General features: G+C 57.3%; 129 protein-coding genes, 3 tRNA genes and 1 pseudogene (1 of these 133 running past the window's edge). 80 read left to right on the plus strand and 53 right to left on the minus strand.

All coding sequences use genetic code 11. The annotated features are described in order from the left end of the window. Window positions 1-182: the 3' end of a DNA polymerase III subunit alpha gene (locus JAO29_RS03615; protein WP_334266811.1), read on the plus strand. Its footprint begins 2,065 nt before the window's first position; 182 of the gene's 2,247 nt are visible here — the last part of the coding sequence; the start codon falls outside the window, past its left edge; it ends in the stop codon at window positions 180-182. A gap of 29 nt (window positions 183-211) precedes the next feature. Then, window positions 212-1,240 carry a helix-hairpin-helix domain-containing protein gene (locus JAO29_RS03620; RefSeq protein ID WP_334266812.1) on the plus strand — a complete coding sequence of 343 codons (1,029 nt, stop codon included), beginning with the start codon at window positions 212-214 and terminating at the stop codon, window positions 1,238-1,240. Between the two features lie 71 nt (window positions 1,241-1,311). Here JAO29_RS03620 and JAO29_RS03625 read toward each other — a convergent pair whose 3' ends face one another. Then, window positions 1,312-2,865 (minus strand): DUF5060 domain-containing protein, encoded by a 1,554-nt coding sequence (locus tag JAO29_RS03625; protein ID WP_334266813.1) that lies wholly within the window; start codon window positions 2,863-2,865, stop codon window positions 1,312-1,314. 389 nt (window positions 2,866-3,254) lie between these two features. Between JAO29_RS03625 and JAO29_RS03630 the strand changes: the two genes are divergently transcribed. Beyond that, window positions 3,255-6,671: an FG-GAP-like repeat-containing protein gene (locus tag JAO29_RS03630; protein WP_334266814.1), complete on the plus strand. Its 3,417-nt coding sequence runs from the start codon at window positions 3,255-3,257 to the stop codon at window positions 6,669-6,671. 110 nt (window positions 6,672-6,781) lie between these two features. Here JAO29_RS03630 and JAO29_RS03635 read toward each other — a convergent pair whose 3' ends face one another. The 5 genes from JAO29_RS03635 to JAO29_RS03655 all read right to left on the minus strand — a co-directional run bounded on the left by JAO29_RS03635 (window position 6,782) and on the right by JAO29_RS03655 (window position 15,577). Further along, window positions 6,782-7,786, minus strand: a complete 1,005-nt coding sequence (locus tag JAO29_RS03635) for an efflux RND transporter periplasmic adaptor subunit (RefSeq protein ID WP_334266815.1) — start codon at window positions 7,784-7,786, stop codon at window positions 6,782-6,784. Window positions 7,787-7,856: 70 nt separating this feature from the next. Continuing rightward, window positions 7,857-11,003, minus strand: a complete 3,147-nt coding sequence (locus JAO29_RS03640; protein WP_334266816.1) for an efflux RND transporter permease subunit — start codon at window positions 11,001-11,003, stop codon at window positions 7,857-7,859. A 19-nt stretch (window positions 11,004-11,022) separates the two neighbouring features. Then, window positions 11,023-12,492 (minus strand): TolC family protein, encoded by a 1,470-nt coding sequence (locus JAO29_RS03645; RefSeq protein ID WP_334266817.1) that lies wholly within the window; start codon window positions 12,490-12,492, stop codon window positions 11,023-11,025. A 186-nt stretch (window positions 12,493-12,678) separates the two neighbouring features. After that, the gene (locus tag JAO29_RS03650; RefSeq protein WP_334266941.1) at window positions 12,679-14,343 is read right to left on the minus strand and encodes a chloride channel protein; all 1,665 of its coding nucleotides are present in this window, start codon (window positions 14,341-14,343) and stop codon (window positions 12,679-12,681) included. An 82-nt stretch (window positions 14,344-14,425) separates the two neighbouring features. Further along, window positions 14,426-15,577: a tetratricopeptide repeat protein gene (locus JAO29_RS03655; RefSeq protein ID WP_334266818.1), complete on the minus strand. Its 1,152-nt coding sequence runs from the start codon at window positions 15,575-15,577 to the stop codon at window positions 14,426-14,428. A gap of 621 nt (window positions 15,578-16,198) precedes the next feature. On the opposite strand from JAO29_RS03655, the gene JAO29_RS03660 reads away from it, so the two are divergent. The 3 genes from JAO29_RS03660 to JAO29_RS03670 are packed head-to-tail and all read left to right on the plus strand — an operon-like array spanning window position 16,199 to window position 18,135. Next, entirely contained in the window at window positions 16,199-16,837 is a 639-nt protein-coding gene (locus JAO29_RS03660; RefSeq protein ID WP_334266819.1) for a TetR/AcrR family transcriptional regulator, read from the plus strand. Continuing rightward, on the plus strand, window positions 16,834-17,889 hold the full coding sequence (locus JAO29_RS03665; RefSeq protein WP_334266820.1) for an NAD(P)/FAD-dependent oxidoreductase: 1,056 nt from the start codon (window positions 16,834-16,836) through the stop codon (window positions 17,887-17,889). Before JAO29_RS03660 ends, JAO29_RS03665 begins: the two co-directional genes overlap by 4 nt. A 12-nt stretch (window positions 17,890-17,901) precedes the next feature. Beyond that, window positions 17,902-18,135, plus strand: coding sequence for a hypothetical protein (locus JAO29_RS03670; RefSeq protein ID WP_334266821.1), 234 nt, complete (start codon window positions 17,902-17,904; stop codon window positions 18,133-18,135). Between the two features lie 18 nt (window positions 18,136-18,153). Here the strand turns inward: JAO29_RS03670 and JAO29_RS23395 are convergent. After that, window positions 18,154-18,204: pseudogene (locus JAO29_RS23395) on the minus strand (hypothetical protein); the annotation flags it as partial. Between JAO29_RS23395 and JAO29_RS03675 the strand changes: the two are divergent. Next, window positions 18,185-18,931 carry a zinc finger domain-containing protein gene (locus tag JAO29_RS03675; RefSeq protein ID WP_334266822.1) on the plus strand — a complete coding sequence of 249 codons (747 nt, stop codon included), beginning with the start codon at window positions 18,185-18,187 and terminating at the stop codon, window positions 18,929-18,931. The pseudogene JAO29_RS23395 and the gene JAO29_RS03675 overlap by 20 nt on opposite strands. Window positions 18,932-19,026: 95 nt before the next feature. Here JAO29_RS03675 and JAO29_RS03680 read toward each other — a convergent pair. Next, window positions 19,027-19,103: transfer RNA gene (locus JAO29_RS03680), tRNA-Met, on the minus strand. A gap of 157 nt (window positions 19,104-19,260) precedes the next feature. Here JAO29_RS03680 and JAO29_RS03685 point away from each other — a divergent pair. From JAO29_RS03685 to JAO29_RS03720, 8 genes are all read left to right on the plus strand, one after another. Continuing rightward, a complete protein-coding gene (locus tag JAO29_RS03685) occupies window positions 19,261-20,502 on the plus strand; it encodes a BON domain-containing protein (RefSeq protein ID WP_334266824.1) in 1,242 nt (413 codons plus the stop codon). Between the two features lie 255 nt (window positions 20,503-20,757). Continuing rightward, complete coding sequence (locus JAO29_RS03690; protein WP_334266825.1) at window positions 20,758-22,734, plus strand: peptidyl-prolyl cis-trans isomerase; 1,977 nt, start codon at window positions 20,758-20,760, stop codon at window positions 22,732-22,734. A 150-nt stretch (window positions 22,735-22,884) separates the two neighbouring features. Continuing rightward, window positions 22,885-24,462 (plus strand): 4-alpha-glucanotransferase, encoded by a 1,578-nt coding sequence (malQ, locus tag JAO29_RS03695; protein WP_334266826.1) that lies wholly within the window; start codon window positions 22,885-22,887, stop codon window positions 24,460-24,462. Between the two features lie 33 nt (window positions 24,463-24,495). Beyond that, window positions 24,496-24,681, plus strand: coding sequence for a hypothetical protein (locus JAO29_RS03700; protein WP_026385910.1), 186 nt, complete (start codon window positions 24,496-24,498; stop codon window positions 24,679-24,681). Next, window positions 24,678-25,250 carry a 3-hydroxyacyl-CoA dehydrogenase NAD-binding domain-containing protein gene (locus tag JAO29_RS03705; RefSeq protein ID WP_334266827.1) on the plus strand — a complete coding sequence of 191 codons (573 nt, stop codon included), beginning with the start codon at window positions 24,678-24,680 and terminating at the stop codon, window positions 25,248-25,250. The genes JAO29_RS03700 and JAO29_RS03705 overlap by 4 nt, the downstream gene beginning before the upstream one ends. Before the next feature lie 109 nt (window positions 25,251-25,359). Further along, window positions 25,360-26,616: an ABC transporter permease gene (locus JAO29_RS03710; RefSeq protein ID WP_334266828.1), complete on the plus strand. Its 1,257-nt coding sequence runs from the start codon at window positions 25,360-25,362 to the stop codon at window positions 26,614-26,616. 5 nt (window positions 26,617-26,621) lie between these two features. Continuing rightward, a complete protein-coding gene (locus tag JAO29_RS03715) occupies window positions 26,622-27,860 on the plus strand; it encodes an ABC transporter permease (RefSeq protein WP_334266829.1) in 1,239 nt (412 codons plus the stop codon). Between the two features lie 274 nt (window positions 27,861-28,134). Beyond that, window positions 28,135-28,938 (plus strand): hypothetical protein, encoded by an 804-nt coding sequence (locus JAO29_RS03720; protein ID WP_334266830.1) that lies wholly within the window; start codon window positions 28,135-28,137, stop codon window positions 28,936-28,938. A 324-nt stretch (window positions 28,939-29,262) separates the two neighbouring features. On the opposite strand, the gene JAO29_RS03725 is transcribed toward JAO29_RS03720, so the two are convergent. Next, a complete protein-coding gene (locus JAO29_RS03725) occupies window positions 29,263-31,311 on the minus strand; it encodes an ABC transporter ATP-binding protein (protein ID WP_334266831.1) in 2,049 nt (682 codons plus the stop codon). 50 nt (window positions 31,312-31,361) lie between these two features. Beyond that, a complete protein-coding gene (locus JAO29_RS03730) occupies window positions 31,362-32,129 on the minus strand; it encodes a DUF1223 domain-containing protein (protein ID WP_334266832.1) in 768 nt (255 codons plus the stop codon). Window positions 32,130-32,302: 173 nt separating this feature from the next. Here JAO29_RS03730 and recN point away from each other — a divergent pair, with 173 nt between their 5' ends. The 8 genes from recN to JAO29_RS03770 all read left to right on the plus strand — a co-directional run bounded on the left by recN (window position 32,303) and on the right by JAO29_RS03770 (window position 41,963). After that, on the plus strand, window positions 32,303-33,994 hold the full coding sequence (gene recN / locus JAO29_RS03735) for a DNA repair protein RecN (RefSeq protein ID WP_334266942.1): 1,692 nt from the start codon (window positions 32,303-32,305) through the stop codon (window positions 33,992-33,994). Window positions 33,995-34,394: 400 nt separating this feature from the next. Further along, complete coding sequence (locus tag JAO29_RS03740; protein ID WP_334266833.1) at window positions 34,395-35,414, plus strand: 4-hydroxy-3-methylbut-2-enyl diphosphate reductase; 1,020 nt, start codon at window positions 34,395-34,397, stop codon at window positions 35,412-35,414. A 46-nt stretch (window positions 35,415-35,460) separates the two neighbouring features. Beyond that, entirely contained in the window at window positions 35,461-37,497 is a 2,037-nt protein-coding gene (gene shc, locus JAO29_RS03745; protein ID WP_334266834.1) for a squalene--hopene cyclase, read from the plus strand. A gap of 26 nt (window positions 37,498-37,523) precedes the next feature. After that, a complete protein-coding gene (gene hpnH / locus JAO29_RS03750; protein ID WP_334266835.1) occupies window positions 37,524-38,654 on the plus strand; it encodes an adenosyl-hopene transferase HpnH in 1,131 nt (376 codons plus the stop codon). Window positions 38,655-38,659: 5 nt separating this feature from the next. Then, window positions 38,660-39,106 carry a hypothetical protein gene (locus JAO29_RS03755; protein WP_334266836.1) on the plus strand — a complete coding sequence of 149 codons (447 nt, stop codon included), beginning with the start codon at window positions 38,660-38,662 and terminating at the stop codon, window positions 39,104-39,106. A 41-nt stretch (window positions 39,107-39,147) separates the two neighbouring features. After that, window positions 39,148-40,158 (plus strand): hopanoid-associated sugar epimerase, encoded by a 1,011-nt coding sequence (gene hpnA / locus JAO29_RS03760; RefSeq protein WP_334266837.1) that lies wholly within the window; start codon window positions 39,148-39,150, stop codon window positions 40,156-40,158. Then, window positions 40,155-40,871: a phosphorylase family protein gene (locus JAO29_RS03765; RefSeq protein WP_334266838.1), complete on the plus strand. Its 717-nt coding sequence runs from the start codon at window positions 40,155-40,157 to the stop codon at window positions 40,869-40,871. Before hpnA ends, JAO29_RS03765 begins: the two co-directional genes overlap by 4 nt. 15 nt (window positions 40,872-40,886) lie before the next feature. Further along, window positions 40,887-41,963: a zinc-dependent dehydrogenase gene (locus JAO29_RS03770; protein ID WP_334266943.1), complete on the plus strand. Its 1,077-nt coding sequence runs from the start codon at window positions 40,887-40,889 to the stop codon at window positions 41,961-41,963. A gap of 21 nt (window positions 41,964-41,984) precedes the next feature. Here JAO29_RS03770 and JAO29_RS03775 read toward each other — a convergent pair whose 3' ends face one another. Both JAO29_RS03775 and JAO29_RS03780 read right to left on the minus strand, forming a co-directional pair. Beyond that, window positions 41,985-43,433, minus strand: coding sequence for a sigma-54-dependent transcriptional regulator (locus tag JAO29_RS03775; protein ID WP_334266839.1), 1,449 nt, complete (start codon window positions 43,431-43,433; stop codon window positions 41,985-41,987). Next, window positions 43,426-46,398 carry an ATP-binding protein gene (locus JAO29_RS03780; protein WP_334266840.1) on the minus strand — a complete coding sequence of 991 codons (2,973 nt, stop codon included), beginning with the start codon at window positions 46,396-46,398 and terminating at the stop codon, window positions 43,426-43,428. The genes JAO29_RS03775 and JAO29_RS03780 overlap by 8 nt, the downstream gene beginning before the upstream one ends. Window positions 46,399-46,664: 266 nt before the next feature. Between JAO29_RS03780 and JAO29_RS03785 the strand changes: the two genes are divergently transcribed. Beyond that, complete coding sequence (locus JAO29_RS03785; protein ID WP_334266841.1) at window positions 46,665-47,522, plus strand: alpha/beta hydrolase; 858 nt, start codon at window positions 46,665-46,667, stop codon at window positions 47,520-47,522. A 1-nt stretch (window position 47,523) separates the two neighbouring features. On the opposite strand, the gene JAO29_RS03790 is transcribed toward JAO29_RS03785, so the two are convergent. Continuing rightward, the gene (locus JAO29_RS03790) at window positions 47,524-48,222 is read right to left on the minus strand and encodes an alpha/beta hydrolase (RefSeq protein WP_334266842.1); all 699 of its coding nucleotides are present in this window, start codon (window positions 48,220-48,222) and stop codon (window positions 47,524-47,526) included. A gap of 84 nt (window positions 48,223-48,306) precedes the next feature. On the opposite strand from JAO29_RS03790, the gene JAO29_RS03795 reads away from it, so the two are divergent. The 3 genes from JAO29_RS03795 to JAO29_RS03805 all read left to right on the plus strand — a co-directional run bounded on the left by JAO29_RS03795 (window position 48,307) and on the right by JAO29_RS03805 (window position 54,824). Then, window positions 48,307-49,341, plus strand: coding sequence for a M20/M25/M40 family metallo-hydrolase (locus JAO29_RS03795; protein WP_334266843.1), 1,035 nt, complete (start codon window positions 48,307-48,309; stop codon window positions 49,339-49,341). A gap of 76 nt (window positions 49,342-49,417) precedes the next feature. Next, window positions 49,418-52,954, plus strand: coding sequence for a DNA polymerase III subunit alpha (dnaE, locus tag JAO29_RS03800; RefSeq protein WP_334266844.1), 3,537 nt, complete (start codon window positions 49,418-49,420; stop codon window positions 52,952-52,954). A 148-nt stretch (window positions 52,955-53,102) separates the two neighbouring features. Further along, window positions 53,103-54,824 carry a DUF885 family protein gene (locus tag JAO29_RS03805; RefSeq protein WP_334266845.1) on the plus strand — a complete coding sequence of 574 codons (1,722 nt, stop codon included), beginning with the start codon at window positions 53,103-53,105 and terminating at the stop codon, window positions 54,822-54,824. A 29-nt stretch (window positions 54,825-54,853) separates the two neighbouring features. Here the strand turns inward: JAO29_RS03805 and JAO29_RS03810 are convergent, their stop codons facing one another. After that, window positions 54,854-56,398 carry a hypothetical protein gene (locus JAO29_RS03810; protein WP_334266846.1) on the minus strand — a complete coding sequence of 515 codons (1,545 nt, stop codon included), beginning with the start codon at window positions 56,396-56,398 and terminating at the stop codon, window positions 54,854-54,856. A 305-nt stretch (window positions 56,399-56,703) separates the two neighbouring features. Here JAO29_RS03810 and JAO29_RS03815 point away from each other — a divergent pair, with 305 nt between their 5' ends. The 5 genes from JAO29_RS03815 (at window position 56,704) to JAO29_RS03835 (ending at window position 61,485) form a co-directional block, all read left to right on the plus strand. After that, the gene (locus tag JAO29_RS03815) at window positions 56,704-57,597 is read left to right on the plus strand and encodes an acetyl-CoA carboxylase carboxyltransferase subunit alpha (protein WP_334266847.1); all 894 of its coding nucleotides are present in this window, start codon (window positions 56,704-56,706) and stop codon (window positions 57,595-57,597) included. Between the two features lie 30 nt (window positions 57,598-57,627). Then, entirely contained in the window at window positions 57,628-58,665 is a 1,038-nt protein-coding gene (locus tag JAO29_RS03820) for a CPBP family intramembrane glutamic endopeptidase (RefSeq protein ID WP_334266848.1), read from the plus strand. Window positions 58,666-58,799: 134 nt separating this feature from the next. After that, window positions 58,800-60,002 (plus strand): hypothetical protein, encoded by a 1,203-nt coding sequence (locus JAO29_RS03825; RefSeq protein WP_334266849.1) that lies wholly within the window; start codon window positions 58,800-58,802, stop codon window positions 60,000-60,002. Window positions 60,003-60,194: 192 nt separating this feature from the next. Continuing rightward, window positions 60,195-60,374, plus strand: coding sequence for a hypothetical protein (locus tag JAO29_RS03830; protein ID WP_121469254.1), 180 nt, complete (start codon window positions 60,195-60,197; stop codon window positions 60,372-60,374). 211 nt (window positions 60,375-60,585) lie between these two features. Next, on the plus strand, window positions 60,586-61,485 hold the full coding sequence (locus JAO29_RS03835) for a dimethylarginine dimethylaminohydrolase family protein (protein ID WP_334266850.1): 900 nt from the start codon (window positions 60,586-60,588) through the stop codon (window positions 61,483-61,485). 238 nt (window positions 61,486-61,723) lie between these two features. On the opposite strand, the gene pyrF is transcribed toward JAO29_RS03835, so the two are convergent. Further along, window positions 61,724-62,455, minus strand: coding sequence for an orotidine-5'-phosphate decarboxylase (gene pyrF, locus JAO29_RS03840; RefSeq protein ID WP_334266851.1), 732 nt, complete (start codon window positions 62,453-62,455; stop codon window positions 61,724-61,726). A gap of 71 nt (window positions 62,456-62,526) precedes the next feature. Further along, the gene (locus JAO29_RS03845; protein WP_334266852.1) at window positions 62,527-63,051 is read right to left on the minus strand and encodes a septal ring lytic transglycosylase RlpA family protein; all 525 of its coding nucleotides are present in this window, start codon (window positions 63,049-63,051) and stop codon (window positions 62,527-62,529) included. A gap of 267 nt (window positions 63,052-63,318) precedes the next feature. On the opposite strand from JAO29_RS03845, the gene thiD reads away from it, so the two are divergent. Both thiD and thiS read left to right on the plus strand, forming a co-directional pair. Beyond that, entirely contained in the window at window positions 63,319-64,116 is a 798-nt protein-coding gene (gene thiD, locus JAO29_RS03850; RefSeq protein ID WP_334266853.1) for a bifunctional hydroxymethylpyrimidine kinase/phosphomethylpyrimidine kinase, read from the plus strand. A gap of 45 nt (window positions 64,117-64,161) precedes the next feature. After that, window positions 64,162-64,383, plus strand: a complete 222-nt coding sequence (thiS, locus tag JAO29_RS03855; protein ID WP_334266854.1) for a sulfur carrier protein ThiS — start codon at window positions 64,162-64,164, stop codon at window positions 64,381-64,383. A gap of 53 nt (window positions 64,384-64,436) precedes the next feature. Here thiS and JAO29_RS03860 read toward each other — a convergent pair whose 3' ends face one another. Together JAO29_RS03860 and JAO29_RS03865 are read right to left on the minus strand one after the other, a co-directional pair. Further along, window positions 64,437-65,597, minus strand: coding sequence for a glycosyltransferase family 4 protein (locus tag JAO29_RS03860; RefSeq protein ID WP_334266855.1), 1,161 nt, complete (start codon window positions 65,595-65,597; stop codon window positions 64,437-64,439). Between the two features lie 98 nt (window positions 65,598-65,695). After that, window positions 65,696-66,094, minus strand: a complete 399-nt coding sequence (locus JAO29_RS03865; RefSeq protein WP_334266856.1) for a putative quinol monooxygenase — start codon at window positions 66,092-66,094, stop codon at window positions 65,696-65,698. A gap of 192 nt (window positions 66,095-66,286) precedes the next feature. Between JAO29_RS03865 and JAO29_RS03870 the strand changes: the two genes are divergently transcribed. From JAO29_RS03870 to JAO29_RS03880, 3 genes are all read left to right on the plus strand, one after another. Continuing rightward, window positions 66,287-67,921, plus strand: coding sequence for a carboxypeptidase-like regulatory domain-containing protein (locus tag JAO29_RS03870; protein WP_334266857.1), 1,635 nt, complete (start codon window positions 66,287-66,289; stop codon window positions 67,919-67,921). Next, window positions 67,918-69,642 (plus strand): MSCRAMM family protein, encoded by a 1,725-nt coding sequence (locus JAO29_RS03875; protein WP_334266858.1) that lies wholly within the window; start codon window positions 67,918-67,920, stop codon window positions 69,640-69,642. The genes JAO29_RS03870 and JAO29_RS03875 overlap by 4 nt, the downstream gene beginning before the upstream one ends. A 45-nt stretch (window positions 69,643-69,687) precedes the next feature. Further along, window positions 69,688-69,775, plus strand: a tRNA-Ser gene (locus JAO29_RS03880). Between the two features lie 410 nt (window positions 69,776-70,185). Here JAO29_RS03880 and JAO29_RS03885 read toward each other — a convergent pair. Both JAO29_RS03885 and JAO29_RS03890 read right to left on the minus strand, forming a co-directional pair. Next, the gene (locus JAO29_RS03885; protein ID WP_334266859.1) at window positions 70,186-70,518 is read right to left on the minus strand and encodes a hypothetical protein; all 333 of its coding nucleotides are present in this window, start codon (window positions 70,516-70,518) and stop codon (window positions 70,186-70,188) included. A 167-nt stretch (window positions 70,519-70,685) separates the two neighbouring features. Beyond that, window positions 70,686-70,847, minus strand: a complete 162-nt coding sequence (locus tag JAO29_RS03890) for a hypothetical protein (protein ID WP_334266860.1) — start codon at window positions 70,845-70,847, stop codon at window positions 70,686-70,688. Between the two features lie 420 nt (window positions 70,848-71,267). Between JAO29_RS03890 and JAO29_RS03895 the strand changes: the two genes are divergently transcribed. The 6 genes from JAO29_RS03895 (at window position 71,268) to JAO29_RS03920 (ending at window position 77,385) form a co-directional block, all read left to right on the plus strand. Continuing rightward, window positions 71,268-71,591, plus strand: a complete 324-nt coding sequence (locus JAO29_RS03895) for a hypothetical protein (RefSeq protein ID WP_334266861.1) — start codon at window positions 71,268-71,270, stop codon at window positions 71,589-71,591. A gap of 479 nt (window positions 71,592-72,070) precedes the next feature. Then, window positions 72,071-73,282, plus strand: a complete 1,212-nt coding sequence (locus JAO29_RS03900; protein WP_334266862.1) for a phage major capsid protein — start codon at window positions 72,071-72,073, stop codon at window positions 73,280-73,282. 343 nt (window positions 73,283-73,625) lie between these two features. Then, window positions 73,626-75,800, plus strand: coding sequence for an SGNH/GDSL hydrolase family protein (locus JAO29_RS03905; RefSeq protein ID WP_334266863.1), 2,175 nt, complete (start codon window positions 73,626-73,628; stop codon window positions 75,798-75,800). Between the two features lie 154 nt (window positions 75,801-75,954). Then, window positions 75,955-76,242 carry a hypothetical protein gene (locus JAO29_RS03910; RefSeq protein WP_334266864.1) on the plus strand — a complete coding sequence of 96 codons (288 nt, stop codon included), beginning with the start codon at window positions 75,955-75,957 and terminating at the stop codon, window positions 76,240-76,242. Window positions 76,243-76,502: 260 nt separating this feature from the next. Next, entirely contained in the window at window positions 76,503-77,036 is a 534-nt protein-coding gene (locus JAO29_RS03915; protein WP_334266865.1) for a hypothetical protein, read from the plus strand. 73 nt (window positions 77,037-77,109) lie between these two features. Then, entirely contained in the window at window positions 77,110-77,385 is a 276-nt protein-coding gene (locus JAO29_RS03920; RefSeq protein ID WP_334266866.1) for a hypothetical protein, read from the plus strand. Window positions 77,386-77,860: 475 nt separating this feature from the next. Here the strand turns inward: JAO29_RS03920 and JAO29_RS03925 are convergent, their stop codons facing one another. The 9 genes from JAO29_RS03925 to JAO29_RS03965 form a co-directional block, all read right to left on the minus strand. Further along, on the minus strand, window positions 77,861-78,253 hold the full coding sequence (locus JAO29_RS03925) for a hypothetical protein (protein ID WP_334266867.1): 393 nt from the start codon (window positions 78,251-78,253) through the stop codon (window positions 77,861-77,863). Window positions 78,254-78,357: 104 nt separating this feature from the next. Continuing rightward, window positions 78,358-79,212, minus strand: coding sequence for a tyrosine-type recombinase/integrase (locus JAO29_RS03930; protein WP_334266868.1), 855 nt, complete (start codon window positions 79,210-79,212; stop codon window positions 78,358-78,360). Window positions 79,213-79,857: 645 nt separating this feature from the next. After that, window positions 79,858-81,633: a GMC family oxidoreductase gene (locus tag JAO29_RS03935; protein WP_334266869.1), complete on the minus strand. Its 1,776-nt coding sequence runs from the start codon at window positions 81,631-81,633 to the stop codon at window positions 79,858-79,860. Beyond that, window positions 81,630-82,469, minus strand: a complete 840-nt coding sequence (locus JAO29_RS03940) for a gluconate 2-dehydrogenase subunit 3 family protein (protein WP_334266870.1) — start codon at window positions 82,467-82,469, stop codon at window positions 81,630-81,632. The genes JAO29_RS03935 and JAO29_RS03940 overlap by 4 nt, the downstream gene beginning before the upstream one ends. Then, entirely contained in the window at window positions 82,466-83,416 is a 951-nt protein-coding gene (locus tag JAO29_RS03945; protein WP_334266871.1) for a hypothetical protein, read from the minus strand. Before JAO29_RS03945 ends, JAO29_RS03940 begins: the two co-directional genes overlap by 4 nt. A gap of 122 nt (window positions 83,417-83,538) precedes the next feature. Continuing rightward, a complete protein-coding gene (locus tag JAO29_RS03950; RefSeq protein WP_334266872.1) occupies window positions 83,539-84,645 on the minus strand; it encodes an enolase C-terminal domain-like protein in 1,107 nt (368 codons plus the stop codon). Between the two features lie 25 nt (window positions 84,646-84,670). Further along, window positions 84,671-86,419, minus strand: coding sequence for a thiamine pyrophosphate-dependent enzyme (locus tag JAO29_RS03955; RefSeq protein ID WP_334266873.1), 1,749 nt, complete (start codon window positions 86,417-86,419; stop codon window positions 84,671-84,673). 261 nt (window positions 86,420-86,680) lie between these two features. After that, window positions 86,681-88,096, minus strand: coding sequence for an arabinose isomerase (locus tag JAO29_RS03960; protein ID WP_334266874.1), 1,416 nt, complete (start codon window positions 88,094-88,096; stop codon window positions 86,681-86,683). A gap of 139 nt (window positions 88,097-88,235) precedes the next feature. Continuing rightward, on the minus strand, window positions 88,236-89,741 hold the full coding sequence (locus JAO29_RS03965) for a glycosyl hydrolase family 39 (RefSeq protein WP_334266875.1): 1,506 nt from the start codon (window positions 89,739-89,741) through the stop codon (window positions 88,236-88,238). Window positions 89,742-90,063: 322 nt separating this feature from the next. On the opposite strand from JAO29_RS03965, the gene JAO29_RS03970 reads away from it, so the two are divergent. From JAO29_RS03970 to JAO29_RS03985, 4 genes are all read left to right on the plus strand, one after another. Further along, complete coding sequence (locus JAO29_RS03970; RefSeq protein ID WP_334266876.1) at window positions 90,064-91,242, plus strand: substrate-binding domain-containing protein; 1,179 nt, start codon at window positions 90,064-90,066, stop codon at window positions 91,240-91,242. A 307-nt stretch (window positions 91,243-91,549) separates the two neighbouring features. Beyond that, the gene (locus tag JAO29_RS03975; RefSeq protein WP_334266877.1) at window positions 91,550-92,317 is read left to right on the plus strand and encodes a GntR family transcriptional regulator; all 768 of its coding nucleotides are present in this window, start codon (window positions 91,550-91,552) and stop codon (window positions 92,315-92,317) included. Between the two features lie 98 nt (window positions 92,318-92,415). Continuing rightward, window positions 92,416-93,348 (plus strand): dihydrodipicolinate synthase family protein, encoded by a 933-nt coding sequence (locus JAO29_RS03980; protein ID WP_334266878.1) that lies wholly within the window; start codon window positions 92,416-92,418, stop codon window positions 93,346-93,348. Between the two features lie 8 nt (window positions 93,349-93,356). Next, window positions 93,357-94,946, plus strand: a complete 1,590-nt coding sequence (locus JAO29_RS03985; protein WP_334266879.1) for a fucose isomerase — start codon at window positions 93,357-93,359, stop codon at window positions 94,944-94,946. Here JAO29_RS03985 and JAO29_RS03990 read toward each other — a convergent pair. Then, complete coding sequence (locus JAO29_RS03990; protein ID WP_334266880.1) at window positions 94,943-96,166, minus strand: MFS transporter; 1,224 nt, start codon at window positions 96,164-96,166, stop codon at window positions 94,943-94,945. The two genes, JAO29_RS03985 and JAO29_RS03990, sit on opposite strands and share 4 nt — an antisense overlap. Window positions 96,167-96,293: 127 nt before the next feature. Between JAO29_RS03990 and JAO29_RS03995 the strand changes: the two genes are divergently transcribed. Further along, the gene (locus tag JAO29_RS03995; protein ID WP_334266881.1) at window positions 96,294-97,550 is read left to right on the plus strand and encodes an MFS transporter; all 1,257 of its coding nucleotides are present in this window, start codon (window positions 96,294-96,296) and stop codon (window positions 97,548-97,550) included. Here JAO29_RS03995 and JAO29_RS04000 read toward each other — a convergent pair. From JAO29_RS04000 to JAO29_RS04025, 6 genes are all read right to left on the minus strand, one after another. Then, window positions 97,540-98,379: an SDR family NAD(P)-dependent oxidoreductase gene (locus tag JAO29_RS04000; RefSeq protein WP_334266882.1), complete on the minus strand. Its 840-nt coding sequence runs from the start codon at window positions 98,377-98,379 to the stop codon at window positions 97,540-97,542. The genes JAO29_RS03995 and JAO29_RS04000 overlap by 11 nt on opposite strands. Further along, window positions 98,376-99,437 carry a zinc-dependent alcohol dehydrogenase gene (locus JAO29_RS04005; RefSeq protein ID WP_334266883.1) on the minus strand — a complete coding sequence of 354 codons (1,062 nt, stop codon included), beginning with the start codon at window positions 99,435-99,437 and terminating at the stop codon, window positions 98,376-98,378. The genes JAO29_RS04000 and JAO29_RS04005 overlap by 4 nt, the downstream gene beginning before the upstream one ends. Window positions 99,438-99,619: 182 nt before the next feature. Beyond that, on the minus strand, window positions 99,620-101,488 hold the full coding sequence (locus JAO29_RS04010) for an FG-GAP-like repeat-containing protein (protein WP_334266884.1): 1,869 nt from the start codon (window positions 101,486-101,488) through the stop codon (window positions 99,620-99,622). A 315-nt stretch (window positions 101,489-101,803) separates the two neighbouring features. Continuing rightward, the gene (gene pnp / locus JAO29_RS04015; RefSeq protein ID WP_334266885.1) at window positions 101,804-104,197 is read right to left on the minus strand and encodes a polyribonucleotide nucleotidyltransferase; all 2,394 of its coding nucleotides are present in this window, start codon (window positions 104,195-104,197) and stop codon (window positions 101,804-101,806) included. A 321-nt stretch (window positions 104,198-104,518) separates the two neighbouring features. After that, window positions 104,519-104,785, minus strand: coding sequence for a 30S ribosomal protein S15 (gene rpsO / locus JAO29_RS04020; RefSeq protein WP_334266886.1), 267 nt, complete (start codon window positions 104,783-104,785; stop codon window positions 104,519-104,521). 141 nt (window positions 104,786-104,926) lie between these two features. Beyond that, the gene (locus tag JAO29_RS04025) at window positions 104,927-105,190 is read right to left on the minus strand and encodes a hypothetical protein (RefSeq protein ID WP_334266887.1); all 264 of its coding nucleotides are present in this window, start codon (window positions 105,188-105,190) and stop codon (window positions 104,927-104,929) included. Here JAO29_RS04025 and JAO29_RS04030 point away from each other — a divergent pair. Beyond that, window positions 105,189-105,719, plus strand: coding sequence for a DUF1569 domain-containing protein (locus JAO29_RS04030; protein WP_334266888.1), 531 nt, complete (start codon window positions 105,189-105,191; stop codon window positions 105,717-105,719). The two genes, JAO29_RS04025 and JAO29_RS04030, sit on opposite strands and share 2 nt — an antisense overlap. Here JAO29_RS04030 and JAO29_RS04035 read toward each other — a convergent pair. Next, window positions 105,716-106,129, minus strand: coding sequence for a hypothetical protein (locus tag JAO29_RS04035; RefSeq protein WP_334266889.1), 414 nt, complete (start codon window positions 106,127-106,129; stop codon window positions 105,716-105,718). The two genes, JAO29_RS04030 and JAO29_RS04035, sit on opposite strands and share 4 nt — an antisense overlap. A gap of 95 nt (window positions 106,130-106,224) precedes the next feature. Here JAO29_RS04035 and JAO29_RS04040 point away from each other — a divergent pair, with 95 nt between their 5' ends. From JAO29_RS04040 to JAO29_RS04055, 4 genes are all read left to right on the plus strand, one after another. Continuing rightward, window positions 106,225-107,523 (plus strand): tetratricopeptide repeat protein, encoded by a 1,299-nt coding sequence (locus JAO29_RS04040; RefSeq protein WP_334266890.1) that lies wholly within the window; start codon window positions 106,225-106,227, stop codon window positions 107,521-107,523. 126 nt (window positions 107,524-107,649) lie between these two features. Then, complete coding sequence (locus JAO29_RS04045; RefSeq protein WP_334266891.1) at window positions 107,650-107,961, plus strand: PspC domain-containing protein; 312 nt, start codon at window positions 107,650-107,652, stop codon at window positions 107,959-107,961. A gap of 27 nt (window positions 107,962-107,988) precedes the next feature. Then, complete coding sequence (gene lysA / locus JAO29_RS04050) at window positions 107,989-109,287, plus strand: diaminopimelate decarboxylase (RefSeq protein WP_334266892.1); 1,299 nt, start codon at window positions 107,989-107,991, stop codon at window positions 109,285-109,287. 45 nt (window positions 109,288-109,332) lie between these two features. Next, complete coding sequence (locus JAO29_RS04055; protein ID WP_334266893.1) at window positions 109,333-109,848, plus strand: VOC family protein; 516 nt, start codon at window positions 109,333-109,335, stop codon at window positions 109,846-109,848. 259 nt (window positions 109,849-110,107) lie between these two features. Here JAO29_RS04055 and JAO29_RS04060 read toward each other — a convergent pair whose 3' ends face one another. Next, a complete protein-coding gene (locus tag JAO29_RS04060) occupies window positions 110,108-111,022 on the minus strand; it encodes a hypothetical protein (protein WP_334266894.1) in 915 nt (304 codons plus the stop codon). A 386-nt stretch (window positions 111,023-111,408) separates the two neighbouring features. Between JAO29_RS04060 and JAO29_RS04065 the strand changes: the two genes are divergently transcribed. The 4 genes from JAO29_RS04065 to JAO29_RS04080 all read left to right on the plus strand — a co-directional run bounded on the left by JAO29_RS04065 (window position 111,409) and on the right by JAO29_RS04080 (window position 115,039). Then, complete coding sequence (locus JAO29_RS04065; protein ID WP_334266895.1) at window positions 111,409-112,149, plus strand: YebC/PmpR family DNA-binding transcriptional regulator; 741 nt, start codon at window positions 111,409-111,411, stop codon at window positions 112,147-112,149. A gap of 90 nt (window positions 112,150-112,239) precedes the next feature. Then, window positions 112,240-112,971, plus strand: coding sequence for an acyloxyacyl hydrolase (locus tag JAO29_RS04070; RefSeq protein ID WP_334266896.1), 732 nt, complete (start codon window positions 112,240-112,242; stop codon window positions 112,969-112,971). 34 nt (window positions 112,972-113,005) lie between these two features. After that, entirely contained in the window at window positions 113,006-113,926 is a 921-nt protein-coding gene (gene ftcD / locus JAO29_RS04075; RefSeq protein WP_334266897.1) for a glutamate formimidoyltransferase, read from the plus strand. A 162-nt stretch (window positions 113,927-114,088) separates the two neighbouring features. Then, entirely contained in the window at window positions 114,089-115,039 is a 951-nt protein-coding gene (locus tag JAO29_RS04080; protein ID WP_334266898.1) for a hypothetical protein, read from the plus strand. 71 nt (window positions 115,040-115,110) lie between these two features. Here the strand turns inward: JAO29_RS04080 and JAO29_RS04085 are convergent, their stop codons facing one another. Both JAO29_RS04085 and JAO29_RS04090 read right to left on the minus strand, forming a co-directional pair. Beyond that, a complete protein-coding gene (locus tag JAO29_RS04085) occupies window positions 115,111-115,566 on the minus strand; it encodes a chemotaxis protein CheX (RefSeq protein WP_334266899.1) in 456 nt (151 codons plus the stop codon). A 2-nt stretch (window positions 115,567-115,568) separates the two neighbouring features. Next, window positions 115,569-115,973 (minus strand): response regulator, encoded by a 405-nt coding sequence (locus JAO29_RS04090; RefSeq protein WP_334266900.1) that lies wholly within the window; start codon window positions 115,971-115,973, stop codon window positions 115,569-115,571. Between the two features lie 117 nt (window positions 115,974-116,090). Here JAO29_RS04090 and JAO29_RS04095 point away from each other — a divergent pair, with 117 nt between their 5' ends. The 6 genes from JAO29_RS04095 (at window position 116,091) to JAO29_RS04115 (ending at window position 120,416) form a co-directional block, all read left to right on the plus strand. Further along, complete coding sequence (locus tag JAO29_RS04095; RefSeq protein WP_334266901.1) at window positions 116,091-116,846, plus strand: flagellar hook-basal body protein; 756 nt, start codon at window positions 116,091-116,093, stop codon at window positions 116,844-116,846. 20 nt (window positions 116,847-116,866) lie between these two features. Then, on the plus strand, window positions 116,867-117,655 hold the full coding sequence (gene flgG, locus JAO29_RS04100) for a flagellar basal-body rod protein FlgG (RefSeq protein ID WP_334266902.1): 789 nt from the start codon (window positions 116,867-116,869) through the stop codon (window positions 117,653-117,655). A 226-nt stretch (window positions 117,656-117,881) separates the two neighbouring features. Next, window positions 117,882-118,196 (plus strand): flagella basal body P-ring formation protein FlgA, encoded by a 315-nt coding sequence (locus JAO29_RS23400; RefSeq protein WP_442886308.1) that lies wholly within the window; start codon window positions 117,882-117,884, stop codon window positions 118,194-118,196. Further along, window positions 118,193-118,915: a flagellar basal body L-ring protein FlgH gene (locus JAO29_RS04105; RefSeq protein WP_334266903.1), complete on the plus strand. Its 723-nt coding sequence runs from the start codon at window positions 118,193-118,195 to the stop codon at window positions 118,913-118,915. The genes JAO29_RS23400 and JAO29_RS04105 overlap by 4 nt, the downstream gene beginning before the upstream one ends. Before the next feature lie 17 nt (window positions 118,916-118,932). Next, window positions 118,933-120,081 (plus strand): flagellar basal body P-ring protein FlgI, encoded by a 1,149-nt coding sequence (locus JAO29_RS04110; protein ID WP_334266904.1) that lies wholly within the window; start codon window positions 118,933-118,935, stop codon window positions 120,079-120,081. Then, a complete protein-coding gene (locus tag JAO29_RS04115; protein WP_334266905.1) occupies window positions 120,078-120,416 on the plus strand; it encodes a hypothetical protein in 339 nt (112 codons plus the stop codon). The genes JAO29_RS04110 and JAO29_RS04115 overlap by 4 nt, the downstream gene beginning before the upstream one ends. A 62-nt stretch (window positions 120,417-120,478) precedes the next feature. On the opposite strand, the gene JAO29_RS04120 is transcribed toward JAO29_RS04115, so the two are convergent. Together JAO29_RS04120 and JAO29_RS04125 are read right to left on the minus strand one after the other, a co-directional pair. Further along, window positions 120,479-121,822 (minus strand): inositol-3-phosphate synthase, encoded by a 1,344-nt coding sequence (locus tag JAO29_RS04120; protein WP_334266944.1) that lies wholly within the window; start codon window positions 121,820-121,822, stop codon window positions 120,479-120,481. Window positions 121,823-122,130: 308 nt separating this feature from the next. Continuing rightward, a complete protein-coding gene (locus tag JAO29_RS04125; RefSeq protein WP_334266906.1) occupies window positions 122,131-122,769 on the minus strand; it encodes a DedA family protein in 639 nt (212 codons plus the stop codon). 233 nt (window positions 122,770-123,002) lie between these two features. On the opposite strand from JAO29_RS04125, the gene JAO29_RS04130 reads away from it, so the two are divergent. Both JAO29_RS04130 and nth read left to right on the plus strand, forming a co-directional pair. Continuing rightward, window positions 123,003-123,797 carry a chlorite dismutase family protein gene (locus JAO29_RS04130; protein ID WP_334266907.1) on the plus strand — a complete coding sequence of 265 codons (795 nt, stop codon included), beginning with the start codon at window positions 123,003-123,005 and terminating at the stop codon, window positions 123,795-123,797. Window positions 123,798-123,824: 27 nt separating this feature from the next. Next, a complete protein-coding gene (gene nth / locus JAO29_RS04135) occupies window positions 123,825-124,523 on the plus strand; it encodes an endonuclease III (protein ID WP_334266908.1) in 699 nt (232 codons plus the stop codon). Between the two features lie 34 nt (window positions 124,524-124,557). Here the strand turns inward: nth and JAO29_RS04140 are convergent, their stop codons facing one another. From JAO29_RS04140 to JAO29_RS04180, 9 genes are all read right to left on the minus strand, one after another. Beyond that, a complete protein-coding gene (locus JAO29_RS04140; RefSeq protein WP_334266909.1) occupies window positions 124,558-125,400 on the minus strand; it encodes a uroporphyrinogen-III synthase in 843 nt (280 codons plus the stop codon). Continuing rightward, on the minus strand, window positions 125,369-126,955 hold the full coding sequence (locus JAO29_RS04145) for a hybrid sensor histidine kinase/response regulator (RefSeq protein WP_334266910.1): 1,587 nt from the start codon (window positions 126,953-126,955) through the stop codon (window positions 125,369-125,371). The genes JAO29_RS04140 and JAO29_RS04145 overlap by 32 nt, the downstream gene beginning before the upstream one ends. After that, window positions 126,937-127,362, minus strand: a complete 426-nt coding sequence (locus JAO29_RS04150) for a response regulator (protein ID WP_334266911.1) — start codon at window positions 127,360-127,362, stop codon at window positions 126,937-126,939. The genes JAO29_RS04145 and JAO29_RS04150 overlap by 19 nt, the downstream gene beginning before the upstream one ends. Window positions 127,363-127,366: 4 nt before the next feature. After that, on the minus strand, window positions 127,367-128,803 hold the full coding sequence (locus tag JAO29_RS04155; RefSeq protein ID WP_334266912.1) for a sensor histidine kinase: 1,437 nt from the start codon (window positions 128,801-128,803) through the stop codon (window positions 127,367-127,369). 69 nt (window positions 128,804-128,872) lie between these two features. Beyond that, window positions 128,873-131,293: an Orn/Lys/Arg decarboxylase N-terminal domain-containing protein gene (locus JAO29_RS04160; RefSeq protein WP_334266913.1), complete on the minus strand. Its 2,421-nt coding sequence runs from the start codon at window positions 131,291-131,293 to the stop codon at window positions 128,873-128,875. Between the two features lie 94 nt (window positions 131,294-131,387). Then, window positions 131,388-132,341: a hydroxymethylbilane synthase gene (hemC, locus tag JAO29_RS04165; RefSeq protein ID WP_334266914.1), complete on the minus strand. Its 954-nt coding sequence runs from the start codon at window positions 132,339-132,341 to the stop codon at window positions 131,388-131,390. Window positions 132,342-132,439: 98 nt separating this feature from the next. Next, window positions 132,440-133,426 (minus strand): FecR domain-containing protein, encoded by a 987-nt coding sequence (locus tag JAO29_RS04170; RefSeq protein ID WP_334266915.1) that lies wholly within the window; start codon window positions 133,424-133,426, stop codon window positions 132,440-132,442. 169 nt (window positions 133,427-133,595) lie between these two features. Beyond that, a complete protein-coding gene (gene hemA, locus JAO29_RS04175) occupies window positions 133,596-134,837 on the minus strand; it encodes a glutamyl-tRNA reductase (RefSeq protein WP_334266916.1) in 1,242 nt (413 codons plus the stop codon). Next, a complete protein-coding gene (locus tag JAO29_RS04180; protein ID WP_334266917.1) occupies window positions 134,834-135,649 on the minus strand; it encodes a cytochrome C assembly family protein in 816 nt (271 codons plus the stop codon). Before JAO29_RS04180 ends, hemA begins: the two co-directional genes overlap by 4 nt. Before the next feature lie 120 nt (window positions 135,650-135,769). Between JAO29_RS04180 and mutS the strand changes: the two genes are divergently transcribed. From mutS to JAO29_RS04215, 7 genes are all read left to right on the plus strand, one after another. Continuing rightward, window positions 135,770-138,406 carry a DNA mismatch repair protein MutS gene (gene mutS / locus JAO29_RS04185; protein WP_334266918.1) on the plus strand — a complete coding sequence of 879 codons (2,637 nt, stop codon included), beginning with the start codon at window positions 135,770-135,772 and terminating at the stop codon, window positions 138,404-138,406. Then, a complete protein-coding gene (locus JAO29_RS04190) occupies window positions 138,406-139,593 on the plus strand; it encodes an anhydro-N-acetylmuramic acid kinase (protein WP_334266919.1) in 1,188 nt (395 codons plus the stop codon). The genes mutS and JAO29_RS04190 overlap by 1 nt, the downstream gene beginning before the upstream one ends. After that, a complete protein-coding gene (locus JAO29_RS04195; RefSeq protein ID WP_334266920.1) occupies window positions 139,590-141,173 on the plus strand; it encodes an ABC transporter substrate-binding protein in 1,584 nt (527 codons plus the stop codon). The genes JAO29_RS04190 and JAO29_RS04195 overlap by 4 nt, the downstream gene beginning before the upstream one ends. Window positions 141,174-141,488: 315 nt before the next feature. Beyond that, window positions 141,489-144,962 (plus strand): arabinofuranosidase catalytic domain-containing protein, encoded by a 3,474-nt coding sequence (locus JAO29_RS04200; RefSeq protein WP_334266921.1) that lies wholly within the window; start codon window positions 141,489-141,491, stop codon window positions 144,960-144,962. Window positions 144,963-145,308: 346 nt separating this feature from the next. After that, entirely contained in the window at window positions 145,309-147,408 is a 2,100-nt protein-coding gene (locus JAO29_RS04205) for a S9 family peptidase (RefSeq protein WP_334266923.1), read from the plus strand. A 20-nt stretch (window positions 147,409-147,428) separates the two neighbouring features. Next, a complete protein-coding gene (locus JAO29_RS04210) occupies window positions 147,429-148,955 on the plus strand; it encodes an N-acyl-D-amino-acid deacylase family protein (protein ID WP_334266924.1) in 1,527 nt (508 codons plus the stop codon). A gap of 131 nt (window positions 148,956-149,086) precedes the next feature. Continuing rightward, a complete protein-coding gene (locus JAO29_RS04215) occupies window positions 149,087-151,510 on the plus strand; it encodes an ABC transporter permease (RefSeq protein ID WP_334266925.1) in 2,424 nt (807 codons plus the stop codon). A 97-nt stretch (window positions 151,511-151,607) separates the two neighbouring features. Here JAO29_RS04215 and JAO29_RS04220 read toward each other — a convergent pair. Continuing rightward, window positions 151,608-151,681 (minus strand) — tRNA-Gln (locus tag JAO29_RS04220). Between the two features lie 127 nt (window positions 151,682-151,808). Here JAO29_RS04220 and JAO29_RS04225 point away from each other — a divergent pair. After that, complete coding sequence (locus JAO29_RS04225; RefSeq protein ID WP_334266926.1) at window positions 151,809-152,303, plus strand: DinB family protein; 495 nt, start codon at window positions 151,809-151,811, stop codon at window positions 152,301-152,303. A gap of 257 nt (window positions 152,304-152,560) precedes the next feature. Here the strand turns inward: JAO29_RS04225 and JAO29_RS04230 are convergent, their stop codons facing one another. Beyond that, window positions 152,561-153,733, minus strand: coding sequence for a VWA domain-containing protein (locus JAO29_RS04230; protein WP_334266927.1), 1,173 nt, complete (start codon window positions 153,731-153,733; stop codon window positions 152,561-152,563). A gap of 164 nt (window positions 153,734-153,897) precedes the next feature. On the opposite strand from JAO29_RS04230, the gene JAO29_RS04235 reads away from it, so the two are divergent. From JAO29_RS04235 to JAO29_RS04265, 7 genes are all read left to right on the plus strand, one after another. Continuing rightward, window positions 153,898-155,790 (plus strand): SpoIVB peptidase S55, encoded by a 1,893-nt coding sequence (locus JAO29_RS04235; RefSeq protein WP_334266928.1) that lies wholly within the window; start codon window positions 153,898-153,900, stop codon window positions 155,788-155,790. Window positions 155,791-155,928: 138 nt separating this feature from the next. Beyond that, entirely contained in the window at window positions 155,929-156,939 is a 1,011-nt protein-coding gene (locus tag JAO29_RS04240) for an NAD(P)-dependent alcohol dehydrogenase (protein ID WP_334266929.1), read from the plus strand. Between the two features lie 84 nt (window positions 156,940-157,023). Then, the gene (locus JAO29_RS04245; RefSeq protein WP_334266930.1) at window positions 157,024-159,264 is read left to right on the plus strand and encodes a hypothetical protein; all 2,241 of its coding nucleotides are present in this window, start codon (window positions 157,024-157,026) and stop codon (window positions 159,262-159,264) included. Then, complete coding sequence (locus JAO29_RS04250; protein WP_334266931.1) at window positions 159,261-159,935, plus strand: trimeric intracellular cation channel family protein; 675 nt, start codon at window positions 159,261-159,263, stop codon at window positions 159,933-159,935. The genes JAO29_RS04245 and JAO29_RS04250 overlap by 4 nt, the downstream gene beginning before the upstream one ends. A gap of 171 nt (window positions 159,936-160,106) precedes the next feature. After that, window positions 160,107-161,381 carry an FtsX-like permease family protein gene (locus tag JAO29_RS04255; protein ID WP_334266932.1) on the plus strand — a complete coding sequence of 425 codons (1,275 nt, stop codon included), beginning with the start codon at window positions 160,107-160,109 and terminating at the stop codon, window positions 161,379-161,381. Further along, the gene (locus tag JAO29_RS04260) at window positions 161,374-161,835 is read left to right on the plus strand and encodes a carboxymuconolactone decarboxylase family protein (protein ID WP_334266933.1); all 462 of its coding nucleotides are present in this window, start codon (window positions 161,374-161,376) and stop codon (window positions 161,833-161,835) included. Before JAO29_RS04255 ends, JAO29_RS04260 begins: the two co-directional genes overlap by 8 nt. A 1-nt stretch (window position 161,836) precedes the next feature. Then, window positions 161,837-162,619 carry an ABC transporter ATP-binding protein gene (locus JAO29_RS04265; RefSeq protein WP_334266945.1) on the plus strand — a complete coding sequence of 261 codons (783 nt, stop codon included), beginning with the start codon at window positions 161,837-161,839 and terminating at the stop codon, window positions 162,617-162,619. Window positions 162,620-162,781: the final 162 nt, after the last annotated feature.

A 162,781-nucleotide genomic window follows, 5' to 3' on the forward strand; every position in this document is an offset into this window, starting at 1 on the left:
AAGAAAAAGAGGAGATCACCTACCCGCACCCTTCACTGGAGGAAATACTAAAACGAACGCTAGGAGTTCCACTTTTTCAAGAGCAGTTGCTTCGAATCGCGATGACAGTGGCGGACTTCTCTGGCGCCGAAGCGGAGGAGTTGCGTCGCGCGGTCGGGATGCGTCGATCCTGGATCGAATGAAAAAGTTGGAGGTCAAATTAAGAAATGGAATGAGCGCCAAGGGCATTGATGTGAAGACCCAGGATCTCATTGTTGAGAACATCAGCTCATTCGCGCTGTACGGCTTTCCTGAATCGCATGCGGCCAGCTTCGCGTTGCTCGCTTATGCGTCGGCATATTTCAAAGTCAAATATCTTGCTGCGTTTACCTGCGCTATTTTGAACAATCAGCCCATGGGATTTTACTCACCTGCCGTTCTTATTAAGGATGCTCAGCGACACGGTCTTCGTGTAAAGCCGATCGATGTACAGCAGTCGGAGTGGAATTGCACGCTGGCAAACGAATTAGATGGGTCTCTTTTCTTACGCTTAGGACTCAGGTATGCAAAAGGGCTTCGTCGCCAGGCTGCAGAGGCGTTATTGTCTGCAAGGAAACAGAGGACACTTTTTTCCTCCTTGGAAGATCTGGCCTTTCGAGTGCCATCTCTGAATCGAAAAGAACTGGTATTGCTCGCGCAAATTGGTGCGCTGAATAAAATTAGTGGAGTTGAACATCGTCGGGATGCATTATGGCAGATAGAAAAAGCAGGGAAGCGGGAGGGCGCTCTTCTTTGCAATCTACGAGACCACTCAGGGGAAGGTGACCGTACGCCTCTTTTACAGATGAATACCGAAGAGCGCCTTGTTGAAGACTATCGTGGTACTGGTCTGACGACGGGCAATCACCCCATGTTTTACCGTCGTGCTGAATTACGTCAGCAAAACATTTTTTCGGCGCACGCACTAAAGTCCTGTAGGAACGGTGATTTTGTAAGAGTTGCTGGATGTGTCATTACACGCCAGCGTCCAGGAACAGCCAAGGGATTCATCTTTCTTTCAATAGAAGATGAGACGGGGATCGCTAATGTCGTGATATCTCCTTCTCTTTATGAGAACCAGAGACTTATGGTGACGAGAAGCAAATTTCTTTTAGCTGAAGGGATGCTGCAAAACCTGGATGATGTTATCCATGTAAGGGCAACGAAGCTCACGGAACTTCACGATCGGGCGTTGGAGATCCATTCACACGATTTCCATTGATCTGATTGGCCTATTAAAGACCAGCTAACTGTTCAATTGATACAGCCGCTCATCCGCTTATCAAGAAAAAGCTAAACCTTTCGGAAGACTATGGCTTGGTATGGCTTTCCAGGTAGCTTGATGCGGCTCTTTCCGGTGAAGACACCTTCAATCGCCTTCACGGTCATTTGCCACGGATCGATCCACTCAGCTTTGAATCTCGCTCCTTCAGGAAGAGGGAAGTCATAATAGCTTGGTTCGTGAAAGTCAAAGTACCAGAGGATTGCCTGATTGGAGCTACGCTTTGCCGCAAGATAGTACACCGGCTCTATGGCTTCTAGTCCAATGTGGCCGCCCTCCTGTGCTCCGATGTCCTCCAACAGCTTGCGCAAAAAACCGATTCGCTTCGGACTGGATCCTTTCAATGTTCCGCCATGAGACCACCAAAGGATCGCTTTATCGTTCTCAATTTCATTTTCGTCTACGTAGGTCTCTCCGTGTCCTCCATAAACGCCGGCGACAGTGCACAGCCAGAACCTGCGCGTCATCTCTTCCCCTGAGAGATTACCCCAACGTGAATTGATATTGCCCTCGTACATGCACTCGTCAAAGATGACGGGTTTGCGCCAATCCACTCTCCACTGCGGAGCCTTATCGAAGGCGTAGTCCTGAACGCTGGCGTGCGTGCACCATGTGCGGGAGTAGTCATAGGGGGCACGGCTGTAGTGGATAGACCGCAGATGTGCATAAGGATCTGTCTCAGTCACGATGCTAGCGTACCGATCCCAGTCTGCACTGCTCTTCTTCCGCATCAGATCGAATTCATTCGCGAGTGACCACCACACATTTCGATAAGCGGCAAATCGAGCAATCACATATCTCAGATATCGATCATTCACGTCTGCAGGCATCTCCTGGAAACCCCAATGGTCGTAGGGATGAAACAGGATCAGGTCGGCCTCTATGTTCAGGGCGCGAAGATCCTGGATACGATCTTCGATGTGTTGGAAGAACTCCGGAACAAAATGTGTGTAGTCATTGCTGTCATCCCTACGCTGGAAGGGAAAGCGAGGGGGAACCCCGTGGTTGTACTGGTACCACTTAGGGAAGAGGCACATACGTATCTTGTTGAACGGGCCGCTACGTAGGAACTCAAGCGTCTGGCGTTGCAAGTCCTCAGTCTGATGGACCCACGCATAGCATGTCGTGCCAAAAGGAAAATATGGTGTGCCATCTGCATATCCGAAGTGGTAGGAATCGCGTACGCGCACAGGCCCATGATTGCCAGACTTTGCGGGAACACACTGCAGTGAGCCTTTTCTGCCTTTCAACTCCGGAATATTACTATCTGTTTCGAAGGTCCAGGTGCCCGGTTCATCCGGCATGAAACGCATTTTATATATGCCGTTTCCGTCATAGAATCCATCCACCCTAACGTCGCGGTACCCCTTGCGAAAGACGGCTTGAGTCCATACGTCCAAAAAGGGATTGCCCTCGCGTGGGCCCGTGAAGGTCTGTTCGAAGATATCCCATTGTTCGACGGTTGAGGATGACACAAATTTTCGTTCTTCAGCTTCTGTCGTAGCCGTTGCCGCTCCCACTAACGCCGCGCTTCCGGCCTTCAACATTTCCCTACGGTTCATCATCTCTCCAAATGGGACAGACAGCGTTGTGTGGCGTTCTATCTCTGACCAAGACGACGATCATTTCAAACTAGGCCTCGATGCTGCTTTGTAAGACGTAGGTTATTGTAGTTTTGCCGCCGACTCGTGAGGTCTAAGTGAAGTCGATCTTACCGTCCGAACACCGAAACGTCTGTCAACGTTGGGCTCGTACCTGATGGACCAAATCGGGACGATGTAATTGCAGCCGTTGAATTTATTTTCTTGAGTCTTCAACCCCGCTCCACTATGATCGCGCTGAATCCCTGCACCTCTTGTCGTCTCTCTGCCACCCGCCATGTGCCCTCCATACCGGAGGAGTATCTCTGTCAGAAGACCAAAAGAGCAGCAACAGGGATGAAAGGACACGTCTCATGCCGCGTTTCATGCCTCGCTCATGTTCTTATTGGTTTTTGAGCAAAGCTGGCTCGCTTCTCCGGGCCTCTCTCAGCACGATCCTGCTCGCAGGGACTGTCGCTTCTGCCGCAACCCCCACTACGACCACCCTCACCGTCACCTCCAGCGCAGGCGCTGTCACGTCAGTCTCCTCGGGAACGGTCGTTACTCTCACCGCGACCGTCAATCCTACTACTGTTGGGCAGGTTAGCTTCTGCGATGCCACTGCCACCTACTGTACCGATGTTCATTTGATGGGAACAGCGCAGATTGCAGGTGATGGCACGGCGACTCTGCGCTTTGTTCCTGGTCTGGGGAATCATAGCTACAAAGCTGTTTTCATGGGTACTGTTAGCAGTTCCGCCAGTGCTTCAGCGGATAGTGCGCTGCAGGTCACAGGTAAATCTCCTTCAACCACAAATCTTTCCGTAGTGGGAGCGAACGGAAACTACACTTTTACTGGAACTGTGCTTGGAGTGGCTCCGCTAGCTTCTCCAGTTATCACGGGAACTCTCACGATTCAGGACAACACTGCGGATAACGCAGTCCTTGCTACTGTACCTGTCAGCGGTACTAACGGCGGGAATCTGTCGATCGTTACGCCACCTGGTCCGCTTACGGGATTTTCTATCAGTCCTTTGACTGCTGTTGGAGATTTTACGAACGATTGCTTTCAGGATCTAGTGTTTTTACAAGGCAACGACGTAATCGTCGTTCCTGGCGGCGGCAACGGAGTGTTGAGTCAGTACCCCATCGATAACCTTCAGACGGCTTCTCTGGGCGATGTCACCAGCCTGACGCCGGTTGATTTTGGCACCGGAGGATTGAGTCTGGTAATTGGTAGCCCTTCCAAGATATTGGTTCTGTATGGAGGAGGCACTGGACATTTCTCTACGCAACCGGCAATCACATCGACCAATGCAACTTATGGTGTTGTTGCAGGTGATGCTAATCATGACGGTAGGCCGGACTTGATTGTTCCGAACTTCAGCAATCAAACCGTCGATATTCTACTTAACAATGGTGATCGTACTTTTGCCAATCCGACGAGCATCAGTGCTTCGAATCCCATCTCCGTTGTCTTGGGTGACTTCACTGGAGATAGCAATACCGACATCGTAGTACTGGAGCCGTCATCGAGTTCGCCTTCGTCCACAAACAGCTTCAATGTTCAGATCTTCACTGGCGATGGCACAGGAGCTTTTCAGCCCTTAGCGAATTTGTCAATACAGGGAGCCTGCTGCGACGCAACAACGATGATTCCTGGCGACTTCGATCGGGACGGTAAGTTGGATATGGCGGTACCTACGACCGCCTACAACGCCGGTGTCTCGCTCGGGGCTCAGGTGCTGGTCTACTCAAATCTTGGCGATGGCATGATGCAACTTGTAGGGAACTCCACTCTCTTCAACCATCCCGATCCTATTAATTACGCGTATGGCATCTCTGTTGCCGACTTTAATGGAGATGGAATAGCCGACATAACCTGGCAGGCGGATCCGAACGACAGCTTTATTGAAATCGGAGATGGTCACGGTAGCTTTTCAACCAGCACGCCGTTACCGGGCACCCCCAGCTTTTCCGTCGGACGGATCGGCGTCGCTGATTTCAACGGAGATGGATATGCTGACGTCCCCATTGTTAATATCAACAATAGTCCTGTTGTAGTTGCCGTCATCACTCCGAGCAACAGCTTCACAACCACGCAGAGTAATTTCTCTGTTCCGGGAACTGATACCCACCAGCTTCAGGCCGTCTATTCGGGTGATGACAACTACAGCTCCAGCCTTTCCGATCCAGTGTCGGTCGCGGCATCCTCAGGCTCGGCATCCACGCTCTCTCTCAGCGCAAATCCTACAACCAGTGTCTACGGGCACCAGGTTGCTTTGACCGCTACCCTGTCTCCGCGGTCCGCAGGGGGGCATAGCACAGACGGCGAGCTTATCACCTTTGCGGCGAACAGCACTGTTCTTGGTACCGCTCCGCTATCCAATGGAGTTGCCGTGCTCAACACCACATCCATCCCGCCAGGCTTCAGCACCTTGCAGGCCGGATATGCAGGCGACGTGTATCTTGCCGCGAGTACGTCACCAGGCATCTTCTTTACGACTACCGGATTCGCTAACCTCACCTTCAACGTTGCAAACCACACCTATGGCAGCGGGCCCTTTATGGTCTCCGCAACCTCGGACTCTTCTGGTGCCATCACATATTCCGTCGTCAGTGGCCCTGCTACCATCGTCGGTTCTACGGTTACCGTCAGCGGTATAGGCACCCTCACTCTGCTGGCCTCGCAAGCCGCGACCGACAACTACCCTGCAACTACCAAAAGCACCTCATTTGTCGTTATGCCCGCGCCTCTCACAATTACGGCAAATAGTACCGCTCGCGTCTTCGGGACCGCGAATCCGACATTCACAGGAACGGTTCTTGGCATGGTGAACGGGGATACCTTCACGGAGTCCTTCACCACTCTCGCTACGGCAGCCAGCATCGTCGGCGGATATGCCGTCATTCCCTCGGTGACTGGCGCTAATCTTGCGAACTATGTGGTGACGCCCACGAATGGCACGCTCACCATTACGCAGGCAGGAACCGCCACAACCCTGGCTCTATCAAACCAGAACACCGTCTTTACTGCGAAAGTCGCGTCGATCAGCACCGGCATACCCACTGGCACCGTCACCTTCCTCGTCGGCCAAACAGCCATCGGTAGTGGCACGCTCGATATCAACGGCAACGCTAGCTACACCGCCAGCGCCGCCCCCACAGGTAATGTCGTGATCAGCGCCCAGTATGGCGGCGACGTCAACTTTACGCAGTCCGCTGCACCGCCCATCCTTCTGCTCACAGCCGCACCTGATACCACCGGTCTCTCAGTCGCGCAGTCCGGCGCTGCGACCGATAAGATAACCTTCTCCTCGATCTCTGGCTACACCGGCACCGTGCAACTCTCCTGCGCGAACCTGCCGCCCAACACCACCTGCACGTTCCAACCCACATCACTGACCTTTGGCGCCGGCAGTCAGACCGCCTCCACTAATGTCACCATCACTACCGGAACTACAGCGCAAGCTTTTCTTGCTGCACCCACCCTCGGTGGCAACAGTGGCGTGCTTGCGGCATTCGGTGCCCCCGGTCTGTTCGTCCTCTGTCTTATCCGCCGCAGGGGAGCAGGCCGCAGCATCCCAAACAACGTCATCTTCTCACTGCTCCTGCTCGTCTGCACCGCAACCCTCATGACAGCCTGTGGGAGCGGTAGTAGCACCACCAGCAACTCCACTACGCCCACGTCCCCAACCACGAAGACGGGCACTTACACCATCAACGTCAATGCCACCGGATCAAGCGGCCTTACGCAGAGCGTTCCGCTCACGCTGACCGTGCACCAGTAGCGCTCTCGGAATCAAACGGCTGTCAGGTTGGCACCCTAATCTCGGGGTCCTCGTTTGACGGCCGTAAAGCGCGCAGGAGCGTAGATCAACCCAACTAGCAATCGCGCGCCCTAACGCAGCGGGCTTCCTTCCCGTATTTCATCGCTTGCGCGCTTGACCACGAGCTGCCCTGCCTCTAACTGCCCCCGAACCGTCACAGAGTCACCCGACGCTGCTCCTTTGCGCACATCAATCCAACGCGCGTGGCCATTCGTGGATGCAATGACGAAGGTCCGCTGAGTTGTAGTCACAACACTGGTAGTGGGTACAAGTAAGACATCGCCCTGGGATGACACTGGCCAATCAACTGTGGGATACATTCCTGGAGCAAGCGTTCCGCTCGTATTCAAGACATCAAGCTCGACCATCATGCTGCGGCTTCGCTCATCCAGGCTTTGCGGTACACGTGCGATAGTGCCCGTGTAGGACTTGCCAGGATGGGCCGGAACATGAAACACCACGGCTTTGCCCCGAGTGACTGCGCCGACATAGGTTTCGGGAACCGGGACAACCAAGCGCAAATGGGACACTTGCTTGAGCTTAAGCAGCGGCTGATGGCCACCTGCGTCAACCATCATGCCGGGGTGAACAAGGCGGTCGGAGATCACCCCATCAAAGGGGGCCACGATCCGGAGATAGGCTTCCATCGCTCTGGCTGCTTTGAGGCGTTCTGTCGCCGTATCCACAGCGGCCTTGCGGCTTTGTATAAGAGCACTTGCGGCTTCGTTCTGTTTTTGTGCCTGAAGCAACTCATTGCCTGCGACAGCGCCTGGCGTTTTGGCTGCCTCTTCAAGTCGCGCATAGGTGCTGGCGATTCCAGCAGCCTGTGCTTCCGCCTGACTCGCTTCGGCTTCCGCTTCATGCAGGGCAGCTTCTGCAGCGCTCGTCTGCGATCCCATCTCAGGAGCAGAGAGTTGCAGGAGAAGCTGACCCCTGCGAACGGAACTCCCCCGATCCACCAGGACGCGTTCGACGTAACCGGGTACCCGGGCCTCAATGTCGGTCTCCAGGTATGGTGTGAGTTCAGCGGTTAGTGGAACGGTGCGTGACAGTGATCGGCTTTCGACTTTTACCATGTCCACATGCCCCGTAGTCTGGCAAGCAGCGAAATGGCTTAGCAACATACATAGCAGAACAGTAAAAGAATTAGAGATGCGCATAGTATCGGCTCGTCGGATCTTCGGGATTGAGAGAATTTGACTTCGTGCTGGCCCGTCGTTGGAGACTGGCGTAGATCGCCGGCAGGATTCCCAGTGTGGTGATCGTGGAAAAGATGAGACCGCCAACAACTGCTCGGCCTAGCGGTGCCGTCTGGGCTCCACCCGCTCCAAATCCGATAGCCATTGGAAGCATGCCGCAAATCATGGCGGTCGCCGTCATCAGAATGGCCCGCAGGCGGCTTGTGGCTCCTTGGCGAGATGCTTGGAGTGCATCGCTCGTCTCACGGCGCGATTGTTCTGCGAAGCTGACTAGCAAAATTGAATTCGCTACCGAGATGCCGACGGCCATGATGGCCCCCATAAATGACTGGATGTTTACCGTTGTCCCGGTGAGCAGCAGAGCGACAATCACCCCAACCAGAACGCCAGGGAGGGTCGACAGAATAACGAGTGGCAGTCGCAGTGACTGAAAGTTGGCCATGAGCAAGAGAAAGATGGCGGCAACAGCAAGGAGCAATCCGATGCGCAGGCCCGAGAGGGTATCTTCGAGTGCCGGAATTTGGCCACGCATAACAACCGTGCTGCCCTTGGGCGGAGCTGCGATATGTTTGAGCGCCTCATTAAGCTTGAGTTGAGCGTTCCCCAGTGCAATACCATGCAGATTCGCAGTAACGCTGACGACGCGCTGGCCGCTAAACCGCTCGATCATCTCCGGCATAGTGCCGCTGGTTAGGCTCGCGACTTGGTCTAACTGCGGTTGGGCCTGTCCCTCCTTCATAAGAGGCAGGGTTGCAAGTGCTCCGAAGCCTTGCATGCGATTTGAAGGAAGTTGAACCTGAATTTGAAATGCGTTCCCGGTCCTTGGATCTCTCCAGTAGTTGGGAGCGATGAAACGCGAGGAGCCGGTTGCGGGAACAAGCGAGTTTGTGACATCTGCCATCGTTAAGCCGAACTGACCGGCATAGTCACGATCGATTTTTATATCAGCGGTTGGGTAATTTTCCACTTGAACGACAGAGATATCTCGAAGGAAGCTCAGCTTATGCAACTCGGATTCGATCTTAGCAAGATAGGCATAGTTTTGATTTAGGTCCACGCCTTGTACATCGATCTGCACTGGCGTAGGCGATCCAAAGCTCATCACCTGCGCCACAATATCACCAGCCTCGAAGGAGACTTTCAGATCCGGCATCTGCTTTTGAAACGCGTTTCGAAGCGACTCTCGTAACGCCTCATCCTGTGGATGACCAGGCTTCAGCTGCACCTGGACGATTGCTTCTTCCGGACCGCTGGTAAACAAGTGAATCAGATTCACCGGGTAGCTTGAGGGCTGGATGCCCATGTAGTCCGACGTAATCTCGACGTTCTTCTCGCCTACTGTCCGTCGAATCAGCTCGAGTGCCTGCATCACCAAGGGCTCGGATTCTTCAATGCGTGTTCCGACCGGTGCTTTGATACGAAGTCTCAGCACGGGACCATTCGCATCCGGGAAGATCTCAGTCCCCAGCCGCGGAGCGACAAGCACCAGTATGAGGGCGGTTACTGTAAAGTAGCCGATCATGACCCACCGCCCATGCTCCAAGAGGCGATCAAGGTACGAGCCGTACCAGGCTCGGAGTTTGCCAAAGCGCCCTTCTGATGATTCGCGCCTGTGGGTCTCTGACATGAACCAGGTCGCGAAGACAGGGACGAGACTACTCGAAAGGAAGTACGAAGCAATCATTGCAAAGCCTACTGCCATTGAGAGTGGCACGAAGAGCTGCTTGCCAACGCCTTTCATAAAGAAGGACGGCAGGAAGACAGCCAATACGCAAAGCATCGAGAGGAGTCGTGCAATCACCGTTCGCTTGCAGGCTTCCAGCACCGCAGCTGCGCGGGAGACGCCGGGCAGCAGCTGGGTGTGAATGTTTTCAATTTCAACCGTTGCTTCATCGACCAGCACTCCGACTGCAAGCGCCAGGCCGCCGAGCGTCATTACATTGACCGTCTGACCCGTCGCCCAAAGAAGCAGGACAGCAGTGAAGAGAGCAAAGGGGATATTCGCAACAACGATTAGCGCGCCGCGCCAGTCTCCGAGAAACATCAGGACAACCAGACCAGTAAGTACGGCACCAAGCAGGGCTTCACGGACGAGTCCGCTAATTGCATTGGAGACGTAGCCCGATTGATCGAACGCAAGCTGAACATCCACGTCATCCGGCATCACTTTCTTGAATGCAGGGATCGCATCTTTGACGGCTTTGATTACGGCGAGGGTAGATGCGTCCGATCGCTTCGTCACGGGGATGTACACAGTCCTGCGCCCATCAACGTGGGCATAGGCGGTCACGATATCGGTGCCGTTCTCAATGCTCCCAATGTCTCGGAGGTAGATGTTGCTGCCTGACTTTGGATGAATGGGAGTGTTCATCAGCTCGGGCAGATCAGGGCCAAGTGTGGAATTGGTCCGAACGATGCGGTTCAGTGTGCCGTCGTACAAATTGCCGGCGGGAGCGACAACACTGCCGCTGCTGACCGCCGCAATCGCTTGTTCTGTTGAGACGCCATATTGCTTGAGCTTGTCCGGGTCAAGGGTGACGACGATGGTGCGTTGGTTGCCACCAAACGGTGGGGGTGCGGAGACTCCGGGCAACGTAGCGAACAGGGGCCGCACTTGGTTCAACGCAATGTTCTGCAACTCGCCCTGCGTGTGAGTTGCGCTGGTGAAGACGAGCAGACCGACTGCAACGCTTCCAGGATCAAACCGCGTGATGAATGGAGGAACAGTTCCCGGAGGCATGAAGGCTCGGGCACGATTCACGTACCCGACGGTTTCGCCCATCGCCTGCTGCATGTCCGTACCCTCACGGAAGGTCAGCTTCATGAGGGCCGCGCCCTGAACGCTCTTGCTGTCTACCGACTGGATGCCCGTGATGTAAAGGAAGTGGTACTCATAATAGTAGGTGAGGAAGCCTTCCATCTGGGCAGGGCTCATACCACCGTATGGCTGCGCAACATAGATGACGGGATTGCCAACCTGCGGGAAGATGTCCATCCGCATTCGATTGATGGCCGTGAAGAAGCCAGCGACGATTGCGATGAGCGCTACGATGACGGTGAGAGGACGGCTTAGGGCTGCGAGAACGAGGCGCATTTGCGATCGATTCCTTGGCTTACCTGTTTGCTTCCTGCAAGAACGGTTGAACGTCTCCTCGAATGAATTCCAAGTGGAGATACGAGCGCCATACATTCAGCCGGGCAATTGCATCATCAATCTGGGCCTGCACCAAAAGGCGTTGTGCCTGCGCCACGTCATCGATCGGCACTAGTCCTGCCTTATAGCGTGCTGTTGCTTGATTGAGAGTTGTCTGGGCAGCATCCCTCTGAACCGGCGTAGTTTGCGCGATCGTTCGGGTTGTGCGCAGACTGGCCTGCGCCTGTGCGAACTGCTCATGCAACGTCTTATCTGTAAGAAGTTCACTGGCCTTCGCCGACCGCAAAGTTGCTGCCTGCGCCGCCTCGTGTGCGTGAATGCTGGCAAACTCCATAAATGGGAAGGTGACATTCACTCCTGCCACATAATTGCCAACATTCGGAGCCAGGCCGCCTGCCCCAGAGAGCCGCTGCCCATTCGTCTCGGCTCCCGTCCCGCGTGCGTAAGCGGCAGCTTCAAGATTGAACTGTGGTGTCCAACTGCGCTCAATAGACCGCAACTGCGAAGCGTTCTGCTCAACCGCTGCGTGCCGCTCCCTCATGACCGGATTATTTGTCAGCACAAGTGGTGCATCCATGTCGGCAACGGCGGGAACCTCGCTCAGGAATTTTCCTTCTGCTAAAACGGGTGGGATGGGCCCGGTTAGAAACCGCTGCAGCGTCGCCTCGCTGTTTGCGATCGCTTGGTCCGCAAGCGCGAGTTCCGTCACAGCCGCAGCCTTTTCGGCATCGATGCGAGATTCGTCCGCACCCGGTCTGAGTTGCGACGAAACCAGAGCATGGATGCTGGTTCGCAAGATTTCCCAGTTGCCGATTGCCGCTGATGCGGCTCGCTTCGTGCTCATCGCGGCCAATACAGTCAGATAGGCGTCGGCTGAAGCCGTTGCGACTTCGAGTTGCGTACGCTGGTTGGCAGCACTCGCCTGGTCCTTGGCCGCCACTGCTGCACGAACCCGAGCGCTTCTAGTCCCGAAGTCGAATGGCTGCCAATTGATGAGAAGACCGGTCGCGCTCCCCCATACTGAGCCACTATTGTTCGTCCCGATTACGGGCCCGGACATCGGAGGGATAATGCTTTGAGGAAGGAGACTTCCAAAGACGTTGTTGCGTGTCCCGCGATTGAACTGAGCGACACCATCCAGTCTGGGAAGGTATGCAGTCCGGGCGAGCGCAATGTTCGCTGCCGAGACATTCAGATCCTCTTGAGAGATTTGAATAGAGGGATAGTTCTTCTCCGCATCCGCAACAACTGCTGACAGGCTCAACGTCCCGCTGCCGGCATCTTGGGCGATGCTGAGGCGAGACAGAGCAAGGAGCAGCATGGGCAGAACGAGCCGGTTGTGAAGGTTGACGATGCGCATCCGCTGGAGTTCCTTCTCGCGAGCGAAATCTCTTGTAGTGAGCTTCGAGGAGATTGAAATTGTAATCAATTCAATATCTCAGAGAGAGGCAGGAACCGAAAGTCAATTTACCGTTGCCGGCCGTAAGACGATCTCGGCTCGGATGACGGGCGACGAAAATTGGCTTTCAACTCTCAATGCCTTCGCCCGTGACAAGAGAGGAACCAAACGAAGATAGTCATGCTGAAAACAACGACCATGGCTCCAAGGACAACATCAACGCTGTTGGTAGCGTTCAAGTACATCCTTAAGTGAAACGGCTCCTTCCAGGGCTCCACGAAGAGCGCGATTGGTAACAGGAAGCAGTGGCCAGCGGTGAAAATGCGGGAGTGCGCTCGATAAGGGCAAATCGGGAAAGAGGAGAGGAGTCCGCTCTGCTCCGAGTTTCTCATTGAGGCGAGCGGTATTGAAGGCGATCTGGTCCACCGACATCTCAGTCGCTAATGTATCTAACTCCTGTTTCGTTGCGGTATACCAAAGGCCATCGGGACAATGGATCAAGATCGGAGACGTACTCTGAATCGCGCCATAGTCTGCCAGCGAACGCATCGCTTCCGATATCGTTTCGGAGCCTTGGAGAATTGGGGCAACGATTGGTTTAAGAGCATCTTCTAAATGGAGATCGTGCTCTTCGCGTTGCTCTTCCATCGAGGGCAAATAGAGACCATCCTCGTGAGTCAAGACTTCGAAGATAGGGACTGGCTGAAGAGACCGCGAGATCAGATAAGCGATGGTATTTGCGAGGATGACCGGTACAACGATTGAATAATTCCCGCTGACTTCCATCACCATGAAGACCGAGGTGAACGGCGCTCTCAGAAACGCGGCGAAAAGAACTCCCATGCCTACCAGAGCATAAGACCCAACTGAACCTGTGAGATGCGGGAAGAAGAGCTTCTCGAACGAGCCAACGGACGCTCCCAGCATCGCTCCAATGAACAACGTAGGAGCAAACATGCCTCCGGGAGTTCCGCTGGAAAATGACAGGGTCGTCGCGATGATTTTGAAAACGGCGAGTACCAGTAGCATCTTCCATGCGAACTGTGCGTGCATTGCCTGATCGATGACATCGTAGCCAGCCCCCATGACCTGAGGCAGGCCGAAGTAGCCGATACAGCCTACAAGAAACCCCGCCGCCGCGGGCTGTAACATCTGCGCGGAAGCCGTTGCACTCTTCAATTTAGGACGAAGATATTCCAGCGACTTGGAGAACGCGAGAGAGGCTAGTCCCCCGAAGATTCCCATCACTGCATAAGCCAGCAACTCGCGCGGATCGCGCAGAGTAACGGCAGGCACACGGAACATGGGTTCCGGTCCCCAGAACCACCGCGCAACGACTACACTCGAAATCGTCGCGAGCACAATTGATCCCAGTACATCTGCGCTCCATTGCCCAATGACCTCCTCGATGACGAACAAAATCGCCGAGATGGGCGCGTTGAATGCCGCAGCAAGGCCTGCTGCCGCACCTACCGGTGCAAAGATGCGCATACGAGCTTTGGAGAGCTGGAGTCTTCTGCTGATGAGTGAAGCTACGCCTGCGCCGATCTGTAATGAAGGATCTTCTGGACCGAGTGAATGGCCGCCACCGATCGCTAAGGCAGAAAGGATGAATTTGCCGCAGACTGTACGAAACGAGATATATCCATTGTGGATATACATCGCAGCCTTAGTCTGATTGATACCGCTCCCTCGCACCTCTGGAAAAACGAAACGGGTCAGCACTGCAACGACTAGCCCAACGACAGTCGGTACAATCAGCAGCTTCAGTTGCCGAGGTCCAGGCGAAGAGCCGAGCAACAGCACATTCAGCCAACCAATGGCCATGCGAAAAGACACGACCAGCAGCCCGGAGATAACGCCAATAAAGATGGACAGCACGAGCAAGATTCGCTCCTCGCGTCCAGGAATGGGTGGCAGCGACTCCTGTGCGATTGGTGGGCCTGGTCGCTGTGATGTCGTGCTAATGGCTGCCCCCTTTCGTTGCAGACGATTGCGCCAGCAGAAGAAGCAGTGCATCGTCTCCCGTGGGTGCTCCACAATGTTGGCTGGTTTGGATCTCGGTATCGTAGATCAACTGCAACGCGGCTTTCTGTTTGTCGGAATCGTGGAGAAGTGCAGAGCGGCTGGCCGTGGCATCTGGGTCCATCCAACGGGCGGCTAAAGATTGCAGAGAATTTTGCGATACATCGCTCTGCATCGCACATGCGTTCCAACGGGCCTTGGCGATTGCTCGATCAATGAGAATGCGATCCACTCTTTCTGGCGCCCTCAGGGTTTCGCTGGGTATAAGCTGCAGAATGCGTCGGGTCTTCATGAGCAGTGCGGTGTTCTCTTCATTTCCGGGCTGCCTTTTCACAGCTCGTTCGAGCAATGCCAAGGCAGTCGAATAGTCCCCGCGGCGATATGCAAGTCTGCCTGCCTCACTTAGTGCAATTTGATTGTCAGGTTGATGTACAAGAGCCTTCTGAAAAAAATCCATCGCGTCCGAGGGGGCAGCCACCTGTTCCAGCAGATTGGCGAGCGTCACATCGAGTTCCGGATCATCGGGAGCATTCCCTCCCACTACCAGCAGTTCTGTTTTTGCCGGTCCGAGCTGCTTCTGCTTGATGAGATATCGTGCAAGCTCGAGTCGAACGTCGCGCCGCCGTTTGGCTCCATCTCCCTCCCAGTCTCCATAGATAGAGGCACGATAGAAATTGACGGCCCCCTGTGCATCATGCTTCGTTGCGGCAAGACGAGCAAGTTGCAGATTGATGAATCCATCTCCCGGACGGGCCTCTCGCAACCCTATGAAGTAGTTATAGGCCTCCTCGGTCCTGCCCGCCTGTGCCAGAGCCTCAGCCAGATTCAGCTCATAGCTCCGTTCTCCCGGTGCGTAAGACAGCGCAGTCCGGTAGCAGGTGACCGCCTGATCGGGTCTATTAGCCTGCAAGGCTGCGACGCCGCGATCTGACCAGCGCTTTGCCAGCTCCGTACGGTGTTGCTGAAAAGAACGAAATAGAAACAGAGTGACAACAAACAGCACAACAGTTATAGCTGTCAGACTCAGGAAAGTAATGGAGTCGCGGAAAATCACGCGGCGTGTTGTCAATGTTGCGGTATTCTTCGCCATCGGCTGTTCGACATGAACCACTTAGGAAGCTTGACCCTCTTTAGGAAAGAGACCACTCTCAACCAGTGTACCGTCTCAAGGGCAGACTCACCTCTCAGCGCAGGAGAAGACGGAATCCAGATCCATTGTGCTGGAGTCCAGCGACAAGGAGCTGCGATATAGAGCGCGCGGTGAACGCTCAGCGCGGATAGAGCGCTTTGGCTCGATCATCCTCTCGGGGGAGCAGTGATAATTGCGATCGGATTTTCAATTCTGCTACTCAAGGCCAGTGCGGCGCAAATCGCAGAGAAGATCAGCGATCGCATGGACAAGACAGATGAACGTGTCACGAGCCTGCGGATCAGTTTGGACGGGCAATGGGAGGCGGTTCGAGTTTCGATGGATGGGGCGTTGTGAAACGGCTGCAGCTTGACCGATGGGCGCTGGTATTTTGGCCCCACGGTGCATCCGGTGATGCTCGCACCTAATGCGAAGGCAAAGCCGATTCGGAGAACGAACTTTTGCGCCGCAGGTGAACCTGTTTCGAAAAGCATGAAGCGCTTCCTTGCTTGAACGTAATAACGTACATGTACAATATGATATACACGGAAAGATCGATTCAAGATTTTTCGAGAGGTATCGATGAATTCTGCAAAAGTGAAGGGAACGCTGCAAAAGCGGAGGGAACGCTACCGCACTGAACTGCGCGATGAGACCTTGTCGGCGGCCCGCAAGCTGATCCAGGAGGAAGGCTACCAGGGACTGACAATCCGGAAGCTCGCGCAGCGGATGGAATGTTCGCCCATGGCGCTCTATTCCTATTTCGCGGACAAGCAGGCCCTCCTGGCAGCACTCGCTCTGGAAGGATTTGAAAAAGTGGCCAAGCGGTTCGATTCCACCGTACACCGGGATCCGCTTATCGCGGTCAAGAAGATACTGCTGGACTACATCGGGTACGCCGTGGAGAACCCCAACGAGTACAGGATTCTGTTTCTGTCGGTCGAAACTCTTGGAGAGTTGGAGCTAACCCGCGAGGATTTGCAGGAGCGAAATCCGGCTTTCGGACCACTATTCAACCGCGTGGAAACGTGCATCAAGGTAGGTGTGCTTCAAGGCGACGCGTTCGCTGTGAGTACCGTGTTGTGGACAGCCGCTCATGGGGCGGCGTCAGTGCTGATCACGGCGCAGAAGTTTCCGTTTAGTAGTCGTCGACTATACGCTGAGGAGGTCGTCGAAACTATATTAAGCGGCGTGCAAAACCGGGTGATCGCGGGGGTATGAACCCCTCTCTTATTGTCCGGCCGGTCAACACAGTGATAGGCGACTTTCTCGCCGATGCCGAAGCCCTGCTCGCTGCCCCCATCGAGCGCGTATCGCTGGACGATATTGCGCACCAGGCCCAGCCCACCCTCTCTATCCACAACAAGGAGCCGATCACCATGAATGACGTCATCATCATCGGCGGCAGCTTTGCCGGCCTCGCCGCCGCCCTGCAACTCGGCCGTGCCCGCCGCACGGTCGCCGTTCTCGATACCGGCCTGCCGCGCAATCGCTTCGCCGGCCACTCGCATGGCCTGCTCGGCCACGATCACAAGCCACCGCTGGACATCCTAGCCGAGGCGCGGCAGCAGCTGGCGCGTTATCCCACGATCAGGCTGGTCAGTGCCCGGGCCGACAGCGTCTCCGGCGCCATCGACCATTTCTCCGTCCTCACTGGCGATGGCGAAAGCCTTGGGGCGCGCCGCCTGATCCTGAGCTATGGCGTCGCCGACCAGATGCCTGATGTTCCGGGTTTTGCCGAAAGCTGGGGCACGTCCATCGTGCCTTGCCCCTATTGCGACGGCTTTGAAGTCGCCGGCCAGCATTGGGGCCTCGTCTGGTCCGGCCCGCAGTCGCACCAGTCTGTCAGGCTGTTCCACGATTGGACTGATAAGTTGACTGTCTTCGCCGATGGTCATGACATTCCGCCCGATATCCAGGCCGATCTGGCGCGCCGCAACATACCTGTCGCCGATGGCAGGATCGTCGAGATCGCCCATCACAAGGGCCATATCACCACCGTTAATCTCGATACCCGCCGCAATATCGCGCTCGATGTCCTGTTCGCCCATCCGCGCAACAAGCCGTCCGCAAGCCTGCATGAATCACTGGGCCTCGCCACGATCGATACGCCCGTCGGCATCGCCCTCAAGGTCGACGAGCGCCGCCAAACCAGCATGCCCGGCATCTACGCCGCCGGCGACCTCGCCACGCCCTTCTTGCCCTCGGTCACCCTGGCATCATCGCAGGGCGCGATGGCGGGTATCTTCGCCCAGCAGTCGATGCTGGTTTGAGAGCACTCTGGTTTGTGGATCATTGCGGAATGGCCCACTTCTGATGAGGAACAGATCGTGTCAGGACAATTCGATCCTTGGAAACAGCTTTGTCCCGTCATAGTTCAGGCCGCTCCGGAATATTCCATATATGGCGTGGAGCAACTTCCTCGCAACAGCAATGAGTGCCTGCAAACGGGCTTTCTTTCGAGCCAGGAGGCTTTTGAAAAAGGCTTTCGCGTGGGGATCACAGCGGGATGCGACTAAGGCCGGCATGTAAAGCGCTCTCCTTAAGTGGCGATTTCCCGCGCGACTGATGCGAGACGCCTTCCTCAATGAGCTTCCTGATATTTCATGCGCAGGATCGAGACCGCTATGTGCGACCCATTACCGCACGATGGTAGTGGTGGCGCAGTGTACCGGCCCCCGGGCCGAAGAGGTTCTGGCGCTCGAATGGGAGGACATCGACTTCGAGAACCTGCATATGAAGGTCGTTAGAGCGGTCGTTCACGGTCGCTTGAAGATGGTCAAGACCGAGTATTCAGAGGACGAGCTGCCGCTCGATCCCGGCTTCGCGGAGACTCTTCTGATCTGGAAATGTAGGTTGGGAGCCGAACGCGAGGTACAAAACGGGGTTTCAACCCCATTGGTGGGGTTGGACCTCGTTTTCCCAAGCACCTCGACAGGACGGCATTTCCATGCGGCTCCGGCGCAGCAGGACTACATTCGTCCGGCTGGCTGCTGCCTTGTGGCTTGTCCGAAGTGCGGTGCCGGGATGGGAATCTGGTGTATTCAGGACTCGCCGACACCGAACGGCAAGCGACTTCCGCTGCATGACGAGCGGTGGGATGCTGCCGGAAAGTACGGCAGCGTAGGGTGGCATACGTTTCGCCCTACCTACCGTTCCTGGCTGGATAGCACCGGAGCGCCTATCGGCGTGCAGCAGAAGTTGATGCGGCATGCGCAGGTTTCAACCACGATGAACGTGTACGGAAACGCCTTGATGACGGCCAAGCGGGAGGCCAACAGCGAGGTGGTAAAGATGGCATTGAGGAGCGCTTAGGCCCATGCAAAAACGCCACCCGCAGGAGATAAATCCCAAAGCGTTTTGGCGACCGCTGCTATTTGGGGTTATCTGGGGTTGGCGTTTTCGCTAATTGGTTGCGGGGGTAGGATTTGAACCTACGACCTTTGGGTTATGAGCCCAACGAGCTACCGGGCTGCTCCACCCCGCTTGTTAAATATAACGCTAGTGTCACATGGGGTCAACAAGTCAGCGTTATGGAAGGTTCCTTTCTCGCTCGAAGAATCACATTGCCGATAGGCCGTAACTTTTCTTGCGGAAAGACGTTCTATAGATAGAGGTTGCATTGCCTTGGGAGGAACGGAAGTATGGGTAGCAATGATCATTGGTGGAAGAGTGCAGCAGGCATCACGCTCATGATCTGTTTGGCCGCCGCTGTCAGTCAGGCACAAGAGAAGCCTGTGCCTGATGCTCAGATCGAAGCCAGCGTTTTAAAGTCACTGGCCAGCGCTCCCGAACTGGCAGACCAGGCAATTGGCTCTAGCACCGTCTACGGAACGGTCACGCTCTCGGGCTCGGTTGAATCTGAAGCCTTACGAAACAAGGCCGAGCAGCTGGTCGCGAACACGTCTGGAGTCAAGAAGGTCGTCGACGAGCTGACAATTGGGACGCCCGCTCCCGCTCAGACAGGAGTCTCAGAACCTCCAGAAGATAACGTGCAGCAGGGAACTGAGACGTCCACCGCTCCAGACGGCAGTTCGACCTCATCTGCGCCCCAAGCTGGCTATCCACCTCCACCTGCGTCACCTCCAGTCCCACAAGAGGCGCAGCCTCCGATGGATCGTTCTCAGCCGCAAGCAGGATATCCAGCTTATCCGCCCGCATCGCCGTCCTACCCCCCGGCGCCCCGGGCCCCTTATCGAGTGCAGCAGCAGGCGGGCCGGTCAGTCGTTCTTCCTGCGGGAACCGCTATTCGTGTGAGGATCAACCAGCCGATGGATAGTCGGCACGTTCAGCCGGGAGATCCTTTCGATGGCATCGTTCTGAACGATGTTCTGGCAGACGGTATGGTGGCCATCCCTCGTGGAGCTACCGTCCAGGGCCATGTCGCTGATGCTCACCCCGGAGGTGATCTGCGAGGGCGAGGCGGAATTGCGCTTGAGCTGTCGCAGGTGATTCTGGAAGGGCACCCTTACTCGCTCGCCACAACTCCATGGTTCCATCAGGGCTATGACAAGACCGGTCAGACCGTTGGGACGACCGTCGGGCTTGGAGCCGCAGGTGCGACCATCGGCGCCATTGCAGGCGGCGGTCCAGGAGCTCTGCTGGGTGCGGGTATAGGCGCCATTGCAGGTCTGGGCATCTCGTCCGCCTCGCGGCAGGGAGAGGCCGCACTCCCGTCGGAGGCGATTGTCTCTTTTCAACTGGCTCAGCAAACCGCTCTCACGACGGTGTCACAGGCTGAACTCGACAGGCTTGGCGCAGGACTGCCACCCCCAGCGAACGTCCAGTCACTGCGCCGGCGTTACTATCCGCCTCAGCCACCCCCGCCGCCTTACTACTATGGTCCGGCCTATTATCCCTACCGCTACTATCCCTACTATCGGTAACTTTCCATCCGGACAAGGAGAGCCACGAAGTCGTTGGTACTCTTCGTCCGGATCGCTTCACGCCGCCGCTGCTGAGTTCTCGAGGCCATTTGCGCCAGCAGGACTTCGAATCCACTCTCCCGGTGATTTATACTTGTTCCTTGCCCTGCATCCAGTGCAAGCTCTTGTGGCTTATGTTCTGGTTCCGCAAATTCCGGGCGGCCGCACACTTGTGTACGACGGTGGCGTTTTTTAAGTGAAGGTCTTCAGTCAAGCATGATTCGTATTTTGCAGCAGGACAACCGCATCACGAAGATTCTCTTTGCTGTCATCATCGGCTTCGCATGTATCACGATGGTGATAACGCTCGTCCCTGGAGTCTTCGACACCTCCGGCGCGAACGATGCAAACGCCTTTGCTACCGTGCATGAGCCAGGTCTTCTGGGCCGGATGGGCGTCGATAGCGCAACAGTAAAGATGACCGAGGTCAACCAGCTTGCTGCACGTCAGTTGCAGCAGCAGCATCTGCCTGAGTTTTTGATGCCCTATATGACGCAGCGCGCCGGTCAGATCCTCGTGCAGCGGCAGATTCTCAAGCATGAGGCGGATCGCATGAATCTCCAGGTCAGCGATGAGGACCTGCGACGCGAGCTTGAAACTGGCCCCTTCGCCCAGTATCTCTTTCCCGGCGGAAAGTATATCGGCGATGACGCCTACATGAACTTCGTCCAGAACTTCTTCCAGGTCAGCCGCTCCGACTTCGAAACTCAGATTAAGAGCGACATGGAGTTGCAGCGTCTGCAGGCATTGATTACCGGTGGCGTCACCGTCTCTGACAATGCCGTTCGAGAGGCGTACCTCCAGCAGGGAACCAAGATCAAGTTCGACTACGCTGTGATCTCGTCAGCCGATCTGCGCAAGACCATCAATCCATCTGACGCAGACCTTGAGAAGTTCTTCAAAGACAATCAGGCACGCTATGCGACAGCCATTCCCGAGACGCGGAAGATCCAGTACGTCTCCTTCGATGCGTCCAACCTGCCGGGCGGCAAGCCTCAGGTCTCCGATGCGGATATCCAGACCTACTACAACCAGCATCAGTCGCAGTTCCAGGTTAAGGAGCAGGTCAAGGTTCGGCACATCCTCATCGCGGTTCCCGCGGGTGCCGACAGCAAGACCGATTCGGCTGCCAAGGCAAAGGCTGAAGATCTGTTAAAGCAGATCAAAGGCGGCGCGGACTTCGCGGAGCTTGCCAGCAAAAACTCGGACGATCCTGGCAGCAAGACTCAGGGAGGTGAACTTGGCTGGCTGGACCGTGGCCGTACCGTTCCCGAGTTCGACAAGGTCGCATTCAGTCTGGCTCCCGGACAGACCTCTGACGTCATAAAGACGCAGTTCGGTTATCACATTCTGCAGGTCGAGGATAAAAAGACCGCTCACCTTCGGCCGCTCTCCGAGGTGAAAGCTGAGATCGTTCCCATCCTTGAGCAGCAACGCGTCGGAGCGGCAGAGCAGACCTATGCCTCTCAGCTTGCAGCCGACGCCAAGAAGAATGGCCTTGATAAGGCTGCATCCTCTCGCGGACTGAAGGTTGTCACCACCGATTATTTGGCGAAGGATGGAGTCATCGCTGGGCTTTCCGATGGATCCGCTCTCTTGACTCAGGCATTCTCTGTCGTCAAGAACGCAGACCCGGCCGCAGTCTCGACGGGAGACGGTTTTGCTGTCTTCCAGGTCACGGATATCAAGGCTGCTCATGCCCCCACGTTCGCGGAGTACAAGACGCACATCCTCGAGGACTACCGCGAACAGCAGTTGCCTGTACTGCTGAATTCCCAGCTCAACAAGCTTGACGATCGTGCGAAGGTCCTCAACGATCTTAAGAAAGCTGCCGCCGAGATGAATATCCCTGTCAAGACGAGCGACCTTGTCGGGCGCGACGCGCAGGTTCCTGAAATCGGATCGATGAGTGGCCCAGCGTCCGTTGCTTTTACTCTCAACAAGGGCACGATCTCCGGTCCCATCAACATGGGTCAGGCAGGCGTAGTACTGAGCCTGACGGACAAGCAGGAACCTACGGCTGACGAGATCGCCAAGAACTTCGATCAGACGCGGGAGCAGTTGCTCAACCAGCAGCGCGACGAGCTCTTCCGCGTTTACGTCGGAGACCTCACCAAGAAGTATGAAGAGGCTGGCGCGATTCGCTACTCCAAACGGCAGCCTGCTGCACCGTCGCTTCCATCAGGCAGCTAAACTGCAGTCACAGTAAAGTCGAAATCGCGGGTCCGTACTCCTGGAGAACGGGCCCGCGATTTTTAGCATCAGACGTGTCACAGTCTGAATATCTGAAAGGGGACTCGCGATGCCTTCTTCATCGGCATCGTTTCATTCCAGGGGGGCACAATGGGTGGTCTGGTGAGCGAGGCAAGGTTGTCTGGAATTCTGCTGCATGTTACTTCACTCCCGTCCTACGGAGGAGTGGGTGACTTTGGTCCGGCAGCCTATGCCTTTGTGGACTTTCTCGTTGAAGCGAAACAGCGCCTGTGGCAGGTTCTTCCGCTCAGTCCGACGGGTTACGGCAGCTCTCCTTATTCAGCGCTCTCGGCCTTCGCTGGGAATCCACTATTGATCAGTCTGGAAGTGCTGGTTGAACACGGCTGGCTCGCCAGGGAACGAATCGAAGGTCTTGCCGGTCACAATGGCCCGGTAGACTTCGAAAGGGTTGCTCTCCAAAAGCTCCCGCTCATCCAAGAGGCAGCTCGCAATTTTCTTGAGCATGCCTCCCACGCGGACCGTGCCCGCTACCAGGACTTCTCACAGAAGAACACCTCCTGGCTGGCCGACTACGCGCTCTACGCGGTCTTGCGACGTCGATTCAGCCTTGCCAGCTGGAATCAATGGCCAGAGGAGTTTGCGCATCGGCATGAGGATGCCCTCTCGCGGGTACGAGAAGAGGCGGCACACGAGCTCGCCATCGAACAGGTCATGCAGTTCTTCTTCAGCGAGCAGTGGTGTGCCCTCAAAAAATACTGTACGGATCGTGATATCCGGATTCTTGGGGACGTCGCCATCTTTGTCAGTTATGACAGCGCCGACGTCTGGACCAATCCGGACATCTTCGAGCTCGATCAGACGAGGCAGCCGATTCGCGTCTCCGGAGTCCCCCCGGATTACTTTTCTGAGACCGGTCAGCGATGGGGAAATCCGCTTTACAAGTGGCAGACGCTGGCTGACCGGGGCTTCGACTGGTGGGTAGCGCGAATTCGCCGCTCTCTGACGCTGTACGACATGATCCGGCTCGATCACTTCCGCGGGTTCGATGCGTGCTGGTCCATTCCCGCGGAAGAGGAGACTGCAGTCAACGGCATCTGGGTAAAGGCTCCGGGAATGGAACTCTTTGACACGCTCAAGTCTGTATTCGGCGATCTTCCTTTCGTGGCTGAAGACCTCGGGCTGATCACTCCGGAAGTGGAGCAGCTGCGGGAGCATTTCAACATGCCCGGCATGAGAGTGCTCCAGTTTGGCTTCGCAGATCGAGCCTCACACCTTCATCTGCCGCATGAGTTCGTTCCAAATACCGTCGTCTACACAGGCACTCATGACAACAACACCACTTTGGGATGGTGGCGCGAAGCTACAAGTCCCACCGAGCGCAAGAACGTCGAAAACTATCTGCAGACGATACGGCACGAAGGTGAGATCGTCTGGGCGCTGATGCGCGCGGCGGCCCGTTCCGTAGCCAATATCTGCATATTCCCCATGCAGGACGTTCTTCATCTCGGCAGCGAAGCTCGGATGAACATTCCCGCGGCGTGCAATGGGAACTGGTCCTGGCGATTCGACTTCGACGCCCTTCATCAGGATTTTGCTGTTCAGCTCGCAGAGCTTATGGAGATGACAGACCGTGATGGCTACGTCACGGAACAACCTCCTCAAATTCAGGTGATGTCCTCTTCGGCAGAGAGTACGCAGAAGATTTAGACTAGAGCGGTAATCTCAAACTCAGGAGCATCCATGCCTCTCTCTGGCGAAGCCATTCGTACCATGAATTACGTTGACGATATCTCGGTGACGCTGCGGCGCATCCTTGCCGTCCTGCCTTCGCTGACGGAAGAGGAGCGGCAACGGGTTGCGGAACACATCAAACACGCGGATCCCAGCTATGATTCCGTGCTCGCCGCAGTGGCAGGAAAGAAGTGATTCAAACGCCGGTTCCTGAGTCCGATCCCGCGATCCGTGTGGTCGCAGTGATCGGAGCAGGGAAGGCAGGCCGCAGCTTTGCGATGGCCTGCGCAAGCGCCGGTTTCTATGTTGTTCTCGAAGATGTAATGCCCTCCAATCTGCGGGCGGCTGAGATGGAGTATTCCGATCTCAGCCTGCGCGGAGGATACGGCGAGCTCGAACTGGCTTCCACGGTCGAAGGCGCCGTTCGTGAAGCAGACATCGCAATCGACTTCGTTCCCGACGAGCTCGAATCAAAGCTCGAGATCTTCAGCATGGCCGACCGGATGGCTCCGCCAAAGACGATTCTCTGTACACCGAGCGTCGCGTTGAGCATCACCGATCTCGCATCCTGCGTCTACCGTCCTGATCGCTGCCTGGCAATCCGCGGCGATCTGTCTGCTGGCGGCTCGGTGGAGATCCTCTTTCCTCCCTCTATAAGACCTTCTGTTCTTACATCTGTTGAAGCTTTCTTCACCAGACTTGGAGTCTCTCCCGTTAGCACGGCCGATCCTGAATCCGCAGCCCTCACGAAAAACATAGCCTGACCGGACGGCGAGGTCAGTCAGGGCTTATTTCTGGATGTTTCGTCACAAGTGGAACTCTTTCGTTCGCCTTTGCGTAACCGAACACTGAGATTCAAGTCAAAGTATCGTCATGCGCGCCCTTGTGGACATCTTCGCCCAGGTCTTCCGCTCGATAGCAGCCAATAAGCTGCGGTCTTTCCTGACCATGTTCGGAATCGCCTGGGGAGTAGCTTCGCTGCTGCTCCTGGTTGGTCTGGGTGAGGGGTTCCGGTCCGGGCAGCGTCGCAGTCTGGCCCAGCTCGGGGACGATGTCATCATGACCTGGGGCGGCACAATCCCGGCCATGGCGAATCAGCATACCGGGATGCGGCCTTACAAGCTGACTGTAGCCGACGCGGCGGCAATCCGTGAGCAGGCACAGCACGTCCGGAATGTGACCGCCTTCATCAATCGAGGCGACCTCAAGCAGGTCAGTGAATTCTCAAGCTCCGGCGGATCGGTTATGGGTGTTGAGGCGAACTATCCCCAGATTCGTCACATCCCAGTCGCCCAGGGACGATTCCTCAACATAGATGACATAGCCCAGCGCCGAAGAGTGGTCGTTCTGGGACAGAAGAATAATAAGTTGCTCTTCCCAGGTCGCCCCTCGCTCGGAGCCTTCATCACCATCAACGGGGCGAGATTTCAGGTCATCGGTGTCGCCGAGAAGATCGGCAGAGGCAACAACGACAGCGACAACCAGAGGCTCTACATCCCACTGTCGACGATGCTCGAGCTCTTCCCGATGACAGGGGAGAATATTCCGCAGGACTCCGTCACTTCCATTCAGTATCAGCCTTCCACTCCCGATTTGAATGAGACAGCCAAGGCCGAGGTGCATCGAATTATCGCGGAGAGGCATGGCTTCGATCCCGCTGTTAAAGATGCTTTTGAAGAGTGGGACACCATCAAGTCTGAGCGGACGGTTGGACTCATCTTCACCGCGATGGATGTCTTTCTCGGCGGCGTCGGGATTGTCACTCTCGCGCTGGGAGCCGTCGGGATCATCAACATCATGCTGGTCACGGTGACTGAGCGAACCAAGGAGATCGGCCTGCGAAAGGCGCTCGGCGCGACCAAGCGAAGTATCCTGACTCAGTTCTTCCTGGAGGGGCTGATGCTGACGAGCCTGAGCGGCATCATCGGCATCGTCGGGGCCGGAACGCTAATGTTTGCCCTGGGCAAGGCGATGGGGAACAATCAAATGGGTTTCGATCCGCCGCGGCTCGTTCCCTGGTCCGCGGCGATGGCGATGGGCACGCTCGTTCTCTGCGGAGTCGTCGCCGGGCTGTATCCGGCCAGCAAGGCCGCTGCGCTCGAGCCGGTTGAGGCGCTCAGAAAGGAATAGCCCGAATGATCAAGGACATCTTCCTGCAGGCGATGGAGGCCATGCGGTTCAACGGCAGGCGAACCGCAATCACGGTTGTCGGAATGGCCTGGGGCATCGCTACCGTCGTACTTCTGCTGGCCTACGGCGCGGGCTTCGGACGAGCCTTCGAGGCGATCTTCGCGCAGTGGGGAACGCACATGATCGGCGTCTTTCCCGGGACCACCAGCGAGCAGGCCGGAGGAGCAAAGGCGGGCATCAAGGTTCGCTTTAAACAGGACGATGTCGAGCGCGTCGAAGAGACCGTTCCAGGCGTCATTCACGTCTCCCCGATGCTTTGGAAGCAGGTTCCTGTACAGAATGACCTTCACTCCTTCACCTGGGAGGTCGATGGAGTGACGCCAGAGCTGTCCGAGATCATGAACATCCAGATCGACCAGGGCAGGTTCATCTCTGCGGCAGACATGCAGCAGCGCAATCACGTCGCTGTCATCGGGGCGGAGGCGAAGACCAAACTCTTCTCAGGGATGTTTCCGCTCGGACAAAAGATCCACATCAACGGCATCAGTTTCGAGGTGATCGGCGTCCTCAAGCCAAAGATGCAGGAGGGCGATGACAACATCAACCGCATCAGCTACATTCCGTTCCCGACGATGGGGGATATCAAGGACACCAAATACCTGGACGGAATGTGGATGAGCTACAAGGGCGATCACAAGGCCGTGGAACGAGCCTTGAGGAACGAGCTTGGCACCGTGCACGGCTTTCGTCCCACGGACCGCAATGCGGTCTTCGTCGCCAATATCATGGAGCAGCTTTCCCAGTTTCGCCTGATCTCGCTGGGACTGCAGGCGCTGCTATTGTTTATCGGCGTGCTCACGCTCGGTATCGCGGGGATCGGGCTGATGAACATCATGCTGGTGAGCGTCCAGCAGAGGACCCGCGAGATCGGGATCGAAAAGGCTCTGGGAGCCCGAAAGCGTCACATCCTCTTCCAGTTCCTCGCTGAAGCGCTGGTGATTACCGCGGTCGGCGGTCTGGGCGGCATCGCGCTCGCCTTTACCGTAAGCAAGGTGGTGGGCGGCATTACGTTCTACAGCGCCATCGCCTCGAACGCGAGCGCGGCGGATATCTACCTGCTGATCTCACCCAACATCGTCATCGTCGCGACGACGGTGCTGGTGCTGGTGGGGGTTGTCAGCGGGATGATTCCAGCTATCCAGGCGGCTAACCTCGACCCGATCGAAGCTCTGCGGTACGAGTAGCCCCTCCCCCCCCTTTTTTTGCGCAAAATCTTGGAATGAATAGACTTAGGTCCGGACCTCTGTCTTCCGATCCTTCTGTTCGATCTTCGAAAAAGGAAGAGCTCCTGAAAAACAGACTGGTTCCAGTTTATCGTTTCGCGGGAATCAGATCGGCAAACGGAATTATATGACCTGAAAAGACTTATGGAAGAAACGGCTTGACAGGGCGCCAATCCTCCGTCCTTAATGCACCCATACAATGAACAAAATGAGGATCAAGAGGCAATTAGTTGGGATGTTGCTCCTGATTTTGGCGGCCACTATCCCTCGTACCCACGCTCAGACAGGGGAAATTGAGAACCTCTTCAGTGACTTTGAAGCTAGTGCCGCCGCCGGAAAACACCGAGATGTTGCAGAGGCTGATCCTGCGCTTCAACGGATTGCGCAAGCCAGTAGTCAACGCATAACTGAAATGCTTCCTGTGATAATCCACGAAACGAGCAGCCCTCAACTCTCCTCCCGCCGGCTTGCTGCCGCGGTTTTGTATGCGATAACAACTCGTCCAGACGGTCAGTCATTGCTCTCGGCAGAAACCGCGACCTTCAAGGCGCTTCTCGTTGACCCAGACATTCCAATCAGAAGAATCACCATGCTGGCGGTCTATACTTTGCGACCGAATGCCAGCTCACCAATTGTGCCAGTTCTCAAGACCTATCTTGAGAGGGAGGACGCCGTTTCGACCATTGGTCCGGCTGTGGCTACAGTACTCATGCAAGCAGCCCCGAACGATGAAGAGAGCACCAACACTGTCGTGCAGTACATGAGACGCCAGGACCAGACCTCGGCGAGCCGGTATGTCTTGCTGGACGCTATCGTGAATGTTGCAAAATCCCACAACCGCGAGATCGGGAAAGAAGTGGTTAGCTATGCAGATGATCCCAGCGAACAAACGAGCGTTCGTGCGATTGGAACTCTTCAGGCAATGGGGCAGAGTGTCATCCTGGACAGCCAGCAATCCCTTTCACGGATCGCCGCAGATCCTAAAAGAGCTCCGAGCGTACGCGCTGCTGCTACAAAGGCACTCACGGCCATTCAGTGACTGAGGTCAGCGGGAACTCATCGCGAATGGGGTCGCGGATACTACTCTCGACGTGTATACACTGCTCAGCAGCGATCCAGCTTACCTCGTTAACTGCCTACCGGAATCCTGTGGGAGGTGATTGGTGCGACGCCCGGAAACTGATCCCTTAACCCCAAGCTGGTCGTTCCTACATCCCACATCTCAGAATCGAGATGTGGGGCACCCGGCACCCGGCGTTCACAGCCGCGCGGTGGGTTCGAGCGAGGACAGAAGAAATGCAGGAACTCTTCGCCTTCTGCTCAGAATGAACGGACTTGGGGCTGAGGTGGATTGGCGAGGCGACTAGTCCGCTCCGAGCGGCTCGAGGCGGACATCGCCCGTTGGAGCTGCGCCGAGCTCCTGATCCTTGTACTGAAGCTGGTAGAGCTTCCAGTAGAGGCCGCGCTGAGCGAGCAGCTCCTGGTGAGTCCCTTTTTCGCGGAGCTGGCCTTTATGCATCACCAGAATGGTGTCGGCCCGCTGGATGGTGGAGAGGCGATGGGCGATCAGGATAGAGGTGCGTCCGGTGATCATGCGGGAGAGGGCGAGGCGGACACGGAGCTCGGTGTCGGTGTCGACGGAGCTGGTGGCCTCGTCGAGGATGAGGATTCGGGGCGCGTGAGCCAGGGCGCGGGCGAAGCTAATGAGCTGCTTCTGCCCGGTCGAGAGGGTGGCTCCGCGCTCCTGCACGGGCTCCTTGAACTGCATGGGAAGGGTGCGGATGAAGTCGCCGACGTTGACCTCGTCGCAGGCCCGTTCGAGTTGCTCGTCGGTGATCCAGCTGGAACCGAGGCGAACGTTATCGGCGATGGTCCCGGTGAAGAGGAAGGGGTCCTGCAGGACGACGCCGAAGCGGCGACGCAGGGTAGTCAGGTCCTGTCTGCGTACATCCACGCCATCGACGAGAATCTCGCCGCGCTGGATGTCGTAGAAACGCATCATCAGCCCGGTGATAGTGGTCTTTCCGGCGCCGGTATGACCGACGATGGCGGCTGTTTCATCAGGCTCGATGGTGAAGCTGACGCCGCGCAGGATCCACTCGATATCGGCGAAGGATTGCAGCTCCGCGGGGGAGGCATCTTTGATGCGTGCGAGCTGATGCTCGTCCAAGTCCTGGTAGGTGAACCAGACATCGCGGAACTCGACCCTGCCGGAGCCATCGCCGGCGACCGGGTGCGCCGGTGGAACGATCTCGGACTGGGTGTCGAGGAGTTTGAAGACTCGTTCGGCTGCCGCCATCGCGGCCTGAAGGATGTTGTATTTGTCGCTGAGATCCTGAATGGGCCGGAAGAAGCGCTGGGCGTACTGGATGAAGGCGATGAGGACACCGACGCTGACGGTACCGAAGAGGCTGGTATGGATGGCGCCGCTGCCGGGGATCTGGTAGGTGTGCGGGGTCAGCCAGCGAAAGGTTTCGGTATGGAGGATGCCGATTCCTCCGCGCCAGATGACCAGGGCGATGGCGGTGGAGCTGAGTAGCTCCACGATGGGGTAGTAGAGGGCATAGGCGAAGATGGCATCGGTCCAGGCCCTTTTGTTCTCGGCATTGACGGTAGAGAAGTCATCGAAGGCGCGTCGCTCCCGGTTGAAGAGCTGCACGATGGCCATTCCGGAGACGTACTCCTGAGTAAAGGAGTTGATGCGTGCGGTGGCGGAGCGCTGACGCCGGTAGCTGTCGCGAACGTGCTTGCGGAAGATGCTGGTGACGTACAGGATCGCCGGAATAACCGAGATAGTTAAGAGAGCCAGCGGCCAGCTCATGCGAAGCATGATGATGACAATGAAGGCGAGGACGAAGACATCTTCAAAGATGGCGAGGACGCCGGAGGTGAACATCTCGTTGAGCGCGTCTACGTCTGAAGTAACGCGGGTGACGAGACGGCCGACGGGATTGCGGTCGAAGAAGGAAGGCGACATCCGCTGCAGGTGCCGGAAGATCTGGCTGCGAAGATCAAACATGATCTTCTGTCCGGTCCACTGCATCAGGTAGGTCTGGACGAACTCGAGACCGAAGCTGATGGTGAGAGCGCCAAGGTAGAGCATCGCCAGCTGAGTGACGCCGGTCATCGGGCGGGGGTCCAGATGGCGTGCCAGCCAGGATAGCCGCGCCGGTGGTCCGGTCATGTAGGTATCCACCGCAACCTTGACCAGGTAGGGGCCCATGACATCGGCCGCGGCCTTGATAAGGATAGCGATCGCAGAGAAGATTACCTGGAGACGGTAGGGCCCCAGATAGGTCAGCAGCCGCCGCATCAGGCGGCCGTCGTAGACCTTACCGACGACTTCGTCGTCCTGCGCCGGTTTCTTTGCAGGGTCTTTGGAGCCGGTTGCTTCTGTCTTCTTCCTGGCCATCTATCTACAATTCTAGATGCTGGCGTCGATGGCCGGATGCGAAAGTATGGTCACGGTCTGGCGACGGTTGCGACCTCAGCGATACCACGTACCTCCCCCTGGTCGGGAAGCTGAGCGAAGACGATAAGACGCAATCCTTCGGCACCGGTTTCGGCGGGTGCATTGATCCTGAAGGCGATGGGGCCGCGGTTGAGGTCCTGCAGCTTTCCGATCTTCACAAACGAGCGAGCGACACTGACATGTTTGAGCTCTTTGCCGCCGTTTTCGCCCCCTTTGACCTGGGTGGAGGCCGCAGGCTGGATAAGGACGGCATAGATGTCCCCGTGCGGCAGCTTCGCGTCAGGCTTTCCTGCCGAGACTGAGCTGCTGACGGATCTGCCGGTGATGACAGGAGAGGATACCGAAAGAGCGATCTTGGGTGCTTCCGCCGCCTGCGAGATTGCAGCGATCGCCTTGGCAGGATCGCTACCCAGAAACTGGGTATGGCCGTCGACAACCATCTGCGGGGTATAGGAGTCGTCGAAGTTGAGCCGCGGGGCGTAGAAGCTTTGACGCTGAGTGAACTGTGACGACGAGAAACGGTCGCGCCATCCCTGGCGATCCCAGTAGTCCACATGCTCTTCGAGGACGACGATGTGAGCGCCGGAGACGGGCTGCTGGGTTTCGAGCACGGCTAGCAGCTTGTCGGCGGGAGGACAGCTGGAGCAGCCCTCGGAGGTGAAGAGCTCCACCAGAACAGGTGTGCGGGGCGTCTGGGCGAGGGCAGTAGAGGCAACGCTGAGAAGAGCAGCGATGGAGAAGATGCGAATGGCGTTCAAAGTAGTGTCCTCGGAAGAAAACCGCACGGGCGGATTCTAGCGCTTTGTTGGATGGAGAAGCGATGGATATGGTCACAACCGCAGAAGAGTTCGTTGAGGGCTGGGGATGTGGATCGAGGGTTATGCGGATTTGCTATGCTCGGCGTACACCGTTCGATGAGGCCGGGGAGAGAATGCTGCTCGAATTACGTGCCGAAAATTACGCTGTGATCGACCGCGCCGTCGCCAGTTTCGGCCAGGGACTGAACCTGATGACGGGCGAGACGGGTGCCGGTAAATCCATCCTGATCGACGCACTGCAGATGCTGCTGGGTGGAAAAGCTTCGTCGGATGTGGTGAGGCATGGCGAAGAACGGGCGGTGGTCTCCTGCGTCTTTGAGATGACGCCGGGAGCAGCATCTGTGCTCGAAGCCAACGGCATCGATGCCGAGGGGGACGAGGTCCTGCTTCGACGAGAGATCGGAGCGAACGGGAAGGGTCGCGTCTTTATCAACAATCAACCGGCGACGGTTGGAGTGTTGAAGCTGCTCGCTCCGGAGCTTGCCCTGGTCCACTCCCAGGGAGAGACGATGGGAGCCTTCGACCAGGCGCAGCAGCGGACGCTGCTGGATCGGTTTGGAGAGATTGCGACCGATGCCGTGGCCGCCAGCTATGCGGCATGGCGCGAGACGACTACAAAGCTGGCAGAGCTTGAGGCGGATGAGCAGGACCGGTTACGGATGGCGGATCTTTGGCGCTTTCAGGCGAAGGAGATCGAGCAGGCTGGTCTGACGGCAGAGGACGAAGATGCGCAGCTGGAGGCCGAGAAGCGCGTCCTTGCGAACTCGGAGCGTGTGTATACCGCGGCGATGAGTGCCCACGAGTTTCTGTATGAGAGCGAGAACTCCGCCGAGACGACGCTTGGTGCGGCACTGAAGCAGGTCGAAGACCTGGCGCGATTCGACTCGAGATTTGCGGCGGCGGCCCAGCAGCTTGCAATGGCGAAGGCAACGGTCGAGGACGTTGCGGCGGAGGTTAGGGAGTTCGCCGAGAATGTGAATGCTTCGCCCGGCAGGCTGGAGGAGATTGAGGATCGGCTGGCTGCTCTGGACCGACTGAAACGCAAGTACGGACCGACGCTGGCGGAGGTGATCGCCTTTGGCGCGGAGTCCTCGCGCAAGCTGGCGGAGGTGGAGAATCGCGATGCTCTGCTGGTGGAGCTGACGGCGAAGCAGGCCGCAGATGGAGAGGCTTATCGTGGGGCGGCGGGAAGAGTGACTGCCGCGCGCAGAGAGGCTGCCAAAAGACTGGAGAAGCTGGCGGTCGGGCAGATCAACGATCTGGCAATGAGCACGCGTTTTTCGGTACAGGTGATGCCGGAAGAGGCGCAGGCCGGATGGACCGCGCACGGCTGGGACCAGGTGCAGTACCAGATAGCGACCAATGCAGGAGAGCCGCTGAAACCATTGGACGAGATCGCTTCGGGGGGAGAGATGTCGCGCGTGATGCTGGCTCTGAAGGTGACGGTGGAGGAAGGTGTTCAGGGTGGCGGAAAGAAGAAGAAGATCCCGCTGCCTCGAACGCTGGTCTTCGACGAGATTGACATCGGCATCGGAGGGCGCGCGGCGGAGGCGGTGGGCAAGAAGCTGAAGACGCTCTCTCGTGGACAGCAGGTGTTGTGCATCACCCATCTTCCGCAGATTGCTGCGTTTGCGGATCAGCACTTCCTGATCGAGAAGACAGAGAAGCGGGGAAGGACGCAGACGGCGATCCGCCGCATGGACGACGAAGAGAGGGCTCGGGAGATCGCCAGAATGTTGAGCGGAGAGAAGCTGACGGAGACCAGCCTGAAGCACGCGGAACATCTGCTGGCGACCAGCCGCTGAAGCGTCGCCTCGCTCCGTGCAAGAGCGGGTATGTACACGCATCCTGCTCTGGGAAGGCTGCATCCGACTAGGCACGACTGGCCCTCCGGAGGGGTCTAGCGATGGCAAATACTCCCCAAAAATGCGCAAAACAAGGATGCGGGTGCATGGCACAGCCGGGCAGCAAGTACTGCTCGACCCAATGTGAGGATGGACGCAAGTTTATGACCTTGCGGTGTAGCTGCGGCCACGCTGAATGTGGTTCCTGAAAAGGCTGCAAGCATCTGAATCGAAAGAAGCTTAGGCGAGCTCTTCGAGCCTTCTCGCAGAGAGACGGGACCGGTGGTCCCGGTCTCCGGGTGAGGATCAGGGGAGGTTCCCGGAAAAGGGTGTCTTCGCCCCTGATCGCGGTTATACTTATATGGTGACGACCACTACAACCCTGCACCCGGTTGCTGTCTCCGAGAACAGCTCTTCCACTTCAACCAAACGTGTCCTTCTCCTCAAGCCTCGCGGCTTCTGCGCAGGCGTGGTGCGCGCGATCGATATCGTACGCATTGCACTCGAGACGTTTGGCGCTCCTATCTACGTGCGCAAAGAGATCGTGCATAACAGCTATGTCGTCAATGATCTGGCTAAAAAGGGCGCAATCTTTGTCAACGAGCTGGATGAAGTTCCCGAGGGTGCGAGAGTGATCTATTCGGCGCACGGAGTCTCACCGGCCGTACGGCAGCGGGCGAAGGATCGTGGGCTCAAGGTGATCGACGCTACCTGCCCGCTGGTCACGAAGGTGCATGTGGAGGCGATCAAGTTCGCCAAGCAGGGGTACTCGCTGGTCCTGGTGGGACATCGCGATCACGAAGAGGTCGAGGGAACCCAGGGTGAGGCTCCGGATGTGACCCAGGTGGTCTCCACTGTGGAAGAGGTCGATGCTCTCGTGGTTCCCGATCCCGACAAGGTGGCGTACTTGACGCAGACGACGCTCTCGCTGGACGAAGCGAAGTACATGATCGATGCGTTGAAGAAGAAGTTTCCGAACATCGTCGGTCCGCATGCGCAGGATATCTGCTACGCCACGGAGAACCGTCAGACCGCAGTCAAGAATGTGGCTCACGGAGCGGATGTGGTCCTGGTGGTGGGATCGCGAAACAGCTCCAATTCGAACCGTCTGGTCGAGGTCTCGCAGAACCTGGGGACGAACTCCTACCTTATCGACAAGGCTGACGACATCCGTCCTGAGTGGCTGGAGGGCATGAACGCAATCGCCGTGACCGCCGGAGCCTCAGCGCCTGAGGTGCTGGTGCAGGAGGTCGTGGCTTACCTGCAGGGCAAGGGGTACGGTTCGGTCGACGAGGTCGAAGTCATGCCCGAGAATGTGCGTTTTGGTTTACCGCCGGAGATCGTACAGGCTATTGCATCCGCCCCTCAGCCAGCGCAGTAGCGCACAGGTTGAGGATCAACATTCATTGAGTGTCAGAGAATCCTAGATGAGTAAAACTTCACAAAACCCGCAGATGCCAGCCTCCCCGGCGCAGCCCCGGTTTGGCAGGATGGATCTTGGCTTGAACCAGGTGGTCGACGGTATACGTCGTGCTAAAGACTGGTTGTTGGGGCAGCAGCATCCTGACGGGTACTGGTGTGGAGAACTCGAAGCAGATGTGATGCTCGAGGCAGACTACATCTTTATGCATACGCTGCTCGGAACCGGTGAGCCGGGAAAGATGCAGCGCGCGCTGAACGAGATTCTTCGGCATCAGAATGAAGACGGCGGATGGAGCCTCTATCCGGGCGGACCTTCGAATATCAACTACGGCGTCAAATCGTATCTTGCCCTCAAGCTGATGGGATGGTCTAAAGATGATCCGGTGATGGTCAAGGCTCGCGAATGGGTTCTGGCCAACGGCGGCGTGGTTGAATGCAACACCTTCACTAAGATCTATCTCTGCGCGCTGGGTCAGTATGACTATGACGCTGTACCGGCGGTTCCGCCGGAGATCGTCCTGTTTCCGAACTGGTTCTACTTCAACATCTACGAGATCTCTTCCTGGTCGCGCGGAATTCTCGTTCCGCTTTCGATCATTTATGCGAAGAAGCCGTTCAAGAAACTTCATCCGGAGCAAGGGATAGAGGAACTTTTTGTAGGCGGCCGCCAGAACGCCAATCTGCACCTGCGTTGGGACGACAAGAAACTGATCGGCTGGAGGAACTTCTTCCTTCTCACCGATCGCATGGTGCACTGGTTTGAGCGCGTCCATATCCGTCCGCTGCGGAAGGTAGCGATCCGCAGGGCAGAGAAGTGGATGCTGGCCCGGTTTGAGAAATCCGATGGCCTGGGCGCTATCTATCCGGCGATGCTGAACTCCATCGTGGCGCTTCGCTGCCTGGACTACTCCCTGGACGACCCGCAGCTGATTCGAGCCATGGACGAGTTCGAAAAGCTGGGCATCGATTGTCCTGAGGGAACTCCCGACTATCCCACCCCGACGTTCCGCATGCAGCCGTGCTTCCCCCCGGTCTGGGATACGGCACAGGCAATGTACGCCCTGGGCGAGGCCGGAGTGAGCCGAACCGATCCGAGTATGCTGAAAGCCGCCGACTGGATCCTTACCAAAGAGATCCGCACCAAGGGCGACTGGGCGGAGAAGGTCAGGAATGTGGAGCCTGGCGGGTGGTGTTTCGAGTTTAACAATGAGTTTTACCCGGATGTCGATGATACCGGGCAGGTTCTGCTTGCGTTGAACTGCGTCGATCACCCCAAGGAACGGTACCACTACGAGGTATGTCAGCGCGCCCTGAACTGGGTGTGGGCGATGCAGTGCAAGAACGGCGGCTGGGCCAGCTTCGATAAAGACAACACGAAGATGATCTTCCAGTACATTCCGTTCGCCGATCACAACGCGATGCTCGACCCCCCGACGGTCGATATTACGGGCCGCATGCTCGAGATGCTGGCGCAGTACGGGGTGACGCGCAAGGATCCGCGAGTCGAGAAGGCTATCCAGTTCATCCTTAAAGAGCAGGAGTCGGATGGAAGCTGGTTTGGGCGCTGGGGCGTCAATTACCTGTACGGTACCTTCCTGGTCCTGCGGGGGCTGGAAGCGATGGGCATGTGGAATCACGAGCCCGCCATCCAACAGGCTGCGGAGTGGATCCGTATGGTGCAGAACGCCGACGGAGGATGGGGCGAGACCTGCGGAACCTATGATGATTCGAATCAGCGCGGCATCGGTCCCAGCACTCCCTCGCAGACGGCGTGGGCTGTTCTTGGCCTGCTGGCCGCAGGTGATACCCGGTCCGATTCGGTTGCGAAAGGAGTTCGCTGGCTGATCGAGCGTCAGCACGAGGATGGAAGCTGGGATGAGCTGGTACCAGGCAGGAACGGCGAGAGTTACTACACAGGAACCGGCTTCCCGCGGGTGTTCTACCTGGGATATCACTTATATAAGCAGTACTTTCCGCTGCTGGCTTTGACGACATATGAGCGCGCAATGAAGCGCGAGGCAGCCGAATCGGCTGTTGCATAAAAAAGAATTTCTGGAGGAATCTCCGCATGGCAGTACCGATCTCACAGGCGTGGACGGTCGCATCGTACGTACTGAAGCAGAAGCTCAAGGGGCGGAAGCGATATCCGCTGGTGCTTATGCTTGAACCCCTCTTTCGCTGCAACCTGGCTTGCGCCGGTTGCGGGAAGATTCAGTATCCGGCACACATTCTGAAGTCCGAGCTGACTCCCGAGGAGTGCTTCAAGGCTGTGGAAGAGTGCGGAACCCCGATGGTCTCCATCCCGGGGGGAGAGCCGCTGCTGCATCCTAAGATGCCGGAGATCGTTGCCGGACTGGTGGCGCGAAAGAAGTACGTCTACATGTGCACCAATGCGCTGCTCCTGAAGGAGAAGCTTCACCTCTTCAAGCCCTCCAAGTATCTCTCTTTCTCGGTCCACGTCGATGGAGAGAGGGAGCATCACGACTTCTCCGTCTGCCGCGAAGGCGGATACGACATTGCCATGGAAGGTGTCCGCGCCGCCGTGGCAGCAGGCTTCCGAGTGACCACCAACACGACGCTCTTTGACGGCGCCGACCCCAACAGCGTGCGTCGCCACTTTGACCAGCTGATGGAGGCAGGCGTTGAGAGCATGATGGTCTCGCCGGGCTACACCTACGACAAGGCTCCCGACCAGAACCACTTCCTCGGCAAGGCCAAGTCGCGCCGACTGTTCCGTGCGATTCTGTCCAATCGCAAGAAGTCATGGGAGTTCAACACGCATCCGCTCTTTGCCGAGTTCCTGATGGGCAAACAAAATTTTGAGTGCACGCCGTGGGGTATGCCGACCTTCTCGATCTTTGGCTGGCAGAAACCCTGCTACCTATTGCAGGACGGCTATGCCGATACCTTCCAGGAGCTGATTGACACCACCGACTGGGAGAACTACGGCGCTAAGAGCGGAAACCCGCGCTGCGCCAACTGCATGGTGCACTCCGGCCATGAGGCGAGTGCCGTGGATTACAACTTCAGCTCGCTGAAGGGATTCCTGGTGACCGCGAAGAAGTACATGTTCCCCTCGACCTACCCCGACGCGGATGCGCAGAAGCTGCTGAACGAGTGGAAGCCGGAACACAGCACTCCCCTGGTTCAGATTCAGGCAACTTCCAGCGAAGAACTGCAGACGGTCTCAGGAGATTAGGCGCGATGGCGACGGAACAGCAGGAACATCTAAAAATTGAGCAGCTTCGCCAACACAGCGCGGATGAGCTGGAACATATCGCCGGTCGTGAGAAGGAGAATCTTGAGGGTTGGATTCCCAGCATCGCAACGGATGCCGAGATTCGCGAAGCTCTTGAGAAGGCCTTCGATTATCGCGGAGACGTAACAATCACCCGCAAGGACGGCACGAAGCTCGAAGGCTATCTTTTTGACCGGCGCAGCGGCGCCTCCCTCCAGGACTCCTTCGTCCGCGTTATTCCATCGAATGACCGGACCAAGGTGAACGTGGCGTACTCCGACGTCGCGGCGTTGGCCTTTACCGGGCGCGATTCTGCGGCGGGAAAGACCTTCGAGGCGTGGGTTAAAAAGTACTGGGCCAAGAAGGCCGCCGGCGAGAAGAATATTCAGATAGAACCCGAGAAGCTGGACTAAGCCGCTTCGCTGGATTCCGCCCCATCGGGGAAAGACAAGACGTGCGCGTATTTATAACTGGAGCGACAGGCTTTGTAGGATCCCACGTGGCCCGGAAGTATGCGGACGAGGGTGCGAAGCTGCGTCTGTTAACCAGGACGACCAGCAACCTACAGTCGTTGGAAGGTCTGGATGCCGAGACGGTGATCGGCGATCTGCGACAACCTGAGGCTCTGCGAAGCGCGTTGACCGGCTGCGATGCACTGGTCCATGTAGCCGCAGATTACAGACTGTGGGTTCGCGATCCGGCGGAGATGTATGCGGCCAACGTCGACGGCACGCGAGAGCTTCTGCGCCTGGCGCGCGAGGTCGGCGTCTCTCGTGTTGTGTACACGTCGAGTGTAGCCACGATGGGATTTCGCTCGGACGGTACGGTGGTCGATGAAGACACTCCCGTCTCGCTGGCGGACATGATCGGCCACTACAAGCGATCGAAGTTCCTGGGAGAACAGGAGGCCATCAAGGCTGCCGCCGCAGGGCAGCACGTGATGATCCTGAATCCAACGACGCCGATCGGACCGGGTGACGCGAAACCGACTCCTACGGGAAGGATCATCGTCGACTTTCTCAATCGCAAGTTTCCCGCCTATGTGGATACGGGGCTCAACCTGGTGGATGTAAAAGAGGTCGCGAGAATGCATTTCGTCGCACTCGATACGGGAAGACCGGGTGAGAGATACATCCTTGGCGGCGAGAACCTCACCCTGAAGCAGATTCTCGATCGCATGTCGGCAATTACGGGATTGCCTTCACCGACCATGAAGGTTCCTCATGGCGTCGCGATGGCATTCGCCTTCTTCGATGAGACCTTCACGGGCAAGCTGCTGAAGAAGGAGCCGCGAGCAACGGTCGAGGCTGTGCGAATGGGGAAGAAGATGATGTTCGCATCGTCTGCGAAGGCGGAGAAAGAGCTCGGTTTCAAAAATATTCCCATCTATCACGCGCTCCGTTCCGCGATCCACTGGTTCGTGACCCACGGCTATGCGCCTGCTCCCGGCGGAAGATCGTCATGAGGGTAGGGATTGTGGCAGCGCTGCCGGGAGAGTTGAAGCCACTGGTACGAGGATGGGAGCCGCAGCGTTCCGGCGTCAGAGGACTCTCGATCTGGAGGACAGAGCGGCAGGGAGATGAACTGATTGCCGTCAGCGGGGGGATGGGCTCAAACGCTGCGCTGCGCGCCTTCACGGCGGCTGAGTTTCTTGGAGCGTTGGACGTCGTCCTCTCTGTGGGGTGGGCGGGTGCGTTGGCGCCGGAGATGAAGACCGGCCATTGCTATGCTCCTGGAGAGATCATTGATGCCCAGACAGGGGAGCGATTCTCATCGGCCGCGGGCGACAGGTCCACGCGCCTGGTGACGACTCCAGACGTGGCTGGGGCCGCAGAGAAGCATCGATTGAACCAGAGTTATGGAGCCACCCTGGTGGATATGGAAGCGGCTACGGTGGCTCGCCTGGCCCAGATGCGCGGCGTGCCATTCTTCTGCTTCAAGGCAGTATCGGATGCAGCTGACGCCGAGCTACCGGACCTGAACCGCTTCATCGATGTTCAGGGCCAGATGCAGATGCCTCAGTTTTTGGCGCATGTGGCGCTGCGGCCACGGTTCTGGGGGTCACTGCTGGAGCTGGGAAGGAACAGCGCAGTCGCCGCGCGTGCGCTGGCAGAAGGTGTAAACAGGTTTCTGAGCGAAGAGATCGTGGGGCGAACCCACCCAATGGGAGCAAGCTAATCCGTGAGTAACGAAATGACTGCTGTACCGCAGACCATGCGAGCCGCCGTGTATCGGGGCATCAACGATGTTCGTATCGAGACGATTCCAGTGCCCGAGATTGGTCCGGGAGAGGTGCTGGTGAAGATCGATACCTGCGGGATCTGCGGTACGGATCTCAAGAAGATTCATACGGGGTCACACTCCGCGCCCCGTGTCTTCGGGCATGAGATGGCGGGCACCATCGCTGCCATCGGAGAAGGAGTCTCCGGGTTTGCCGTGGGGGATCGCGTGATGGCCTATCACCACATACCGTGCGGCCAGTGCTTCTACTGCCGCAAACAAACCTTCGCGCAGTGCGAGACCTACAAGAAGGTGGGTTGCACGGCGGGCTTTGAGGCCTCGGGCGGCGGCTTTGCCGAATACATCCGGGTGATGGAATGGATCGTGCGCGGCGGTCTGGTGAAGATTCCCGACGATGTCTCGTTCGAGCAGGCATGTTTCATCGAGCCGGTAAACACCTGCTACAAGGCAATCGAGATGCTCGGGCTTGAGGGCGACGACACCGTGCTGGTGATAGGGCAGGGACCGATCGGAGTTCTGCTGGCGGCGCTGGCCCGCAGGACGGGAGCGACCGTTTTGACCAGCGATCTTTATGCCGAGCGCCACGCTGTCGCCGCGAAGTTTGGTCTGGACCGTCCCCTCGATGCGCGAGGCGATGTGATCGTCGAGGCCAGGGCCGCAACCGAAGGACGCGGTGTCGATGTCGCCCTGGTTGCAGTCGGAGGCAATGCGCTGATTCAGGTTGCCATGGATGCAATCCGTCCGGGCGGACGTGTCATGCTGTTTGCCGCGACCCAGCATGGCGAGGCGCCCTTTGATCCTGCGGCTGTGTGCATGGACGAGAAGACGCTGATGGGCTCGTACAGCGCCTCGGTTGCGATTCAGGATGACGTTTCGCGACTCGTTCTCGAAGGTGCGCACAACGGCTTCGACCTGACACAGTTGATCTCGCATCGCTTCTCGATCGAGGATGCAGTGGAGGCCATCGAGCTGGCTTCGAATCCGCAGCCGGGCTCGATGAAGATCGTGATCCAGCCGGAAGTTCGCTGATCCGGCTGAATCGCCACAGATCTAATCGCGATTGCGCTTCTTGATCTCTACGTTCAGCCGTTTGATCTTCTGGTTGAGCGTCGATAGAGGAATACGGAAGTACTCGGCGGCCTCCGTCTGATTCCAGTGGCAGCGTTCGAGGCGATCGCCAATGATGCGACGCTCGATCTCTTCCATCAGATCGAAGAGCGAAGCGTTGGGCTGCTGTTCGAGCAGCGTCGCCGAATAGGTATTTCCCGTCAGCTGTGCCGGCAGAAGCTCCGGATGAATCACTTTGGCAGTGGATAGAACGACACCGCGCTCCATCGCGTTTTCCAGCTCACGCACATTGCCGGGCCACTCGTAGTCCATCAGGACGCGCATCGCTTCAGGCGACAGCGTGCGCTCCTCCATGCCGTTTTCGGTGGAGTAGACCTTAAGGAAGTGTGAGGCGAGCAGCGGAATATCTTCGCGGCGCGAGCGGAGTGGAGGAAGCTCGAGCGTAATCACGTTCAGCCGATAGAAGAGATCTTCGCGGAAGCGGCCCGCCCGTACGGCATCCTGCAGGTTGACGTTAGTTGCCGCGATGATCCGAACATCGACCTGGATCTCCTGGGTTCCGCCGAGATGCATGAACCGTCGATCCTGCAGCACACGCAGAATCTTGGCCTGCATATCCATCGTCATGGTTCCGATCTCGTCGAGGAACAGGGTGCCTCCGTTGGCGACCTCGAACAGCCCCTTCTTGGCGGAGATGGCGGAGGTGAAGGCTCCTTTGACGTGCCCAAAGAGTGTGGATTCCAGCAGTTCGGAGGGAACGGCACCGGTGTTTACCGGAACGAAGGGCCGCTCACGGCGCGGGGAGTTGGCGTGAATGGCCTTGGCGATCAGTTCCTTGCCTGTGCCGCTCTCTCCCTGGATCAGAATGGTGGAACGGCTTGGCGCGACCTGCGCAACCAGGTCGAAGAGCTTGAGCATCGGCTCGCTCTTGCCGACGATGTTTTCGAAGTTGTAACGCTGCTTGAGGGTGCGCTTGAGCTGAACGACTTCTTCTTCTGCGCGATGGCGTGCGATGGCCGTGCGAATGTCGGCGAGCAGCTTCTCGTTATCCCACGGCTTCTGGACGAAGTTCTCAGCGCCTGCGCGAATGGCATCCACGACGTTGCCCATCGTTCCGAAGGCCGTGATCATGATGACCGGCAGCGTGGGATACATCTCGACGATGCGCGGCAGAAGGTCCATGCCGCTCTCTCCCGGCAGAGCAAGGTCCAGCAGCAGCAGATCATATTGATTGCGTGCCAGCTGTTCCATGCCCGAAGGCCCGTCCGATGTCAGCGTGACGGAGAACCCTTCCAGGGTGAGCATCGTTTCCAACGACTCGCGGATGGCGGCTTCGTCGTCGATGATGAGAATTCGCGGGCTTCCCGCAACATGATCTGCGCTTCGTTGTGTCGTGGATTCCTCGAGCGCGTCTGTGGTGATCTCAGGCATGAATCGTCTTCCTATCGGGCTCCTGTTTTGAGACAGGAATGGCTACGGGTGGAGCGAGTGTCCGGCTGGAGGAGACAGGGAACTCTAGCTGAAACGCCGTGCCAACGCCGACCTCGCTCTCGACATGAATCTTTCCAGCGTGTTCCTGCATGATGCCGTAGGTTACGGCGAGACCGAGTCCCGTCCCCTTATGACCGCCTTCCTGCGGCTTGGTCTTCGTCGTAAAGAACGGGTCGTAGATGCGATTCAGATGCTCACGCTCGATACCTGCTCCAGTGTCCTGAATGCGGATCAGAACCCGGCCTGCACCCCGGAAGGTAGCGATCCGGAGGGTAGCCCCGGGCCTTCCGAACATGGCGTCCTTGGCATTAAGCATAAGGTTGAGGATGACCTGCTGCAGCTTGCCGCGATTTCCGTGGATGGGGGGCAGCTGGGAGTCGAAGTTGGTCTCGACACGAATCTGTGCGGTTTTGAGCTGGTGCTCCAGAAGAACGAGCGTGTCGGTCAGAAGCTCGTTCAGGTCCACGTTGGTGAACTCGCTCCCGCTGGTTCGCGAGAAGTTGAGAAGGCCATTCACAATCTCGGAGGCCCGGAAGGTCTGCTGCGTGATCTTTTCAAGCACCGGAGCCAGGCGCTCGTCATCGCGCATATGCTTGGTCAGCATCTGGGCATAGCTTGAGATGACAGCGAGCGGGGTGTTGACCTCGTGGGCGACGCCTGCCGCCAGAAGACCGATGGAAGACAGCTTCTCCGACTGGGTGAGCTGGGCCTCCATCTGGATGCGCTCCGTAATGTCATCGACCAGGATGATGCGCCCGATCGTGATGAAGTTACGCGTCACCAGCGGAGCGATCGCGATATTCGCCACTCGACTCTCGCCGGATGGAAGAGCAAGGCGGAACTTATAGAGGGTATGGGTACCCTGTTCGTCCCGAATCGCATTGAACCGGGCGATGAAGTCTGCTGGAAACAGCTCCGAGATGGGCTGCCTGAGGGCGGCTGCTCGAGGTTTGGCAAGCAGCACCTCCATCTGCGCGTTCCAGCTCTCCACACGGTCGTCCAGATCAACAGCCAGGATTCCGATGTTGATGGATTCAACGATATTCTCGTTGAACTCCTTCAGCCGCTCGAAGTCAGTGATCTTCTGCTCCAGTTTGCGATAGAGCTGCGCATTTTGGATGGCGATGCCAATATATCCGGCCAGTGACTCCAGAACCTCCATCTCCTCGCTCGAGAGGAAGTCTCCGTCGTTCGTACGGCCCAGCCCGATGACGGCGACGGTACGAGTGCCTGCACCCTCCCGGTTTGCCACGCGACAGGGAACATAGTAGTTCAGGTCGAGCCGGGCGGCGCTCAGTCGCTGCATCTCTGGCAGTCGGAGGACCTGCTGCGGGTTCTCAAGGAACAGGTGGTTGTTTGCCTCCGGACGGTCGAAGTCGAGGAAGCCGACATCGAGCGATTTGAGCTCAGAGGGAGAGAGATTGGTTAGGCCATGAGAGGCCGCCAGCTCAAAGGTCTCCTGGGCAGGCCGGCTCTCCGTCTCGTGGGCAAGAAATACAGCCACCCGGGTAACGAGAAGCGCCTGCGGCAGCTGATCGACGATCGAATCCAAAAGAGCGCGGAGATCGGTCTGCGAGTTGAGCCCGCGGCCAAACTCGACCAGGGTCACCTTGTAGTCAAATCGCCGCTGGTCGAACATGCGATCCACTCTTCCCTGGATGGCTCGCTTCAGAGGATCGAAGATCAACCCGGTGACGATGATGGCCAGCAGCAGGCCCCAGGTCTTCAGGCTTGGCAGCCGTGCATGGACCATCTCGGCGGTCAGGGCCACCACCGCGAAGTAAAGACCGACAAGGGATGCGGTCGCTAACGTATAGGTCACGCCTCGCTTGAAGATCAGGTCCACATCCATCAGCCGATAGCGAACGATCGCCCAGCTAAAGGTAAGTGGAAGAAAGACCAACGAAAGCCCAGCGAGCTTGGTGAGCAGGCTGGGCACATGGACATCGGCGAGGTAGGGAATCGCGTATACGAGCGTGAATGGAGTGATCGCGAGCATCGTTCCCCGCGTCAGCCACTTCAACTGCTGGCGTTCGAGGGCCGACTCGGCACGCCGATAACGGATGCGGAAGATGACCGCTGCCGTTACATAGTAGAGAGCAAGATACGCCACCGAGATCTGGTCCAACCGATGGCGCAGCACCCCGGTCGCCGACCAGTAGGCGATGGCCCAGCTCTGGAGCCCAATCAGGAATAACCCAGGCAGATAAAGAGCGGTACAGAGGATACGCCGTCGCAGACGGCTCGCCGGTTCCTTGTAGTCGTCGGAGAAATTGACGGCGAAGTGGAGAAAGAGAGCGGGCTGGAGAGCACCTGCAGCTATGTTGCCCCAGTAGATGATCCAGTCAAAGGTATCCAGCTCCGTCGTGTACTTGAAGGCGTACAAGACGAAGGAGACCAGGCAAAAGACATAGAAATGAGTAGCCTTGGGAGCCGTCCACCGCCGGAACAGGACATAAAGGCCGATGCTCAGGTAGACAAGAGCGATAAACCGGAGGCCCTGATTGATAGAGCGGTCTGTCGGAACCAGAATGACCTGAATGTCCAGCTTGGCCGCATTCTTCAGGTCCGTCGCGTGCTTGAGGGGACGCAGGATGGAGTAGTTTGCGTGCGCCCAGATCCCGCTGTGGAACATCTGATGAACCAGCGCCGCGGTTCGTTCGACAGGGTGCTCATTGACGCCGACCAGAATGTCCCCGGTCCGGATGCCTGCCCTGTCTCCGGGGGACCCTGCAGGAACATGGTCGGCCCGTAGACCCCCTGCCGACTCCATCCACGTCACGCCGTCTGTCGGGATCTCGAAGCCGTTCTCCCGCTGGAGATTGATCAGCGCGAGGACACACGCCGCCAGCGTCGCAATCGCAAGGGCGACGGCCAAAATACGCGTTTGGGCGGCGTCTTTCATTGGCCTTTATCAAGTTCTTAGCACATGGAGTTCCAAACCGTGAGCCTAAGAACGACGTGGGTTTATATCGTCGTGGATCCCCACTTCTATGAAAAATCATAACCCGTTTTGCAAATAAGAGATAGAAACCTTTTTGCGATGTAGAACAGGAGAGCTGCAAACCCGGCGACTTTGTGACCGGCTGCGAATAAAATTCGCGGGAGAGCCAAGGGACTTCCTGATTCGAATTAACTTTCCTGTAACATAAATTTCTGAGGCATCTTCCTGTGAATAGCTCGCAAACTCGAACGGTGATGGAGGAGGGCTACGTCCTTGTGGATAATGCCCGGCTTCACTACCATCGAGCGGGTTCTGGGAGGCCTTTGCTTCTCCTGCATGGCTTGGTGGGCTCGGCCAGAAACTGGAGAAATAACATCCATTTTCTCGCGCAGCATGCCACTGTCTACGCTGTGGATCTGCTCAATATGGGAGAGTCCGAGCGGGTTGCCGGATTGGACGCCAGCCTGGAAGCGACCGCGGATCGTGTCTGTGCCTGCATGGATGCGCTTGGGCTGGATATCGCAGACATAGCGGGACACTCTCACGGGGGAGCAGTAGCGATGATGCTGGCTGCGCGTCACCCTGGCCGCGTTCGTAGCCTGATCCTCTTTGCACCGGCGAATCCGTACTGCGATCTTGGCCGCCAGCTTATCAGCTTCTACCAGACCCGGGGCGGAATGTGGCTGGCCCGCCAGATTCCATGGCTGCCTCGACGGCTGAAGGCCACGGCACTCAGCCGCATGTACGGAAACCCTGCCCGAGTGGCCAGCGACGCACTGGACGGATACACGGCGGGACTGCATGTACCGGGCACGATCGATCACGTGCTCAGCATCGTCAGCGGATGGTCCTCGGATATGCGGAAGCTCCGGGATGTCCTGTCCGGACTGGCGGAGAAGCCGACCTTGCTGATCTGGGGAGATCGCGATCGCGCCGTAGGTCTTGAATCGGCGGAACGGTTGCGACGGAAATTGCGGCGGTCCAGCCTTCTGGTGCTGCCCGGCGTCGGCCACATTCCCTTCGAAGAGATGCCTGAGGCATGCAACGGCGCGATGGGAGACTGGCTCTCAACTCCTGCGGCCTAGGCTAGACCGGTTCTTCGAGTTCGAACGTATTCTTCAGCCAGGAGCGCAGCGCGTCCTGCATCTGCGGGAGCTTTGCGCCGGGAGAAGAGGGTGTGCCTTGAAAGAAGTGCTCAGCCCCTTCAATCCAGACGATCTCCTTTGGGTCAGACGCATGCTTGAGGATAGGAGCGACAAGCTGTCGCGGACCGAACTGATCCTCGGCTCCACTGATGAAGAGCTTCGGCTGAGTGCAGCGATCGAGAAATTCATAGGCATAGCTGCGGCCTTCCGCGCGGTAAGGCACACCCAGACCGATCATCCCCTTTACGAGTGGATCGCCGCATCCAGCCTGCAACCCAATGAAAGAGCCGAAAGAGAAGCCCGCCAGCAGGACGGGCAGCCCGAGATTCGCATCGAGCCAGTCGAGCGCCGCCCTCGCATCGTTGAGTTCACCCGGACCGTGATCGTGCGTACCTTCGCTCAGCCCGACGCCGCGAAAGTTGAACCGCAGCACCGGCAGGCCCAGCCCGGAGAAGACCTTCATCGCGTGATAGACGACCTTGTTGTGCATCGTTCCACCGCCCAATGGGTGCGGATGGCACACCAGTGCGGAGTACCGCGCATCGTCGCGCCCGGAGTTCAAAACTGCCTCGAGTTTTCCGGCGGGGCCGCGAAGATCGTCAACGGATCGAATGACCGATCCCGGCGAGGACAACGTCATGTTAATCACCATGTTCAGTTTAACCGATGCAAATCAATCCCGGGAGGTCGGGCCCTATAGTACTGTGTCGTATGCTGAAACCATATGCCAGTTGATCCTATTCAGCTTACCCGGCAACTCGTCGATATCGAATCCACCACGTACCGGGAGGGGCTGGCGGGAGCGTTTCTGCACGAATACCTGGAAGAACAGCGCTACGTTGTCGAGCGTATGCCGGTCAGCCAGCCGGACCGGATCCTGACTCCCGGCGCAGGCGACGGGGAGCGATTCAACGTATATGCGGCGATGGAGGGAGTCACTCCCGATCTCGTTTTTTCGACTCACATGGACACCGTTCCGCCGTTCTTCGGTTGCAAGGAAGATGACGACTTTCTGTATGGCCGCGGCACCTGCGATGCCAAGGGAATTATCGCGGCGCAGGTTGCCGCGGCGGACCGTCTGCGCGAGGCCGGCGTAAAGGTTGGCCTGCTGTTTGTTGTAGGGGAGGAGCGCGACTCCGCGGGAGCCAAGGAGGCCAACCTCCATCCCAAGGGATCGAAGTTCCTGATCAACGGCGAGCCGACCGAGAACCGCCTTGCTCTCGCCTCGAAAGGCGCTCTGCGCGTCGAGTTGCGAGCACGGGGGAAGATGGCTCACTCCGCTTATCCGGAGCTGGGCGACTCCGCCATCAACAAGCTTGTGGAAGCGCTGCACGACGTCCTTGCCATGCCCCTGCCGGTGGAGCCGGAGATTGGTCCCTCGACCCTCAATGTGGGACTGATTGAGGGCGGACGCGCCCCAAACGTCATCGCGGACAAAGCCGAAGCCCACATCCTGATCCGCCTGGTCGGGCCATCGGAGGAGATCCGGCAGAACATCCTGCGCACGGTGGGGGATCGCGCTGAGGTGAGCTTCTCGCTCGATCTGCCGTTTGTCAGGATGCGCAAGGTGGGCGATCTGCCTACGATGGTGGCCAAGTTCACGACTGACATTCCCTCGCTGACTGCCTGGGGCGAGCCCTTCCTTCTGGGGCCGGGAACCATTCACGTCGCCCATACACCGGACGAGAAGATCGCGAAGAAGGAGCTGCTTGAGGCAGTGGATCTCTACTACAACCTCGCGGAAAGTCTCGTGGGATGAGCAGGGAACCAACCGAGGTGCGGCGCAGTAATTAGGGACGCGTTTTCCTCACGGACAGCGGGCTTAACATAGAGTCATGGCCGCCGAGTTTACGCACCTTCATCTTCATACTGATTACTCCCTGCTCGACGGCGCCTGCGATGTCGATAAGCTTGCCGGTCACCTGAGCAAGATCGGTCAGAAGGCCGCCGCCATGACGGATCACGGCAACATCTATGGCGCGGTCCACTTCTTCGACGCCATGAAGAAGAAGGACATCAAGCCCATCCTCGGCTGTGAGCTCTATCTGTCCGAGACGGCGGATCACCGCGAGATGTCCGGCGGCTACAACCACTTCCTGGTGCTGGCAGAAAACGAAGAGGGCTACCGCAACCTCGTCCGCCTGACGAGCGAGGCCGCGCTGCACGGCTTCTATCACAAGCCGCGCGTCTCCAAGGAATTTCTCTCAAAGCACACCAAGGGTCTGATCGCCTTCTCCGGCTGCCTTGCGGGCGAGCTTAACCAGAACCTAATGGCAGGGAAGTACGAGGAAGCCAAGAAGACTGCGGGCATGTTCCACGACATGTTCGGCAAGGACAACTTCTTCCTCGAGGTGCAGGACCACGGTCTTGAGCCGGACAAGCCTGTGCGCGAGGCGCTCTACCGGATGGAGAAAGAGCTGGGCATCCCGCTCATCGCCACCAACGATAGCCATTACGTCGCCAACGACGACTCCCGCGCCCATGAAATTCTGCTCTGCGTGCAGACCGCGGGCAGCATGAATGACCCCAACCGCTTCAAGTTCGACACGCAGGAGTTCTACATCAAGTCGGCGGAGGAGATGCACCGTCTCTTTGCCGACAACCCCGACGTCTGCACGCGCACCATGCAGTTTATTGACCGCTGCAACCTTAAGCTCAGCAAGGTCGACAATCCCTTCCCGGACTTTCCTCTGCCCGAGGGTTACGACCTCGACAGCTACTTCGAAGCGGTCTGTCGCGAGGGGCTGAAGAAGCGTCTCGAGACCAACGTCGCGCATCTTCGCGCCAATGGCCTGCTCAAGAAGACCATCGCCGACTACGAAGATCGCCTGAACCGGGAGCTAGACTGCATCAAACAGATGAAGTTTCCCGGCTACTTCATGATCGTCTGGGACTTTATCCGTTACGCGAAGGAGCAGGGGATCCCCGTAGGTCCAGGCCGTGGTTCGGCCGCAGGCTCGCTGGTCGCCTACGTGATGGAGATTACCGACATCGACCCGCTCCAAAACGAGCTGCTCTTCGAGCGCTTCCTCAACCCTGAGCGCGTCTCCATGCCTGATATCGACATCGACTTCTGCATGAACCGGCGCGGCGAGGTGATCGAGTACGTCAAGCGCAAGTACGGCATCGACCAGGTCGCGCAGATCATCACCTTCAACACCATGGCAGCCAAGGCCGCCATCAAGGACGTAGGTCGCGCACTCGAGATGCCCTATGGCGAAGTCGACCGCATCGCCAAGATGATTCCACCGACGATCGGGATCACCATCGACGCTGCGCTCAAGGATAACGGGCCCCTGGCGCAGGCCTACGAGAATGATCCCAAGATCAAGGAACTGATCGACACGGCCATGCGGCTCGAGGGCCTGGTTCGCGGCGCCGGGGTACACGCCGCCGGTGTCGTCATCGCTCCCAAGCCGCTTACCGAGCTTGTTCCGGTCACCCGCACCAAGGACGATGCCACCGTCACCGCCTACGACATGAAGGCCGTCGAAAAGATGGGCCTGCTCAAGATGGACTTCCTTGGGCTCACGACACTGACCGTCATCGACGACTGCCTGAACCTGATCAAGCAGACGACGGGCGAGGTGATCGACATGTCGAAGATCCCGCTCGACGACGAAAAGACCTATGAGCAGGTCTTCCACCGCGCGCTGACGTCAGGTGTCTTCCAGTTTGAATCCGGCGGTATGCGCGACGTGCTGCGCCGCTACAAGCCCACCACCGTCGAAGACCTTACCGCTCTCAACGCGCTCTACCGTCCCGGTCCGATCCAGGGCGGCATGATCGACGACTTCATCGAGCGCAAGTGGGGCCGCCGCGCGGTCGAATACATGTTCCTCGAGCTTGAACCGATCCTGAGAGAGACGCTGGGCGTCATCGTCTACCAGGAGCAGGTCATGCAGATCAGCTCCGCCATCGGTGGCTACTCACTCGGTGGCGCAGACCTTCTGCGTCGGGCGATGGGTAAGAAGAACCCCGAGGAGATGGCCAAACAGCGCGACACGTTCATGGCCGGCGCTGCCCAGCTCAAATTCGACAAGAACAAGGCCGGCCAGCTCTTCGACCTGATGGAACAGTTCGCTGGTTATGGCTTCAACAAGTCGCACTCAGCCGCCTACGCTCTGCTCGCCTATCACACGGCGTGGCTCAAGACGCATTATCCGGTCGAGTTCATGGCAGCGCTGCTGACCAGCGAAACCTCGAAGCCCGAGAACGTTGTCAAGTACATCGGCGAATGCCGCGAGATGAACATTCCCGTCGTTCCGCCGAACGTGCAGTTCTCCGACGCGAACTTCACACCGATCGTTACGGAGAAAGAGAAGGCCATTGGCTTCGGTCTGGCCGCAATCAAGAACGTCGGCCACAATGCCATCGAGTCGATCATCGCTGCCCGCACTGACCTGCGGAAGGAAGGGAAGCAGGGCTTCGCTTCACTCTGGGAGTTCTGCGAAAAGGTCGATCTCAGCAAGCTGAACAAGCGCGTTCTCGAGTCGTTGATCAAGGCCGGGGCGATGGACAGCTTCGGGGCTCGGGCACAGACCACCGCAGCTCTCGACAAGGCGATGGAGCAGGCGCAGAAGACGCAGCGCGATGCTGCAGCAGGTCAGCATGGCCTGTTCGGAATCTTCGACGCCGGTCCGGGTGCAGGAGGATCGAGCGAGCACGCTCTACCGAATGTGCCCGAGTGGGATGAGCACACTCGTCTCCAGAATGAAAAAGAGGTGCTCGGCTTCTTCGTCTCCGGTCACCCGATGGACAAGTACCGCGAAAAACTTCGCAACATGAAGGTCGTCGATACGGCGACCGCCTGCGAGATGAAGCCTGAGCCGCAGGTCTTCCGCCGGGGACGCGACGAGCAGCCGCAGAATGAGATCCAGATCGCGGGGGTCATCACCGGGTTGAAGGTCGCCAAGTCGAAGCGTTCCGGCGAGCTGTACGCGCAGGCTACTCTCGAGGACACGACCGGGAAGATCGAGCTGATCGCCTTCCCGCAGTCCTACGAAAAGCTGGCCGAGAAGCTGAAGATCGAGGTTCCTGTGCTGGTGCGCGGCGTCCTGCGCGGCGAAGAGGATTCCGCTCCCAAGCTTGCGCTCTCGAACATTCAGGCGCTCGAAGACGTGAAGATCAAGCTGCCCGAGGCCCTGCGGATCAGGGTACCGCTGCATAACCCCGATGCCGCACTACTCGAAAAGCTGCACGCCCTCCTGGTGGCCGCTCCCGGCAAGGGCAAGCTGTTGCTTGACCTCGAGGAGCCTGGGGAATTCTGCGCCGTGCTTGAGCCCAACGGTGTCATGGTCGCAGCCGATCGTCTCTTTATCGATCGGGTGGAAGAACTCGTAGGGCAGGGCGGCGTACGCGTCATCGAATAGCGCACTACCGAGTACCCTAAGTGGCATAACGTTCGGAATCTCTTCTGAACGGTGTCATCCTGAGCGGCAGAGTCGAAGGATCTGCGGTTTTATTCAGACCAGCGTTTTCGACTTCCCGCACCGTGACACTCCATGTACCTTTAGGGGCATGCCACCCTCAAAGGTCGCCCTCCGGCTGCTCCGCGCAGTCCTTTTCCTTTCGTGTATTCCGGCCAGCGCCCAGTTTCAGCGCGCAAAGCTCGAAGCTCTGAGCGAATCCTTCTGGACATGGCGTGCGACAGAGCAGCCATTCACCAACGACGACATTCCACGCATCGAGCGTGCAGAAGACTTCAAGGTGGAGTGGTCGCCTGTGGCAGTGAAGCGATATCACACGAGGATTGCGGAGTTCGAGAGACAGTGGCGCGCTCTCGACCTGAGTGGAGCTTCGGTTGCCGACCAGATCGACTACCGTCTCCTCGGCTCCGCCATCGCCCGCGTCTATTGGGAGCTGGATGTGATGCCGATGTGGCGGGAGAACCCTGATTTTTACCTCCAGCAGAGTCTCGGCAGCGTCTATGCCGTCATCCTTCCGCCGCCCCCCATCCAGCCGGACCGGCAGAAGCAGCTTCTCTCCCGTCTCGAGCGGATTCCAGCGACGCTCGACGATGCACGGGCCAATCTTACGGACATGCGCGGTCCCTACGTTCGCGTCACGTTGAATGAGCTCGATGGGATGGAATCCCGTCTCCAGCGCTTCAAAGAGGCCATGCAGCCGGAGCTCGCAGAAGGGAACAGGACTCGTTTCGACAAGGACGTCACCGCCGCGCAGGAGGCTCTCGTCGGCTATCGCACATGGCTGCGGAGCAAGGTGCAGGGCCTGCCTGAAATGACTGCCGTCGGCCGGGATGGATATCTTTACTTTCTTCGCAACGTTGCGCTGATGTCCTACACCCCCGAGCAGATGCTCGAGATGGGGCGGCAGGAGTGGGAGCGTTCCGTTGCGTTCGAGAGCTACGCTCAGGCCGCCAACATCAACCTGCCGAAGATGCCCGTCTTTCCCGATGTTCACGCGCAGGAGCAGAGCGCCGAAAAGGCCGAGCTAGCCATCCGCGAGTATCTCGTCAGCCATGGCATCCTTTCGGTGCCACCGGACGTGAGGCACTATCACGATCGCGCCATTCCACCGTACGTCGCCGCGCTCGGCTTTCTCGGCGTCACCGACGATCTCACCGGTCCCTCTCGGCTCGATCAGGACGCATCCAGCTACAAGGGTGACCCCACAAAGGCGACTGGCTTCTTCTCCGTCGTCACCGCGATGGACACGCGTCCACTCATGATTCACGAAGGCGTCCCCGGTCACTACTTCCAGATGGCGTGGAGCTGGCATCACCCTGACCCTGTCCGCCGCCACTACTATGACTCTGAATCGAATGAGGGAATCGGCTTCTACGCCGAGGAGATGATGCTCGAGACCGGTCTCTTTGAAGACGCTCCGCGCATGAAGGAGAGCATCTACAGCATGATGCGCCTGCGCGCGCTGCGCACCGAGGTCGACATTCGTCTTGCGCTCGGAACGTTCACGCTTGAGCAAGCCGCCGAATATCTGGCATCGACGGTGCCTATGGACGTCCCCACAGCCCGCAGCGAAGCCGCAATGTTCGCGTCCACGCCAGGGCAGGCCATCACGTACCAGATCGGCAAGCTCGATATCATCCGCATGCTGAGCGATGCCCGGCACAAAGAAGGATCGTCGTTTCGCCTGCAGCGCTTTCACGACTTCGTATGGCTGAACGGCAATGTGCCCTTCGCTCTGCAACGGTGGGAGATGCTAGGGGATTCGAGCGAGGTGCCGCCCATCCCCGCAACCTTCACCTGGCAGCCGCGATGATCGCATTCTGCGCTGGAGCTAAGCCCGCTCTAGAACCGGACCACAGGTCCCAGCTGCACACCCCAGTTGGTCGTGTTGATGTAGTTGTCGTGTGACAGGAACGAAAGCCGCGGCGGTGTACCGATACCGGGCGGATCGCGATCCGTGCTCTTGAAGCGAATCAGCATCTGGGTGGCGGTCGCGCGGAAGCCAAAGTGATTGGTCAGTCGAAGATCGCCGGAGGCCGTCGCGGCAGCAGCGAAGTTAAAGTTTCGTTTGAGTGCTGACGGGTCCGTTCCAGTCCTCGAGTAGGACGCGAATCCCGGTGCCAGTCCAACCTTCACCGCATAGTGTTTTGTCGAATACCCGGAACGGAAACCAAACGTGGCCGTCGTCAACGTTCCGCCAACGCTAAGGGCTGAAACGGGGCTCGCCTGCGGGTAGATGTTTACGTCGCTCACAAAGTCGAGATACTGCTGCAGCCGGACGCCCACCGACAGCCCCGCTCCGCTCGCGGTTACACGGCAGTTCATGCAGGAGCTGTGGTTCGTCAGCAGACCCATCGACGAGTAGTGCGGATTCAGATCGACGTGTTCGACCGGCTGTTGGGACATCACCTTCTCGAATCGAACCACAACCGGAGATTGATATTCGCTGGGATGCTCGTAATCCCGGTACCAGGGATACTGTCCGCGAAGCATGTTGGCGAGCGAGCGCGGGGGATTCAGAGAAGAGCGGAGGACCTTGTATCCGAATCCGTTTGGATGTCGGTTTACCAGCGGATCCGACACATAGCGGTCGATCGTATCTTCCCCGATCTGCCAAAGCGAACCCACAACGGGCGTGATGATAAAGTCCACCCATCCCGTGTTATTGGTGTACATGGTGTCCGGGTTCTCGCAGTAGTTCGGGGTTCCGGGATGCTTACTGCAGCGAATCGGATACGTGAATCCGCCCTGGTTGAAGACTGCCGTCTCGCCCAGAGGGCCGATCTCCCACTGTGTCGAATAGGCGGTGTTCCACAGAAACGCGCGAAAGCGGCTGTGCCAGTATGCTTGCGTTTTGGATATTCGTTGTCCTCGTCCGCGCGGGTCGTTCTGCACCTCAATATAGCTGGCGATAGCACCCTGCATGGGATGCCCGATGTAGTTCACCTTGAAGCTGTCGCCGTCATTCCAGCGCCGCATGTTGAACTGCTGCAGCGAAGCCCAGTAGTCAGACCAGAAGGGCTTGTTCAGCAGAATGTGGCGATCATTCTGATCGGCAGTCATGATGCGGGTTGCGTTCTGCAGCAGGTCGAAGGCGAACGACTGCAGCAGCAGTCCCTTCCAGTGGAACGGTTCTACCGCTTGGACATGGGGGACAGGACGTCCTCCCAGCGCTTCCACATCGTAGGTGTCGTATGGAGCATACGGGACTTCGGCGACTCGCCTTGGGCTCAGGCTGGTGCTTTGTGCCGCGTTCGGTTCAGGTCCGTCAATCAGCATTGCAGCGGAGGAGGCCGCGCTGATGTTCCCGAGCGAAATCCCGCTTTTCTGCCCGGAACCAAAGCTACTTAAAAAGAGAAGAACAACTACAGTAGAGCGGCGAAACATCAATCGACTTTCTATTTTCAAGTACGCCGACTTTGGATAGAGAGGTCTCTCCATCCAGAGTCAGACGTCTGATCGTCTCAAGTGGAGGAAAGGCGCGGCTTCAGCGATTCCTCGATGCGGGCATAAAAACCTCCATGTCCATGGAGGTCAGGATGGGCGAAGGGGGCCTCGAGCCGGAGAGCCTGCACTTCTAATCTTATCTACGATGCAAGTTCGCGAATAGACGCTGTACTTTCTCCAGTTAACATCGCGGCATCTCCTTCATTCATCGCATACAATCGGATAGAAGCAGGATTTGCCGAGATATGGCCGAAAAAGAAGCAAGCAGCGCAATGCACGGCAGTACCAACGCTCCACAGGTTCCAGAGGCATGGGCCCGTACAGAGTTGGCGAGACATCCGCAGCGTCCCTATCCGATGGACTACATTCAGGCGATCTTTACCGACTTCAGCGAGATTCACGGCGATCGAGCCTTCGGGGACGATCAGGCAATGTCTGTCGGCATGGCATGGTTCCATGGTGAACCCGTGACAGTAATCGGGAACCTGAAAGGTCGCACGCTCAAGGAGCGCGTCGCTCGCAAGTTCGGATCTCCCGATCCCGAGGGCTACCGCAAGGCACTCCGCGCCATGAAGCTCGCCGAGAAGTTCTCCCGCCCCGTCTTCACCTTCATCGATCTCGCCGGCGCCTTCCCGGGCATTGGAGCGGAGGAGCGCGGACAGGGCGAAGCGATCGCTCGCAACCTGTTCGAGATGTCCCGGCTTCGCGTGCCTACCATCGCCACTATTACGGGAGAAGGCGGCTCCGGCGGAGCGCTTGCCCTTGCCGTCGCCGACCGTGTTCTCATGCTTGAGAACTCCATCTACTCGGTGATCTCGCCCGAGGGATGCGCCTCCATCATGTGGAAGGACGCCAACAAGAAGCAGCAGGCTGCGGCGGCTCTCAAGTACACCGCGGCTGACGTGCAGGCTCTTGGATGTGTTGACGACGTCCTTCCTGAACCGGATGGCGGAAGCCACGCCGATCCGGCCGCCACCTTCGCCGCCCTCGATGAGCGGCTTCGATATCATCTCGCCAGTCTGCGCACGCTCTCGATCGATCAGCTTCTCGATGATCGCTATCGGAAGTTCCGCAACATCGCGCAGTTTTATACCAGCGATACCGCCGAATCGAACGCAGCCGCCTCTATCGGCGTGTAGCAGCGGCTTCGCACGCACGGAGCATACTTGTTGTCGTACCCCTCCGATTCAACGACCATGCACCGGCGAACCGGCAGAACGTTTCAGTTTGCCCGATTCGCTGCCGCGCTTGCGTGGGCTGTCTCTTCGCGGCTGCTCTCCTCGTCCTCTGCGCGAGGGCTTACGAATCGCTTCAACATGGATGCCTGGCATCCCCTCCTCAGTGCTCTCTTCCTCATCTTCCTCCTGGCCGTCGGCTTCTTCCTGCTGGAATCCCTCGCCCGTCGTCCGGCTTCGGCGCGCTCCGTGCTCGCTCTTCCCAGGCGATCCTCCGACACCGAAGAGTGGCTAATCGGAGCCGCTCTGGGATGGGGAATGGCCATACTCGCGGTGCTTCCCATAGCGTTGGCAGGAGGTCTCCACGCCAGCTTCTGGACCGAACCCGGCACGTTGCGCCTCCTCTTCATCAACATCCTTGCCGTCGCGGCTTCCAGTCTCGCTATCGAGGTCATCTTTCGCGGTTACCCCTTCCGCTGCCTCATCGGCGCAATCGGACCCATAGCCGCTACGATCGTTATGTCTGCGCTCTTCGCCCTGGCCCAGGTATTGATCAATGGAGCGAACTCCACTGGCATCCTGATCTCCTTTCTCATGGGGATTCTCTTCTCGGTCGCCTGGTTCCGGACCCACGCCCTCTGGCTCGCCTGGGGGATGCACTTCGCCTGGACGGCAAGTATGGGAATCTTGTTCGGCCTGCCGGTAGGAGGAAATCGTAATCTCTCGGTGCTGGTCGATACCGTCACCTCGGGAAGGCGCTGGCTCACCGGAGGGTTTTACGGTCCTGAAGCCGCGACCCTCACCATCCTAGTCGTGCTCGCAGGCCTTGTCGTCCTCGTTCGGGTCACCCGCAACTACGCGTGGGACTACACCCATCCTCCTATCGTCCCCGGCGGTTATCCCATGGAGGTCGCTCCTCCCAAGGCCCACACCTCGATGGAAGAATCCCTCCAGAGCAAGCCCGCGCCGCTGGTCCAGATCCTCCCTTCGACCCCTCAGGGGCGCTCGCCGGACGAGACTCCGGAGAACTGATCCCGCCCCTCTCAAGCCCCGGATTGTAAAAATCTCACTGCCGCGGTCTTCGGCTGAAAACCATTCGTCACCTCCCCTTGTCAAAAGAGAAGAGAAGGCGCAAGCTTGTCTTGATCTGAGGTGCTTCCATGGTGATGCGCACGCACAGATGGGCTCTCTTCGCAGGGTGCCTCTTTCTCACCGCTCCGCTGGTTTGGTCGCAGGTCTTCGTTGTGGGGGAGAAGACTGCCACATCTGACATCTCAACCTCATTCACCCCGACCAACCTCCCTCTACCGCCCGACAAGCTCGGCGAGCGCGGACGCCGCGAGCTCGTACGGAATCTGGAGGCCGAACAGGGCTTCGCTCATCTCCCGCTTCCGGTAGGCGTGCTCTCCCTTAAGGCCAATGGGGAACTCTCTCCCGGAGGTGAGAAGTACCGGGAGATGATCTACAAAAAGGGTCAGGCAGCCGCTGCGGGAGACCGCGTAGTCATTACCGCACTCAACATCAAGGGCGACCAGATCGTTCTCGATTTCAATGGCGGCCCGTATGCGAAACATCGGTTCCTCAGCCATATCCAGATCAACGACAATCCCGTAGCCGCCAACACCGGTGAGCAGCCAACGGGATCGCGCATCACCCTGATCTTTCCCGGCGGTATTCCGGACATATCGGCACCCGAGGTCAAGGCCCTGCTTCAACCCTTGGTCGACTTTGGCGTCAAATCGGGCGAACAGGCGTATGCCGACACCCTCCCTCCCAAGCTCCGCGATGCTATCGCCGCACACGAGGTGCTGGTGGGCATGGACCACCGCATGGTTCTGGCGGCACTCGGTGCACCGGAGAACAAGATTCGCGAGCAGGCCAGTGGAGACCCTGACGGAGCCCGTTACGAAGAGTGGATCTACGGACACGTCCCGCAGACGGTTCGCTTCATCCGTTTCAAGGGGGACCACGTCGCCGTCGTTGAGATCGCCGCAATGGGCAAGCCGCTCGAAGTTCACGACAAGAACGAGATCGAGGAAGCAGCGATGCCCGCCAATACGCGGCAGGTCGCCATGGGAGACCACGTACCCGGAAAAGAAGCAGATGACGGTGTGGCCACATCGACTCCTCCGTCGCTTCGCCTCCCGGGAGAGGCCGCACCGGCGAACGCACAGCGCAAAGTTCAGTACCCCGTGGACAGCGACAAGGATGCCACCCGCAAGGCGAATCGCCAGCCCATTCCAGCTGCTCCGGGGTCACCGGTCGATCCGAATGCCCAGACCACCCCTTCGCCTCAGCCTCAGACTCCGCCGCCCAACCGTCCGCAGGATATCGGAAGACAGGTACCCGCGACAGCATCCCAGCCATAGCCACAGAACGTCGTCCGATGTAAAATCGTAGGAGCCACAACCGCAGTTCTTCTCCTCCGATTTCTACCGAGGCTTTGCCCGGACAATCCTGAGAAGTTCCGGATATCTTTCGATGCTTCTGCGCTTGATCACAGGGAGCATCGGGTATCCCGCGCGCGAGCCGAAACATTCGTACCCTGGGAGAGCAAGATTATGGCAAAGATTGCCAAGACCGGCGACCGTAAGAAGGTCATGGATACCAACAAGAGCACGGATTGTCCGAAGTGCTCAAAACCGACCCGCATCGTAAAGCGAGTCAAGGACCGCGAGCGCGGAATTCCGGGCGGCGTCTACATCTCCTGCTCGGCTTGCGAGTTCTTCGAGAAGCTCTAGTTCTGCCTCTGCAATCTTTGAGAGACTGTTTGCTTGCGAAGGGCCCCTTTTCGGGGCTCTTTTCGCTGTTTGCCACGGAAACAGAACCGGCGATAAGTCTCGTACCGTCACGAAGGTACCAAAGGTTGTACAAAAATAACCGTCAGCTCACTTGACGACTGTCTCTGTAGCCGGGCAGACTCTAGACCGGAAAGCAGGGAATTCGTTCCATATGAGCATCACTGCAGTGTCGAACCCAACATCATCCTCCATCCGGTCCTTTACTTCTCTCCCTCACTTCGATCGCCCAACCTACCTGATGTGTCCACCTGAGTGGTATGACGTTAATTACGTCATCAATCCGTGGATGGCAGGAAATCTGCACCGGCCCTCTCGAGATCTTGCCTATGCGCAATGGAGAGAGCTGCACAGCCAGTTGCAGCGAATCGCCGATATCCGTCTCATCCATGGCCAGCAGAACCTTCCCGACATGGTCTTCGTCGGGCATGCAGCCCTGGTCCAGCACGGTATCGTAGCCCTCTCCAGCTTCACCCATCCGCAAAGGCAGGCGGAAGAACGTCATCTCCGCCGCTGGTTTGAGTCCGCCGGGTTTCTCCTCTGGGAGACTCCGCGGGAGACCGCCTTTGAAGGGGAAGGAGATGCCCTCTTCAACGCGGAAGGCGACCATCTCTGGGCCGCCCACGGCGTCCGGACCTGTCTGCAGAGTCACCGGCACGTCGCCGATGCATGGCACGTTGGGGTAAGCTCGCTGCACCTGGTAGATCCCCGGTTCTACCACCTCGATACCTGCTTTGCGCCGCTCTCCGGTGGCCACGTCGTCTACTTCCCAGGAGCCTTCGACAAGCCTTCGGTTGCAAGAATCAAGGCTGCCTTCGCTCCCGAGATGCGAATCGAGGTCACGGAGGCTGAGGCGACTCGCTTCGCCTGCAATCTCATCAACTCAGGTCGCGAGATCCTTATGGGCGTGGCCGGCAGCGACCTCGCCGAGAGGCTCGGTGCCGCGGGCTACAACGTCGTCGAGGTAAACCTCAGTGAGTTCATTCGCGGAGGCGGTTCGGCCAAGGCACTTGCGCTTCGACTGAGCGACTGTAAGGTGACCCACGGCTCCTGAGTCTCTCCGGCATTCGGTGCCGTCAAGGGCCTGACTCCGTCTACGTGCGTGGCATCAGGCACATACGCGGTGCCGTTCAGTTACTTACCGATCCATATAATGGAACCAGAACAGAAAGCCCGGCCTCAGCCGGGCTTCTGCTTTGGCAATCCGGCTCACTCTCGAGCAGTGCTGCTACATGAGGTCCGGAGCTAAGATCTTATCTTTGAAGATTTGCGCAAAAGACGGGGGGGTACCCTCATAGGGGGAGCGCAGCTTCAATCTCTCGGAGGATGCTCGCCGCCGCCGCCGCCGGCTCACCAGCCCGGGTAATCGGCCGGCCGACGACCAGCAGGGAGGCGCCTCGTGCGATCGCATCACGCGGCGTAGCGATCCTGCGCTGATCGTCCACCGCAGCACCCGCAGGCCGGATTCCGGGCACAACCAGGACAGCCTCAGGTCCAATCGCCTCTCGGAGAGAACGAACTTCTTCGGCCGAACAGACCATCCCGTCCATCCCCGAAGACGCCGCCAGCCGTGCCAGCCGCAGAGCCTGTTCTGCCGGCGAGCTCGACACGCCCACCGCGTTCAGCGCAGCAGCGTCCATGCTGGTCAGAACCGTTACCGCGATCAGCTTGGGCGAGCCGGGCGCCTGCGACGCCTCAGCCGCCGCTAGCAGCATGGCTTCACCACCCGAACCATGTACGGTCAGCAGCTCGGCTCCCGCGCTGGTAACCGACCGCACCGCGCCCGCGACAGTATTGGGGATGTCATGAAGCTTCAGATCGAGAAATATGCTGAACCCGCGTTCTCGCAGCTTCTCGACTAACGAATTGCCTGCAGCGTAATAGAGCTCCATGCCGACTTTGAGCCAGCGGCAGGTTCCTTCCAGCCGGTCGACGAGATCGAGGGCAGTCGAAGCGTCCGGGACATCCAAAGCAACGGCGAGATGATCTTTTGGGGAGAGCTTTTCCTGAGAGGAGTTCTTCACAGCTTCAGTCTAGCGGATGCTCTAAGACTTCGTGCTCGCTGACTGAAGCTGCTGAAGACCTGGAAAGGGAATCAGATTCCCTGACCGATTGCCACCGGTCCACGGAGTTGAGCGATCAGTTGTTTCGCCATCTCACTATCGCCAGGCCGAAGCTTCTCGAGCTTGACCTTCGCCAGACCGGTGATGCCGACAGCCTTCGCGGCACCGTAGGATAGATCGACAATACGGTCGTCAGGCATCGGGCCTCGATCATTGACCCGGACGAATACAGACTTGCGATTCTTCAGGTTGGTCACTCGCAGCCAGGTCCCGAGTGGGAGACTGCGGTGGGCGCAGGTCAGGCCGTTCATGTCATACGATTCGCCGTTAGCCGTCTGCCTGCCCTGGAAGTATCGTCCGTACCACGACGCTGTACCAATTTGAAACCAGCGTCGCGCCTTGCGCTGCTGAACCGGCGCGGTGTCGGAAGGCTTCGCCGATACAGAAGGATCGCTGGCCGATGCTGATACTCCCAGCGCGACCAACAGTGTTGCGATGGCAACTCCACGCCTGGTGGAGACTGTCTTGCCCCCCATCTTCGTAGAAAAGATTTTCATGCCACCTCCTGCTACTATTTTCTCTGTCTGAAAGAGGCTAAGTCAAACAGGATCACGCAGTTACATTCCTCAAACCCTTGCGCATCGCAAACCGCCTGTGCTATAGGGAATCCTGTCGAGCCAATCCGATATTCGGCCTAAAAGCACGAATTCCGGCTGGATTTACACTCTATTCTGCCAATTTCGAGAAATCACCTGAAATTTGCAAAAGTTAGTAAAAAAGCCGAAATCGCCCAATCCTGGTTCAAAACAAGACATTCTGTAGTCATGAAGACTGTTCTCACCATCGCGGGCTTCGACCCATCCTCCGGAGCTGGAGTGACCGCAGACCTGATGGTCTTTGCCGCGCATGGTCTATTTGGCACGTCCGTTATCACCAGTCTGACCGTGCAATCGACAGTCGGAGTTCGTTCAAGCGAGGCTGTCTCGGGCAGGACTGTCGCCGAGACTCTGGACTGTCTCCACTCCGATCTGCCACCGGCAGGGATCAAGCTCGGAATGTTGGCAACGTCCGAGGTGGTGGGGATCGTTGCGGATTACCTGGAGAGGTTTCGTCGACTCTCCCCGGAAGCCCCGATTGTTCTTGATCCCGTCATCCGGTCAAGCTCAGGCAGGGAACTACTGGATGCTTCGGGAGTTGAGCTCCTCGCCCGGAGACTGCTTCCGCTTGCAAGCTGGATTACACCTAATCTGGATGAGTTGGGAGTTCTATGCCGGCGAGAGGTTGCCACACCGGATCAGGCGGTCGTCGCCGCACGGATGCTGCAAGGCCGCTACCCGCATCTTGGCGTGATCGTAACGGGAGGACATCTCGAAAGGCCGGACGACCTGGTGCTTGAGCCCGGCGCCGAGCCGAAGTGGATCCATGGCGAATCTATCGAGAGCACCTCAACCCACGGGACCGGGTGTGCGTTCTCGAGCGCGATGCTTAGCCGCCTGGTCATGGGAGACGGCCCATGGGACGCGGTGTGTAAGGCAAAACTGTATGTCGCAGAGGCCATCCGCAGCGCGGCTCCTCTGGGCTATGGAAAGGGTCCACTCAATCATCTGTGGCCGCTCCGATGAGCAGGACACGTCGTTGAGAGAAACTCCTGCTAATTTAGAAGAGAAATGTCATTGACGCTTATTTTGAATGGTCAGCCCCGCGTGTTCGAAACACTTCCAGACTCCGCAACCCTCGAAAACCTGGTTCAGGAGATCGGGCTCAAAGGGGACCGCGTAGCCATCGAATACAACGGAGAGATCGCATCACGGACGACCTGGGACAGCATCACTTTGTCTGATAACGATAGACTCGAGATCGTCCATTTTGTCGGTGGCGGCACCGTGTAAACCAATTAGCTTCAGTGAGATATAGAAATAATATAAAGAATAAGATTCAGCCATCAAGACTTCTGATCGGTAGCGTCGCGAAGGAACTCTTCCCACTTATCCCCATAATCCTGCCAGCCGCCTAAAGATTTCACCCTTGTCAGAGCAGCTTCGCTCATTCGCTGCCGCAGTGCGGGATCTTCCATGATTTGCTGCATCCTGTTGAGGATCGCGTCACTGTCACGAATGGGAACGATGAAGCCTTCCACTCCATCGCTGAAGAGATCTTCTGATCCGGTGTTGGTCGAGGCGATCACCGGACAGCCACATGCCATGGCCTGGCCCTGGACAAGCGCAAGACCTTCTTCGATGCTGGGGAGCACCATGACATGGCTGGTACTCATAAGCTCGATGAGGCGGTCCTGCGGGACGGATCCGAGAAACTCCACGTTATCCTGCGGCAGCCGCTGCAGGATTGCCTGAAGGTCGGGCTGCATGGCACCGGCGACGCGTAGGCGCTTTGCGGGATGTTGCAAGCGCGCAAAGGCGTCGAGAAGGTACGGAACTCCTTTGCGCAGGCTGACGCCGCCGGCAAAGAGCACTTCAAAGCGATTGGTCGGAGGCTCACCTACGGGGCTGAATCGTTCAAGCCGAACCCCATAAGGAATCCTCCGCATCTTCTCCCGGGGAACTCCCATTTCGATAAAGGAGCGCTCGGCGAAGCCAGAGGGCACAGTGATGAAATCCGCGGCTTCGTATATTTTTTCCTCACGAACAGTGTCTCTTTCATCGCTGACCGGAAGTCCCAGACTCCAGCGACGATGCTCGTCAGTAACAATCTGCTCCTGGTAGCGCTGATGCGAGGAGCCGCGATCGCAGATGTAGATACCACCGCCGCGCTGCACCTTCTGGCCGGTCTTGAGACCAGCCCCCGAGATCGCAATGAAAGCATCGCAGGCCGGGATTCGCCTCAGAGTCCAATCGTCGAAGGCCAAGGCGTTCGCATATCCGAGTTGGTCATAGAGCCATCGACCTCCAACTCGATACTTCTGCAGGAGGAACTCCGCCGTATGGATCCAGGGAAAGGTCTGGACCCGGGATGGGGGAAGACCTTCACGCTGGAGACGTCGCCAGGGAAAAGTGGAGTAGATGGCAGAAAGGTGTCCGCGGCGCTCCAGCTCGCGAGCCAGCTCGAAGTGATGGAAGACACCAAAGACAGCCTGAACGATTCTCATGAACGGTTGGGAGGGCCCTCAGGTCGATAGTAACAAAGGGCAAGTGTGCGGCTGGAGGTTCGCGATCGTCCTGGGGAACCCGATAAACCTTCAGCTTTCTACTTCGCGCCAAGCAGGATCGGTTCGGTTTCGATGAGTCTCAGAGACTTCACCATGTGAGCCGTCTGGCTCTTATATTTCTTGAAGTGCTCAGATTGAAGATGCGCCCGATACGTGGCTGTACTTGCGTACCTCTCGAAAAGCCTGATCTGGTTGGGTTGGCCCTTCACAGATACGGCGTAGAGGCTCAGAACTCCAGGTTCCACTCGAATGGAGGCTTCGATCTCCTCGCGAAGTGCGGCCTTGTAGGGATCCAGCTGCGCGGGATCGATCTCCAGTTCTGCAATTCGGACTACGTCCCCGGTGCGATCCTGTGCAAACAGCGAAGGCTCGCAAAAGAGCAGCGGGCAGAGACACATGATCCCGATCGAGATTCCCATGAGCATCTTCGCTTTCACCTTTTTAGCTCCCGTCCCATGGAGACGGCGAGGGTAGTTTGGACATTTCAACTTTGCAAAAAGCGGACACTTCTACTTTGCAGCTAACGAGTACTGTACATAATATGTGTTATCGGACATAAGGTTTATAGACCACTCACTTGGCCCGAACCAGCGTAGGATTTTCTACGAGTTCTGTCTCACAGATGACGGATGATGGCTGGTGATCGTCTTATTCGCGAGAGTCTTCCTTTGTCTATCGATCGACGAGCGGTCAGTTTCACGTTGTCTCTGGCTCTGATGCTTCTGGGGTTGGGAGCTTCTCCGTTTGCTGCGCAGCAAAACGGAGAAGCCACGGCCTCCCCCAGTTCAGCCGAGCCGATATCCCTGTCCGGAGTTGTCGTCAATGCGACGAACGGATCTCCGGTCTCTCGAGCCCTGGTCCGGATCAACGATCGTGCGATGCTCACCGACCACGAGGGAAAGTTTGCGTTCGACCAGTTTTCATCCGCCGGCAGCGCAGTCCTGGAGGTCAGGAAGCCCGGCTACTACTCCAGCCCTGAGATGGGGGTCACGACAACGATGCTCCGTACTGAGCAGATGATGTCCCCCCTGACGGTCCGTCTGTATCCCGAAGGCTTGATGACGGGGACCGTCACGTCCTCGGCCGGAACTCCGCTGCCTCGGGTCTTTGTGTCGGCCATGCGGAGCGTCTATAGCGAAACAGGACATCAATGGATTCCCATAGGCCACAGCCTTACCAACTCCCGTGGAGAGTTCCGGCTTACTGTGCCTCCCGGGGACTACCGCATTGAGACAAACTTCGCGCCAAGGGTGGGCGGATCTTCCGACGCAGCGATGCCGCTGATGATGCCATCGATCTCGGATCCGCCGCTCCATCTGAGCAGTGGAAGCCAACAACAGTTTGAGTTGCATCCTGAGGTCAGCAGGACCTACACCGTGGGGCTGCGGGTTGAGTCCGGGCAGGAACATGGATTTCCCAACCTGCGCGCCAGGATGACCGATGGAAGTCTCTTTCCCGTGAGTGTTCTGCGCGGTGAAGATGCGGGTACGGACGAGATGCAGGTTGCTCTTCCAGATGGAACCTTTACATTGATCGCCAACCAGAGTCGTGGCGAAGAGACAACCTATGGCGAAGCCAACGTCACGGTAGCCGGTCAGGACGTTCACGGTGTGGTTCTAACAATGTCCTCTGTAGCTGCCATCCCGGTTCAGATCGTGAGGGATCCGGGATCAACGTCTGATAAAGCGCTGCCCAGTCCACAACAGCTTGGGCTGATGCTGGAGAACATCAACGGGCCGCGAATCGGCGACTATGGCTCTCTCGTGATGAACTCCAGAGGATCGGAGACGACGATACGCCCTACTCCAGGGGTGTACCGGTTCGGCTCGCGCACGCGAGGTCCGTGGTTCGTAAAGTCCGCAACTTACGGGTCGACCGATCTGCTACGGGACAATATGACTGTTGCCTGGGGAGCTGCCAGCTCTCCCATCGTGGTAACGATCAGCGACCAGACGGGCGGACTGAGGGGCTCGACCAGGCTGGGGAGCGCCGGAGCATCCATTTGGATTGAGGTCATTCCGCAGTTCCCAAACGCAGTTCCCTTCTATCCCGGCAGAAGCGATCTGAGTGGAAACTTCGACTTCCCTTCTCTTCCACCGGGCAGCTATCAGGTGATCGGTTTTGAAAGCAGGCACTCCGATAACTTCCGCGACCCTAAAACGCTCGCTCCATACAGTACCTATATTCGCAACGTGACGATTACAGCGGGCAATACGGCTGCAGTGGATCTGGATGCGGTGCCTGATACGGAGCTACGTCCTTGAGATCAGTCCTGAACATGCTTTCGGTGGTGGTGCTGACGGTGACATGCGCAGCGCATGCCGCGGAGGTTAACCGCGACGGCGAAGGCTACAAGATAACGGGGATTGTGGTCAGCAGTGTGGATGGTAGTCCTGTTCCACATGCGCATTTGAGCGCCGGACCAAGCGTCGCTGGAAGAGGGGAGATGATCCGGAATTTTCGCGGCGAGCGAAGCTCTTCGGGAATCGGAACGGACGCGGATGAACATGGGCGTTTCACGTTACCTCTGCCTTCTGCGGGTCGATGGCGTTTGACGGCGAGTGCCAACGGGTTTGTCACACAGGCCTACGATGAACATGACTCCTTCTCTGCAGCGGTCGTTCTTACCTCTCAAGAGAGGACGGTGGATCTCCACTTTCGCATCTCCCCGGAGGCGGAGATTACCGGGACAGTTCTGGATGAAGCCGGTGAGCCGGTACGGGATGCACGCATGGTGCTTCAACATCGTCCGGCGGCGTCGCCGGGCCAAGATCAGGAGGAGTTTCGCAACAGGATGGTCGTTCAGACGGACGATCGAGGTGTCTTCGACTTTAGCGGGTTAGCTGAGGGCGACTACAGGGTCATGGCCGATGCGAAGCCGTGGTACAGCACGGCGGGTCAGCCCAGGCTGTCCAACGGAAGTGGCGCTGCTTCGGATAGCGCGTTAGATGTGACCTATCAACTTACGTGGTTTCCGGGAGTGGATGAAGCGGCCCAGGCCGAGATTCTCTCGCTCCATCCGGCAGATAGCCAGAGAGCCGACTTTCATCTTGCGCCAATACCGGCCGCGCATATCCGCCTCTCGAGTCCGCTTGCGGCAGGTCAGCCTGAAAGGCGCGCCGGTTCCCTCTTTCCGATTCTGGAGAGAGTGGATACGAGTGGAAGTGGAGTGGGAACAATGGCGACGCGGGCAAGCGGCTTTGGCTCTGCTGGCCAGTTCGATCTTGGCGATCTTGCGCCCGGCCTGTACCGCTTGCGTGTTCCAGGATTGGATCAGAATCCGCAGATCAAACTGATTGAGATTACCCCAGGTTCTTCGCGCGTTCTGGATTCGACGGTATCTGGGATTCAGATGGCGGATATCACGCTGGAGTCTACGAGCTCTGGAGAAGAAGATCTGCAGCGCGTCGTGCTTAAAAACGTTGAAACAGGGGCACGTTTCAGGCCTTGGCGCGCCAATGAATTTATCAGGGCACGCGCGGGGAATTCTGACTCTCCGTCGAAGGTGCCTGAAGGGATCACAATCCAGGTTCCACCGGGTCGCTATGAGGTGAGCCTGGCGGCGCAGGACACGTATCTCGTAGGTATGGCAGCCAGAGGAGCTGACGTTGCAGGCCGTTTTATCGTCGTGCACCCAGGAGAGGTTAAACTTACGCTTCGCATGGCAAAAGGGCGTGCAGCGGTGAGCGGTCTGGCCACCGCAGACGGCAAACCTGTAGAAGGGGCGATGGTCGTTCTGGTTCCAGCCGGATTGAAAGATCCGTCGTCGTTCACGAGCGTGGTACGAGACGAGACCAATACAGATGGAAGCTTCGAGCTTAATGATGTCATTCCGGGACAGTACATTCTGATAGCGGTCGATCGCGGCTGGCAGGTGAACTGGAAGGACGGTGCGGCGCTTGAGAAGTATCTGATGCACGGCGTGCCACTTGATCTTCGAACGGAGGTCCGAGTCAAACAGGAGATCGTGGTTCAGGAGCCGTGAATCCAAGGCGCGCAATGTGTTAGAGTCAAGAAGGTCGCGAAACGCGGAGAGATGGCCGAGTGGCTGAAGGCGCACGCTTGGAAAGCGTGTATACCGCAAGGTATCCAGGGTTCGAATCCCTGTCTCTCCGCCACTAATAGAATCAATAAGTTACGTGATGACTTCACTCCGTAGCTAATTCTAGAACAGTCTAAGCGTGTGTACTCCGGGAGAGCAATTTCGTGTGCTCTCAGGATCAATAGCAACTGCGCCTCTTTTATTCGCTTTTTATTCGCTATACTCTTTTTCATGTTTGACCCCGACGCGCATCTTCCCCGCCTCAACCGAAACATGGTTTACCTCGGCGCGTGCCTGATTGCGGGTATGCGCTTGGCGCGCGAGAAGCAAGTCAACGTGCGAGTGATTCCGACAATCCGGGCAATAGAAGAATCCGTGGATCTAGCCCACGAGGTCTATAACCGCGTCTTTCGCAGAGTCCCGGAACACATCGAGCGGAAATAGGCCCGGGACCGTCCAAAACACTCGAAAATTGAGTTCGGCTTTCTAAGATTCGTTAGACAGATAGAACGCTGCAAGATTCGGATAGACGGGGTACGTTCCGGGCAGTCTAGCAAGCGCAGCTGGTTGTGCAACGGGCTTGAGTCCGTAGCCGTATGTCGGACCGAAAGACGCTTCTATACTAAATCTCCGCTTTAGTCGCGCACTCAATCGAGCTTCAATACGATCCATCTCGTCTTTGGTCCCGTTGAGCTTGAAATAGCTTCCTCTTGTGAGGTGAACATCTGCGCCGCTCTGTGAAGCCGTCCGATGCCAGTCCTCACGGGACATCTCCTCACGAACGATATCGTGGTCTTCGGTTGGAATGATTTCGAACATCCGGTTTTCGTGTAGTTCTGTAGTTGCGTGTGACATATATGGCCCCTGGGGAGAAAAATTGCTGCATTTGCTGTTGAGAATAAGGGTCGATATTCGGGGCGTCAAGTTTTTTCCACTATATGTTGTGTTATTTTGTCGCGTCGATCAATGGGCTGTGGCCTCCACACCTATGTGACCTCATATCGTCGCCTCACTCGCTCGTAGACAGCTCGCGGTATCCGAATGCTGCGATACCGGCGTTTGTTCATCTTCGTTGGCCGGTTGAGGATGATGACGCCGCGCTCGTCCTCGAACATCCGCACGATTGTTGGATACGAAAACCCCATCATTTCAGCGACTTCTCCGCAGGTGAAAATCGAACTACCTTTAGTACGTCCGAATGATTCGTCCACTTTATAAGTACCTCATAATAAATATCTTATCTACCATCAAAGTCGTATAGCAGCACTCTACTATGCTGATTACCCTGTTGAGAATTGATGGCTCACGAAAAATAAATATTGACACCAATCGGTTTTTTGATAAAACTGAATCAGAAAGGGGGTGGTATGGCACCGTATACGACACCAGCCGGTAAGAAGAGTTTGCAAGCCGGTATCAAAAAGATGGAGAGCACAATGACTCCCGCAGCTCAGGTACGCCGTAATTTCCGCTTGGGACGCCCACCCAAAGCGGGCGAATCACTTCCGCTACACCGGACGGTCGTCTGGCAGCGAGCAACTGACGCTCTCGGAAAGCTGAGGAATGAGATGGCTACAGCAAACCTCAGCCCAACGGATGTCACTGCCGCTATCGTTTATGTCGAGAGTGCCGACCCCGAAGTTCCGCACTTTATCTTGCTGGACGAGGAAGGAAAATCCCTCGAAGACATTCGCGCAGTCGCTTTTGAGATCTTGGGCCGGGATGACGTTGTTGCTATCGGCATGGTCTTCAAACAATACGACGCACAGGCCAGCAAACAAGCGATCTTCCCTTATCAGTTCACCGGGCTCAGCCCCAACGGAATAGCAGTCTTGAGGAAGGCCGCGACGATTCAGGACGAGGCAACAGCGATACTGAAAACTAAGCACTAGACGAAAGTGGGCTTGGGGTCGCTCGTAACGACTTCCAAGCCCGGTAAGCACAATCGACCAACGCGACTAACGTCATCAACCGGCTTTCTTCCATTCTAAGGCAGATGGCGCGGTTGGTCCCAACCAAAGGACAACAGGCCCCTATGATCCGCAAAATTGATGTGTCTGCTGAAAGCATCCGCAGAAGTCTTAGTAACCTCGCCCGCAACCAAAAGCCCGCCATCCCCTCCCCGTTGCTCGCTGCTTTAGTCCTTAGGCAGTGGCAAGCCGCTGGGACCCTCGGCGACTTCCCCGCCCCGAGGCGGCGCGTGCGCGAGGCGGTGCAGATCCCTAACGCCTAACCCAAGTTTGAGACAACGGCTGCCTGGATAGAAAGATCCGGGTCGCGCACGATAGCCACCGCTACAACGCGGACGGGAGGCGTGTCGCTGTAAACCGCTCGCGGGGAGGCGAGCGGAATTTCAAAAATGGAGAAAATTATGTCGAAGAATTTGTTTGAGCTGAAAGCAGACCGCGAAGCCGCTCTCAACAGAGCCGAAACCGTTCTTAAGGCGGCAGAGACACGAGGCCGTCAGATGACCTCGTCGGAAACCGCTGAATATGACGAGCACATAGCGGAGGCCGATTCCTTGGGCCGCCGTGTTAAAGAGCGTGAGGCGAAGTCAACCCTTCGTCACATGATGAAGGATGGGATGCTTATCCCAGGCTCAAGCGCTGCGGCGAAGACATCCACCGTTGCGCAGAGAAAGTTTCTGTCTTCCGAATACAACGAAGCGTTTTTTGGCTACATCGCGTCCAGCGGAACGCGAATGGAAAGCGCTCTGTACGAAGGTTCGGACGGCTCGGGCGGTTATGCGGTTCCGATTACGGTTGATTCCAACATCGTACCGCTCGCGCCGCCCGACCATGGCGTCCGCACTGTTGCCTCGATTGTGCCAACCGCTATGGACATCAAGATTCCTCGCAAGGGGTCTTTTGGCGTCGCTGCGGCGAAGGCTGAGTCGGGGACAACTGACAACAGTTTCCCGGAGACTGACCCAACACTGGAGCAGTTCACGCTTTCGGCGTTCATGGCCGGTATCCGCGAAACCGTAAGTTGGGAGCTTGCACAGGATGTCCCAAGTTTCCAGGCGTTCTGCGTGCAAGATATGCTCCAGGCACAACAGATTTACGAGGGTGCCAAATACCTCAGCGGTTCGGGTAATGGCGAGCCGCAGGGTCTACTTGGCAACGTCGGTGCCGGTGTTACCAGCGCTGTTGCCGACTCCCTCGGAAATCTCTTGAGCATCGACGCAACATTCGACGTCCTCGGGTTGCTTAAGACGCCGTACCACCAGAACGCCTCGTGGCTCATGCAGCGGTCAACCGCCGTTGCGCTCCGCAAGGCACAGAAGCAAGCCAATCTGTTTGAGCCGGTGTTTACCCGCGTTGGAAATCAAGACTTCCTCCATGGGTACCCGGTGGTCTATGACTCCAACATGCCCGTCATCGCTGCCGGTGCGACTCCTGTCCTGTTTGGAGATTTCAAACAGGGATACGTTATCGGGGACCGTGGCGGTTCGGGTATCAACGTCAAGGTTCTGGACCAAGTGAAGGCGATCCAGGGTCAGCTCGTTCTTCTCGCATACCGCCGTAGCGACGGGCGCGTGCGCCGCTCCGAGGCAATCCAGGCAATCACACTGCACAGCTAACCAAAGACCCGGCTTGCGGAGGCGAGCCGGGCAAATATTCGAGTTGCGGGGAGAGTCAGTCCCGAGTCAGCGGGATCGACCTGCGCACGGACCCCGCGAGGGCTTGCCTGCCCTATTTCTACCGTGCGCAGGACTGACGTTTCCTTTCCACCCCCGCTTTGTCTTTGGGCCTCCACTCGACGAGGGCGAAGCGGGTTCTTTTTCTCTAAATTGCACCGGGCAACACGGTCCAAACACAGTTTGAGGCTTACGCCACGGACTCGGGCATGGGCGAGGATGCACTCGCCGCGCTCAATGCCGCTGGACAAGCCAAGAAAGAACGCATCAAGAATGGGGGGACAGAATGACCACAGTATCCGCGACAAACGTATGTGACGCCTCAGGCGCTAAGCTCGACCAAGTCACGATAACCTTTACACCCTGCACACCAAACGGTGTGACGCTATCGGGGTTCAACGTTCCGGGCGGCGGTCAGTCCGGGTTTAAGAAAGTCTCGGCGACCGTCGTCAATGGGGCGTTTTCGGTTAGTCTCCACGACACCGCGAACACCAACCCGATAAATATCGGCTATCGCGTCGAGATTCACGATGCAGGCGGCGCGACGCTCCTCGGGCCGTGGGTCATACAGCCGACCGGGGCGACCTGGAGCTTTGACAGTTTCATGCCGAACTATGCGCCATTGGCTCTTATCCAGACGGGGCCGCAGGGTATCCAAGGCATACAGGGTATTCAAGGAAACCAAGGCATACAAGGCCCGGTCGGTCCAACGGGAGCCACGGGAGCCAAGGGCGACCCCGGCGACGTCAGCAAGGTTCTACTCGGCCAAGCTGCGGGAGCTGCTGTTGCGTCACAACTCCCGACGGGCCGCAACCGTTTCAATCCGGCTACGATCAAGGCCGACACACTCATCCTAGCCACGACCGGGGCGGAGAGCGCGTGGGGTTCGTCCGGGTACTACTACGCGACGGACTTCATCTATGTAGCGGACCTCTCGCAATTCATCACGAACACGGTAGTTGCGAAGGAGGGCTCGGCAGGCTGCGCTTTCTACTCCATCGACAAGACATTTATGTCCTCATTGTCCGCGACGGTCGCCGCGAATACCGCCATCGCCATACCCGCGGGCGCGGCCTTCGTTCGATTCTATGCCGCGTATCCGGCGCATCCGTCCGGGCCGAACACGGCCCCGTTGGCTCCGACGGCGATTATGGTTGTCGGTGGCAGCGTACTTCCGGGGTCGTTCGTGTCCTTCGGGTACTACGGCAAGGAAGAAGTAGACGCCAAGGTCTCGCCCATCCAATCGACGGCGATATGGTCCGCGCTGAAGCAAACTCAGAACTACTTGCCGAAGTACGCTAACCTTCTCGACCTCTCCCGCGTACAAACGAGCACGGCCATCGGCTACCCAAGCGCGACGGGCATCCCATCCTTAGCGACGGGCGTTACGGGATTCAGTCTGTACGGACCCATTCCGGTCTACGGCGGCGGTACCGTCACGGTCAATAAGATGATGCATTGCAATGCCGGATACGGTCCCGCTTTCATGGATGCCAACGGGGCTTTTCTCCCGATGGGCACAGACCTAAAGACGCTGTGGACCGCCGGGGTGGGCATCCCCGCAAACACGACGCTAAACGTCCCGACGACCGCCGTCAGCTTTTGGCCGTATTTCAACGTAAGTGCGAGCGGGTCCGGGAACAACGCCGCAATCGACAGCATCGCAACGGCCATGATCGTACAGGGGTCCACCTTCTCGGGGACTTACATACCGTTCGTCGGTTCCGGGTACGACACCGTCGCGCGGGCCGCAGCTCAGCCGCTTGCCGGGGTTCGCGTCGGTTGGCTCGGCGACAGCATTTCCGCTGGATACGGCAGCGGCATCCCGTTGGCTCCGTTGGTGGCGACTCTCACAGGACACACCAACTCCTATGACCTCTCATGGACGGGACGGCAGATGTGGCATGCTCTCGACAACACAGGCAAGACCGCCACTGCTTTTCCAACTCAAGCAATCGTTCAAGGCCTGGACATGCTAGTTCTTTGGCTCGGGACGAATCTTGGAGGCGCATCGAACGGACCCATTGGAACGGCGACCGATACGCCGAGTGTCGGCACAACCAACGCCAACGGCATAACGTTCCCCGGTGGCGACACCTATTGCTCGCAGCTCAAAGCGGTGATCGAGCAATTGCTCGCCTGGAATCCGAACCTACGCATCATCAAGGCATCGCCGTATCAGTCGAACAACCAGAACGCCGCCACGGGAAGCACGGGCGGAGCTGGTTATCTTCCCACACCAGCCGCGCTTGCCTTGCTTAAAGCTGTCTATGATGCGGACGTAGCGGTCGCCGGGTTGCAGTACGGAATCCCGGTCTTGAATCTCTACAGTGAGATGGGAATCTGCAACGCCAACAATCAGACCTTGCTACCGGACGGGACACACCCAACGGCGAGCACTCAACAGAACAGAATCGCCCCGTACTTCGCTCGCAACGTCATCCGGTACTGCATCAAGTAAGGAACTGTCGCTGGATTTATCGAGCGGAACTGCTAACCCGACACACGCTCGCGAAGCACTTCCATACCGAAGTTAGACGGATGAATAAGTGAGGTGAATTTATAGCGTTTCATATCAACAACATGAGCCGTAAAAATGCATAAGTGGAGGGCTAATGACGGAGCAGGAATGGAAGAAACGATGTATCGAACGTATCCATCGTGTGGTGAAAAAGACCGGACGAATCAGCCTCCGGGATCTCAAGCGGGCAACACACTACAACCGCGGTTCCGATTACGCCATCGCGATATGGCACGAGGCTTTGGACTCACTCGAAGAGAAGCACCTCGTCACACTTGAGAAAGAACGCAATGAGTGGGGTGTCGATGTCGTGCGATTCATCACGCTTCCGACATTCGCGCTTGCTCGCGCGGAAGCCGCGAAATTGGGGTTTTCGCTGTGATTTTGCTGTCACCACTGTCGTCACCACTGTTGTCACCACTGTGGTGACACTCAATGATTCAACAACTTAGCTCACATTTGAGGTAGAAAAAGAGCCGGAAAAAGGGTCGTCACCACTTTTATTTCTCTAAGGACGTGGAGAGGTTCCGTAAGTTATTGATAAATATATATATATTTTATTTATTTTTTATCCACCTCCTTAGCAGAATAAAAGTACCCCCACCTTGGTGACACCTCCGGCCCTTCACAGAAAGGGATGACATGGACGCGATAGATGAATTGGTAGCACGGTGCAAGCCGCACCGCGAGCTTAGGGCCTTTCACGACTTTCACAAACAGCACCCTGAAATTCTCGACTTCCTGATCGAAGAAATTGGAAATCGGTTCAACAGCGGGCAGAAGTCGTTTAGCTTTGCCTCGCTATGGCATTACTGTCGGTGGAAGATTGTCATCGGGCAAGATCCCGGAACGTTCAAGATGAATGACCATCTGACCCCGTTCTACGCCCGTGCGATTGTGATCCTGCGCCCGAGTTTCAACGGATGGGCCGAGCTTCGTCACACCAAACCCAATGAGGTATTCGGCCTGGAATTGGAGCCTGTGAAACATCCCGACTTTTATGCGCGGCGTGTGACGTGGGCAGATGGAACAGCGCTTGAGGACGGCTGGAGACCGAGTGTCGAGCATATTGTGACTCGGGCCGCGATAGTCCGACCTGACATTCACTCACGAGATAACGCAGCATTTACCCGAGGGCAGCACGGTGCCTCAACGGGCCAGCAAACAGTGTTTTAAAACACCGGCTGGTGTCCCAGCCAAACACTCAAAGAACCGCGGCGATGAGCCGCTATACGCGAAGGAGAACCCATTGCAAAACCTACAAACCTTTCTCAAGTATCTACCGCTGGTTCCTGGGGCTGCGTTGATTCGTCGGCGTCGTCCCACGTACGCCTGGGGCGAAGTCGTCTACGCTCAAGGTTTCCTGACGGGCACGCCGGTCTCGTTCGACAAACTGGAGTTCACGTTTCAAAAGGGCAAAGGACACTATGGAATCGCGCTGATTAGCAAACTTCACAGGACGAGGCCGCAGGGTTCGATGCCGCCCGACGGCTGGTTCCAAGACGAGGAAGCGATATCGGACTAGATTGGTCCACTTTCTAGGAATTGTCCGCGTATGTAAATTGGGGAGCTGCGGAGGGCTGTAAGCGGTTCGTTATCAAGATTTTATCCCCACTACCCTCATGCGATACTTTGAATGTACCTACAACCTATTGAAAATGAACCATTTAAAAGCAAAATCCGCCCCGCAGCCAACCCACCTCAAGCAAGCACGCCATGTCAATATCTGGCCCTATTGAACCATTCCCACAGATTCGGAGGCAGGAACCCACTGGATTGACTCAAATTCGTGATCTCAACCACGATCATCGAAGAATTTGGACCTATATGCGGCGTCAAATAGTCGGCCCACTGATTTTGATTGAACCGAGAGTACACAAGCCAGCAATTCCCGCCATAGCTCATCCAATCCTCGGCAGCATTAGGGGCTACGATGAGTTTCTGAATCACTTCTGTCTTCGGACCATTCGCCCAAACTATGCCTATATGTAGATATTTCTTCATTTCGGCTCGGACCCCGCACCAATTTGAATGATCCCCGAATCGGTTCCTGGTGCAAGTTGCTGATGTTCGAAATCATTCGGCAACGGAGTATATCCCTTAGCGGCAACTCTATCTCTCTGGTATCCGGTCCATTCCGCACCATCAAGTAAGGCAGCGTCGGGATGCTTTTTGCAAAAGCTCAACACGGGAAAGAACCAAACAAAGAAGGCGAGGACAACCGCCCCAAAGATGGTGAGAATCGCCCAGTCGGAATGCAGGTGGGTGATAGCGATTCCCCCCACAACTACGAGCAGGCCCAGACCAATGACAGACTTTCCCAGGACGCCACTGCCGAGCCGGAAGACCCCGCCCACTTCCCTCATCCAAGAAAACGGAACATCATCAGCCATCGAGTAGGCCCCCTCGTGGGCGAACGAATAGGCGGGGTTTTTTAGGTTTGAATGCTATATGCGGATGATAGCGCATCTTCATAGGCGTTGCACTAAGTTTGGTGCTATCGAGATAGCAGGCTCACCCGCTCGTGAACGGCCTGAAGATCCGCCGTGACGAGGTTGGCATAACGCCGGGTCATCTCAAGCGAACTATGCCCGAGAGACTTCTGTAGGTGGAAGAGACTGCCTCCCCGCCGAAGATAATTGACCGCGAACAGATGCCGGAAGCTGTGGAGGGTTCTGCGGGGTGCCGTGAACCCCAATTGCACGCACAGCGCCTTTACCTCACGCAGCGCAACCATACGGTTCATCTGAACGCCGTCCGCCGTAGAGAAAACGAGGTCAACGGGCTTCAGCTTGAAGTCAGCAATGAACCGATGGAGCGCCTTCCGCAGAACGAACGAGAACGGGACGATACGCTGCTTTCTTCCCTTCCCGTTCAACGTTGCTAGCAAATCATCAAGGTTGATGTCGGACACTCGGAGTCCGGTAGCTTCACTGATACGGCAGCCAAGATCGAACAGCAACAGGACGAGGAGATGTAGACGCCGTTCGTAGTAATGCTTCGCTCCAGGTTTCCAACTGATGAGTCGTTTGACTTGCTCGTCCGTGAACGTCGGCAAAATAACTTGCGGTTCCTTGAGTGGCCGTATCCGTGGATGGGTGCAGCCCGCACCGCACTTCCGTTCGGTTTCGCTATTCCAGTGAAGGTAAGCATTGATGGCGCGTATAGCGGCGTTGCAGCCGGTTTCTTTGAGTCCCTTCTCCCTCATCTTCACAACAACGTCTTTCAGCTCGGCTTGTGATGGAGACTCCGAGGGCAGCCACTTCAATGCGCATGTGTACCAGCTAACTGTGTGTTCTGAGACGTTGAGAAGGTAGCGACGTTCACGAATAAACAATTCAAATCGATTCATTGATTTCTCCCAAGCGTAGGCATTCTTAGGGGGAAATCATCTGTAAAATATTGATAATAAACGGCTTATTGGCTTTTACGCTTGGAAAGCGTGTATACCGCAAGGTATCCAGGGTTCGAATCCCTGTCTCTCCGCCATAACTCCCCTTCCGAGACAACCAGCAAAATCACGCCGCATACAGCCTTATTCAAAGCTGTGGGAACGACTCTGTCCGTCAGTCCGAGTCTATTATGCATCTCGACGTTGATCGTCCTGCATCTCACAGCGGAAGCGAAAGACCGCAATCTTGGAGCAGGGCGGCCAGACGCATGGTGTTGTCTAATGAGGATGTAGAAGAGCTACTGGAAAAGACGGTCAATACCCTTGAGGCGCTAACCAACCTAACCTTTCTTACCATCTTTGATTCCGACCAGCCAGAAAAGGTGAGAAGCTACATGGCCCTTGCGGAAGGACAGTTGAAGTTACTTACCCAGGTTGTGAATAAGTACTTGCTTCGTCATTAAATATGGATCGCTCCTTGTTCAAGATGACAGAAGCTGATCACGCCATGAGCAATCCTGATTCAGGCAATCTGTTGATGATCTTCGAGCCGCAAGGTATCTGAACTTTTGCTGAATCAGGGAGGAGAGGCTGGATCGCTCCCTTTCAGACGATGCGGGGAACGCCTCGACCAAAGGTGCCGGGCGGCGAGAGCGACCAACGACAAGGTGGCTCATCAAGTTCTACATCGCGGCCCTGGTGGAGTCGCTGTCTTTGCGAGACCAGATAGTCGGCGGTGCGGGCCGCGAGCGCCTGGATGGTGAGGCCGGGGTTCGCGGAGCCCTGCGTTGGCATCACCGAGCCGTCCATGATGAAGAGGTTGTCCACGTCCCAGGTTCTCCCGAACTTGTCGCAGATTCCGGCGTCCGGGGTCTTGCTCATCCGTGCCGCTCCAACAAGGTGGGCGTAGCGGGATTCCTGCACGACCTCGTCTGCTCCGGCCGCGCGCATAATTTCCATGACCGTATTCTTTCCAAATTCAATGAGCTTTTTATCATTGTCATGGAGGTTGAAAGTCACCTGGGCGACGGGCAGACCGAAGCGATCGCGTGCTTCATGGCGGCCATCTTTACCATCGGCGAGTTCGATGCGATTGCCGGCACATGGTAGGATTTCGCCCAACAGCCCTAGAGCCGACCAGTGGTTGTAGTCCATCATGGCGCGTCGAAGGCCCCAGCCCCAGAGACCTTTCGAGGCCATCATCTGTTTCGAGAACGCAATCGGGAGAGGACCGACGGTTTGAACAGCGAAGCCGCGAGCGAAGTCGCGTTTCGGATCGGTCTCGTAGAAGTGCTCGGTGAGCGCATGAGCTGGGGGAGCCTTGTACATTCGGACGAGAGACTCAAAGCGACCGAGGATCACATTACCAGCCTGAGCCATGAGGTACTTGCCCAGCGTTCCGGACGAGTTGGCGAGACCGTTTTCGTGCCCGGGACAGGCCGAGTTGAAGAGGAGCCGCGGCGTTTCAAGTGCATAACCGCAGACAAGTACTGCGCGGGCGCGCTGAAAGTGCTCTTGCCCGGCGGAATCGAAATAGACCACACCGTTGGCTCTGCCTTCGGGGTTCAGAGTGACTCGTGCAACCATGCAGTTGTCGCGGATCTCAGCGCCGTTGGCGAGAGCATCAGGAACATGCGTCACTAGGGTGGAGGCCTTGGCGCCCACCTTGCAGCCCTGGATACAGAATCCTCTATAGATACAGTGCGGACGGTCACCATGCGAGGCCGATAAGATGGCAACCGGGCCGCCGGCAGCGACAGGAATACCGAGAGCCGTGCAGCCCTTGATGAGGGTGTCTCCTACTCCGCCCATGGGATGGGGGCCGTATGGATGACCGTGGGGTTTACCCCAGGGAAACCACGCCGGACCCGCGACAGGAATCTCCCGCTCGAGAAGCTCATAGTACGGTTCAATCTCGCTGTAAGTGATTGGCCAGTCGGCTCCAACGCCGTCCCAGGTATACACCTCGAAGTCCGATGGATGGAAGCGCGGGGTAAACGCCGCCCAGTGCACCGAGCCTCCACCGACTCCTTTGCCGGAGTTGTTGTTGCCGAGGGCCAGAGGATGTTCTCCGCCGGTGATACGGAGGTCGTTCCAATAGAGCTTGTGCGAACCGGACTCATCCGATACCCAGTCGCGCTCGGTATCCCAGAACGGACCTGCCTCGAAACCTACGACAGAGAAGCCCGCCCGGGCGAGACGCTGGAGCAGCACTCCACCCGCGGAGCCTATGCCGACGATGGCGAAGTCGATCTCGTCGGTGTCAGAGAAACGGCGGCGAGGTATCTTCACGGTTTGCATGGGACCGAGGCGCTTTACATCCGCCGGGTCATCGGGCTCATCAAATTCACCTCCCAGTGGAGCATGATCGAAAAGACTCAATGCGTACCTCCCTGCCCCGGATGGGTCTGATGCTCGCGGCCGCTGCCGTGGCTCTCCTCTCTGTCAGAGAGAGTATCTGCAGGTGCATTCCAGGAGTAGCGAACTTCGTCAACTTCCCAGGGCTCAGGCTCGCCTTCTTCGAGGCGCATATATCCGCGCGGGTAAGCAGGGCCGCCGAATCCAACCTCATCCCATGCGTAGGGGTGAGCATAGTAGACTGCGCAGCAATCGGAGACGAGGAGAGCCCAGAGACGCTCAATATTGAGCTTCGACCAGAGCTCATGCGCAGCGAGCGGTTTCGCATCATGAACGCTCTTCAAGACCTGCTCCTGAGGGAGTGTTCCGAGGAGATGAAAGGGGAGGCCGTAAAGCTCCTGGGCCATTTGTTCGAAGGCGGCGGCGGCGATGCGATAGGCGTCCTGATCAGACGGCATATCGGCGTAACGATAGCCCTCGATGCGGTTCTCGAAAAGACGCTCGTCGATTCCCGACAACACGTCGATCCGATGACTCGATATGCGATCATCCTGAGGAATGATCCGATCGACGACCGCGCCCATAGTCTGCGCTTCAGCGTGGTTGAAGAATCGAATCGCGGCGGGTTTACTGATGCGTTGGCGGATTAGCGTGCGGGTCGCCTCATCCCAGTAGGGCTGCTGGGCGAGTGTGTTGAACCCGGGATAATATCCGGGCTGTCTGCGCTCCGGCAGATTTGCGCCGGTTTGCGGGTCAGTGAGAGGCGAGGGCGGTCCACCGTCGCGGGGCATCGCTGGTTCGGCGGAGCGCGAACTCGAACCTGCCGTGGCGATACGAACGAGTTTCACAAGAAGGCTCACGCGTGCTTCTCCCGACCCATAAGATATGCGAGCGCTCCGAGCATGCCGGCCGCGGCCATAAGCATCGGCGCAAAGATGGGAGGGCCATAAAGGATGTTGTAGAGCGGCTTCTTGCGACCGCCTGGACGCCGCAGGATTCCGCGGATGTGATAGCCAGTGCCGACGATGCCATTGGCCATGAGCAGACCCGAGGCAACAGGCAGCAGCGTGTTTGCGATGCGTCGGCTGCGGACCGAACTGAGTGTGGCGAAGAGCATCAGTGGAGTGAGAAGGATCGGTGACCACTGCACTCTGAACTTGAAATTGTCCTTGTAATGGGAGTACCAGCTTTCGGCGCCTGAGCAGAGCGTCGAGATGGCAGCGACGATACAGAGATGCTTCTGGAAGTGTCCGGTCCGGATGTCTTCTCGGAAATCGTTAACCAGCCCAGCGGCTGCACTCGCTTCGATCGAACCAAGAAGCCCGTAATCTTCTTCTCTCCGGAGATAGCTGGTGATGACCCCGAGATATGCGCTCGTCCCGAAGAGTAGTGGAGCAAAGATCGGCGGACCCATGACGATGTTGGTGATGGGCAGGCGCCAGCCGCCAGGTTTGCGAGCGACACCGCGAATGTGAAAGCCGAAGCCGATCACACCATCGACGAGCGTCGCGTAACTCACGTAGCGCAGAATTGTCTGCGCGGCGCGGCGGGAGAGGAACGCCGCAAGGCCCGAAATCGCGAGCGCACCGGAGAGCACAACCGGGGTGTACATCACGGGATTGGAATAACTTCCCTTATAGTGCTCGTAGGCCACCTCCATCCCGCTGATGACGCTGGTACCCGCTACAAGCAATGACATGCTACGTTGAAACGCACCCTGCTGAATGTGATCGACGATTTCGACAGCAGGCTTGCCGATGGGCCATGGCAGAGCACGTGCGACAGCCCGGGACGAAGTATCAGTCATGCGTCGCTCCGTTCAGGGGGATTAGATTGGCGCTGTTTGCAGCGGCTGCATGTGGGTATTCGCCGATATCCGAAACCGGGGACGGCAACTTCTGTGATTGCTCCTGGTGGGCCCGGGCAGTGTCATACATCATCGAGAAAACGCTCCGCATCCTGCTGTTTGAATTCAACGCCGAGCCCTGCCCGGCTCCAGTCTGGGTGCATGCATCCATCACTTGAGGCAGGACAGAAGCCATCGAAGAGCATGCGTTCAATTCGCACGTGGTCGTGGAAGTATTCGATATGGATCAGAGGGCGTGCCGCGCAGGCAAGATGCATATGGATCGTTGGGCCGCAGTGTGCGGAAAGCGGAAGGGGATGCGCATCCGCGATTGCGGCTGCATCCATGAAGCCGGTGACGCCGCCGCAACGTGTACTATCGGCCTGAATTACATCGACCGCCCCTGAATCCATCATGTGGCGAAGATACATAGAATCCCAACCGTATTCTCCGGCCGCGATTTGCATATCTGCGGGAACGCGCTCGCGCAGCAGCCTGAGACCGGCCAGATCATCGGACGATACTGGCTCCTCAAACCAGGTTACGTGCTGCTCGTGGAAGAACTTCTCGCCGAAGAATAGAGCCTGTTTGGTTGAGAAGGCCCCGTTTGCGTCGACGAATAGATGGACTTCATCCCCGATGGCTTTGCGCGCGATAGCGACGCGATGAGGGTCCTGTTCCGGATCAGCACCGATCTTCATCTTGACGCGCCGAATTCCTTGCTCAACCCATTCGCAGAGCTGCCGCTGAAGCTGTTCATCGGTGTAGGTCGTGAAGCCTCCCGACCCATAGACCGGGGCAGCCGGCCGTGTGATGCCGAGCAGCTTGCCGAGTGGCTGGTTGATAAGCTTCGACTTGAGATCCCACAACGCGATATCGATTGCGGACAGCGCAGTCGCAGCGATACCCTGCCGTCCATAGTTCCGCTCTGCGATCCGCATCGCCGTAAAGATGGTGTTGATATCAAGTGCGTCTGCCCCGACACATTGCTTCTCGATGAGATCTCGAGCGACCAACACCGCGCTGGAATGCGTGTAGGTGTAACCGATGCCGGTTTGGCCCTGGGTCTGCAGCGTGATGACGACCATGGTAGTGCTGGTCCACGTGTAGGTACCGTCAGCCTCCGGACCGTCGGTCGGAATCGTATAGGACCTCGCGGTTCCGCCGCAGATGGTAGTGATAGATGACATAGAGAAGCTTTGGAGCAAATGTGTTTCAAACGATTTGGCGAACGGTGTCTTTCGCCGCGGTAAGCGCAATGCGGAGACGATGCGGCTCTCCTTTAAGGAGGGACTCGGAGAACTTCACTGCCTGCTCGGGCTTGATGCGCGCCGGCAGCATTGCAGTGTATTGATCGACCACGGCCTCGATCACCACGGGTCCGGGCATACTTAGGGCTCGCGCGAGTTGCTCGCCCGCCGTAGCGGGGTCGTCCACCAACACTCCGTCGGCGCCGACCGCTCTTGCAAGCGCGACAAAGTCGATGGGAAACAGCTCGCACTGATATTCAGGATTTCCCTGAAAGACCATCTGCTCCCACTTGATCTGGCCCAGGCTGTTGTTTTTGATCACAACGATCTTGATCGGAAGCTTGTAGGCAACAGCGGTGATAATCTCACCCATCAGCATGGTGAAGCCCCCGTCGCCCACCACTGCGATGACCTGCCGATCGGGAAACGCGACCTGCGCGGCGATGGCATAGGGCAGGCCGCACGCCATGGTGGCGAGATTGCCGGAGCAGGAGTGCATCTGACCGCGCTTGGCCTTCATATAGCGCGCCCAAACGGTAGTGTTTGTTCCTGAATCAGAGACGATGATGGCGTCTTCCTTCGTGAGTTTGTCGAGTTCATATCCGACAACTTGCGGCTTCATCGGTTTATCAGTGGCGGTGCCCTCAGTTTCAATGCGTTTCTGCCACTCTTTCATCGCGTCCTGGGCGTCTTCCAGGAAGCCACGACTGTCATTGCGGTTGAGATGCGGCATCAGCAGCTTCAAAGTCTTTTGTGAATCACCGACCAATCCCACCTCGACTGGCGCGCGGAGCCCGATGCGCTGAGCGTTCGAGTCAATCTGCACGTATTTACACTTGCCTGGCTCTGGCAGGTATTCGATGTATGGATAAGAGGTCCCGACCATGATCAGGGTGTCGCAACTCTCAAGCACCTCCTCGCTTGGCGCAGTGCCAAGCAGGCCAATCCCACCCGTCGTGTAGGGTGAATCATCCGGGACGCAGGCCTTGCCAAGGAGCGGCTTGACGATGGGAGCGCCAAGCTTTTCTGCGAGCTCGATGAGTTCCTCGCCCGCGTGTAGAGCTCCCTGTCCCGCCAGGATGGCAATCTTCTTGCCAGCATTAATGATGTCGGCGGCAGCACGGAGTTCTTCACTGGAGGGCAGGTTGCCGGAGACCGCATACTGAGTGGAGGTGTGGTGGGGAAGATTCCGTTCGGAGCGGCTCTGCTTGATGGGCTGCTGCTGGACGTCGATCGGGATGGTGATGTGCGCAACGCCGCGTTTATCGATTGCGGAGCGGATGGCAAGATCAGCAACGGGCTCCATGTGCGCACCGGACATCACCCGGTTGTTATAAACAGCAACATCGATGAACAGTTTGTCGAGCTCGACATCCTGCTGCGAGAAGGTGCCTGTCACGTCGTTGAACTGCATACCGGTGATGGCAAGAACCGGCTGCTGATCGAGTTTCGCATCGTACAAACCGTTCAGCAGATGGATACCACCGGGGCCCGAAGTGGAGAGACAAACTCCGAGACGTCCGGTAAACTTCGCATACGCACAGGCCATGAATGCAGCGGATTCCTCATGACGTACATGAATGAAGCGGATCTTATCCTTCTGCTTGCGGAGCGCTTCCATTACGCCATTGATGCCGTCTCCCGGCAAACCAAAGATAGTATCGACGCCCCAGTCAATGAGACGCTGTACAAGCATGTCCGATGCATCCATCATGAATATCTCCAGAGAGCAGCGCTGAGGGTATGGGGAAGCCCACTCTTCTTATGTAGGACGCGAGCTTTCGCCGAAAGGTGCGCTGGAACATCACCCGGGTTGCCCATTTTCATAAGACTTTGAATATGCAAGCGACCAATAGCGAGATCGATGAGTAGCTATTCACGGTTCTTCCTTCTAACAGGAGAGAATTTGCAGAAGACGGCCTCACACGCTGAGCGGGTATGTAGATGCATGTGGTGACAGAACCTGATCTGATCGTCAGACAATCTTCTTGTACGCAAGCCCGAGCAGTTGAGCAATCTTCTCAATCTGGCGCGCATGATGCCCCAATCCAATGGCGCAGTGATGAGCAGGTCCCGCTGCGTTCCACTGTTCGACGAAGCGACGAGCCCTCACTGAAAAGCGATATCGGCTGTTAGTATTGCCTATTTCAAGAATCGAGCCGGGAACACTCTCTCCCTCGGCGGTCAACAACTGGAAGCCCTTCTCACGATCTTCTGCGACGGAAAGCAGTGTAACGGGTCCGTGTTTCACAGACATCTCGACAGAGAGACCGTTGCCTACTTTGCCGTGATAGACACGAAGCGGTCGAACCCTGACTCTGTCCTGCGCAATGCCCGGATGGCCGGGCCCGTCATGGCCCATGAGTACAAGATCGTCCTTGAAATCGATGGCATAGAATTCCGTGAAGGAGCCTCCCGCACCCAGCAGATCCAAGATCTTCATTGCCACAGAGTTCTTGACCTCATACTCGCCGGCGACAGGAATACTGTTGCCGGTTAGAAGCGATGTCCCCAGGATGATCGAACTCATGGTGTCTTCGTTTTCGGGAACTCCGGTTCCCTTGTAGTAGTAGGCCATGAGATCCAGTCCATGGTTCTGTACAAGTCCGTCGAGGGCGACCGAAGTGCGTGCGGCGCGCACCAGCTCTTCTTCAGTGCAGTCATCCTCGATCTGGAAGAACTCTCGAAACGCATCCATCTTTCTTGCGATATCGTCGTCCCCTGCCTCTTGTCTAAGAGCACTCAGCTCGTCTACTTCCAGCATCTCGATATGAATCCCGAAACGGCCGCTGATCTGTGCAAGATCGGTAACGATGTCGAGCATACCGCTGTAGTAGTGGCCCATCAGCCCCAGCGTGCTGTGGCTGAGCGCATGCACGATCTCAGCTGCGCGCAGCCACTGCTCGATCTCGTCCCAGCAGGTGGGATCTTCATGCAGCATACCCGTGACCTGATGAAATTCGATGGATAGGCGGCTGAGGACGTTTGCGATCTCAGGGACAGGACATGCGCTGCAGTAAGCAAGCCACTCTCCCGTCATAGAGGTCCGACTCTTCAAGCGATTGAAGGAGTAATAGTCAATCGCGGCTTCCGGCTGAAGGTTCAGCAGCACGACAGGGACCCTGGCGCGAAGAACCACAGGAAGCAGCGTCGATGAGAGCGCATACGTCGTAACGTAGACCAGCAGGATGTCGATATCCTGCTCTCGGCAAGCGTGTCCTGCGGTTATAGCTTTCTGTGCTGAATCGATCAGACCGAGGTTGATGATCGTGCGTGAAGAGCCTTGCAGTTTGCCGCAAACGACATCGATGTATCCACGCAGCCGCTGCTCAAGGCCCTCAAACTGTGCCCAGTACGCTTCAAGTCCCAGTCCCATGAGCCCGACCTGCATCGCTCTCTGCCTGGATATCAAGTTCACTCCCATCGAGGTAAAGATCGCTCTCGATACTGAATCAATAAGGCCCGATCTATCTGGACTCGAGCCCATTTCGAAACAAGGTAGGAAAGGAGGTTCATAGGCTGTCTCTTCTCTACTCAGAGATCACAACAACCTCATTCGCCTCCAGCTTTACGACGCTCCCGGAAAACGGCTTCGATGATGGCGCATTATCACCGGTGGAGGGTGCTACACGCTCAATGGCTGCTGCCTTGAACGACGCCGGTATCTTAACCTGATCCTCCTTCAGCCGCTTATTCACGATCAGGATCTTCTTCCCATGTGAGGTCTGAAAGGCTTGTACCGAAATATCTCGGTCGTCATCCTTTGTGTCAACCAGCTTGTCGCCTGGGCCGAGTGTGTCCTTCAACAGTTTGAGCACCCAGAATCGTGCGTTAGGATCTCCTGTCTTATAGTTCATCATGCTGACGCTTGGGTACTGCGTCGGGTATCCGACCAGCTGTGACTCACCCACAACGTCGATTCCCATACGAGCGAGCTGTATGTAGAGATCTGCATACATTGCTCCAGCGAGATTCCAGTAGCCCGCAGGCTCGGGCTTTGCAATGTATCCGGGAATGCGATTACTCTTTCCGTCTTCCGGAAGGATGACACCAAGCTCGTCAAGATCAGTCCTGGTGGAAGGCGACAGTCTCTTTCGGATCGCCTCCACATAACGGACTGTATTCAGGAAGCCCTCTTCCTGATTAAAGAACGTGTATTGCCAGTTCTCAATGGTCTCCTCTGGAGCAGGGCCGGCATAGAAATGATAGGTGATGAAGTCCAGAGGCGCTCCTCCGTGATGATTCGCCGGATTCAGGAAGTATTCGAACATCTCTGGATCTTTACTGGGCGCTGCGAGGGCAAGTGCCATAAACTTTAGATCCGGATCCACCTTCAACATTGCGGCGCTTACAACGTCATAGAACTTCGTGTAACTCTCCGGGCTCCAGTGGTGTTCGAAGTCGATCTCGTTCAGCAGCTCCCAATAGGCAATCTTGTAGTGGTGGCCGGACTCGTGCCACTTCCCATTCTCATCATTGAACCCGCCTTTCGTGTACCAGCTGAGAAGACGCACATAGTAGCCGGCGACCTCCTTCATACTCGGGTCGCGAAGCTCGGTTCCCCGCGTGTAGTCCCAAAAAACCTGGTTCGGATCTGCTGGATAGGTGACCGGTTTGTCCGTCTTGTACATCCAAGCTGGAATCGTACTGAAGTTCATCACAACCGAATGGCCATCCGTTGCCTTCATAAAGTCTTCGAGCGTGGGGTCAATATGTGAGAAGTCCCAGGAGGTCTTGCCGTCCTTTGGAGCTTCCAACTCAGCGACAGCCTGCTTCGGATATGGAAGCCAGGGAACGTATCGGACGTAGTCTGCACCAAGCTCTTGTAGCGCCTTGAATGATGGATCGTGCAACATGGCACCCCGCAGCAACTGGGGATTGACCACGACCTGCAAGGTAGGTGTGGACCGCGACGTCTCCGTTGTTTTGCCCCAGTCAATCTGCAATCCCTTCGGCGAGTCTTGCGCGACTGCTGCGATTGTGAGACTAAGTCCGAGTGCAGCCGATAAAGTCAAATACTTCCCCAAAGGTGTCATCCCTCTTCCTCTTTTATGAATCAACAGACTGATGACGTCCTGTTACGAGCCAGCCTGCTGTTATCCCGCTTTCACCGTGCAACAGACTAGTCAAACCTTCTGGGTTATGACGAGCCGAAAACCGGGATTTTGAATATTTCATGTAATGAAATCACTATCTTGACGCTGGTCTCGTGTAGCAACGGGCAAATAGTGTTCTTTACAGAGGTAGAGAAGATGCTCCCTTCAACTCCAGAGGACCCCCTCTGTGCGATAAAATTTCACACAATGAAATTGCGACCATGGACAGATCGCCATGCTCTGCTGGAGTGCACGCAAACAAATGAAGAAGAGCCATCAAGCCGCGAACAAGCCTGAGGTACCGGTCGACTACTCGATACGTTCCGTTGTTCGTGCCTGCGACATCTTGAAATGCTTCGATCGTGGGGATACCGCTCTTGCTCTTAGCGATGTGGCAGAACGTACGGGGCTAAGTCGGCCAACAGCGTACCGGCTCCTCCAGACGCTTGTGAGTTGTGGCATGTTGGATATCCTCGCGAAGAATTCCTATGCTATATCGATCAAGCGCAAGCAGCGCCAGAAATATCGCTTTGGATATGCCTCCCAGACAGAGGAGTTTTCGTTCTCGCGCCTCGTCTCCGAAAGCATCCGCAGCAGCGCATACGACGCTGGTATCGATTTGCTGGTTCTTAACAACTGCTACAGCCCTAAGACAGCGATCCGGAACGCCGAGATCTTTGTTCGCGAGCAGGTTGACCTGGTCATCGAATTCCAGACAAACCAGCAGAGCGCCTCCGTCGTGGCTTCAAAGCTGATGGAGGCGGGAATTCCGATCATCGCTATCGAGATCCCTCACCCGGGCGCTGCTTACTACGGCGCCAATAACTACAGAGCAGGTGTGATTGGAGGGCATGCACTCGCCCAGGCATGTATTCGTGAGTGGAAGGGCGTGGTCGACGAGATTCTTCTTCTGGAGTTGCCGATGGCTGGACCGCTTCCTCGTTCCCGCCTCACCGGTATGCTCGCAGGCATAAGGGAACAGTTGCAGCGAGTGCCTGACCAAAAAGTACGCTTTGTCGACGGCAATGGTCGATTCGAGAAGAGCTTGGATGTGATCCGCAAGCACCTTCGCCGCAGCACCTCTCAACACATTCTGCTGGGGGCACTCAATGATCCAAGCTGCCTCGGCGCTCTCAGTGCCTTTGAAGAGGCTGGACGCGCAGAACACTGCTTGGCGGTAGGCCACAATGCCAGCATCGAAGCCAGAAAAGAGATGCGCAGGCCGGGGTCTCGTCTCGTGGGCTCTGTCGGATTCTTTCCAGAACGCTACGGAGACGCAGTCATCTCCCTTGCTATGGATAAAGTACAAGGCAAGGAGATCCCTTCCGCCTCCTTCATAAAACACCAGTTGATCACCTCAGAGAATGTGAATTCCTTTTATCCCCATGATGGCCTGATCGACTCCGGAGACGGTGATTCCCTTCTCTTCAGCCGGTCTTGAATCTAGGCCGAGGTAATCAACGCTCTCAATCATCAGGTCTACAGCAACCCCGACAACTGATCCTTCCAGCGGCTCTTTCGCAAGAATCGGCGACCCCGGAAACCAGGCGCGCATCCTGCAGTTCGTCGTCGAAGCGCGTTTCTGACCCAGCCGGCATTTCCAAAACAAGGAAGATGCTCCTCGTTTTACGATGGGGAGCATCTTCCGTGTTCACGCGAACTCGGCACTGCATACAGTCGCACCCCCGGCAAAAGAAGTACAACCAGTGCCGTTTCCATGCAGTTGAGCTTTGCTTTAGACTCCTGCTATGCCCAGACGTTCCACCACGCATCATCCCGAATCGTCGAATTCTGTGCGTCGGCGGGCATACCTCCTCATCCAGAGGAAGATTGCATCAGGAGAGTTGAAGGCAGGCACGCTGCTCTCCGAGTTGGCATTGGCAACTGAGTTAGGCAGCAGCCGAACCCCTATCCGAGAGGCGGTGGGCCAGCTCCTCGCAGAAGGACTTCTGGAGCTCAGCCCCGGAGGGGGAATAATCGTCACCCAACTGACACGTCAGGCTATTCAGGACCTTTATGAGCTTCGTGAGGCGCTCGAGGTATTCGCCGTAGGCCGTGTAGCGCAGAACGGCATTCGTTCGTCGGACCGGGAGCGCCTTAACCACCTGCTGGCTGAAACCCAGGTGCTCCTCAAAGAACTGAAATCCTCAGGGGCGCAGGAGCTCAATGCCGGGCAGATGAAGCGGTTTACGCTGTCCGACCTGTCCTTCCATGCTCTTCTCATTCGGCTCGCGGCGAATGCAAGGATCCTCAAAGTAGTCAACGAGACGCGCCTGATGATTCGCATCTTCGGAATTCAACGTAGCGGCCATAAGCGTGAAGAATTGGAACGAATCCATCGTCACCATAAAGACATCCTGCAGGCAGTCATCGATCAGGATGTCGACCGCGCCCGCAAACTGCTGGCGGATCACATTCAGGCCAGCGCGAACGAGCGGCTCGACGAGTTCGACCTTTGGGAGCGTGAAAGCCAATTGGCGGGATTGGATGCAATCGAAGCACTGCAACTCCAGTGAATATGCCGACATCCTGAGGGCTGGCATCCAGAAGCGATATTTGTCGACATACAGAATACGATTGTGGAACTTCAACTAGGCGGCGTAATCTCACAAGTATGGACAAACTCATTCGCGGCACACACGCGGCCGTCCTCACGCCCAGAAAACCTGATGACTCGATCGACTCCCTTACTTTTCGATCTCTCCTTAAATTCTTATTGAACGCAGGAATGAATGGCTTCGCCATCGGAGGCGCAACCGGAGAATTCTGTTCACTCTCTGAGGAAGAGCTGCGAGAAGTTCTTGATGTGACGTCGGAGATTGCAACCGGGGATACGGGGTTTCTGGTCGGGATCGGCGCGGCCGACATCAGCGGGACAATCCGCCGCAGTGAGATTGCGCGCAAAGCGGGGGCAAAGGGAGTTCTGTTGCCGATGCCGTACTTCTTCCCTTATGCGCAGGAGGATCTTGCAGAATTTGTCCGTGAAGTGGCAGCTACCGTGGACCTGCCTATCCTGCTTTACAATCTTCCGCAGTTCACAAGCGGACTCGAACCCGCAACTACGCTCGAACTGATTCAGGGATGCTCCAGTATTAAAGGGATCAAGGACAGCAGCGGTTCTCTTCAGACTCTGCGCTTGTTGAGCCAGGAAGCACCGGAAGCATGTCGCATCATTGGAAATGACGGTGCTCTGGCTCAGGCACTCACGGAGGGCATCGCAGATGCCATCATCTCCGGCGTCGCCTGCGTCTTTCCCGAACTCCTGGCCAGCATCTTTGAAGAGGGCGGTTCAGCTTCTCCAAAATGGGATGCCACAGTCACGGCCCTCGAAAACGTCCTTACCCAACTCAACAAAGTACCTACGCCCTGGGGATTAAAGATGCTTGCCGAGGTGAGAGGCATTGCGAAGGCCACCTTCCCGCTTCCATTGTCGGAGGGCAGAATACGCGTTCGCGACGAGATGGCAGAATGGTACCGACAAAACTGCGAAGATCTGCTCGTTGGAGTACCTGTCCCCTCCCAGAGCGATCAGAAGGAGAGTCTGTGAAGAGAGAAATGTTTCTGGTTACAAGTGGAGACCTGAGACTTGCCGCAAACCAGATATGTTGGCCGGCGCAGCGAGATCTCGAAGAGAGACTGATCTCCGTTTTTGCTGATATGGGGGTTACTCTCCGCAGAAGCTTCCCCGTCGATACGTTGCAAGGCCATGGCTTTATCTCAAGTCAGCGTATGGGCATGGATGTCTTCGCCACCATACCTCCAGAGGCTCCACTGATCTTCGCCACTGCTGCATGGCAATATACCCATCACGTCTTGCCGGGAATGCGCTTCCACCGTGGTCCCATTCTCACCGTCGCCAACTGGTCCGGCAAATGGCCCGGTCTGGTCGGTCTGCTGAATCTGAATGGATCCCTTGTCAAGGCGGGTTTGCCGTTTTCAACGCTCTGGAGTGAATCCTTCGATGATGCGTTCTTCCTTGAAGCCTTACGGAAGTGGATCGATAGTGGCGCAATCCATCATGATCTGTCGCACGTTAGAGATTTGGACGAGACACTTCTTCCTTCCGACATACGTCAGATCGGACAAGAGCAGGCCACAGCTCTTCGCGCTCGAAAAGCAATCCTTGGAGTCTTCGACGAGGGCTGCATGGGAATGTACAACGCCATCATCGATGACGAGATCCTGAACCCGCTGGGAATCTTCAAGGAGCGTCTCAGCCAGTCAGCTCTCGTGGCACGAATGAGAACGGTGACAGATGAGGAAGCGCAAGGCGTTCGAAGCTGGCTTGATACGCGCGGGGTCCGATTCGTCACTGGCTCGGAGGAGGCGACCCAGCTTACAGACGCACAGATCCTCGCTCAATGCCGGATGTATATCGCTGCCATGCGCATCGCTGCGGACTTCTCATGCGACGCCATTGGAATCCAGTACCAGCAGGGACTCAAGGATATGGTCCCCGCCTCTGACCTTGTAGAAGGTCTCCTCAATAACCCGGAACGGCCTCCGGTGTACTCCCAGCAGGGCGTAGAACTCTCTGCTGGCGACGCTCTTCCCCACTTCAATGAAGTAGATGAAGGGGCCGCAGTCGACGCTCTCGTAACCAACCGCTGTTGGAAGGCTCTGGGCCTCGATCCCTCGACCACCCTCCATGACGTTCGCTGGGGTGAGACGCTCGACATTGATGGACAAAAGCAGTTCGTCTGGGTTCTTCAGATCTCTGGCGCAGCTCCTGCCAGCCACTTCCGCAATGGTTATGCTGGAGCCGTCAGCGAGCGCCAGCCCGCCATGTACTTCCCCTTGGGCGGTGGATCTCTCAAAGGAATCGGCAAGGCAGGAGAAATTGTCTGGAGCCGTGTCTTCGTCGAAGATGGTGCTCTGCATGCCGATATCGGCCGGGGTACGGTTGCCGATCTCTCCGATGCTGAGACGGAACGGCGTTGGCGAGAGACGACCTATCAATGGCCCCTGGTAAATGCAATCTTCCACGGAATCGGGCGGGATGCTTTCATGGCCCGTCATCGTGCTAACCACGTGAGCATCGCTTACGCAGAGGACGCCGCCAAAGCTCTCGGAGTAAAAGCCGCCATGCTCTCCGCCCTTGGGGTCAAGGTACATCTATGTGGCCACATCGAGGGCCTAATCTAGGCCGTCTGCAGCGATCGGTCGACGCTCATCTCCCGAGCCAGTAGGAAGAGCATGCCTGAGAGCGCCAGGTAGATCACCGAAGTGGCGCTGAGGCATGCTCCCAACCCGAACTGCCGGGTGAATGCGCCAATTAGGATGGGAGCAAACCCGCCTCCGAGCCAGCCCAAAGAGTTCATCACACCAGCTGCGATTCCTCGCTTTTCGACTGGGATGACATCGTAAAGGGATGCCCAGATATTGGCGTCGTACATCCCTTTGAAGAAACCGAAACCGATCATTCCTCCGATCAGCCCGCCCATGCTCACCGATGAGCCGATGAGAAACAGGAAAGGAACACCTCCCAGCAAACCGATCGCTTGTATCCTCTGTCGCCCCCCGCTTCGCCGGGAAGCAAACTGATCGGCTAGTACACCTCCCAGCAGAACACCCAGCACCGAAGCGATCTGGAGATAAACCGTACTGCTGATCCCAGCGTTTCCTAAGCTCATATGAAACTTTTCAAGCAGAAATGTTGGCAGCCAGGTGAGGAACACAACCGCAACAAAATTTGCTCCCATAAACGTAAGAATCATTACTGTCACTCGACCTGATCTGAGAACGCTGCTCACGCCGCGGAAGAAGTCCGTCAAAGGATCGGCAGCTACGGCTCTGGATTCAATCGCTGCAGGCCGAAGGAGAAATATCAGGGCTGCGGCGAAGATAATTCCAGCAACGGCAAACAATAAAAAACTGATACGCCATCCATGCTGTTCGGCTACAACGGCCGAGATCGCGCCGCCTCCAATAGTTCCCGCGTAGACACTTGACTGATGGATGGCCATGGCACGAGAACGTGTCGCAGCTTGATGCGCGGCTCCAATCAGAGCCATCGCCGCAGGAAAGTAAAATGCCTCACCCAGGCCGCCGAGTGTTCGCACGACAAGAAGTGGTTCGTAACTGTGGCAGAGTGCGGTCGCTCCCGTAATGGCAGACCAGAAAGCTAACGCGCCAACCAAAACGACCTTCGGAGAGATCCTGTCGACAACCCAGCCCGCAAATGGGCCTGCGAGTGCGTACATCCACATGAAGCATGAGGCCACCACGCCAAGTTGAACAGGGCTCAGTCCCATCTCCGACTTGAGCAGAGGGAATATGGAAAATATCGCCTGTCGATCGGCGTAATTGAGGAAACAGACGACCCATAAAAGCGCGACCAGCACCCAGGGATAAAAGCGTTGCATTTCAATCTCCAGTCGCGGAAACTGCTTTGGATGAATCGTAGTCTCGAATCGATTCGTCTATGCTACTTTTCGAGATTTGCACCAGTCAAAAATTCTATCTGTCGGCAGACACACGGAGACCCAGGGAATGACTCTTGAAAGAAAGCGCGGAACGATCGCCATAATTCTGGGGATCGGCATCCTCGTCAACTACTTCGACAGAGTTAACCTCTCCATCGCTCATGATGCGCTGCAACAAACTTTCGGGATCTCTGACATTATGTTCGGCTACCTGCTGGGAGCCTACAGTTGGACCTATGCTCTTATGCAGTTGCCAAGCGGATCGCTCCTCGATCGCTTCGGCGTGCGACGTGTGATGCTTGTGTCCATCGCCTTATGGGCAATTGCTTCCGGAATGGCAGCCGTAGCTCCCACCATCGGGTTTCTGTTTGCAGCGAGATTTCTGCTGGGAATCGGTGAAGCACCTGCCTTCCCTGCCTGCGCCAAGGCAATCGGGTTGTGGTTTCCGCCAAAAGAGCGAGGCGTGCCTACAGCGGTGTTTGACGCTGCCGCAAAGCTTGCCATCGGGTTGGGAACTCCGGTGCTGGGGCTCATCCTGCTCTACTTCGGGATGCGTGCGAATTTCGCAGTAACAACGCTCCTGAGCGCTCTCTACGCTATCCTGTTTGCCCACTTCTATCGTGACCCCGTCGCTCCCCAGACTGCAATCCCGGCGACCGGTTCGGAGCCCATGGCTGCATCTTTGGGGATCACTGCTCTCTTGAGGGAGCGAAAGGTGATAGCGGCGGCCATCGGCTCCGGCGCTTATAACTACTGCTTCTATCTGCTCCTCACATGGATGCCCTTTTATCTGCAGAAGGGCCTAAAAATGACGGGCCGACAGTCAGTCCTGTGGTCTTCTGTTCCATGGGTCGCCGCAGCCGTAGTGGGGTTTGGCGTAGGAGGAATGCTGACGGACGCCCTCGTCCGGCGCGGCTACGACTCCAGTAAAGTGAGGAAATCTATTCTGATCGTCGGTACAGGCATGGGAATCTTTGTGCTTGCCCCTGCCTTCTTCCAGCAAGCGCATCTTGTTCTCCTCTGCCTTACCCTGTCTCTCAGTGGTCTGTCAGCCGCATCCCCCGTGCTCTGGACTCTCCCTTCCCTCCTGGTCCCGCCAGGCAGTACGGGAAGAGTAGGAGCCATCATGAACCAGTCCAATCAGATCGCAGCGATCATCGCGCCGATAGCGACCGGCTACCTGACTACCTGGACCCACTCTTTCAAAGCAGCCTTCCTGGTCGCTGGCATCATCATCGTGATCGGCGTCTCAAGCTACATCTTTTTGATGGGGCGAATCGAACCTATTTCGGCCGCTCACGTTGATAACAGTCTCATTGTTTAGGAGTCGCTGTCGGAGAAGCAGGAAGAGCTCGCGTGGCCCCAGTCGAGATGCCTCCATCGACCAGTAAGGTCTGGCCGGTCACATAGCGGCTCTCCTCAGATGCCAGAAACACCACAGGACCGTCGAGGTCATCCGGCCTTCCCGGACGCTTGAGCGGAATCCGATCGCAGAGGTACTCGACCCACTCCTTGTTCTCGTACATGATCTTGTTCTGTGATGTCTTGAACCACCCCGGTGCGAGACAGTTCACTGTAATGCCATGCGGTCCCCAGTCATCTGCAAGGCTCATCGTCAGCTGCCGGATCCCACCTCGACTCGCTCCATACGGTCCAAGCCCCGCATATCCGGCAACAGAGGTAACAGACCCGATGTTGATGATGCGGCCATATCCTCGCTCCATCATTCCCTTTGCCACAGCTTGTGCCACAAAGAAAGATCCACGCAGATTCGTATCTAGAATGCGATTCCAATCATCCCAGGTCACATCGATCGCCGGTTTGCGGATATTCATCCCTGCGTTGTTCACGAGGATATCGATCTTGCCGAAGATGGACGAAGCCTCTGCAACCGCGCTGCGGATCGAGTTCTCTTCGCTGACATCCAGCGAGACGGACCCACAGCGGCACTGCATGCCCTGCAACTCCTCTTCAAAAGGCTGCAGGGTCTCCTTGTTGCGGCTCGTCAAAATCAGATCAGCCCCGGCACGCGCCAGCGCTCGCGCAAAATATTGACCCAGTCCACGGCTTGTTCCTGTCACAAGAGCAACCCGGCCCGATAGATCAAAGTAAGGAGTTCTTCCAGATGTAGAAGCGGTCTCAGCCTGCATCATTTAGCAATCCCGTTTGAATTCGGAGTGATGATAATCTTCATCAGATTCGGCTCTTTTCTGTAGAGGCGATCGAACGACTGCGGTCCCCTGGAAAGCGGTTCCACGGCACTAATCAACGAGGAGACATCGATCTGCCGTGATGCCATCAGCTCGATCGCTCTCGGGTATTCTCCCGCTGATGCCGCAGAGCCCTGCAGCCGAATCTGACGCGTGACCACTGCCTGAAGTGGTAGCGAAACCTGTGCTTCGATATTTCCAACCAGCGTGACCGTTCCACCTTTGCGGACCGAAGCAATTGCGGTGTTTACCGTCGTTCCAAACCCCACCGCTTCGAAGACGTGATCGACTCCATCCGGAAACTTCTCCTGGATAACAGTGGAGGCATCGGAGCCTTTTCCTTCACTTTGTAAGTGAATCCCCGTATGCGCACCCGACCTCTTCGCCGCTTCTACTCTGCTCTTATCCGGATCCGCCACGAAGATATGCGAAGCTCCTTCTACACGGAGAGCCTGCACAATGAGGGTCCCAATCATGCCCGCGCCCAGAACCAGTGCCGTCTCACCGCGTTGGATCTTCGAGACGGCGACAGCATGCAGGGCAACCGAGACAGCCTCGATCATCGCCGCTTCCGTAAACGGCAACTCGGCTGGTAGACGATGAAGCACTCGGGTCGGAACCGCAAGATACTCCGCAAAGGCTCCGTGTCTTCGATAGTCCTTGCACGACACGCCGAAGACCTGCCGCGAATCGCACAGGTTGACATCCCCACGTTTGCAGTATTGGCATTGGCCGCAATAGAGGGTCGAGTCGAACGTCACTCGATCTCCCTCCTTCCACTCAGTGACTCCCGCGCCGATCTTCTCGATCACGCCCGCCGCCTCGTGGCCCATGATCAGAGGCGGAATCCGTCTGCCAGAGGATCCATCGTAGCCGTGTACGTCACTCCCGCAGATGCCGCACGCCTCGATGCGCAACAAAACCTCTTCCGGACCAGCCTCTGGTACAGGAAAATCTACGACCTCGAGTTGCCGGTACTCCGACAGTAAAAGAGCATTCATGGCTATCAAATGTACACGAGTGGGGCTACTCGATGTGGCTCAGCTCAATTCCCGCTCTCACGCAACATCGCACTCGCCCGGCTCCTGTTCTTGCGCTCGCAGGCAGTCTGAACTACTAGTACTGCCTGCACGAACCACCCACTACTTACAGGAGCTGAGTTTCGGCTCCGGCTATTCGAAGCTTACCGACCGCCCATTTGCTTGCCTGGTCGACTACCCCAGAAGATGAAGCTTCCAAAACGTGTCGACGTCACGATATCGACGGCCCCATCGTGATTCAGATCGACAGCCAGAACATCGGAACCCGCACCTGAGTGATTATCGATCAGCTCCGGGACCAGTCTCGCTCCACCCGCAGCCTTTGGATCCCTCACAGTCTTGTACCAATACAAGACTGGCGCACCCCTGGGATCAGGATCGATATTTGTATCCAGGTGCGAGAAATATCTCTTTCCGACCACGAAATCCATCAGCCCGTCGCCATCAACGTCGGCGAACGTGGAACCATGAAGCTCGGTGAACGTCACCCCTCCAGCGTTCTTTGTGGAGAAGTCGTCCATCACCATATGTTCGACAAAAGAGATCTTCTTTTGGGCGTCTCGCTTCTGCTCAAACCATGCCAGTCCAAAGCCATGAGCATCCAGCGAAGTTACGATATCGTTGTAGCCATCTCCGTTGACGTCATACACAGCCATCACGCTCCCGCCCATAATGCCGCGAGCGTACTTCGCGAAAGCTGCTGGATGGTATGCCCAGGGCCCATTCGCCGCACCAGCCGCAGGCTGTTGCCACCATCCATATGCATTTACGATATCCATTCTCCCGTCACCATCGATATCGCCCACGCCAATACCATGTGCGGCCCCATAGCCATCTTCTGAGACGGTGTGGATGATCCACTTGCCCGTTGGATTGCTCGGGTCAGGCTTTGCATACCGGACCCGACCCTCTCCCGAATACACCAGCTCTGGCTGACCGTCTCCGTCTACATCTCGCAGGACGGCAATCTCGCTCTGCACGTGATCGACAACGGTGTACTTATCCCATCGCCTGTTTTCATTCCCTGGGTTGACGTAAAGATGCACGCCCGGCCCCCCGCCAAACATTACGGTGATTACGTCCGGCCAGCCATCGCCCGTGAAGTCGGCTGCATACTGCATCGTTCCCTCAGTCGCAAACTCCGTCGTCGGGTTCGCTGGCTGGGCAAGGTAAATCTCTCGGGAGGTCAGATAATTCGGACCGTAGTAGATATAGGGACCTGCCACGACATCCATTGCACCATCGTGATTGAAATCGGCTGCCGCCGCTCCCCACGAGTAGTAGAAGTCACTGAGCTGTTGCTTGCGAAATCTTGGAGAAACCTTCCCTACTTCCCTCGTCTTCAGAGAAGCATCTCTTACGCCGCTGTGCCGAAAGCGAACTGTCGTTCCCGCACCCACGTACAGTGCAATCGGGCCGTATCCCTCCTGTACCATTGACCCATATTCGCGCCCGTTGTTCAGGAACGAACGCGCCGTATTTGCATCGACAAAAATCTCAAGCACGTTCCAATCACCTGTGCGTCGCTCGCTATCGGGCGGCACCAGCGGCAGATCCGCCGGTCGCGTCATTCGCATCGGAGGACGTGGCGCATTTGTGTGCGCCGTAGGTTCCGGAGCTACTCTGTACAACCCTCCCCCATCTACGAGGGCAGTCCGGTCAGTGATCTTGCCCGTGGTATCCGTGACCACGCGAGATGCTGTTGGCTTCGACTCGCTCAAAGAGATGTAGGAACCGGCAAGAGAGCCGTCCTTCTGTCTCTCCGCACGAACCAGGATGCCGGCGTCGCACTTCTGTTCGCATTCGAACTCTGTATAAAGATCAAGGTCCTGATACGAGTGATCGAAGATTAACCATCCTCCCGTATCGTTGCCCTTCCCGACCAACTGGCCGTCCTCGCTACTCCAGCTTGCCTGACCCAGGGTCTTCCATTGATGAAGGTCATCCATGTGGACGCTGGAATCAGGATGAAAAGAGGGGCCGGTCGCAGAGCATGGAACTGCGCTGAGCATGCATAGAATCATTCCAAACCAAAAGCAACGCATATCCCTCCAGGTATCTGTCACCACGCTTGAAAAACTCTTCATGTCAGCGATCGAGTCTCGGGAGAACTGCTGATCTCCAACTGCGATCGCCTGTTGCACAAAGAGACATTGCAATTGCGTATAAAGAAACAAGCGAAATGTTAGAGACTCATCCTCATTGCGTCAAGCACAAGCTATAACTCGGTCTTCTCGGTCCCGCAGTTGACCGCGAAGAGAGCCTTGGCCCCAAAGAAAAAGGCCGCGCTATGTGCGCAGCCTCTTCCCGTCTTTCTAACTTGGAGATTAGTGGTTGCCCCCGCCCTGCGGAGCTCCACTGCCACCGCGGCGACCACCACGTCGGCGGCGACCACCACCCCCCGGGCGGCGCTGGCCTGCTGGTGCACCCTGTCCTGCTGGACGAGGTCCTCCCTGCGGGACTGCGTCGGTGCGGTCGGTGTTTGGCTCGTCCTCGCCTCCCTCATCGTCTTCGTCGAATTCTTCATCGTCTTCGACTCCCTCTGGCTCACCAGCCGGTGCCTGCGGTGCGCGTCCATGTCCCTCACCATCAGGGCCCGGCGCGCCCGTGGGTTCAGGCAACCCGAGTTTCGCACGCTGCTCGCGCAGAACTGCCTTGCGTGAAAGCTTAATGCGATTGCCTTCGATCGCGAGAACCTTGACCAGGATCTGATCACCTTCACGCAGTTCGTCTTTCACGTCCTTGACGCGATGCTCGGCAATCTCGGAGACGTGCAACAGACCGTCGGTTCCAGGGAAGATCTCGACGAACGCCCCGAATTCAGCCAGCCGGACGACCTTGCCCAGGTAGGTCTTACCCACTTCAGGCACCGCCGTAAGGTCGTTGATCATCTGGATCGCACGCTCAAGACCGTCTGGATCGCTGGAAGCCACATTCACGCGGCCGGTATCGTCCACATCGATCTTTACACCCGTCGCCTCGATGATTCCGCGAATCACCTTACCGCCCGGCCCAATCAGGTCGCGGATCTTGTCCGTGGGAATCTGCATGGTGTGAATGCGAGGTGCGAACTTGGACTTCTCCTCGCTCGCCCCGGCAATCACCGCGTCCATCTTGTCCAGAAGGAAGAGGCGTCCACGCCGGGCCTGCTCAAGGGCCTCACGCATGATCTGCGGCGTGATTCCCATGATCTTGATGTCCATCTGCAGCGCAGTGATGCCGTTACGCGTTCCCGCTACCTTGAAGTCCATATCGCCGTAGTGATCTTCCGCACCTGCGATATCGGTCAGGACGGCGTAATTCTCGCCTTCCTTAACCAGACCCATGGCAACACCGGCTACTGCGCCCTTCAATGGAATACCTGCCTGCATCAAGGAAAGCGATGCGCCGCAGACCGTTGCCATGGAGGAGGATCCGTTCGACTCGAGAATGTCGGAGACCACGCGTAACGTATAAGGCGACTGATCTTCGCCCGGGAGCACAGCCTCGATTGCCCGGTAAGCCAGTGCGCCATGACCGATCTCGCGACGGCCTACGCCCGTCATCCTTCCAACCTCACCGACTGAGAAGGGTGGGAAGTTGTAGTGCAGCATAAAACGCCGCTTGACCTCGCCCTCGTAGCTTTCAAGACGCTGTGCGTCATCCGGTGTTCCAAGCGTTGCCGAAACGAGTGCCTGGGTCTCACCACGCGTGAAGAGTGCCGAGCCGTGTACGCGAGGCAGTACACCTACCTCGATTGAGATCTCACGGATCTCATCGAAGGCGCGGTGATCGGGACGAATACGATCGTTAAGCACCTGCTCACGGAAGATGTTCTCGCGCAACAGTTCGAAGTACTTGCTCAGCTTCTTGGCTGCGTCCGCATCGCCTTCAGGAAGGTCACGCTTCAACTCGTCCTTCAACTCCTTGACCTTGGCATAGCTGTCGAACTTGGGATGCTTCTGCGTGTCGAGGGCATCTGCCAGGCGGGTTCCAATCTTTGCCTTCAGAGTGTTCAGGTACTCGGTATCGGTCTCAATCGCAGTCACCAGGCGCTTCTGCTTGCCTGCACGCGAAGCCAGATCCTCAATTGCCGAGCAGATCTTCTTGATCTCGCCATGCGCAAACTCGATCGCATCGACCACGCGCTCTTCAGGAATCTCCTTGGCGCCCGACTCGATCATCACGATGCCGTCTTTCGTTCCGACCACCATGATGTTGAGGGTGCTCTTCTCGCGCTCCGAGTAGGTCGGGTTCACGATGAACTGATCGTCGACGATACCAATGCGGACTGCGCCCACAGGGCCGTGAAACGGGATGTCGCTCAGTGCCAGAGCGCAGCTGGCGCCGTTAATTCCGAGAACGTCCGGATCATTCTCCTTGTCTGCGGAGTAGACAAAAGCCACAACCTGCGTCTCGTTACGGAAAGCCTCCGGAAACAGCGGACGGATCGGACGGTCGATCTGGCGGCTGGTCAGAATCTCCTTCTCGCTGGGACGTCCCTCACGCTTGATAAATCCACCCGGGATGCGTCCACCGGCGTACGTAAACTCGCGGTACTCAACCGTAAGCGGGAAGAAATCGATGCCTTCCTTGGGATCGGGTGAGGCTACAGCCGTGGCGAGAACAACGTTATCTCCGCTCGTGGTCAGCGCAGCGCCAGAGGCCTGTTTCGCCATGCGCCCTGTCTCAAATTTGATCTGCTTGCCGCCGGCAAGCTCTACAGTCACGTCCTGCTTCATAGTCAGTCTCTCTCTCTTCGCTATCGATTAATTCGGAAGTCGTATTCGCGCGGTCCATCCGGACGGGCGCGAAAAAGCGCAGCTCGCCTTCGGTCTCCTTCAGACCGTCTGCGGGCTGCACTTTCTTGAATGATTGATGGAATACCTCGGCATGGCTGACTTGCAGCCTGCGGCCTTCATGGCGAATCGTTCTCCTGCCACGAGTGCCATGGTTACCGGCTCCCGCCACAAGGCGCCCTTAGGCCCTGCACGAAACCTGCCGCCGGAATGAAACGGGCCGAGCATGCTTCCATGGTTTTGAATGATGTCTCCGGGATGCGGTTACTTGCGGATACCCAGCTTGCCGATCACCTCGCGGTAGCGGTCGGCATCGCACTTCTTCAAATAGTCCAGCAGACGACGGCGCTTGCTCACGAGCATCAACAGCCCGCGGCGCGATCCGTGGTCCTTTTTATGAGTCTTGAAGTGCTCGGTCAGCTCGCCGATGCGTTCACTCAGAATCGCGATCTGAACCTCGGGGCTCCCGGTATCGGAATCGTGGGTGCGAAACTTCGTAATGATATCTGTTTTCTTAGCAGGTGCTAACACAGCTTTCGTATACTCCTGATCTTCTTCTAGTCCACTCTTAGTGTCCCAGTAAGGATAGCATTGCCGTCCCGCAGGAGCAATTTCCCGCGACTCTTTCTAAGTACCTCTTGTTCGAGAGTTTTCAGCCATGAATAGCAGCTCTCAACCGCCATCACCGTCCTGTGCATATCCCCGCATCTCGCTGAGCCATCGCGAAAATCGAAGAACCTGTCCGCGCTCACCCCACAAAAGTTCCCAGAAGTCTTTTGCCTTCAGCGAGTCAGCCTTCTTCCCCGAATACGTCTCAAGCCTCCACCGCAGATACGGACTGCGCCATGGAGCCAGGCGATACCCCTTGGTCGCCTTCCACAGAAATCGGATGCCATCCACCACATCACCAGTGTACCTTTGCCTGGAGACTCGCATGAATCCCCTTCAGCAGCTGAAATCCGAGCTTGATCGGTCTATCAGCGACCTTTCTGCTGCCCAGATCCTGGAGCGCCCACCCGCTAGCCCCGACCGCTGGGACATCTATCAGATCGTCCAGCATCTCCTGCTGACCTACTCCTCTACCTCGGCTTCAATTGAGGGCAGGCTCGAGAAAGGCAATCCCACCCGCTCCACCGCGACCCTCTCCCAACTCACCGCTCGTCTCGTGGTGCTGCAACTCGGATTCTTTCCCGGCGGACGCCCGGCTCCGTCGCTCGTCACGCCCTCAGCCATCCCACCCGATCCGGTTGTTGACGGCAGGCAGCTGGCCAGCGCTGCAGCAGCGGCCCTCGATTCCATGGATGGCGTTCTCAACTATGCGCAGAGCCGGTTCGGGGCCGTCCCCTGCCTCTCTCACTTCGCTCTCGGTCCTCTTAGCATTACTCAATGGCGAAAGTTCCATCTCTTGCACGGACGTCATCACATCCGCCAGATCTTCGCCATCCGCCGTCCATACGGCTTCTAGCTCGCGTCTTCATCCAGATCTTCCTCGACCCGCAGGAATCGGCGTATGTACTTCAGCGGTTCTTCCGCCACGGCCATCTCGCGCAGATGATAGCGCCACACATCGTCTCTCGCGCTCCGGCGCGTATAGGCCTTGCGAGTCACCACACGCACGCTTCCATCCGCCATCGCTCGTTTAAACGTCTGTGTTGGGACTTGAAAGGTCATCAGTTCGCCAGCCTTCCAGAAGTTCTGCGCAAACTCATGCGAAAACAACAGCGCGTAATACCGCCTCTCAGATGCCAGGGTCTCGAAAGCCTCCTCGGAGCTCGTCCACGAGCGTCCGAGCCTCGAGATGTACCATTTCTTGAAGGGAAATCCGTTCGAGTGTGCCTGTCCGACAAGCACCTGCAGCAGTTCCAATCTTGTCATCCAGAATCCTTCCGCTTCGTCTTCGAGAGATACTGCCGTCCAGTCTTTCCCTTCGTAAACGCGATAGTCTACGAGTGGAGGCGTCTAAACGGCAGATGCGTCTTTATAACAATTGCAAAGAGCCCACAGTGCATACTGCTCCCACTGCTCATTCCAGGATGCCCGCTTCTCATCCACGCGAGTGGCCCCTCCTGTGCAGCGTCGTTCTGATTGCAGCTTCTTTTTTCGCAATCTTCCCTGCGCACGCCCAGCCGTCCAGCGTTCATACGGACCCGATTAATCTTTCTCCTGAGGTTCGCGAAGCCCACGTACTCTTCTACAACCTCGACTACGACAACGCGCTCTCCCACTTTGAAGCCATCCAGCGCGCTCATCCGGATAATCCGATGGCGACAAACTACATCCTGATGACTCTCATCTTTCGTGAACTCTACCATCAGGATCTTCTGGATACGACTTACTACGCGCACGATTCATTTCTTTCGTCAAAACGAGACGTACCCGTACCCCAGGCGACGAGAGACCGCATCGAGCAGCTTACCAACTCCGCCGTCAATCTCGCTGACCGTCAGATTAAAAACAATCCCAATGACGCGAACGCCTACTTCGCTCGCGGCTACGCTCGTGGTATGCATGCCGCCTTCATCACTTTGGCCGATCACAGCTTCGTTGGAGCAGCGCGCCAGGGACTCTCCTCCCGTCAGGATAGTGAGCAGGCACTCCGCATCGATCCCGACTACGCCGACGCAAAGATGGCGGTCGGCATCCAGCAATTCGCCGTCGCCTCCCTTCCGCGTCTCCTCCGCATCATGATCGGCATCACCGGCGTCACCGGAAATAAAGAGAAGGGTCTGGACCTCCTTCGCCAGTGTGCAGCCAAGGGTATCGTCAATCCTATCGAGTGCCGCACTGCGCTCTCCCTCTTCCTCCGGCACGATGGCCGCTATCCCGAAGCTCTCGCCGTTCAGCGCGGACTTGCGCAGCAGTTCCCTCACGACTATCTCTTTCGCCTTGAAGAAGCCAACCTGACCAAAGACAAAGGAGACGGTCCCGCCGCCATCGCCACCTACCAGCGAGTCCTGGACGATGCTCGAAAGCCCGGCTTCTTCATCGATCCCCGCCTGCAGATGACCTACTTCGGTCTCGCCGATACCCAGCGCGGCCAGAATCAAATCGCCCAGGCGGCTCAGAACTACCTCAACGCAGCCGCTCAGCCAAAGTGCAGCGACTGGCTCAAACGCCGCGCCCAACTCAATGCAGGCCAGATGTTCGACCTGCTCCATCAGCGCGACAAAGCCATTCAGCAGTACAAAGAGGCCTCTTCCGGCGGCGGCGACCAGTCCCAGGCAGATGCCGCGAGAAAATATCTGAACTCACCCTACACCGGAACCTGAGCCTCGCCTTCCGCGTAACTTCCCTATCCCGGCCCTCCCCAACTCTGTCGATCCAACGACGGAACCATGATTCCTCCGCAACCGTATCCCCTTATGTAAAAATATTGTTCTCCCGGAGAATCTCCCATGTTCTGTACACGTTGTGGATCGAAGCTGGAACCGAGCTCCCGTTTCTGTTCCTCCTGTGGCGCCCCCACCAATGTGGAGGCTGCCTCTTACCCGCCTCCTCCTGTCGCAGGCCAGCTCTTCCGCCCCCGTAACAACCGCATGATCGCCGGCGTCTGCGCGGCCTTTGCTCTGCGATACAACTGGGATGTCCTCGTCGTGCGCATTATCACCGCGCTCATCTGCCTCAGTGGTGCCGGCGCCCTCGCCTATCTCATAGCCTGGATCATCATCCCCGAAGAACCCTACGCACTTCCCTACAGCAATATCTAGAGCCCCGAAAGAGAGAGCATTCTCGTTTTGAAGAAGAAGACCGCAGCCAGCCCAGCGACCTCCGCCGCCGCCCGTCCCTTTGTCTACCGCAACCGCTCCCTCTACTGCGACGGTGTCAGCCTCACCGCTCTTGCTGAGCAACACGGCACGCCTCTCTATGTCTACTCCGCCAGCCAGATCTCCGAACGCTTTCAGCTCTTCCAAAAGGCCTTCGCCTCCCGGCCCCATACCGTCTGCTACGCCGTCAAGGCAAACTCTTCGCTCGCTATCCTCCGCCTTCTCGCGCGTCAGGGCGCTGGCTTCGACATCGTCTCCGGTGGAGAGCTTGAGCGCGTCCGTCGAGCTCACAAACCCGCACTCAAAAAAGTGGTCTTCTCCGGAGTCGGCAAGCAGCCCTGGGAGATCGACGCCGCCCTCAAAGCCGACATCCTCCAGTTCAACGTCGAATCCGAGATGGAACTCGATCTGCTCGCCGCCCGAGCCCAGGCTCTCAAAGTCCGCGCCCGCTTCGCCCTCCGTGTCAACCCGGACGTCTTCGCCGAGACCCACCCCTACATCTCCACCGGCCTCAGCGAACACAAATTTGGAATCGACATCAAAGTCGCTCGCTCTCTCTATCGTCGCGCGGCGAAATCCAAATGGCTCGAGGCCTATGGCGTCTCCGTCCACATCGGCTCTCAGATCCGCAAGGTCGACCCCTTCGCCGCCGCCCTCGAGCGTGTCACCTCGCTCGTCGCCGAGCTCCGTCGTGACGGTCACGACATCCGCGCCATCGACGCCGGTGGAGGTCTCGGCATCGACTACTCCGACGCCCCGTTTAACGCCGCCCACCAGGTCGACCGCTACGCCGCGGCCCTCGCCAAAGGTCTCGCCAGCGAAACCGCGCACCTCCTGCTTGAGCCCGGGCGCTTCCTCGTCGCGCAGGCCGGAGCACTCCTGACCCGCGTCCTCGTCGTCAAACAGAACGGCTCCAAGACCTTCATCATCACCGACGCCGCCATGAACGATCTCATTCGACCCGCGCTCTATCACGCGCACCACGAGATCCTCCCCGTCCGTCAGCCCTCCGGCAAGAGAACCATCACCGCCGACATCGTCGGTCCGGTCTGCGAATCCGGAGACTTCTTCGCCCGCGATCGTGCCATCGCCCAGGTCAAACCCGGCGACCTCGTGGCTCTGCTCGACGCTGGTGCCTACGGCATGACCCAGGCCTCGAACTACAACTCCCGTCCCCGCCCGGCAGAGGTCCTCATCGAAGGCACCCAAGTCACCCTCGCCCGCCGCCGCGAGACCATGCGCGATCTCCTCGCCCAGGAGATTCTCTAACCGCGCTCCTTGAACCCGCTGCCCAGATGTGGGCATCCAATCGCCATGCCGCTGCCCCCTGAGACCCGTATCGGCCACGTCCACCTCAAGGTGGCCGATCTTGACCGCGCCCTTCACTTCTACTGTGGCATCCTTGGCTTCGAGCTCATGCATCGCTTTGGCAACTCCGCCGCCTTTATCTCCGCGGGCGGATATCACCACCACATCGGCCTCAATACCTGGGAGAGCAAAGACGGCAACCCCCCTGCTCCAGGCACCACCGGCCTCTATCATCTCGCCATCGTCTATCCCACGCGCGCATCTCTGGCCCAGGCTCTACGCACCCTGTTGGCTCATCACATACCGCTCGATGGGGCCGCCGACCACGGTGTCAGCGAAGCTCTCTACCTGCGCGATCCCGACCAGAACGGAGTCGAGCTCTACTGGGACCGCCCCCGCGAACAGTGGCCCCACTCACCCTCAGGCGAGCTCACCATGTACACGCGCCCGCTCGACCTCCACCACCTCCTGGGCGCCTCCGAACCTCTAGAATCTTTGCCCGAGGGCCCGAAAGATCTCTAAACGAAATCTCAAACTTTCCCGAATCTCCCCCGAACTCTCCCGTACTCCCCAAACGAATGTGTCATCCTGAGCGAAGCGCAGCGGAGTCGAAGAATCTGCAGTCGCTTCTAGTGCTCCGCCTACGCCGGAGTCTGAGCCAAACCCCTCGGCCCGGAACAACAACAGGTATCCCCCAAAGCCACCCAACCGGAACTACCTCTTCGCCGTAATCCCCTCCCGCACCTTGGCCAGCGGGGCCTTCGCATCAAACTCAACCGAATCACCCACCAGCCGCACACCCAGTTCCTTCCACAATCCAGCAAGGTCCAACGTCACCGGCGACGTGCTCCACCTGCCATACATCTCTTCGAGCACACGAGTCCCCCGTGGCCTTGTCCCCCACCTCAAACGCGCGCGTGATCGGCCAGTCCTGGTTGATCGTTCCACCCTGCTCGACAATCGCACGCAAAGCATCCTGCAGCCCCTTGCGGTTCTTCGTCTCTTTGCGAATCTCCACGTCAGCCACCAGGCAAAACAAGGCGCCACCCCAGTACGTTCGCCCCCAGGTATGTGTCCGGTCCAGGCCCTCATCTCCCGGCCCGGGTTCGCCTTTGGGCATTCCCTCCATCATGTCCTTCCAGATCTGCTTCGCCGTAAGCTGTCCTGCCTGGACCCGGGCAATCGGCTCCACATAGGTCGCCATTCCCTCCTCCATCCAGTGCTGTTCATCCGGAAGGCTGGGAAAGGCCATATGCGACAGCTCATGCGTCATCGTCCAATCCTCGACGAGCTGCTCCTCCGTCGTGTGTTCTCCCAGTCGCATCCTTGTGAAGCCCGGGAACCCGGTCCTGTTTGCCCAGGTGGTGCCTTGCAGAACACCGTCGCGATCGCTGACTGACATCACCAGCACTCGCGCGGTCTTCACCGGAAGCCGACCGTAATAGGTACTCACAGCCGTGGCCGCATTCTGGACCCAGGCCACCGCTGCGGGAGTCCCAACGTCCAGTCTTCCGCCCGCAAAATCGACCTGGATCGTCGCCCCACTCACATCGAGAGTCTGTGAGTAGGACACGGGGAGTCGCCCGGGACCGCCTCGCCCGGCACCCCATTCCTGTCCCGTGCTCCCTCCACACGAGAGGAGGATCATCCCGGCAACCCCACCCAGCACCTTGATCCGCCCCGCTCGCAGCTTCATGGTCGCCCCCACCAGTCGTGGTCATTGGACGACGCATCCCGATAAAGCGCAACCGCGACCCTGAATTCCTTTTCAAGGAGTTGTTTGTCTGGCTATCGGCGTTCGTCAATCCCTCTCTCCCAATATCCTCAATCCATTCAAGCAGTTCCATTTGCCGGTTTGCATCCTCCGGATCGCTATAATTTAGGGAGAGGTAAAGATCAGTCCTCTCCGGACTTCACACCTCCTAATAGGGTCGTTTTCTCGAGGTCCAGACCTAAGTCACATGATTCGAAGACTTTGCACGAAATGTGGCGGGGGAACGGGTGCCCTTCCGACGTGCTAAAATCTCAAGGTCGATACATGCTGTCGAAACGCAGGCGAAACAAATCAAAATGAGGTTGTAAATGTCCGGCCACTCTAAATGGGCGACAATTAAGCACAAGAAGGGCGCACTCGACGCCAAGCGTGGAAAGATCTTCACTCGCCTGATCAAGGAAATCACCATCGCCGCCAAGCTCGGCGGAGGCGATCCGGACGGTAATCCCCGTCTGCGCGGCGCCGTCGCCGCAGCCAAAGCCGAGAACATGCCGAACGAGAACATCAAGCGCGCCATCCAGCGCGGTACCGGCGAGCTCGAAGGCGTCAGCTACGAAGAGATCACGTACGAGGGCTACGGTCCCGGTGGCGTAGCCGTCATCGTCGACGTCCTCACCGACAATAAGAACCGCGCGGTCAGTGAGATACGTCATGCCTTCTCCAAAAACGGCGGCAACCTCGGTGCCGAAGGCGCGGTAGCCTGGATGTTCACAACAAAAGGCCTGGTTACCGTACCAAAGTCGTCCGCCTCAGAGGACAAGCTGACAGAGATTGTTCTGGAAGCAGGAGCTGAGGACCTCTCTGATCAGGGAGAAAACTGGGAGATACTGACAGATCCCAAGGACTTCGAGGCCGTAACCAACGCGATCAAGGCCGCCGGGCTTGCCCCGGAGACGGCACAGGTGACCAAGATCGCCTCGACGTACACGAAACTTGAGGGATCTCAGGCCAACGCCATGATCCGCCTGCTCGAGACTCTGGAAGATCTCGACGATACGCAAAACGTCTACTCCAACTTCGACATGGATGAGGCTCCGGTAGCCAGCTAGATCCAAGCGGTCAACCTCTTTCGAAGGCCGCCATCGTCTGGCGGCCTTTCTTCTGCATCTGCAATTTCATCTTGAACGGAGCCCCACGCAGTGACCAGGATCTTTCTTCGTATCTCAGCTTTCTGCCTACTGCCTTTCGCCGCCCTGTTCACCACGACTCCAGCCTGCGGTCAGGCCGCTGCTGCAGCTCCGACCGCCTTCACCTCAACCCATCGTCCTCTCGAGTTCGGCGCGATCGCCCAGGGCGGCCTTGGTGTCACCGAAGACCGGGACAGCTTTAAGTTCTTCATGCTTGGAGGTCAGGCCGGCAAAGTCCTGACTCCCAACGTCGGCCCTGGGATACTGCACGGTAACTTCGAGTACGGAATCCAGTTCTTTCCCTTCTGGCAGTCCTACACACCCCGTTTCGAACGTCGTAAATGTACCGCGCCCGGCGCGTGCTCGGCAGCCTATGAGGTCGGTGGCACCTACACCGGTCTGTCGATAACCCCTATCCTGCTTCGCTGGAATTTCACAGGATCGGGTCGCCGCAAGCTGGTTCCATGGGCGCAGGGCGGAGGCGGGATGATCTGGACGAATCACAAATATCCAGCTGTTGGCGGGCCTCCCTACAACGAGATCACCAATGGTTCTGCCGCCAACACCAGCGTCTGGAACTTCACCCCTCAATTCGGAGTTGGTCTCCATTATTTTCTGAGACCGAATCGCTCTCTCGACTTCGGCGCCAATGCGATCCACATCTCATCGTCCTCGCTGGGCGATAAGAATCCTGGAGTCAACGCGAGCATACAATTCTCCCTCGGATACACGTGGTGGAAGTAATAACGAGGAGCTTTCCGCTCCAGGTCTCTTATCTATGAACTCCGATGCAATCATCGAGTGCGTTCCCAACTTCTCCGAGGGAACGGACCTCTCCCGGGTAAGCCGCATTGTGCACGCTATGCAGGTACCCGGTGTCAGCCTTCTCGACTGGTCTCTGGACCTCGCGCATAACCGCTCCGTCGTCACGATCGCCGGTCCAGCGGAAGCTGTTCTCGAATCGGCCGTCCGTGGCGCAGGCAAGGCTGCAGCACTCGTCGACCTCACGCGCCAACGCGGCGTTCACCCGCGCATCGGCGCTGCAGATGTCATTCCCTTCATCCCGGTTCGGGGAGCCTCTCTCGCTGACTGCGCCCTGCTCGCCCGTCAGGCGGGCCTCAACCTTTGGCGCCGATACAGTATCCCCGTTTACTTCTATGGAGCCTGCGCTGCCCGACCCGATCGCGTGCAGCTCGAGGACGTGCGCCGAGGTCAGTTTGAAGGACTCCGCGACGCCGTGCGACGGGAGACCAGCCGCCGTCCTGACATCGGCGGCCCGGATCTTCATGAGACCGCAGGAGCGTCTGCGGTGGGAGCTCGTAGCTTCCTGATCGCCTATAACGTTCACCTGCGTCAGCCCGACATCACGGCTGCGCGTGCCATAGCGCGAGACATCCGCGCCTCCAACGGTGGTTTGCATGGGGTAAAAGCGCTGGGCGTACTGGCGAATGATCGAGCCCAGGTGAGCATGAACATCACGGACCATCTCGCCACCCCGATGCCGAAGGTTTATAACCGGCTCAAAGAGCTGGCATTTCGCTACGGTGCGGAGCTGGACGACAGTGAGCTGATTGGTTTGATTCCCGAGGCCGCCTTCGAAGAAGGAGCCGAATGGATCTCCCGGATCCCGGACTTCGATCCGGCACTCAAGGTCGTAGAACGTCGGCTTGTGAATCCGCTTGACTGGCCGGTAGAGTAGGTTTCCGTCAGGTATAACGCTGAGAATCAGACCTTTTGAGAGGTCGTGCGTCAAAAGTGGCAGTCCAGGAGGCTTGCTTCGCTCCGCTGATCACGAAAAAATAAGAAAGCAGTTCGGATTCCCGGACTGCTGGATCTCGAAAGAGCCCCCAAGGAGTTGTTCGTGCCAATAACAAAGTTCATTCTTTCCTGCTCCCTTCCCCTTCTCACAGCTGGTCTCTGTTCAGCAGCTCAGCTGTCGAGTGACGCGAAAGGTGCAATTCCGCGCGAGGTTCAGCAGATCATCTCCGTCGACTATCGCGCGATGCAGAACTCCTCAGCAGCTATGGAGCTGAAAGACAGGGTTCTTCCCCCTGAGCTCAAGCGTCTCGAATCGGCGCTCAAGACCTCCGGCCTGAAGGTGGACCAGGATGCCGACGTCCTCACCTTCGCGGCCTTCCGGGATAGTGCCTCTTCGCAGGGGTCTCACATCATGGGTGTGGCACAGGGGCAGTTTCATACGCGCGAGATCATGGCAAACTTCACTAAGAATAAAGTGAAGCCCACGATCCTGCGGAACAACAGTATCTATCCGATGGGTTCAAACGGAATGAGTGTCGTATTCCTCAATCAGACCACAATGGTCTTTGGCGACCGCGCGGCTGTAAAAGCCGCTCTCGACGCTCGCGACGGCATTGCTTCTAACTTTTTAGAGAACGGTGACATGGCGAATGAGATGTTGGCGGTCGAGCGGCATGCTGTCTGGAGCCTTCTGGATCAGCGCGGCACCCAGACCATGATGCGATCTGTCCTGGGAGATGCTTCGCAGCTGGCCGACTACGACACCGTACGTAATCGCATGAAGAGCTCGCGTTACACGATGGACTTCGACAATGGCGTCAAGTTCGACATGGCCGTGATTATGGGCGACACCATGACCGCTGCAACCTGCGCGACCCTGCTCAAGGGAGTGTCCTTGCTGAAGAAGACCCAGGGAACGCCGCTCGAGAAGACGGCCATCGATTCCACGACCATCGATTCCAACTCAGGAACCCTGACTATCTCTTATTCCTCCTCTGACAGTCAGTTTGCCTCACTACTCAGTTCCCCGTTGTTTCAGACCGTCGTCCGGTAATAATCACCGGAACAAGTGGAAAAGAGATGTGCTCACGAGCACATCTCTTTTTTGTGGAAGATCTACCTCATTCAGAAATTCATCTGAACGCCAAAGACGTGATCTTCGAAGCGATAAAAGCGCAGAAACCCGACCTCAGTCTTGGGATCAAGCCCTTCGCTGTGCGCTGAAACGGTCGGCGGAGAGATCGTGCACCGAGCTTCCTCTGATCCCAGCTTGCTCTTCCATCCTCCAGCGATCATATTGCAAAGCTCGCCGATTGCATCGGCGGAAGCAGGATCATCGGGATCGGAAGGCGTTCCCAGCAAAGCCTCCGCTGTTACCTGGGCGACAGCCGAGCTAGCCAAGAGAACACATTCGCCGTGAATCGCTCCAGAGAAGAGAATACGAGCGGAGATGCTCGGAGCGATCGCCTCCGCGATCTCAGCCGGCGAGCAGTTGCGCTCGAGCATCATCTCGAAGACCTCCGAAACTGCTGAATCAAGCCGTCCAATCCAGTCGTGCTGTCTGGTCTGCCATGCTGTCATCGCTAAGCAGCCTCGACGAGCGGAACGACGCGGGCTTTAACCTGTTCTGCCGTGAAGGGCTTGCAGATGTATCCTTGTGCTCCCGCGGCAATAGCACGTAGAACGAATGGCTCGCTTCCCTCCGTGGTAATCATGACGACAGGAACGCCGACCGCAAGTTGCTGATCGCGCCGTGCCTCGAGGAACTGAAGGCCATCCATCACAGGCATGTTTATGTCGCTCATAATCAGACGGATCTTCGCGGGGTTTGCGACGTCGCCGCGGAGAATCTCGAGAGCTTCCTCTCCGTTTGAGGCCTGCAAAACCTCTGTCAGATCGAGGCCGGACTGCCGTAATGCCCGCTCGATCACCTTTCTCATCACCGCTGAATCATCAATTATCAACGCTCGCACCTGGCCTCCACGCACTGCTATTCATGAACTTGTATCGGCTGGATCAAGGAATGCTTGAGCGGCTGAGAAAGCTTAAGCCTCTCTAACGGGAATCGTTCTGGCTTTGGCATAGAACCTGCTTCATCTCTTCGCATGGACAGCGGACTTTATGCGGCTTATACCGGACTCATGGCTCGTGCGCAGGCCCTGGACACGGCAGCGAACAACCTCTCGAATGCCGGTACCAATGGATTTCGTGCCCAGCGTGATTTCTTCCGTGGGGTACTCGTCGACAGCCTTCGGCCGGGCTCTCCAGGAAGTTCGCAGGTGGGCCAGACGGTCAACGACTTTGGCATCCTTGGTGGGAACGCGTTGGATCTGGGACAAGGCCAGATCGTCGCGACAGGAAATCCGCTCGATGCGGCGATTCAGGGTGACGGCTTCTTCGCCATACAGACAGTCAGTGGAGTCCGTTACACACGGGACGGGGCCTTCCGGCGCTCCTCAACCGGTGTTCTCGAAACAAGTACGGGCGAACCGGTCCTTGATGCAAAACAGCAACCGATCACAGTGCCCACTGGAACCGTTCACATCTCGCCCGATGGAAGCGTGTCTGTCGCCACGCCAGCTGGAAGCGCAATTGTGGGAAAGATAGGAATCTTCGATTTCGCAAATCGTTACGCGTTGACCGCGGAGGGTACCAATCGCTTTTCCGCAAATGGAGAGAAGCCTATTGCCGCCAAAGGGGTGCTTGAGCAAGGCGCGATCGAAGGAGCAAACCAGGATGCCATCCATGGCTCGATGCAGCTTGTACTGGTGCAGCGCCAGGCGGAGATGATGCAGAAGGCATTGAGTGTATTCAACAACGAGTTGGACAAGACCGCGACAGAAGAACTTCCGCGCGTCTGAGTTGATTCAAGGAGAGCAAGATGATTCGAGCGCTTTACACAGCAGCCAGTGGAATGAGTGCGCAGCAGGCCAATCTGGATACAGTCGCGAATAACCTCGCCAACTCAGCCACTGCAGGATTTCGCCGTCGCCGTCTCCAGTTTGAAGACATGATCTATCAGAACATGATCACGCCTGGGTCTCCGCAGACCCAGCAGACGACCTCCGCGGGGCTACAGATTGGACTTGGAACCCGCTCAGCGGCAACCGAGGTCATCATGACGCAGGGAGACTACAACCAGACCTCGAACACCTATGATATTGCGATTCAAGGCAGCGGCTTTTTTCAGGTCTCACGCCCCGATGGAACCATCGCCTACACGCGTGCGGGCAACTTTCACCCTACAAACCAGGGTTTGCTAGTCACTGCCGACGGAGACCCTGTGGTGCCCTCAATCTCCATTCCCTCCAATGCCAAAGACGTAATGATCTCTCAGTATGGAGTCGTTTCGGCAACCATTCCCGGTCAGGCGACTCCAACCCAGCTCGGCACAATCCAGTTGGCGACCTTCGCAAATCCCGGCGGCTTACAGTCCATCGGAGGCAATCTGTTCCTGCAGACGGATGCTTCGGGTGTACCCATCACCGATACACCCGGAGGAAATACGGGGATGGGTACGCTGCAGCAGGGCTACCTGGAGGGATCAAACGTGGACGTCGTCGCGGAATTTGTTCAGATGATCCTCGCGCAGCGTGCCTATGAGAGCAACTCTAAAGTGGTTCACGTCGCCGATGACATGTATTCCCAAATCAACGGCCTGGTCCGGTAGGACTCCAATGACCTTCATGTCCTTCGCTTCGAGATGCCTGGTCGCTGCTTCTTGCCTGACTGCTTGCAGCAGCAACTGTATTGCTACAGTCCGAGCATGCGCTCCAACGCCGGCCCTCGCGTTGAAAGTGGCTACTCCATCTGAAGGCGGAGGGCTGCCGGTGAGCGGGACTGGCTATCGGATCAAGGCAGTTCAATGGGATCCGCTCCTGCATCAGCGGTGGGCGATGATCTCGAGTTGTGAATACCCCGAAAGACCTCCGATCGCGTTGCCTATCATTGAGCCTCTGTCTTCCGATTCTCAAACGGACCCGGCCCGGAACAAAGATAGCCCTTTCCTTGTGGTGCATGCGGGAGACCTCCTCGAGCTCTGGAGACAGGAGCCGAACCTTCGCATAACGGTAGCCGGGCGCGCAGAAGAGAGTGGCGCAGAGGGGGGCCGTGTGAGGGTGCGCCTGCTTCACTCCGGTTTCGATTCGGGGCAGGAACAGACGGTCATCGGGTTTATACATGGCCCCCGTGATGTGGAGATGGAGCGATGAAGCGTCCTGTTGGTATTACGATTCTCTCGGTCATAATGGCTGGAACTTCACTGTTCTCAAACGGCCAACCGACCTCTAAGCAAGAGCCCCATGCAAAAACGAATGTTGCCGAGGCATCGCTGGACGCCTATCTCGCACGTGTGCGCGCCGAAAACTCGACTGTCCAGGCAGCGCCGGGCTCGATCTGGGTGGATAGCGGAAGACTGACACGCATGATGGCGGATGTGCGGGCGATGCGGCCCCATGATCTGATCTCAGTAATCGTCGATGAGAATCTTGCGGCATCGACGGATGGCACCGTCAAGAACAGCAGAGCCTCAAACGCCAGCTCACAGGTATCGAGCCTGTTTGGTCCTCTGCATGCCAGCAGTGCCTTGCAGAATCTTGTGAACCAGACGTCTTCTTCCGGCTTGAACGCCCAGGGAACCAGCGCCACCAACTCAAGCCTAAGTACGGTACTTGGGGGTCACGTGATCGAAGTTCTCCCAAACGGGATGTTGGTCATCGAGGCAGCTCGACAGGTTGAGTTCAGCCAGCAGACCCAGACCATCGTGCTTCACGGTGTTGTGCGGCCAGAAGACATTTCACAGCAGAATCAGATTCTGTCGACGGCCATCTCAAGCCTGGAGCTGCAGGTTCGCGGTAAAGGGATTATCACCGACTACACTCACCGGCCAAATGCGCTGGTACGGCTGCTGCAACGAGTACTGATCTTCTAGATCAGAGGACATAGATTATGACGAGTTCTTCGGCTTTATTTCCTTCACGAAAGGCGGTCTTGTGGTTCATCGTCTCGACCGTCTGGTTGAGTTGCACCTTGGCCGTGGGTGCAGTTGCATCCAATACGAGCGAGAAGCTAGCACGGGTGAAGGATATCGCCTCGATCGAGGGCATACGCGACAACCAGCTTGTCGGATATGGAATCGTCGTCGGCCTGCAGGGCACGGGAGACAGTCAGCAGACCACCTTCCCTACCCAGACCCTGGCATCGACATTGCTTCGGATGGGTGTGAGTGTGCCTGCCGGTGCTATCCGAGTGCAGAATCTAGCCGCAGTATTTGTCGCGGCTACGCTTCCACCCTTTGCGCGCTCTGGGACGAAACTGGACATTACGGTCTCTTCTGCCGGCGATGCTCGCAGCCTTGAGGGTGGACTATTACTGATGACTCCGCTTTACGGGGCTGACGGAAAGATCTATGCGCAAGCACAGGGTCCACTCGTCGTAGGAGGATATGCGATCAGCATCAATGGCAATATTAAACAGATGAATCATCCAAACACCGCAAGGGTACCGTTTGGAGCGATTGTGGAGCGAGCGGTTCCACTGGATATTGAGGGCAAGAGCCAATTCTCATTGTTGTTGAATGATGCAGATTTCAGAAGTGCTGAGGCAGTCGCCGACGCGATCAACAGCTCACTCAAAAGATCTGCCGCCCATCCTCTGGACAGCCGCAGGGTCATCCTGAGTGTCAGTCCTGGAGAGGAGGTGCCAGCCTTTCTAGCAGAGGTCGAGTCGATTGAGGTTCCAATCTATCCGCGCGCGAAAGTGATCGTCAACGAACGCACCGGAACGGTTGTGATCGGAGGGAGAGTAGTTCTCCAGCCCGTTTCGATCTTGCATGGCGGTCTTGCCGTGAACGTTGTAAGCGAATTTCAAGTCTCTCAGCCCGGCCCCTTCTCTGATGGCAAAACGAAGGTAGTGCAACAGACAAATGTGGATGCCTTCGACAAACCGGTCAATCGGATTGAGCTGAAACAGGGTGCGACGGTGGATGATCTGGTTCGTAGTCTGCAGACGATTGGAGCTTCAGCGAGAGACGTCATATCAATCCTGCAGGCGATGAAATCGGCAGGAGCCCTGGAAGCGGAGATTGAAGTTTTATGATGATTCAGCAGATAACATCCAGCGACAACCCATCCAATATCGATCAAGCCAGCCGCAAAAAGCTCATGGACGCGGCCCAGCAATTCGAAGGCATGCTCCTCCAGGAGATGCTGAAGCCTCTGCGTTCGGGTCAGGGTGGGGACGAAGGAGGCGGCGGAGAAGATGATTCTGACGGTGGCAATGACACGATTAACAGCTTCGGAGTTGAGGCGGTAGCCAAAGCGATCTCCCAGAGTGGAGGTCTGGGAATCGCCCGCCAGGTGATGCAGCAGGTATCGTCCGAACACGACAGGACGCATACTCCAATCGCGAATAGTTCTATCGCGAAGGAATAAGAAGACGGCTGCGTAGGATGTGTCCGCAGCCGTCAGGTGATGTTCCGGATCGCGCTAGTAGCTTATTCTCCGTAGTAGTCCAGTCCGAGGTGAGTGATCAGATCTTCTCCCATGACGTGACGCAGTGTGTTTTTTAGCTTCATGTTTTGGATAAACAGATCGTGCTCAGGATAGACACCCGGCGCCGAGTCGGGATCTTTGAAGTAGAAGCTCAGCCATTCCTGAATGCCGAGGCCCCGCAGCGACGGAGTTCGTGCAGCGAGATCCATAAAGAGGATGAGATCAAGCGCCAAAGGTGCGGCAAGGATCGAGTCGCGGCAAAGGAAGTCTACCTTCAGCTGCATTGGATACCCCAGCCAGCCGAAGATATCGATGTTGTCCCAGCCCTCTTTGTTGTCTCCGCGAGGTGGATAGTAGTTGATCCTGACCTTGTGATACAGATCTTTATAAAGCGCAGGGTGCAAGTCAGGCTGAAAGATGTGTTCGAGTACGCCTAGTTTCGACACTTCTTTCGTCTTGAACGAATCAGGATCGTCAAGCACCTCACCGTCACGGTTGCCAAGAATATTGGTTGAATACCATCCGGCTACTCCAAGGTTCCTGACCTTAAAGGCGGGCGCTAGAACCGTCTTGATGAAGGTCTGTCCTGTCTTGAAGTCTTTTCCGCAGATTGGCGCCTCCATCTTTTTGGAGAGTTCCTGAAGCGCAGGGATGTCGACCGTTAGATTCGGGGCGCCGTTTGCGAAAGGAATGCCTTCTTTGAGCGCTGCCCATGCATAGAGCATGGAAGGTGAGATGTTTGGATCATCTTCGAGCAGACCTTTCTCGAAAGCCGCAAGAGACTGATGAACTTCCGTCTGTTCAAGAAAGATCTCGGTAGAACCACACCAGATCATGACCTGTCGATCAGTCCTGCTCTTGAACTCGGCAATATCGTTGCGGATCTGGTTTGCAAGATCGCACTTGTTCTTGCCTGTTTTAACGGACTTACCCTCCAGTCGCTTTACGTAGTGCTGGTTGAAGACGGCAGGCATGGGCTCAATCGATTCGAGAAAGGGCCGGATCTGGTCAAGCTGATCGCGATCGAGCACCTGAGCGGTCCTCGCAGCATCGTAGAGATTGCCCCCAAAGATATCCCATCCTGTAAACACAAGATCATCCAGCGCAGCGAGAGGAACAAAGTCCTTGATGAGAGGACTGCGTGCCTCGGTTCGTTTGCCCAATCGGATCGTTCCCATCTGAGAGGTGGACCCGATCGGCTTTGCGAAGCCTCGACGAATAGCTTCGACACCGGCGATAAGAGTCGTCGCGACGGCTCCCATACCTGGGATCATGACGCCTAATTTTCCTTGTGCGGGCTTGATGCTGGATGCCGCTTCTTTGCTGGCGGCGGGGGATGTTGACATTGCCTGGCGATTACCCTTCATGTGTGCAAATTTCCGCGCTAGCGGAAGCGCCAGTATGTAGCAGTGCAGAAGGGCAACGCAAACAAAGTGTCCGATTCTACAGGCGTAAACGCTAACGAGGCTTTAGCGCTAACGCAACACTCCGCATGCGCTATTCCTAGTGACAGGCCAAGGTTTCGAGTTCCCTCAAGGACAGTATGGAGACAACTCAGGAGAAAGGAAGGCTGCGCCCACTCTCGCTTAACTGGTCTTTCGTTACACACCGCGATCAGATCGAAGCTGTTTTCAAAATGGAACATGAAGGGGCTTCATGCTTCTTCGACACGCATGCGATTGCGCCAGTGTGTCCAGACAAACCAGACGACACCCGCAACGAGGACAAGTTCCACTGCCAGGTGGAAGCGATGGAAGATCTCTTTGAAGCGCGGATCGGAATCCCACCGATCTCCGAGCTTCATACCGACATAGGCGAGGAGATAGCACCATGGCCAGGAGCCCACGAATGTGTAGATATGAAACCTTATCTGTGACATCCTCGCGATGCCGGCTGGAAGAGCAATGAATGTCCTGACAACAGGAAGGAGACGGGCTACCAGGACTGTGATTCCGCCGAACCGATGGAAGAAATGCTCTGTTCGATCGAGGTCGTGGCGACTGAGAAGGAGATAGCGTCCAAAGCGTTCAATGGCGGGGCGTCCGCCCCAGGCTCCGAGCCAATAGGCGGGTATGGAGCCTAGATTGCACCCGATAGCTCCAGCAGTTGCCACCCAGAAAAGCTTGAGTTGTCCGGTATGCACCAAGTAGCCCGCGAAGGGCATGATGATCTCTGACGGAAGAGGGATACAGGCTGATTCAATTCCCATCAGCAATGCAACACCCACGTAGCCGCCAGCAGAGATGACGGAGATGATAAAACTGGCAAGGATGGTGATGATCTTCTCTGACATGCAGTCGCAGTATATCGGTTGAATCGCTATCCTGATGCGCTAATATGAGGCCCAGCGCGATCCAGATTTATCCTGGAAATTTAAGCAGGTGAATGGTCAATTCGTGATAGAACCTGTGGCGAAATGACTCGTTCCGAAGTGTGCTCTATCATAGGAATTGATGCGATTCCTGGGCTGCTGGAGCGCCTGGAGGATAGTCGCCAAACGAGCTGCAGCAATAGGAGAATCTCACAATGTCTGAAACCGTGGTCGCTCCCACCGGCGCCGATAATTCCGTTGACAGGTCAAGGCCTGCAAGCAGCTATCAAGCGCAACCCCACGATCCCTCGAAGCCCGCTGTAAAGCGTCAGATCGTCTGCTTCAGCTTCTACAAAATTATGCCGGAGTGGCGCAGGCTTCCCGCGGAGGAAAAGGCCGCTCACAAGGCTGGGTTTGCACAGGTACTGGACAGATGGAACCGCCCCGGCGAGTTTGTATCGATGACCTATTCCACAATTGGAACCCGGGGCGACGTTGATATGTGTGTCTGGTCGATCGGTTACGCGGTCGATGAGATGAACCGCATGCGGAGTGAGCTGCTGTCCACGGCGCTGGGAGGGTACTTGAGCACTCCCCATAACTTCCTCGCCATGACGAAGAGATCTCAGTACCAGATCGATCGACCTGACGAAAGTGAAGGCGAAGGCCGGGGAGCGATCCGTCCGGGAGGTCAGAAATACATCTTCATCTATCCATTCTGGAAGACACGTCCCTGGTATCTTCTTTCAGCAGCCGAGCGGAAGCGCTTGATGGATGAGCATATTCGGATAGGCCTCAGCTATCCACGGGTCAAGCTCAACACTACCTACTCGTTCGGAATCGACGATCAGGAGTTTGTTGTTGCCTTCGAGACCAACTTCCCGGAGGATTTCCTGGATCTGGTTCAGCAGCTTCGCGAGACGGAGATAAGTATGTACACGCTGCAAGATACGCCGATCTTCAGCTGTGTCCGCCTCTCTCCTTCCGAGATGCTGGACCGCCTCGGGTAATCGATGTCCAGGATTGAAGCGGCGTCCATGAAGAAGACGACGAAAAAGGATGTGAAAACGGCATCCATGTCCCGGAATCCTCTCGATGCGAAACGGGTAGCTGCCATACTCGAGATTCTTGAGAAGACCTATCCGGGTGTGGTCTGTGCGCTCAGTCATCGCAATGCCTGGCAGCTCACGGTGGCGACTATTCTCTCTGCCCAGTGCACCGATGTGCGGGTAAATCAGGTCACACCAGCGCTCTTCAAAGCCTTTCCTACTCCAAAGGCCATGGCTACTGCATCGTTGCCAGAGATTGAAGAGTTAATCCGGAGTACGGGATTCTTTCGCAACAAAGCGAAATCTATCCAAGGGGCTGCACAAGCAGTGGTGCAAGAGTTCGGCGGAAAAATCCCCGAGACGATGGAAGAGATTCTTCGACTGCCCGGCGTCGCCCGGAAGACCGCCAATGTCGTTCTTGGATCCTGGTACGGTATCGCCGTGGGCGTAGTCGTCGATACTCACGTGATGCGATTATCGCGATGCCTGGAACTCACTCGCGAGACCAAGCCTGAACGTATTGAGAGTGATTTGATGAAGATTATCCCTCAAGACAGGTGGATCAACTTCTCGCATGAGCTGATTCATCATGGACGGCAGATATGCATTGCGAGAAAACCTCGCTGCATCGATTGTCCGCTTGAGAAGCTTTGCTACTCAAGCGACAAGACCTGGAGTTCGCACTAGCTGCCCAGAGCGTGCCTCCACCTCATATGGGATGTCATCCAAAGCGCCGGAAACGATCACTTATAGCCTGGACGAGTGCTGGAATTGTCGCTTCCCTGGCTTGGATTGCTGCCTTGAGACCGAGTTCTTCCATGGCGCGGGTTGTTATAGGACCTATTGAAGCGAGCAAAGTCTGCGGTGGTAGAGCAACGTCTGCGTTTTGCGCGAGATCGACCAAATGCCGTGCCGTAGATGCGCTGGTAAATGTGATTACGTCCGGTAATCTCTTGCTCGCAGCGAATGTATCTCTCAGCAGCGGGATGGAATCTTCAGGAATTCTGTTTCGGTATGCTTCAGCGATTGTAAGTTGGGCACCGGCTTGTGTCAGTGCAATCGGCAGAACGTCACGGGCGTCGGCCGCACGAATCAACAACACTCGGGCGCCGATCGCGCGTGGTGCTAATACTTCAGCAAGAGACTCTGCAACGTATAGTGGCGGAAGAAGCGCTACGGGGATACCCAGCTTTTCAGCCATCCGTCCAGTAGCGGGTCCGATCACCGCCACTTTTGCCTTAGCCTTTGAAGGATCGCACCGTGCAGCGAAGACCTCGACCGCGTGCGCACTTGTGAAGACAATCCATTCGAACTGATCGATCTGATTGAGTGCGTTATCGAGAACCTCATAGGAATCAGGCGGGACGATCTCGATGGTAGGTACAGAAACGACATCTGCTCCCGCCTCGCGCAGTCTTTCAGAAAGCTCAGAGGAGCCCGCCTGGGTCCGCGTTATGAGAACTCGTTTGTTCGCGAGTGGCAGTCTCTCCGGCACAGTTCCATTGTAGGACCGTCCTGAGGATCGAGCAGCCTTAGGAGAGACCGGCTGCGGCAGTATCGGCATCGGTCGGGATGTTGTATTCTCCAACTCGCTGAACCTCTTCGGCACCTGCCGATTCCCGCTGCGCCGGGATGAAGATCCGAAATATCGTTCCACCGCAGTTCTCCCCGGATGTTCGACGGGAGCGAACCCGGATGTTTCCCTGATGATTGGCAACGATCTCGCGCGAGATCCACAGTCCCAGTCCCGTTCCCGTAATGCCTTTGGTCGAGAAGAATGGCTCGAAGATCCGTTCGCGAGTATCTGGATCCATGCCGAGGCCATTGTCTGCGACTGTGAGAGTAACCCCGTCGCGGCCCGAAGCCCAATCACGAGTGGAACGGCTGCGAATGCTGATTCGCCCACCCTCTGGAACTGCATCGATTGCATTGCCGATCAAATTGGCAAGCACTTGGCGGAGTTCACCATCGTGCGCGAACAGGGTGGGTTGAGCTGCCAGATCGCGAGTGACTTCGATACTCATCTGACGCAGACGGGACTCCAGAAGTGTAAGTACAGTCTCAATCAGTTCGTGAAGGTCCACATAAGTTGGCTTCGTCGAGGCTCGGTAGAACTTAAGCGTTTGGACGGTGATCTGACTTACACGGTTCAGTTCTTTCTGGGCCAGATCGAGATAGTGTCGAGCATCGCTGGGAAGCTCCGATTGCGAAACAAGATATAGGCAATTGGTGACGGCTTCGAGTGGATTATTGATCTCATGGGAGATCGAGGCTGCGAATCTTCCCGCTACCGCCAGCTTTTCGGTGCGCCGGATCACCTCTTCGCTTTTCTTCTGCAGGGACAGATCGGCAACAAAGATAGCTATCTGCCTGCTGCTATCTGCAACTTCGGAATCCAGAACGGACATACCAATCAGAGCATCGACGGTCTGGCCGTTTACCGTGGTACAGGCAATTTCGAAAGGCTCGAAGTTAATCGAAGTAACAACGAGTCGGTGCAGATGCTCAGTCAGAATGGGGGAGATTTCGGATAGGGTAAGCGCACCGGATAACAGTTTGCTTTCCGAATACCCCAGGAGCCGTTCGACCGCGAAATTTGCATAGACAATCTTGCCTGAGGGGTCACTGATAAGCAGACCGAGAGGGAGAGCTTCGACGAGCGACTGAAAACGCGCTTCACTTGCTTTGAGCGCACGCTCCGCCGCAAGACGATTTTTTCTGGTCGCCGCCTCATTCCGCTCGCGTTCAATCGCCGGAACCAGCCGTGTCAGGTTTTGTTTTGAGATGTAGTCATGGGCTCCTGACCGCATTGCATCGACAGCGGTTTCTTCAGAGACCGCTCCCGAGAACATAATGAAGGGGATATCTAGGCCGGTTGAATTCAGTAGCTTGAGAGCGGCGGGGCCGCTGAAGTTTGGCAGGTTGTAGTCCGCAAGGATAACGTCTGGCGCAAGATTCCGTTTTAGCTGATGCAGCATCTCAGAGGCAGTTTCTACCCGAATCATCTCGAGCGCGAAACCGCTCCGACGCAGATGTCGTTCGAGGAGAAATGCGTCGTCCGGATTATCCTCAACCAGCAGAACTCGTAACTGGTTCAGCTCTAAGTTTGCGGCGCACATTCGTTAAGCACCAGCCAATACATCCCAAGTTGCCGGGTGGCTTCCGCGAAGTCGGAGAAGTTGACCGGTTTGCGGATATAGCTGTTAACTCCAAGCTGATAACTACGCACCAGATCCCGGTCCTCATCCGAAGAGGTAAGAACCACTACTGGAAGATATCTGGTCGTCTCGCCCTCACGGATCCTCCGCAGGACCTCGAGACCATCTATCTTTGGAAGCTTCAGATCGAGCAGAATGACCTGAGGAGAGACAGCATTCTCCCCGAAGAGCAGATCGATCGCCTCTTCACCATCACGCGCAACCCGGACCTCGTTCGCGATGTTTGACTTCTTGAGCGCCCGAATAGTGAGAAGCTCGTGATCGGGATCATCCTCTACCAGGAGGATTTGTTTCGTTGCGTCGGTCATTTCGTTATCCTAACGTAAACCAAAATGTGGCGCCATGATCGACCATGCCCTCAGCCCACAGGGTTCCATGATGTCGATGGATGATGCGGGCCACAGTCGCAAGGCCGATTCCGGAACCTCGAAAATCCTTGTCTCCGTGAAGACGATTGAATGCATTGAAGAGCTTTCCTGCATAAAACATGTCGAACCCGGCCCCATGATCTTTTACGAAGAACGCCTTTTTCTCTGGGTCCCATCCAAATTCGACTCTGGTGTCGGGCTTTTTGGAGCTGAACTTCACGGAATTTCCCAAAAGATTTTCCAACGCCACCCGAATCAAGCGGGCATCCCCTTCAGCTTCCAGCCCCGGTTCAATAACGAAGGCGATATTCCGGTCCGGATTCTCTTCCTTCAAAGCCGCGGCAACAGAATCCGTCAACTGACTCATATCGAAGCGTTCCTGTGTGATGTCCGCACGGGTGATGCGCGACAACTGCAGCAGCGCATCGATGAGTTGCCCCATCCTTTGAACACCATTTCGAACTCGACGGATGTAGTCGCGTCCAGTTGCATCAACGGCTTCCTGATAATCTTCTTCGAGAGCCAGTGAGAATCCATCGATGGTGCGAAGAGGAGCTCTCAGATCATGTGAAACGGAATAGCTGAAAGCCTCAAGCTCATGATTGATCGTTTCAAGTTCGCGCGTCCGCTCTTTGACCCTTGCCTCAAGCGATTCGTTCAGAGCACGCACCTCATTTGCTCTCTTGTCCGCCTCCATCCGCGCGATAGCTAAGTGTTCGGCATCGGTTTCGGCTGCCAGGCGCATCGATCGTTCTGTCGCGAAGTATCGGAACAGGAAAGCTATGAAGAGCAGATTCAGTACACTGGCGAGCGCAATGATGTAGTGGGCCTTACGATTGTCCTGATCAGCAGCCTCCGACCGGATCGCGAGCAACATTCTCTGCTGCGCTTCCATTGTGTCAGCAATACGGCGAAGATGATCCATCTCCGCTTTCCCCGTTCCACTCACAACAAGACTGCGAACGGTCTCACGTTCGCTGTCTCCGGAACGTCGAAGATCGATTCCCTGCTGCAATAGACCTAGCCTCTGTTCGAGGACAGCCCGCATCTCCAACAGGAGATCTGTGCGAGCAGGACCACCAGAGGTTAAAGAAGCAAAGTGATTAAGTTTCTCGGGCAGTTCCCGACGAGCCCTGACGTACGGTTCAAGGTATCGTTCCTCACCGGTGATCAGAAAGCCGCGGCTACCGGTTTCAGCATCCTTGGCTAAGCTCATAATGCTCTCCACCTGATTGATCACCTGCCAGGTGTGCGCGACGGCGTATTCGCTATCGTGCAACGACTGAATCGCACGAAAGCCAAGCCATGCGTTCAGAGAAACGATGATAGCTGCTAACAAAAGAAGAGCCGGGATAAGGAAGCGGCTGGGCCTTGGAGTCATGCAGATTGCCTTGAGATGCCGAGCTTATACGACAGGCTGTCTGGAGTTCGACAGTTGCTCAAATCCCTTTTAATGCGGATTCTCCCGTGGAGGTGCGGTTCGCCGTCCCTTTTTGATTGGAGGGGCTGCACTGGGCGGATGTACCTTGCCGTTGCCATTTCCGATGCGGCGCTGGCCCGGAGTCTCAATCACAGCACGCATCCAGTAATTCCCTTCCTCGTCTACTTCAATTCCATGCACCTCGCGTTCGAAGCCGGGGAATCTCTTTCCGAACTCCTCGGTAGCAAGGATCAGCCGTATTACCGGACTGTCCGTTCCTCCCAGCCGCTCTCCGGGCATGCACATCGGAATCCCCGGCGGATATGGAACCAGCATCACCGCTCCGATGCGGCCATGCATGTGAGTAAACCGAATCTTCTCCGTCTCATTGCGGAGTAGCTTCTGATAGGTCTGTGCAGGCGTCAGAACAGGATCAAAGTCTTCATCGCATGCCTCGCCGACAAGCGTTGGCAGGTTGAGTTCCACCATTGCGGCGTGCATCTCGTCAGAGAGCTCTTTCAATGAGACATTCCGGTAGCGGTGCGGATATTTCGCCACGAGCTCAGGCAAGGCTTCTTCAAGCGGAGCCTCACTGTCGTAAAGCCGTTTGAACTCGAACAGATTTTCCAGCAGTGAACCCCACTTTCCTTTGGAGGTTCCTACTGAAAAGAGCACCAGCACTGTGTAGTCACCGGTACGCGCAATCTCGACACGTCGCGAATCGAGAAATTCCGTAAGAATCGCTGCTGGAATCCCCCACTCACTCACCTGACCCTGGGCGTTAACACCAGGCATCAGGATCGTGACCTTTGTAGGATCGAGCATGCAGTATCCATCTGCGATGTCCTCATCCTGGAAGCCGTGCCAGTCTTCTCCGGGTTTCAGCGTCCAGCAGGCTGGGTTTGCACCCAGCACTTGATCTGGGGTCTCTTCAAAGACATACTTTTCGCCGCTCGCCGGATCTGTGACCTGATCTGGTTGAAAGAGGCGGAAGAACCAGCCTCCTCCGTTCTCCGCTGCACGCAGTCGATGCGCGACCGAACTCATCGCTTTGCGGAAGCTGATGGCGTCCTGGATCGTCTCGTACATCAGCGTCGGCCCAGCAGGTTCATCCATCATTGCAGCCGCAACGTCCAGCGAGGCGATCAGCGGGTAAAACGGAGATGTCGTGCCGTGCATCATGAAGGATTCATTGAACTGGTCGAAATCGATCGGAGCACGGGGGCTGAGCTTGACATGAACCATGGAGCCCATGGAAAAAGCAGCGAGCATCTTGTGCGTCGACTGGACCGAGAAGATCGTGGGCCTCTCCGTCATATCGTCCGGCACATCCATAGCGAATCTGCCGCGATAGATCTTGTGGAACTTCGCATAGGCATACCACGCCTCGTCGAAGTGCACTCGCGGAACTGATTTGGAGAGCTCCTCGACAACCCTGTTCACGTCATAGCACAGGCCGTCATAGGTTGAATTTGTCACGACGGCATAGGTGGGGTTCTGGTTCTCAACGCCCTTTGTCAGAGGACTCCGCTCAATCAAACCTTTGATAAATTCGGGGCTGAATCTCTTGAGCGGCACCAGGCCGATCATGCCGTAGCCATTTCGCGTCGGCTTCATGTAAACAGGGCGAGCCCCGGTCACGGTGAGCGAATGGCAGATGGACTTGTGACAGTTAGCGTCAGCGAGAACAATATCGTCCTGCGCAATGACCCCGTGTCCGACGATCTGGTTCGAGGTAGACGATCCACCTAGAACATAGAAGGTCCAGTCAGCTCCGAAGATTCTGGCAGCGTTGCGTTCTGACTCTCCTGGAGGTCCCAGGTGATCGAGCCAGGAACCAAGCTGCGCGGTGGAGATTCCCAGATCGGAGCGCAGGAGATTTTCCCCGAAGAAACGCTGAAATTCCATGCCTACCGGATGCTTGAGATAGGCCACGCCGCCCATGTGTCCCGGCGCATCCCAGGAATAGGCGCCCTGGTCGGTGTACTTCTTTAGCTCGCGGAAGTATGGAGGCAACAGCTGTTCGTGATAGCGCTCTACGGCAAAGTCTACCCGGTTGGCGATGAAGGCGGGCGTGTCACCAAACAGGTGGATGTACTCATGAACCTGTTTGACCACTTCCAGGGGAAGTTCACTGACGAGCGTACGATCTGCAATAAGGAAGATGGGGATTTTCTTATTTCGGTGTCGGACTCCACGAAGGATTTTGAGGGCGGCACGTTCATCGAACTGGCTCTCGCCCTCGAGATCCCAGTCCAGAAGAATCGCCGAGTAAGAAGGATCCGACGTGACCAGAGAAAGTCCGTCCTCCGGTGTCGAGGTGCGAATGACCTGATAGCCCTCCTCGCGAATCGCCTCGACCAGACGCTCCATCGCACGGTCTGACACTGAATCTGTTCCACCTACTTCACTCGCGATCAGCAATACCCAACGGCCTTCGTTCAATTCCACCTCACAACTTCAAACAATTAAGCAGTTTATAGCGATTAACGCGCAAAAAAATGAATTCACCGCTTGATTTACCAGCGGGATCGAATGGGGAGATTTACACCTGCGCAGTCGACAGAAGGTCTACCGCGCCGCGCGACTTCAGATCCTGCGCGATCTTTTGTCCAAGTGTTTCGGAATCAATGGAAGAAGGAGCTTCCATGTCGATAGTGACCATCGATTCCCCGTCCGCTGAGACCACCTGGGCGAACACTCTCCAGCTGTCGCCTCTTGGTACACAATGCACGCCGATGGGAATAGAGCATCCGCCACCGAGCATCCCCAGAGCAATGCGCTCCGTCTCAACGCAGAATCTCGTCTCAGCGTGATCGAGTACAGCAAGAGCATCTCGAATGAAGTAATCTCTGGCCTCGTCGACTGGATGCGATGCGCTCCGGGTCTCTATAGCAAGGGCTCCCTGCCCCGGAGCCGGACATAGCTCATCGGGTGAAAATCGATGATGGACCCACTCTGTACGCTTGAGCCGGTCGAGCCCGGCCGCAGCCAGCACCAGCGCATCGCACTCTCCAGACGCCAGCTTTTTCAAACGGGTATCAATGTTTCCCCTAGTCTCTACGAACTCGACATCCGGCCGCAGCGCCAGCAGCTGTGCCTTGCGCCTGGGACTCGTGGTTCCGATGCGGCCGCCCAAAGGAAGCGTGTGGAGCGCCCAGTACGGTTCGCAGACCCAGGCATCTCGAGCGTCGGCCCGCTTAGGGATTGCTGCTAACGCAAAGCGAGGCTCCAGGAGTGTGGGCAGATCCTTCAGTGAGTGGACTGCGAGATCGATGCGCCCTTCCGCAAGCGCCTCTTCAATCTCTTTCGTGAAGATTCCTTTTCCGTCCGCGCCGGGAGCAGGAACGAAATCGTCCTTCTGCATTCGATCACCGGTGGTCCGGATGATTTCGATCTCCGCCGCCTGTCCGGCAGCCTGGAGCGATTTTAGAACGAAGTTTGCCTGCCATAAGGCAAGCTGAGAGCCGCGAGAACCGATGCGGATGGGGGTAGACATGACTTATTCAGAATAAGGGATTTCAAGACGAAAATGTGACACGAAAAGGGATGAGCTTTTCTCCTCTCATCCCTTCATTTTCTCAGACAGATATAAGACTAGCGATGCCCACCACCACCACGAGAACCGCCACCACCATGGAATCCGCCCGGTGAGCCCTGGAAACCGCCGCCACCGTGGAATCCACCTACTCCACCGCTGAAGCCACCACGATATCCGGCATACGGTCTTCCCGCGATATAACCTCCGCTATGCCAGGGGTAATAGTATCCGCTGCCATAACGACCATAAAGGAATCCGCCGCCGCCGATGTAGTAAGGAGAATAGAAGCCGTAACCGAACGGGTTCCAGAACAGGCCGTTGCCGGGCAGCCAGGTGTAGCCGAAGGGGCCGCCAGCCCAATACCATCCCGGATTGAAATTGGGACTGTCTGCATAGGCCTGCGCCAGGCTCAGATTAGCCTCACCGAGATACTCCGAACGTAGGCTGCTCCAGTTGTACAGATCATCCTTCGCACGGTCCTTGTCAAAGTGCTGCGGTTTTGCTGGCTCGCCGTTCAAAGCGAGCTCTCGCCCACCCTTCACATTGATGGGGCTGACGTTAGTGTTGAGATCGGGTCCCGGAAAGACCTGAGCCTCTCCGTCGAACACCCTCACTGTCGAGTTGTTCGCATCGAATCCGTACAAGCCTTTCTTCGTCAGGTGAGCCTGGCCATTGGGCAGATCAACCAGCATCAGATTCTCTTTGTAGAGCTGGTCCACCTCGACATCGGCCCTGCCCTGCTCGAGCTTGACCTCAGTCCTCGTAAGATCCGGGGAGACCATTGTCACGGTTGAGTTAGTTCCAACCCGTAGAAACACTCCCGGGGTAAGCAGAACCTCTGCCTTCCCGTTCGCGGTCGAAATAGACTGCCCCTGCTCGAGCTTGACCTTACCGAGAGATTTGAAAGAGAGTGGATCGCCATTCAATGTGGCTTTACCCTCTAGGTAATTGACAGTTCCTGGGCCGGCTGGGCTCGCATTTTGCCCGTACGAAAATGCGCTCAGAGTCGCCAGGATGAGAGATAAAATCTTCAATCTTGGCATATTTGAACCTCAAAGATTAGACGCAGTAATTAGCTAAAAGATACAGACCTAACCCGAACGATTAGTTGAGGTTAAGCTATATCGGCAAAGCAACTTTTTCGGTATTGTCGGGTTAATCGAACGAACGAAGAGCCAAAACATGCCGGGTAAGCAGCAACAGGTTTAGCGTTCAAGACTCGCGATTTGTGCCGTTTCGAGCCGAAGCACGAAGAGCTTCCATCTGAGGATGGAGAAGCTTGGCCGTCAGCGAGCGTGTCAGCGCTTCGACCGCCTCTCGCTGTTCGGGCGTGAGCGAGGACAGGCGTTTCGCTGAACGCAGCAGTTCTGCCTCGCGGACCGCTTCCGCACTCTGCTGCAGGGCGATAATCGCCGGGGCTGCATCTCGCGACTGCACGCGTTGCTGATACTTGTTGACTTCCTCGCTGATGATGGACTCTGCTGCGGCAGCCTCGCGGCTGCGATCCGCTAGATTTGCCGCTGCTACCTGCTGCAGGTCGTCAATATCGTAGACAAAGCATCCCTCCACCTCATTCATCCGCGGATCCACGTCTCGAGGAACGGCTATATCGATGAAAAACATGGGCCGGTTTCGCCGGCTTTGCAGAAAGTGCTGCCCGTGCGGTTTTTCGAAGATCTTCTGCGGGGCACCCGTAGAGGTGATAACGATATCCGCTCGGGATGTCTCTGTGTATAGATCTTGGAACGCGATCACCTGGCCCCGAAACTGTGCTGCCACCCGTTCGGCACGCTCCTGCGTGCGGTTTGAAACGAGAATCCTGGTTGCCCCCTGCTGGATGAGGTGTCGTGCAGCCAACTCCGACATCTTTCCCGCTCCAACCAGCAACACTGTCTTCCCCTCAAGCGAGCCAAAGATCTTGCGGGCAAGATCGACCGCCACCGATGCAATCGAAACAGAACTGGATCCGATCTGCGTCTCGGAACGAACTTTCTTCGCGACGGTGAAGGCCCGCTGCAGCAGAATATCCAGAGAACCATTAACTGCGCCAACCTCGCGCGCCACGGTATAGGATTCCTTGACCTGACCCAGAATCTGCGGCTCACCTACAACCATTGAGTCCAGTGAGCTGGCTACACGAAACAGGTGACGCACCGCTTCCCTCTCCCGATACTCGTAGAGATGGGGCGTAATGGAGGAGGCGGGTACCGCGAAGTACTCATGCAGAAAGCCGAGCAGGTTGTCTTTGGAAGTGGTCGCCGCTTCCTGCAGCGTCAATAGCTCCACCCGGTTACAGGTCGATAGGATCAGGCCTTCTCGAATTCCCGGCTGGTGAACCAGGGTCCTCGTCGCGTCGGCAAGTCCACCAGCCGGGATAGCGAGCCGCTCGCGCACCTCAATGGGAGCTGTCGTATGGTTAATCCCGACTAGCACTAGATGGTGATTGCGGCTCATGGAGTCGTAAACCTGTGGACAGCCGAGAATTGATTTGCCGACCATACGGCGAGCACAACCAGGAAGACGAATCCCGACAGGTAAATCGCCCGCCGTCCTCTCAGGCCGGAGTGTCGCCGGATGTAGATCATGCCTACATAGGCAATCCACATCGCGAACGAGAGCAGCACCTTGGGGTCAAGGAAGTACGAGGGTCCGAATCTCTGTTGCGCGATTAAGGAACCTATCAACAGGCCTGCCGTCATACACGGCAGGCCGAACAGGAGGGATCGAATAGCGATCTGGTCCGTCGTCTCAAGAGGAGGAAGCCACGAAACACTCGCAGATGTGTGTTTGGACTTGAGATTTCGTTCCTGGATCAGGTAGAGAACTGAAGCCAGCAGGGAAAGTAGCAAAGCGGCATAGGCAGCCAGCAGAAGAGCAATGTGTAGAAAAATCCAGCCCGTCTGGAACTGTGGGAAAGGCATGGATTCGTGCCCGGGACGAAACGCCGGAACCAGGCAAAGCAGGAATGAGATCGGCAGGACAAAAACCCCTAGTGAGACCGTCCTGTATCGCCAATAGACCAGAAGGAACGCTCCGGCCAGGAGCAGCCCCAGAAGGGCCTGCGTCTCATGGGTATCCACAGGAAGACGATGATGCGCCGCATTCAGCATCTCTGCCAGCGAAACAAAATGGAACAATAATGCTGTCAGGGTCGCCGGAATCGCGATCCGGTTCCACTGCGGACGCTCATAGAGTGCGGCGGGCAGGACCGCGAGCGCGGCAATGCCGTAGAGAAGGACCGCGACCCTGAGCCAGAGAAGAGACATGAATACCGTTCGCCGAATCTTCAGTATACCGGGTGTGGAAAGGTCTGGTCTCCCCGGTGCGGTATCCTGACCATTCGGCGAATGGCACAGGAAACGTCATCACAGATATTGAGCGGAGACATGGCGGCGCTCTCCCCCGCCATGCGGCAATATCGCAGCGCCAAAGAGTCTTACCCCGATACACTCCTTTTCTTCCGCATGGGCGATTTCTACGAGCTCTTCTACGAAGATGCCGTCCTCGCCGCTCGCGAGCTTCAACTGACACTGACCGCGCGGGATAAAGCCAGGAGCGTTCCCATGTGCGGCGTTCCCTACCACGCCGCCGAAACCTATCTTCACCGGCTCCTGCGCAAGGGCTATCGGGTGGCCATCTGCGAGCAGATGGAAGACCCCAAACAGGCAAAGGGAGTCGTTCGCCGCGAGGTGACACGCGTTCTGACTCCTGGAACCGCCCTCGACCTTACCCTGGGCGCCGAACAGAGCAACTATCTCGCGAGTGTGGTCGTCAACGGGATCCAGAAAGCGCAGGTATGCGGCCTTGCTCTCCTCGATCTCTCTACGGGGGAGTTTCGGGCGACCGAATTTAGCGGTCCCACGGCATGGCTCCAGACGGTGGATGAACTTGGCCGGGTCAAGCCGATTGAGCTGCTCTATGGCTCAGGACTGTTTGGAGGGATAGACCTCACCGGCGAGGCCATCCGGGAGGATTCCGCTGCGCTGGATGCGGTTCAGACCAAGACCCCGCTTGAAAGCTGGGTGTTCACCGCGGACCACGCCCTTCCGCTTATCCGCAGCCACTTCCGCGTGCACTCGCTCGACGGGCTTGGACTTGGCGGCCACGAGCAGGCAGCAATTGCCGCAGGCGCCCTCCTTCATTACATGCGCGCGACCAAACAGGGCGACCTGGAGCATGTGAACGGTCTCCGTTTTTACGAGCGTTCTTCCTGCCTCGAGCTGGACGCAGTCAGTGTGCGCAATCTGGAGCTGGTGGAGCCGCTGTTCTCCGGAGAGAGCCAGCAGACAACTCTCTTCTATACCCTCGACGCTTGCTGTACACCGATGGGCAAACGCCTTCTGCGCTCGACACTTCTCCGGCCGTCCAGCGATCTCACCCAAATCGAAGCACGTCTGGATGCCGTTGCCGAAGCGACAGCCAACCTTCGTCTGCGTGAGGACCTGCGGCAGGCGATGAGCGGTCTGCTCGATCTTGAACGGCTACTCGGCCGGGTGGCGCTCGACTCAGCTGGTCCCAGAGAGGTCGTCTCCCTGGCTGCGACTCTGCGCTGTCTGCCGTCCCTCTTGAACGCTGCCCGGCAGTTCAAGGCCACAAAGTGGGCCTCTTTGGCTGCAGACTTCGATGCGCTTGAAGATGTTCAAGATCTCGTGGACAGAACGATCGCGGAAGATCCCCCGGTATCGCTCTCGGACGGAGGGGTTATCCGGACTGGCGTCGACGCAGAGCTGGACGAGCTACGTGAACTCAGTCGCAGCGGTCGCCAGGCGCTTGCCGCGATCGAAGAACGAGAGCGTCAGCGCACCGGCATCGCATCGTTGAAAGTTCGATTCAACAATGTCTTCGGCTACTACATTGAAGTGACAAAAGCCAACAGCAAGTCTGTTCCAGCGGATTATGAACGGAAGCAGACCCTGGTCAACGCCGAACGGTTCACAACCCCCGAGCTGAAAGAATATGAGACGAAGATCCTCACCGCTCAGGACCGCTCAGGCGATATAGAACGGCGAATCTTCGCCCAGGTGCGGCGGCAGATCCTGGATGCTGCCGGAAGAATCCGCGAGACAGCACGTCGGGTCGCGGAGATCGATCTGCTTGGGTGCTTCGCGCACCTCGCTGCTCTTCGAGGCTGGACTCGCCCATCCATCGACTCCAGTGGTCTGCTGGAATTCATCGCTGCGCGCCATCCCGTCGTCGAACGACGCCTGGAGGAGTCTGGCGGCGGCAGATTCGTCCCCAACTCCGTCCACCTGGACGCCGATTCCGGACCTTCCATCCTGTTGATCACCGGGCCGAATATGGGTGGTAAGAGCACCTATCTCAGGCAAACGGCTCTGCTTGTGATCATGGCGCAGTGCGGCTGTTTTGTGCCCGCCGAGCAGATGCGGCTTGGACTGGTCGACCGCATCTACACACGCATCGGGGCCAGCGATAACGTCGCACGCGGACGCTCCACCTTCATGGTTGAGATGACCGAGACTGCGGCGATCCTTAACTCAGCAACCAACCGATCTCTGGTATTGCTGGATGAGATGGGACGTGGAACCGCAACGTACGACGGCCTCTCTCTAGCCTGGGCCACGGTTGAATATCTGCACGACCGTCTTGGCGCCCGTACGCTGTTCGCAACCCACTATCACGAGCTCACCTTACTTGCCGACCGGCTCGAGAGGCTCTTGAATCTGCGCGTGACGGTGAAAGAGACTGCGGGAGGAATCGTCTTCCTCCACGCCGTCGAGTCTGGCCCCGCAAGCAAGAGCTATGGAATCGAGGTCGCCAGGCTCGCCGGACTTCCCTCGCTTGTCATTGCCCGCGCCCGCGAGGTACTGAAGCTGCATGAGCGCGCTGAGAGCCAGCAGGTTCGGGACGCGGTGAGCGATCCCGCGCCTTCGATGCAGATGACCATGTTTACACCGCTCTCGCAGCGGATCGTCGATCGTGTCGCAGAGGTAGATATCGACGGTCTCACTCCACGCGAGGCGCTCAATCTATTGGCTGAGTTGCAGCGGGAGCTCAAGGGTTGATGAAGCCGAAAAAGATGATCGTCGCCGGGATCATGAGCGGAACCTCCGCAGACGGTATGGACGTCGCTCTCTGCAGCATAGGGCCGTCAGCAGCGGGAAAGCCCCGCGTCAAACTGATTGGAGCTTCCGAATTCCCGTATCCCCAAGCAGTACGTCAGATCGTGCTGGCAGCGATGGACGCAAAATCGATGCCCGTCGCAGATCTGTCCCGCCTTCACTGGCGTTTAGGCGAACTATACGCGGAGGCTGTCCAGAACACCGCCCGGCTATATGGCACTAGGGTCGACCTCGTAGGAAGTCACGGGCAGACGATCTATCACCAGGGCGTTGCTTCTAAATACTTGGGCAGCGAGACGCGTTGCACCTGGCAGATCGGCGAAGCCTCCGTTATCGCGGAAAAGCTCTCCATACCTGTAGTCAGCGACTTCCGGCCTGCCGATCTCGCGGCCGGCGGACAAGGCGCTCCGCTGGTTCCCATGCTCGATTACGTTCTGTTTCGCTCTGAAAAGATAAGCCGGGTCCTGCAGAATCTTGGGGGAATCGCGAACATGACGGCTATTCCTGCCGGAGCCACAACCGACGACGTGCTCGCGTTCGACTCCGGGCCGTCCAACATGGTGATCGACGCCTGCATGGCCCGACTCTTCAATAAGCCCTTCGATCGAAATGGAGCGGTTGCCAGACGGGGGATCGTTTATCCAAAGGTCCTGGAGCGTTTCCTCGCCGACCCGTACTTCTCTACCCTGCCGCCAAAGAGTTGTGGACGCGAAGATTTCGGCGAAGCCTTCGTTGAGCGTTTTATCTCTGTGTCCCGCAGATTGAAGGCGCGCGATGAAGATATCGTCGCGACAGCGACGGCATTAACGGCAAGATCGATTCTCGATGCTTACCAGAAGTTCGTCTGGTCGCACCTCGGGCAGAAGGCTCCCTTGGCGCGGCATGTGGAATACGTCGTGGGCGGGGGTGGCGTACGCAATCCTTCCCTGATGGCGATGCTCCGCGACGGGCTGGAACCGCTAGGTGTGAAAGTGCGCTCGACCGACGAGTTCGGAATTCCGACACAGGCCAAGGAGGCGGTAGCGTTCGCCCTTCTCGCCTGGCTCACCTGGCACGGTCTGTCGGGAAATGTTCCAAGTGCGACCGGTGCCGCACGTTCCGTCATTCTCGGCAGGATAACGCGGGCATGACTCTTGCCAAAATCGTTCAGGTTGGCCTGATCCGGCTGCTTCAAAGTCGCTGTCGCTGGTTCTCCCTCCTACTGACAGCGATTCTGCTGGCTGGCTGTCACGGAAGGCCGACTGACCCAGGAACAGTCGTGATGATCATCGAGAGCAGCCCCAACAATCTTGATCTACGGCAAGGCACGGATGCCCAGTCGGAGCGGGTCGGTGGCGTGATCTTCGATGCCCTGGTCAAGAAGGACGAGCACTACAATCTCAAGCCGTGGCTCGCAACGCGATGGGAGCAGACGGATCCGCTGACGCTTGTGATTCATCTTCGTGACGGGGTGCGTTTTCACGATGGTCGTCCTCTCGAGGCTGAAGATGTGGCCTGGACGGTCCGCAGCATGATCGACGGAACGCTCATCACGGCCAAGGCAGGTGCGTTCGCCTCGGTGCAACGAGTCGAGGTTCCTGACAGACTCACTTTGGTGCTGCACCTGAAGCATCCTGACGCCGGTCTACTCTTCAACATGAGCGATGGCCTCTTTGGTGTCGTTCCGCGTGGTGCAGGGCGCGACTTCGGCCTGCATCCCATTGGCTCAGGTCCTTTCAAATTTGTCAGTGCAGTACAGGACAAAGAGGTCATCGTTACGCGCAATCCGGATTACTGGGCCGGCGCACCAAAGATCAAAGGGGTGCGCTTCACCGTTGTGCCGGACGCGATTACCAGCGCACTGGAACTGCGCAAGGGCTCGGCCGATCTTGCGAGCAATGTACTGACCTTCGACATGCTCCACACGCTCCAAAAGGCCCCGAACGTCGGGATCGAGTCGGGACCGAGTTCGGTGGTCATCTACACGAACTTCAATGTTCGTGACCCGGTGCTGCGCGACCGGCGAGTCCGGCAGGCGATCGCCTGCGCGATGGACCGACAGGCGATCGTGGATGCTATCTGGCGTGGACAGGCTCGTCTCGCCGAGACGATGTTGCCGGCGGGTCATTGGGCAGCAGCGGCTCCGGAAGAGATGACGCAGTACCCGCATGACGTCAAGCGTGCGGAGAAGCTGCTGGATGAGGCAGGTTTCCCAGCTGGAACTGACGGAATACGCCTGCATGTGACCCTCAAAACTTCGACGGATGAGACCACGCGGCTGATGGCCGCTGTCCTGCAGCAGCAGCTGCGGGCTGCCGGAATCCAGCTCGATCTTCGCGCGGCGGAGTTCGGAACCTTCTACTCCGACGTAACTCGCGGAGCGTTCCAGATGTACGCTCTGCGCTGGATCGGGTCGAACGAAGACCCCGATATCTTTCGCTATACGTATGGATCGAACGCCTTCCCGCCCCGGGGAGCGAACCGCGGGCGGTATTCCAATCCCAGGATCGATTCTCTTCTGGAGGCGGCGGCCGGTGAGACCGATCAAGCCAGGCGACGGGCAGATTACGTCGAGGTCCAGAAGATTCTTGCCGTCGATCTTCCCGGAATTCCCCTGTGGTATCCGAATAATGAGGTTGTCCACTCAAAACGTATCCAGGGCGTGAAGCCTCAGGGTTCGGGCACCTTCGACTATCTGCGTCTCATCACCGTGAGCGGAAGCTCGAAGTAGCTGCTGCGTCTCGCCCGTCAGATCCTCAAAGATTCGTGTTGCCCCCAGAATTAGGAACTATTGGAAATAGATGAGGGTTGCCGATTGTTCCGTGCGCATCAGCAAGCGTTAAAAAAGCTCGCTCGGGAGTAGAACAGGGTTCCCAGCAGATTCACCATCTACCGATGGGAGCAGATGGAGCGGATTCGGGATCATCGGGATCAAGTGGTATACGTATTCCCGACAGAAAATTCAAAGAAACTGGGCCGCAAAGCCGAGGGAAGACTCCGTCTCTTCAGAACGCTCAAGGGAATTCTCTCCGCAGACAGGATAGGAATGAAAACAAGAATCGGTTCCGCGTTTATGCTCGCACTCGTCGTTGCAGTGGGCGGCTCCGCCTTCATGACGGCCCAACAGGCTCCGGCGGGACACAGCGTTCCTCCACGCGGGTCGCAAAGACCGTGCGACATCTACGCGGCTGCCGGTGCCCCCTGTGTCGCCGCACATAGCACGACGCGCGCTTTGTATGCGGCTTATAACGGCCCCTTGTACCAGGTTGTACGCCAATCGGACGGCAAGACCCTCGACATTGGAGTAGTCCAGCCTACTACTACGCCGATCCCGGATCCGGGCGGATACGCCGACGCAGTCGCGCAGGATAAGTTCTGTGCCGGCACTTATTGCTGGATCAGCATCATCTACGACCAATCTCCTAAGCATAACGATCTCACCCAGGCTCCTCGTGGGGGGTTCAGCGGCCCGGCCCTTGGAGGCTTCAACAATCTTCCGATCGCCGACATGGCGCCGGTTACGATCATGGGACACAAGGTCTACGGCGCGTTCATCGAACCAGGCATGGGGCTTCGCCATAATGATGCCAAAGGCACCGCAGTGGACGACCAGGGCGAGGGCCAATACTGGGTGGTCAACGGCAAGCATTTCAACTCCGGTTGCTGTTTCGACTACGGCAATGCCGAGATCGACAGCCGTGATGATGACAACGGCACCATGGAGACCCTCTACTTCGGTAACGCCACGCCGTGGTATAGCGGCAATGGTAACGGTCCGTGGATCATGACCGATCAGGAGAACAATCTTGTCGGTTGCGTCAACGAGGATGGTTCCAAAGGGTGTCCAAACCTGCCCAGCATCCCCTGGCGTTTCGTGACAGCAATCGGCAAGGGAGAACCGCACCATTGGGCGTCCATGGGCGGTGACGCGCAAAAGGGCGCTCTCACGGTCATGTTCGATGGACAGCGCGTGAATCCTACTTATGACCCGATGCGCAAGCAGGGGGCCATTCTGTTGGGAAACGGCGGCGACAACAGTGATGGCTCGCAAGGAACGTTCTATGAAGGAGCGATGACTGCCGGCGGTACATTTCCGACGAACGCAACCGATCAACTTGTCCAAGCCAACATTGTGGCTGCCAGATACAACGTGGCGCCACTCAGCTTAGCGCCTGCGGCCTCAGCAGCAACGCCCGCCGGGGTCCAGACGTTCACTCCTGGGTCTTCGCGGGATATGACAGTGACATTTACGAATACGACGGGAGCGCCTGTAGCCGGCCTTTCGTTGAGCCTCGCCGTACCCGGCAAGCAGTGGGCCTCTGTCGTTTCAGGCACGACCGACACCTCGAAGGTGTTCGCTCAGCAGGTCGCACCGGGTGCGGGCGTGAGCGCGACGTTCAAAGTCACTTCCGGCTCAGTAGTCTTCAATGGCGATCTCGTCGCTAATGCAGCGTGGACGAACTCGACCGGGGGCAAAAAGCAAGTTGAGACGGCAGTTCTGAAGATTCGCAATGCTCATCCAGTCAAGATCAACGAATTTCGAGTCAGTTCAGGCGCTCCTGGCAATCCAACGAATTCATTTATCGAGCTCTACAATGCGGGTTCCCAAAGCATCGATATCTCCAACTGGACGTTGACCGAACACCCAACCCATCAGGCTATCTTCTCGGCGATAAAGATCCCGGCTGAAACAAAGCTTGCGGCCGGAGGCTTCTACCTGATCGGTCTCTCGAACTCCGGGCTGGCGGTCCCCGCGCGCACGGGCGACAGCATCCTCCATGTCAGGAATACGGATGGGATGTCGATCGGCGATACGATCACTATCGATACCGGCTCCAGCATGGAGACGCGCAAGATCGCGAACCTGGGGACGGCTGCCACCAACCACACGACGCTGTGGCAACCTCTTCCTGAGGGACCGGTGATTACAATTCCCGCGGGGTCGATTAATGTGCCTGTTGAGAGCGTATCCGGCTTCGTTGTTGGCCAGAAGATTGCGCTTGGCTATGGCTCTACGTATCCAATCGTTGCAAACACTGTGGAGCAGTACGAGGTAGCCACGGTAACTGCGGTCGGCAAGCCGGGCACACAAGGTTATCTGGCGATGGAGGCGCTTGCCGGAGCCACCAACATCAAAGTGACACCACTCGCCGATATCTCCGCCGGTGACAAGATCAGGTTGGATATCGACAGCGTTGGCCATGGCATCGAAACCGTTACTGTGGCTCATGTCGGCACGGCAGCAAGTAAGACCAATCTCTCAGCCCCTGCGAGCGCCGGAACGACTCGGATCAACGTGCGTCGGGCGGAGGGATTGGCTGTAGGTGACAAGATCACGGTCGGTACCCCTGCGAGCCAGGAAACCGTCGCCGTTACCGCGGTGGACAGCCAGGGACCGGACGGTGTCACCATCGACTTTACCCCCGCTCTCGCAAGGCCGCACGTGGCCGATGAGTGGGTAGTATCTCCGGGCACCGGGCTGGATCTGGCAGCTCCCCTACGGTTCGATCACGCGGCCAACCTCCCGTTCAGCGATCGCGGAACAGGGATCAGCTTCCAGCCGGCCACAGCCTTCGCCCATTCGAGCAACGAGCCGGTCCAGGCGCTTGGGACCGGCATAGGACTCGACAGCCCCCTCTCCAACGACCACGCGATTTACGCCGCTGTCCGCGATGCTGCCGTCAAGACTGCGGGGTATCAAGGCACGCCGGTGCCCAACCAGTGGTACGGAGGACCGGAATTGACCACCAGGTCTCCGAAATTCGGCCATACCATCACCGTCGAAGAAGGTAGCCTGGTGTTGCGGGACGCCTCGGGAGTGGTTGCCGACAGCCTGAACTACGGCGGCCTTGTTGACCCATGGGCTGCCGAAGGCGATCAATCCGCGTCAGGAGCACGGCTAAGCGGCTGCTACGCCCCCGCACCCGGCTCAGAGTTCGACCCGTGGTCAACAGTTGTGACCCCGATCGCCACTAATACGAGCACAGGACGGTTCCCCGACGGCGCTGATTCCGGCAGCAACTGTGCCGACTTTGTGACGCAGGCCGTTGCCACTTTGTCGGCCACTTCGCCCGCCGGTGCGACCAACATCAAGGTATCCAGCGTGGAAGGCTTCCTTCCTGGCCAGACAATCCTTATTGATCCTAGTGCGAACCTTCAGACCGCCGTGATCGCTACGGTTGGCACAGCGGGTGCCACCACGGCACGTACTTCCACTGCCGTGGGAGAAACTGTTCTGCCTGTCGCAAACGTGACCGGGTTTAGCAAAGGGCAAACAATCACGATCGACGATGGAGCAGACTCCGAAACGGCCGTTGTCTCCTCGATCAGGTCCCGCGGCACCAACACCATCACGGTCGCCGCGCCACTCACCCATGCGCACGCGACGGGGGCGCAGATTTCGGGCAGCGGGATCAGTCTCACCGCTCCACTGACCCGGACGCATTCCAGTGGAGCGCAGGTTTCCGACAACGTTCCAACTCCTGGTGCGCCGAACCAGTATCACGGGAGAACCCAATGAGGGGGCTACGAAGCCGAACGTCCCTGACTTGACCATCCTGACCGCAATGCAACTGTGGAAGCACAATGTGAAGAGATGAACCGGAGTGTATCGATCACTCGGCATGCTCCGGTTTACCTCCAAGCTTCTCATGACTACCGGACGAATAATCTGATGATCTGCCGGACAACAGCCTCTCGTTCGTTGCAAGCCAGGTCGCTCCTATCGCGCTTCTCGACCTTGATCACAACGCACGTGGGCAATTTGAGACGGAATGAATCGTTCAGCCGTCTCAATGAGCAGACCCGCAAAAGACATGGATGCAAGTGGTATCAGACTGATTCTTGATAGAAGGAATAAGTAAAGAATGAAGGCAGATCGGATCGTTATCTCTGCGGTAGCTCTTATGTTGCCGTTGAGCCTTGCAGCCCAAACCGGCAGCTTTACACTCGAGCAGGCTCTCAGCGCTCCCTTTGCCTCCAATCTCAGCCCGGCTCCCCACCTCAACCGGTTCGTGTGGGTCGAAAATGAACAGGGCAAACGAAATCTCTGGGTCGCAGAGCCTGACTCAAGCGGCAAATACCAGTCGAAACGACTCACGGCCTACCTTGAGGACGACGGGCAGGAGATCGACGAGATCGAGTGGACTCCCGATGCGCAAAATCTCATCTACGTCCGCAGTGGAGACTTTGAGTTCCCGGGTACATCTGATCCCAATCCCGCGCTCAATCCCGATGGGGTCACACAGACTATCTGGTCGATTGCATTCCATGGCGGTGAACCCCGTAAGCTGGCAGAAGGTCGCGACCCGGCAATCTCAAGCCGCGGCGATCAACTCGTCTACATCAACCATGATCAGATCTGGACCGTCGGACTATCGAAAACTACAGAGAAGCCGTCTTTGCTCCTGCATACGCGCGGTGAAATCTCCGAACTAACCTGGGCTCCTGATGGTCACGCCGTCGCATTCGTAAGTGACCGTGGAGATCATGCCTTCATCGGCGTCTATGATCTGCACGCGAAGACGCTTGCGTATCTCGACCCAAGTACCGGGAACGATCAGGCGCCCACATGGTCACCCGATAGCCGCAGCGTCGCCTTCATCCGCGAACCAGGCGAACCTCAGCCAGCAGCTGCCAACCATCGCACCGCCTCACCCTGGTCTCTAATCATCGCGGACGCCTCTACGGGCAAAGGCCATTCGATTTGGACCGCCGCCCAGGGACGAGGAAGCGCCTTCCACGAACTGCATGGCGTCCAACTTCTCTGGTGTGCGGACGATCATCTGGTCTTCCCCTGGGAGCGCGACGGCTGGCAACATCTGTACTCCGTGTCCACGTCCGGAGGAGAAGCGCGTCTTCTTACTCCGGGTGACTTCGAAGTTCAGGATGTCAGCTCTGTCGACAAAAAGAACATTCTCTATTCCTCGAACCAGCAGGATGTCGACCGCCGGCATATCTGGACAGTGCCTGTCTCCGGAGGAAGCCCCAAGGTCATTACTCACGGAACAGGCATCGAGGTCTCACCCGTCAGCAACGGTCAGCAGATCGTTGTGCTGCGTTCGGACGAACATACGCCTCTCCGTCCTGCTCTGGTCGGAAAGAACGGCTCTCTTGAAGACCTCGCTCCTCAGATCATTCCAGTCGATTACGCCGGCTCACACTTTGTAAAACCACAGCAGGTGATCTTTCCGGCTGCTGACGGTCTTCAAATCGATGGTCAGCTTTTTCTTCCTCCCAACACGGAAGACGGTAGACGGCATCCGGCACTTGTCTTCTTTCACGGAGGTTCGCGACGGCAGATGATGCTCGGCTTTCACACGATGGGCTACTATTCCAACGCGTACGCGATGAATCAGTACCTCGCCAGCCGTGGTTACATTGTCCTTTCAGTCAACTATCGAAGTGGTATCGGGTACGGCCTCGATTTTCGAGAGGCACTGCATTACGGGAGAGATGGAGCCAGTGAGTTCAACGACATCCTGGGATCAGGCAAATATCTGCAGGCCCGCGCCGATGTAGACCCGGCTCGCATCGGAGTATGGGGCGGAAGCTACGGAGGTTTTCTAACCGCTCTGGCTCTCGCACGCTCCTCGGATATCTTCGCCGCTGGCGTGGATATGCATGGCGTCCATCAATGGCTGCTTCCATCAAGCTGGCATTCGACACACGACCCCGAGGTGGACGCGCAGAGAGCAAAGACTGCGTGGGAGTCATCGCCGATGGCATATCTCTCCACCTGGCGCTCGCCCGTTCTGCTGATCCAGGGCGACGATGATCGCAACGTTCCCTTCTCGCAGACGGTATCTCTCGCTAGAGCGCTACAGAGACAGGGCGTCCCGTTTGAGGAGATGGTATTCCCCGATGAGATTCACGGATTTCTTTTGCATCGTCACTGGTTGAAGGCCTATCAGGCCGAAGCGGACTTTTTCGATCGCCACCTTCTCTCCAGTGCAAAGGCGAAATAAGGAGCTATATCTTGCAGCTGATGTTGAGCATTGTTCTCGCAGTATTTTGTCTCCAATCCATCCCGTCCTTCGCCCAGTCACTCGACGTCATCATCCGCGGCGGCACCTTGATCGATGGGTCAGGCAAACCGTCGATCAAGGGAGATATCGGAATCGCCGGAGACCGCATCGTCTTTATCGGATCAAGCAAAGGTAAAAACGCCAAGAGAGTCATCGACGCGACCGGGCTGATCGTCACACCAGGTTTTATCGATCCTCACACGCACACCGCCGGCGACCTCTCTAATCCGAAGACAAGCAGCAATGCTGCTTACCTGATGCAGGGTGTGACTACGGTCGCTACCGGAAACGATGGTGACAGCCCTGTTGCGATTGGGGACACGCTTGCAAAATGGAGTCGGCAAGGAATCGGATCGAATGCCGCTCTCTTCATCGGCCAGGGAACGGTTCGCCGCGAAGTGATGAAGATGTCGGACCAGAAGCCGACGCCAGAACAGATCGAACGTATGAAGAGTCTTGTGGCAACGGCGATGCAAGAGGGAGCCATCGGCATCTCCACAGGTCTTTACTATGCGCCAGGGAGCTACTCGAGCACAGAAGAGGTCATCGCGCTCTCCCGCGTAGCGGGTCAATATGGTGGGATCTACGACACCCACATGCGCGATGAGAGCTCTTACACGATCGGGCTTCTCGGCTCTGTCCGCGAGACGATTCGCATCGGCCGGGAGGCGCATCTTCCGGTTATGATCTCGCACATCAAGGCGCTCGGGGCCGATGTCTGGGGACAAAGCGCTGATGTCATCGCCCTGGTCGATCAAGCCCGGAAAGAAGGAGTCGACGTAACCGCAAGTCAGTACCCCTACACGGCATCAGGCACAAGCGTCACGGCTTCACTCGTTCCGCGGTGGGCTGAGGCCGATGGAGCGCTTCTCAAGAATCTGCGCGATCCGGCGGTGCATCCTCGTCTTATCGCAGAGATGAAACGCAATCTTGAGCGCCGTGGAGGAGCTGATACGCTCCTGATGACCGCAGCGCGCGATAAGAGCGTCGTTGGAAAGACTCTCGCCACTATTGCGAATGAGCGACATGAAAGCCCCATCGATGCCGCCATCCAGATCATCGAAGCGGGAGGATCCGACGTGGCTTCTTTCAACATGAAAGAGTCCGACATCGACGCCTTCATGCGTCAGTCGTGGGTCATGACCTGCTCCGATGGATCGCCCGGGCACCCTCGTAAATACGGGACCTTCCCCCGCAAATTTCACGAGTACGTCTATGAAAAACACATAATCCCGATTGAATTTGCCGTTCGATCCAGTACATCCCTTCCGGCCCAGACACTGAAGATCAAAGATCGCGGATTGCTGAAGCCCGGCTACTTTGCTGATGTTCTGGTCTTCGATCCGAAGACATTCAATGAGCGCGCAACCTATCAAAATCCGGCCGTCCTCTCCACGGGCGTTCGCTATCTTCTCGTCAATGGACGCTTCGCAGTAGATAACGGTTCGTTGACCCAGGTTCTCGCCGGTCGAGCTCTCAAGCACTAGATCGCTTCACCCGGAAGTACCAGGCAGACACATAAAGAAGTCGCTTAGGCGCTCACAATCGACTATTCTGCTCGCGACAACAAAATCTCAAGGCATCGCTCAGACCCTGAGCAGGAACGTGAGGTCGTCTCGTGTCGAGTCTCCTTCGCAATCTCCGTTATTCCGCACGTACCTTGTGGAAGAATCCCGGCCTGACTCTCACCGTTTTACTTACCCTGGCCCTCGGCATCGGCGCAAACACGGCCATCTTTACTGTGGACTATGCCACTCTACTGGCGCCCGTGCCTTACCCCGAACCGAACCAGCTTGTTGTCGTCTGGTCGAAGATTCAGACATTTCACAACGGAATCTCTGCGGGAGACTTCACCGACTGGAAACGGGAGAACTCAAGCTTCCAGGACATCAACGCATTCGCCGGCGGCTCTTTCAACATCGCCAGCAAGGACCAGCCCGAAGATATCGACGGAAGGCAGGTCACCGCCGGTTTCTACAAGATGCTCGGTCGTCCTTTCTTCCTTGGTAGGGATTTCCTCCCCGAAGAAGGCGTCGAAGGTAAGGGGCACGTCGTTATCCTCACCCACAAACTCTGGGCACACCTCGGCAGCGATCCCAAAATCATCGGCCAGTCCATGCGTATCAACGGCGAGCCCTACACGGTGGTAGGCGTTCTGTCTCCTGGTCTCGACGATCGAGCGCAGGCACAGCTCGTTGTGCCACTCGTCTTCAAACCCGAGCAACTCAATCACGACTTCCACTGGCTCCTCTCAATCGCCCGCCTCAAACCTGGCGTGACCGTCCAGCAGGCGCAGGCTGACATGGATTCAGTCGCTACCCATATCGCTCAGGCCAACCCCAAAAGCAATAAGGGCTGGGGCGTCTATGTCGAGCCGTTCAAAAACGACTTCCTGCCCAGCGAACGCAAGCAGACGCTTTGGCTTCTCCTTGGCGCCGTAGCCTTCATTCTGCTCATCGCCTGCGTCAATGTAGCCAATCTCCTCCTTGCTCGCGGCCTCGCCCGCCAGAAGGAGCTCGCAGTCCGCAGCGCACTCGGAGCGAGCCGTAGAACCATCTTCGAACAACTCATCACGGAAAGCTTGCTGCTCGCGATCACCGGTGGCGTCCTCGGCATTGGCGTCGGCTACGCCATGCTCCAGGGCCTCATCGCGATCATGCCTCGAGGAACATTGCCGGATGAGGCTGATCTCCACCTCAACCTTCCTATCCTGCTCTTCACCCTCGCAGCCACCACGCTCGCTGGTCTTCTCTTCGGCAGTGCGCCAGCCTGGTATGCCTCACGAGTCGATCCTGGCGAATCGCTCAAAGAAGGTAATCGCACCGGCGTAGGAGCGGGTCGCCATCGCCTGCGGCAATCGCTCGTCATTGGCGAGTTCGCCCTTGCTCTCGCCCTGCTGACCGGAGCCGGTCTCGCCATCCACAGCTTCCTCAATCTCCTTCGGGTAGACCTCGGCCTCCGCACCGATCATGTCCTCACCTTCTATCTGCCGATACCTGACTCGCGACCCAAAGACCCCGAGAAGATTGTTGCCTACTACAAGCAGATTCTTTCCAGCATCAACGCCGTCCCAGGCGTAACTTCGGCCACAGCGATGACCGGCCTCCCGCTCTTCGGAGCAGGCTTTGGCATGCCGTTCACCATCGTGGGGAAGCCTGCCTTTAACGACCCCTCCATGCGTCCCAATACCGGGTTCGGCATGGTCACGCCCGACTTCTTCAAGACCTTCGGCGTTCGCATGGTCAATGGCCGCTCCTTCACCGATCAGGACACCGGCTCAAGCGTCAGAGTCGCCGTCGTCAACGAAGATTTTGTGAAGAAGTACTTCAAAGGAGTGGATCCGCTCCACCAGCGTGTCTCGGTCGAACAGCTCATCCCCGGGGTCACCAAGCTGGGTCCACCGGTCGAGTGGCAGATCGTGGGCGTTTACCACAACGTCCGCAGCCGCGGATTCCGCCAAGACCGCCCAGAGATGGAGATTCCCTTCTGGCAGATCCCCTGGTCCAGTGCTGGCATCGGCGTTCGCACCGTCAACGATCCTGCGACCATGGTCAAGAGCATCGCCGCAGCAGTCCACTCGGTCGATCCTGAGATAGCGCTGGCCCAGCCTCGCTCCATGGAAGAGATTCGTGAGCTCGTTCTCTCGAACGACCGTTTCACTCTCGTCCTTTTCGTCAGCTTCGCCGCCGTCGCGCTTCTCCTCGCGGCGCTCGGCGTCTACGGAGTCATGTCCTTCTCGGTGGCGCAGCGCTCACACGAGATAGCCCTTCGCATGGCACTCGGAGCGAATCGCAGCCGCGTCGTCGCTCTCATTGTGAGGGAGGGCCTGGTTCTTGCCTCGATCGGCCTCACTGTGGGCCTTGTCGGAGCCTATTTCGTCGGCCGCAGCATGCAGAGCATGCTCTACGAAGTTGGCAAGCTTGACGTCTCCGTCTTTGCCTCCGTCGCCATCCTCCTGCTCTTCGCCGCGATCACGGCCTGCTTCGTTCCCGCGCGCCGGGCCGCCTCAGTCGAACCCATGCAGGCCCTGAGGGCGGAGTAGCCGACCGAAGCCCATAGCGAGGAGGCAAAAGTGGGGTTCTCTGGCTTCGCTTTTCAGAGATCCAAAAGGCGGACGGGTACCGCGCGATAAATATCTGTGGTTGCCTCCCAGGGATTCGAACCCCGATTGATCGGTTCAGAGCCGACTGTCCTACCATTGAACGAGGAGGCAACAGGTTGTGCTGGGAGTCGCTGGATTCTCAGTGGTTTGCACTGAACACCTCAAGCTGACGTCCTGACTCTACTGAGTGTAAGGGTTGCGGGCGATTCGGTCAAACCATTGCGTCTACAATGCCTGGATGGACAATGAGATCGGAGCCAGCTTTCTTTCCTTTTCGAGTGCGAAGCTCGAGCATATGATGGCATTTACCAGGAGCTGCTTCGAGCGGCTGAGTGATGAGCAGGTGTGGCAGCGCCAGGGCGACTACGAGAATTCAGTTGGAAACCTGATTCTCCACCTGTGCGGGAATATGCGCCAGTGGATCATGCACGGTGTCGGCGGCGCGGCTGACGTCCGGGTTCGCGAACAGGAGTTCAGCACGGACGGCGGCATGAGCGCGAAGGAACTGATTCGTCTCTTCGAAGAGACGATCGCCGAGGCACGAGGAGTAATCGATTCGCTGCCGGCGGAGCGGCTGATGGAGAGGACGACTCCGCAGGGCCGGGACGTCTCGGTTCTGGAGGCTATCTACCAAGTTGTGGGGCATGTCCAGCTACATACCGGACAGATCATCCTTATGACGAAGCAGATGTGCTCGACCGATCTGGACCTGACGATGCCGCGGCCCCGGTAGCCACCCCCGTTTTCGTGCAAAATCTTCTATCCATTGGGCTTAGCTTTGGACCAGACGCCTAAAATATTGATAATCAAAGACTTACTTGTAAATTTTTCATTCCAGGCAGTTAAAGATCAAAACCCGCACCTTCTGGTGCGGGCTTTCTATTCAGGGCTGCACTTACAGTATATCGTTCTGCCTCGAACTAAACGGCAGATTTGAAGCTGGCTATCCGCAGTGCTACCAGCAAGATGGACGACGTGCGGTGTTGACAGCTATTCCACCTCGTTCTTGGCTCGATAGCCGTCGCGGGCGATGACGGAATACTTGAGGGGTTTGTGCTTTTCGTCCTGCATTTGCAGGGGATGGCCCTCGTTGTCGACCAACTTGACCTCGATGTGGCGATAGGAGCCGTCGTTCTTGTTGTTGGTAGGACGGTAGGTCAGGACGTACTGGTTGCGGATGGAGTCGTTGATCTGGGAGAAGATGTCCGGAAGCGCGCCCTCGAACATCGGGTTGAAGCTGAGGCCACCGGTCATCCTGGCGAAGGTCTTCATCTGGTTTTCTGCCTGGAGGTAGTCCATGCGTGTGATGGGCCCCATACCTCCGCCAGCGTCGGCCAGCTCGCGGACCAGCGCACCGGTTCCGATGGTGAAGATGGTCACATTGGGAGTCGCCTTGACCTTGGCCAGGATCTTGTCCAGGGTGGTCTTCGAGAAGGTGTCGCGACCGGTTCCGATGAGGATGATGTACTTGCGTCCTTCGATACGGGTGACGCGGTCGAGCGTCTCGTAGAGGGCGTCGAAGAGATTGGTATCGGAGAAGCCGGGAATGATGAGCGAGGAGATCGCGTTGCCGACGATCTGCCGGTTGTTGGTGAAGTCGGTGAGGATGTGGGTACGAAGGTCGTAGGTTACGACGGCGACATAGTCGTCCGGCCGCAGGGTGTTGAAGAAGCTGAACGACGCGTTCTGCATGTCGCGGATGAAGTAGTAGCTGTTAGCCGCGAATTCGAGCAGCATGACCGCCGTAATGGGGGTCTGGGCCATGCGAACGCTTTGGACCTGCTGGGGAACGCCATCTTCCAGGACGAGGAAGTTGGGGGCCTTGAGGCCGGGAACGAACTGGTGCGTCTTGTCGAGGATGACGTTGACGTTGAGGTTGACGATGGGAACGTCGACCCTGATCGAATAGGTCTCGTTGTTCGGGTTTTTGACCTTGGGCTCGGGCGGAGCGACCGGAGCAGGCGGGGGCGCCTCTTCTTCCTTCTTCTTCTTGATGACGATGGGGCCGTTGTCGGTCTGGGGGCCTGCGGAGTCGTCGGCTGGCTGCTGCGGCGGGGGCTGCTGGGAGGACTGTGCTGCTCCTGCAACCGAAGTGAAGCTGAGGCCGAAGAGAACAAGAACGACGGGGGCTACACGACGAATACGCTGAAGAGGGGTCATCATCTGCAACTTTACTCCGTAAGTTGGACGATGGGGTATGCCGGTTTGGTAACAGCCTTTGCCGGGGCGGGGCGTCCAATCATCAAGAGTTGAAGCTCCTAAGGAGAATGGACTTTCTGTAGCCTCCTCAACGCTGCTGGAATGGGGTAGGCTCTAGTCTTGTAGACGTGAAAAGCAAGCGAAAGACGCGAAGAGTGTTGTGGGGTCTGTTAACCGCAGGCTGTCTGGCGGGGTTCGCTCCGGGAATGGCTTCGGGTCTGTACGGGCAGGGCGCGACGGCAGCAACGGTCGCGGGCGCGGGAAACTCCGCCTCCCTTCCCCCGACTGCGGCAGCGGCGATGGGAGGTTCGGGCGAGACGAAGATCTTCCCTCTTTCCCAGCTGAAGCGCGGGATGAAGGGTGTCGCTTACACGGTCTTCGAAGGCGTTAACCCAGAACCGATGCAGGTAGAGATCCTAGGCGTGCTGAAGGATTCCCTTGGCCCGGGACGGGACATGATCCTTGCCCGTCTGTATGGCACCAAACCTGAGTTCACCGGCGTCGTTGCGGGGATGAGCGGAAGCCCTGTCTATATTGACGGAAGGCTGGTGGGAGCGCTGAGCTATCGGATTGGGCAGTTCAGCAAAGAACCGATCGCTGGAATTACGCCGATAGAGCAGATGCTGGAGGTCCGGGACGACGAAGTTCGCCCGGCGGCGGCTCGCGGGCAGAAGAGTACCGGGGGCGATGAGGCGAGCCTGCCTGCGGCGAATATCGGGAGTAGTGTAGCGATGCAGGCGATGGAGACTCCACTGGTCTTCAGCGGCTTCAGCCAGGAGGCGGTGGACCGGTTTGGCGGACGATTCCGCGCCATGGGGATGACGCCGGTCGCGGGGCTTGGCGGCTCCGATGCGAACGCGGTGCAGCCAGAGCCACTGGTTCCTGGTTCAGCGGTGAGTGCAGTGCTGGTGCGAGGAGACCTCTCGGTTGCGGGGACCTGCACGGTGACGTATGTCGATCCGACGCGGCTGCTGGCGTGCGGTCATCCGATTACGCAGTATGGACCGGTCGATATGCCGATGACGAAGGCGGCGGTGGTGGCTACGCTTCCTTCTCCTTTGAACGCCTTCAAGATTGTGAATACGACCGAGACGGTGGGGGCCTTCACCGAGGATCGCGCAGCAGCGATCATGGGAAGGTTTGGAAGCAAGGCAAGGATGATTCCAGTAACGGTCGATGTGGTTCCTCCTGCTGTCCCGGGAGCTGCTTCGATCAAGCAGAAGACCTTCCACTTCGAGGTGCTGGATAACCGGCAGCTTACTCCTTCGGCGATGCTGGTCTCGGTGTACCAGAGCCTGCAGGGTACGAACTCGGCCGCAGCGGATATGAGCTATCGGATGAGCGGGGAGATCGGCGTACAGGGACTGCCTCCAGTAAAGATGTCAGGAATTCTGGCGCAGAATGAGCTGAATCCTGCGGCGATTAACGCGGCACTGTTCGTGAACGATCGCTTCAGTCGGGTGTATGGAAATCCGCAGGACCAGCCGGTAGTGACCGACGTGAAGCTGAAGGTCAAGGGCCTGCCGGAGCGGCGGACGGCGACGCTTGAGTCAGCGCGGTTGAGCGTGTTGGAGGCGAACGCTGGAGATACGATCGACGCAGAGGTCACGCTGCGCCCGTACCAGGCTGAATCGCGCCTGGTGCGCCTGAAGGTGAAGCTGCCCGCAAATGTAACGCCGGGAAATATTCGGGTGCTGGTGAGCGATGGCGCGACGGTGGACAGGCTGCTGGGACCGAGCGGCGTGACACGCCGTGCTGAAGGACTGGCCGATGCCGTGGATCAGATGAATCGTCTGCACCCGAATGATCGCGTCTACGTCACGCTGCTAAGCCGTGAAGCGCAGGCGGTTCTGGAGGGAGAGACGCTTCCGGGTGTTCCGCTGTCGATGGCGAACGTGCTGGGTCCACTGAAGGATGCGCAGCGGATGAGTCTGCATGGCGAGAGCGTAGTCGAGGCAGGATCGGCTGAGACAGGATATGCGGTGAGCGGTTCGCAGGTGCTGAATCTGAATGTTCGATAGATGACCTAAGTAGGGCCAGAGGTTCTGTTAGATGGGACAGCCGAAAAAGGAGATGCTACATTTCCCTCAAAGCCCTGATATAGCATCAAAGTCGAAGACGCCGGTGAGAACGCCGAGCGCAAAAGGACACCTATCTAGATGAGTGAGATTCATGGCCTGGCTGTGCATGCCGCCGGTGCGCACTTGCTGCCGTACAAGTTCGATCCAGGTGAAATCCAGCCGTACGAGGTCGAGATCAAAGTCTCACACTGTGGGGTGTGCCGAAGCGACATCAACCTGATCAACAATGATTGGGGTATCAGTAAGTATCCGTTCATTCCAGGACACGAGATTGTAGGAACGATTGTGGCCGTGGGCGAGCATGTTCGCAGCCTTGCGGTTGGGCAGCGTGTCGGAGTGGGCTGGCAGGCGGATAGTTGCGGCATGTGCGAGTGGTGCAGGAAGGGTGAAGAGCAGCTTTGCGCACAGGCCCAGCCGACCTGCGTTGGACGTAACGGAGGTTTTGCGGACAAGGTGCGCGTGAACTCACGGTTTGCGATTCCCCTGCCGGATGCTCTGGACAGCGAGAACGCGGCGCCCCTGCTGTGCGCGGGAATTACCGTGTACGCGCCTTTACGCAATCACGGAGTGCGCCCTTACTCCCGTGTGGGGATTATCGGAATTGGCGGCCTTGGGCATATTGGGGTTCAGTTTGCCAAGGTGTTTGGCGCGGAGGTTACAGCGTTCTCGACGACGAAGGATAAAGAGGTGGAAGCCCGCGAACTGGGAGCCCACCACTTTGTGAATACGCGCGATACCGGAGCCCTGAAGAAAGTCGTGGGGTCGTTCGACCTGCTGCTGTCGACGGTCAATGCGGACCAGGACTGGTCAGCCTATCTGCACGCGTTGCGACCGAACGGTATGCTGTGCCTTGTCGGAGCGCCTACGTCTCCGCTGCAGGTACAGGCCCCTACGTTGATCGGGGGGCAGCGAGCAATATGCGGCTCCTCAACCGGAAGTCCGCACGACCTGCAGGAGATGCTGAATGTGGCAGCGCGCCATGGAGTGAAGGCCATCACGGAGACCTTTGCGATGGCGAAGGCGAGCGATGCGGTGGCGCGAGTCAAGAAGAACCAGGTGCGGTATCGCGCGGTGCTGGTAAACCAGTAAAGACGAGGCTGGGACAGTACATCGAGGAGGCGGAGACTACGGTCTCCGCCTTTTTGTTCAGCGGTGCTTTAGACTCAGGTGACGATGATGCGACGGTATTTCCTGATGGGATGTCTGGTTCCGGCGGTGCTGGCAGGCGCGGCGCGGGCTCAAGGGACGAAGCTTTGGACGGTAGATCGTTACGACACGATGGAGCGCGGTTCAGTGGATGGAGTTGCGATCCGCAATGACGGCCGGCTTGAGGCGGGTCCTGCGAAGTCGATGGTGTACGACACGGGCAAGAGCTATGTCTGGTCGCTGGCGAGCGATCGTGCGGGAGATGCGTACCTGGGCCTAGGCGGGACCACCGGGGGATCGGGAGTGGTGATGCGGGTCGACCCCGACGGCAAGGCCGTGAAGGTGCTCGACACCAAGGAACTGGCGGTCCAGGCAGTGACGGTAGCCCGCGATGGGACGGTGTTCGCGGCGACTTCTCCGGATGGCAAAGTCTATCGGGCTGCGGCGGGCGGAGGTGCAGGAACGGTCGTCTTCGATCCCGCAACGACGGAGGAGAAGCCGAAGTATCTTTGGGATCTTGCGACGGGCAGTGATGGCGCACTTTATGTAGCTGCCGGAGCACCTGCGGTGGTGTATCGCATTCCTGCAGGCGGAGGCAGGGCGGAGGTGCTGTTCAAGACAGCCGATCAGCATATCCGGTGCCTGTTGATGGCAGCGGATGGGACGCTGTGGGCGGGCTCCGATGGTGCGGGAGTGATCTACCGGATCAATACGAAGGCTGCCGGAGCCAAGCCGTTCGCAGCGTATGCGGCACCGAGGCGGGAGATTACCTCGCTGGCGATGGACGAGGCCGGGAATGTCTATGCGGCAGGCGTGGGAGCACGAGGGTCGATGCCGCTGCCTCCTTTGCCGGTGACGGGAAATGTGGGAGTGACGGTGACGTTTGCGCAGCCGGGATCATCGACAGCTGCCGGAGCGAACTCGCTGGTTCCGGATGGGAGCGAGATCTTCAGGATTGCGAAGGATGGCACGCCATCGCGACTGGCGGCGCTGAAGGAAGACGTTGTCTATGCCCTGACGTATCGCAACGGAGCGTTGCTGGCGGCAACGGGAAACCGCGGGCGCGTGTATCGGATCGACCCGAAGATGCCGGGAAGATACAGCGATGTTGCGCATCTGGAAGCGGCCCAGGCGATGGCGTTTGCGCCAGTGAAGGATGGTTCTCTGGTTGCGACGAGCAACAGCGGCAAGCTGTTTCGGCTGAGAGACGCGGCGGCAAAGGAGCCGATTTACACAAGCGAGGTCTTCGACGCGCAGGGATACTCGCGCTGGGGCCGAGTGGAGGCGCGGGCGAGCGGAAGTTCGCAGGAATATGAGCTGTGGCTGAGGAGCGGAAATGTAGAGAGCCCACTGATGGGCTGGAGCGAATGGACGCGAGTGGGTGCGGAGGGCACGGCGGCGGTTCCCGAGGGCCGTTTCGCACAGTGGAAGGCGGTGCTGCATCCGGGAGCAGAGGCGGGGATCGACTCGGTGGCGCTGAACTATCTGCCCCGAAATGTGGCGCCGATGGTGGATGAGGTCGTCGTCCAGCCGGGAGCGAAGCTTGCTGCGGGCACGGGCACACCCGCGCCGACGACGGTGCAGGTCGCGTTTCCGCAGCCAGCTTCGACGAACCCGGTTGTGAGCTTTCAGGCGGATGGGAATACTGCGCCACTGACGGCGCAGAAGGATAAGAATTCCATAACAGTGCGGTGGATGGCACACGACGATAATGGCGATGACCTGATGTTCGCGGTGTGGTATCGCGGCGTGGGTGAGACGAACTGGCGCCTGCTGAAGGACAAGATCAGTGAACGGTATTACAGCTTCGACTCTTCCCTGCTTCCGGATGGCAGCTATGAGCTTCGAGTGGTTGCGAGCGATGCCCCGGTTCATACGGACGCTGAGGCGCTGACGGGCGAGCGTGTGAGCCCAGTATTTGTCGCGGACACGACACCTCCGGTTCCGGGGGTGCTGGCAGCGACCATGTCAGCAGCGCCTGCGGGTGCGACGAAGCCGGGGCAGTCCGGGCAGAAGATTCATGCGACGCTGGAGGCGCATGATGCGACCTCGCCGATTGCGCATGCGGAGTACTCGGTGGATGCGGGGCCGTGGCAGTACCTGGAGCCGGTGGGACAGGTGTCGGACTCTCAGACGGAGCGGTACGACTTTATGGCGGATGTTCCCCAGGCGACGACCCCGGTGACGGATGCCAAGGAACATGTGATTGCGGTGCGCTTGTATGACCGCTACGAAAACATGGCGGCGGTGAAGGCGGTGGTTCGTTGACCGAGGCGATCGCAGAACAGACAAAGAAGGGCGTCGGGCGGTTCAACCTGTACGACCCGGATTTTCTGCTGTTGGTTGTCGATCTGATTGGGACGTTCGTCTTCGCTGTGGAGGGTGCGCTGGCGGGCATCAACGCGGGGCTGGACGTCTTTGGACTGCTGGTGTTGTCGTTTGTGACGGCGCTCGGGGGAGGAACGATCCGCGATCTGCTAATCGGGGCGATTCCGCCGAACAGCATCCGGGACTGGCGTTACGCAGCGACAGCTTTTTCAGGCGGTATTGCGGTGTTCTGCTTCCATCCTTTGATCGAGCGGGTGCCAGCGCAGCTGATGGTGACGCTGGACGCAGCGGGACTCGCGCTGTTCGCAGTCGCGGGAGTGGGCAAGGCTCTCGAATTTGGGATTACACCGCTGCTGGCCATCCTGATGGGTGCGGTGACGGGTGCGGGCGGCGGAACCGTGCGCGACGTTCTACTGGCCCAGGTGCCGGGAGTGTTGCACTCAGACGTGTACGCAGCGGCGGCGTTGGCAGGCGCGATTGTGGTTGTGGCTGGTATCGCGGCAAAACTTCGCAGAGGGTGGGCGATGAGCATGGGCGCGGTCGTCTGCTTTACGCTGCGAATGGTAGCGGCGTGGCGTCATTGGAATCTGCCGAAGGTGCTGGTGCATTGAAGGGACACTCCATCTCTTCCTATGCGTGGTGTGATTAACCGCAGATCCTGCGACTCGCTGCGACTTCGCTGCGCTTCGCTCAGGATGACACGTCCGAGGCCGGAGGTGAGAAGACCATGGAACTGACTGAAAGGCGAGATTTCCTGTCAGGTGCTAGTAAGCTGAGGTTCGATGCGATTTGAACTGTTTATAGCGTCGCGGTATCTGCGGGCCAAACGGCGACAGGCTGTCGTCGGCGTGATCACGGCCATCTCCGTTATCGGGGTGGCGGCCGGAGTTGCGTCGCTGATCATCGCGCTGGCGATTACGAACGGAATGCGCCGCGATATGCAGGAGCGGCTGCTGGGCTCGACGGCGCATGTAGAGCTGATGCGTGTCGCGTCAGACGGCATCCGGGATTGGCGTCCCATGCTGGAGCGCCTGCGGAGAGTACCTCATGTGACCGCGGCGGCGCCGGGTCTTTACGGGCAGGTATTGATCTCGCGAGGGGTGCGCAGCGGAGGCGGGCTGATCAAAGGGGTGATTCCGGCGGATGAGAAGACAGTTGGGGATCTGCTGCAGAAGATCACGGATGGGTCGGCGGTGGCGCTGGAGCCGGTAAACGATTCCAGGACTGGACGACATCGTGCACAGGACGGCTCACCGGTACCGGCATTGCCGCCGATCGTCATTGGGAACGACCTGGCGGAGACGATTGGAGCAAAGGTGGGAGATGCGGTGGTGGTGACGAGCCCGCAGGGTGAGCTGACTCCGTTGGGGCTGGTGCCGAAGTATCAGAAATGCATCGTGGTGGGGATCTTCAAGTCCGGCTTCTACCAGTACGACGCAAGCTATGCCTTTATGCGACTGAAGGATGCGCAGCGGCTGTTCAGCGAGCCGGACCTGATTTCGGTCATCAGCTTCAAGGTCGATGATCTTTACAAGGCAGACAAGATCGGCAGGGAGATCGAACAGGCTGCGGGTAAGGGCTTCCAGACTACGAACTGGATGGAGCAGAACCGGGAGCTGTTCCGTGCGCTGAAGCTGGAACAGGTAGTGACGTTTATCGTGCTGGCGCTGATTGTGTGCGTGGCCGCACTCAATATTCTGATCGCACTGACCATGATGGTGATGGAGAAGATGCGCGATATCGCCGTGCTGATGAGCTTCGGCGTAACTGAGATGCAGGTGCGGAGGATCTTTCTGCTGCAGGGGCTGCTGATCTCCGTGATTGGAACCGTCCTGGGGCTCGTGCTTGGATACGCGCTTAGCTGGCTAGGTGGCCATTACCGGTTTATTCGTCTCGATGCCGCAGTGTATTCGCTCGACTACCTTCCCTTTGCTCCCAAGATCTCGGATGGTTTGATTGTGGCGATGGTCTCGCTGGGAGTGAGCCTGTTGGCGACGCTCTATCCCAGCGGAAGCGCGGCGAAGGTTCTGCCGGCGGAGGCGCTGCGGTATGAGTGACGTGAGATTGAGATACTGGCAGATTGCACCTCAGAGCCTGGCGAAGATGCGCGAGCTTGAGCACTACCTCAACACCCAATCTGGAATCGATCACACATTGCGCGAGCTGGTGAAGCTCCGGGCCTCCCTCCTGAATGGATGTGGTTTCTGCGTGGAGCAGCACAAGGCTGAGTTGCAAAAGGCTGGAGTGAGTGCGGAAAAGATCGCCGAAGTTGCAGCGTGGCGCAACTCCGAGGCATATACGAAGCGTGAGCGTGCTGCGCTGTCCTGGACCGAGGCGGTGACCAATATCCAGGAGAGCCGTGCTCCAGAGGCAGTTTATGAAGAGGTGCGCGCAGTCTTCAGCGAAGTGGAGACCGTAAACCTGACCCTTGTGATCGCAATGATCAATGCGTGGAACCGTTTGTCTATCTCCCTTGGTGTTCAGGCGGAAGACGAGGTGCCGAGTGAGTGAGATGGAGCTCCAGGACGGCGGAGCGAATGACAACCTGGAGCCGCTTCCACGGGTAATCGCTGGTCCGAGGATCGTTCTGCGGGCCGAAGGGCTGACCAAGGTGTATGCCCAGGTGGAGGGGGGTAGCGCCACGGGGCTGGAGCTGTTTCGAGGGCTGGACCTTGCGGTCCATGCCGGAGAGATGGTCGCAATCGTAGGCGAGAGCGGTGCCGGCAAGAGCACGTTGCTGCACCTGCTGGCGGCTCTGGATAAGCCTACGGCGGGGGAGGTTTACTGCGGAGACCAGAGACTGAGCCAGTTCAGCGCTCGGCAGTCCTCGGAGTTTCGCAATCGCGATGTTGGCTATGTCTGGCAGTTTCACTATCTTCTGCCGGAGTTTACGGCGGTGGAGAACGTCGCGATGCCACTGCTGGCGAGGGGGATGGGAAGACAGTCAGCCATGGAGAGGGGTGCATTCTGGCTGAAAGAGGTGGGATTGGGAGAGCGGGGGCACCATCGCTCGGGAGAGCTTAGCGGAGGGGAGCAGCAGCGAGTCTCCCTGGCCCGGGCTTTGGTGACGGAGCCGAAGATCCTTCTTGCGGATGAGCCTACCGGGGATCTGGACGGTAAAACCGGGGAAGCGGTATTCGACCTGATCCAGGGACTGCACCGGGTCCATGGATTGACCAGCGTTCTTGTGACCCATAACACTGATTTTGCAGTCAGATGCGACCGTATGTTGCGGCTCCGCGGGGGGAGACTGGAAGAACAATCCGCTACGGAGATCAGGAAGCGAGATGTGTGACGGGATACCGCAGCATCACAGCCCGTTCCGCAACCTATTGTCAGAAAACCTCTTGACGAGTACCGCACTATGAACCGGTACGCTGCGATAAAGTCATATGAACCTCTTGACGGGTACCGAACTATGAAACGGTACGCTGCGATAAAGTCATATGAACCTCTT

It is taken from the genome of Edaphobacter sp. HDX4, assembly GCF_036877565.1.
GTDB lineage: Bacteria > Acidobacteriota > Terriglobia > Terriglobales > Acidobacteriaceae > Edaphobacter.

Excerpts from the sequence above, each read along its gene's own strand:
- JAO29_RS03690 (WP_334266825.1), top strand. The coding sequence starts at position 20,758 with ATGATTCGTATTTTGCAGCAGGACAACCGCATCACGAAGATTCTCTTT.
- ftcD (WP_334266897.1), top strand. The coding sequence starts at position 113,006 with ATGAACTCCGATGCAATCATCGAGTGCGTTCCCAACTTCTCCGAGGGA.
- JAO29_RS03720 (WP_334266830.1), top strand. The coding sequence starts at position 28,135 with ATGTTGCTCCTGATTTTGGCGGCCACTATCCCTCGTACCCACGCTCAG.
- shc (WP_334266834.1), top strand. The coding sequence starts at position 35,461 with ATGAGTAAAACTTCACAAAACCCGCAGATGCCAGCCTCCCCGGCGCAG.
- hemA (WP_334266916.1), bottom strand. The coding sequence starts at position 134,837 with ATGAGCCGCAATCACCATCTAGTGCTAGTCGGGATTAACCATACGACA.
- JAO29_RS03985 (WP_334266879.1), top strand. The coding sequence starts at position 93,357 with ATGTTTCTGGTTACAAGTGGAGACCTGAGACTTGCCGCAAACCAGATA.
- JAO29_RS03700 (WP_026385910.1), top strand. The coding sequence starts at position 24,496 with ATGCCTCTCTCTGGCGAAGCCATTCGTACCATGAATTACGTTGACGAT.
- JAO29_RS04170 (WP_334266915.1), bottom strand. The coding sequence starts at position 133,426 with ATGCCAAGATTGAAGATTTTATCTCTCATCCTGGCGACTCTGAGCGCA.
- JAO29_RS03635 (WP_334266815.1), bottom strand. The coding sequence starts at position 7,786 with ATGGTAAAAGTCGAAAGCCGATCACTGTCACGCACCGTTCCACTAACC.
- JAO29_RS04260 (WP_334266933.1), top strand. The coding sequence starts at position 161,374 with ATGAGTGACGTGAGATTGAGATACTGGCAGATTGCACCTCAGAGCCTG.
- JAO29_RS03905 (WP_334266863.1), top strand. The coding sequence starts at position 73,626 with ATGACCACAGTATCCGCGACAAACGTATGTGACGCCTCAGGCGCTAAG.
- JAO29_RS03925 (WP_334266867.1), bottom strand. The coding sequence starts at position 78,253 with ATGGCTGATGATGTTCCGTTTTCTTGGATGAGGGAAGTGGGCGGGGTC.
- JAO29_RS04140 (WP_334266909.1), bottom strand. The coding sequence starts at position 125,400 with ATGCCGATACTGCCGCAGCCGGTCTCTCCTAAGGCTGCTCGATCCTCA.
- JAO29_RS03805 (WP_334266845.1), top strand. The coding sequence starts at position 53,103 with ATGCCACCCTCAAAGGTCGCCCTCCGGCTGCTCCGCGCAGTCCTTTTC.
- JAO29_RS03810 (WP_334266846.1), bottom strand. The coding sequence starts at position 56,398 with ATGTTTCGCCGCTCTACTGTAGTTGTTCTTCTCTTTTTAAGTAGCTTT.
- JAO29_RS03780 (WP_334266840.1), bottom strand. The coding sequence starts at position 46,398 with ATGAAAGACGCCGCCCAAACGCGTATTTTGGCCGTCGCCCTTGCGATT.
- JAO29_RS03795 (WP_334266843.1), top strand. The coding sequence starts at position 48,307 with ATGCCAGTTGATCCTATTCAGCTTACCCGGCAACTCGTCGATATCGAA.
- JAO29_RS04195 (WP_334266920.1), top strand. The coding sequence starts at position 139,590 with ATGACTCTTGCCAAAATCGTTCAGGTTGGCCTGATCCGGCTGCTTCAA.
- JAO29_RS03835 (WP_334266850.1), top strand. The coding sequence starts at position 60,586 with ATGAGCATCACTGCAGTGTCGAACCCAACATCATCCTCCATCCGGTCC.
- JAO29_RS03870 (WP_334266857.1), top strand. The coding sequence starts at position 66,287 with ATGATGGCTGGTGATCGTCTTATTCGCGAGAGTCTTCCTTTGTCTATC.
- JAO29_RS03715 (WP_334266829.1), top strand. The coding sequence starts at position 26,622 with ATGATCAAGGACATCTTCCTGCAGGCGATGGAGGCCATGCGGTTCAAC.
- JAO29_RS04010 (WP_334266884.1), bottom strand. The coding sequence starts at position 101,488 with ATGCTCAGCGCAGTTCCATGCTCTGCGACCGGCCCCTCTTTTCATCCT.
- JAO29_RS03625 (WP_334266813.1), bottom strand. The coding sequence starts at position 2,865 with ATGATGAACCGTAGGGAAATGTTGAAGGCCGGAAGCGCGGCGTTAGTG.
- JAO29_RS04055 (WP_334266893.1), top strand. The coding sequence starts at position 109,333 with ATGCCGCTGCCCCCTGAGACCCGTATCGGCCACGTCCACCTCAAGGTG.
- JAO29_RS04110 (WP_334266904.1), top strand. The coding sequence starts at position 118,933 with ATGACGAGTTCTTCGGCTTTATTTCCTTCACGAAAGGCGGTCTTGTGG.
- JAO29_RS04255 (WP_334266932.1), top strand. The coding sequence starts at position 160,107 with ATGCGATTTGAACTGTTTATAGCGTCGCGGTATCTGCGGGCCAAACGG.
- JAO29_RS03845 (WP_334266852.1), bottom strand. The coding sequence starts at position 63,051 with ATGAAAATCTTTTCTACGAAGATGGGGGGCAAGACAGTCTCCACCAGG.
- JAO29_RS04155 (WP_334266912.1), bottom strand. The coding sequence starts at position 128,803 with ATGACTCCAAGGCCCAGCCGCTTCCTTATCCCGGCTCTTCTTTTGTTA.
- JAO29_RS03890 (WP_334266860.1), bottom strand. The coding sequence starts at position 70,847 with ATGATGGGGTTTTCGTATCCAACAATCGTGCGGATGTTCGAGGACGAG.
- JAO29_RS04005 (WP_334266883.1), bottom strand. The coding sequence starts at position 99,437 with ATGAATGCTCTTTTACTGTCGGAGTACCGGCAACTCGAGGTCGTAGAT.
- JAO29_RS04035 (WP_334266889.1), bottom strand. The coding sequence starts at position 106,129 with ATGACAAGATTGGAACTGCTGCAGGTGCTTGTCGGACAGGCACACTCG.
- JAO29_RS03640 (WP_334266816.1), bottom strand. The coding sequence starts at position 11,003 with ATGCGCCTCGTTCTCGCAGCCCTAAGCCGTCCTCTCACCGTCATCGTA.
- JAO29_RS03915 (WP_334266865.1), top strand. The coding sequence starts at position 76,503 with ATGGACGCGATAGATGAATTGGTAGCACGGTGCAAGCCGCACCGCGAG.
- JAO29_RS04125 (WP_334266906.1), bottom strand. The coding sequence starts at position 122,769 with ATGTCAGAGAAGATCATCACCATCCTTGCCAGTTTTATCATCTCCGTC.
- JAO29_RS04210 (WP_334266924.1), top strand. The coding sequence starts at position 147,429 with ATGTTGAGCATTGTTCTCGCAGTATTTTGTCTCCAATCCATCCCGTCC.
- JAO29_RS04045 (WP_334266891.1), top strand. The coding sequence starts at position 107,650 with ATGTTCTGTACACGTTGTGGATCGAAGCTGGAACCGAGCTCCCGTTTC.
- JAO29_RS03710 (WP_334266828.1), top strand. The coding sequence starts at position 25,360 with ATGCGCGCCCTTGTGGACATCTTCGCCCAGGTCTTCCGCTCGATAGCA.
- JAO29_RS03990 (WP_334266880.1), bottom strand. The coding sequence starts at position 96,166 with ATGCAACGCTTTTATCCCTGGGTGCTGGTCGCGCTTTTATGGGTCGTC.
- JAO29_RS03775 (WP_334266839.1), bottom strand. The coding sequence starts at position 43,433 with ATGCCTGAGATCACCACAGACGCGCTCGAGGAATCCACGACACAACGA.
- JAO29_RS04265 (WP_334266945.1), top strand. The coding sequence starts at position 161,837 with ATGGAGCTCCAGGACGGCGGAGCGAATGACAACCTGGAGCCGCTTCCA.
- JAO29_RS03955 (WP_334266873.1), bottom strand. The coding sequence starts at position 86,419 with ATGATGGATGCATCGGACATGCTTGTACAGCGTCTCATTGACTGGGGC.
- JAO29_RS23400 (WP_442886308.1), top strand. The coding sequence starts at position 117,882 with ATGATCTCGAGTTGTGAATACCCCGAAAGACCTCCGATCGCGTTGCCT.
- JAO29_RS03885 (WP_334266859.1), bottom strand. The coding sequence starts at position 70,518 with ATGTTCGAAATCATTCCAACCGAAGACCACGATATCGTTCGTGAGGAG.
- JAO29_RS04190 (WP_334266919.1), top strand. The coding sequence starts at position 138,406 with ATGAAGCCGAAAAAGATGATCGTCGCCGGGATCATGAGCGGAACCTCC.
- JAO29_RS03945 (WP_334266871.1), bottom strand. The coding sequence starts at position 83,416 with ATGACTGATACTTCGTCCCGGGCTGTCGCACGTGCTCTGCCATGGCCC.
- malQ (WP_334266826.1), top strand. The coding sequence starts at position 22,885 with ATGGGTGGTCTGGTGAGCGAGGCAAGGTTGTCTGGAATTCTGCTGCAT.
- JAO29_RS04130 (WP_334266907.1), top strand. The coding sequence starts at position 123,003 with ATGTCTGAAACCGTGGTCGCTCCCACCGGCGCCGATAATTCCGTTGAC.
- JAO29_RS04030 (WP_334266888.1), top strand. The coding sequence starts at position 105,189 with ATGAATCCCCTTCAGCAGCTGAAATCCGAGCTTGATCGGTCTATCAGC.
- JAO29_RS04150 (WP_334266911.1), bottom strand. The coding sequence starts at position 127,362 with ATGACCGACGCAACGAAACAAATCCTCCTGGTAGAGGATGATCCCGAT.
- JAO29_RS03685 (WP_334266824.1), top strand. The coding sequence starts at position 19,261 with ATGGGTAGCAATGATCATTGGTGGAAGAGTGCAGCAGGCATCACGCTC.
- JAO29_RS03770 (WP_334266943.1), top strand. The coding sequence starts at position 40,887 with ATGACTGCTGTACCGCAGACCATGCGAGCCGCCGTGTATCGGGGCATC.
- JAO29_RS04205 (WP_334266923.1), top strand. The coding sequence starts at position 145,309 with ATGAAGGCAGATCGGATCGTTATCTCTGCGGTAGCTCTTATGTTGCCG.
- JAO29_RS03755 (WP_334266836.1), top strand. The coding sequence starts at position 38,660 with ATGGCGACGGAACAGCAGGAACATCTAAAAATTGAGCAGCTTCGCCAA.
- JAO29_RS04095 (WP_334266901.1), top strand. The coding sequence starts at position 116,091 with ATGGACAGCGGACTTTATGCGGCTTATACCGGACTCATGGCTCGTGCG.
- JAO29_RS03980 (WP_334266878.1), top strand. The coding sequence starts at position 92,416 with ATGGACAAACTCATTCGCGGCACACACGCGGCCGTCCTCACGCCCAGA.
- JAO29_RS03995 (WP_334266881.1), top strand. The coding sequence starts at position 96,294 with ATGACTCTTGAAAGAAAGCGCGGAACGATCGCCATAATTCTGGGGATC.
- thiS (WP_334266854.1), top strand. The coding sequence starts at position 64,162 with ATGTCATTGACGCTTATTTTGAATGGTCAGCCCCGCGTGTTCGAAACA.
- JAO29_RS03970 (WP_334266876.1), top strand. The coding sequence starts at position 90,064 with ATGAAGAAGAGCCATCAAGCCGCGAACAAGCCTGAGGTACCGGTCGAC.
- JAO29_RS04200 (WP_334266921.1), top strand. The coding sequence starts at position 141,489 with ATGAAAACAAGAATCGGTTCCGCGTTTATGCTCGCACTCGTCGTTGCA.
- JAO29_RS03620 (WP_334266812.1), top strand. The coding sequence starts at position 212 with ATGAGCGCCAAGGGCATTGATGTGAAGACCCAGGATCTCATTGTTGAG.
- JAO29_RS03960 (WP_334266874.1), bottom strand. The coding sequence starts at position 88,096 with ATGCAGGTCGGGCTCATGGGACTGGGACTTGAAGCGTACTGGGCACAG.
- JAO29_RS04120 (WP_334266944.1), bottom strand. The coding sequence starts at position 121,822 with ATGTCAACATCCCCCGCCGCCAGCAAAGAAGCGGCATCCAGCATCAAG.
- hpnH (WP_334266835.1), top strand. The coding sequence starts at position 37,524 with ATGGCAGTACCGATCTCACAGGCGTGGACGGTCGCATCGTACGTACTG.
- JAO29_RS04145 (WP_334266910.1), bottom strand. The coding sequence starts at position 126,955 with ATGTGCGCCGCAAACTTAGAGCTGAACCAGTTACGAGTTCTGCTGGTT.
- pnp (WP_334266885.1), bottom strand. The coding sequence starts at position 104,197 with ATGAAGCAGGACGTGACTGTAGAGCTTGCCGGCGGCAAGCAGATCAAA.
- JAO29_RS03790 (WP_334266842.1), bottom strand. The coding sequence starts at position 48,222 with ATGACGTTGTCCTCGCCGGGATCGGTCATTCGATCCGTTGACGATCTT.
- JAO29_RS04065 (WP_334266895.1), top strand. The coding sequence starts at position 111,409 with ATGTCCGGCCACTCTAAATGGGCGACAATTAAGCACAAGAAGGGCGCA.
- JAO29_RS03950 (WP_334266872.1), bottom strand. The coding sequence starts at position 84,645 with ATGTCATCTATCACTACCATCTGCGGCGGAACCGCGAGGTCCTATACG.
- flgG (WP_334266902.1), top strand. The coding sequence starts at position 116,867 with ATGATTCGAGCGCTTTACACAGCAGCCAGTGGAATGAGTGCGCAGCAG.
- JAO29_RS03930 (WP_334266868.1), bottom strand. The coding sequence starts at position 79,212 with ATGAATCGATTTGAATTGTTTATTCGTGAACGTCGCTACCTTCTCAAC.
- JAO29_RS03910 (WP_334266864.1), top strand. The coding sequence starts at position 75,955 with ATGACGGAGCAGGAATGGAAGAAACGATGTATCGAACGTATCCATCGT.
- JAO29_RS03660 (WP_334266819.1), top strand. The coding sequence starts at position 16,199 with ATGAATTCTGCAAAAGTGAAGGGAACGCTGCAAAAGCGGAGGGAACGC.
- JAO29_RS04040 (WP_334266890.1), top strand. The coding sequence starts at position 106,225 with ATGCGTCTTTATAACAATTGCAAAGAGCCCACAGTGCATACTGCTCCC.
- JAO29_RS04180 (WP_334266917.1), bottom strand. The coding sequence starts at position 135,649 with ATGTCTCTTCTCTGGCTCAGGGTCGCGGTCCTTCTCTACGGCATTGCC.
- JAO29_RS04240 (WP_334266929.1), top strand. The coding sequence starts at position 155,929 with ATGAGTGAGATTCATGGCCTGGCTGTGCATGCCGCCGGTGCGCACTTG.
- JAO29_RS03655 (WP_334266818.1), bottom strand. The coding sequence starts at position 15,577 with ATGGCGAAGAATACCGCAACATTGACAACACGCCGCGTGATTTTCCGC.
- JAO29_RS04000 (WP_334266882.1), bottom strand. The coding sequence starts at position 98,379 with ATGATGCAGGCTGAGACCGCTTCTACATCTGGAAGAACTCCTTACTTT.
- dnaE (WP_334266844.1), top strand. The coding sequence starts at position 49,418 with ATGGCCGCCGAGTTTACGCACCTTCATCTTCATACTGATTACTCCCTG.
- thiD (WP_334266853.1), top strand. The coding sequence starts at position 63,319 with ATGAAGACTGTTCTCACCATCGCGGGCTTCGACCCATCCTCCGGAGCT.
- JAO29_RS03815 (WP_334266847.1), top strand. The coding sequence starts at position 56,704 with ATGGCCGAAAAAGAAGCAAGCAGCGCAATGCACGGCAGTACCAACGCT.
- JAO29_RS03725 (WP_334266831.1), bottom strand. The coding sequence starts at position 31,311 with ATGGCCAGGAAGAAGACAGAAGCAACCGGCTCCAAAGACCCTGCAAAG.
- mutS (WP_334266918.1), top strand. The coding sequence starts at position 135,770 with ATGGCGGCGCTCTCCCCCGCCATGCGGCAATATCGCAGCGCCAAAGAG.
- JAO29_RS03675 (WP_334266822.1), top strand. The coding sequence starts at position 18,185 with ATGCGAGACGCCTTCCTCAATGAGCTTCCTGATATTTCATGCGCAGGA.
- JAO29_RS03965 (WP_334266875.1), bottom strand. The coding sequence starts at position 89,741 with ATGACACCTTTGGGGAAGTATTTGACTTTATCGGCTGCACTCGGACTT.
- JAO29_RS03895 (WP_334266861.1), top strand. The coding sequence starts at position 71,268 with ATGGCTACAGCAAACCTCAGCCCAACGGATGTCACTGCCGCTATCGTT.
- JAO29_RS03830 (WP_121469254.1), top strand. The coding sequence starts at position 60,195 with ATGGCAAAGATTGCCAAGACCGGCGACCGTAAGAAGGTCATGGATACC.
- hemC (WP_334266914.1), bottom strand. The coding sequence starts at position 132,341 with ATGTCTACCCCCATCCGCATCGGTTCTCGCGGCTCTCAGCTTGCCTTA.
- JAO29_RS04085 (WP_334266899.1), bottom strand. The coding sequence starts at position 115,566 with ATGACAGCATGGCAGACCAGACAGCACGACTGGATTGGACGGCTTGAT.
- JAO29_RS03740 (WP_334266833.1), top strand. The coding sequence starts at position 34,395 with ATGGTGACGACCACTACAACCCTGCACCCGGTTGCTGTCTCCGAGAAC.
- JAO29_RS03860 (WP_334266855.1), bottom strand. The coding sequence starts at position 65,597 with ATGAGAATCGTTCAGGCTGTCTTTGGTGTCTTCCATCACTTCGAGCTG.
- JAO29_RS04245 (WP_334266930.1), top strand. The coding sequence starts at position 157,024 with ATGATGCGACGGTATTTCCTGATGGGATGTCTGGTTCCGGCGGTGCTG.
- JAO29_RS04025 (WP_334266887.1), bottom strand. The coding sequence starts at position 105,190 with ATGCGAGTCTCCAGGCAAAGGTACACTGGTGATGTGGTGGATGGCATC.
- JAO29_RS04230 (WP_334266927.1), bottom strand. The coding sequence starts at position 153,733 with ATGATGACCCCTCTTCAGCGTATTCGTCGTGTAGCCCCCGTCGTTCTT.
- JAO29_RS04115 (WP_334266905.1), top strand. The coding sequence starts at position 120,078 with ATGATGATTCAGCAGATAACATCCAGCGACAACCCATCCAATATCGAT.
- nth (WP_334266908.1), top strand. The coding sequence starts at position 123,825 with ATGAAGAAGACGACGAAAAAGGATGTGAAAACGGCATCCATGTCCCGG.
- JAO29_RS03630 (WP_334266814.1), top strand. The coding sequence starts at position 3,255 with ATGCCGCGTTTCATGCCTCGCTCATGTTCTTATTGGTTTTTGAGCAAA.
- JAO29_RS04105 (WP_334266903.1), top strand. The coding sequence starts at position 118,193 with ATGAAGCGTCCTGTTGGTATTACGATTCTCTCGGTCATAATGGCTGGA.
- JAO29_RS04060 (WP_334266894.1), bottom strand. The coding sequence starts at position 111,022 with ATGAAGCTGCGAGCGGGGCGGATCAAGGTGCTGGGTGGGGTTGCCGGG.
- recN (WP_334266942.1), top strand. The coding sequence starts at position 32,303 with ATGCTGCTCGAATTACGTGCCGAAAATTACGCTGTGATCGACCGCGCC.
- JAO29_RS03765 (WP_334266838.1), top strand. The coding sequence starts at position 40,155 with ATGAGGGTAGGGATTGTGGCAGCGCTGCCGGGAGAGTTGAAGCCACTG.
- JAO29_RS03825 (WP_334266849.1), top strand. The coding sequence starts at position 58,800 with ATGCGCACGCACAGATGGGCTCTCTTCGCAGGGTGCCTCTTTCTCACC.
- JAO29_RS03975 (WP_334266877.1), top strand. The coding sequence starts at position 91,550 with ATGCCCAGACGTTCCACCACGCATCATCCCGAATCGTCGAATTCTGTG.
- JAO29_RS04225 (WP_334266926.1), top strand. The coding sequence starts at position 151,809 with ATGGACAATGAGATCGGAGCCAGCTTTCTTTCCTTTTCGAGTGCGAAG.
- JAO29_RS03665 (WP_334266820.1), top strand. The coding sequence starts at position 16,834 with ATGAACCCCTCTCTTATTGTCCGGCCGGTCAACACAGTGATAGGCGAC.
- JAO29_RS03900 (WP_334266862.1), top strand. The coding sequence starts at position 72,071 with ATGTCGAAGAATTTGTTTGAGCTGAAAGCAGACCGCGAAGCCGCTCTC.